General features: G+C 51.9%; 199 protein-coding genes, 4 tRNA genes and 1 pseudogene (1 of these 204 running past the window's edge). 136 read left to right on the top strand and 68 right to left on the bottom strand.

Going from position 1 to position 230,686, the window contains the following annotated elements; translation table 11 throughout:
• The first annotated feature begins 237 nt into the window (after positions 1-237).
• Together ACQYWX_RS11835 and ACQYWX_RS11840 are read left to right on the top strand one after the other, a co-directional pair.
• The gene (locus tag ACQYWX_RS11835; protein ID WP_253938189.1) at positions 238-2,043 is read left to right on the top strand and encodes a DUF1631 family protein; all 1,806 of its coding nucleotides are present in this window, start codon (positions 238-240) and stop codon (positions 2,041-2,043) included.
• A gap of 3 nt (positions 2,044-2,046) precedes the next feature.
• A complete protein-coding gene (locus tag ACQYWX_RS11840; RefSeq protein WP_216735871.1) occupies positions 2,047-2,466 on the top strand; it encodes a PilZ domain-containing protein in 420 nt (139 codons plus the stop codon).
• Positions 2,467-2,537: 71 nt separating this feature from the next.
• Here ACQYWX_RS11840 and ACQYWX_RS11845 read toward each other — a convergent pair whose 3' ends face one another.
• The 6 genes from ACQYWX_RS11845 to ACQYWX_RS11870 form a co-directional block, all read right to left on the bottom strand.
• The gene (locus ACQYWX_RS11845) at positions 2,538-3,608 is read right to left on the bottom strand and encodes an alpha/beta fold hydrolase (RefSeq protein WP_431688907.1); all 1,071 of its coding nucleotides are present in this window, start codon (positions 3,606-3,608) and stop codon (positions 2,538-2,540) included.
• Positions 3,609-3,865: 257 nt separating this feature from the next.
• The gene (locus ACQYWX_RS11850; RefSeq protein ID WP_127969873.1) at positions 3,866-4,648 is read right to left on the bottom strand and encodes an enoyl-ACP reductase FabI; all 783 of its coding nucleotides are present in this window, start codon (positions 4,646-4,648) and stop codon (positions 3,866-3,868) included.
• A gap of 257 nt (positions 4,649-4,905) precedes the next feature.
• On the bottom strand, positions 4,906-6,495 hold the full coding sequence (locus ACQYWX_RS11855; protein ID WP_431688908.1) for an ABC transporter ATP-binding protein: 1,590 nt from the start codon (positions 6,493-6,495) through the stop codon (positions 4,906-4,908).
• A 13-nt stretch (positions 6,496-6,508) separates the two neighbouring features.
• A complete protein-coding gene (locus ACQYWX_RS11860; protein ID WP_431688909.1) occupies positions 6,509-7,540 on the bottom strand; it encodes an ABC transporter permease in 1,032 nt (343 codons plus the stop codon).
• A 3-nt stretch (positions 7,541-7,543) separates the two neighbouring features.
• A complete protein-coding gene (locus ACQYWX_RS11865; protein ID WP_216735875.1) occupies positions 7,544-8,629 on the bottom strand; it encodes a microcin C ABC transporter permease YejB in 1,086 nt (361 codons plus the stop codon).
• 3 nt (positions 8,630-8,632) lie between these two features.
• Complete coding sequence (locus ACQYWX_RS11870) at positions 8,633-10,435, bottom strand: extracellular solute-binding protein (protein WP_431688910.1); 1,803 nt, start codon at positions 10,433-10,435, stop codon at positions 8,633-8,635.
• 381 nt (positions 10,436-10,816) lie between these two features.
• Between ACQYWX_RS11870 and ACQYWX_RS11875 the strand changes: the two genes are divergently transcribed.
• Positions 10,817-12,259, top strand: a complete 1,443-nt coding sequence (locus tag ACQYWX_RS11875; protein WP_279501793.1) for an HDOD domain-containing protein — start codon at positions 10,817-10,819, stop codon at positions 12,257-12,259.
• A gap of 97 nt (positions 12,260-12,356) precedes the next feature.
• Here ACQYWX_RS11875 and ACQYWX_RS11880 read toward each other — a convergent pair whose 3' ends face one another.
• On the bottom strand, positions 12,357-14,102 hold the full coding sequence (locus ACQYWX_RS11880) for a LysM peptidoglycan-binding domain-containing protein (RefSeq protein WP_431688911.1): 1,746 nt from the start codon (positions 14,100-14,102) through the stop codon (positions 12,357-12,359).
• Positions 14,103-14,186: 84 nt separating this feature from the next.
• Complete coding sequence (gloB, locus tag ACQYWX_RS11885; RefSeq protein WP_431688912.1) at positions 14,187-14,960, bottom strand: hydroxyacylglutathione hydrolase; 774 nt, start codon at positions 14,958-14,960, stop codon at positions 14,187-14,189.
• A 194-nt stretch (positions 14,961-15,154) separates the two neighbouring features.
• Here gloB and ACQYWX_RS11890 point away from each other — a divergent pair, with 194 nt between their 5' ends.
• Genes ACQYWX_RS11890 through dnaQ form a run of 3 tightly spaced genes read left to right on the top strand, consistent with a single transcriptional unit; the run spans position 15,155 to position 17,109 of the window.
• Positions 15,155-15,943, top strand: a complete 789-nt coding sequence (locus tag ACQYWX_RS11890; RefSeq protein WP_279501790.1) for a class I SAM-dependent methyltransferase — start codon at positions 15,155-15,157, stop codon at positions 15,941-15,943.
• On the top strand, positions 15,930-16,376 hold the full coding sequence (gene rnhA / locus ACQYWX_RS11895) for a ribonuclease HI (protein ID WP_127969882.1): 447 nt from the start codon (positions 15,930-15,932) through the stop codon (positions 16,374-16,376). Before ACQYWX_RS11890 ends, rnhA begins: the two co-directional genes overlap by 14 nt.
• Before the next feature lie 10 nt (positions 16,377-16,386).
• Positions 16,387-17,109 carry a DNA polymerase III subunit epsilon gene (gene dnaQ, locus ACQYWX_RS11900; protein ID WP_279501787.1) on the top strand — a complete coding sequence of 241 codons (723 nt, stop codon included), beginning with the start codon at positions 16,387-16,389 and terminating at the stop codon, positions 17,107-17,109.
• A 107-nt stretch (positions 17,110-17,216) separates the two neighbouring features.
• Here dnaQ and nhaB read toward each other — a convergent pair whose 3' ends face one another.
• Positions 17,217-18,716, bottom strand: coding sequence for a sodium/proton antiporter NhaB (gene nhaB, locus ACQYWX_RS11905; RefSeq protein WP_216735882.1), 1,500 nt, complete (start codon positions 18,714-18,716; stop codon positions 17,217-17,219).
• A 364-nt stretch (positions 18,717-19,080) separates the two neighbouring features.
• On the opposite strand from nhaB, the gene ACQYWX_RS11910 reads away from it, so the two are divergent.
• Both ACQYWX_RS11910 and ACQYWX_RS11915 read left to right on the top strand, forming a co-directional pair.
• Positions 19,081-20,778: a chemotaxis protein gene (locus tag ACQYWX_RS11910; RefSeq protein WP_216735883.1), complete on the top strand. Its 1,698-nt coding sequence runs from the start codon at positions 19,081-19,083 to the stop codon at positions 20,776-20,778.
• Positions 20,779-21,087: 309 nt separating this feature from the next.
• The gene (locus tag ACQYWX_RS11915) at positions 21,088-21,738 is read left to right on the top strand and encodes an efflux RND transporter permease subunit (protein WP_216735884.1); all 651 of its coding nucleotides are present in this window, start codon (positions 21,088-21,090) and stop codon (positions 21,736-21,738) included.
• A gap of 124 nt (positions 21,739-21,862) precedes the next feature.
• Here ACQYWX_RS11915 and ACQYWX_RS11920 read toward each other — a convergent pair whose 3' ends face one another.
• Complete coding sequence (locus ACQYWX_RS11920) at positions 21,863-22,177, bottom strand: SCP2 sterol-binding domain-containing protein (protein WP_216735885.1); 315 nt, start codon at positions 22,175-22,177, stop codon at positions 21,863-21,865.
• Between the two features lie 334 nt (positions 22,178-22,511).
• On the opposite strand from ACQYWX_RS11920, the gene sohB reads away from it, so the two are divergent.
• Together sohB and ACQYWX_RS11930 are read left to right on the top strand one after the other, a co-directional pair.
• A complete protein-coding gene (gene sohB, locus ACQYWX_RS11925; protein WP_431688913.1) occupies positions 22,512-23,549 on the top strand; it encodes a protease SohB in 1,038 nt (345 codons plus the stop codon).
• A gap of 109 nt (positions 23,550-23,658) precedes the next feature.
• A complete protein-coding gene (locus ACQYWX_RS11930; RefSeq protein ID WP_279501784.1) occupies positions 23,659-24,660 on the top strand; it encodes a YhdH/YhfP family quinone oxidoreductase in 1,002 nt (333 codons plus the stop codon).
• Between the two features lie 29 nt (positions 24,661-24,689).
• Here the strand turns inward: ACQYWX_RS11930 and ACQYWX_RS11935 are convergent, their stop codons facing one another.
• The 3 genes from ACQYWX_RS11935 to ACQYWX_RS11945 form a co-directional block, all read right to left on the bottom strand.
• Positions 24,690-25,853: a cation:proton antiporter gene (locus ACQYWX_RS11935; RefSeq protein ID WP_216735888.1), complete on the bottom strand. Its 1,164-nt coding sequence runs from the start codon at positions 25,851-25,853 to the stop codon at positions 24,690-24,692.
• Between the two features lie 150 nt (positions 25,854-26,003).
• A complete protein-coding gene (locus tag ACQYWX_RS11940; RefSeq protein ID WP_216735889.1) occupies positions 26,004-26,510 on the bottom strand; it encodes a DUF934 domain-containing protein in 507 nt (168 codons plus the stop codon).
• A complete protein-coding gene (locus ACQYWX_RS11945) occupies positions 26,494-28,155 on the bottom strand; it encodes a nitrite/sulfite reductase (RefSeq protein WP_216735890.1) in 1,662 nt (553 codons plus the stop codon). The genes ACQYWX_RS11940 and ACQYWX_RS11945 overlap by 17 nt, the downstream gene beginning before the upstream one ends.
• Before the next feature lie 294 nt (positions 28,156-28,449).
• Between ACQYWX_RS11945 and ACQYWX_RS11950 the strand changes: the two genes are divergently transcribed.
• Positions 28,450-28,572, top strand: a complete 123-nt coding sequence (locus ACQYWX_RS11950) for a hypothetical protein (RefSeq protein ID WP_255509308.1) — start codon at positions 28,450-28,452, stop codon at positions 28,570-28,572.
• 179 nt (positions 28,573-28,751) lie between these two features.
• Here the strand turns inward: ACQYWX_RS11950 and ACQYWX_RS11955 are convergent, their stop codons facing one another.
• Positions 28,752-28,979, bottom strand: a complete 228-nt coding sequence (locus ACQYWX_RS11955; RefSeq protein WP_216735891.1) for a DUF2970 domain-containing protein — start codon at positions 28,977-28,979, stop codon at positions 28,752-28,754.
• Between the two features lie 251 nt (positions 28,980-29,230).
• Positions 29,231-32,938 (bottom strand): methionine synthase, encoded by a 3,708-nt coding sequence (gene metH, locus ACQYWX_RS11960; RefSeq protein WP_431688914.1) that lies wholly within the window; start codon positions 32,936-32,938, stop codon positions 29,231-29,233.
• Between the two features lie 235 nt (positions 32,939-33,173).
• On the opposite strand from metH, the gene nfuA reads away from it, so the two are divergent.
• A complete protein-coding gene (gene nfuA / locus ACQYWX_RS11965; protein WP_216735893.1) occupies positions 33,174-33,752 on the top strand; it encodes a Fe-S biogenesis protein NfuA in 579 nt (192 codons plus the stop codon).
• 89 nt (positions 33,753-33,841) lie between these two features.
• Here the strand turns inward: nfuA and ACQYWX_RS11970 are convergent, their stop codons facing one another.
• The 7 genes from ACQYWX_RS11970 to ACQYWX_RS12000 form a co-directional block, all read right to left on the bottom strand.
• A complete protein-coding gene (locus tag ACQYWX_RS11970) occupies positions 33,842-34,849 on the bottom strand; it encodes a glycosyl transferase family protein (protein WP_431688915.1) in 1,008 nt (335 codons plus the stop codon).
• A gap of 13 nt (positions 34,850-34,862) precedes the next feature.
• Positions 34,863-35,183 carry a TusE/DsrC/DsvC family sulfur relay protein gene (locus tag ACQYWX_RS11975; RefSeq protein ID WP_431688916.1) on the bottom strand — a complete coding sequence of 107 codons (321 nt, stop codon included), beginning with the start codon at positions 35,181-35,183 and terminating at the stop codon, positions 34,863-34,865.
• 33 nt (positions 35,184-35,216) lie between these two features.
• A complete protein-coding gene (gene tusB / locus ACQYWX_RS11980) occupies positions 35,217-35,513 on the bottom strand; it encodes a sulfurtransferase complex subunit TusB (RefSeq protein ID WP_431688917.1) in 297 nt (98 codons plus the stop codon).
• A 42-nt stretch (positions 35,514-35,555) separates the two neighbouring features.
• The gene (gene tusC, locus ACQYWX_RS11985; RefSeq protein ID WP_216735897.1) at positions 35,556-35,927 is read right to left on the bottom strand and encodes a sulfurtransferase complex subunit TusC; all 372 of its coding nucleotides are present in this window, start codon (positions 35,925-35,927) and stop codon (positions 35,556-35,558) included.
• 1 nt (position 35,928) lies between these two features.
• On the bottom strand, positions 35,929-36,324 hold the full coding sequence (gene tusD / locus ACQYWX_RS11990) for a sulfurtransferase complex subunit TusD (protein WP_431688918.1): 396 nt from the start codon (positions 36,322-36,324) through the stop codon (positions 35,929-35,931).
• A 51-nt stretch (positions 36,325-36,375) separates the two neighbouring features.
• Positions 36,376-37,071, bottom strand: coding sequence for a Bax inhibitor-1/YccA family protein (locus ACQYWX_RS11995; RefSeq protein ID WP_279508060.1), 696 nt, complete (start codon positions 37,069-37,071; stop codon positions 36,376-36,378).
• 280 nt (positions 37,072-37,351) lie between these two features.
• Positions 37,352-37,442: transfer RNA gene (locus tag ACQYWX_RS12000), tRNA-Ser, on the bottom strand.
• A 586-nt stretch (positions 37,443-38,028) separates the two neighbouring features.
• Here ACQYWX_RS12000 and ACQYWX_RS12005 point away from each other — a divergent pair.
• From ACQYWX_RS12005 to ACQYWX_RS12015, 3 genes are all read left to right on the top strand, one after another.
• Entirely contained in the window at positions 38,029-39,039 is a 1,011-nt protein-coding gene (locus ACQYWX_RS12005) for a tryptophan--tRNA ligase (protein WP_011396421.1), read from the top strand.
• Positions 39,040-39,071: 32 nt separating this feature from the next.
• Positions 39,072-40,064: a Gfo/Idh/MocA family protein gene (locus ACQYWX_RS12010; protein ID WP_431688919.1), complete on the top strand. Its 993-nt coding sequence runs from the start codon at positions 39,072-39,074 to the stop codon at positions 40,062-40,064.
• Between the two features lie 183 nt (positions 40,065-40,247).
• Positions 40,248-41,804, top strand: coding sequence for a sensor histidine kinase (locus ACQYWX_RS12015; RefSeq protein ID WP_431688920.1), 1,557 nt, complete (start codon positions 40,248-40,250; stop codon positions 41,802-41,804).
• 60 nt (positions 41,805-41,864) lie between these two features.
• Here ACQYWX_RS12015 and ACQYWX_RS12020 read toward each other — a convergent pair whose 3' ends face one another.
• Positions 41,865-43,319 (bottom strand): TrkH family potassium uptake protein, encoded by a 1,455-nt coding sequence (locus tag ACQYWX_RS12020; RefSeq protein ID WP_431688921.1) that lies wholly within the window; start codon positions 43,317-43,319, stop codon positions 41,865-41,867.
• A 242-nt stretch (positions 43,320-43,561) separates the two neighbouring features.
• On the opposite strand from ACQYWX_RS12020, the gene ACQYWX_RS12025 reads away from it, so the two are divergent.
• The 6 genes from ACQYWX_RS12025 (at position 43,562) to ACQYWX_RS12050 (ending at position 50,896) form a co-directional block, all read left to right on the top strand.
• Complete coding sequence (locus tag ACQYWX_RS12025) at positions 43,562-44,206, top strand: hypothetical protein (RefSeq protein WP_431688922.1); 645 nt, start codon at positions 43,562-43,564, stop codon at positions 44,204-44,206.
• Between the two features lie 253 nt (positions 44,207-44,459).
• Positions 44,460-44,996 carry a YfiR family protein gene (locus tag ACQYWX_RS12030; protein ID WP_216735902.1) on the top strand — a complete coding sequence of 179 codons (537 nt, stop codon included), beginning with the start codon at positions 44,460-44,462 and terminating at the stop codon, positions 44,994-44,996.
• A gap of 16 nt (positions 44,997-45,012) precedes the next feature.
• Positions 45,013-46,479 carry an ATP-binding protein gene (locus ACQYWX_RS12035; protein ID WP_431688923.1) on the top strand — a complete coding sequence of 489 codons (1,467 nt, stop codon included), beginning with the start codon at positions 45,013-45,015 and terminating at the stop codon, positions 46,477-46,479.
• A gap of 85 nt (positions 46,480-46,564) precedes the next feature.
• Positions 46,565-46,999: a response regulator gene (locus ACQYWX_RS12040; protein ID WP_127969907.1), complete on the top strand. Its 435-nt coding sequence runs from the start codon at positions 46,565-46,567 to the stop codon at positions 46,997-46,999.
• A gap of 11 nt (positions 47,000-47,010) precedes the next feature.
• Positions 47,011-48,690: a putative bifunctional diguanylate cyclase/phosphodiesterase gene (locus ACQYWX_RS12045; protein ID WP_216735904.1), complete on the top strand. Its 1,680-nt coding sequence runs from the start codon at positions 47,011-47,013 to the stop codon at positions 48,688-48,690.
• A gap of 136 nt (positions 48,691-48,826) precedes the next feature.
• The gene (locus ACQYWX_RS12050) at positions 48,827-50,896 is read left to right on the top strand and encodes a TonB-dependent receptor plug domain-containing protein (protein WP_431688924.1); all 2,070 of its coding nucleotides are present in this window, start codon (positions 48,827-48,829) and stop codon (positions 50,894-50,896) included.
• Between the two features lie 11 nt (positions 50,897-50,907).
• On the opposite strand, the gene ACQYWX_RS12055 is transcribed toward ACQYWX_RS12050, so the two are convergent.
• Genes ACQYWX_RS12055 through ACQYWX_RS12070 form a run of 4 tightly spaced genes read right to left on the bottom strand, consistent with a single transcriptional unit; the run spans position 50,908 to position 55,052 of the window.
• Positions 50,908-51,663 (bottom strand): SDR family oxidoreductase, encoded by a 756-nt coding sequence (locus ACQYWX_RS12055; protein WP_431688925.1) that lies wholly within the window; start codon positions 51,661-51,663, stop codon positions 50,908-50,910.
• Between the two features lie 56 nt (positions 51,664-51,719).
• Complete coding sequence (locus ACQYWX_RS12060; RefSeq protein ID WP_431688926.1) at positions 51,720-52,511, bottom strand: citrate/2-methylcitrate synthase; 792 nt, start codon at positions 52,509-52,511, stop codon at positions 51,720-51,722.
• Positions 52,508-53,338 (bottom strand): citryl-CoA lyase, encoded by an 831-nt coding sequence (locus ACQYWX_RS12065; protein WP_279508043.1) that lies wholly within the window; start codon positions 53,336-53,338, stop codon positions 52,508-52,510. Before ACQYWX_RS12065 ends, ACQYWX_RS12060 begins: the two co-directional genes overlap by 4 nt.
• Positions 53,298-55,052 carry a thiamine pyrophosphate-binding protein gene (locus ACQYWX_RS12070; protein ID WP_431688927.1) on the bottom strand — a complete coding sequence of 585 codons (1,755 nt, stop codon included), beginning with the start codon at positions 55,050-55,052 and terminating at the stop codon, positions 53,298-53,300. Before ACQYWX_RS12070 ends, ACQYWX_RS12065 begins: the two co-directional genes overlap by 41 nt.
• Positions 55,053-55,475: 423 nt before the next feature.
• Here ACQYWX_RS12070 and ACQYWX_RS12075 point away from each other — a divergent pair.
• The 4 genes from ACQYWX_RS12075 (at position 55,476) to ACQYWX_RS12090 (ending at position 56,944) form a co-directional block, all read left to right on the top strand.
• Positions 55,476-55,551: transfer RNA gene (locus ACQYWX_RS12075), tRNA-Gly, on the top strand.
• Between the two features lie 56 nt (positions 55,552-55,607).
• A tRNA-Cys gene (locus tag ACQYWX_RS12080) sits at positions 55,608-55,681 on the top strand.
• A 26-nt stretch (positions 55,682-55,707) separates the two neighbouring features.
• Positions 55,708-55,795, top strand: a tRNA-Leu gene (locus tag ACQYWX_RS12085).
• A 174-nt stretch (positions 55,796-55,969) separates the two neighbouring features.
• Positions 55,970-56,944, top strand: coding sequence for a tyrosine-type recombinase/integrase (locus tag ACQYWX_RS12090; protein WP_431688928.1), 975 nt, complete (start codon positions 55,970-55,972; stop codon positions 56,942-56,944).
• Positions 56,945-57,021: 77 nt separating this feature from the next.
• Here the strand turns inward: ACQYWX_RS12090 and ACQYWX_RS12095 are convergent, their stop codons facing one another.
• The 7 genes from ACQYWX_RS12095 to ACQYWX_RS12125 all read right to left on the bottom strand — a co-directional run bounded on the left by ACQYWX_RS12095 (position 57,022) and on the right by ACQYWX_RS12125 (position 60,599).
• Positions 57,022-57,342, bottom strand: coding sequence for a helix-turn-helix transcriptional regulator (locus tag ACQYWX_RS12095; protein WP_431688929.1), 321 nt, complete (start codon positions 57,340-57,342; stop codon positions 57,022-57,024).
• Between the two features lie 5 nt (positions 57,343-57,347).
• Positions 57,348-57,773 (bottom strand): single-stranded DNA-binding protein, encoded by a 426-nt coding sequence (locus ACQYWX_RS12100; RefSeq protein ID WP_431688930.1) that lies wholly within the window; start codon positions 57,771-57,773, stop codon positions 57,348-57,350.
• Positions 57,774-57,781: 8 nt separating this feature from the next.
• A complete protein-coding gene (locus ACQYWX_RS12105; RefSeq protein WP_431688931.1) occupies positions 57,782-58,279 on the bottom strand; it encodes a siphovirus Gp157 family protein in 498 nt (165 codons plus the stop codon).
• Positions 58,279-59,007, bottom strand: a complete 729-nt coding sequence (locus ACQYWX_RS12110) for a hypothetical protein (protein WP_431688932.1) — start codon at positions 59,005-59,007, stop codon at positions 58,279-58,281. The genes ACQYWX_RS12105 and ACQYWX_RS12110 overlap by 1 nt, the downstream gene beginning before the upstream one ends.
• Entirely contained in the window at positions 58,994-59,359 is a 366-nt protein-coding gene (locus ACQYWX_RS12115) for a hypothetical protein (RefSeq protein ID WP_431688933.1), read from the bottom strand. Before ACQYWX_RS12115 ends, ACQYWX_RS12110 begins: the two co-directional genes overlap by 14 nt.
• The gene (locus tag ACQYWX_RS12120; protein ID WP_305904264.1) at positions 59,356-59,610 is read right to left on the bottom strand and encodes a hypothetical protein; all 255 of its coding nucleotides are present in this window, start codon (positions 59,608-59,610) and stop codon (positions 59,356-59,358) included. Before ACQYWX_RS12120 ends, ACQYWX_RS12115 begins: the two co-directional genes overlap by 4 nt.
• Positions 59,611-59,963: 353 nt before the next feature.
• Positions 59,964-60,599, bottom strand: a complete 636-nt coding sequence (locus tag ACQYWX_RS12125; RefSeq protein ID WP_431688934.1) for a LexA family protein — start codon at positions 60,597-60,599, stop codon at positions 59,964-59,966.
• A gap of 153 nt (positions 60,600-60,752) precedes the next feature.
• Here ACQYWX_RS12125 and ACQYWX_RS12130 point away from each other — a divergent pair, with 153 nt between their 5' ends.
• From ACQYWX_RS12130 to ACQYWX_RS12170, 9 genes are all read left to right on the top strand, one after another.
• Positions 60,753-61,010 carry a YdaS family helix-turn-helix protein gene (locus ACQYWX_RS12130; protein ID WP_431688935.1) on the top strand — a complete coding sequence of 86 codons (258 nt, stop codon included), beginning with the start codon at positions 60,753-60,755 and terminating at the stop codon, positions 61,008-61,010.
• On the top strand, positions 61,010-61,651 hold the full coding sequence (locus ACQYWX_RS12135; protein ID WP_431688936.1) for a hypothetical protein: 642 nt from the start codon (positions 61,010-61,012) through the stop codon (positions 61,649-61,651). The genes ACQYWX_RS12130 and ACQYWX_RS12135 overlap by 1 nt, the downstream gene beginning before the upstream one ends.
• Before the next feature lie 20 nt (positions 61,652-61,671).
• Positions 61,672-62,532, top strand: a complete 861-nt coding sequence (locus ACQYWX_RS12140; protein ID WP_431688937.1) for a replication protein — start codon at positions 61,672-61,674, stop codon at positions 62,530-62,532.
• Entirely contained in the window at positions 62,532-63,212 is a 681-nt protein-coding gene (locus tag ACQYWX_RS12145) for a replication protein P (protein ID WP_431688938.1), read from the top strand. The genes ACQYWX_RS12140 and ACQYWX_RS12145 overlap by 1 nt, the downstream gene beginning before the upstream one ends.
• A gap of 17 nt (positions 63,213-63,229) precedes the next feature.
• On the top strand, positions 63,230-63,535 hold the full coding sequence (locus ACQYWX_RS12150) for a hypothetical protein (RefSeq protein ID WP_431688939.1): 306 nt from the start codon (positions 63,230-63,232) through the stop codon (positions 63,533-63,535).
• Positions 63,528-63,743, top strand: coding sequence for a hypothetical protein (locus ACQYWX_RS12155; RefSeq protein ID WP_431688940.1), 216 nt, complete (start codon positions 63,528-63,530; stop codon positions 63,741-63,743). The genes ACQYWX_RS12150 and ACQYWX_RS12155 overlap by 8 nt, the downstream gene beginning before the upstream one ends.
• A complete protein-coding gene (locus tag ACQYWX_RS12160) occupies positions 63,740-64,087 on the top strand; it encodes a hypothetical protein (protein WP_216740476.1) in 348 nt (115 codons plus the stop codon). Before ACQYWX_RS12155 ends, ACQYWX_RS12160 begins: the two co-directional genes overlap by 4 nt.
• 283 nt (positions 64,088-64,370) lie before the next feature.
• Positions 64,371-64,724, top strand: coding sequence for an antiterminator Q family protein (locus tag ACQYWX_RS12165; protein WP_431688941.1), 354 nt, complete (start codon positions 64,371-64,373; stop codon positions 64,722-64,724).
• A gap of 148 nt (positions 64,725-64,872) precedes the next feature.
• Positions 64,873-66,162, top strand: coding sequence for a DNA cytosine methyltransferase (locus ACQYWX_RS12170; protein ID WP_431689511.1), 1,290 nt, complete (start codon positions 64,873-64,875; stop codon positions 66,160-66,162).
• Between the two features lie 9 nt (positions 66,163-66,171).
• On the opposite strand, the gene ACQYWX_RS12175 is transcribed toward ACQYWX_RS12170, so the two are convergent.
• The 4 genes from ACQYWX_RS12175 to umuD form a co-directional block, all read right to left on the bottom strand.
• Positions 66,172-67,095, bottom strand: a complete 924-nt coding sequence (locus tag ACQYWX_RS12175; RefSeq protein WP_431688942.1) for a hypothetical protein — start codon at positions 67,093-67,095, stop codon at positions 66,172-66,174.
• Entirely contained in the window at positions 67,092-69,452 is a 2,361-nt protein-coding gene (locus tag ACQYWX_RS12180) for an ATP-binding protein (protein WP_431688943.1), read from the bottom strand. Before ACQYWX_RS12180 ends, ACQYWX_RS12175 begins: the two co-directional genes overlap by 4 nt.
• 104 nt (positions 69,453-69,556) lie before the next feature.
• Complete coding sequence (gene umuC, locus ACQYWX_RS12185) at positions 69,557-70,822, bottom strand: translesion error-prone DNA polymerase V subunit UmuC (RefSeq protein WP_431688944.1); 1,266 nt, start codon at positions 70,820-70,822, stop codon at positions 69,557-69,559.
• Positions 70,819-71,205: a translesion error-prone DNA polymerase V autoproteolytic subunit gene (gene umuD, locus ACQYWX_RS12190; RefSeq protein ID WP_431688945.1), complete on the bottom strand. Its 387-nt coding sequence runs from the start codon at positions 71,203-71,205 to the stop codon at positions 70,819-70,821. Before umuD ends, umuC begins: the two co-directional genes overlap by 4 nt.
• Positions 71,206-71,575: 370 nt before the next feature.
• Here umuD and ACQYWX_RS12195 point away from each other — a divergent pair, with 370 nt between their 5' ends.
• The 7 genes from ACQYWX_RS12195 to ACQYWX_RS12225 all read left to right on the top strand — a co-directional run bounded on the left by ACQYWX_RS12195 (position 71,576) and on the right by ACQYWX_RS12225 (position 76,364).
• On the top strand, positions 71,576-71,791 hold the full coding sequence (locus tag ACQYWX_RS12195) for a hypothetical protein (RefSeq protein ID WP_431688946.1): 216 nt from the start codon (positions 71,576-71,578) through the stop codon (positions 71,789-71,791).
• 106 nt (positions 71,792-71,897) lie between these two features.
• Complete coding sequence (locus ACQYWX_RS12200) at positions 71,898-73,208, top strand: deoxyguanosinetriphosphate triphosphohydrolase (RefSeq protein WP_431688947.1); 1,311 nt, start codon at positions 71,898-71,900, stop codon at positions 73,206-73,208.
• A gap of 158 nt (positions 73,209-73,366) precedes the next feature.
• The gene (locus tag ACQYWX_RS12205; protein WP_431688948.1) at positions 73,367-74,161 is read left to right on the top strand and encodes a hypothetical protein; all 795 of its coding nucleotides are present in this window, start codon (positions 73,367-73,369) and stop codon (positions 74,159-74,161) included.
• 763 nt (positions 74,162-74,924) lie between these two features.
• Positions 74,925-75,308, top strand: a complete 384-nt coding sequence (locus ACQYWX_RS12210; RefSeq protein ID WP_431688949.1) for a M15 family metallopeptidase — start codon at positions 74,925-74,927, stop codon at positions 75,306-75,308.
• Complete coding sequence (locus ACQYWX_RS12215; protein WP_431688950.1) at positions 75,305-75,709, top strand: 3TM-type holin; 405 nt, start codon at positions 75,305-75,307, stop codon at positions 75,707-75,709. Before ACQYWX_RS12210 ends, ACQYWX_RS12215 begins: the two co-directional genes overlap by 4 nt.
• Before the next feature lie 35 nt (positions 75,710-75,744).
• A complete protein-coding gene (locus ACQYWX_RS12220) occupies positions 75,745-75,987 on the top strand; it encodes a hypothetical protein (RefSeq protein WP_431688951.1) in 243 nt (80 codons plus the stop codon).
• Positions 75,987-76,364 (top strand): HNH endonuclease, encoded by a 378-nt coding sequence (locus tag ACQYWX_RS12225; protein WP_431688952.1) that lies wholly within the window; start codon positions 75,987-75,989, stop codon positions 76,362-76,364. The genes ACQYWX_RS12220 and ACQYWX_RS12225 overlap by 1 nt, the downstream gene beginning before the upstream one ends.
• 67 nt (positions 76,365-76,431) lie before the next feature.
• Here ACQYWX_RS12225 and ACQYWX_RS12230 read toward each other — a convergent pair whose 3' ends face one another.
• Positions 76,432-76,827: a hypothetical protein gene (locus ACQYWX_RS12230; RefSeq protein WP_431688953.1), complete on the bottom strand. Its 396-nt coding sequence runs from the start codon at positions 76,825-76,827 to the stop codon at positions 76,432-76,434.
• Positions 76,828-77,046: 219 nt separating this feature from the next.
• On the bottom strand, positions 77,047-77,604 hold the full coding sequence (locus tag ACQYWX_RS12235) for a transglutaminase-like domain-containing protein (protein WP_431688954.1): 558 nt from the start codon (positions 77,602-77,604) through the stop codon (positions 77,047-77,049).
• A 157-nt stretch (positions 77,605-77,761) separates the two neighbouring features.
• Here ACQYWX_RS12235 and ACQYWX_RS12240 point away from each other — a divergent pair, with 157 nt between their 5' ends.
• The 9 genes from ACQYWX_RS12240 (at position 77,762) to ACQYWX_RS12280 (ending at position 85,383) form a co-directional block, all read left to right on the top strand.
• Entirely contained in the window at positions 77,762-78,370 is a 609-nt protein-coding gene (locus tag ACQYWX_RS12240; protein WP_431688955.1) for a hypothetical protein, read from the top strand.
• Positions 78,367-78,585, top strand: coding sequence for a hypothetical protein (locus tag ACQYWX_RS12245; RefSeq protein ID WP_431688956.1), 219 nt, complete (start codon positions 78,367-78,369; stop codon positions 78,583-78,585). Before ACQYWX_RS12240 ends, ACQYWX_RS12245 begins: the two co-directional genes overlap by 4 nt.
• 488 nt (positions 78,586-79,073) lie before the next feature.
• Positions 79,074-79,661 (top strand): hypothetical protein, encoded by a 588-nt coding sequence (locus ACQYWX_RS12250; protein ID WP_431688957.1) that lies wholly within the window; start codon positions 79,074-79,076, stop codon positions 79,659-79,661.
• Positions 79,662-81,624: 1,963 nt separating this feature from the next.
• Positions 81,625-82,104 (top strand): SMI1/KNR4 family protein, encoded by a 480-nt coding sequence (locus ACQYWX_RS12255; RefSeq protein ID WP_431688958.1) that lies wholly within the window; start codon positions 81,625-81,627, stop codon positions 82,102-82,104.
• A 411-nt stretch (positions 82,105-82,515) separates the two neighbouring features.
• Positions 82,516-82,647, top strand: coding sequence for a hypothetical protein (locus ACQYWX_RS12260; RefSeq protein ID WP_431688959.1), 132 nt, complete (start codon positions 82,516-82,518; stop codon positions 82,645-82,647).
• Between the two features lie 53 nt (positions 82,648-82,700).
• Positions 82,701-83,225 carry a hypothetical protein gene (locus tag ACQYWX_RS12265; protein WP_431688960.1) on the top strand — a complete coding sequence of 175 codons (525 nt, stop codon included), beginning with the start codon at positions 82,701-82,703 and terminating at the stop codon, positions 83,223-83,225.
• A 453-nt stretch (positions 83,226-83,678) separates the two neighbouring features.
• The gene (locus ACQYWX_RS12270; protein WP_431688961.1) at positions 83,679-84,032 is read left to right on the top strand and encodes a hypothetical protein; all 354 of its coding nucleotides are present in this window, start codon (positions 83,679-83,681) and stop codon (positions 84,030-84,032) included.
• Positions 84,033-84,221: 189 nt separating this feature from the next.
• Positions 84,222-85,127: a DUF2167 domain-containing protein gene (locus ACQYWX_RS12275; RefSeq protein ID WP_431688962.1), complete on the top strand. Its 906-nt coding sequence runs from the start codon at positions 84,222-84,224 to the stop codon at positions 85,125-85,127.
• A 79-nt stretch (positions 85,128-85,206) separates the two neighbouring features.
• Entirely contained in the window at positions 85,207-85,383 is a 177-nt protein-coding gene (locus tag ACQYWX_RS12280) for a hypothetical protein (RefSeq protein WP_431688963.1), read from the top strand.
• 112 nt (positions 85,384-85,495) lie between these two features.
• On the opposite strand, the gene ACQYWX_RS12285 is transcribed toward ACQYWX_RS12280, so the two are convergent.
• Positions 85,496-86,524 (bottom strand): IS630 family transposase, encoded by a 1,029-nt coding sequence (locus tag ACQYWX_RS12285; RefSeq protein ID WP_431688964.1) that lies wholly within the window; start codon positions 86,522-86,524, stop codon positions 85,496-85,498.
• 691 nt (positions 86,525-87,215) lie between these two features.
• Between ACQYWX_RS12285 and ACQYWX_RS12290 the strand changes: the two genes are divergently transcribed.
• From ACQYWX_RS12290 to ACQYWX_RS12330, 9 genes are all read left to right on the top strand, one after another.
• Entirely contained in the window at positions 87,216-87,473 is a 258-nt protein-coding gene (locus tag ACQYWX_RS12290) for a hypothetical protein (protein ID WP_431688965.1), read from the top strand.
• A 106-nt stretch (positions 87,474-87,579) separates the two neighbouring features.
• Positions 87,580-88,029 (top strand): hypothetical protein, encoded by a 450-nt coding sequence (locus tag ACQYWX_RS12295; RefSeq protein WP_431688966.1) that lies wholly within the window; start codon positions 87,580-87,582, stop codon positions 88,027-88,029.
• Positions 88,030-88,150: 121 nt separating this feature from the next.
• Positions 88,151-88,621, top strand: coding sequence for a hypothetical protein (locus tag ACQYWX_RS12300; protein WP_431688967.1), 471 nt, complete (start codon positions 88,151-88,153; stop codon positions 88,619-88,621).
• Positions 88,622-88,728: 107 nt separating this feature from the next.
• Complete coding sequence (locus tag ACQYWX_RS12305; RefSeq protein ID WP_431688968.1) at positions 88,729-89,178, top strand: hypothetical protein; 450 nt, start codon at positions 88,729-88,731, stop codon at positions 89,176-89,178.
• 80 nt (positions 89,179-89,258) lie between these two features.
• A complete protein-coding gene (locus ACQYWX_RS12310; RefSeq protein ID WP_431688969.1) occupies positions 89,259-89,549 on the top strand; it encodes a hypothetical protein in 291 nt (96 codons plus the stop codon).
• A gap of 66 nt (positions 89,550-89,615) precedes the next feature.
• Entirely contained in the window at positions 89,616-89,906 is a 291-nt protein-coding gene (locus tag ACQYWX_RS12315; protein ID WP_431688970.1) for a hypothetical protein, read from the top strand.
• 81 nt (positions 89,907-89,987) lie between these two features.
• Entirely contained in the window at positions 89,988-90,227 is a 240-nt protein-coding gene (locus ACQYWX_RS12320) for a hypothetical protein (protein ID WP_431688971.1), read from the top strand.
• Between the two features lie 766 nt (positions 90,228-90,993).
• A complete protein-coding gene (locus ACQYWX_RS12325; RefSeq protein WP_431688972.1) occupies positions 90,994-91,287 on the top strand; it encodes a hypothetical protein in 294 nt (97 codons plus the stop codon).
• 478 nt (positions 91,288-91,765) lie between these two features.
• A complete protein-coding gene (locus tag ACQYWX_RS12330) occupies positions 91,766-92,794 on the top strand; it encodes an IS630 family transposase (protein ID WP_431688964.1) in 1,029 nt (342 codons plus the stop codon).
• Between the two features lie 15 nt (positions 92,795-92,809).
• Here ACQYWX_RS12330 and ACQYWX_RS12335 read toward each other — a convergent pair whose 3' ends face one another.
• Complete coding sequence (locus tag ACQYWX_RS12335) at positions 92,810-93,226, bottom strand: hypothetical protein (protein ID WP_431688973.1); 417 nt, start codon at positions 93,224-93,226, stop codon at positions 92,810-92,812.
• Positions 93,227-94,700: 1,474 nt separating this feature from the next.
• Here ACQYWX_RS12335 and ACQYWX_RS12340 point away from each other — a divergent pair.
• The 12 genes from ACQYWX_RS12340 to ACQYWX_RS12395 all read left to right on the top strand — a co-directional run bounded on the left by ACQYWX_RS12340 (position 94,701) and on the right by ACQYWX_RS12395 (position 107,253).
• Entirely contained in the window at positions 94,701-95,474 is a 774-nt protein-coding gene (locus tag ACQYWX_RS12340) for a substrate-binding periplasmic protein (RefSeq protein WP_431688974.1), read from the top strand.
• Positions 95,475-95,494: 20 nt separating this feature from the next.
• Positions 95,495-96,268, top strand: coding sequence for a substrate-binding periplasmic protein (locus ACQYWX_RS12345; protein WP_431688975.1), 774 nt, complete (start codon positions 95,495-95,497; stop codon positions 96,266-96,268).
• A gap of 321 nt (positions 96,269-96,589) precedes the next feature.
• Positions 96,590-97,330 (top strand): hypothetical protein, encoded by a 741-nt coding sequence (locus ACQYWX_RS12350; RefSeq protein WP_431688976.1) that lies wholly within the window; start codon positions 96,590-96,592, stop codon positions 97,328-97,330.
• Positions 97,327-98,049 carry an ATP-binding cassette domain-containing protein gene (locus ACQYWX_RS12355; RefSeq protein WP_431688977.1) on the top strand — a complete coding sequence of 241 codons (723 nt, stop codon included), beginning with the start codon at positions 97,327-97,329 and terminating at the stop codon, positions 98,047-98,049. Before ACQYWX_RS12350 ends, ACQYWX_RS12355 begins: the two co-directional genes overlap by 4 nt.
• Before the next feature lie 392 nt (positions 98,050-98,441).
• Positions 98,442-99,332, top strand: a complete 891-nt coding sequence (locus ACQYWX_RS12360; protein ID WP_431688978.1) for a hypothetical protein — start codon at positions 98,442-98,444, stop codon at positions 99,330-99,332.
• Positions 99,333-99,526: 194 nt separating this feature from the next.
• Entirely contained in the window at positions 99,527-100,309 is a 783-nt protein-coding gene (locus tag ACQYWX_RS12365; RefSeq protein ID WP_431688979.1) for a substrate-binding periplasmic protein, read from the top strand.
• A gap of 130 nt (positions 100,310-100,439) precedes the next feature.
• Complete coding sequence (locus ACQYWX_RS12370) at positions 100,440-101,258, top strand: hypothetical protein (protein ID WP_431688980.1); 819 nt, start codon at positions 100,440-100,442, stop codon at positions 101,256-101,258.
• A 150-nt stretch (positions 101,259-101,408) separates the two neighbouring features.
• Positions 101,409-101,963 carry an HD domain-containing protein gene (locus ACQYWX_RS12375; RefSeq protein WP_431688981.1) on the top strand — a complete coding sequence of 185 codons (555 nt, stop codon included), beginning with the start codon at positions 101,409-101,411 and terminating at the stop codon, positions 101,961-101,963.
• Between the two features lie 44 nt (positions 101,964-102,007).
• Complete coding sequence (locus ACQYWX_RS12380; protein WP_431688982.1) at positions 102,008-102,805, top strand: BPL-N domain-containing protein; 798 nt, start codon at positions 102,008-102,010, stop codon at positions 102,803-102,805.
• A gap of 255 nt (positions 102,806-103,060) precedes the next feature.
• On the top strand, positions 103,061-104,545 hold the full coding sequence (locus tag ACQYWX_RS12385) for a LamG-like jellyroll fold domain-containing protein (RefSeq protein WP_431688983.1): 1,485 nt from the start codon (positions 103,061-103,063) through the stop codon (positions 104,543-104,545).
• A gap of 132 nt (positions 104,546-104,677) precedes the next feature.
• On the top strand, positions 104,678-106,273 hold the full coding sequence (locus ACQYWX_RS12390) for a LamG-like jellyroll fold domain-containing protein (protein WP_431688984.1): 1,596 nt from the start codon (positions 104,678-104,680) through the stop codon (positions 106,271-106,273).
• Between the two features lie 284 nt (positions 106,274-106,557).
• Positions 106,558-107,253 carry a sigma-70 family RNA polymerase sigma factor gene (locus ACQYWX_RS12395; RefSeq protein WP_216739866.1) on the top strand — a complete coding sequence of 232 codons (696 nt, stop codon included), beginning with the start codon at positions 106,558-106,560 and terminating at the stop codon, positions 107,251-107,253.
• Between the two features lie 9 nt (positions 107,254-107,262).
• On the opposite strand, the gene ACQYWX_RS12400 is transcribed toward ACQYWX_RS12395, so the two are convergent.
• Positions 107,263-107,655: a hypothetical protein gene (locus tag ACQYWX_RS12400; RefSeq protein ID WP_431688985.1), complete on the bottom strand. Its 393-nt coding sequence runs from the start codon at positions 107,653-107,655 to the stop codon at positions 107,263-107,265.
• Positions 107,656-107,926: 271 nt separating this feature from the next.
• Here ACQYWX_RS12400 and ACQYWX_RS12405 point away from each other — a divergent pair, with 271 nt between their 5' ends.
• Both ACQYWX_RS12405 and ACQYWX_RS12410 read left to right on the top strand, forming a co-directional pair.
• Positions 107,927-122,578 (top strand): DUF6531 domain-containing protein, encoded by a 14,652-nt coding sequence (locus ACQYWX_RS12405; protein WP_431688986.1) that lies wholly within the window; start codon positions 107,927-107,929, stop codon positions 122,576-122,578.
• 17 nt (positions 122,579-122,595) lie between these two features.
• Complete coding sequence (locus tag ACQYWX_RS12410; protein WP_431688987.1) at positions 122,596-122,934, top strand: hypothetical protein; 339 nt, start codon at positions 122,596-122,598, stop codon at positions 122,932-122,934.
• Here ACQYWX_RS12410 and ACQYWX_RS12415 read toward each other — a convergent pair.
• A complete protein-coding gene (locus ACQYWX_RS12415; RefSeq protein ID WP_216739862.1) occupies positions 122,906-123,838 on the bottom strand; it encodes an ADP-ribosylglycohydrolase family protein in 933 nt (310 codons plus the stop codon). The two genes, ACQYWX_RS12410 and ACQYWX_RS12415, sit on opposite strands and share 29 nt — an antisense overlap.
• Positions 123,839-124,332: 494 nt before the next feature.
• On the opposite strand from ACQYWX_RS12415, the gene ACQYWX_RS12420 reads away from it, so the two are divergent.
• The 29 genes from ACQYWX_RS12420 (at position 124,333) to ACQYWX_RS12560 (ending at position 165,173) form a co-directional block, all read left to right on the top strand.
• Positions 124,333-124,872, top strand: coding sequence for a tetratricopeptide repeat protein (locus ACQYWX_RS12420; RefSeq protein ID WP_011397872.1), 540 nt, complete (start codon positions 124,333-124,335; stop codon positions 124,870-124,872).
• 16 nt (positions 124,873-124,888) lie between these two features.
• Entirely contained in the window at positions 124,889-126,025 is a 1,137-nt protein-coding gene (locus ACQYWX_RS12425) for a tetratricopeptide repeat protein (RefSeq protein WP_431688988.1), read from the top strand.
• A 20-nt stretch (positions 126,026-126,045) separates the two neighbouring features.
• Positions 126,046-126,312 carry a flagellar biosynthesis protein FliQ gene (fliQ, locus tag ACQYWX_RS12430; RefSeq protein WP_216739859.1) on the top strand — a complete coding sequence of 89 codons (267 nt, stop codon included), beginning with the start codon at positions 126,046-126,048 and terminating at the stop codon, positions 126,310-126,312.
• A 3-nt stretch (positions 126,313-126,315) separates the two neighbouring features.
• Positions 126,316-127,086, top strand: a complete 771-nt coding sequence (locus ACQYWX_RS12435) for a flagellar biosynthetic protein FliR (protein WP_431688989.1) — start codon at positions 126,316-126,318, stop codon at positions 127,084-127,086.
• A gap of 91 nt (positions 127,087-127,177) precedes the next feature.
• Positions 127,178-128,206 carry an EscU/YscU/HrcU family type III secretion system export apparatus switch protein gene (locus ACQYWX_RS12440; protein ID WP_431688990.1) on the top strand — a complete coding sequence of 343 codons (1,029 nt, stop codon included), beginning with the start codon at positions 127,178-127,180 and terminating at the stop codon, positions 128,204-128,206.
• Positions 128,203-130,296, top strand: a complete 2,094-nt coding sequence (locus tag ACQYWX_RS12445) for a flagellar biosynthesis protein FlhA (RefSeq protein WP_431688991.1) — start codon at positions 128,203-128,205, stop codon at positions 130,294-130,296. Before ACQYWX_RS12440 ends, ACQYWX_RS12445 begins: the two co-directional genes overlap by 4 nt.
• A gap of 1 nt (position 130,297) precedes the next feature.
• Positions 130,298-131,005: a flagellar hook basal-body protein gene (locus ACQYWX_RS12450; RefSeq protein WP_431688992.1), complete on the top strand. Its 708-nt coding sequence runs from the start codon at positions 130,298-130,300 to the stop codon at positions 131,003-131,005.
• 12 nt (positions 131,006-131,017) lie between these two features.
• Entirely contained in the window at positions 131,018-131,782 is a 765-nt protein-coding gene (flgG, locus tag ACQYWX_RS12455; protein ID WP_431688993.1) for a flagellar basal-body rod protein FlgG, read from the top strand.
• Between the two features lie 156 nt (positions 131,783-131,938).
• A complete protein-coding gene (gene flgA, locus ACQYWX_RS12460; RefSeq protein ID WP_431688994.1) occupies positions 131,939-132,799 on the top strand; it encodes a flagellar basal body P-ring formation chaperone FlgA in 861 nt (286 codons plus the stop codon).
• A 2-nt stretch (positions 132,800-132,801) separates the two neighbouring features.
• Positions 132,802-133,380, top strand: coding sequence for a flagellar basal body L-ring protein FlgH (locus ACQYWX_RS12465; protein WP_216739852.1), 579 nt, complete (start codon positions 132,802-132,804; stop codon positions 133,378-133,380).
• Positions 133,377-134,501, top strand: coding sequence for a flagellar basal body P-ring protein FlgI (locus tag ACQYWX_RS12470; protein WP_216739851.1), 1,125 nt, complete (start codon positions 133,377-133,379; stop codon positions 134,499-134,501). The genes ACQYWX_RS12465 and ACQYWX_RS12470 overlap by 4 nt, the downstream gene beginning before the upstream one ends.
• Positions 134,502-134,540: 39 nt before the next feature.
• Complete coding sequence (locus ACQYWX_RS12475; protein WP_216739850.1) at positions 134,541-134,918, top strand: flagellar basal body protein; 378 nt, start codon at positions 134,541-134,543, stop codon at positions 134,916-134,918.
• A 2-nt stretch (positions 134,919-134,920) separates the two neighbouring features.
• Positions 134,921-135,322 carry a flagellar basal body rod protein FlgC gene (gene flgC / locus ACQYWX_RS12480; RefSeq protein ID WP_216739849.1) on the top strand — a complete coding sequence of 134 codons (402 nt, stop codon included), beginning with the start codon at positions 134,921-134,923 and terminating at the stop codon, positions 135,320-135,322.
• 3 nt (positions 135,323-135,325) lie between these two features.
• On the top strand, positions 135,326-135,622 hold the full coding sequence (fliE, locus tag ACQYWX_RS12485; RefSeq protein ID WP_216739848.1) for a flagellar hook-basal body complex protein FliE: 297 nt from the start codon (positions 135,326-135,328) through the stop codon (positions 135,620-135,622).
• Positions 135,623-135,639: 17 nt separating this feature from the next.
• A complete protein-coding gene (gene fliF / locus ACQYWX_RS12490) occupies positions 135,640-137,034 on the top strand; it encodes a flagellar basal-body MS-ring/collar protein FliF (protein ID WP_431688995.1) in 1,395 nt (464 codons plus the stop codon).
• Positions 137,031-137,507, top strand: a complete 477-nt coding sequence (locus ACQYWX_RS12495) for a hypothetical protein (RefSeq protein WP_431688996.1) — start codon at positions 137,031-137,033, stop codon at positions 137,505-137,507. The genes fliF and ACQYWX_RS12495 overlap by 4 nt, the downstream gene beginning before the upstream one ends.
• Before the next feature lie 190 nt (positions 137,508-137,697).
• Positions 137,698-138,294 (top strand): FliH/SctL family protein, encoded by a 597-nt coding sequence (locus tag ACQYWX_RS12500; protein ID WP_431688997.1) that lies wholly within the window; start codon positions 137,698-137,700, stop codon positions 138,292-138,294.
• Between the two features lie 20 nt (positions 138,295-138,314).
• On the top strand, positions 138,315-139,637 hold the full coding sequence (locus ACQYWX_RS12505; RefSeq protein WP_431688998.1) for a FliI/YscN family ATPase: 1,323 nt from the start codon (positions 138,315-138,317) through the stop codon (positions 139,635-139,637).
• Positions 139,638-139,684: 47 nt separating this feature from the next.
• Positions 139,685-140,158 (top strand): hypothetical protein, encoded by a 474-nt coding sequence (locus tag ACQYWX_RS12510; protein WP_431688999.1) that lies wholly within the window; start codon positions 139,685-139,687, stop codon positions 140,156-140,158.
• Positions 140,148-140,846 (top strand): hypothetical protein, encoded by a 699-nt coding sequence (locus ACQYWX_RS12515; protein ID WP_431689000.1) that lies wholly within the window; start codon positions 140,148-140,150, stop codon positions 140,844-140,846. Before ACQYWX_RS12510 ends, ACQYWX_RS12515 begins: the two co-directional genes overlap by 11 nt.
• Positions 140,847-140,851: 5 nt before the next feature.
• Positions 140,852-141,262: a flagellar hook capping FlgD N-terminal domain-containing protein gene (locus ACQYWX_RS12520; RefSeq protein WP_216739842.1), complete on the top strand. Its 411-nt coding sequence runs from the start codon at positions 140,852-140,854 to the stop codon at positions 141,260-141,262.
• A 12-nt stretch (positions 141,263-141,274) separates the two neighbouring features.
• A complete protein-coding gene (flgF, locus tag ACQYWX_RS12525) occupies positions 141,275-143,248 on the top strand; it encodes a flagellar basal-body rod protein FlgF (protein WP_431689001.1) in 1,974 nt (657 codons plus the stop codon).
• Positions 143,248-144,006, top strand: a complete 759-nt coding sequence (locus ACQYWX_RS12530; protein ID WP_431689002.1) for a FliM/FliN family flagellar motor C-terminal domain-containing protein — start codon at positions 143,248-143,250, stop codon at positions 144,004-144,006. Before flgF ends, ACQYWX_RS12530 begins: the two co-directional genes overlap by 1 nt.
• Before the next feature lie 5 nt (positions 144,007-144,011).
• Complete coding sequence (locus tag ACQYWX_RS12535; RefSeq protein WP_216739839.1) at positions 144,012-144,347, top strand: FliM/FliN family flagellar motor switch protein; 336 nt, start codon at positions 144,012-144,014, stop codon at positions 144,345-144,347.
• A 2-nt stretch (positions 144,348-144,349) separates the two neighbouring features.
• Positions 144,350-144,892, top strand: coding sequence for a flagellar biosynthetic protein FliO (locus tag ACQYWX_RS12540; protein WP_431689003.1), 543 nt, complete (start codon positions 144,350-144,352; stop codon positions 144,890-144,892).
• Positions 144,879-145,631: a flagellar type III secretion system pore protein FliP gene (gene fliP, locus ACQYWX_RS12545; protein ID WP_431689512.1), complete on the top strand. Its 753-nt coding sequence runs from the start codon at positions 144,879-144,881 to the stop codon at positions 145,629-145,631. The genes ACQYWX_RS12540 and fliP overlap by 14 nt, the downstream gene beginning before the upstream one ends.
• Positions 145,632-145,641: 10 nt before the next feature.
• Positions 145,642-146,232 (top strand): tetratricopeptide repeat protein, encoded by a 591-nt coding sequence (locus ACQYWX_RS12550; protein WP_431689004.1) that lies wholly within the window; start codon positions 145,642-145,644, stop codon positions 146,230-146,232.
• Positions 146,233-146,398: 166 nt separating this feature from the next.
• Positions 146,399-164,380 (top strand): LysM peptidoglycan-binding domain-containing protein, encoded by a 17,982-nt coding sequence (locus ACQYWX_RS12555; RefSeq protein ID WP_431689005.1) that lies wholly within the window; start codon positions 146,399-146,401, stop codon positions 164,378-164,380.
• Between the two features lie 310 nt (positions 164,381-164,690).
• On the top strand, positions 164,691-165,173 hold the full coding sequence (locus tag ACQYWX_RS12560) for a tetratricopeptide repeat protein (protein WP_431689006.1): 483 nt from the start codon (positions 164,691-164,693) through the stop codon (positions 165,171-165,173).
• Between the two features lie 220 nt (positions 165,174-165,393).
• Here ACQYWX_RS12560 and ACQYWX_RS12565 read toward each other — a convergent pair.
• Together ACQYWX_RS12565 and ACQYWX_RS12570 are read right to left on the bottom strand one after the other, a co-directional pair.
• Positions 165,394-165,685, bottom strand: a pseudogene (locus ACQYWX_RS12565) (IS256 family transposase); the annotation flags it as partial.
• Positions 165,686-165,709: 24 nt separating this feature from the next.
• Positions 165,710-166,453, bottom strand: coding sequence for a substrate-binding periplasmic protein (locus ACQYWX_RS12570; RefSeq protein WP_431689007.1), 744 nt, complete (start codon positions 166,451-166,453; stop codon positions 165,710-165,712).
• Positions 166,454-166,839: 386 nt separating this feature from the next.
• Between ACQYWX_RS12570 and ACQYWX_RS12575 the strand changes: the two genes are divergently transcribed.
• The 3 genes from ACQYWX_RS12575 (at position 166,840) to ACQYWX_RS12585 (ending at position 168,471) form a co-directional block, all read left to right on the top strand.
• On the top strand, positions 166,840-167,154 hold the full coding sequence (locus tag ACQYWX_RS12575; protein ID WP_431689008.1) for a hypothetical protein: 315 nt from the start codon (positions 166,840-166,842) through the stop codon (positions 167,152-167,154).
• A gap of 105 nt (positions 167,155-167,259) precedes the next feature.
• Positions 167,260-167,544: a hypothetical protein gene (locus tag ACQYWX_RS12580; RefSeq protein ID WP_216740430.1), complete on the top strand. Its 285-nt coding sequence runs from the start codon at positions 167,260-167,262 to the stop codon at positions 167,542-167,544.
• Positions 167,545-167,697: 153 nt separating this feature from the next.
• Positions 167,698-168,471: a substrate-binding periplasmic protein gene (locus ACQYWX_RS12585; protein ID WP_431689009.1), complete on the top strand. Its 774-nt coding sequence runs from the start codon at positions 167,698-167,700 to the stop codon at positions 168,469-168,471.
• A 17-nt stretch (positions 168,472-168,488) separates the two neighbouring features.
• On the opposite strand, the gene ACQYWX_RS12590 is transcribed toward ACQYWX_RS12585, so the two are convergent.
• Both ACQYWX_RS12590 and ACQYWX_RS12595 read right to left on the bottom strand, forming a co-directional pair.
• On the bottom strand, positions 168,489-168,842 hold the full coding sequence (locus tag ACQYWX_RS12590; RefSeq protein WP_431689010.1) for a hypothetical protein: 354 nt from the start codon (positions 168,840-168,842) through the stop codon (positions 168,489-168,491).
• A gap of 144 nt (positions 168,843-168,986) precedes the next feature.
• Complete coding sequence (locus ACQYWX_RS12595) at positions 168,987-169,958, bottom strand: helix-turn-helix domain-containing protein (RefSeq protein ID WP_431689011.1); 972 nt, start codon at positions 169,956-169,958, stop codon at positions 168,987-168,989.
• Between the two features lie 127 nt (positions 169,959-170,085).
• Here ACQYWX_RS12595 and ACQYWX_RS12600 point away from each other — a divergent pair, with 127 nt between their 5' ends.
• Positions 170,086-170,490: a rhodanese-like domain-containing protein gene (locus ACQYWX_RS12600; RefSeq protein ID WP_011397836.1), complete on the top strand. Its 405-nt coding sequence runs from the start codon at positions 170,086-170,088 to the stop codon at positions 170,488-170,490.
• The gene (locus tag ACQYWX_RS12605; RefSeq protein WP_431689012.1) at positions 170,483-170,974 is read left to right on the top strand and encodes an N-acetyltransferase family protein; all 492 of its coding nucleotides are present in this window, start codon (positions 170,483-170,485) and stop codon (positions 170,972-170,974) included. The genes ACQYWX_RS12600 and ACQYWX_RS12605 overlap by 8 nt, the downstream gene beginning before the upstream one ends.
• 159 nt (positions 170,975-171,133) lie before the next feature.
• Here the strand turns inward: ACQYWX_RS12605 and ACQYWX_RS12610 are convergent, their stop codons facing one another.
• Positions 171,134-171,436: a TfoX/Sxy family protein gene (locus ACQYWX_RS12610; protein ID WP_216740425.1), complete on the bottom strand. Its 303-nt coding sequence runs from the start codon at positions 171,434-171,436 to the stop codon at positions 171,134-171,136.
• A gap of 144 nt (positions 171,437-171,580) precedes the next feature.
• Between ACQYWX_RS12610 and ACQYWX_RS12615 the strand changes: the two genes are divergently transcribed.
• From ACQYWX_RS12615 to ACQYWX_RS12635, 5 genes are all read left to right on the top strand, one after another.
• On the top strand, positions 171,581-172,204 hold the full coding sequence (locus ACQYWX_RS12615; protein WP_216740424.1) for a hypothetical protein: 624 nt from the start codon (positions 171,581-171,583) through the stop codon (positions 172,202-172,204).
• 63 nt (positions 172,205-172,267) lie between these two features.
• Entirely contained in the window at positions 172,268-172,594 is a 327-nt protein-coding gene (locus ACQYWX_RS12620) for a hypothetical protein (protein WP_431689013.1), read from the top strand.
• Positions 172,595-172,680: 86 nt separating this feature from the next.
• Positions 172,681-173,262, top strand: coding sequence for a macro domain-containing protein (locus ACQYWX_RS12625; RefSeq protein WP_431689014.1), 582 nt, complete (start codon positions 172,681-172,683; stop codon positions 173,260-173,262).
• A gap of 129 nt (positions 173,263-173,391) precedes the next feature.
• Entirely contained in the window at positions 173,392-174,078 is a 687-nt protein-coding gene (locus ACQYWX_RS12630) for a hypothetical protein (protein WP_431689015.1), read from the top strand.
• A gap of 282 nt (positions 174,079-174,360) precedes the next feature.
• Positions 174,361-174,900 carry an Hsp20/alpha crystallin family protein gene (locus tag ACQYWX_RS12635; RefSeq protein ID WP_216740420.1) on the top strand — a complete coding sequence of 180 codons (540 nt, stop codon included), beginning with the start codon at positions 174,361-174,363 and terminating at the stop codon, positions 174,898-174,900.
• An 86-nt stretch (positions 174,901-174,986) separates the two neighbouring features.
• Here ACQYWX_RS12635 and ftsH read toward each other — a convergent pair whose 3' ends face one another.
• The gene (gene ftsH / locus ACQYWX_RS12640; protein ID WP_279507055.1) at positions 174,987-176,846 is read right to left on the bottom strand and encodes an ATP-dependent zinc metalloprotease FtsH; all 1,860 of its coding nucleotides are present in this window, start codon (positions 176,844-176,846) and stop codon (positions 174,987-174,989) included.
• A gap of 310 nt (positions 176,847-177,156) precedes the next feature.
• Between ftsH and ACQYWX_RS12645 the strand changes: the two genes are divergently transcribed.
• Positions 177,157-177,903 carry a L,D-transpeptidase family protein gene (locus tag ACQYWX_RS12645; protein ID WP_431689016.1) on the top strand — a complete coding sequence of 249 codons (747 nt, stop codon included), beginning with the start codon at positions 177,157-177,159 and terminating at the stop codon, positions 177,901-177,903.
• Positions 177,904-177,942: 39 nt separating this feature from the next.
• Here the strand turns inward: ACQYWX_RS12645 and ACQYWX_RS12650 are convergent, their stop codons facing one another.
• The 4 genes from ACQYWX_RS12650 to uvrY all read right to left on the bottom strand — a co-directional run bounded on the left by ACQYWX_RS12650 (position 177,943) and on the right by uvrY (position 181,658).
• Positions 177,943-178,239, bottom strand: coding sequence for a hypothetical protein (locus ACQYWX_RS12650; protein WP_011397826.1), 297 nt, complete (start codon positions 178,237-178,239; stop codon positions 177,943-177,945).
• A gap of 246 nt (positions 178,240-178,485) precedes the next feature.
• Positions 178,486-179,064, bottom strand: a complete 579-nt coding sequence (pgsA, locus tag ACQYWX_RS12655) for a CDP-diacylglycerol--glycerol-3-phosphate 3-phosphatidyltransferase (protein WP_279507057.1) — start codon at positions 179,062-179,064, stop codon at positions 178,486-178,488.
• Positions 179,057-180,895 carry an excinuclease ABC subunit UvrC gene (gene uvrC, locus ACQYWX_RS12660; protein ID WP_431689017.1) on the bottom strand — a complete coding sequence of 613 codons (1,839 nt, stop codon included), beginning with the start codon at positions 180,893-180,895 and terminating at the stop codon, positions 179,057-179,059. Before uvrC ends, pgsA begins: the two co-directional genes overlap by 8 nt.
• Positions 180,896-180,998: 103 nt before the next feature.
• Positions 180,999-181,658, bottom strand: a complete 660-nt coding sequence (gene uvrY, locus ACQYWX_RS12665; protein WP_011397823.1) for a UvrY/SirA/GacA family response regulator transcription factor — start codon at positions 181,656-181,658, stop codon at positions 180,999-181,001.
• Between the two features lie 508 nt (positions 181,659-182,166).
• Between uvrY and ACQYWX_RS12670 the strand changes: the two genes are divergently transcribed.
• Positions 182,167-183,723, top strand: coding sequence for a GNAT family N-acetyltransferase (locus tag ACQYWX_RS12670; RefSeq protein WP_431689018.1), 1,557 nt, complete (start codon positions 182,167-182,169; stop codon positions 183,721-183,723).
• Between the two features lie 57 nt (positions 183,724-183,780).
• Here ACQYWX_RS12670 and ACQYWX_RS12675 read toward each other — a convergent pair whose 3' ends face one another.
• Positions 183,781-185,316, bottom strand: a complete 1,536-nt coding sequence (locus ACQYWX_RS12675; protein WP_431689019.1) for a flavohemoglobin expression-modulating QEGLA motif protein — start codon at positions 185,314-185,316, stop codon at positions 183,781-183,783.
• Between the two features lie 50 nt (positions 185,317-185,366).
• On the opposite strand from ACQYWX_RS12675, the gene ACQYWX_RS12680 reads away from it, so the two are divergent.
• Positions 185,367-185,669 (top strand): hypothetical protein, encoded by a 303-nt coding sequence (locus tag ACQYWX_RS12680; RefSeq protein ID WP_431689020.1) that lies wholly within the window; start codon positions 185,367-185,369, stop codon positions 185,667-185,669.
• A gap of 1 nt (position 185,670) precedes the next feature.
• On the opposite strand, the gene ACQYWX_RS12685 is transcribed toward ACQYWX_RS12680, so the two are convergent.
• Positions 185,671-186,225, bottom strand: a complete 555-nt coding sequence (locus ACQYWX_RS12685; RefSeq protein WP_279507061.1) for a hypothetical protein — start codon at positions 186,223-186,225, stop codon at positions 185,671-185,673.
• Positions 186,226-186,747: 522 nt separating this feature from the next.
• Positions 186,748-188,661, bottom strand: a complete 1,914-nt coding sequence (locus ACQYWX_RS12690) for a putative bifunctional diguanylate cyclase/phosphodiesterase (RefSeq protein WP_431689021.1) — start codon at positions 188,659-188,661, stop codon at positions 186,748-186,750.
• Between the two features lie 476 nt (positions 188,662-189,137).
• On the opposite strand from ACQYWX_RS12690, the gene ACQYWX_RS12695 reads away from it, so the two are divergent.
• Positions 189,138-190,148 (top strand): DUF2914 domain-containing protein, encoded by a 1,011-nt coding sequence (locus ACQYWX_RS12695; protein WP_431689022.1) that lies wholly within the window; start codon positions 189,138-189,140, stop codon positions 190,146-190,148.
• A gap of 100 nt (positions 190,149-190,248) precedes the next feature.
• On the opposite strand, the gene ACQYWX_RS12700 is transcribed toward ACQYWX_RS12695, so the two are convergent.
• Positions 190,249-190,608, bottom strand: a complete 360-nt coding sequence (locus ACQYWX_RS12700; RefSeq protein WP_127969953.1) for a hypothetical protein — start codon at positions 190,606-190,608, stop codon at positions 190,249-190,251.
• A gap of 339 nt (positions 190,609-190,947) precedes the next feature.
• Between ACQYWX_RS12700 and ACQYWX_RS12705 the strand changes: the two genes are divergently transcribed.
• The 10 genes from ACQYWX_RS12705 (at position 190,948) to ACQYWX_RS12750 (ending at position 204,590) form a co-directional block, all read left to right on the top strand.
• Complete coding sequence (locus tag ACQYWX_RS12705) at positions 190,948-192,096, top strand: efflux RND transporter periplasmic adaptor subunit (RefSeq protein WP_431689023.1); 1,149 nt, start codon at positions 190,948-190,950, stop codon at positions 192,094-192,096.
• On the top strand, positions 192,096-195,269 hold the full coding sequence (locus ACQYWX_RS12710; RefSeq protein ID WP_431689024.1) for an efflux RND transporter permease subunit: 3,174 nt from the start codon (positions 192,096-192,098) through the stop codon (positions 195,267-195,269). Before ACQYWX_RS12705 ends, ACQYWX_RS12710 begins: the two co-directional genes overlap by 1 nt.
• A 195-nt stretch (positions 195,270-195,464) precedes the next feature.
• Positions 195,465-195,884 carry an oxidoreductase gene (locus tag ACQYWX_RS12715; protein ID WP_216738066.1) on the top strand — a complete coding sequence of 140 codons (420 nt, stop codon included), beginning with the start codon at positions 195,465-195,467 and terminating at the stop codon, positions 195,882-195,884.
• Between the two features lie 153 nt (positions 195,885-196,037).
• Entirely contained in the window at positions 196,038-196,847 is an 810-nt protein-coding gene (locus ACQYWX_RS12720) for a response regulator (RefSeq protein WP_279507065.1), read from the top strand.
• A gap of 35 nt (positions 196,848-196,882) precedes the next feature.
• The gene (locus tag ACQYWX_RS12725; protein WP_216738065.1) at positions 196,883-197,734 is read left to right on the top strand and encodes an HDOD domain-containing protein; all 852 of its coding nucleotides are present in this window, start codon (positions 196,883-196,885) and stop codon (positions 197,732-197,734) included.
• Between the two features lie 25 nt (positions 197,735-197,759).
• Positions 197,760-199,583 carry an ATP-binding protein gene (locus ACQYWX_RS12730; RefSeq protein ID WP_279507066.1) on the top strand — a complete coding sequence of 608 codons (1,824 nt, stop codon included), beginning with the start codon at positions 197,760-197,762 and terminating at the stop codon, positions 199,581-199,583.
• Positions 199,580-200,923: an HD domain-containing phosphohydrolase gene (locus ACQYWX_RS12735; RefSeq protein WP_431689025.1), complete on the top strand. Its 1,344-nt coding sequence runs from the start codon at positions 199,580-199,582 to the stop codon at positions 200,921-200,923. Before ACQYWX_RS12730 ends, ACQYWX_RS12735 begins: the two co-directional genes overlap by 4 nt.
• A gap of 12 nt (positions 200,924-200,935) precedes the next feature.
• On the top strand, positions 200,936-201,475 hold the full coding sequence (locus ACQYWX_RS12740; protein ID WP_279507069.1) for a response regulator: 540 nt from the start codon (positions 200,936-200,938) through the stop codon (positions 201,473-201,475).
• 131 nt (positions 201,476-201,606) lie between these two features.
• Positions 201,607-203,385, top strand: coding sequence for a sensor histidine kinase (locus tag ACQYWX_RS12745; RefSeq protein WP_431689026.1), 1,779 nt, complete (start codon positions 201,607-201,609; stop codon positions 203,383-203,385).
• Positions 203,386-203,648: 263 nt separating this feature from the next.
• The gene (locus ACQYWX_RS12750) at positions 203,649-204,590 is read left to right on the top strand and encodes a cation diffusion facilitator family transporter (protein ID WP_216738060.1); all 942 of its coding nucleotides are present in this window, start codon (positions 203,649-203,651) and stop codon (positions 204,588-204,590) included.
• Positions 204,591-204,652: 62 nt separating this feature from the next.
• Here ACQYWX_RS12750 and ACQYWX_RS12755 read toward each other — a convergent pair whose 3' ends face one another.
• Both ACQYWX_RS12755 and narL read right to left on the bottom strand, forming a co-directional pair.
• Entirely contained in the window at positions 204,653-205,783 is a 1,131-nt protein-coding gene (locus ACQYWX_RS12755; RefSeq protein ID WP_431689027.1) for a hypothetical protein, read from the bottom strand.
• A 96-nt stretch (positions 205,784-205,879) separates the two neighbouring features.
• Complete coding sequence (gene narL, locus ACQYWX_RS12760; protein ID WP_216738058.1) at positions 205,880-206,518, bottom strand: two-component system response regulator NarL; 639 nt, start codon at positions 206,516-206,518, stop codon at positions 205,880-205,882.
• 405 nt (positions 206,519-206,923) lie between these two features.
• Here narL and ACQYWX_RS12765 point away from each other — a divergent pair, with 405 nt between their 5' ends.
• Positions 206,924-208,540 (top strand): MFS transporter, encoded by a 1,617-nt coding sequence (locus ACQYWX_RS12765; RefSeq protein WP_216738057.1) that lies wholly within the window; start codon positions 206,924-206,926, stop codon positions 208,538-208,540.
• A 126-nt stretch (positions 208,541-208,666) separates the two neighbouring features.
• On the opposite strand, the gene ACQYWX_RS12770 is transcribed toward ACQYWX_RS12765, so the two are convergent.
• Together ACQYWX_RS12770 and ACQYWX_RS12775 are read right to left on the bottom strand one after the other, a co-directional pair.
• Positions 208,667-209,254 carry an SCO family protein gene (locus ACQYWX_RS12770; protein ID WP_431689028.1) on the bottom strand — a complete coding sequence of 196 codons (588 nt, stop codon included), beginning with the start codon at positions 209,252-209,254 and terminating at the stop codon, positions 208,667-208,669.
• Between the two features lie 30 nt (positions 209,255-209,284).
• On the bottom strand, positions 209,285-210,145 hold the full coding sequence (locus tag ACQYWX_RS12775) for a cytochrome c oxidase assembly protein (RefSeq protein WP_431689029.1): 861 nt from the start codon (positions 210,143-210,145) through the stop codon (positions 209,285-209,287).
• A 185-nt stretch (positions 210,146-210,330) separates the two neighbouring features.
• On the opposite strand from ACQYWX_RS12775, the gene ACQYWX_RS12780 reads away from it, so the two are divergent.
• A complete protein-coding gene (locus ACQYWX_RS12780; protein WP_431689030.1) occupies positions 210,331-211,383 on the top strand; it encodes a hypothetical protein in 1,053 nt (350 codons plus the stop codon).
• Between the two features lie 59 nt (positions 211,384-211,442).
• On the opposite strand, the gene ACQYWX_RS12785 is transcribed toward ACQYWX_RS12780, so the two are convergent.
• Positions 211,443-212,153: a phosphoadenylyl-sulfate reductase gene (locus ACQYWX_RS12785; RefSeq protein ID WP_279507076.1), complete on the bottom strand. Its 711-nt coding sequence runs from the start codon at positions 212,151-212,153 to the stop codon at positions 211,443-211,445.
• A gap of 248 nt (positions 212,154-212,401) precedes the next feature.
• Between ACQYWX_RS12785 and ACQYWX_RS12790 the strand changes: the two genes are divergently transcribed.
• Positions 212,402-212,866 (top strand): hypothetical protein, encoded by a 465-nt coding sequence (locus tag ACQYWX_RS12790; protein WP_431689031.1) that lies wholly within the window; start codon positions 212,402-212,404, stop codon positions 212,864-212,866.
• A 49-nt stretch (positions 212,867-212,915) separates the two neighbouring features.
• Here the strand turns inward: ACQYWX_RS12790 and ACQYWX_RS12795 are convergent, their stop codons facing one another.
• A complete protein-coding gene (locus tag ACQYWX_RS12795; protein ID WP_431689032.1) occupies positions 212,916-213,839 on the bottom strand; it encodes a hypothetical protein in 924 nt (307 codons plus the stop codon).
• A 693-nt stretch (positions 213,840-214,532) separates the two neighbouring features.
• Entirely contained in the window at positions 214,533-216,395 is a 1,863-nt protein-coding gene (locus ACQYWX_RS12800) for a HAMP domain-containing protein (RefSeq protein WP_431689033.1), read from the bottom strand.
• Between the two features lie 293 nt (positions 216,396-216,688).
• Here ACQYWX_RS12800 and ACQYWX_RS12805 point away from each other — a divergent pair, with 293 nt between their 5' ends.
• The 6 genes from ACQYWX_RS12805 to mqo all read left to right on the top strand — a co-directional run bounded on the left by ACQYWX_RS12805 (position 216,689) and on the right by mqo (position 226,079).
• Entirely contained in the window at positions 216,689-220,414 is a 3,726-nt protein-coding gene (locus tag ACQYWX_RS12805) for a nitrate reductase subunit alpha (protein WP_431689034.1), read from the top strand.
• Positions 220,415-220,427: 13 nt separating this feature from the next.
• Positions 220,428-221,960, top strand: a complete 1,533-nt coding sequence (gene narH, locus ACQYWX_RS12810) for a nitrate reductase subunit beta (protein ID WP_431689035.1) — start codon at positions 220,428-220,430, stop codon at positions 221,958-221,960.
• Positions 221,961-221,962: 2 nt separating this feature from the next.
• On the top strand, positions 221,963-222,697 hold the full coding sequence (gene narJ, locus ACQYWX_RS12815; RefSeq protein ID WP_431689036.1) for a nitrate reductase molybdenum cofactor assembly chaperone: 735 nt from the start codon (positions 221,963-221,965) through the stop codon (positions 222,695-222,697).
• Between the two features lie 11 nt (positions 222,698-222,708).
• Complete coding sequence (gene narI, locus ACQYWX_RS12820) at positions 222,709-223,389, top strand: respiratory nitrate reductase subunit gamma (RefSeq protein WP_216738047.1); 681 nt, start codon at positions 222,709-222,711, stop codon at positions 223,387-223,389.
• Positions 223,390-223,474: 85 nt separating this feature from the next.
• Positions 223,475-224,242 carry a peptidylprolyl isomerase gene (locus tag ACQYWX_RS12825; RefSeq protein WP_279507083.1) on the top strand — a complete coding sequence of 256 codons (768 nt, stop codon included), beginning with the start codon at positions 223,475-223,477 and terminating at the stop codon, positions 224,240-224,242.
• A gap of 343 nt (positions 224,243-224,585) precedes the next feature.
• Positions 224,586-226,079 carry a malate dehydrogenase (quinone) gene (gene mqo / locus ACQYWX_RS12830; RefSeq protein WP_431689037.1) on the top strand — a complete coding sequence of 498 codons (1,494 nt, stop codon included), beginning with the start codon at positions 224,586-224,588 and terminating at the stop codon, positions 226,077-226,079.
• A 132-nt stretch (positions 226,080-226,211) separates the two neighbouring features.
• Here mqo and ACQYWX_RS12835 read toward each other — a convergent pair whose 3' ends face one another.
• Both ACQYWX_RS12835 and ACQYWX_RS12840 read right to left on the bottom strand, forming a co-directional pair.
• Positions 226,212-227,834, bottom strand: coding sequence for an ankyrin repeat domain-containing protein (locus tag ACQYWX_RS12835; protein ID WP_431689038.1), 1,623 nt, complete (start codon positions 227,832-227,834; stop codon positions 226,212-226,214).
• A 305-nt stretch (positions 227,835-228,139) separates the two neighbouring features.
• On the bottom strand, positions 228,140-229,477 hold the full coding sequence (locus tag ACQYWX_RS12840) for a CSLREA domain-containing protein (RefSeq protein WP_216738043.1): 1,338 nt from the start codon (positions 229,475-229,477) through the stop codon (positions 228,140-228,142).
• A 236-nt stretch (positions 229,478-229,713) separates the two neighbouring features.
• Here ACQYWX_RS12840 and ACQYWX_RS12845 point away from each other — a divergent pair, with 236 nt between their 5' ends.
• Entirely contained in the window at positions 229,714-230,490 is a 777-nt protein-coding gene (locus tag ACQYWX_RS12845; protein WP_216738042.1) for a substrate-binding periplasmic protein, read from the top strand.
• Here the strand turns inward: ACQYWX_RS12845 and ACQYWX_RS12850 are convergent.
• Positions 230,475-230,686, bottom strand: partial view of a protein kinase domain-containing protein gene (locus ACQYWX_RS12850; RefSeq protein ID WP_431689039.1) — the 3' end only. 1,516 nt of this gene lie beyond the right edge of the window; the window shows 212 of its 1,728 coding nt (coding positions 1,517-1,728); the start codon falls outside the window, past its right edge — the gene reads right to left on this strand; the stop codon is at positions 230,475-230,477. The two genes, ACQYWX_RS12845 and ACQYWX_RS12850, sit on opposite strands and share 16 nt — an antisense overlap.

Genomic DNA, 230,686 nt, shown 5'->3' on the forward strand with positions numbered 1-230,686 from the left:
GTTTGTGAGGTCATATTGATTGGTCATAAGAGCGGTCTGTACAGAATTGGCGGTTATAGGCGACGCGCATGAAATATCTGTCAGGCGCGACCCGTCCGCGACAAATCCGACTATACTTTTAGAGTCGTCCGGACATTTTTAACCTCGCGTTTTTATTCCCCTCTAACACCGGACCGCTTCGGCCCGGATCTCGCTGATGCGGCTGTCTTGAAAAGATGGGTTGCGTGCAAAAGGTACATGATGGAGCAAGCTGAAGTTACAGTAGAAGCCCTTTCCGCGGCCTTGGTCAGACTGGAGCTTCCAGAGACGAAAGAAATCTTTTCTTTTCTTGGCGACACCGCCGCGCCGCCGCAAATCGACAGAGAGCGCCATGAGGTGGCGGATAAGCTGGCCAGCGTCAGCCGGGAGAAGCAGGAAAACCTCAAAGGCGTGGTGCTGGCGCTCAATAAAGAACTTGGCGGATTGGACAGAACGCTGGTCAACTGCCTTACTTTCATCGACCGCGCGGCGGAGCGCTGGGAAAACGCCAGCCCCCTGGACCCATTCGTAAAGAAGACGCTGCTGCGTCGTAAATACATATTCGCCGCCTTGCTGCTGGATCAACCGGAATTCGTCATCAACGAAGAGCACCCGGTGGCGCGCCTGCTGGCGTTGGTGGAAAAGCTGTTCATGGGATGGGAAGAGGGCGGAGGCCAGCCGCCGCCCTTTGTAATGAAGTCCCTTTCCGCGCTGACGCATCTGCTGGATGACGACAACTGTCTCAGCTCCGACGAGCAGCGTCGCGCATACGACGCCTTGATGGCGGAGTGGCAGCGGGAAAGTCAGCGCCGTCATCAATTGGAAAAGCGCCTGATTGAAACTGAATTGGGGCTCGATAATGCATGGTATATCCACCAGAAGGCCGCGATGGCGGTGAATCAGTCAGCGGAGGGGGTAGAGCTGCCGGAAGTGGTGGTGCAGTTCATGAAAGGGCCCTGGCTCGACTCCATGCGTCTGGTGCTGTTGCAGGAAGGCGAAAGCAGCAAACACTATTCGATCATGCGTAAGCTGTGCGATCGCATTGTGTTCACATTTCGCGGCGATCACACGGCCGCCAGCCAGCAGAAGTTATACACCTTCGCGGGACTGATCGTAGAGGAGCTGGAGAAACATCTGGTGAGCCTGAGCCACAATCCCAACGATGCGGAGCAGACCCTGGCCTGGCTGGAGGATATCCTGATGAGCATCGTCAAAGGTCAGGATGTGGAGCGGGTGATGTTCACGCCGGCTCCCACGGAGCTGGATGAGGTCAGAGATCAGTTGCAGATTGACGAACTGGCGCTCACGGAATTGCGCGGGGGCTGGTTCAACCGGTTCGACAAAGTATGCAAGTTTCTGGTCTATCTGCCGGGGCAGAAAGTGGTGGTTTGGGGCGACTATAACGGCAGAAAAACGTCGATGGAGCCCATAGAGGATTTGATCAAAGACAAGAATGAAGGACGCCTGCAGGCGTTCGATGGCTCGACGCGCATTCAGCAAGTGTTTTATGAGCTGGCCAGGGAGTATATTGTCTGGGATCGGGCGCAGCGTTTGCGTCAGCAAAGTTTGCTGGCGAAGGAAAAGGCGCTGCGTAAGGCGGCGCAGGAAAAAGCGGAAGCTGAAGCCAAGGCGATCATCGCTGCGCGGGAAGAAGCCGCCAGAAAGCTGGAGCAGGAACGCCTGGAGGCGGAGCAGGAGTTGCTCCGGCGGGAGTTGGAAGAGCAGGAAAGAAAAGCCCTGGAGAGACGTCAGCAGGCGCGTAATGCGATAGACGGCCTCAAAGTGGGGGGCTGGGTGCAGTTGCAGAAGGGAGGCGAACCTGTGCGCTGTAAGCTGGGCGTACGTTTGAACGCCACGGACAAGCTGATATTTGTAGATGATTTCGGGATGAAAATAACAGAAATGAAACGTGATGAGGTTGTGGACCACATTCTCGACGGGCTTTTTGAAGTGTTGGGAGCGGGTGTGGAAATGGAAGAAAGGTTGTCCCGCGCCTTGGGCAGAATAGGCATTGCGAAGAGGTGACGTATGTCGGTGAAAGAAAATCCCCTGGACGATAACCAGCGCACGGAGCCGCGTCTGCCGCACAATGAAGTGATTTATGTGGAGATCATGACCCCTGGCGCGGTGGAAAGCGACGATCTCAATCCGGCGGTGCGGGCGACCGAGACGGTGGATATCTCCGCCAACGGGCTGCAAGTGCGTATTCCAGAGGCGCTGCGAGTCGGGGCCATCTTGCAGATATGCATCCTGCGGGAGAAAACCGGCGACAAGTTTCATCTTACCGCCGAAGTGAAGTGGCGCAAACGCTTGCCGGGAACTTATGGATATATGACCGGATTGGCGCTGTTCGAGTCCGAAGAGACCTCCATCGTCGAGTGGAAACTGGCGGTGTCAGCCATGTTTTCCGATGAGGACGCCGACCACGCGGATCACGTCACCCACTGAGGATTTGTAATCCTCGGGGTGACGGGATGGTTATGGCGTCGTCGCCGGGAGAGGGCGATGCGCAGAAGGCGTCAGATGCCCTCCATCGGCTCGAAGCCACCGTCGCCCTGCAGAATGGATTCCAGCTCCTCAATGGAAGGCTCGCTGCGTGTCGGCGCCTGCTGCAGGTCTGACAGGAATACGATAGCGTCCTGCACAGTCTGGTAGGCGATCTCCTCCATGGGCACGTGTCCTACCCCGGGATAGCTGATGAACTTGATGTTTCTGACGTCCCCGCGCCAGCGCTCCGCCAGTTTTATGGGAACCCAATGATCCGCTTCTCCCCACATCAATAGTGTCGGCGAGCGAATGTCCGCGAAGGGAAGGTTGCGTTGCTCCGCCGCGGCTTCTTTCATGATGCGCATGGTGCGCACGTAAATCTTCCTGGCGCCGGGGCGCTGGGACATGTGTACGTATCGATAGAGATTGTCCTGGCTGATGCGCTTGGGATCGCCATAAACCTGCTCCACATTGCGCGTCACTAATATGGGCGGTTGCACATAGTTGGCCAGCGTTCCCACCACCGGCATGGTGGCCAGATCAAATACTCCTGGCGTGTGTTCCTGTGGGTAGCCTACCGGGTCAATCAGAATGAGTTTTTCCACCTGTTCTGGATGCTCCGCGGCATAGCGGGCGGAAAGATAGCCGCCGAAGGAGTTGCCCGCCAGACTGAATCGAGTCAGTTCCAGTTGTCTGATGAACTTGCTGAAACGGATATAAACGTAATCTTCATCGAAGTCGTCGGCGTCTTCCGGCCCCCCGGTCAGGCCATAACCGGGAAGATCCAGAGCGATGACGCGGTAGTTCTTGCGCAACTCCTCAATCCATCCTTCCCAAGTATGTAACGACGACATGATGCCGTGCAGCAACACAATGGTCGGACCCTCGCCGACGTCGCGATAGTGAATCTGCAGGTCGTCCACTTCCATGAAGCGGGAGTCTTTATCCGCGTATTGCTTCTTTAACTCTTTCAGGGGAATGTCTGCGACGCCCAGGGCGTTGGCGAGAGTGGGACTGGCTTTGAGAGATGGCTTGAGGCCGGCGCAGCCACTGAGCCCGACGACGAATAGAAGGCAGAACGACAGTAAGAGCTTCCTGTTCATATGCGGCTGAAATACTCCTGGTGTGGATTTTGTTTTTATATGCGTTGCGCGGTGGGAGCGTCATGTCCCGAGATAACAAAAGGTTACATTAACCCTAATGCGGGACTCATACAGTGACGTGGTGCTGAAAACCAATACGCGCCTGTGGGATAAGGGTCTTGGAGAAAGCTGACGAAGAGAGGTTAAGAAACGGCGAGACGTTTAAACAAGGAGCCGGCATGATCCGGCTCCCCAGTATTGCAGTCAGCAGCGATAACTTATTCGCCGCCTCTGGCGGTAATGTTGAAGCCGCCGTCCACGTACATGATTTCACCGGTTACGCCGCTGGCCAGGTCAGAGCACAGGAACAGCGCGGCGTTGCCCACTTCATCAATGGTCACGTTGCGACGCAGCGGGGTCTGCTTCTCGTTTTCCTGCAACATCTTACGGAAGTCCTTGATGCCGGACGCCGCCAGAGTGCGGATGGGACCTGCGGAAATCGCGTTGACGCGAGTGCCTTCCGGCCCCAGGCTGCACGCCATGTAACGGGTGTTGGCTTCCAGGCTGGCTTTGGCCAGACCCATTACGTTGTAGTTGGGGATAACGCGCTCTGCGCCCAGATAGGTCAGAGTCAGCAGGCTGCCGTTGCGGCCTTTCATCATTTCGCGGGCGCCTTTCGCCAACGCGACGAAGCTGTAGGAGCTGATGTCGTGGGCGATGCGGAAGCCTTCGCGAGTGGTGGCGTCCACGTAGTTGCCGTCAAGCTCGTGGCCTGGCGCGTAACCGACGGAGTGCACCAGAATGTCGACGCCGTCCCAATGCTGGCCGAGGTCTTTGAACAATTGTTCGATTTCAGCGTCGCTGCTTACGTCGCAGGGAAATGTCAGCTTGGAGTCGTATTCCGCGGCGAAACCTTCCACCCGGCCCTTGAGCTTATCGTTCTGGTAGGTCAGGGCGATTTCAGCGCCTTCCCGATGGAAAGCGTCAGCAATACCTTTGGCGATGGATAATTTACTTGCAACACCGACGATCAGTGCTTTTTTTCCGCTTAGTAATCCCATTTTTCTATCCTGTAGTTATCTTCAGAGAGACCTTCAAGCTGTTTATGAATAAACGGCCGATGATTGTATTTACTTAAGCTAACATCCAAAACTTATTGTCGGCTGAAACATTAAATATTTTCTTACTAATCACGGCGACGCTTCTATGAGTCTTTAGTATGACAGAAAAAGGCGCGCCGTGGCCCGTCCCGCAACGCCCTGGGAGCATTTAACGGGACGAGGGAGGGCGCGCTGGTATGAGATGTAGCCGCTTTGTATTAATAAAAAGCAGTTTCCAATAATTTGCGTGTGTAGGGCTGCGTCGGATTGGCGTAAATGGCGTCGCAGTCGCCAGCCTCCACCAACTCACCGCCCTGCATGACCACGATACGATGACAAAGGGCTTTCACGACTCGCAGATCATGGCTGATGAACAAGTAACTGAGATGATGCTCTTTCTGCAGTCGCTGCAACAGCTCGATGACCTGCTGCTGGATGGTGCGGTCCAGAGAAGAGGTGGGTTCGTCGAGAATCAGCAGCTTGGGTTTCAGCACCAGCGCGCGGGCGATGGCGATACGTTGTCGCTGTCCGCCGGAAAACTCATTGGGGTAGCGATAACGCCATTCCGGATCAAGCTCCACTTCCCGCATCGCCTCAATCACGCTTTGCTCGCGGCTGGCTGCGTCGCCGATTTTATGGATTTCCAACCCCTCGCTGATAATCTCCTCGATGGTCAACCTTGGGCTGAGAGAGCCGAAAGGGTCCTGGAAAATAACCTGGATCTCCCGACGAAGAGGCTTCAGGGATTTGCTGTCCAGCAGGTCTATGCGCTGGCCGTTGTAGTTGATGACGCCTTCGCTGTTTTCCAGGCGCAAGATACTGCGCCCCAGCGTGGACTTGCCCGAGCCGCTTTCGCCTACCAGTCCGACGGATTCTCCGGGCAATATGCTCAGGCTGATATTGTTCACGGCTTTGATGTGGTCCACCGTGCGCTGGAAGACGCCTTTTTTAATCGGGAACCAGCATTTCAGTTCTTTTACTTCCAGGATGGGCGTCTTATCTGTTGCGATTTGGGGTGGCGTTCCATGAGGCTCCGCCTCAATCAGCTTTTTCGTATAAGGGTGAGAAGGATTAGAGAATAGCGCCTGAGTTTCTCCCTGTTCGACAACATTGCCTTTTTCCATGACAACAACATAGTCAGAAAGCTTCCTCACAATGTGCAGGTCGTGAGTAATAAACAGGACAGACATATTCATCTCTACCTGCAGCTCACGGATCAAATCCAGAATTTGCGCCTGTATGGTAACGTCCAGCGCCGTAGTTGGTTCATCGGCGATCAATAATTTGGGCTTGTTGACCAGCGCCATGGCGATCATTACGCGCTGTCTTTCCCCGCCAGAAAGCTGATGCGGATACGCATTGAGTTTTTGTTCCGGATTGCGGATGCCGACTTTATTGAGCCAATCCAGCGCCAGCTCCATGCACTGTTTTTTGGTCAATCCCTGGTGTCTTTCAATGGTTTCCGAAATCTGCCGATGAATCTTATGCAGTGGGTTGAGAGAGGTCAGAGGCTCTTGAAAGATCACGCTTATCTCATGGCCGCGCACTTGTCGCATCCGAGACTCCGGCGCGCTGATCAGGTCTTCTCCTTGCCAGAGAATCTTGCCGCTTTTGAATTTGAGAGGAGGGGAGTTCAGGAGCTTGAGTATCGACAATGAGCTAACGGACTTGCCGGAACCGCTTTCGCCTACTAGCGCCACAGTCTGTCCCGCCTTGATATCAAAGCTGACGCCATGGACCACCTGATTTTCTTTGCCTCCCTGGGCAAAGCTAAGAGTCAGGTCTTGCATGCTTAAAATTGTATCCATGAGACTCTCTCGGTTAGTAGCTGGTGCGTGGGTCAAGGGCGTCTCTGACAGCCTCTCCAATAAAGACCAATAAGCCCATAAGTAGCGCGAGAACAACGAAGGCAGTGATGCCCAGCCAGGGGGCCTGTAAGTTAGCTTTGCCCTGAGCCAATAACTCGCCTAAAGAGGGGGAGCCGGCTGGAAGGCCGAAACCCAGGAAGTCGAGCGTAGTGAGCGTTTCCACCGAGCCTGATAGTATGAACGGCATAAATGTCAGCGTGGCCACCATTGCGTTAGGTAAGATATGTTTGAACATGATTCTCCTGTCGCCCATGCCCATTGCTCTTGCTGCGGTGACGTACTCAAAGTTCCTGCCACGTAAAAATTCTGCTCGTACCGCGCCAACGAACCCCATCCATGTGAAGAGAAGAATGAAACCGAGCAATACCCAGAAAGTAGGCTCAATGATGCTGGCCAGAATAATCAGGAGAAACAGCGTTGGCATACTCGCCCAGATTTCGATAAAGCGTTGGAAAAACAAGTCTATCTTGCCGCCGTAATATCCTTGCATCGCCCCCGCGATTACTCCAATGATGGCGGAGATAATGGTTAAGCTAAAACCAAATAAGACAGATATTCTGAATCCATAAATCACCCGGGCTAATACATCTCGCCCCTGATCATCGGTTCCTAACAAGTTTTTTGTGCTAGGAGCGCTTGGAGCGGGAGAATCCAGATCATAGATGATTGTTTTATAGCTGTATGGAACCAGCGGCCAAATCATCCACCCTTTATCGTCAATCAGCTTTGCGACATATGGGTCTTTATAGTCCGCTTCGAACTCGAATTCTCCACCGAACTCTGTTTCCAGATAGGTGTTCCAAATTGGGAGGTAATAGCTGTCGTCATACTTTACGAGGATGGGTTTGTCATTGGCGACAAGTTCTGCGAGTAGACAGAATAGGAATATGAACAGAAAGAGCCAAAGTGAGTAAAAGCCCATTCGATGAGATTTGAATGCTTGCCAGCGCCGCGCACTTTTATTGCTGAGCTTGAATGACGCCATTAGCTAGCCCCTTTTCTCGAAGTCAATTCTGGGGTCAACCCAGGTATAAGTAAGGTCGGATATCAGTGATATCAGAAGCCCCATTAAAGTGAAGATATAGAGAGTGCTGAATACAATGGGGTAATCGCGTTGGGTAATTGCTTCAAAGCCCAAGAGTCCGATTCCTTCAAGAGAGAAAATCACTTCAATAATGATTGAGCCGGTGAAAAAGATTCTGATAAATGCGCCGGGAAACCCCGAGATAATAATTAGCATGGCGTTGCGGAATATGTGTTTATAAAGCACTTCCCGCTGAGTGAGCCCCTTTGCCTTAGCGGTCATGACATACTGCTTGTTGATCTCATCCAAAAATGAGTTTTTGGTTAAAAGGGTTAGTGTTGCGAAGCCGCTGATAACCATCGCCAAGACAGGCAGAGTTATATGCCAGAAGTAATCCAGAATCTTATTGGGCCAAGATAAACTGTCCCAGTTTTCGGAAACCAGGCCACGCAGTGGAAACCAGTCAAAGTAGGTGCCGCCTGCAAATAGAATTACCAGCAAGATAGCAAACAGGAAGCCTGGAATTGCGTAGGCAATGGAAAGTACGCTGCTGGTCCATCTATCAAATTGATGTCCATTTCTCAGGGCTTTTGAGATGCCAAGAGGAATGGAAATCATGTAAATAAGTAGAGTTGTCCAAAGTCCAAGTGAGATGGTGACGGGCATTCGCTCTATTATAAGGCCAACAACGCTACCGCTTTTGAACAGGCTATCGCCAAAGTCGAACATCACATAGCTTTTCAGCATATTCCAGTAACGTTCGTGGATTGGCTTATCAAACCCGAAGCGTTTCTCTATCTCTGCTATGACCTCAGGGTCTAAACCTCGCGCTCCGCGGTATTGAGAGCTTTCACTGGCTGCTGACCCTACATCCTGTTGGTTAGCGCCAGATATTTTATCCAGTCTGCCTCCTTCAAGTGACATGGCTTGGGCCATGGCCTGATCTACTGGGCCTCCGGGGGCTATCTGGATAATGAAAAAGTTAATGGTGATGATCGCCCAAAGGGTGGGGATCATCAGTAGGAGTCGTCTTATTATGTAAGCGGCCATAGATTAACGCCCAAGTTGCGCTGCTTTGTCTTTGTCAAACCACCAGGTGTCCTGCCCTAAATCGTATTTGGGGCGGGTTTCAGGACGGCTGAATTTGTCCCAATAGGCTATGCGGAAGGCGCTTAGGTGCCATTGTGGAATCATGAGGTACTTCCATAGCAGTACGCGATCCAGCGCATGTCCGTAGACCAACAGTTTGTCTGGGTCTTCCTGGCTTTTTTCTATCCCTTCAACAATCGCATCCACCGCTGGATCTCTAAGGTTGGCGGAATTCCAGGTGGAATCGACAAAGCTGGAGTGGAACAGGATTTTGAGATCGCTGGAAGGATAGGAGAGGGCGGGATAACGGAACGACACCATGTCGAAGTCATGGGTGCGCACGCGGTTGATGTACTGGCTTGGGTCCACTTGGCGCAGATTCATGATGATGCCGATCTTCTCCAGATTTCTCCTCAGCGGCGCTGCTGAGCGCTCTGTAGTGGGGCTGTAGCTGAGAAGTTCAAACTCCATTTGTTGGCCGGTTTTGGCGTTGACGGTCTTTCCATCTCTCAGCTCCCAGCCAGCTTCCTTCAATAATTGGAGCGCGATGCGGATATTGTCGCGAATGTAGCCGTCGCCGTTGGTGACGGGCAGCTTGAATGGCTTCTCGAATACTTCCGGAGGAAGCTGGTCTTTTAGCGGATTTAATATTTCCAGCTCTGCTTCACTGGGAAGCCCTGAGGTGGAGTATGGCGTATTGGTGAAGTAGCTGGTGGTGCGAACATATTGGCCATAAAAAAGCGCTTTGTTCATCCACTCGAAATCAAGCAGATAGCTCAGCGCTTTACGAACGCGACGGTCTTTGAAGATAGGGCGTTCCGTGTTGTAGACGAAGCCGGTTGTGCTCTGAGGGATACTGTGGGCCAACTCTTCTTTTTTGACGAGTTTGTTCTTGATCGCCGGAAAATTGTAGGCCGTCGCCCAGTTTTTGGCTTCGCCTTCCTGCCAGAAGTCAAATTCACCGGACTTGAACGCCTCGAATGCAACAGTGGCGTCCCGGTAGTAATCGTAGCGGGTGTAGGTGATGTTGTTGCGGCCCTTGTTGACGGGCAGGTCTTTGCCCCAGTAATCATCCAGCGTTTTCACTACAACATATTGGCCGTAACTGTAGTCGCTGATGGTAACGCCGCTGCTGCCCAGGGGAACATCTTTGATAGGGTCGCCGAAATTACGGGAAGCCCAGTAGTGCTCTGGCAGGATTTTGAGACTGAACAAGGAGAACATCTGCTCCCTGTTGGCGTCCTTCATAGAGAACTTGACCTGATGCTCATCCAGAACTTCGATCGAGGTGATGAATGAATAATATTTTTTGAATTGAGGCACGCCCTCATTGGCGAACTTCTCAAAGGAGAATTTGACGTCCTGGGCGGTGATCGGCTTGTGATCCTGGAAGGTCGCCTTGGGATTGATATGGAAAATGATCCAGGAATAATCAGACGCGAACTCAATCTTCTCCGCTATCAACGGATAGTAAACTTCAATTTCGTCCTGTGACGCGATCAGCAGGCTATCGTATAGCTCGTCTGCGCCTGCTCCGGAAGTGCCCCTTTGCGCATAACGGTTAAAGTTGTCGTAGGTGCCGATGGAGTGAAGTCGGATCGTGCCGCCTTTGGGCGCGTCGGGGTTAACGTAATCGAAGTGAGTAAAATCGTCCGGGTACTTGGGTTCGCCCCTGAGCGCGATGCCTTTTGCTGTGATGACCTCCGGCTCTCCATAACATACCAAACTAACGGCGCATAAGAGCAGCAGAACGAAGGATCGAATCATTTCATAGCCTTGTTAAAGGTTAATTTATTGAAAACAAGCAGTTATTGATATTAGCAGTTTAATGCGGGCGTACAAGATGATTGACGGACCGCCGCCGTAAACTGTGATCCACGCGTCCTTGCCGACAAAATCCCTGCGCCCGGTGGGTGGGCGTTCCTGTTTGCATGTTGCTTTGTCCGGCGCGAGGCTTCAAGCGCTTTATATTACGATCCGTTTAGGCTGAGCCGCTCTCTTATCGCTGTCGCGCAACTTGTTGGGCGCGCCGCGAGACCCCATAAACGGCTGACTTCCCGTAAAGCGACTACACTTATTCAACGCATGACTTTTACGCATCCTGCGGCGACTTCTACTATTTAATTAAGAGAACCCAATAGAGCGATCATGGTTTTGGCAAAGACAAAGGCGCCTTTTGGCCTGGACGAATGGCTTGAAGAGTTGGCGCACATGGACGCTGTGGTGATGGGGGCGATCATCCGGCAACTGAACCAGTTGACGGCCTCGGAGGAGTCCTCCGTGGCGCAACTCTCGGATGTGGTGCTGAAGACCCCCGCGCTGACCTCAAAAATAATCAAGCTGGCGAACAGTGCGGTGTATAACCCCAGCAGGGCTCCCATACCCACTGTCAGCCGGGCGATCATGCATATCGGCTTCAATGCGGTAAGGGCGATTTGCGTGTCCTCCATTTTGATGGAGGCGTTGTTGAAGCAGCATCCTCGCGACAGCCTGGTCATGCAAATGGCGCGGTCCTTTCACGCCGCCGTACAGGCTCGCAATCTATGTGATAAAGCGCGGGCGGATGTAAAAGAGGAAGTGTTCGTCGCAACGCTGTTGCTGCACCTGGGAGAAATGCTGATCTGGGGCTACCCTCATCCCGCTGTGGACAAGGCCTATCGCATGTACCAGCAAGGCGTCTCCACGCCGGAACTGGAATCCTTGTTAGGTGTGACCTTCGACCGGCTGACCCGGGAAATGGCCAATGAGTGGGGGCTGGGAGACACGCTGAGCGAAGCTTTGTCGCCCCCGGATGAGCCCAGCAGAAAGGCGCAGGCGGTGCGCTTGGGCGAAGACATCTCCATCGCCGTGGAGAAGGGCTGGGATTCTCCTGAAATGCAGGCGGTGTTGAAGCGAGTGTCGGTGTTCAGCAACACGCCCGTCAATGCCATCAAGGCCAAGCTGCAAGCGAGTATGGAGGAAGCGGCTGAGTTGTCCAGGGAGTACTCTGACCCGCAGATTTCCAGAATTTTGGAGCAGACAAGCCGGGAGGCGAAGTCCGCTGAACTGGCGTCGGATGAACCTCTGCTACAGCCAGACCCACAGTTTCAGCTGGAAACCTTGCAGCGCATCATGCAAATGATGGCGGGGAAAATCGATACCGGAGTCTTGTTCCAGACGGTGTTGGAAGGTCTCCATCGAGGAGTGGGGTTGGAGAGAGTCGTATTGGCGATTTTCAATCAGCCGCGAACGCAGGTTGGCGCGAAATTCCTGGTGGGGCAAAAAATGATCAATTGGCGCGAGCGGTTCAGATTCGCCTACGACAAGTCGCAGGATAACTTTTTCCACGCTGTCATGAGTTCGCATCAGTCCGCCTGGATTGGCAGCGGCAGCTATGCTTCCCTTAGCAAGCTGCGCACTCGCGCCTTCATCGATATTGTTGGAATGGGGGATTTCTTTATCGGGCCGATTATCGCCAACGGTAGAGAGGTCGGCTTTCTCTATGCGGATTTAAGAGTCAGCGGGCGACCCATGAGCGAAACTTATTACACGGGGTTCAAGCATTTTGTGCAGCAAACCTGTTTATGTCTGTCGCTGCTGGCGAAGAAGTAGATTTTCCAGCGGGTATGTTGATTCGAAAGCTTCTCTTGCGCGCCCAATAAAAAAGCCAGCGTTGTAGCTGGCTTTTCAATCAGTCCGCAGATGAGCGTCAGTTAATTTGCGTGACGTCCACGTAGATGCTCAGGCGCTGGCCTGGGCGCAGCACGCTTCCCTTGTTGATAGAGTTCCAACGCAGTAGATCGTTGACGCTGACGTTAAAGCGGCTGGCGATGCGGTACAGCGAATCGCCGCTACGAATTTTGTAGCCGATCTTGCGAATAACCTGACGATTCTTGATGGAGGGGGAGGATGCCTTGGCGGTTTGCTGCACGCCGGACTTGGTCCAGATAACCAGTGTTTTGCCGGGAGAGAGCACATCGCCGGGCGCCATGCCGTTCCAGCGCGCCAGTTTGCGAACATTGACTTTGTAGTCCTGGGCGATATCCCACAGGGTGTCGCCGGCTTTCACAACGTGCTCCACCTTCGCAGTGCCGTTGCCGCCAATCTGCTTCGACTGTTTGGCTTCCAGACGGTTGTCTGCACTCAGGCTGTAAAAATCTTCGCCTTCATAAGAGCTGGGAATCAGCAGCTGTTGGCCAACTCTGATCAACGCGCCTTTCAGACGGTTAACTTCCTGCACTACTTCTGGAGTGGTCTTGTGGTGTTTGGCGATAGTGATCAAAGTGTCGCCTTGTCTGACCTTGTAGCGAGTCCAGTTCACCAACTGCTTTTTCGGCGTGTTGGCGTAGGCGTCTTCAAAGACCTTCAGCTGCGGCAAAGGCAGCGCCAGACGGTGCGGGCCCAGCGGCGCGGTCGCCCACTGGTTGTAACCAGGGTTGAGAACGTAAAGGTCGTCAACGTCAATTTGCGCCAGTTTAGCTGCTTGAGCGAGGTCAATTTGCGAATCCAGTTCTACGACGCCGAAGTAAGGCTCATCTGCAATATCCACCAGCGTGACGCCGTTATTGTCCGGGTCGGCCACCACTTTGGCGATGGCTAGCAGACGCGGCACGTACATGCTGGTTTCGCGGGGCAGACTCAATGACCAGTAATCGGTCGGCAGGCCTTTCGCCTGATTCTTTTTGATCGCCCGCATAACGGTGCCGGCGCCGGAGTTATAAGCCGCCAGCGCCAACAACCAGTCGCCGTCGAACATGTCCGACAGTTTCTGCAGATAGGTCAGCGCGGCATCGGTAGATGCGACGATATCGCGACGGCCGTCATACCACCAGTTTTGCTGCAGTCCAAAATGTTTGCCGGTGCTGGGAATGAACTGCCAGATGCCGGATGCGCGTCCGTGAGAATAGGCGAAAGGATCGAAGGCGCTTTCCACCACTGGCAATAACGCCAGCTCGAGCGGCATCTTGCGCTTTTCCGCCTCGTTCACAATGTGATGCAGATACAGGGCGCTACGACCGAAAGTGCGATCAAGATAAGACTGATGACTCGCGTACCACTTCTGTTCTGAGTCGATACGGGGGTTAGTCTGATTAACGAGATCCAGTGCGAAACCAGCGCGGATGCGGTTCCAGATATTGACGGGCGTTGCGTCCACGCCGCCTTCAATGTCTCCGTCCTCACCCCGGGCGCCTTGTGCGGCCCAAGTCAACTGCTCCTCGGGAGAGAGGTCATTGAGGTCGAGATATTCGTAATCCGATTGCAGAGAGGGATTCCAAGGGTCCTGTTTGCCACCCGCCGGCCCTTCGCCGTTTTTACGGGTAGAGGCGTCCGCTTGTTGTGCGGCGCTTTCGTCAGCCAGGGGCTCTCCGCCTTCCTTTGATAGTCCTCTTAATTGCGTACAGGAGACGCAGACTAGTAATGACAACGTGATCGCGAGGCGCGAGATCCAAACCATAACTTCACAACTTTACTTTTGAGCCTGAAAAATGCCAGGGTCGGATTTTAGGTACACATTTTATAGACAGCAAGTTAAAAAATTTTAGAACCGATCCTTCCAGGCGCGAATCGCCGCAAAAGTGTCGGTTGCAGTAGCGCAGGGAGAACCGGATACTTCCTGCGCCATCCGCCGTACTGCGGGGTGTTCCGCCATTAAGAACGGATTGTAGGCGACCTCTTCGCCCAACACGGCAGGCAATGTTGGAACGCCTCGGGCCCGCAAAGACTCACATTGAAGTTTTCTTTTGTTTACCTCGTCCGATTCCGGCATTACGGCCTGAGCGAAACGGAGGTTAGATAACGTATATTCATGAGCGCAATATATATAGGTATTCGCTGGCAGACGTCTCAGTTTGTCCAGGGACTGGCGCATCATCGCCGGGTCGCCTTCGAACAAACGTCCGCAACCGGCGGAAAACAGGGTGTCGCCGCAAAACAGACGCGGCGCGCCAGCGATCTCGCCAAAGTAGGCGATATGGTCCAGGGTATGCCCGGGCGTCTCCAGCACTGCCAGAGAAAAGTCGCCTAACTCCACGCGGTCGCCTTCCTGTAACGGTATGGTGATGGCCTTGATGGCGGAGCGCATGAAGCCGTAAACCGGAACAGCGTAGTTCGCCAGTAGCTCGTTCACGCCGCCGATGTGGTCGTGATGATGATGCGTAATCAGAATGCCTCTCAACGTGAGGCCGTTCTCCGCCAAGTGACGCAAGACGGGCTGCGCGTCGCCAGGGTCCACCACCCAGGCGTCGCCCTGATCGTTTTGAATCGACCAGATGTAGTTATCGTTGAAGGCGGGAATGGGGAGTATTTCGGTCATTCTGAATTACTGACTGCTATGCGTTGATGAAATATTAGAAAACTTGCCGTAGGGCGCTTATCATATTTTGAACTGCCCTTATCATTAACCTGACAGATTGAAGACCATGTTAATAGCATAGCTGCTCGCTGTCTGTTGTTAAGTGGTTTTCAAACGAAAGTAAGTTTTCACAGAGAACTGACCAAGGGGGATGCGTGCGAGGACTGAAAGTTAAAAGCGACATGGAAGCGGAGCGTCTACAGAAGGAATTTGAAACCTGGTTTCAGTCGCCTCTGGGGCAGACCATGCTGGCCAATCAACGCCAGACGGTAGAACATAGCATCGGGCGCTTCTTCGGCTATCACCAGCTGGAGTTACTGGTCAGTCATGAGTTGCCGGTAGGGCAGTCAAGCCTGCTTGGGCACCGTATCATCTCCGTTCCCCGCTGGGAGAAAGAGCTGCCCGAGGGCTCTCTGGTGTGTCATTCCCATGAGTTGCCGCTGGAAAGCGACAGCATTGATCTGGTCATTCTGCACCATACGCTTGATGTAGCAGCGCGGCCGCACCAGTCCTTGCGCGAGGCGGCGCGCGTACTGCGCTCAGGCGGCCATATGGTGATCATTGGCTTTAACCCGCTTAGCGCATGGGGATTGCGTCGGGCGATATTCAGAAGTCCGAAAGCGCCCTGGTCCGGACGTTTTCTGACCTCCTCGCGTCTGGAGGACTGGTTGAGTCTGCTGGACTTCCGCCTTAAAGACGTGCACTACCGTTTCTATGCTCCACCGGTCACTAACCTGCAATGGTTGAGTCGCCTTGCGTTTCTTGATAAGTTCGGCGCACGTTTCCGGCTGCCCCTGGGAGCTTACTACACCATCGTCGCTCAAAAACGAGTGGGATGCGTGATTCCGCTGCGGCCCCAATGGCGTCGCTCGCGTGTCGCGGGGGCGGCTGTGGTCCACCAATTTACGCCCTACAGGCCGTACAAAAAGAATGAAGACAGTTGAAATTTATACCGACGGCGCCTGCAAGAAGAACCCCGGGCCCGGCGGTTGGGGAGCGATCCTGATATACGGAAAGAATAAAAAGGAGATATTCGGGGGAGAGCTCGACACCACCAACAATCGCATGGAGCTGATGGCGGCGATCAAGGCGCTGCGCGCGTTGAAACAAGGCTGCAAAGTCGAGCTCTATACGGATTCCCAATATGTGCGCAAAGGCATCACCGAATGGATGCAGAACTGGATCAAGAAAGGCTGGCGCACCAGCGGCGGCGATCCAGTGAAGAACGTGGATCTGTGGCAGGCGTTGGACAAAGAACGCAACAAGCACGATATCAGTTGGCGCTGGGTCAAAGGGCACAGCGGCCATCCATTAAACGAGCGCGCGGACGAGCTGGCCAATCTTGGCGTTAAAGAAGCGTTAGGCGAGACAGGCTGAGAATCTTTATATGCGTCAAATAGTACTGGATACTGAAACCACTGGTCTGGAAACCTCCCAAGGCCACCGGATCATTGAAATCGGTTGCGTTGAAGTGGTCGATCGCTCTCTGACCGGCAATCACTATCACGTTTACATCAATCCCGAGCGGGAAGTGGACGCCGGAGCCTTTGAGGTTCACGGCATTTCCAATGAATTCCTGGCGGATAAGCCCAAATTCAAACAAGTCGCCCAGGATTTCCTGGACTTTATCAACGGCGCGGAGCTGGTCATCCATAACGCGGCGTTTGACGTGGGCTTCATCGACTACGAATTCTCCATGCTGGGAGCCCCTTTCGGCAAAGTCAGCGATTATTGCTCCGTCGTTGATACCTTGATGATGGCGCGCAAGAAGCACCCAGGTCAGAAGAACAACCTGGACGCCCTCTGTAAACGCTACGGCATCGATAACAGCCACCGTGACCTCCACGGAGCTTTGCTCGACTCGGAGATTCTGGCGGATGTCTATCTCGCTATGACCGGCGGACAGACCAGTCTCTCCCTGCACTCCGAAGATGGCGGCGCGGAAGAAGAGGCCTCCGAAGTACGCAGGATCAATATGCAAAGACCTTCGTTGCGAGTGATTCGCGCCTCTGAAGCGGAATTGGCGGAGCACGCCCGGCAACTGGACGCAGTGGAAAAAGCCGCTGGCTTCAGTCTGTGGCGCAAGAAGCCGGAAGAAGGGCTGAACTGAGCGGGGCTGCTTTAGTCAGACAATCGGTTCTCGCTTAAAACTAAAAAAGCCGCCTGTTTGAGGCGGCTTTTTGTTTCTGACTTTTCTTAAGTGCGACTGGCGTCGTTCTAGAGAGTAACGACAATCATCACGTAACCAAGCGCGCCCATCACGATGGTGTAGGGCAGCGCCATCCATACCATTTTGCCGTAGGACAATCTGATTAAAGGGGCGATGGCGGAAGTCAGCAGGAACAGGAACGCCGCCTGACCATTTGGCGTCGCGACGCTTGGAAGGTTGGTGCCGGTATTGATCGCCACGGCTAATGCTTCGTAATGCGCTCTGTCGATCAAACCGTCTTTGAATGCGTTACGCACTTCATCTATGTAAACCGTCGCAACGAAGACGTTGTCGCTGATCATCGACAGCACGCCGTTGGCGATAAAGAACATGCCCGGCTGGATGCTCTTCTCCAGACCCAGCACATAGTTGATGATGCCGGTGAACAAGTGTTGTTCATGGATAACCCCAACCACGGCGAAGAACACGACGAGCAGGGAGGTGAAGGGCAGCGCTTCTTCAAAGGCCTTGCCGATCTGGTGTTCCTCAATTACGCCGCAAAACGCGGTCGCCAGGATAATGACTGTCAAACCGATCAGACCCACTTCCGCCAAATGAAACGCCAGCGCCACCACCAGAATAACGGCGACAGCCGCCTGGGCGATCAGTTTGGACTCATGCAGCAGCGTCATTTTCTTCTTTTCGGCTTCGTTAAAATCTTCCAGGATTTTGCGCACGGAAGCAGGAATGTCGTCGCCGTAACCGAACCAGTGGGTCTTCTCCAGAATGAAACAAGTCACCAGACCGGCCACCAGTACAGGCATGGAGATGGGCGCCATGCGTACGAAGAACTCGATAAAGTCCCAGCCCATCCGCTGCGCGATCAGCAGGTTCTGGGGCTCGCCCACCTGCGTGCATACACCGCCTAACGCGGTGCCCACTGCGGCATGCATCAACAGGCTGCGCAGGAAGCCGCGGAACTGTTCGAGGTCGGAGCGGTGGTCGTGATGGACCGACTCATCGTCGCCATGATCGTGATCGTGGTGGAAATGTTTGCCTGACGCGACCTTGTGGTAGACCGAGTAAAAGCCGACGGCGACGCTAATGATGACCGCGGTTACCGTCAATGCGTCCAGGAACGCGGAGAGCACCGCCGCCACCAGGCTGAACAGTAGCGAAAGCACCGCTTTGGAGCGAATGCTGAGCAGTATTTTGGTGAACACGTAGAGCAGCAGCTCTTTCATGAAATAGATGCCGGCCACCATAAACACCAGCAGCAGGATAACTTCCAGGTTGCCGGAGACTTCTTCATACACTGTATGCGGCGACACCATGCCAATGAGAACTGCTTCGATAGCGAGCAAGCCGCCAGGTTGCAGCGGATAACATTTCAGCGCCATCGCCAGAGTGAAGATGAATTCCAGAATCAGCACCCAGCCTGCGATGTAGGGGCTGACCATAAAGATGAAAGGGTTAATCAGTAGAAAGAGGCAAATGGCCTTCTTGTACCAGCTCGGGGCGTTTCCCAGAAAATTACTGTAAAACGCCTGCGGCAAAGTGGTCACCATACTTGGCTCCTGTTAACGAATGCGGCCGCCGAAACGACCAGTTAAAAAATTGTAAGGATCGACCATTCTAATGAAAAACGGCAATAAATCCATGCATTTAAGCTCGCACTGCCGCTTCAGCGTGAGCATTCGGTTGTGACTCCAATAATAGCCAACTATTCTTGAATTCGCCTTTTATCGTTTCTCTCATTAGGCCTAATGCCTGCGGGGCTTTCGCGATTCCGCAAGCAGATAACAAATGAAACAGTTAGTTTCTTGTTTAACTTGAATTTTGTGTTATAAGTTAGTAATAACTCGGCGATTTTCCACTTTTTGACAATAAACTCCCCAGTTGCTGATGAACTGAGGATTAAGGACATCGTATATGGTTGACGCGACGCTAGCCGCGAAAAAGTCTAGTTCCTTCGATCTGGTCGAAAGGGAGATCAATAATACGATTGAGCAAGCGGAGCTTAGTCTCGAACGTTTTCAGGAAAACCGCGAAAGCGGCGAAGATCTACAGAATTGCATTGATTATCTGAATCAACTGCGCGGTATTTTTGTATTGATTGAACTGCAGGGCGGCACCGTTCTGTGTCAGGAATCCGTGGCGATCGCCAATGAAGTTCCCGTCGGCGCGGCTGAGGATAAAAACGGATTGCTGTCGTCGTTGAGTCAGGCTTTATTTGTACTGCGCCGCTATACCGAATACTACCAGCGTCGTCGTGAAGATCATCCCGAATTGCTGTTGGAGATCATCAATCTCCTGCGTCTGTCCCGTCGCGCCAAGCCGCTGCCGGACAGCTATTTCTTTGATGTAGAGTTCCAGCGTTCCCCGCCCAAGCCCGTGCGCGACGCCAGCGTCACCACGGACGTGTTCGAGCACCGCAGCCGTCGCCTGCGTCACATGTATCAAGTGGGCTTGCTGAACCTGCTGCGCAGCAAGGAAACCGATATTGGCTATCGCCTGATGAGTCGCGCCGCGGACGGCATGAGCAAGATATGCGCAGGGTCCTCTATCTCTGAACTATGGTCGCTGACGGCATATACCGTGGAGCTGATGCACACTCAGTCCATGGAGCTGACGCCGACTCGACAGCGCCTGTTGATGAAAATCGAAAAGTACGCGAGGGAAATCGTCAAGCTGGGCAAAGTGGCCACGGCCAAGGCCATTTCTGAGACCGTGGCGAAGGATTTGTTGTATCTGATCGCCATCAGCGGCGATAAAGGCGAGAAGACCCGGGAGCTGTTGGCCGGTTACAGTCTCGCGCCGGCGGATTTTGATCAGGCCAAGATCATTGCGCATCGTAGTCTGTTGATGGGGCCGGGCAGCGATGTCCTGGCGTCGCTGTCCAAGGCGCTGCACGAAGAAATCAGCCAAATCAAAGACAAGTTGGATATCATCGAGCGCGGGATCGACGGCCAGGAAGACGGTTTGTCCCAGATCGCGGAAGGTCTGGGCAAGCTGGCGGATACGTTAACCATGCTGGACCTCATCAATCTCAGTGCGGTGGCCAGAGGGGTGCACCAGACCATTTCCTCATGGGCGATGGATAAAAAGCATCCGAGCAATACCGACCTGATGCAGGTGGCGGACTCTGTGTTGAGCATTGAGCAAGCGATTCTGCAACTGGAGGAAGATGGTCTCACCATCGAAACCGATAAAGTCGTCGGTGCTGACGCGGAAGAGATGATCAGTCCTTATCTGATGGAAGCGCATATCGTGGTGATCGGTGAGTCCCAGGCCGGTCTTTCTCTCGCCAAGCGGGCGATTACTGCGTACCTGGAGTCTGGCGGCGACAAGCTGCATCTGGCCAACGTGCTGCCAACGCTGGAAGGCGTACTCGGAGCGCTGGTGATGATCGAGCAGTCCCGCGCGGCGAAGGCGTTGCACGCCACAGCGCGCTGTATTGAAGAGAAGCTCATCAAGAATGAAAACAAGCCTGGCGATCATGTTCTGGAAACGCTCGCCGATGCGCTGACGTCTCTTGAATACTACGTGGACAGCGTTGGTCGCTCCGGCGCTGGCAATCCTGAGTTGTTAAAACTCGCGGAAGAAAGCGTCCACTCTTTGGGCTACTAATCTCAAAACCCTTCCTTTTTGAGCCTGGCGGCAGGTCAGGCTCGGTTCAATATCGTCAACTGGTTAACAGAGCTCGCCGCTTTGTCGGGTCAGGCATGTTAGTTGGCGCGTCCGGCTCCCTCTCGAACTCCTTTATCACTGTTATTCCTGAGAAAATATGAAAACCTGCGGGGACTGTCCTAGAATTCAAAGGGCGATTAGCGCAGGATGCTTACCTAATTTTTTGAGCGACAGGAGCGAGTGATCTAACAGTGTCAGGTGAAGAAATGCGGTTTCACGGCTGCCGCCGAGGGCGGTCAGGGGAGGGCTATGTTGTATTCTGGCATTAGTGTCGCATTGGTGGCGATTGCGATACTGACCGTTTTTATTTGCTTGCGCCTTCTGTTCAGGAAGTCCTGGTTTCTGGTTTGGTTGAAAGGCACGATGACCTTTGTCGCGCTTTTATTTGCGGTGTTTCTCTGTTTTCTGGCTTTGGATATGTACCGTTATAAGGCCTATCAGCAGGAGACCACCATCGCCACGCTTAGCATGCAGAAGCTGGGAGAGCAGCTGTACCGCGTCAAGGTCGCGGCTCCTCCAGATGGCGAGTACAGCTTTGATGTATCGGGAGATCTCTGGCAGTTGGACGCCAGGCTGGTGTCCTGGTCCGGGCCGTTCAGCGCGCTGGGTATGCAGCCGGGGTATCGTCTGGAGCGCATCAGTGGGCGTTATTACTCGCTGGAACAGGAAAACGATGGCGCCCGCACCGTGTTCGCCATCGCGCCTTCCGACATCGGGTTTGATTTCTGGGTCTGGCTGAATAGCCACGAAGGAGTGCCCTGGGTGGACGCCAAATACGGTAGCGCCACATACTTGCCCATGCGCGACGGCGCTATCTTTACGGTCTCAATAGGAAATGACGGTTTGATCGCCCGGCCAGTCAATACGCCGGCGGTGGAAGCCGTGGAGATGTGGCAGTAACTGGCTAGCGCATTTCAACGCTAAGCATGAAGCGGAAATGTCTCTGCTATACAGATACAAAAACAGAGCTAAAAAGCAGACATAAAAAAGGCGCCCTAGAGGCGCCTTTAGAAAACCACAGTGCTTAGCCGATGTTGAACAGTTGGCCCAGTTTCATCGCCAGCATCATGTCGCCTTCAGCGCGCAGATCACCCGCCATGAACGCTTGCATGCCGTCAGTTTCGCCGCTGACGATGCCTTTCAGCGTATCGGAATTCATGATCAGAGTAACGGAAGGATCGTCGTGGTCGCCTTGAATCAGCTCGCAGCCGCCGTTTTTAACTACCAGGTGATAGTTGTCGGCGTCTTCAATGGCAAACTGAAAAACAAGATCAAGGTCGGAAGCGGCGTCGGCGTTAAAGTTGTCTTTCAGTTGTTGAAAAATTTGTGCTACAGGCATGGTGCTTTCCTTTATAAGAGTAATACACAATTATATTGTGGAGACTTTGGCGCATATGTTTTAGCTTAGAATTCAAGGAGTAGCAACTCCCTGAAGGCAAAACGTAAAGTCTTTCGTAAACAGCAGATATACACCGCTAATGCCTGAATGTAGGGGCTTTGCAGGTGTCTGTCAATAAAAAATCGAACGCTTGTTTGAATTGGCGGCGCAATTCATTTTTCGCCGTGGGTTGCAATTTACATAGACGCCCTTAATTTAACCGGATTGTATCTATCAATAGAGATTGATAGCTATCACATGCTTTGAATAAACATCCATTTTAGGAGTACGACTTTTGGACTTTCTAACCGATTACGGCGCTTTCCTGGCCAAAACTGTGACCCTCGCGGCGGCGATATTGTTTGTCGTGGGGACGATCATTGCTTTAAGCCAGCGCGGCAAAAAACATGCGGACGGTGAGATCGAGGTCGTACATCTCAATGAGCGCCTGAAGAGAATGCGCGAGGCGCTGGAACATAGCGTTTTCAGCAAGGAGTGGCTGAAAAACGCCGCCAAAGAAAAGAGGAAGAGCGACAAGAAAAGCAAGAAGGACGCTCACAAGGATATGCTGCAAGAGCAGGACAAGAGCAGGGTGTATGTATTGGATTTTGACGGCGATATCAAAGCCTCTGAAGTGTCCACTCTACGCGAAGCCATTACCGCCGTACTCAGCCTGGCGAAACCGGAAGACGAGGTTGTCGTGCGTCTGGAGAGCCCAGGAGGAATGGTGCATGGCTATGGTCTGGCGGCGTCGCAATTGGAGCGTATTCGTCAGCGCGGCGTCAATCTGACCGTCTGTGTGGACAAGGTCGCCGCCAGCGGCGGTTATTTGATGGCTTGTCTGGCCAATAAAATCATTGCAGCGCCTTTCTCTATTATTGGTTCCATTGGTGTGGTGGCGCAGCTGCCGAACTTTAACCGCTTGTTGAAAAAGCATGATATTGATTATGAGGTGCTGACAGCTGGAGAGTATAAGCGTACGCTGACCGTATTCGGTGAGAACACTGAGAAGGGACGGGAAAAGTTCATGCAGGACCTTGAGGAAACCCATGTCCTGTTCAAAGAATTCGTCGCCACGCACCGGCCGCAGGTGGATATCGACGAGGTGGCGAAAGGCGAAGTATGGTACGGCGCGCGCGCCAAGGATATCAACCTGGTGGACGCTATCCAGACCAGTGATGATTATCTGGCGGAGCGTTGTAACGAATGCGAGGTGTACCAGGTGCGATATATCGAGAAAAAGTCCCTGGCGGAAAAGGTGGGGTTATCGATGGCGGCGTCACTGGAAAGCCTCGGCCTCAAGCTCGCCAAGTCCTTTAACTTCAAAAGCTAAAGACGCGAGCGAGGCGGGAATGCCGGCGTGGGAACCGGGTTGTAGCGGGCGTCGCCTGTTGGGTTCATTCGGCAATGGAAAGAGATAACTGAGTGACGGAGTCTGCTCTATGAGCGATAGTAAATTTCGGGCGCTACGCGTGCTGGAAAAAGGGGGATATTTTCACACTGAGATTCAAGAGCAATCTCTGGATGATTTGCCCGATAACGATGTATTGGTGAAAGTGAAGTACTCGTCCTTGAATTTCAAGGATGCGCTGTCCGCTCACGGCCACAAAGGCGTAACCCGTCAGTTCCCACATACCCCGGGTATCGATGCGGCGGGCGTGGTGGTGGAAAGCCGCTCGCCGGAATTGAAGCCAGGTCAGGAAGTCATTGTGACGGGCTATGATCTGGGCATGAATACGCCGGGCGGATTTGGTGAATACATTCGCGTGCCTGTAGAGTGGTGCGTGGTGAAACCTCCCAAACATGACCTGCATTATTTTATGACGCTGGGCACTGCTGGTTTGACCGCAGGGCTTTCTGTGGATCGACTGAGCCAGACGGTGGCTCCTGGCGATGGCGAAATACTGGTGACTGGCTCCACGGGTGGCGTGGGTTGTCTGGCGGTGGCGCTGTTGGCCAAGTTGGGCTACGACACCGTGGCTTTGACCAGCAAGGTCGACCACAGTGACTTGTTGGCCAAACTGGGCGCACGCAGAGTGCTGGACCGCTCCCATCTTGAAGAAATGCCTGAGAAGGCGCTGATGAAAGAAACCTGGGCGGGGGTCGTGGATACTGTCGGCGGCGCGCTGTTTTCCAAAATTCTCAAAACGGTGAAGCATAGCGGCGCTGCTACGACATGCGGCATGGTGGCGGGAACCGAACTTTCCACCTCTATTTTCCCTTTCATTTTGCGTGGCGTGACGCTGTATGGCATTGACTCTGTAGAGATCGCCAGAGAGAGGAAGCGCCATATCTGGGAAAAGCTTGATAGTGACTGGGCGCTGCCGGACCTTAATTTTCTGGCGCAAGATGTCGTGCTGGAAGAGTTGCCCGGCGTCATCGAAAAGATCTATTGCGGCAAAATGTTGGGGCGAGCCGTGCTCCGGCACATCGACCAAGAGTAATTTATCAAAAGCCATTGCCTGCGGCGGGTTCAGTCCCGCCGCAACTTGTCAGAGATGGCGATCGGGCTGGGGAAGTTCAGCACGACAATGTAAGACGACAACATAAACATGATGATCGCCGTCGCCTGAATCAACACTGACGCAGACTCTCCAATCATAGACTTGCTGGTCGCCAGAAAGGCGATCAACAACGAGAACTCACTGATTTGTCCCAACCGAAACCCAATCTCCCAAGAGGTTTTCTTGTCCTCTTTCATGGTGCGTAACAAGCCATAGAAAGTAGCTGGTTTGGCCGCCAATAAGATCAACGACAACAGTATCGCGGGAATAGCGATATCAGGCAGCAATCCAAGGTTAAGGCTGGCGCCAAGAGAGAAGAAAAACAGCACCAGGAAGAAGTCCCGAAGGGGTTTCAGGCTCTCAGCGATATATTGAGCGATGGGGCTGGTGGCGATAGTGACGCCCGCAATGAAAGCGCCGATCTCCAAGGACAGCCCCATGGCTTTCGCCAGCTCAGCAATGCCGAGACACCAGCCGATAGCCAGTAGAAAGACATACTCGTGAAAGCGGTCAAACTTGGAGAATAGCTTCAGTAACACATACTTGACCGCGAGGAAGGTAACGCCGATGAGAATCGGTAAAGCCAGGAAAGTCTTGCCGAGATTCATGACGGAAATACCTTCGTCGCCGGCGGCCAGTATCAATAGCGCCACAATGGCGATTAAGTCCTGAACCAGCAGCAGACCAACCACCATCTCGCCGACGTGGCGATGGTGCAGAACTGTCGTCGGCAATAACTTGATGCCGATAATCGTACTGGAGAAAGTGGCCGCAATCGCGACAATCATCGCCTCGTAAGAGGTGAAGCCAAATACAATGGCGATCCCATAGCCGATGGCGGCGAACACTAGAGAGCTGAGTAGGGCGACCAGCGTCGCCTTGCGCAATACGTGCAGCAGCGCTTTCGGCTGCATGTCCAGGCCGAGCAGGAACAGCAGGAATATAATCCCGATCTCAGAAATGTCCGCGAGCAGGCCGGAGTTGTTGATCAGGCTCAGTCCGTAAGGGCCTACCAAAGCGCCAAGAACAATATAAGCGAGGATGAGAGGTTGTCGCGTAAAGAGGGCGACGGAAGCCAAAACTGCGGCGCCGGAAAAGATCAGAAAGAATGAGTAGACGATATTGATTTCCATGGATGCTCCGCTATCGGCTTCTACCAAAGAGTATCGGCAGTCTCCGTCTCTGTCAAAGTACAAGCTGTTGTTCTAAGAAGGAAAAGGCTCATTCGTTCAGACACAAAAAAGGGTGGACGACGCCACCCTTAATACACGCCTAAGCTGGTGCTAGTGCATTCTGCGACGAAACAGGGGTTCCGGTTGGTCCACTGACGCCTGATAGGTGACAGAAAAGTCCGCCAGTCCCGCCAGCGCTTTTTCTGCATCGCGATCCGCTCTTACGGCGAAGGCGTCAAACCCGCAGCGTTTCATGAAGAAAAGCTGGTCCATGAGTACGTCGCCGATTGCGCGCAGTTCGCCTGCGTAATGCAGTTGCTCGCGCAAAATGCGTGCGATGGAGTAGCCGCGACCGTCGGCGAACTTCGGAAAGTTCACAGCGATCACGCTAAAGTGGCTTAAGTCTGCGCCGATAGTGTCAGGCTCTTCATCGCTATCCAGCCAAACGCCGGTTTGCTCGGGGGCTCTCGCCAACAGCTGTTCTCTCTGCGCCAGCCAGGTGCTCAAAGGAATGATCACTTTGCCTGTCGGCACAACCTGTTCCGCAGGGGCTTCAGCTTTGTCCAGAACAGTCCAATCGTCAGCGACGACCGCCGCGTTCTTAATTAGGTTTGGCATAAACGCGCTCCTTGAACGGGGTGATGCCGACGCGGCGGAAAGTGTCGATAAACAGTTCGTCGTCATTACGGCTGGAGACGTATACATCAAGAATCTTCTCAATGACGTCCGCCATCTGCTCGCGAGCAAACGACGGCCCCAGAATCTGTCCCAGAGACGCATCCTGTCCTGAGGCTCCGCCTAAGGATATTTGGTACCATTCCTCGCCCTTCTTATCCACGCCCAGTACGCCGATAGCGCCGACATGGTGGTGGCCGCAAGCGTTCATACAACCGGAGATGTTCAGGTCGATATTGCCTAGGTCGTACAGGTAGTCCAGGTTGTCGAAACGTTCCTGAATCGCCTCCGCCACAGGGATAGACTTGGCGTTCGCGAGCGAGCAGTAATCGCCGCCAGGACAGCAGATGATATCGGTCAGCGTGCCCAGGTTGGGGGTGGCGAAGCCAAGTGATTTGATGGCTTCCCACAGCTCGAACAGTTTGCCTTGTTCTACATCGGCCAGCACCACGTTTTGCTCATGGGTGATGCGCATTTCGCCGAAGCTGTATTGGTCCGCCAGCTCCGCCAGACGGTCCATCTGTTTGTCTGTAATGTTGCCGGGAGGAACGCCCAGCTTCTTCAGCGTCAGAGTAACAATCGCGTATCCAGGCTTTTTATGCTGGGCGACATTACGGTGATGCCAGTTGTTGAAAAACTTGTTTTCCGCCAGGCGGTCGGTCAATGCGGCGGGCTGATCTTCCAGCGCCAGATAAGCCGGCTCTGTGAAGAATGATTTAATGCGCTCGATCTCCGCCAGAGTCAGCTTGGAAGGGCTGTCTTTGATGCGCTCCCATTCCGCTTCGACTTTTTCAGCAAAAGCTTCCGGGGACATGGCTTTAACCAGAATTTTGATGCGCGCCTTGTACTTGTTGTCGCGACGACCGTAACGGTTGTATACCCGCAGGATGGCTTCCAGGTAAGTCAGCAGGTCCAGCTCAGGCAGGAACTCGCGAATCACGGAGCCGATCATTGGCGTTCGGCCAAGACCACCGCCCGCCAACACTTTGTAGCCAATCTCGCCAGCGGCGTCTTTGACGATCTGAATGCCGATGTCGTGAACCTGAATGGCTGCGCGATCGCTATCCGGGCAGGAATTGACGGCGATTTTAAACTTACGCGGCAGGAAGGCGAATTCGGGATGGAAAGTGGACCATTGACGAATGATCTCGCAATAGGGGCGAGGGTCCACGATCTCTTCCGGCGTCACGCCTGCGAACTGGTCGGTGGTAGTGTTACGAATACAGTTGCCGCTGGTTTGCACTGCGTGCATCTCCACTTCCGCCAGTTCGGCGAGAATCTTTGGAGAATCTTCAATAGACGGCCAGTTCAGCTGCAGGTTCTGCCGGGTAGTGAAGTGGGCGTAGCCCTTATCGTATTTGCGCGTGACTTCACTGAGCTTGCGTAGCTGAGCGGAAGACAACATGCCATATGGAATACAGATGCGCAGCATCGGCGCCAGCCGCTGCACATATAACCCGTTTTGCAGACGCAGGGGCAGGAACTCTTCGTTGCTGAGCTCACCGGCGAAAAAACGGTCCGTTTGCCCTTGGAACTGCTTGACTCGTTCCTTGATGATCTGGCGATCGTAATCGTCGTATCTATACATTGACACTACCTGACAGTTTCAATTACCCATTGAATGGGCGCCAATTTAGCAGGATATACTTATAATTAAAATGATTGATTATCTATATGGTAATTCGTTTTCATTATATGAATGTGACGGAACCCTTTCTTGTTCATGGCGCCTTAATATAAGCGGCGCCGCCGGCCTCTGGCCAGAGGCGTCAGGATTCTGGGCGTTGGCCTTTATAAGCGCTTGCACTTAATAAAAATGTGGTTTAAAACAAACCGGTACATACTCTTTGTACAATCCGGACATCAAAAAAGGAGCTGGACTGTGTCAGAAAACAATAATCATAACGCGACTTCAAATCCCGACAGCAAAGTAGACGCCATAGCAGCGGTGGTGCTGATACTCAGCATTGCCTCCATGATGGTGATCTGGGTGGCGGGGCACTGACTGCTGCGGAACTTCATCCCGGGCGGATTATCGAGCCGTTTTTCCTGTTTCCCTGATGTGAGATGAATTAATGAAGCAAAGTGGGGACATGCGTTTCATCCTCACTTTGTCTGGATGCGCCTATAAAAACTTAAGGTGTTAATCCTGAAGGTTGGTCGGAACCTGCCGAGTTATCAGGCTTATGCGACCTGACTCAGTACCAGTTTCACGATAAGCGCCAGCGTCAATACAAACACCACTCCGAATATGATGCCGCCAATGATATAGGCTTTGGGATTGGCCTGTTTAAAGTCTCTTTCCCGGGTCTTGCTGCTTTGCACGCCAAACGCTGCTCCCAATACGCTTACCACTAACTGCCATAGGGAGGGTTTTTGCTCTTTTTCCTTGTGCTCGGACAGGTTGTTCATGATGCTCTCCATACTCGCTTGTCTTATTATTTGACGCCCACACTCAGATTGACCTGGTTTTCCGGCGGGCGCTCCTTCTTATGCTAATCCTCTAGACAAATAGCATCCTTCTATTTGTTTCCTTTGGCTTGTCGCCATACAGGTGCGTCCATGCATTTTGTCCTTCATATTAATAACAAAATCCAGAGTACGAAAAGCCAGACTCTACATGCACTGACGCCCCATGAAAGGGGCGTCTTAGTGCGTGTCGATCAGTTTGGGCTGGAGGGATCGTAACCCAGATTGGGCGACAGCCAGCGCTCGGCTTCCTGTAAGGTCATGCCTTTTCTGGCGGCGTAATCTTCCACCTGATCCCGTTGAATCTTGCCTACGGCGAAATAGCGGGCTTCCGGGTGAGAGAAGTACCAGCCGCTGACGGATGCAGCGGGATACATGGCGTAATGCTCGGTGAGTTTGACGCCGGTATGCAGCTCCGCTTCAAGAACGCTGAACAGCTTGGCTTTTTCTGTATGATCCGGGCAGGCAGGGTAGCCTGGGGCCGGACGAATACCTGCGTACTTCTCTTTGATTAGCGCTTCGTTGTCCAGTTGCTCGCTTGAGGCGTATCCCCAGAACTCTTTGCGCACGCGTTCATGCATGCGTTCAGCGAAGGCTTCCGCCAAGCGGTCCGCAAGGGCTTTGACCATGATGCTGGAGTAGTCGTCGTGCTCGCTTTCGTATTGTTTCGCCAGCTCTTCTGCGCCAATGCCGGCTGTCACCACAAAAGCGCCCACGTAGTCGTCTTTACCTGATTCGGCGGGAGCCACGAAATCCGCCAGTGAATAGTTGGGGCGGTTTTGCTCTCTTTGAGTTTGCTGTCTTAAGTGGCTAAGCGTCGCCAGGGGCGCTGACTTGCTCTCGTCCGTGTACAGGACCGTGTCTTCATCGCTGGTGCGATGGGATGGCCAAATGCCCACGACCGCGCGCGCTTTCAACAGGTTGTTGTCGATAATGTGAGACAGCATTTTCTGGGCGTCCTGGAACAGTTGGCGGGCGGCCTCGCCCACTTTTTCGTCTTGCAGAATGCGTGGATATTTGCCGGCCAGATCCCAGGATATAAAGAAAGGAGTCCAGTCGATGTAATCGACCAGTTCCTGCAGCGGGTAGTCGTCAAAGACCTTAACGCCGGTGAAAGTTGGAGTGGGTGGCGTGTAATCGTTCCAGTCGCCCTGGAATCGGTTGTCCCGCGCCGCAGCCAGAGGAATGGGCTTGGCGGATGGCTCCCGATTCTTCCTTCTTTCTCTTACTTCCTCATATTCCGCACGAATATCCTGCACATAATCCGTCTTTTGCGTGTCGCTCATTAGACGAGTGGCGACGCTGACGCTACGAGATGCGTCAGTGACGTACACGGTCACGTCATTTTTGTATTCCGGCTCAATTTTAACGGCGGTGTGCGCCTTGGAGGTGGTGGCGCCGCCGATCAGCAGAGGAATCTGGAAGTTGAGGCGCTGCATTTCGCGCGCAACGTGCACCATTTCATCCAGGGATGGCGTGATCAGGCCACTGAGGCCAATGATGTCGACATTTTCCTCTTTGGCCACCTGCAATATTTTCTCGCAGGGAACCATGACGCCCAGGTCGATAACCTCATAGTTATTACATTGCAGAACAACGCCCACGATATTCTTGCCGATGTCGTGTACGTCACCCTTGACTGTGGCCATCAGGATGCGGCCTTTGGCTTTCTCTTTGGCGTCTTTTTCCTGCTCAATGTATGGAATCAAATGCGCGACCGCCTGCTTCATAACGCGGGCGCTTTTCACCACCTGGGGCAGGAACATTTTGCCGGAGCCGAACAGGTCGCCGACGACGTTCATGCCGTCCATCAGCGGCCCTTCGATAACTTCGATAGGGCGCGCAGCCGCCAGTCGCGCTTCTTCCGTGTCTTCAAGGATATAGGCGTTCACGCCTTTCACCAGAGCGTGTTCAAGGCGTTTGGTGACCGGCCAGGAGCGCCACTCCTGACTCTCTTCCTGCTTCTTCTCGCCTGTGCTGCGATAACGCTCGGCGGCTTCCAGCAGGCGCTCCGTTGCGTCGGGATGTTTGTTCAGAACGACATCTTCCACCAGCTCTTTGAGCTCGGCGGGAATCTCATCGTAAATAACCAGCTGTGCGGGGTTGACGATACCCATGTTCATGCCGGCGTTGATGGCGTGGAACAGGAATACCGAGTGAATTGCCTCGCGCACGGTGTCATTGCCGCGGAAGGAGAAAGAAACGTTGCTGACGCCGCCGGAGATATTGGCGTAGGGCAGGTTCTCGCGAATCCAGCGGGTGGCCTGAATGAAGTCCACCGCGTAGTTGTTGTGCTCTTCGATTCCGGTGGCGATGGCGAAAATATTCGGGTCGAAAATGATGTCCTGTGGCGGGAATCCCAAGCCAACCAGAATATCGTAGCTGCGTTTGCAGATTTCCGTTTTGCGTTTGTAGGTGTCAGCCTGCCCCGCTTCGTCGAACGCCATGACGACTACTGCAGCGCCATAGCGCATGCAGGATTTCGCTTTGGCGATAAAGTCCTCTTCGCCTTCTTTCAAGCTGATGGAGTTCACCACGGCTTTGCCCTGAATGCAGCGTAGACCCGCTTCGATCACTTCCCATTTTGATGAGTCCACCATAATGGGGACCTTGGAAATATCCGGCTCTGACGCGATCAGGTTCAGGAAGACTTTCATGGCGTCCGCCGACTCCAACATGCCTTCATCCATGTTGATGTCGATGACCTGAGCGCCGTTTTCTACTTGGTCGCGGGCGACATCAAGCGCTTCTTCGTAACTCTCTTCTTTGACCAGACGCAGAAAGCGACGGGAGCCGGTAACGTTGGTGCGTTCGCCTACGTTTACGAAACGGATTTCATCCGTGAGCGTGAAAGGCTCCAGTCCCGAAAGGCGCAGGCGCGGCTTAATGTCAGGAATAGTTCTTGGCGCGTGCTTATCTACCGCTTTTTTGATGGCGGCGATGTGGTCCGGCGTGGTGCCGCAGCAACCGCCAATGATGTTGACGAAACCATCTTGGGCGAAGCCTTCCACGATGGCGGCCATTTCTTCCGGCGTTTGATCGTATTCTCCAAATTCGTTGGGCAAGCCGGCGTTAGGGTGGGCACTGATATAAGTGGTGGCGCGGTTGGACAGCTCTTCCACATACGGACGCAGGGCGTCCGCCCCCAGCGCGCAGTTCAAACCAATGCTGATAGGCCTTGAATGCGCCACGGAATTCCAGAATGCCTCGGCCGTTTGTCCAGACAACGTCCGCCCGGAGGCGTCAGTTATCGTGCCCGAAATCATTATCGGCAGTTCGATATTGTGGTCGATAAAGTACTGCTGTACGGCGTATATACAGGCCTTGGCGTTCAACGTATCGAAAATGGTTTCGATCAGAATGATGTCGCTGCCGCCATCGACCAAGCCTTTGGTGGCTTCGTAATAGTTGTCGACCAGAGTCTGGAAATCGACATTACGGTAACCGGGGTTGTTAACGTCCGGCGAAATGGAGGCGGTGCGAGAGGTTGGGCCTAACACACCGGCGACAAAACGGGGAATGTCGGGCGTTTCCGCTGTTTTCTCCGCCGCCGCTTCACGGGCGACCTTGGCGCTGGCGACATTCAGCTCGTAAACAATGTCTTCCAGTCCGTACTCGGCCTGGGAAACCCAGGTGGCGTTGAAGCTGTTGGTTTCAATGATGTCGGCGCCAGCGTCCAGGTAGGCTTTGTGAATAGCTTTGATAATATGCGGCTGGGTCAGACACAGAAGGTCGTTGTTGCCTTTGATATCGCGGTGGAAGTCCTTGAAGCGCTCGCCTCGGTAATCGGCTTCCTCCAGTTTGTAGCGCTGAATCATGGTTCCCATGGCGCCGTCCAATATCAATATCCGTTTTTTCAGGGAGTCGTTAAGGGCTTCTACTCGTTGGATCCGCGTCAGCATGTGAAAAACCTAGCCGTAGTCATTATGATTCTAAAGGAGGAAAATATTAGCAGATTAAGCCATAAGATGCCCTGTTTGCCTAGGGCTAAGAAGCCTTTTGCAGTATTGCGGAGGCCGATGTGGGAGTATAGGAAAAGCGCGTTTCAGCTAAATCCTACTAAATTGCTAAGGCTTTAACCAACGAGGCTTTTGCTCTACAATTCACAGCATCAATCACCTTTGGGGCTATTTAGGAATGGTAACAGTCACAGAATCGGCTCGCGACTACCTCGCGCAATTACTGGAAAAGCAAAAAACCGAGGGCATGGGCGTGCGCATGTTCGTGACGCAGCCGGGCACCAAGTATGCGGAAACTTGTCTGGCGTACTGTAAGCCAGAAGAAATCATAAAGGATGATGAAAAAGTCGAGTTTGACGCCTTTACTCTGTACTTGGATAAAAACAGCCTGCCATACCTTGAAGAAGCTTTCGTTGACTTCAACACCGAACGCATGGGCGGTCAGCTCACCATTAAAGCGCCCAACGCCAAAATGCCCAAGGTGGACGAAAGCTCTCCATTGCCTGATCGTATCAATTACATCCTGTTTACCGAGATTAATCCGGGGTTGGCCTCCCATGGCGGCGAAGTGTCTTTGGTGGAAGTGGTTGACGACATCGCCGTGCTTAAATTTGGCGGTGGTTGTCAGGGATGTTCGGCGGTGGACTTTACTCTGAAGCAAGGCGTCGAGAAAACGCTGTTGTCGAAAATTCCAGAGTTGAAGGGCGTTCGCGACTCCACGGATCATACGGTCACGGATAACGCCTATTACTCCTAAACATTCCACTATGGGCGCTGGCCTGTATTGGTCATAGAGCGCAGATGAAATAAGGGCGGACATGGTTCGCCCTTTCTATTTCTGTCTCCTCAGAATCGTTGTTTATCCCGTTTGCGCCACCATTCTGTGGCGGTTTCCAGCGCTCCCTGTTGTGACGGGTTGTTTCCAATATATTTCAGCGCTAATGCCAGCGTGCTTATCGCCGCGGCTTCCGCGTATTCATCTTCATCAACTCCTCGCCACACATTAAGCATGTGCTCAATGGAGAGCTCTTCCGCTTTGAGATGGCGTTGCGCAAATAAAGGCGGCCAGGTTTCTTCGAAGGTTTCGCCCTGATGGCTGACGTGCGCTACACATGGAGCGTCCGGGTTGCGTTCGACCTCGCCGCCTTCGCCCTTGATAACGACGGCGGTGGGGTATTGCAACAGGTTGGCGCTGAGCTGGTGTATGGGGTTGTAGGGAGGGTGGAAAATGCCTTGCATGACGAGAGGCGCATGAAGGGGGTTCAGCAGGCGCGCCATGGAGTGCACGGGGGAGCGCAGGCCTAAAATTGAACGCATCTGAATAATGTCGTGCAAACGCGGAGAAAAGCTTTGCAGCGGCATATACACAAAATTACTGGCGTCAAGGGCGCATGCGCCGTCACTCCAGTTGGCGGCGACAGGCAAGCCCAAAGTCTCCACCACTGAACGGGTGTAAAGGCGACCCTGCGTGTGGCCCTCTGAACCGTGCATGAAAATGCGATAGCCGTTCTGGCTGAGCAATAGGGCGGAAAACAGAAACCAGGGTTGATGGCGCTTTTTGCCGGCGTAGGAACTCCAGTCAATATCCACCTTGAGTTCGGGAGCGTTGAATCTGGCTTGCGCCGCTTCCACAAATCCAGCCAGTTCTTCCGGCGTTTCCTCTTTCACCCGCAACAGCATAAGAAAAGCGCCAAGCTGCAGATCCAGCGTATCGCCGTCCAGAATCATGCCCATCGCGACTCGCGCTTCTTCACGGGTCAGTGAGCGAGAGCCCTTTTTGCCTTTACCTAACGCCCTGATAAAAGGAGCGAAAGCATGTTCGTTGCTTTCTTTGGGAAACTTTTCGTTCATCATGGGAGTTCCTTGTTTACAGGCAGTTATTCGGCTTGGGGAGGCCGGCGATTTTGCACGCAATTTTGGCTGGGCCGCCAGGAAACAGCTGCATCAGATAAATGCTGCTGCCTTTATCCTGACCCAGTTTGGCTCCGGTGGTTTTCACCAGAACGCGATTAACCGGAGACAGGCCAAATTCATCATAAAACTCCCGCACCAGATCTATGATTTCCCAATGCTCGGGAGTCAGCGCGATATTCTCGTGCGCGGCGATTTCTTCCGCGATAGTGGGGCTCCAGTCATTCAGGTTGACCAGAAAGCCGTCTTTATCCAGGGGGAGATCCTGTAACGTCATGGGATAGTTTCCGCTTTTGTCTGCGATATGGCTTTAGAACCAGGAAACACTGCGAGGGTGGCGCTCGGTCAGCTCGACGAACTGTGCGTAGTCTGCTGTTGCAATGGCGTCTGCGGCGGCGATGCCTCGCGCCGTCAGATCTTCCTGTAGTGCATGCACCTGGACGCCTGCATCGAGTAGCCCTTGTATCAGTGTGTTTTCCTTATGTTCCTTGGCCCATATTACGCCGTCCTCAATTAAAAGCAGACTGTCATCAGGGCCAATCAATTCGGCGCAGGTTTTAAGCAGTTCGCGATGGCGAATGCCTTTATTGAATATATGTAACACCATGGCGTGTGAGTATTGCTGAAGTAATGAGTTAATGAAGTCGATTCAAAAGCTGAAAATATGATCCGCCGTCGCCATTTTTTCCTTAATGGCGTCGATCTCCAGAGCCTCGACTGGCATGCTCAGATCGTCCGTGCTGAGGGCGAACTTATCTAATGCCTCCATGGAGACAAAGATCTTTTCTACGCCGTAAATCGGCAAAGCTTTGAATCCTTTTGCATGATTTTTCATGGCGATAGGAGCGGGATCGATATTTTTCGACAATTGGAAAACGCCTTCCTCCAGAAAGATGACTTCCACATCCTGATCGAAAACCGCCGCCGCCAGCACTGCATCCAGGCCTTCCGCCCCGTAAGCGTCGCCGAATGGTGGGCGGGTGATCAGGTATAACAAACGCTTTTTGCCTGTTTCGCTCACGTTAGCCTGCTCCAAATGTGATGACGCGGTCGGAATACAGGGTGGCGTCCACAAGCTGTCCGAGCCCGGACAGTTCAAACTCGCTTTGTAGTGAGTCGCCGCTGCGCTGATAGCGTTCAGCTTCCGATGGGGTGATGACGCCGCGCTTAACGCTGGCTCCAATACAGGCGACCAGATCGAGATTATGCTCTCGTTTGAGCGTCGCCCACTCGGCGGGAAGATAGGCGTCGTCCTGTGGCGCAATGCTGAGGGAGGACGCGTTCAGTACGCCGTCATGGTAAAAAAAGATGCGGTAAATGCTATGGCCCCTGGCCAGGACGGCTTTGGCGAACTGGCAGGCGGAGTAGGGCGCCTGTGACGAAAAGGGGGCGCCGTAAACGACAATGGTGTATTTCATGACAAATAAAAAAGCCCGGTTAGACCGGGCTTATGTTAAACCTATTTAGGATCAATCGTCACCGCCGAACGCCAGGATCAGGTTCAGCAGGCTGATAAACAGGTTGTAGATAGACGCGTACAGAGATACCGCCGCCAGGATGTAGTTGGTCTCACCGCCATGAACGATTTCGCTGGTCTGATACAGGATACCTGCGGACGCGAACAGTACGATAGCGCCTGAGATCGCCAGTGAGAACGCGCTGCTCTGGATGAAGAAGCTCATGATGATGCAGCCTACGATGACCCAGAAACCTGCAACCAGGAAACCGGCCAGGAAGCTGAAGTCTTTCTTGCTGATCAGGGCGTAAGCGGACAGACCAAAGAATACGAATGCGGTCAGACCCAGTGCGCTGGTTACCGCCTGTGCGGCGCCGCCTGCGATCAACTGTCCAACGATCGGACCAATTGTCAGACCCAGCAGGCCGGTGAATGCGAACGCCAGCACCAAGCCCCATACGCTGTTAGCGACTCTTTGAATCACAAAGCTGATCGCCAGGGCGCCGAAGAACGCGCCGTAATGCACGATTGCGTTGAACGGCATGCTTGATGACAAGAATGCAGTGAAGGCGGAAAAGGCCAGGGTCATGCCCAGTAGCCAGTAAGTGTTTTTCAGAACGTTGGCGGCGGTGGACGAATCTACTGCCGTTCCGTAGCCTTGCCTAAAGTCGGCGACGGCTGATTCATTGTTAAAGCGTCTGTTATCCATGAACGTCTCCAGTTAAAAAGCTATTTGGTTCTATATTAGTGACGGAAAGGGAAATTTCAATCTTTGTCGTAGCCAAAGAAGATAAATTATTCGTTACAGAAAGCCTTGTGTGTCGGGGTTTTCAGGTAAAAGTTCAATATACGTGTTGATACGAAAGAATTTATCCGACGGATTAAGTGAAAGGTTAGACTTTGAGTAAAACGAAGAAGAAGCTAGGAGATAAGAGTGAGGATTCGGCGAATACTGCTTTAGATCCTCTCCGCAAGGGCGGAGAAAGAAGTGGCGGTGAGCCAGGGATTCGAACCCCGGGTAGGCTATTAACCTACGGCGGTTTTCAAGACCGCTGCTTTCAACCACTCAGCCAGCTCACCGTTAAGAGTGTCTGTGTGACACGAGCCGTGCATAATACTCAAAATTTTTTGGGTGTCAACAGGTTTGAAGAATGCGCCCTAACAAAGTTCTTCAGTGACTAACATTTAAGCATAAATAAGGCCCAGCCTGTTTAGTTGTGGCTAAAGAATACGCTGGGCGATGATTTCAATCCTCGCCCGGGTCGTACAGCTTGAAGTGATATTTAACCAATGAGCGGTTAAGAGTTCTTAGTCCGCACTGCCGCCCAAACGTACAGCGCCTGTCATTTTTGGCCTGCCGTAGAGCTCGGGCGAACCTGGGTCGGCTGTTTTTCAGTTGAGTGCGTTGGATAAGAAAGCCGTCATAACGATTGTTGCGGTAAATCCAGCGCCAATGGAAGCCTCGCCTAAGATCGCTGCGAAAAGCGCTGACCCATGGCTGGCGCCTACCGAAAAAGACTTTCTCTTTAGGGTACTTTTTAGGCTTGCGGATACTGTCTGCTCCTTTATTTACTTTTTACAGTTATTGCGGCCCCGCATACTGTCTTCAAGTCTGTAATCTGATATCTTTCCAGCCCTTGTTTTATTCCGCGAAAGTACAGAGTCCATGAGCAAGCAGATTGTATTAACGGGTATCACCACTACCGGCATTCCTCACCTGGGTAACTATGCGGGCGCTATTCGTCCCGCCATTGAAGCCAGTAAGCAGGACGGGGTGCAGTCTTATTTCTTCCTGGCGGATTATCACGCCTTGATCAAGTGCCACGAGCCTGAGCGCGTCAGGGAGTCCACCAAAGCCATCGCGGCGACTTGGCTTGCTTGCGGTCTGGACCCGGAAAAAGTGACGTTCTACCGTCAATCCGATATTCCGGAAATTCTTGAACTGAACTGGTTGCTGACCAGCGTGACGGCGAAAGGTCTGATGAACCGCGCTCACGCTTATAAAGCCGCAGTGCAGGAGAATATTGAGAAAGGCGACGCCGATCCAGACAAAGGCGTGACCATGGGCCTGTTCAGCTATCCGGTGCTAATGTCGGCGGACATTCTGATGTTCAATGCGCACAAGGTGCCTGTCGGTAAGGATCAGGTGCAGCATCTGGAAATGTGTCGTGATATCGCGGCTCGCTTTAACCATATCTTCGGCGAAACCTTCGTGTTGCCGGAAGTGGTGGTCAGTGAGGAGTCCATGGTGTTGCCTGGTCTGGACGGGCGCAAAATGAGCAAGAGCTACAACAACACCATTCCTTTGTTCGAGCCGGAAAAGAAATTCAGAAAGCTGATCAACAAAATCGTCACCAACTCGTTGGAGCCTGGTGAACCGAAAGAGACCGACGGCTGCAGCCTGTTTGCGATTTATTCCGCATTCGCCAAACCAGAAGAAGTGGCGAACATGCGTAAGCAATACGCGGAAGGCATCGGTTGGGGCGAAACCAAGAAGCAGTTGTTCGAATACTTGAACGAGATCCTGGCCGATAAGCGTGAACGCTATAACGAACTGATGCAGGACCCCGCCTACATTGAAGCTACGCTGCAGCAAGGCGCGGAAAAGGCCAGAGAAAAGGCGGCGGTATTGCTGGCCAAGGCCAAGCAGGCGGTAGGCATCGGGCCTATTCGCTAATCGATTGACTCGACAGGCGGACGGAAAGGGATATGCGCACATTCAACTGGGGTGTTATTGCGCCAGGGCGCATCGCCCAACGTTTCGCCGCCTGCTTTGAGAGTATTGACGGCGCCAGAGTGCTGGCGGTGGCCAGCTCCAATCGCGAGCGCGGCGATGCTTTCGCCCAACACTTTGGCTGCGAACGGGTTTACGGGGATTACACTGAACTCGCCCGTGACCCGGACATTGACGCCATCTATATCGCCAATCCCCATCGTTATCATTTAGAAACTGCGCTGCTGTGCATCGAAGCCGGCAAGCCTGTGCTATGTGAAAAACCGTTGACCGTTTCCGCTGCGCAGGCGCGCGCATTGATGGACGCCGCCTCTCACCATCAGGTTTTCCTGATGGAGGCGCTCTGGACGCGTTTCATACCTGTCTGGCGTCAGGTCAAACAATGGCTGGACGCCGGCGCGATAGGCGATGTGGTCCTGATGGACTCCCGTTTCGGCTTCAAAGCGGAAAGGGTTCAGGGAGATCGTCTGTTCGAATTGAACCTTGCCGGCGGTTCACTGCTTGATATCGGTATCTATAACCTTTCCATGTCCCAGTTTGTCATGGGGCGTGATCCAGTCTCCTTTATATGCGATGGCGTGGTGGGCGAAACCGGCGTGGACGAACGGGTTTCCGCCATTCTCAATTATGGCGGCCCGGCCAGTCAGTTCACCTGTAATCTGCTGTCCAACACGGACAATCGTTTTCTGATCTACGGCTCCAAAGGACGCATTGAAGTCCCCGCTGATTTTTGGGAAGCCTCGACCGTGACGCTGACTACGGATGACGGCGTCTCCGAGACGTTTGAGGGGCCGCTGTTGGCGAACGGGTTCGAGTATCAGGTCATGCACGCGATGGAGCGCATTCGCGCTGGCGAACTGCAGAGCGATGTGATTCCCTGGCGCGATACCCTCGCCACCCAGACTTTAATGGACGCCATGCTTGCCCGCCTGGGCGTGGTCTATCCCTTCCTCTCCGAGCGGCAATAAGCGCCAGCGGCTAAACTTTCCTGCAATACCACATACTGATCAAATAGTTTGCGTCTGTTGAGACCGCTGGATTATTGGTAATTGGAATGATAGAAAGTCCATTTTCGACAGCCTGCAATTATGGTGAGCCGATTATGTTCTGGCTGCCGCTGTCGGCGTTTATGAATGCTAAGGAATCAATGCGTGCTGAAGGATATTAACGCTCATTTCAAACCGAAGGACTTCTGGCTGGCGACCCTGATTATGCTGGGCGCCATGCTGGCGTCACTGGTGATCACTCAAGTGCTGGCGCACCCCAGCGTATTGCTGGTGCTGTTTCTTGGGGTGCTCGTCGCCGGCCTTAAAACCAGTGTCTGGCCCGCCTTATGGAGCTCGCTGCTGGGCTTTTTCGCTTATAACTACTTCTTTACCCATCCTCATTACACCCTGAAGGTCACGCATTTAGAGGACCTGTTAACGATTATCTTCTTCCTGCTCTTATCTACCATCAGCGGCAATCTTGCTGTGCGTCTGAAAGAGCAGGTTTCTGCGATTCGCGAGAGCAAGCGGGAGGTAGAGGATCTGCTGTCCCTGAGCAGCAAGCTGAGTCTGGCCCCGGATCGGGCCTCCATCATGCAGGTGGCGCTCAAAGAAATGGCCAAGCTTGTCGGCGCGCCAGTGCTGGCGTTTGAAAAGGGACAAGGTGAGCCTGGCGGCGCGGTGGATGCGCGTGGAGAACCATTTTCTTTGCCCCCGCCTGAGTTGGAACTCGCCAGACGCATATGGGAGCAGTCAGGTCTGGATTCCACGGGCGCGCTGACTTCTCCTGAGCAGCCATCCCAATACAAGTGGCTGCCGGTGCGTTCGGAAATGGGAGTGCTTTGTCTGCTGGGCGTCCCAGATGGGGCATACAAAGCTTTGGACTGGGAAACCCACAGCCGCATCAGCAATCTGACGCAGCAGCTGAAGTTGTCTCTGCTCAGGACCAAACTCAACGAGGAACTGGAGGAAGTGCGCTTTCAGGCTGAGACTGAGCGTCTGCGGGCGGCGTTGCTTTCATCTGTTTCCCATGACTTGAAAACGCCCTTGGCGGCGATGATCGGCGCGGCGGGCAGTCTGTTGCAATATCACGACCGCCTGTCCGACGAGGACCGCAGAGAGCTGATGGAAACCACCTTGCAGGAAGCGGAGCGTTTGGACCGCTATATCCAGAATCTGCTGGATATGACCCGTCTGGGATACGGCGCTTTGAAGCTGCACCGGGACTGGACTTCTCTGCACGATATAGTCGGCGCCGCGGTGAAAAGACTGGTGAATGAACTTAAGCCTTTAAAGGTCAATATTGAGCTGGCTGCGGACATTCCGCTGCTGTACGTGCATGCCGCCCTGTTGGAGCAGGCGCTGATCAATATTCTGGAGAACGCCGCCAAGTTTTCGCCGGAAGGCGGCCGCATCGACATTCTGGCCAGAGTGGAGGATACGAGCCTGATCATTGATGTGGTCGATCAGGGGCCGGGGATTCCGGCGGAAGAGCGGGAGCAGGTGTTCAATATGTTCTATTCCGTCACCAAAGGCGACCGCAAGCCCAGTACCGGGCTGGGGCTGGCCATTTGTCACGGCATGATCGGCGCCCATGGCGGCTCGGTGGAGGCGTTGGATGGTAAAGAAGGGCGTGGCGCGGATATCCGCATTGTCTTGCCGGTAGACCCACTCCCGGACTCGGATCTTGATGGAGATCCGGAGGAGGGTGAAGCGGAGTAGGCTTTTTTACGCTATCCGCTATCCGCTATCCGCTATCCGCTATCCGCTATCCGCTATCCGCTATCTGCGCCAGAAATGGGGCAGGAAGATGGCCAGAAGCGTGAAGTATTCCAGACGCCCCAGGATCATGCCGAAGGACAGCACCCAGGTGCCTGTGTCGCTGACCGGGGCGAAGTTGCTGCCCAGTTCCGCAAACGCCGGACCCAGCACGTTGAGGCAGGCCGCTACGGCGGTGAAAGAAGACCAGAACTCCAATCCTGTCGCCATCAGCGCTAAAGTCAGTATCAGTGTGCTGCCGGCGGCGAAGCTCATGAAGGCGGCCGTCGCGCTGGTGACGTCAGAGCCGACGGAGCGTCCCTGATATTTCATGACGAATACGCCGCGAGGATGCACGATCCGCTTGAACTCAAGACTGATGGATTTGATGGAAATGATGTTGCGAATGATCTTGTTGCCGCCGGCGGTGGAGCCTGCGCAGCCTCCCAGATAGCCAGCGAAGACCAGCAGCATGGCGGTGGCTTCCGGCCAGTCTGTGAAGCTGGCGGCGCCAAATCCGGTGCTGGTGATGAAGGAAACCAGATGGAAAGCGGAGTCGCTGAGCGCGGTGAAAGGGTCGTGGTACTTCTGCGCTTTCAACAGCATGATGCACAAAAGCAATGACAAACCCGCCACAATCAGCAGGAACGTGCGGGTTTCTTCGTCTTTGAGGTACACAAAGGGATTGCGGGCGCGGAACACCTTGAAGTGCAAGGCGAAGCTGATAGCGCCAAGCAGCATGAACACATCAGAAACCGCTAGAATCAGATGGCTTTGGAAGTACCCCATACTGGCGTCGTGAGTGGAGAATCCACCTGTGGAAACGGTAGTGAAGCTGTGCGCGACCGCGTCGTAAAAGCTCATGCCGGCGACGAAATAGGCGAGGGCGCACAGCACGGTGATGGCGATATAAACAATCCAGAGATAGTGCGCCGTATTGGCGACACGCGGCGATAGCTTATCGTCTTTGACCGGTCCGGGCGTTTCCGCCTTCAACAGTTTCATGCCGCCCACGTTCAACATGGGCAATACCGCCACCACGAATATCACCACTCCTAAGCCTCCCAGCCATTGCAGGAACTGTCGATACAGCAGGAAGGTTTTGGGTAATTCGTCCAGTCCGCTCAGAACGGTGGCGCCGGTTGTGGTCAGGGCGCTGATGGATTCAAACACGCCATCGGTGAAGCTGACGCCTGTAACCAGAATAATGGGGATCGCTCCCAAGACGCCGCTGCACATCCAGGTGAGACTGGCGAACAGCAATGAATCGCGATAGCCAATTTTGGTGAGATCGGATTTGCGATAGCGGGACCAGAATAAGTAGGACGCCGCCAGCATCGCTAAGGCGGGAGCCATAAAGGCCTGCTGCACGTTGTCGCGAAACAACGCCACGGACAGCGCGCCGAAAATCAATTGCACGCCTCCCATCAATGCGACCGGGAAGGTTAGTAGGTAGAGAGTGGCTCGTCTGTTGATCACGCTGCGGCGAAACTGTCTGAAATAGCTTGGAAACCAAGTATTAAAGTTTATCAAGGCGCGGATTACCAGACCGTAAAAATTCCGTAAAAAAAGCCGGTTAGGGCCCATGCAGGCGGGCCGCTGATGGAAATTGTCATTCGAACATTAAATAATCGACAAAGACGGTTAGGTGAAAGCGTTCTCCTGAAGTGGGCGGTAGGCGGACGATGTGGCGACAAGGAAACAATAGGGAGTTTATGTCTATGAATCAGTGTTATCTAAAATCGGGAGCGCGTCTGCTGGGCGCGGTGGTGTTGTGTTTATCCAGTGCGTCTATGGCGCAGGAGGGAGCAAGCGATCCGGCGCTCGCTTTGGCCACCCCGGGCGGCAAGGCGTTGCGGGGTGAATATGGCTTTGTCGGCCAGTTCTCGTGTGTGCAGACGCCATTGCAGCCGCCGCCTGCGACAGGGTTCGATCCAGAACCGCCCCACAGCCTGCTGGTAGAGGGCGAGGCGGTTTCTGTGGCGGGTTATGGCGTGATGACGTTTTCTCCAGCTGGAACGGTGGACTTGAATGTCACTGGCTCCCTGATCGGACTGGATAAAACCGCGGTCGGCGACGCCCCTGTCACCGCACGCATCGCTGGAAGCTGCCCGGGAGGTCATTATCAATTACTGGAAAACCACCGGCTTTCAGTGGAGTTTCCCAACTGCCAGGAGAGCGTTCCGGGCTTTAGCGCCAGTGGCGGGCCGTTGCGATTCGAAGGGTTAATCGCGCGGGACCGGCGCTGGATCAAACTGGCGATGGTGGATGGCGGCGTGCAGACCTATGACATCGCCATTCCTGGATATCCTGAACTCCAGAACCAGCGCGCCTGCATACAAACCTTTGTCATGGACAGAATGTAGCTTTGTCGATGGTTTTCCTCTTCATCCGCTAAGGTGTTTGCAATCGCCGCCGAGTGGCGGCGATTCTGCATTCTTTTTACAGTTTTTATTTTTATTTCAATAATTTGAGCTAAACTCAGCCACTAAGGTTGAGTTTTACTGCGTATTTCCGAAACGCTGCGGCCGACTCTGAAAATCAGGAATGGCGTCTCGGCCGCTGGATTTGATTCACCGCACAGACAGCGAATAACAAAGAAAAATATAGCAATCGTTTATGCTTTCGGGTTTAGGGAAACGCTTCTGCAGACTGTTTCTGATCCTGACCGCTGTCCTGGGGACGTGGGAGCAGGCGTACGCCCGTTCCGAATACGAAATCAAAGCCGCGTACCTTTATAACTTCATCAAGTTCGTCACTTGGACTGATACCGAGGCGACGGCTTCCGCCATCGATATTTGTGTCTATGGAGAGGACCCTTTCAAGGAAATTCTCCATCCGCTTAAGACTCTTACCGCACACGGAAAACCCATCAATTTGTTGTACCCCGCCAAGCCTGCGGACGCTGCCGTCTGCGAGGTGCTGTTCATCAGTCGGGAGGAGAAGCGTCAGTTACCGGCGATTCTCTCCCAGGTGGGACGGAATGTTTTGACCGTGAGCGATATGAAAGATTTCGCCAACTCCGGCGGCATGATCGGGTTTGTGACTGTCGGCAATGTGATCCGGTTTGAAATAAATTTATCCAGCGCCCGCGAGGCCGGTCTCGATATCAGCTCCAAGCTGCTCGAACTGGCCCTGGACGTGATCAAGAAGTAGGTAGGTACAGCAGAACATGAAATGGTCTCAGATGCCGATAAAACACAAGCTGATCATGATGACGTTGTTCACCAGCGTGATCGGCATTGTGGTGGTCAGCCTGAGTTTCATCTGGTACGAGAACCTTACTTACAAAGACCAGCTGAAACAGGAAATGAACGTCATTGGAAAAATTCTGGCGGACCGCAGCAACGCCGCCCTGGTGTTCAGCGATACGGCGCAACTGCAGGATAACGTCAACAGCCTGAAATTACGTCAGTCTATCGAACTGTCCTGTATCTACGACGCCATGGGGCAGCCATTGAGCAGCTTCTCCCGCCGGCAGGACCTGCAATGCCCCCTGGCGCCCGCCGCCAATGAAGGGGAGTTCACCAACAGTTATTTTCATCTGACTCAGGCTATTGAGCTGGATGGCGAAAGCATCGGCAAACTGTATATCCGCTCTTCCTTGCAGGAATTAATAGGGCACTTGCAAAACTATATCGCCACCACCGCGATCGTATCCGCACTGGTGGTGATGGCGTTATTACTGGTGTCCAGCATGTTGCAGCGCATCATTTCCACGCCGCTGGTGCATTTGACGGAAACCGCCACCCGCATCGCCAGAGTGAAGGACTACAGTCTGCGGGCGGAACAGGAGAGTGAAGACGAGATCGGGCAGTTGGTGGTGGCTTTTAATTCCATGTTGGACACCATTGAAGAGCAGAATGCGCAGATTCTGCATAATTACGAGAATCTGGAGAAAATCGTGGCGCAGAGAACCGTGGAGTTGCGTTCCGCCAACAAGGAGCTGGAGGCGTTCAGCTACTCGGTTTCCCATGACCTTCGCCAGCCCCTGCGCGCCATTGATGGTTTCAGCGACGCGCTCTTGGAAGACTGCTCTGACCAGCTTGACGAAGTCGCCATGGATTACCTCAACCGTGTGCGCGCCGCCAGTCAGCGCATGGGGCGTCTGATCGACAGTATGCTCACTTTGTCGAGAGTGACCCGCTATAAAGTGGAAAGCAAAGACGTGAATCTCAGCAACCTGGCGGCGACCATCGTTGAAGCTTTGCAGGCGGATCAGCCGGAGCGGCATGTAGAGGTGGTCATTCAGCCGGACTTAATGACCCAGGGGGATGAAAATCTGCTTGGCGTGGCGCTTTCCAATCTTATTGGCAACGCCTGGAAATACTCCTCAAAACTCTCCCTTGCGAGAATTGAATTCGGCGCCATTGACAAAGACGGCGAGCGGATATTTTATGTGAAAGACAACGGCGCAGGGTTTGATATGAAATATGCGGACAAGTTGTTCGTCGCCTTCAACCGTTTGCACTCTCCCGCAGAGTTTGAGGGCAGCGGCATCGGGTTGGCGACAGTGTCCCGGGTGATCAGCCGTCATCGCGGTCGGATATGGGCGGAATCGCAGCCTGGAGAGGGCTGCGCCTTCTACTTTACATTAAACGATGCGGCGGTGGACGCACACGAGACTGGGGCGCGCTGAATAGTCAGCGTGTAAATTTGTATAAATTAAAATAATAGGCCTAGACTTGGTTAGTGGACTGAGAGAATCGCTGATGCAACAGTGCATGATATTACTGGTTGAGGATAACCCTGATGATGAGGCGTTGGCGTTAAGAGCATTAAAGAAAGCTAACCCGAAAACACAGGTGGTGGTGGCGCGGGATGGCCAGCAGGCCCTGGATTTTGTGTTTGGTGAAGGCGACTATCAGGGACGCAACGTCGCTGAGCAGCCTGTAGTGATTTTTCTCGACATGAAGTTACCCAAGCTGAATGGATTGGATGTGCTGAGAAATATTCGGAACGACCAAAGGACCTGTTTGTTGCCAGTCGTGATTCTGACCTCGTCAGATGAATCCAGCGACATCAAGGAAGCCTATCGCCTGGGCGCGAACAGCTATATCAACAAGCCTGTTAATTTTACTGAGTTTTCCCGTCAGATGAACCTGATGGGAGAATACTGGTTGGACATCAATCGGCCTCCGTTATGCAAGCTTCAGTGACCGGAGCGACTATGCGACAGGGTTTGCGCCTTCTGGTGGTGGACGACTCGGAAGACGACGCCATCCTGTTGATCAGGGAATTGCGCAAAGGCGGCATGCTGCCCAACTATACCCGCGTGGACAATGAGCACGACATGCGCAAGATGCTCGGCGCTCAACAGTGGGACATCATTATCACCGACCACAATATGCCTGGGTTTTCCTCCGAAGAAGCCCTGGCGGTCGTGCGTGAGGCGGAGTTGGATGTGCCGGTAATCATCGTTTCCGGCACCATTGGCGAAGACGTCGCCGTGCGGGCGATGAAAGCCGGGGCTCATGATTACATCATGAAGGATAATCTGGCGCGCCTGCTGCCAGCTATTCAGCGTGAGCTGAAAGAAGCCACAGTTCGCGACGCCCGCAAACGCGCCGAGCGCACGCTGCATCATATGGCGTACCACGACAGCCTGACCGATCTGGTGAATCGTCGTGAATTCGAACGTCGCCTGAAAAGCGCCCTCAACAGCAGCAAGGAGCGTGGTCTGACCCACATGCTGCTGTATCTGGATCTGGATCAGTTCAAGATCATCAACGATACCTGCGGACATGTTGCTGGCGACGAATTGCTCAAGCAACTGGCCATACTGCTGTCCAAACATATTCGCGAAAGCGATACGCTGGCCCGTTTGGGCGGCGACGAATTCGGAATACTTTTGGAGAGCTGTGCGGAACGTCGCGCCATTCAACTGGCGCAAGAGCTGAACAGCGAGGTGAGAAATTTCCGCTTCGTCTGGCAACAGAAACCGTTCACCATCAGTTTGAGTATCGGCGTTGTCGCGGTCACCAGTGAGTACGGGTCTGGCGCGGAGATTCTCAGTCACGCTGATATCGCGTGTTACGCCGCCAAAGACAAAGGCCGCAACACGATTCAGGTCTATCAAAGCGACGACGTGGAAATGAAGCGTCGTCGTACTGAGATGCAGTGGATCAGCCGCATCCGCATCGCATTGGAGGAAAACCGGTTTTTCCTGCACCAGCAACCTATGGAGCGTATTGGCCCGGACCACGGCGCAGGATTGCATACCGAGTTCCTGCTGCGTTTGCGGGAAGGCGACGAAGTAATCCCCCCTGGCGCATTTATTCCCGCCGCCGAACGCTACAGTTTGATGCCCCTGATCGATCGCAGAGTTATCGAGCTGGTATTCCAATATCTCGCCGAAAGCGGCAAAGGGATGGCGGACGACGGCGCCTACTTCATCAACCTGTCAGGCACTTCGTTAAGCGACGACAAGGTGTTCGAGGATATTCGCAAGAATCTCAGAAAATACAAAATCCGCCCTGAGCGCATCTGTTTTGAGATAACGGAAACCGCCGCCATCGCCCATTTGGCGGAAACCGTGGAGTTTATCCGTGAGATCAGGGAAGAGGGGTTCAAGTTCGCGTTGGATGACTTCGGTTGCGGCATGAGCTCCTTCTCTTACTTAAAAACCATCCCGGTGGATTATCTGAAGATTGACGGCAGCTTTGTGCGCAACATGCTGTCCGATCCGATTGACGTGGGGATCGTCGAAGCCTGCAACCGTATTGGACATGCGGCGGGACTAACGACCATCGCCGAGTTTGTGGAAAACGAGCAGATTAAGGAAAAACTGATCGAAATAGGCGTGGATTATGCGCAGGGCTTCGCTATCAGTAAGCCCAAGCCGTTGTAATTAATAAAATTTCTTCCGCCCTCTTTTCGCACAGATCAAATCCTGCTGCTATGCTTAGCTAAGACGTGCGCGGCTGGCTGTATCTTATGTTCGACGCGTCATCCTGTCCGCAGCAATCAAACGCGATACGACTCATATGATTACAACTAGAAAGGTTTGCGCGTTAAGTCTGGCTCTTGCCGCTTCGGCAGGGTACGCCGCTGACGATAATCTCTTTGAAGACAGCCTCTGGGCGCTATCCCCCGAAGAACTGGGACAAATCCGCGTCACCAGCATCGCCTCGGGCACCATCACCCCACTGGACAAAGCCGCAGCCGTCACCACGGTCATTACCGCGGAAGACATTGCGGCCATGGGGGCGACCGATATTGACGAAGTGCTGGAGACGGTGCCGGGTTTGCATGTCGGTAGGTCTTTTCAGGCCTATTTCCCACTTTATACATTTCGAGGAATATCAGGGTCGGATTACAACCCGCAAGCGCTATTGCTGATCAACGGCTCCCCGCTCACCACGCTGGCTTTCGGCAATCGCTACACCATATGGGGCGGCATGCCGGTCAAATCCATCAGCCGCATCGAGGTGATCCGAGGACCAGGCTCCGCCTTGTATGGCGCGGACGCGTTTGCCGGAGTCATTAACGTCATTACCAAAACCGCCAGTGAAATGGAAGGAACGCTGGCGGGAACCCGCGCAGGCAGTTTCGATACCTATTCCGCATGGCTGTTGCATGGCGGACGCATTGGCGACCTTCAGTTGGGCGTTACCCTGGAGTACATGGATACAAGAGGGCAGAAAGAAGAAATCAAAGAGGATTTCATGGCGCTGCTTGCGCCAGACGACTCTCTGGCTCCCGGGGAGGTGAACCTGGGACGTCGGCAGGCGGAAGTGCATATGGACATGTCCTACAAGGACGTAACGGTTAGAGCGGGTTACCAGGGACGTTACGGCGTTGAGACGGGGGCCGGGGTCGCGCAGGCGCTGGACCCTGAAGGGGAATACGCCAGCGATCGTCTGACCTTGGAGTTTTTGCACACCAATCAGGACTGGTTTGAAGACTGGGAGATATCCACTCAACTGACCTATTTTTTCGGCAGACAGAAGCCCACCGAAACCTCTGTGATTTTCCCTTCCACTTTCGGCGGCGCCTTTCCGGATAGGGTATTGGCGGAGCCAGGTTATAAAGAACAGCATGCAAGAATTCAGTTGTCCTCCATTTTCAGAGGCTGGAAAGACCATCGCATCCGCACAGGCGTAGGTTATTTCTGGGGCGATCTCTACGAAACGACGGAAAAGAAAAACTTCCTCAGCGGTCTGGTTCCCAACCCGGGAGGATTTGAAGACTTTTCCGATAGCGATGAGGTCTGGCTGCCTGAGAAAGACAGAACCAGCTATTTCATATTCCTGCAGGACGAATGGCAATTCACTCAAAACTGGCAACTGACCTCCGGCCTGAGGTATGACCATTACTCGGACTTTGGCGAAACGATCAACCCCAGGATTGCTTTGGTCTGGGCGACCACGGACACGCTGACCACCAAATTGCTGTATGGGCGCGCATTCCGTGCGCCATCCTTTGTTGAACTCTACGCCATCGCCAATCCTGTCTCGCTGGGCAATCCCGATCTGGACCCGGAAACCATCGACAGTTATGAGTTCGCCGTCAGCTACCAGCCCACCGCCAAGCTGCAATACAGCGGAAATCTGTTCTACTACAAAATCGATGATTTCATCGTCTTTGAGGACAGCAAAGCGGCTAACGCGGGCAACCGCAAGGGACGAGGTTGGGAGTTTGAGGTGAGTTACGCCGTTTCCGACGAGCTGAAAATGACGGCGAACTACGCCTACCAGCGTGCGACGGATGAAGAGTCAGGCAAAGACGTGGGTGACGCGCCTAACTACCAGGCCTATGGGCGTATTGATTACAATATTGTCCCCAACACCAGCGTATCCACTCAGATTAACTGGATTGGTGAGCAAAAGAGGGCGGATGGAGATGATAGAGATCCTGTCTCTGATTACGCCACGGTGGACTTCACTGTGAGACGCAAAACACTGGAGGATCGGCTGGAGATTGCGTTTTCCGTCCGCAATGTGTTTGATCGCGAAGCCTACGCGCCCAGCACATCCCGGCCAATGGTGGCGATCCCAGGAGACCTGCCCCTGGCGGGGCGCAGCCTGTATGGAGAGGTCTCCTATAGGTTTTAGGAACGAAGGGCTTATTGGGCGGTATAGCCGCCATCAATAGAAATTGTCTGTCCGTTTAAATAAGACGCGGAATCCGACAGCATCCAACATACCGCTTCCGCGACTTCCTGTTGCGTCCCTAGACGTCCCTGCGGGTGCAGAGATTGAGCGAAAGCCATAACTTCAGGATTGCTTAAAGCCTGCTCGTTGCCGGGAGTGGGAATCCAACCGGGACATATCGCATTGATGCGAATATTGCGCGCAGCGTATTCCAGGGACGCCGCTTTGGTGAGGCCAATAATGGCGTGCTTGGAAGCGACATACGCCGCCAATCCCATGCCCGTGCCTACCAGGCCATAAATGGACGACATATTTACAATCGCCCCGGACTTATTGCTTAACAGGGCTGGGATCTGATGCTTCATGCATAACCAGGCGCCTTTGGTATTGATGTTGAAGACTCGGTCCCATTCCTGTTCGGATAACTCCGTCAACGGTCCGACCGGCTCCGCCGCTCCCGCATTGTTAAACGCGCCGTCTAACTTACCGAACGTCTCAATAATTTGAGCAAGCGCGTTTTTGATATCACTTTCCGAAGAAACGTCTGCAGGGATGCTGATGGCCTGTCCACCGGCTTCAGTAATATGGCGCACCGTATCTTCGGACTCTTTCGATCTGCGTGCGATAACCGCTACTTTGGCGCCGTAGTCCGCCAGCTTGATCGCTGTGCTTCTACCAATGCCGGAACTAGCGCCCGTGACCATCACCACTTTTCCATCCAGCTTCATGAGATAAACCTCCTAAATGTATAAATGAGTCTGTGTGCGTCCAATGGTGATTGGCCTCACCAACTACGCCTCTCCGGCCCGGAATACTGAATTGATTCACAGCGCATGGGGAAAACGCTGCCCTCGGGTTTGGCCGCGCCATCGAGATAGCAGGGGACCATGCCGGCGATAAAACAGGGCGTCAGGTAAAGCTGATACTCTTCCGGCGACATGCCGAAATCCGCGCCGATGGCCGCAGCCAGGGCGGCGACGTTGATCGTCAGGCGTTTGTTCTTTTTGAGATAGTGGTAGATCTCCAGCGCCAGAGTGAAGTGAGCGCCATCGGCGAAGCCCAGGTCGCGGGCTTTTTTGACTAGATGCAACACGCGTTCATCCAGGCGCGCCAAGGGGCGGCCGTAGCCGTAGATGACGCGGTATTTTTTCAACGCCGCGTTGATTAGGTCCGGCAGTTCCTCCCCGGCGTCCAATGCTTTGCGAGTGCGCTGCAGAAAGTCGATGGCGCGGCGGTCCGGTCTTCTGCCGTAAATAGAAGCCTCGGAAATGGACAGTCCGCTCATCAAAGATAGCGACGGCGTACTGCGTACGTTGCCAGCCAGTTCCGCGACATGGTTTGGCCAGATGCTCGGGTCCGGGTAGCTGGTGCATACCCAGATGTAATTCAGCATGCGCATCTGTTCCGGGGTGTAGAACTTGCCGGTGATGGAGTAGAGGTAAAGTGAAAACCAGTCGCGCTCACTTAACTCCTGATGCAGATCTTTACCGCGAAACACCACGCGTTCGCACAAAAACGCTTTGCCCATCGCGGTTTCGTGGGCGGTTTCCTGTTGGCGCAGATGTTTGTTGCTCATAGCCCAAGCTCCTCTGCATTGGGTAATTCGAAGGGACCGGGGTCATCCGTCAGCTTGATGTGGTCACCGTAGAACGGAAACATTTTCCAGCCCAGATCTCGTTGTTCTATGGCGTGTGCGGCGGCGCCGGGTAAACGCAGCATCAAGTACAACATGACTGCGGCGTGCTCGTTCATCGCCAAGTCATGCAGCGCTGCGGCGGCCACGCCGGACAGTGCCAGTGGCGCGTCCGCGATGGCTTCCAGTTCCTGGCGATGTTGCGCCAGCCAGCGCACGGTAATAGCGCAAGGAATTTCCGCCAGCGCTTCCAGCACTTGACGCACCGGCTTGGGACAGCTCTCGCCGTTGGGGTCGAAACCGGGAGCGTGCTCCATGGGGCGCCAGATATCCTCCCGCGTATCGCTGACCGGGGAGGGTAGGCGGGCTCGCCATTGTTCTACGTCGGTTCCGCATTCCCGCCAAAGCTGCATCAAAATGTAGACTTCATGCCCGCCGCCATACTGGCCTGCGCCGACGGCCAGAGACGCCATCAGCGAAGCGGCGTGCGGACAGCCGCCAACGCCGCCGTTCATCGCCGCGCGCACGCTGGCCTCGCGGGGACCTGGGTTGGCGAGGGCGATAGCCAGTTTTTCCAACAGCTGCGCCTGATCCGCGTTGGGCTTCTCCCCCCTGAACAGCAGATACAGGTACTCGAACCAGCTCGCCTTGGTCAGGATGTCGCCGTAGACATCGTAGCCGTAGCAAAGGGCGGAGTGCGCGGCGAAGGGATTGTCGGCTTCAGGTTCTTCAGACCAGACTTTCGTCCGGTATCCGTATTTGCTGCTCATGATTGCCTCCTGTCAGAACTTTGGTGCGTTGGCGCATGGGGGGAACTTGTTCGCTGTCGACGACCACATCCAGAACGAATGGGCCGGGTTTGGAGAAAAGGCTGTCGACGCCGATTTCATCCAGCTCTTTAAGCCGGGTAATGCGTTGCGACGGCAGGCCCGCCGCTTTGGCCATGGCGGCGAAATCCACTTGCGGCAGACGATTGGCGATATCCTCCGCGCGACCCAGGCGTTGGCCGTGTTTAATCATACCCAGGTGACTGTCGTTCAGAACGATGAACAGAATGTTCAAATCCAGCTCCCGCGCGACGGTGATCTCCTGACCGCTCATCAGCATGCTGCCGTCACCGGTGAAACAAATGACAGGCGTATCCGGTTTGGCGAGCGCCATGCCGACTGCGGCTCCGATAGCCCAGCCCATGGTCGCGAATCCCATGCCTATGTGGAACAGTTTAGTTGAATCTGACAAGGGCGGATTGGTGCGCCAATAGTGCACGCCCCACAGGAAACTATTGCCCGTGTCCATCAATACCGGCGTGTTGCGCGGGCAGGCCTGACTCAGCGCCCAGTACAGCGCTTGCGGTTTGACTGGCGCTTCCACGTCGAGGCAGGCTTCCTTGTCTGCATAGATGACGTGTTGAGGAAATCCGTCAGCCCCCGGAGAATACTTCTGTTTACGCGGCGCCGCATGTTTCAGGTATTTGGCGAAGGGCTCTAACAGTAAGCGTGGCGAACCCAGTATCGACAGTCTCGACATCACCGACCGGCTCAGATGATCTGGGTTGCCGGACAGATGTATCAGGCGGTTGGAGAAAATCGCGTTGGGGTCCCAGCCACCGGTCGTGACTTCATCCAGCGCGGAGCCAATGACGATGACGCGCTCTGCATTGTCGGGATGTAAGGCGTCGCGGGCGCTTTCATGTCCGCCGAGGCCGAATACGCCTCTATATAAAGGGTGATATTCCGAAACTAAACCTTTGCCCATAGGCGTGGTGACGATCAACCAGTTGCGTGACTCCGCCAGAGCGAGCAGCGGCTCCATCGCCCCTGCGCAACCTTCGCCAATCACCAGCGTGGCTTTCTGCACATAGGCGAGTTCTTTCAGTAATCGATGCACTGACTCGGCGCTGGGCACAACTTCATGATTGATAAAGGCGCGCATATTGAAAATACCCGCCGGATCGGGAGATTTGGCGCGCATGATGTCCAGGGGGACGCTCAAATGCACCGGGCCTGGCTGGTTGCTGAGCGCGTAGCCGATCGCCATCAGCAGCTTGTGCTCCAACTGGGCGGAGTGCGACACCAGTGTGTTGAAGCGGGTGCAACTGTCGAAGATGCTGACGGTGTTGATGCCTGTACAAGAGCCTTCCTGAAACGCGCCCAAACCGAAACGCTCAATAGAAGGCTGCGCGGTTATCACCAGCATGGGGATGCCGTCGGCATAGGCGTTGGCCGCGCCAGTCAGCAGGTTGGTGGCCCCCGGACCGGAAGTGGAAATGCACACCCCCAGTTTGCCTGTCGCTCTCGCATATCCGTCCGCCATGAAGGCCGCTCCGGATTCGTGCCTCGCCAACACCGCCTTTGGTCCGCCCCGACGCTCGCTACGGGCGAGGGCGTTGTAAAGTGGTTCAATACTGCCTCCTGGCACACCGAATACGTACTTCACTCCCAATCGTTCCAGATAGTGGAGTATCAAATCACCATTCTCGATCATGCTTTGATACCTTTTCGGACATGTATAAATTTTGAGCGCGAATTCTTGGGTAAGATGGCCGGAAAAGATAGGGTCTAAATGTAAAGCATTGAAAAACAAGAATTTTATGGACTAGTCCCATCGGACGATTGTTGCTTTTGCTGTAGGCGTTGCGACATGAAACAGAAAATAGAATGACTTTTCGGTCTGAATGATGGAGAGGCGCAGGTTGGTTTTTAGATTAACGAGGAGCGATGAATTACCCGTAGATACTGTGAACTGGCGCAAAAAATGGACTATCTGGACAGGAAATATCCATAAATTCACTTTTTCTTATTTTTCTTTAAATACATTGCAGGTTCGGCTTGACAGGTTCGGCTAAAAACGTAAACTAAGCGCCACTCCAGCAGAGAGAGGCGAAAAACTCCTGCTTAAGAGTGATATGCGGGAATAGCTCAGTTGGTAGAGCACAACCTTGCCAAGGTTGGGGTCGCGAGTTCGAGTCTCGTTTCCCGCTCCAAGATTTCCGAAACCCCGACAAGCTCGGGGTTTTTAGCTCTAGAAGTCTTGATTATAGGCGCGGTGGCAGAGTGGTCATGCAGCGGACTGCAACTCCGTGTACGCCGGTTCGATTCCGACCCGCGCCTCCATGTTTTCTCCGGCAAAAGCCTCCCTCGCCTGGGTGGCGAAATTGGTAGACGCAAGGGACTTAAAATCCCTCGGTATTTGATACCGTGCCGGTTCGATTCCGGCCCCAGGCACCAATCCCTAATTATACACATAATACTAAATCCTCCCAAACCCTTTAAACTCGCGGCTTTTCGGCGGTTTTTGGCGTTTCCGGAGATTTACTAAATACCCCCCTTACAACCACTTTTTGTCGTAGCACTACGCCAAAATTACGCCAGATTTACGCCAAGGGAGTACGAGGAAGTTTAATGGCAACTTTTCGAAAGCGCGGAAGCGCTTGGCGCGTTGAGGTCAATGTAAAAGGTCAACGCGATTCTGCAACTAAAGATACAAAAGCCGAGGCTCAGGAATGGGCCGCCAGACGAGAAATTGAACTGCGGTCTCAGTTCGACGGCAGGAGTCTGACTCATATTGTCAGGGATGTTTTTGAGAGATACGGGCAAGAAGTCAGCCCGTCAAAACGAGGTCAGGACAAGGAGTTGCTGCGGCTTGCCAGTTTCTGCCGTGATCAAATAGCGGATATAAAGCTGGCGGATCTTAATGCGTCCCATATCGCCGACTGGCGAAACCGTCGACTAAAGCAAGTATCACCCAGCTCGGTTAATAGAGAACTTAATCTGATGTCTCACGCGTTTGAAATTGCGCGTAGAGAATGGCGCTGGCTTACTGAGTCACCGACACGAGATGTCACCCGTCCTAAAAATCCTCCGCCGCGAGACCGGAAAATTTCTGACGATGAAATAGAGCGCGTTTGTCTGTCGCTTGGCTTTGTCGATGGCGTTACGCCTGAAACTAAAAGCCAGCGGGTGGCGATCGCCTTTTTATTTGCTATCGAGTCAGGAATGCGTGCAGGTGAGATCTGTGGTTTAACCTGGGACGCCGTAAACGGCAACGTTGCTTATCTGCCTAAAACTAAAAACGGAACGTCTAGAAATGTTCCTCTTTCGTCACGTGCATGTGAGTTGCTTTCTTTTCTCCCTGTTGATGGAGAGTCTGTGTTCAACATAACAACTGTTCAGTTGGATGCGATCTTCAGAAAAGGAAGGGATAGGGCGGGCGTTGAGAATCTGACTTTCCATGATACCCGCCACGAGGCAATTACTCGCCTCGCTAAAAAGCTTGATGTATTAGAGCTTGCGCGCATGGTGGGGCATAAGGATTTAAAGCAGCTTCTTGTTTATTACAATGAAACGCCTCAGGCATTGGCTGCGAAGTTGGGATGAAAGGTTGGCTCTAGATAATACATGAGCCCGAAATATACAAAGCCCTCCATTAATGAGGGCTTTTTTTATGCTTGGTTTTAATGCTTTCGCGGCCGACCTGTCTTGGCTTGGCCATCTTGGTGGCTGAGTGTCCACTCTATTACCTCTTTGGCTCTCCAGCGCGGCTGGCTGCGGCTTTGTGCTGACTTCCCGTTTGCTGTTGGAATCCTTATGGATTTAGGGAAGGTCGGCTGGCATATGACCCGCTGCATGGTATGGCTTTCTGAGCACTTCAGATATTCGGCAATCGTGGAAACGTCCCAAAGGGCGATATCTGTAGAGATTCTTGGTTGAAGCTTTTCGATGATCGCCTCTGCCAGCTTGTTGATTGCGCTTAATTCGTTTGCTTGTTCCTGCATAGTTCTCACCAGGGGATATCGTCGTCAAAGTCGTTATATGCTTGGCCGTTGTTTGGCGTTTGCATTTGGTTGGGTTGTGGTGCCGCCATTGTTGCGGGCTTGTATTGGTTGGGCGGTTGTGGCGTCTGTTTCGGGCTCGCAAAGTCGACCTTTACTATCCGGCAGCGAATCTTGGCGCTGGGTGTGCCGTCGCCCTTGGTGAACTGCTCCAGCTCCAAATCATCCGCCGTCACGACCAGCTTTGTGCCTTTGGTCAGGTGCGGCTCCAGCGAGATTGCCCGGTCACCCCATAGCGCGCCGTCGATCCACTGGGTACGCCTGTTGTCGCCGTGTCCAATGTTGTAGGCGAGGGCGAGCGTAGCCACTGCCTGTCCGCTTGGCGTGTATCTCAGTTTGGCGTCTCGCCCGAGGGCGCACAACTTAATAAACATAAAATCTCCTACTTGATCCTAATCGAGCTTTTTGTGTGCTCCAGTCTGGTGCCGGGTATCTCCACGCCTGCTTTCAGCGCCTTTGTAATGCTCGCCTTGTTGGGCTTAACCTCTGTCTTCACGTCCACGTATTCATCGGGGAGGGCGCTTTCCTCCTCGATGATGGCGGTCTCCCGGCCTTTAACGTAAGAGATGGAAAACAGCGGGCAGCTGATATTCTTGATCCCTGTGCGCTCCATGTTTTCCCGCAGGTAGTCCGTCACTTGCTCCTGGCGGTTTTCTAAGGTTTTCTTGCGGGCCTGTAGACGCTTTATCTCCGTATCTACCGCTTTAATGTCGGGCTCCAGATTGCGGATGAAGTGCGCGACCGAGACGGCCTTGTCCTGAAACTCTCCCTCGATGGCGTCCAACGTATCGACAACGGCCTGTTTCAGGTTTGCGTCGTCTCCAGCGTCGAGGTTTTGCAGCTCCAGCAGCTTGCCGGTGATTTTGTATAGCTCCGTCATCAGGCGGCCTCTTGCCCTTCCAGTTCCGCTTTCTTGCGGTCCTTGGCCAGTGTTAGGCGCTTAATCCCGGCGGTGTCCCGTTTGGCTTCCAGCTTCCGCAGGGCGGACTTAAACACGCCCGCCAGCATGTTCAGATTGACGGACTCATTCATCAGTCGGATGTTTTCATCCAGCCAGGCTTGCGCCTCGGCTTTCTGGCGCTCTTTGACTTCCACTTGGTTAACGGCGGTTTCGATTTCGACCTCTTGGGCGACCTGTTCGACATAGTTGAAGTCGTCATACAGGCCCATATGAATGTCGGCGCCGAAGCCCAAAACAGACAGCGCTTTAGAGAGCGCATCCGTCAGCGACTTTTTAGGCGCTTCCGGGTCTGTCTGGATGCCGTGCCGGGTGCGGAATACGTAGGGAGTGTGTCCATAGTGAATGACCTCTCCGCGCTTACCGTCGACTTCATACCAGACCGCCAGCTTGATAGTGTGGATCTTGCCCATCACAAGCGGCTGACCTTCTACGCCCAGGTTAAGAGGCGCTCCTTCGTCGAACCTTTCCTCCAGTACGGTGTAACCCCAACCCGTTCCGACCGGTCCAAATTGTTCTGTGGCTTTGCGGTGCAGATAGGTTGGGTTGATGCTGGTCCCGGTGAAGCCACCGGCGCCGGTGTATTTCTTGGTGTAAGCGGGGTCAGTCTTTTGGACTGACTCCCATAGTTGCAGGTTAGTGGTGGGCATACGCTTGGTGCTCCTCGTAGCGGTCTATCGCTATGTCTTCCTGCTCTTGTTTGTATGCGGCGTCAGCCAGATATTTGCCAATGCTGTAGGCGGCGCTGTCGATCATCTGCTTGCAGGAGTTAACCGCGGCGCGGCGGCCTTGTTTGTCGTCGCGGGTCTGGTAGATCAAGGACAATACGGAGTCGATATCGTCGCCTTGTTTAACCTCGTCGAGTACGTCCTGAAAGCCCCACTTCTGGCCGTTCACATGGACTCGGCGACCTTCTAGCAAGTCCTCTGCGATGGACTTAGCCGTGCTCTCCAGAATGCGCTCTTTGATCTCTTGTCTTTCCAGGTAGTTCATGTATTTCATTGCTCTAAGTCCTTCTGAAGCTGGGCGATAATGTTTTGTAGTTCGGCGATCTTGCGGTCGCGCTCCTGAATGGCTGAGTTGGCGTCGACCAGATCGTCATGGCTGCATTCCAGATCAAATACCAAGTCGCTGTTCTTATCTCGTAAGTCGTCCAGTCTGTAGAGGATGGCTTCAGCCTCGACCGCGCACTTGATCATGAGGGCGTTTAGAAGCTCTCTGTCTGTCATGTGGGTGAGTAGAGTTCCGTTCATGTGTGGTCCTTATTGGTAGATGGCGACTGGAAACTTAGCGTTAGGGTTAACGGCCTTGATGGCTCGTTTGCTTTTGTATTGGGCCAGTCTGGATAGGTTGCTGATTGGGCCTTGATGTGGAGTAACGGCGAGAACTATTTCTCTTGATGTGTCTGTGTGCTTTGGAGTGCTGTTCATTCTCAGTCCTGCTGGTTCGCTATGCTGCTGGAGTGAAAACAGAATATAACTAAAGTAATAAAATGGTCAATAACAAAAGTAATAATTTTGTTATGAGGGAGAAAAATTTTTTGGCAGGCATAAAAAAACCCGCCGGAGGGGCGGGTTGTACGGTAGTTCTATTGGTAGCTTATGCGCTATCCGAAAGGTCTCCCTGCGAAAATCACTACGCCTATGACTGTGCAGTTCTCGTCCAGCGGAACAATTTGCTCCGGCCACTGTGGATTGGCAGGCTTCAGGTATTCTTGGCCGGCTTCAACAACAACCTGTTTGATGGTCGCTTGTTTGCTGCCATTGAGCCGAACAATCACGTTAGAGCCATGCTTGGGCTTGATGTCCGGGTCAATAAAAATATATTCACCCTCATTAAGTATGGGGCTCATGCTGATGCCTGGAACGACTAAAACAAAAGTTTGATCACTGCATTTGATCGGGCAGGGGTAATGCATTGCGTCCTGAATATTGTGCTCTTTTTCTTCAACCCAGGTTGCCGCTTGCTCCCAGCTTATAAGTGGATAAAAGCCTTGGATTGGCGGCCCAAGGGTAATGCCTTCTACTGCTGGCGACCTAGTGGGTTCATCCTTCCCAGTAAGTAGCCATTCGGGTTGGCAGCGCAGTGCGCGCGCCAATTCAATTATATGTCTCGGCTTCTTAGTTCGTCCCTCTTCCAGTTTATGAATAGCTGTCTGGGAAATTCCGACGGCTTTAGCCAGGTCTTCCTGAGTCAGGCCTAAGGCGTCGCGGCGCTCTTTGGTACGGTCTGCAATGCTCATTTTCAACTCTTCTTTTAATCCGAGCAGCTGGCAGCGTGCTATGTGGGTTGTTAGTTATATGCGAAAGGTTATTTTCATTACTTTAGTTGTTTTTTGCAAAAAACCTTAGTTATAATCAAAATATTACTAAAGTTATAAAAGGGAGATTGAGAAATGACTGCATTACTGAAGGCAATAGACATCGTCGGCGGCCAAGCCGTTCTGGCTCGTTCTATAGGGGTTAAGCAGGCCTACGTATGGAACTGGGCAAAACGGCGGCAGCAAACACCTGCCAAATACATCCGCGCTGTATCAGAGGCCACAAAAGGGGCTGTGACTTTAGAAGAGCTTCTCAGTGATCACGAGAAGGACGAAAAGCCCCTGTCTGTTTCAGCGACGAATAAAGCTTATCGAAGCCAGGGACTTATGTAATGAGCGCCAATAAACACCGCTTGGTGATTCTGACCAAACACCTCAACCGATGGCTGGAGAAAGCGAACGTAAGCCAAACCGCCGCCGCTCAAGAGATCGTGGAGCAGTTCCGGGCATTGGGACTGGATAAAGAGTTACAGGCCGAGGACATATTTTTCATGGACACCGGCGACGTATTCACCGACGCCAACACGAACCGCCAGAAGATCTTTCGCTGGCTTGGTTACATGGACAATGGGACCAAAAAATCTATGGGCCGTTTGTGGCTGGTAGAGCAGGCGATAGTTGCAGCAATGCCAGCGGATATCCGGGTGGCGTATTTGAATGAAGTGTTTGGCGATTGTGGCGTGTGCATATCAAGTCTGAGTCAGGATCGGAGCTGTTCACGCCTGGATGTGAGCAGGGTGGTCGAGTCAATGATTAAAGAAGACTCAGAGGCGCAGATTGCCTTGCTCAAGTTAGGGGTAAGCCCGACACCGGCGCAGGTATGCGACGCACATTTAGAACTGAGAGAGTCCGTAGGCACGCAGTTAGCTGTGCTGGACTGGCTCGAAAGGAAGTTTCCCGTATTGGCTAAGAAGAAATCCGCATCAGTGTTTGGCGACAGGGTTGCGGGCTCTATTCCGGCTAATACGAAGTAAGCAGGTAGGCGCGAATTTATATGAGTTATCAGACGATTTCAACTTCCAACGTGGTGGAGTTCATACCACGTCAGGAACAACCAGTTAAAGCAGATATCGAAAACGGGTACACCAAGATTGCTAATGAACTGTTAGAGGCGTTATGCCTTGTCCACCTCTCAAGTCGTCAGCACCGGGTGTTTCTGGCGGTCGTGCGAAAGACCTATGGATTCAATAAAAAGAACGACTGGCTGACTGTAGAGCAGCTATGCGAGCTGATTGGTTATGACAGTGATTACAGAAACGTATGCGCAGATTTACGCGAGTTAAAAGCGCGTAAGTTGATCCTTCAGGAGGGGCGGAAAATAGGTCCAAACCCGGTGGTTTCTGAGTGGGTTTTGATTAAGCCAAGGTGTTCGAAATCAACTACCAAAGTGGTTGAAAACAACCACCAGCCAAGTGGTAGAAATCAACCACCTAAGTGTTCGAAATCAACCACTCAGGTAGTAGAAAACAACCACTACAGGTGTTTGAAATCAACCACCACAAAAGACAAGAAAGACAATAAACCAAAAAACACTAACCCAAAAGACAACGCGCGGCAGAAGAAATCCGCCGCACTGGATCTGTCGAATTTGCCCGCATGGCTATCGGTCGCCTCGATGGAGGAATTCATCCGCCACCGCCGGGAGATCCGCAAGCCGTTAACGCCTCTCGCGCTGTCCAAGCTGGTCGGCAAGCTGGAGACGTTCAGAGCCCAGGGCCACGACGTTCAAAGCATTCTCGATGAGTCCATAGCCAACGGCTGGCAGGGCGTGTTTGAGCCCAAAGGTCCACGCCAAACCGCCAACGTGGTGGACTGGAATGATACGAGCTGGGGCGATGACCTGGGGGAATGGTAATGAAATCAGTCAACGAAATATCCCTGAGCGTTCAAGCGCAGATCGCCAAGCCACAAGCGCCCGTCGCCATGGCGGCCCATACCTCGATCAACGACAAGGCCCGCGAGAACGTTAACGCGATTTTCAAAGCTCTGCAGGCGTCGTTTCCCGCCTGGAGGCAGGCATTCCCCGACACGGAAAGCCTGCTTGAAGCCAAGCGCGCCTGGACCAAAGCCATGGTGGAAAACCGGATTACCAGCGCCGACCAAATCCGCGTCGGGATACGTCGGGCGCGGGCTACGGCTTGCCCGTTCTTTCCGTCGATCGGTCAGTTCGTTTCTTGGTGCAAACCAGAGCCCGAAGACTTCGGACTGTTGCCCACTCCAGCAGCCTACCGAATGGCCTGCGATGGACTTCAGCAGCTTGAGCGCGGGGAAAGCCTTGCCTATCTGGCGGTCCGCATCGCAGCGAGAGCGACGGGGAGTTACGAGCTTAGGGTGCGTACCGAAAGGGAAATGCTGCCGCTGTTCTCACGCAATTACGACATCGTTTGTCGCCGCGTTATGAACGGGGAAGACATCCAAGCGGACATCCCAAAGGCGCTACCAGAGCAACCAGCGAAGGCGTCTAAGCCTGTCTCCCGGGAAGAAGCCCGCCGACGCATGGCGGACTTGTTGAAATCAGTTTCGGCCAGCAGTTAGGCCAAGGAAAAGCAGTAATGACACAAACACATGCAAGAAGAACCGACCCAATAACCAGCCATCTGGCGGCGGCAGCCAATGAGTCGAACCGCTGGACGCAGACGCAGCTTGTCGCGCTGGAATTAGCCAAGCGCCCTGTGCCGGATTGGGTCATAGGGTGGACCAGTTCGGAGTTGGCCAGGACCGCAAAGCTTGATCGCTACATGGTCGCACGCCGTCTACCGGATGCCGAAAAGGCTGGCTTAGTGGAGCGCGTCGGGATCATGGAGTGTTCGATTTCAGGACGCAAGGCGGTTGCCTGGAGGGCGGTTAAACATGACTAAGCGCCCAAGGGAGTACGCCGCCGAGATTCTACAAATGCAGGGCAGGGAAGCGCGAGCCAGAGCGCTGGCCGCTGTTCCCACTCAATTCCGGGCGATGGTGGAGGCGCATGTGCGGACCTACTTCGCGTTGAAGACGAAACCCAAAGCGGCGCCGACTGTAATCACGCCAGAGATGGCCAGGGCAATGATACGGAGGCGGGCGGCATGAGCGACGAAACCTTGGAGCAGAAGCTGCAGAACATCCGCAACAAGGCGGCGGAGTTTGCGAAAGCCAAAGCGAACCGGGTTTACCTGGAGGAGTTCCGCAAATCAAAGATCGCCATCCTCATGCGGGAAGCGGAGAGCGCGGACCCTGACCTGACGGCGGCGAACAGGCAGGAGGCATGGGCAAGGCGGCACCCGGAATACCTGGAGCTATTAAAGGGGCTGATGCAGGCGACGGAAGAGGAGGCCCGGCTGCACTGGGAGCTACGGACGGCGGAATGGGCGGTGGAGATATGGCGGACCAAGTCGGCCAACAAGAGAGCGGAGCGGATGAGGTACGGGGCGTGATCTACAGGAATCAAAAACTACTGGCGGCCATTAGGCAACTGCCGTGCGCCTCCTGCGGGATTGAGGGTGGCTCTCAGGCTGCCCACTCAAACCTATTGAGGCATGGGAAGGGCAGGGGATTGAAGGCTTCAGACGCCGCGACGTTTCCTCTGTGTGTGCCTTGCCACATGGAGTTTGACCAAGGCAAGGAACTAACCAAGGCAGAGCGCGAACAACTGACCATGGATTGGCTTGCATGGACGCACATCCAGCTTATTGAAAATGAACTGATAGAGGTAAAACGATGAGACGAGCAGTAGATGAAACCGCATGGTTACTGGAACAGTGGGCGAGGTGGTCTAAATTTAATACAGATAACGTGGGCTATCCCTCGTCTACGCCGTTTGCGCGGATGGCTGGGAGTTCTGTGCGGTCGCCGGTGATTACGGATCAGGAGGCGGCCAGGGTGGATTTGGCGGTGTCCAAGTTGAGGGCTAGGGATGAGGAGATGGGGGAGGTTGTACTGCTTTACTACATGGCGGGGGAAAATCTTTCTCATGTGGTACGTAAGATGCCGGCGTTAGGCAGGAGAAAGGCGGGCATGTTGCTCAACGCTGGTATAGCCTGGATCGATGGCATGCTTACTTTGTGTAATTGACATTTCTAGTCGTTACTAGCTTTTATGATGGCTGTTGCGTGTCGGAAAGTAGAGAGGCAAATTTATATTGCTTTTCAAAAATAGTACTTCATGGTAAAAGAGCCGCGCTTGGTAGGTGTTTGAAAATTAACTAGGGTCTCTATTGAAAGTGTCAAACGGTGCATTAGCTAGGAATCGCTCATCAGTTCAGGAAGCATCTTCAAATAGCGTTAACTTTATCGACGTTTTTGCGGGGTGTGGAGGACTCAGTCTCGGCTTATCTCAGGCAGGTTGGGAGGGAGTATTTGCTGTTGAGCAAGATAGCTTTGCGTTTATGACGTTAAAACATAACCTAATTGAAGGAAAGTCTGGTGCATATAAACAATGGCCAGAATGGTTGCCTAAAACTGAACATAGTATAAAAGACATACTGGAGACTTATAGAGAGCAGCTCGAATCCTTGAGTGGAAAAATTGATATGATTGTTGGTGGTCCACCATGCCAAGGGTTTTCGAGTGCTGGTCGAAGAGATCCAAATGACCCTAGAAACGATCTGGTTAATTTGTATCTTCAATTTGTGAATATAGTAGAGCCTAAAGTTGTCCTGATAGAAAATGTGAAAGGGATAACTCATGATTTCGAAGATGATAAAGGTGCTAACAGTAAAGTTAACTATGCGTGTAAGATTATAGATTGCCTGTCTGAAAATTATACTGTATCGAGTAGAGTCATAGATACCTCTGAGTTTGGTGTGCCTCAGCGAAGACATAGATTTTTTGTTATTGCTGTGCGGAACGACCTCTTTCCATCTAAAAAAATACACCCATTTGAGCAAATTGAGAAAAATCGTTTATCTTTCATAAGAAATAAAGGTTTTGCTTCTCTGCCTGTTTCCTCAGGGTCTGCAATTTCAGACCTTGAAGTTAGAAGAAATGGTAAGGTTGCTAGTCGTGATAGTGTTGGTTTTGAGGAGATATCTTATAATCACCCTTTAACTACGTATCAGAAAATAATGCATGGTGATGTCGGAAGGACAAATTTAACTGATACGCGCCTTGCAAGACATAAACAAAAAATTGTTGAGCGTTTTCAAAGTATAATTAAAACATGCCATACAGATGGGAGGCTAAACGTTTCTCTATCAAACGAGTTGAAAAGCAGGCTAGGGTTGAAAAAGAGTGCAATCAGAGTATTAGATCCTGAAAGACCTTCACCTACTATAACTAGCATGCCTGATGATTTGATTCATTATAGTGAGCCTAGAACACTAACTGTTAGAGAAAATGCAAGGCTTCAAAGTTTTCCTGATTGGTTTGAGTTTCAGGGGAAATATACAACAGGAGGAGAAAGAAGAAAAAGGGAAGTGCCACGATTCACCCAAGTGGCAAATGCGGTTCCGCCTTTAGTGGCAGAAGCCATAGGGGATACGTTAAGGAAAATTCTTTCCGAAAATGGATAAATATATCGATTACTCGCTTTCAGTAGGCTTTAGTTTATTAAACACATCTTCAATTGCAGAATGAAAACCCAAAAGCTCTTGTCTGAGGGTGCGCATATCATTGACCGTTAGCTCTTTGCCTTGCCTGTTAAATAGTTTTCTTGAAAAACCATTCTCTGTAACTGTTACGTGCGCCAATAAATTTCTGTTCGGAACAGTATTGTTGCTATATTTATTGATTAGTTCTACGATATGGCTAAAGTCAGAGTGAGTTTCTAATATTTTTCTTAGTAAAATTAGCCTGTCGTTGCTTGTATAAACGCCATGATGCTTGGAAAGATCTCGAAGGTGTTCGATTTTAGAAAGAGCATCTAAATCTTTAAGAAATTTATCTTTCTTTTCTTCTAATTTGGTTGTTATGAGCGCTATGGTTTTACCTTTTTCCTCTTTCTCACTGCTATCAAATAGCGTCGATAGGCACTCATTGACCAATTGATCTATAGAGCTGGTTGCCCCCATGACAATTCCTCGGGAGTGATCAATATCAATGACCTTCTTAATTAGTGCTTCGAATACTCCTGCAACTGTATGAGGTAGGTCCTCTCTGGTTGAGCAAAAGATGCCTTCTACTTTTCTTTCGGCTACCTTTTCCTTGAGATCTGGTGCCTGAGAGGAGTAAAAAATAATATCTTTAAATTCAATATGCCTGCGTACTTCAACAATACCGTCAGCTCCATTGGTTCCAGCCCCAAGGTTATAGTCCATCAAAACCAGATCTATATGGTCTCTATAAATGTCGTTCTCAATAAAGTTTTTTGCTTCGTTCATATTTGAGGCAAACTCTGTTCTTAATCTAAATCCCTCCAGCCTCATAATATTTTCAATTTTTTCCCTCTGTGACTCTACGTGCCTTTGCTGGTCGTCTATCCATAGTACATTAAAGTCTAGTCTCATTTTGATATCCTAATTAAAAATGAAGCGCCGTTATTTTCTTTCACTTTTACGGCTTCTATTGTGCCGTTCATTTCCCCTAATACATGCCTTACGTGATATAGCCCTAATCCTGAGCCATCCGTTAAAGAGAACCCTTTTTCGAAGATTCTATCAAGATCATCAATGCTACTATCAAACCCTCTCCCATTATCACTGACCATTATGTGGATATTATTTTTAGAAGGGTGTGTTATGTCAAAGGTGATTAGATTTGCTTTTATTTGTCTTTTTCTAGAGTTGGATATTAGATTGTCTACTACTATCGATATATCAATGGGTTTGAAATTTTGCTCGAATCCTTTTCCGTCATTGTTGACTTCTATCGATAATGAGCCAAATATGTTGTTTATAGATATTTCGGTTATGTATTGCTCTACGTAATGACCTAAGTCAGCATTGATCATCTCAGATTCGAGCCTAAAGTTTGCTTTTGTTGCAAACTTCGATATACCAAGCACTTTTTTGTTAAGTAAAGATATTTGCTCTAGTGTGCTCATGGTATCATTGACAGGGAACTCTTTATTGTTTGAAATTTTTTGCAGTATGTTTTCGATTTTTTGCTGAATATCAACTGCATATATTGTAACTTGATGGTGGAGGCTATCTATGGCATCAGTGTTAAGTGATGATATTGAAGTAAGGAATAGGTTTCTTTTTCTTTCTTCCTTAAGTTGTGTCGTTACCTTTTGAACGGTCTTTTCTGCTTCTTGGGCACGAAGCTGTGCCGCTTTTCTTGCTTCTCTCTCTGTATCGGCTTCTTTTCTTGCTAACTCCTCAGAGCGCCGAATAGCTTCAAACTTCTTTTCAGCTTCTTTAATAGAGTCGAGAAGAGTATTGTCTTTTGACTTGTCGGCGATTGCTCTTAGACTACTAAGCGATGACTCAAATTGTGAAGATCTTTCATCAAGCAAACTAACAAGCTTCTTATTGTATGTGATTAGTTGAACGTCATCGCTATCAACTAGTTTGGCAACCGCTGACGCCACTCTTGCTTTGCCAGGGTCTGTTAGAAGGCGTGAAATATCGCTTGTATATTTGTCTTCCTTATCAGGAAAAGTCACAGGTACTATATATCGCTCAAGTCTTTTTAAGCAATGTTCTCTGAAGCATGTCTGCAACTCAATTACGGCTTCATTTTCTATTAAGCCGGTGTTTCTGCTTGATGCTTCATTAAACTGCTTGTCATAACCTGATACATCTAGCCGACCTATAACGTCTCTACTTCCTAGAAATCGCGCATATCCTTGCTGTTTTCTATGGTCTATCTTAAACCAATCGTAGCCTTCCTCGCCTATTGGGTAAACACGGAAGCCATTTCTAAATAGAAATACTGAGCCGAATCTAACGGACGGGACGCCCATTCTTTTGGCAAAGGTAAGTTTAGCCGAGTGATTTAAAAAAAATAGTTTGCAGCTAAATCCCGAGTTCTTAAGTAGTGAATATGGGTTGGGTTCTTTTATATGATAAATTACCTCTCCTCTGTCTGTAAGAATACTTTCAATTTGTGTTCCGTCAGGTGTTACCTCTACGGATATATATGTTGTCTTTTCTTGAAGTGTTGAAAAAATAAAGTTTCCAATTTCTCCATTTACTAGCGCATTTGGAGGTACAGCCTCTCCTTTGTCTCTGAAATTTTTTGCGGCGCTGCTGTCATTTTCTATCTCTCCTGGCGCATGTATGACTATTTTGAATTTGTCAATTTCAGCGCCAAATGGATTGATGAGTTTTGCTAAGTCGGTTTTTATATTTAATATATCATCTCTTTCCCATTTTTTTCTTGTTTCGCTTATTGTTATAATTGTTCCTTTTTTTATGCTTGGAATTTCTGGTGGTAGAGAGTAGCTATTTTTCTCTTCATAGATCACATTTATTTTTTCAAAGTGATTTGCATGGTCAACATCAAAAAGGTTCCAGTCTATTGTCAATGAGTGAACGAACTTATCTATTTCATTCTCTGGCCGGGTTTGAAGGTTTATCTTCTTGCCTAAACGATCAGAGGAAAACCTCCCAATGCCTTTACTCCCAGCGTAATGGTGGCTATCTGATATGTCATCTCTAAAACCTTTCTTTCTTTGCTTTTTTTCTGAATATGCAACAAATAGCCACTTGTTTTGAATGTCATCAAATGACATTCCATCACCATTGTCGGCTATGACGATCTTGTTTTCGTCAAAATATATGTCTACTCTTTTGGCGTTAGCATCGAAAGAGTTTTTAACAAGCTCAAATATTGCGACCTCGTCATCTGTGATTAGTTCGCTACCTAATACACTTTTAAGCCCGCTGCTTACATCAAAGTTTAATGTGGCCGATTCCATAATGTGATTAGCTTTTATTGGGTGTTTGAGTAAAGTCCTAATTGTTGATTATAGGTGTGCAACTATTATGGTTACAACGAAGAGCTAGAGATAACGAAGGCTTCTTAATTGATTTGTGGTATCTTATCCCACCTAGTAGTATAAGCAGGAGAAAGTCTACCTCGCTTCATTCCCCAAGGCTGCTGTATTCCCTGTCCAGCAAACCAAACAACGCCACCTGTTCCCCTATTAAGCTTATCCAATGTCTCCATAAGCTCCACACTACCGCGCCTCCCTTCGTCTACTTCAAATAGATGACGCTGACAAACCCTAGGAGGAGAGAAGTCACAGAGCATTACTCCGGCCTTCAAATAGCGGTAGCCATCCCGCCAGATCCTATCCAGTAAGACCCGGGCAATCTCTATGAAATCGCGGGTATCGTCAGAAGGAAAAGGCAGCTTTCCGGTCGCTGCATTGGAATAGTATGGTTCACCTTTGGAGAATTTTCCGGTCTGAATAAACACGGTAATGACGGAGGCGCGCTGTTTCTCTCTGCGGAGCTTTTCGGCGGCGCGGCTGGCGTACTCGCATACGGCCTCGCGCATGTTCTGAAAGCAGGTAATGCGCTCGCCAAAGGAGCGGCTACAAATGATCTGTTTCTTGGGTGGCGGGGCGTCTTCTAACTCAATACAGGAAACGCCGTTAAGCTCGTTAACCGTGCGCTCTACCACAACCGATAAGCGCTTGCGGAGTAGGGCGGGGTTAGCCTCGGCAAGTTCTAAGGCGGTGGTAATGCCCAGCGCGCCCAGGCGAGCGGCAAGCTTTGAACCAATACCCCAGACCTCCGAAACCGGCGTAAGGGTCAATAAACGGCGCTGACGGTAGCGGTCGGAGAGATCAACCACGCCGCCGGTAGCTGGGTAACGTTTGGCTGCGTGGTTGGCGAGCTTGGCTAATGTCTTGGTGGGAGCAATGCCCACACAGACGGTAATACCGATCCATTGCCCGATGGTCTGGCGGACCTGCTGGCCGAACTCCACCAAATCCATACAGGCTGAGACGCCGGACAAGTCGAGAAAGGCCTCATCTATAGAATAGACCTCACATACTGGCGCCAGTTCGCCCAGGGTGCGCATAACTCGGCTGGAGATGTCCGCGTAAAGGGCGTAATTCGACGAGAAGGTAACCACGCCGTGTTGTTTAACCAGGTCGCGGAACTTGAATATAGGCGCGCCCATGGGAAAGCCAAGCGCTTTGGCCTCCCGTGAGCGGGCGACAATACAGCCGTCGTTGTTGCTGAGCACCAGGACGGGCGTATCCTTCAAATCGGGGCGGAATAGCTTCTCACACGATGCGTAAAAGTTGTTGCAATCAACCAGCGCAAAAGTCATCTGTTGAGTATCCGGACAACGCCTGACACCACGCCAAACACTTCAATCTCAGGCGCGTCTATGGGCTTGTAACGCTTGTTACGGGGGAGCAAACAAGGGGTAGGGTGGAGCTGCAATTCCTTAACCGTGAACTCGCCGTGTAAGGCTGCGATAACTATGTCGCCGTGCTTGGCGGTAAGGGAACGGTCCACTATCAGGATATCGCCGGAATAGATGCCGGCCTCAATCATAGAGTCGCCCTGAACGCGGACGTAATACGTGGCGGCGGGGTGCCTGATACATAGCTCATTGAGGTCCAGGGCTTTTTCTATGTAGTCCTGGGCGGGGCTGGGAAACCCGGCTGAAACGTGCTCCAAAAACAACGGGAGTAAACGCCTGCGCATCCTTGCACCGCTGCGACCAAGTAGCGATACGCGCATTGTGACCTCTAAAGTGATAAAATATACTGTATAAAAATACAGTTAAGCTCTGGCATGTCAAGAAACTCTTACGCCTTGCAGAATGAGGTGTCACGGTTTAGCGATGATTCAATAATCTAGTGGCTATACTAAGGTGGTAATGAGATCGCATACGAATTTTCATATGCACACTCAATGTTATTCGTGGCTTAGGTAGTTTTGATTTTCGTGGCTTTTAAAATGGAATCAATAGGTTGGAGGAAGTTACTTCGGAGTTGTCAGCTTAATAAGCGCGCATACGGGATATGAGAATGTTAAATTTGTCAATAAGTAATCAATCAATTTAGGAGCGAATATGTCAGAACTTAGTATATATGAGCAGGCTCTAGTAGCCGTGTTAAACGAAGCCAAGTTGCTGGGTATTGACATGGATAGGTTGTCAGAGAATGTAAATGCTGGAATTATGGGAAATAAGCCATACACTTGGATTGATACTATGCATAAACAAGACGTTTTGGATGTTCTTGAAAATGCGGTCAGAAAGCTTGAGTCACACCACGCAGAAACTTAATAATTTGATTCTGTCGTCGCTACTCGGCGTGGAGCCCTTTCCGTAGGGTTGCACTTTAGCGCTAAAGAAAGGCGTTACATTTACTAATGGATATGGTGAATATTATATGGACTGGAAAAAATTACTCTCTACTACAAGAAAGAAAAGCTCAAAAAAAGTATGCGAGGTACGGAGCGAATATAATAAAGACTACGATAAGATAGTTTTTTCGTCCGCATTTAGGCGTTTGGGACGGAAGACACAGGTTCACCCTTTAGCGCACCACGATCACGTTCATACTCGTTTAACTCATTCTTTAGAAGTTGGAAGTGTTGGAAGAAGTTTGGGGCTTATAGTAGGAAATTTCTTATCAGGAAAAAATGTTCTTCCCCCTGGTGTATGCTCGCCAGAAATTGGTGCAATTGTTCATGCGGCTTGTTTAGCACATGACATAGGTAACCCTCCATTTGGTCATGCGGGTGAATTTGCTATTCGTCATTGGTTTAAAGAAAATAGCCACAAACTTTGCTTAAGTAGCCGAAGCGAACGAAATGATTTTGAAATATTTGAAGGTAATGCTCAGGGATTTAGAATCGTATCGGAAATAGAAAATAATTATAATGATGGAGGACTGCGATTAACATATGCAACATTAGGGACTTTGGTGAAATATCCGTGGTTTTCTAATCATTGTATTGCTGAGTCAAAGGGGAAGTTTAATTTCTTTCAGTCAGAGAGAAAATTTGCAGAAGAAGTAATGGTAGAATTGGGCTTAAGTAATGGCAGTAGTGTCCAGTTTTATAGGCACCCTTTATCATTCTTAATGGAAGCTGCTGATGATATTTGTTACAAAATACTAGATATTGAAGATGCACTTGAATTAAATATTCTGAGAATTGGAGATATTTATCATATCTTTGAGAAGCTTTCTGGGGAAAAAAATGTTTCAGATGGTAGCTCTTACGATCTACATCATACAAATCGACGGTTGGTGGCTCCCCTAAGAGCTAATGCTATTGAAAATCTAATAAAAAAGTGTGCAAATGTATTTGAAGAAAACTATGATGAAATAATTTCAGGTGATTTTAATGGGGATCTTATTGGTAATATTAAAGGAGTTGAGAGTGAAGGTTTGGAAGAGGCTAAGAAAGTCACTGAAAGTAATATTTTTATAGCCAGGAGAAAGGTGGAGCTTGAGATCGGTTCTTACTCTATTCTTGAAACCATTTTATCGGCATATATAGATGCCGTAAACGAGTTTAAAATTGGTAAGCTATCGTTTAAATCACAGCGCGTATTAGACCTTATGGGTGCAAATAAAGTAGATTATAGCGCTTCTTATCATCAATGTTATCTTCGAGTAACAGACTTGGTTTCTGGAATGACCGATAATCATGCAGCTTATGTGGCGTCGCAATTGTCAGGGCATGTTGGTTGATAATCATATTATTTGGCTATTTAGTATGGTTTATTATGAGTGAGGTAGTTCGGATTTTCACGGTTTTATCAATCAAGTCAGTGAGTTTGATGTTAGCCTTCGAGGTCAGGGAAATGATAAACTCGCACTTTTGATTGGGGATAGGGATAAGTAGTAGCGTGGTAGATATTTGGAATCCAGACACTTTCGGCCTTGAACTTTTGAGCTTGCTTAGAGCGGAATCACAGCTTGTTTCTGATTTTTACTCTGAAAAAGACAGATTGATGAAGGAGCATTTGAATAGCTCGACTTACCAAAGTCTAAAACCGAATCGATTCGATCCTGCTTTCTCGTCGTTCAAGGAAAATAACCTGACCCCTGTGCTGACCGACACTCGAATACGAGTATGGCACTACACTAGGTTATTGGATCATGAAGTCGAAATGATGCAACAAAGACTGGTGCCTTCGTCATTGGATTTCTTGGAAAATCGCCTTCAACACCTTGTCGAAAAAGGGATGTTTACCAAGGAAGAAGCCGATAGGGTTTATCAAGAGAGCCCCTTTCACTCACAAAAAGAGTTAAGATCAGGGAGGCTATGGACTGTCACCTTGCCACTTCATTGCCGTGATGAAGGTGTTTTACCTCTCCTTGAAAATTGGGGCGGAGAGTCTGCGTATAGTGAACTTTCAGATGAATTATTGGCTGCCAAACTGAAACGTTTTGGAGCGCCAAGAGTTATCGAGATCGAGACCTCACTGTCGGACAGACAAAACGCATTTATGGCTTCTGACACCGTTTTGGAAGCATGGGCGAAGAGTCTGGGAGTTTCAGTAGCCCTAACTGGTTGTGATCTTGCAATTACGAATTGCCTCTGCACCGCGAAACTTGTGCGAGTACTTACGGAAGGCGAAAGAGCCTTTGAAGAGCTAGCCAAGACATACCCTGAAGGTATCAGCGAGAAAATCAACTAACATAATCGGATGTTCGGAGCCGCTACGCGGCTCCAAATTGGCCTGTGAGCTGGGCATTAGGCTTTACAAATGTGCAATTGCTCTGAACTACCAAAGTCAGTTGTTAAGATAACTTTAAGCTATTCGTTTCGTTATATAGAGATGGCTGGAGTAAAGCTCTTCCCTAATTATTTTTCAGGCTTGGAAGCCGAGGAGTTCGAGCCAGAGCTAAACCATGAAACCTATTACTATCATTGCAAGGAGTGTCGGCAAGGCTGGTACATCATGCTGGATGCTAATGAATCGCCTTCACCGTGGCTGGCCATAAAGCACGATAACTTTGAGCAACCTCTAACAGAGCAAGATATATTGGCAGAAGAACAGTTCCTTACGATCCTTGCTCATAATGGCTTCGAGCCAAGCCCGTGTAGGTATAAGGACTGTAAGAACTTAAAGCTCAAAAACAAAGAGCTATGCCATTTGCATCTTATGTTGTAACAGGCCGAGCATCTTCAGGAATTCTATTCGCCGGGCCTCATTTGAGGCGGCTGAAAGAGGCTAAGACTTATTGTTGCGATATTTGTGGGTAATTTGCTTTTTTATCCAGGCTTTGTTGCCAAATTTAGAATAATCATGTAAGCTTCATCCCATATTCTGCACTACTGCGCCCTGACAACTCTCAGGGCGTTTTCATATAGAGACCCGGTATCCGAAAGGAGCCGGGTTTTTTGCTTTCTAGAGCCTCGCTTATGCGGGGCTTTTTCGTTTGTGGGTTATGCAAAACATGAGCTTCTACTTAGGCAAGCGCTCCAAGTCGCGCTTGGTTGGCCTGCATCCTGACCTTGTGAAAGTGATCGAGAGAGCGATTCAGATCACCCCGATTGATTTCACCGTACTGGAAGGCCTGCGAACCATCGAGCGCCAAACGGAGCTGTACAAGGCCGGCAAATCCAAGACTATGCGCAGCCGCCATTTAACCGGCCATGCGGTGGACCTGGGTGTTTTGATCAACGGTTCAATCACTTGGGAGGCCCGTTATTACCAGATACTCGCCGACGCTGTGAAGCAAGCCGCCGAAGGGCTGGGCATTCCCATAGAGTGGGGCGGCGATTTCAACGGCTTTTTCGATGGACCCCATTTCCAATTACCCTGGAAACAATACCCATGAGCGCCTGGGCTTCATTGATCAATCTGTTTAAACCAGTCGCCGATCTGATAGACAACGTCCACACCAGCGACGAAGAGCGCCTGCAGATACAGGCACAGCTATTTCAGATTCAGGCCGAGCTAACCCAACGAGTGATGGAGTACGAAACCAAGCTGCTGGAGGCGAAGGCAAGAACGATCCAAGCGGAAGCGCAAGGGCAAAGCATCCTGCAGCGCAACTGGCGCCCGTTAACCATGCTGTGTTTCCTTGCTTTGGTTGTGTGTGACTCCTTTGGCTTACTGACGTTTCGCTTAAGCGTGGAAGCCTGGGATCTGCTGCAAATAGGACTGGGCGGATACGTCGCCGGCAGATCGTTGGAGAAGATCGCCCCCAAGGTAACCGACGTGATGAGTAAGAAATAATGGAAGAGAACCAAACCACCCGGAGGCACTGGCACTTGGACAAGACCATAAGTGTAGGCCACCTGATCAGTACGCTGGTAATCGCCATTTCCGTGATCACCTGGGCGGGCTCCATAGATCGCCGTGTCGAGCAAAACGCGTTGGCGGTTAAGTACCTGAATGAAGAGCAAGTGCAACAGCGTCAGCGTATCGACGCCGTCCGCAATGAAATAAAAACGGACCTGCGAGCCATCAACGACAAGTTAGACCGCCTGATCGAGCGGCAGAGTGAACGCTAATGCCTCAAGCTTCGTTAAGGCCCTGCAAAGATAAGGGCTGCCCCAATACGACCCGACACAAGTCACGATACTGTGTGAGCCACGCAGACAAGCGAGAGGCGACACGCTGGGGAGTATGGCAACAACAGAAGGGCAGCGACACCCAACGAGGTTATGGTTGGCAATGGCGGAAGCTTAGGGCGCGGATACTGAGGCGGGATAATTATTTGTGTCAGGTGTGCTTAAAGCTGGGGCGAACCAGTGCGGCGACTGAGGTGGATCATATACTGCCCAAGGCGGAAGGAGGGGATAGTCGTGGCAGTAATCTTCAGGGTATTTGTAAGGCGTGTCACCGGATGAAAACAAATATAGACGTGAAAAAGCAAGCCGCTACCTGACGCTCAAGTTTGTCAATCCAGTGGCATTGCTACCGTATGTATTCATAGGTAGCGAACGCAATAAAGTTTAAGCATATGCAAACATGGGCGAATGTCTGAAAGTAATATCATACTCTGATTCAGACATTAGCTCTTCAATATCTGAAGCATCCTCAATTTTTACAATGAGCAGCCAGTCATTGCCATATGGATTGCTGGTGTCATGGAAAGGAAAGTTGTTGGTGCTGACAATGTAGCCTGAAATTGGCATGTAAAAAGGCAGAATCTCACCCCTATGGGTTTCAAGTGTCCCAACTTGTTCTCCTGAGGCATATAGCTTGGTGTAGTCAACGTTGCAAGATAGCCTTATAGAACCTTTAATATTTGATACAAACTCTGTTACACCTACTATGGCGAAGCTGGCTAAGATACGAACCCATTCGTGGCAGGAATAATATTTTAATGTGGATCGGGACTCGTTCATGATGTCACCTAGACGGATACAGCATTCTGGAGGTATTTATTTGCAGGGGATAGAATCCTGAGAGAGTTGCCGGTAGCGATACCTAGACGCAAACGGTAGCAAGATGCTAGTGCAAGGTGCATCTCTTACCCTATTCCTAATGAAGGGAAAAAGACACCGTTTTCAAAAATATATTTTCATTAACAAATAAGTGCTCATGTAGGCAATATACCGGCGTATTTAACCCAACTCTATGCATACTTTTTGCTGAGTGGGGTACACAGCTGGACCAAACTGGTTGTAGATTGCGACATCTGCTGCGTCTCGACCATAGCCCAGAGCGACATAACCTCCTTTTTTGGAGTGCTGTGTTGCGTCGAATGTGTACCATCGCCCAGCCACAAAGGCTTCAAACCAAGCGTGTAATTCCATTGGTTGTAAGGCATTTAAGTAACCTACCACCATGCGAGCAGGAATGCTCAAGCTGCGACAAAGAGCAACGCCAAGGTGGGAAAGATCTCTGCATACGCCAATTTGCCGTTGATTCACCTCGATAGCTGAAAGAGGTAATAGGCTGCTTCCAGGTTGAAACTGTATGGTACTAAGCAGCCAGCTTTCTATTTGAACCACTTGGTCGTAACCGGGGCGCTGGTTGTGCGTAATTTGTCGCGCCATTTCGTTAAAATAGTCAGACTCACAGTACCTACTGGACAGCAAATATTTTAATACGCTGTCAGGCAAGTATTGAATATCTACAAAGTAGCCTCCTGGCTCCTCATCGATATAGTTGGATGTCATGATTCGGGCTGACGTATAGACTCTAAAATTCCCAGGAGGAGCAATCAGTCTCTGACAAAGGTTACCGTAATCGTCAGTAAACTCGAAAACAGGAACACTCGGAAAAAGCGGAACCATCAACGCGGCGACCTTCCAAACAGGAGCTAGCGGCAAACGGATGGTGATGAACTCCGCCACCAACGAGATGGAGTTTTACGGGGATCGCGGCAACGGTCAGATCGACAAACTGGCGACTATCGGGATCACCCAGTCCGGCGGCGACTATTACATTGGCAGCTTTGGCAACGCCCAGGAAGGCAATAACCGGATCGCACTGCGCGCCACGTCCAATACAGGCGTGGCGATTCAGGGCGTTTCAAACCGCACCAGCATCTCAGGGACCACCTTCGGTCCTAATCCTTACTACGGCATAGGCGGCAACGCGACGGGAACCGGGAAGGGCGCGCAGGGAACCAGCGCCGGCGGGATCGGCGTCTATGGCGCGGGCGCGAACTATGGACCTCTCACCGCCGGGCATGATTGCCTGATCCGAAAACAGGAAAACGTCAGGCCGGGACAGATTCTTGTTTATGACCGGCTGGTCCACCGCAAGAACCTGTCGAACGTGATCCACTCTCCAGCCATCCAAGGCAACGTGGCAAAGCCGGCGTCTTTCTGTGGGCGAAGCCTTTTGACGAATCGGAGTTTCCGGCGGCGTTTGACCTGTAGGACTTCACGGTCGCTCAGATTTACACGCTGTCGGAAGTCTACAACCTGGGCTGTATGAACGCCTTGGGCGAAGGTCAGATGCAGGTCTGCGCTGAAGGTGGCGACATCGAGATAGGCGACTACATCGTCACCTCAAGCCGGCCCGGCGTTGGCATGCGCCAGGAGGATGACGTGCTGCGCAGCTACACCATCGCGGAGGCCCGCGAAGCGGTTAACTGGAAAGAGGAGGGAAGCGACGAGAGGTTGATCTCGTGTAAGTATCTTTGTGGTTGAAGGGGGGGGCTACCCCTTTTATATCCATTGTTAACAAGATTGCCATGGCATGGAGCAGCATGCGATTTGCCAAAAGGAAAACACTATCAAACTGGGGTGCCTGATCGTATCCTGGAGGCATAAAGAGGGCCTACGAGTGGCACTATCTCCGCTTTCCATTTATGTTGGCATATACCCCAGTTATATCTTTAATTCCCTCGCCAGTCGTTGAACGAACTTCTTCCTCTGCATGTGATAAATATCCTACATCTGTAGGAATTGCTACATCAAGCCGGTCCGGCATAACCTGTGTCAGGGGGGCACTAAGAAGATACACTACAGAGGTGGCCGGTGAGCGCTTAACTGGCCAGAGGAGGAGCGCGACGAGAGATTGATCTCGTGTAAGTATCTATGTGGAAAAGATGGGAAACCGCCCCCACGCCTGCTCGTAGTAAAAATGCTATATAAATATTATATTTGTGCTCAAAATACTCTATGGAGGATACTGTATGCATACAGACTGGGATAAAATTGATAAAGAGTTAAACGACGGCATGAGAAGGATCCGCGAAGCTGGATTAAGGGGGACAAATAGGCGAAGCTTTATCGATCAAAGACCTGGGGGTAATCTTTATTATCGTAAAATGTCAAAAGCTGAATGGAATAACGCCACCAGCAATGGAAGTAAGAACTACGATTTCTCTAAGGCGTTGAGTTATTTTAATAAACCTTTGTATCGGCTGTGGATGTCTACATCACATGACAAATGTGAGGTTTTTGGAAATGAAAATGCCGTTAACCAAGAAGATTCTGTAATTGTGTGTTTTAGATTTTCAGTATCATGTTTAGTTAAGGCAAATAGACGTCTTGTAAAAGCGCATCAAGAACCGGGGGCGCAGCATGACTCTGGTTGTATAGCTATACATAGAGAAGGATTTGACCAAACTGGAAATATGAGTTCTTCTGGTGATGTGGATAGAGTGCTTGAAAAAAATCAGGCTTATAATATTGGCATAACTTCCTCTAATCAAGGATTATTCCAACGCTTTTTGGAAGAGTCTTATATTTGTCAGCCATTTCAAGCTAATAGGAAATAGTAGAAGCCCTGCATACATAACCAGCGGCTTTAACCAAAATGTCCAAACCTATGCTGTTTTTGCGAGCTCGCTGCGTTACACTTTATCAAAAAAACACTCTGGTTTGGCCGCTGGTGAGTCGGATGTTAATGCATACAGGGAAATTCAGTAAATAAAAGTAATACGACCCTGTCCAGCCATTTCGTATTTTCCCGTTAATGTAATATTAATAAGAGACGTTTGATGCCTTGTAAGTATCTGTATGTAAGATTGTGGAGAGTTTAATAACTTGGTGAACCATTTCTTTACCTGAGATTGATTTGATAGCGATAGCCGCTGCTATAGCATCGTTGCTGTAAAAGAACTCATCGTCCTCGGTTACATCATTCGATTCCAGCTTGGCTTTGCAGTTCGCAATGAACTCGTTTAAGGCGTGGCTAGCGTATCTGGCTGTAGACTCAGTCATTTCGACAGTCACAGTTTTTGCGTAAAATTGGTTTTTGTTCGCTCATAAAGGAAATCAGTATCAAACTGGGTGGCCTGATCGTATCCAAGTAGCGTCAAGTGGACCTGTTAGTGGTTCAATCCCAGCTTTCTAACGTGATGCTTGATTATATTGGTATATACCCCAGTTATATTTGTAATTCCCTCGCTAGCGAGCCTTCCTCTACATGTGATAAAGGGATTGGCAAACTCTCAAGAGCGCTTGTGTCACCTGTCAAACCAGAGTTCGCAATGCGTTGTGATACACTGTAACTACATTTTCAATGCAATTTATACCCCTTATCGGCGGCCACGGAGGAGGTTGACGCACAGAATTTGCCCAAATGTAGTTGTCCCTAATTGCATCATTCATGTTACCCGTAACTTCTAATCTATAGTTAATCATAGCGCCAGCAAAAGCTGCTCGGTGAGCTCCGTCGGTTATATAATACTTATTGATCATGTTTGAATTTAAACAGAAACTCATCACTTCAATTTGGTTGAAACTATTGTTACACCATATTGTCAATATTGCTCTTGAATATGGTCGCGCTGTGAGAAGGGGAGGCTGAGCGATTTATACTACAATGATGCTCCCACATTGCATAGAGCCCATAACCCGTTTTATTAATGATATTGGATGGCATTCTTTTCAGCGTTGCGATAGCAAACTTGTAATGCGGGGTATCTTTTATGTGGCAAGCATATGGCGATACACTGCCACTGCCATCCCAGAATCTAAAATATAAGTCATCTATATTAATTTTTTGGGGCATAACAATTCACGTATAAATAGTTATTTGGTTGTTGTCTCTGGAGTGAGGATTCTGATGTGTCTTTTTGTAAGCTTTATGATTAATTGTCGTGGTATTTGCTTGTGACTTCAATCCTGGAGGATTTTGGTATTTAAAATGGCTACTGCAACCGGATAATTATTGCATGGCTTTCCATGTATTAAATATCCTACATCTGTAGGAATTGATATCTCAAACCGGCCCGGCATTGGCATGCGCCAGGAGAATGACGTGCTGCGTAACTATACGATCGCGGAGGCCCGCGAGGCGGTTAACTGGACAGAGGAGGAAAGCGACGAGAGGTTGATCTCGTGTAAGTATCTTTGTGGTTGATGAGGGCGCTCCTCCTCACGGCTGCGCGATTTGAGTAAATGCCGAGTTTGTGAAATTTGGGTTAGGCCTTACGCTCCAAGGGGGCAGGTAATTTTTTATGTTTGCCTGTATATAAATACAGTTATTTCTCACGTGACTGGAAAGTCGCACGCTTTGCCGTACCGAATGGCTTGGTTTTCCGATGATGCTGTTCTGAAAAGTGCTTTGATTCAATAAGTTGGGATCTGGCTTGTTGTGATCACGAGACCCCCAAGAAAGTGTATATACGCACGCACGGTTTCTTGTAAGTGAGGTAGTTTAACTTTCTGGGGTTTTACACTGGAATCAGTGGGCTGGAGGAACTATCTTCAAAATATTAGAATGGGAAAACGCGCATGCGCGATATACAAATGTTACGTGTAATGGAAAAAATCGACCGTCTGGCGCAACAATACGATGCTCAGCGCCATGTACATTTGAATAGCGCTCCGCCACCAACACCAGAGTCTGTGGCAAAAATTGAAGAGCACTTTGGGTGTGCATTGCCTAAGAGTCATATTCGATTTTGTGAGAAATCTGCGCACTATGGTGATTGGCTAGCTAGTATCGGCCCAGATTTTGAGTCTCCGAATCATATAATCAATATAAATCGGCTATGGCGTGAAGAAGTCGAAGAAAATGAGCGTATTCCACCAAATCTTTTGATAATAAATGTCGGTTATGATGAAGATCTTGATTGTATTGATATGGAAACATTCGATGAGGCTACAGGGGAATATCCAATCACTTATTGGGCTTATGGCGTACCACCGGAGGAAAGCGATTTGTCTGGAAGCTTTTTTGACTATATGGCAAAGCAGGTTCGCGGGTGGTAAAACACGTAACAAGTCAAAGCACGCTCGCCAGCACAGCTGGCTGGACCTCCGCACTACGTGCTCCGGCCCGTGTTTGAGGCGTTATACGTAAATTGGATTCGAGTATTTAGATGGCTTGGCCGAAACGAGGAACAAGGAAGATAGTTGTTGAGGGTGAAGAATTTTTGTGGCACTACGACGCTTGTTGCCCTTGGTGTAGCGACGACGTTTTTACCGCAGGGAAAGCTGGTCATGGGCACGTACTGTTTATCGACCCTTTCCCTTGGGCAATCGAGTTTAAGCCTAAGTTTGTTGCTAGTGCCATAAAATGGGCTTTGTCCGAAGGTTGGTCGCCAAAAAGCGGACCCACTAAAGCAATGTCCATCAATAGTGAAACAGAAGAGTTTTTCTGGTTGAAGGAAGGCGAGCGTCATGCGCAATGTGTTGGCCCAGCGCCAGATCACGTATAACGAGGCGCTCAAACGGGAACGCAAAGAGCGCGTCCCTTTAGCTTGGCATTATGAGCAAAAAGTTGACGAAATCAGAGTGAATAATATCGAATGAGTCTATTAGCTAAATTGTATTCTCTAAGGCGTAATTCAAATTGTGTTCATATTTTGATCGCTATAGTTTGTGTGCTATTGAATGGATGCGCGGTTTCTTTCGATAAATCAAAAATAAAAGAAATAAAAGGTGAACCAATATCCCTAAACAGTTCTGATTGTCGGCTACTGTTTAAGGTTCATGTTTTACCGGAAGAATATCAAAAAAAAGGTCGAATCAACCCTGACGACTATATAGATTGGACAAAAGAAGTTTTTAACAAAAAGGGTTGTGTCGCATCTTTGGCAACAGAAGAGAAAGAATCAGATATGATTATTACAGTAATAGACTCTTATGTGTATTCTGGTGCCGGAGCGGGTATTATTGCTGCTCTCACGTTATACGTTATACCACTAAAAGAAACGAGTGCAAATCGACAGGTAAAAATTGAATATGGCGAGTCAATTAGAACCTTTGATAGTGAAACAAATGTTTGGGTTGGCTGGTACTTCTTACCATTTTTTCCTGCTAGCTTTTTTAACTACGATAAGTATATTTTTAAAGATCACCTAGAAGAATTTATCAGTGAAAAAAGATAAGATAATTTCATTAATCGATCACGGGCTAATAAACAAGTATTATGTGTCAGCGAGATCCAGGCGTATAAGAACTATAAAAAGCTGGTTGCGCTCTCTCTCATTCTTATGGGGATAATCTTCGTTATCGTAGCAGGGGGGGGCACTCACCGGCTTAGTCACTTGTCCCGAGGGAACGCCAGATTGTGAAGGCCGGGCAATGTTGGGTGGTTATGTGTTCGGTCCGGAAGCTATTGGTTTTCTTGTTGGGGGTATTGCGCTTCTTAAAGGTAGAAGCCTGTGGTATCAGCTGGCTACCGTTTGCGGCGCAGCCTGGTTCACTTGTTGGGCAATCATGTGAGGCCGCATAACAAGCGGTTGTAGTCGCCGCGAAATACGCGGCTGGGACGGCTTACGCTACGCTCCAGCCGCCCCTAAACCGAGCGTTATGTGTAAAGTCCGAATCAGAGCACAGTGATGAATGAAATAGATTTAGAATATATAGATAGAGTGCTCGCCGGAGTTAAAGAGCATTACAAGGAATGGGTTGATTCATATTCCCCTAATCCTTTAAGTCTTTGTCAATTTGCATATTATGAGCAATGCGCTTCAAAAGAGTGTTGTAAAAATATTTTGGAGTCAGGTGCTTCAATCGCTTTGGGTAATGAACTTGTCGTAAACGGTATTTGTGATTGGATAATATATAATAGCGAGTTAGCATTGCGCCATAAGAATCTTGGTATTTTAACATTCGAACGGATAGCTTCCGGTGAGTGGTTTTCCGATGTTGACCAACCAGAAAAGGATTGGCCAAAAATGATAAAAAAATGAGTCCAGGTGAGATTATAGTTAACTCATATGATAAATTGGCAAACCTATGAGCAACTGCCATATAACAAGTGGCTGCTACGGACCCAAAACAGTTGGCACCTTTTCGGCACCGCTTCGCTGGCCAAAAAGTCGCCAACCATTTTGGGCCGCAGAGCCATGCGTTAGCAGAAAAAAATGGAGAAAGTTGTCATGTTAACGAATTACGGTAGCACGAGTTACCTACAATGGGTTTTCGCAACTCTGCTTGCCGTAGTTGCTACACAAGCAGTAGCGTTGGATGAAGATACCATGATCGAGCAAATCCAGGCTCTGGACTGGCAAGTGGAACCTGGAAAATATCAATTGACTGGCTCGGATGCCTCAGTAACTACAAATTCAGACGAGTATTTACTCAAGGGCGCAGAGGCGCATAAATATATGCGTATCTCTGAAGGGCACGATGGTTTTAAGCCTGATGCCATAATCGTTCGTGTCGAGGGCCCTAGCCAAGATACACAAGTACTTTTTACGTATCATGATATCGGCTATGTAAAAATGGATGACTGGGAGGAGCATATTGATAAAGATGAATTGCTAAAAGAAATTCAAAGTAGTACAGAAGCTGCAAATAAAATAAAGGAAAAAGGCTATCCAAAATTGTATGTTGATGGCTGGGCGCAAGAGCCATACCTAGATAAAGCACACGCAATTGTTTACTGGGCAATATCCGCACATACAAGTGAAGGAAGCTCAATTGTAAATGCAAAAGCCATGAAATTAGGCCGTAAGGGTTTTTCCGAAATAGTCTGGATGGGCAACCCTAGTCAATTTGCAAATGCTCAAACATCTTTATCCCCATCTCTAGCAGCGTATCAGTATGATGAAGGTTCGAAATACGCCGATTATGTTCCGGGAACAGACACGCTAGCCGCAGTTGGGGCCGGTGCTCTGGCTTACAAGCTTATAACTGGTAAAGCCGCTGCGAAAACAAGCGCAGGCTTGCTAGCGCTGCTGGCAATCTTTGCTAAGAAATTATGGTTTCTTATTTTTGTGCCTTTTGTTTTCGTTTGGAAGCGGATCAAAGGCTTATTTTCAGGCACCAAAGACAGTGCATAAACTGCTAACAAATAGCTACACCGGACAAAATACTCGCTGCGCTCGCATTTTTCCGGTGAGCTAGGCGTTAAGTGTCCCCATGACAGCACCATTATTTTTTAACGACAATGAAGATTTATGGGTTAGTAACGGAGCAAGAGATTGGTTCTGCGAAATTGTAGTTGGTGGTGCCAAATTAAAAGGAAATGATATTTCCCATGTTTTTGATGAGGAACCAGCAATTGCTGGCTGTTATGGCATTGGGGGCTTGGAGTAGATATGGAGGCTTTTTTCAAATATTTTGGCAGCAGACTTCTATTCATAGAGCATTTTGACTTTTGTATTGAAAATACGCGTAAGTTACTAACCCGTAAATAAGTATCCGATCACTAAGCCATAATATATTTAAGTTCTGGATGCCTAAATAAACTTTGAATCAATGATGGCGTTCTTTTCATGCTCCGAAGGATTTTTAAAGCCATCTTTCTTAATTGGTCTGGACCTGCAATCTTCATCTTTCCCAGTCGCTGATGTTTCAAGTAGCTCCACACGGACTCATCTGGATTGAGTTCAGGGGAGTAAGGCGGCAGGAAGAATAGCTGCAACCTGCCTTCCTGGGTGGCGAGATATTCCTTTACCTTCCTGGTTTGATGGGCTGGGTGTCCATCGACGATTAGAAAGACTGGTCGTTCAGACTTATACGTCAAGTCCTCTAAAAATCCGATAAAGCTCTCCGCGTTGAGCTTGCCTTCTATCACCTTGAAATGAAACTCGCCTCTGGCCGACACTGCGGAAATTAGGTTAAGCCCAAAGCGCGCCCCTGTCGTCTTCACTTCCGGAGTCAACCCTTTGATCGACCACGTCGTTCCGCTGTGATAGTCCGAACGAATGCTCGCCTCGTCCGCGAAGAGAATCTCCGCGTTCGCTGCTTTCGCCAACTGGCGAATGCGTGGGTATTCTTCTTGTTTCCAGCGAGCAACCCTATCTGGATCTTGCTGGTAAGCGCGAAAAAGCGGCTTCTGCGGCGTCAGCCCCATTGCCCTCAGGAGTCGTCCCACCGATACATCAGACAGGCTAACCCGAAATTTCCGCTTGATCAGGTCCCGCACCAGTCCGCGAGTCCACAATGCATATTCAAACTTAAACTGCTGTGGCTGATATCCCACCACCCAGGTATAGATCTGGCGTAGCTGTCGACCATTTAATTTGCGGGGACGGCCATATAGGCGTTTCGCTTTAAGTGCGTCATAGCCGCCTTCCCGATAAGCCGCCAGCCATTCATAAATACGCGGCCGGCTGAAGCCTAGCGCCCGTATAACTGCCTCCGGGCTTTCTCCTGCCTGGACTTGCTGTACTGCGCGAATGCGAATGACTTCTAGTGTTTTATGATCAAGCTTTCTTCCATCATTTGAGGGCATAGCATCCACTCTGTTTATCTAAAGTCGGGTCCATGACATGCTTGAATATAGACTATTTCTGTGTTCGCCTACTTTGTTTCGGATTAGTATGTAGCGAGAAGCAGTCACAAAAGCACATTGAGCATCTTCTCTACTGGGCGAAACACGTTTTGAACGGCGGGCGTATTGCAGAAAATGTTGATATATATAAAGAGTTACCATAATGAGTAATACACTTAACAAATTACTCCAGCTGACGCTTTGGTCTTCGCTCCGTTTTGGCGTGGCTTCGCCACTTTACGCCAAAATTCCACTACAACCAAAACGCAGCTGAGTAAGGCGTTAACTGTCATATGAGCTTCAGAGAAAAATTAGAGAAGAAGTGGAATATTACTATCGCCTTGTTAAGCGAGGCTCGCGCTGTTCTTTATGAATGTCAGAGTGTTGGCAAATATATCGCCGAGTACGATGAATACCTTGATCACAACGAGCTAGAACTAGCTCTGGACATGCTAGAAGTGAGGCAACGAGTAAGCCTCCAAAAGAGATTTGGGCAAAGCTCAAGGAGGCTGCGAAGTCTATGGGATTAGAGGATCGCTGTGAATTCTACAATCAACAAATACAAAACAGTTAACAAGGCCAAGCAGCATCGCGCACTACGTGCGCTGGACCTCGCTACGCTTGGCCGCTGTTGGCGGCGTTAGGCGTACAAATGAACCCAAGTATATTTGTTTCACAGCTAATTAATCCAATGGAAGATATGGATTTATCTAGCTACTCCTATAAAGATTGGCCTACTGACGGCTGGGCACCGCAAGCTTTTGACTGGATAGAAAAGGGAGTGCAACTAGATTCAGAGATAGTGCAGGCATTAGAATTATTTAGCTCTAATAAATGTAATTCGCAAAAGAATCGTCATCGAGCCTTTGCACTAGCTAAAAGGTGGTTACGTGATAATGCAAACACCTAACAAGTTGCTCAAATACATTCCGGCCACAAAAAACGCGGCTTCCATGGGGCAACCTACACTGCGCTTCGGCTGCCTATTAGCAAAACGTTAGGAAATACAAAACACTATGGCATGGAAAACTGAGAAACTCGAGAAAGAGCTTTGTAGGTCTGGCGTTCCAAAAGGTGTCATGGATTATCTACTTGAAAAACCAGATTTAGGCTATGACAAAATTATCGAAATTATGGATAAAAGAATTTCAGATAATCATCTTGTAAATGGGCTTACCATCTTAAATGAGCTGATTTTGAGGAAAGCTGTTGAACCAGATATTGAGAAAGTAACAAGCTATTTTGTTACGTCTTTGGAGATCGAGAACGCTGAGAAAGTCACCTACGCTGGAGAACAATTTATCACTTATCTAATGCGTTCGTTACTATATATACGCTTACAAAGTGTGGCAGTTCAGTTTCAACAGCTTCTAGCTAAAATTAAGGTTAATGCACCTATAGCTTACGAAAGGCATAAGGTTCGTGTAAACCTTGCATACAAAATATGGGTCGAGAAAAATGCCTAACAAGGTGCTTAAATCGATACCAAACACTCCGCACCTTTTGTGTTTCGCTTTGCTCAGTATCACACAAAAGGTGCTCCGTACTTGTCACGGTTTAGCAAGGCGTTAGGATAATGAGGGAAGCATGAGTTCCGAACTAGAATTGGCTTTTGAGCGTGTGCAAGAGATTGCTTGGGACTGTTGCGGCCGTGTCGAGTTTGATGAAAAAATACATCAGCACTTTTCAGAATATGTAACTCTAGCTAGCAAAGTTGTAGCCCGGCTTAATATCGAGTCTCATTTATACAATAGAATGGGTGGCCTATTCGCTTTTGTCGGTATGTTATACCGCGATACATACGAAATTCCGAAGCACATGGAAGAATGGATCTCAGAAGGAATGTATGGAAGATATAATTATCGGGGTGGGGTATATGCCGCACAAGCAGTTCACTGCTATCTACTTTGGTATGTTTTATCGACGGAAGATAAAGAAAAGGTTGTAGGTGATTTGTGTGAAGGCAACCCGTATGAAGAAATAATTCGTTTCTTTGAGTCTGGAGGCTCATTTACCAGTGAGCATGGCATGCTAGATAAGGTATACCCCCTTGCGTAATCAAAAAAGCCTAACAAGTCAAGGCAGCATCGCCCTGCGGGCTGGACGTACTAACGCACGCCACTGCTTGAGACGTTATGCCAATAAGGTGACTATTACATATATATATGGATAAGAAAAATTTCCATTTAATTACAGAAGTGCGAACTCAAAGTTGTGTTTCTGCGCGAAGTTTTATATTGGAGCATCAAGAAAATCTATTTTTCTTAGTAGACTATTTCAGAGTATGTTTAAATACCGGAGCCAGTTTTTATGGAAATGCCGATACTGAGCCTGTTAAGAGCCAGTCGCATATCTATGGCTGTTCCAGTTGTGAGCGCTGGTTAAACAACGAAGTACCAAGAAAGTACACTGCAAGGCCATTCGCGATGGCACATTATTGTTGTAGCGGGATGTATGTGGCTGTAGAGGAAAATGAACAATGCATGAATAGTATCGTTAAATTTGATGATTTTGCTACTTCTGATGGTGGCCAATGGCGTATTGGAAACTTGTTTGTTTCATATTGCCCATGGTGCGGAATTAGATTGCCTTATAAGTCATTTAGGGATTGTTAGCCTTTTAAATGTGCAATTTGAAAATGAGAAGTTATCGATTGTGTGTAATTTAGACTTAACAAAAATCTCAAAGGACAAATATGGATAGAGAGTCTTTCAAAAAATATATAGTTGATGACCTTTTGTCTTATAAAGATTACTGGGCTGAATATTCGGATACTGCTGATCCTTTGAGGGTTATAAACTGGATCTCCTCGGAGAATGAAGATGGCTACTATGAATATTTCCTGTGTGTAATTGACGAGGTTGCAGCAAGAAAAGGGCGAGAAATAGAGAAAGTGTTAACCCATGCAGGTGCTGAGTCTCTTTACCCTTTGGCAAAAATAAAAATAAATTCGGCTTCGCAAAAAATGGAAGTTAAAGGTATATGAAAGCGACTGTATCAAAACCTAACAAGCGGCATCAGTCTGACAGCCAGTGCCGGGCGTTAACTGTCTATGAGCTTCAGAGAAAAATTAGAGAAGAAGTGGAAGATTACTATCGCCTTGTTAAGCGAGGCTCGCGTAGTTCTTTGTGAATGTCAGGGTGTTGGCAAATATATCGCCGAGTACGATGAATACCTTGATCACAACGAGCTAGAACTAGCTCTGGACATGCTAGAAGAAGCTGCACTTGAGGCAACGAGTAAGCCTCCAAAAGAGATTTGGGCAAAGCTCAAGGAGGCTGCGAAGTCTATGGAATTAGAGGATCGCTGTGAATTCTACAATCAGCAAATACAAAACAGTTAACAAGGCCAAGCAGCATCGCGCACTACGTGCGCTGGACCTCGCTACGCTCGGCCGCTGTTGGCGGCGTTATAGGTAATCGAATTGGATAAAGAAATCAAAAATTTATTAGGAAAGCTGTGCGTAGACTTGGGGTTCTGTTTACCGCCTATAGAGCAAGATCGTATCGCATCTCTTGGAGTTTGGAGGGCGGACGAATTTGCGAAGGATGTTATTTCTAGTGAAGGGCTTAATCCAGAGTATGAGAAAAAATGGTTCCGAGAAATTCGAAATCGATTTGTTGCTCATTTTGGTAGTAACGAGTATGAAAGCAAAAATTCATAACTAGGCGTGGTTGTCGCCTTCGGCTGGGACGGCGCATAAAAGCGCGCCACCCCAACACTTGGCGTTATATTTTCTTGAGAATGATTTGAGATGGATTTTCACATTACTTTGATGCTTCTTCCATATTGGTTAATACTGCTTTCCTTTCTGATTTGGGGTGGGAAGGGTAGCGATTCTGAGCTGTTAGTAACAGACCGTTTAGCCCTATCTTTGCAGTTCATTGGTGGTACTTGTGCAATAACTTTTATCTTGACGTTCATAGGTGGTACAACACTTGAGTTTTATGTTCCAGGCTCATTTAAGCTGGGCGTTAGTTACTTGTTACCCATGGTTTTCTGTGGTCGAATATTGGAAAAATATAAGCGGCCTAAAAAATAATATAACAAGCCGTTCAAACCGAAGTCCAACCTACGCTTCGTTTCGCCCATGTGCTGCGCACATTCTATGGGCTACACTACACTCTCGATTAGGCTTGGGTTAACGGGGCGTTAGGTGTAAGGAGGAAGTAGCAGGCGGTAGATGATGAAACGAAAGAATTAGGGGCCCCCTGAAAAACGTTGGCGAGGCTGCCAGAGCAAGGAAAAAGTCGGCGAAAAAGCGCAGTTTATCGTGAATAAATGAGCATTTTTGAGCTGACTTTTGACGCCGAAATGGCGGCCGCAGGTAGTTTTTCAGAGGTTCCCTAGCAAGACCCGCATTACGTGTGCAGGACTTCGCTTCGTTCGACTGGAATATACCGCGCTAATATTTAGAGAAGATAAGTCTCATGAGCATAGAAGAAGAATTGGATCAGATTTTTTCGATAAAAATGGTCGCTACAGACGGACTACCTGAAGAGATAAAAGCTAAACTCGATGGAATTATTCTTGAATATAGTCTGAAAGAAATTCTATCTGCTTCAGATGCTTTGAGGGTTAGATATATAGAGGAAGAGATTGCGGCAAGAAAATGTATGGGAGGCTCAGGTATGGGCGCTGAGTTCCATATGGCGGCAGCATTGCGAGTTCATTACCTAGATGCAGGCCTTGAATATATCAATGACGATAACAAGAGGTTGTAGGCTGGTTGACAAAAAGCTTGCAACTGCGACCAAACAAAACGCTAAATTTTATAAAAAATCATTGTGCATTTTTTGCGGTAGCTATGAGTAGTCATTTATCGCTTTAAATAATGAATAAGGAGACGCTAGCGTAAATACAGATGGAGAGACACTGACTGACGCTGTTTGTTGCTCCATATTCGAAAGCGATTACCCAGCCAAAGCTCCTTTACAATACGTCCCTAGTGATGGGGCGGGCTTTTAGCCTACCCCGTGAGCGTAGCGAACGACATGAGTTGGTTGTCAGGATTCTTTGCCATAAGTAAGCGGGCTTAGTTGATATAGATATGTGTGTTGTTCGTACCCCCTTTCTTCTACAGGGATTCGATTGATGCAACGAATTGCATACTTACTAATCCGAAACAAAGTAGGCGAACACAGAAATAGTCTATATTCAAGCATGTCATGGACCCGACTTTAGATAAACAGAGTGGATGCTATGCCCTCAAATGATGGAAGAAAGCTTGATCATAAAACACTAGAAGTCATTCGCATTCGCGCAGTACAGCAAGTCCAGGCAGGAGAAAGCCCGGAGGCAGTTATACGGGCGCTAGGCTTCAGCCGGCCGCGTATTTATGAATGGCTGGCGGCTTATCGGGAAGGCGGCTATGACGCACTTAAAGCGAAACGCCTATATGGCCGTCCCCGCAAATTAAATGGTCGACAGCTACGCCAGATCTATACCTGGGTGGTGGGATATCAGCCACAGCAGTTTAAGTTTGAATATGCATTGTGGACTCGCGGACTGGTGCGGGACCTGATCAAGCGGAAATTTCGGGTTAGCCTGTCTGATGTATCGGTGGGACGACTCCTGAGGGCAATGGGGCTGACGCCGCAGAAGCCGCTTTTTCGCGCTTACCAGCAAGATCCAGATAGGGTTGCTCGCTGGAAACAAGAAGAATACCCACGCATTCGCCAGTTGGCGAAAGCAGCGAACGCGGAGATTCTCTTCGCGGACGAGGCGAGCATTCGTTCGGACTATCACAGCGGAACGACGTGGTCGATCAAAGGGTTGACTCCGGAAGTGAAGACGACAGGGGCGCGCTTTGGGCTTAACCTAATTTCCGCAGTGTCGGCCAGAGGCGAGTTTCATTTCAAGGTGATAGAAGGCAAGCTCAACGCGGAGAGCTTTATCGGATTTTTAGAGGACTTGACGTATAAGTCTGAACGACCAGTCTTTCTAATCGTCGATGGACACCCAGCCCATCAAACCAGGAAGGTAAAGGAATATCTCGCCACCCAGGAAGGCAGGTTGCAGCTATTCTTCCTGCCGCCTTACTCCCCTGAACTCAATCCAGATGAGTCCGTGTGGAGCTACTTGAAACATCAGCGACTGGGAAAGATGAAGATTGCAGGTCCAGACCAATTAAGAAAGATGGCTTTAAAAATCCTTCGGAGCATGAAAAGAACGCCATCATTGATTCAAAGTTTATTTAGGCATCCAGAACTTAAATATATTATGGCTTAGTGATCGGATACTTATTTACGGGTTAGTAAGAGTCAGGAAGCGGCGATGCATAAGTATTGCTTCACAGCGAAGGGCATAAGTTGAGGGCCAACTTCCCCCTGCGCCAGAGAGTGCTCCAATCAGCTCGCACTCGTTTTGGTAATAGTCTTTCCACGCTTCGTGCAAGGATGTGAGCCCTTTAAGCAAACGTTCGCCTCCTATTTTATGCGTAGAGTTGGCTTTTACGAGAGTGATTAACTCGATCTGCTTTTTTTCAACTAAATCTGAGAAATAGTCGCGATTTTTTTTATATTCAGATCCAGTGGCCATGGCGCTTCCTTCGGGCCATTTACGACGTTCTTCGGCTGCTGTACAAATTGAGAGAAGTAGTAGAGTAATGCAGCAGGCTGCACGTAAAAGCATGAGGCGAATCCTATTGTCTATACTGCGCATGCGCGCTTTCCATTTTAAGGCTGCGAAGGTTAGTCTTCCAGTTCAACAGCCCAAGTGTACAAGGTCCTAGAAGGCTAAACTATCGTAAGCACGAAAACCGAATTGCTTGGTTTGCATCGCTGGAATCATTTCTGAGAATTCAATTAAATTAAATTTTTCATTCTTGGATATGCTCTATGCCTGCAAGGGCATATTGTTATTATTGACTCGATGACCAAAATATTAAATAGACGGCAAGAAGATCTGCGGCTATACCTACGGAGAAAAAAACTATTGCTGACCTGTAGAAGTACTTCATAAATGAGTGTCTCTTAAATAGCCAGATAACGAGAGCTGGGAGAAGCGATAGGATTATTGTAGCTGTCGTAGCATACGCTACTTCGAGGAAGTAGTTGACCTCTGCTTCTGGGTCATAGTAAGTCTTGGCTGCGTACAGAAAGTATATATAACTAAATATGAATAATATGCAACTTAATGGCACCAGATACTTGCTTCGCATTCTAGAGTTTTTCCTATGATTTGTAATGCATTTTTCGTGATTTTTTGGATTTTTATCTTTTGAAAGGAATCTAAAACTAACGATTTTAAAATAATCCGGAATACATAGTGGATTGCTTCAACCTTATAAGGGAGAGCATGTCCGATATTTTAAATGCAGTGATAACAAATATCGTTCCAAAGGTCCTTGTGCTCAGGCTTTAAAGCTACTCCATTGGAGTCTGAATCTACACAAGCCAGAATTCCTTTTCCTGGAGGAAAGCCTCCTTCCGCTTCTCGTTTATCCAGTATCGATAGAAGCTCATGTTGTTTAGATTCTGCGATATAGGTTTTTACAATCAACCTGAGTCCTTCATATATATCCTGTCTGTTCATATAAATCCCGGGTTCGATTAAAAATAGAACGACTGCAGCAGAGCAAAATGAGACGCCGTGGATGATTTTTCCAGTTGCTTGCAATAATAACTTGTTACTTCACAAGTATAAATGAGTTTTCCCTTTTGTCCTTTGTGCGCTTTTACGGTTAGCTGGCCAGATAGATGGGGATGGCCTTCTGATATTTCTGCTGATGCATGCAGAAGGAAAGTCTTAAGCACGACGTCAAGTTTATCTAATAGGAAGAGGCTTCCCCTCAGTCTGTTAGGCGTCAAGGCAGCCTCCCAATCTCGTTGTGTTTTTTGTACATTTCTCGGTCATGTCTGCCCCTGTCCAACTGAGAATTTTGGAGCGGGGCTGCAGACGTCATGTCAGAGGCCAATAAGGCTCTTTAGCCGCCATTGTTGACGTTTTCCCTCTGGAGCATCCATCCCGTAATAGGAAGGACAAAGTTAAGCGCACCCTTTGTCGAGATCTCTACTGCGCGCCACGCTGTACTTTTTTTGATCTGCTCTATACTCAATTACTAGGATGAATCTGCTTGATGTGTTTGCCGTTAGGGCGCACAACCCGCAACCAGTTATGACGAGAGGGGCTAATTATGGTTATTGTTTCTAGCACGATTAGAAGAATAATTATGATGCTTTTCATTCTCATTTGTACCCATGCAAATGCAGAAACGATAAAGATATCCAATGGGGAGTGGGCTCCGTTTACCTCACAAAGTTATAAACACTACGGTCTTGCATCGCATATTGTTTCTGAAGCATTTAAAGCTTCAGGTGTTGACGTCGAATATGCTTTCTTCCCTTGGGCGAGAGCTTTGATAGATGCAAAAGAAGGGAAAGAGTTGGCGGCGACTATCGTTTGGACATATAGCGATGAGAGAGCGAAGGACTTTTTATACACTGATCCTGTCTTTACGCTTAAGTCTGTCTTCTTTCATAAAAAGGGAAAGGTCGTTGATTGGGAAAAGCTTGCAGACCTCAAAGATTATAAAATTGGCGGCGCTATTTCATATAGTTATGGAGATGAATTCACTGAGCTTGAAAAAGCCGGAGTGCTAAACATGTCTCGGATAGCGGACGACACCAATAACCTGAAAAAATTAGTCTCTGGGCGGATAGATCTCTATCCAACTGAGATGCAAGTCGGCCTTGAATTAATCAAAAATGAGTTGCCGCCAAATGAAGCGGAGCAGTTAACTTACTCAAAGCCCTATAGAGAGTCAGAGTACTTTGTCCTTGTATCAAAAAAATATCCTGGCGGCAGTGAGTTAGTGCAGAAGTTTAACGAGGGCCTTGTGAAGATAAAGGAAAGCGGCCTATATCAGAAGATGATGGATGACAGTGTGAATGGAAGCTATAGCCCGTAATTGAAAATGGTTTGGGGCGTATGCGCTATCTTTTCTGGTTAAAGAAGCTAATAAGGTTTTGGCTGACGATTACCTTTTCCCTTGCCGTTAGCGCAAGCCTTTCATACTCTGTTGAGGTTGATAAAAAAATAACCTTGCTGACAGGAGACTATCCGCCATATGAAATTGAAGCTCCTAAAGATGGGCTGGTTGGCTATGACATAGAAGTGGTTAATGCGGTGTTTCAAAGGGCGGGATATGAAGTTGATATCCGCTTTTTTCCCTGGAAACGAGCGATTAACCAGATCGAAAACGGGCATGCTGCTGGTGGTTTTTCTATTGCGGACACTCCCGAGAGGCGTGAGATATGCGCGCTGTCCGATCCGATCAGCTCTATTACCCCTGTCTTAGCTGTAAGAGCCGACCTCAAGGAGCCTCGCCCTCAGGCCCTGGCTGAAACTCTATTGTATAGAGGAGTAGGAATACGAGGTTACTCGTTTCAACAGGAGTTGGCTCGTATTGGCGCACCGCACACGATACTTAGCACTGATGAGCAGGCCTTGCTATTTCTGATAAAATCTCGTGCGGACGTATTTTATACTGTTAAAGAAAGCACTCAGTTTCTTGTGAAGAGCATGGGCTTAGAGAACCAAATACAGTTTGTTCTCCTGCAAGATAAGCAAGTTGAATACTTCCATGTTTGTTTCAGTAAGGCTTGGCCTAATTATGAACGATATGTCGATGTGTTCAATAAGGGGCTAAAATCCCTTAGAGACGAAGGACTATATGAGCTGATACACAGGAAGTACGAATAAGTGTTCTTAGGTGACCTGACCGATACACTGACTTTTTGTTGATTCAAATACCCCAGCTAGTCTGACTTAACCGCTGCACCAAATTGATAGATCCATGCCCAAAAGGTATTAATGTGATCAATGACGTCGTCATTGGCTTTATTGCTAATGTAGACGTAACTATCATTTCGCCCCTGTACAAGCGGTACTAGAACGCTTAAGGCCTTGGTGTACGTATATTCCGTAATCTTGGAAAGCAAGGGAGCTGCGGAAGAGCTCTGGCCAAGCTTTGCTTTTTTGAGTTATTTTAAATTCCAGGACACTCCACACAATGAGCAAAGAATGAAAAAATGGATTGCGAACAACTACAAGCTAAGTCGTCTGTTTATCCTGGAACAGGTGCGTGAGCCACTTACACTATTCTGGACTCTGATAGCTCCTCCGCTGTTATTTGTATTTCTCAACCTTGACTCGCTTGTTGCTACCCCCGTCACTTCTGCCTGGTACGAAGAACAGGCCTCCTGGTATTTAAGTTATTTAGCGCTCTCAGTCTCTTTATTCGGGTTCGCTTTGTACTTTGTAGGAAGGCGTGAAAGCGGATTTATAAAGTCTTTCATTCAGGGTAAAGAATCTAAGGCCCTGTTTTTATCAGCGCAAATTAGCGCTTCCTTTTTGCTTTCATGTTTTTGCTTTATTATTTTCATAGTGATAACAACTACTGCTTTTGGAGTGAGCCCCATAAACGCCCTGATGAGGTTTGCGCTACCATTTGTGGCTATTATGGTTACATTTGTATGGAGTGCACTGTTCGTCTCAGTACTACCGATAAGCTTTATGAATGCGAATTCAGGCATCTCCATTTTTTTCATGGCGTTGCTGTTACTCAGCATTGCTGGTTTTAAGGCGAATATATCAGCGCTTTCTTATCTCAACCTTTTTAATCCTCTTTCCATTGCCACCCGATTTATGGCAAGCGGCGGTCTACACGGAGTTGAGTCAATAGGAACTATTTCACTCATGGTCGCCTTAGGTGGAATCGGCGCAGTTCGTATGAAAACAAACCCAACATGGAGTAGGCAATGACCTCCACTGTGATTAGCGGGAGCAACCTAACGTTCAAATATTCGAGCAAGAGCGTTTTCGAGAATATTTCATTCTCTTTTGAGCGAGGCTATGTGATAGGCCTACTGGGTGAAAATGGCGCGGGAAAGACTACCCTGTTCGATTTGGTGAGTAGAACGCTTATTCCTACCAGCGGTGTTTTGACTTTCAATGTTGAGGTGGAAGACATCGCCTATTTGCCGCAGATTGTTACTCTTCCTCCTTCATTGCGAATCAAGGAAGTCCTGGAAATGATTTCTTGTTTCCAGAATCGCGATATGAACCAGTCAACATCAGACTTGGCTCGGTTATGGCCCAAGCCCATGCAACAGCGTTATGAGGAAATTAAAAACCATAAGTCGGGTGTATGTAGCTACGGAGAAAAACGCTGGTTTGTGACAGCTGTAATGCTCGCTGTATGTCAAAAATCGATATTTGTTCTCGATGAACCTACAGCAGGTGTTGATGTTCAATATCGCTATCTTATTTGGCAGCTTATCAAGGAGATGAAAAGCATGGGATGTACTATTATCGTTTCCTCGCACATCCTGGAAGAAATTGGCGTTAATACTGATTATTTTTACTTTCTCCAGAAATCTGGCATTCATAAATTTAACGGGATGCAGGACTTCTTATGCCGGTTCAACGCAAGTACTCCTGATGAAGCCTTTATTAAAGCAACATTGCTTGAAACGACCTAATCCTCATATTTGTCCTAACGTAAGTTCTGATGTAGCTGGGAAAAGGGCAAGCGCATAGCGATCACGCCCATTTTCGTCATTAGGGAGCCAATACAAGAGCTCTATCATAAAGTTATTGGGGCGAATCTGGGGTGTAGGCTTGTCTAACCAATTGATTTAATGAAACATCTACGATTTCCGTCTCAATCCCGCTGAACCAGATCCTTTCCATTCCCTTAATCTTCTGTCGATTCAGAATAAGTCGTCTAAATTTAATATATGAGTATTGGATCTCCGTCTTTGTCGTCGTCCGCTCGGGGATAACCAGGCGAAGGAGGGCTGGCGTTTTTGTGATGTGGAATTGGCGAACACTGATGTAATTAACATAATTTCCGGCGGTAAGAGGTGGTGTTGTGTTACATTTTAAGTCGCTGATATCTCTAGTGATTCCTCTTTTTGCGTTGTTTACTTTCTGTTTGGCTCCCCAAGCGAGAGGGGAGATCATTGTCAAGCACTATCAGCATCAAGATAGATACAAATACGGCCTCAAAGTATTGGATCTTGCGCTGAGCAAACTGAACGTCCCATACAAAATAGAATTCCCTGAATTTTTGGATGTCAGCATTAATGAGGCCAGGGGCGAGCTCATGGTGACAAAAGGAATTTTGAATCTTGAGTTCATGTCTACAAACCCGGAGCGTGAAGAAAAGATGATTCCTATAAGGATTCCGATCTATCGAGGAATCCTAGGGCTCAGACTTTTATTGGTGACCCAGGAAAAGAGTGAGATTTTCAGCAAGATGGACGACATTGATGATCTCAGGCAGTTTGTCGGCGGACATGGGGTGCACTGGGGAGATTTGCCTGTCTACAGCGCAAATGGATTGAAGGTAGTCACAAGCTCCCAATACGAAACCTTATTTACTCTGCTGAGAAATAATAGGTTTGACTATTTCCACCGCGGTTTCCTGGAAATTTGGGATGAGCTGGACAGGAATCAGGATCGACTTGTCGTCGCGGATAACATCATGCTGTTTTATCCGCATCCCGTGTATTTTTTCATTTCCAGAAATGAGCCTGAATTGGCGAGGAAGCTGGAGGAGGGATTGAATATCGCTATTGCCGATGGCTCTTTTAAAACGCTTTTTACAGAGGAGATGAAAGGTTATTTAGCGAAGGGAAATCTATCGTCCAGGAAGCTCATTATATTGAAAAATCCCGTTGTGCCTGAAAACAGTCCGGCTATCGACGCCAGCTGGTGGCTTCCGGAGAAATTTCAAAAGCAGTTGGCGGCGTCTCAATAGCTTAGACTTCCGCTAATCTCTCATTCCCAGCTTCGCTTTTGGGGACTTCCCTGTCGGCGAAATGCCCGCTTTTGCTGGGACCAAGCCCGCTCGGCAATTGAACTATACTAAATACGTTTCCAGAAACCTGATCATTGGGGCGATAGTCGCCGCATGGTTGTCTCCATTCGTTTTTGACGCCTGGAGGTTGTCGCATGACGCTTGCTTCATTGCGTTGTATTGGCGCGCTTTTGTTGCTGGTGTGGAGTGTTGCGCCCTTGGCTGCTAACTCCATCGATTCGCCTGAGGCCAAGCAAAGTAAAGCCGAGATCCGCGTCGCTATAGACGCCTGGCCGCCTTTTCGTATTTTGGACAATGAAGAGGGCTACAGCGGGATCGATTTTGACTTGTGGGCCCAGCTCGCCAGCGAATTAAAGCTCGATATCGATTACGTGCGTTGTCCATGGGTGCGTTGCCTGAAAATGATGGAGGACGGAGCCGTAGACGCCATGAGCGGCTTGGCGCTAAGACCTGACCGGGCTTTGTACATGGACTATCTGGAGCCGGCTTATTACAGCTGTTCAACGGTGTTTTATGTCAGAAAAGGGCGTGGTGGAATACTTCAGGATTATGAAGACCTCTATCGCATTGATGTCGGCATCGTCACGGGGTCGGCTTATTTTCAGGCCTTCGATGAAGATGAAAAAATTGACAAGATCGGCGTCAGCACCGAAAAACAGTTAGTGGAAATGTTGGGACGTTTGCGGTTGACGGCAATAGTCGGGACAGACTGCCAGGCGGACTATGAAATTGCCCAGTCACCCTATAAAGGCCAGTTCGACAAAGCCGAATATCGCCCCGGCAACAGTGTTGACTTATATTTCGCCATATCCAAAAAATCCTCCTTTCGCGACAAAAAGGATGAGTTTTCGCAGGCTCTTGCGCATCTTTTGCAAGCAGGGGCCATCGAAGATATCCGTCATCAATATTTGCATTGAACTATTCATAAGCTCCCCGGTCTAACAAGGTTGGCCATAAACTCTGGCGTTGGCGAGGCGTCTCAGTGAACGCCAAAAATCAGTCCTTTGACTTATCGATTGACCACAAATACCTACTTAAGGAATCACGATGGAGAGCTATCCGTTCTTATTTCTTGGCCATGGCGTTGGTAACTTATCTAGCGGTTTTGATGCGCATATTCTTTTTGCTGAGCGACCGGATGAGCAAGCCATGGCGGATATTCAAGTAAAGCTTCAGGGGCATGGGGAAATTCGCTGGAGCGGCAACAGCGCTTCTTTCTGTGTGTCTGATCGCCAGATAAAAGGCGCCATGAAGTATGACCCTACCTATAGCGACAATCCGCAGATGCTCGACGACCCGGAGATCTATAAGACCTTTGGTTTGGTTCAGAGCAAGTTGAACGACATACAGCAACGGCTGGCGCACTTTTATTATGATTTTCAACTTACGGTGCAGGAAATTCATCAGACCTTTCCGGTCTCTTTATGCCTCATCCAACAGGGACCCAGAGTAAAGCTGACCCCATGGCATGCGTGGAGCGAGGAGCGATTGCCGCAGGTATTTGATGTGCTGTCGGACTACTTCAGTCGTGAGGATGTACGTAGCGAGCGCTTTAAAGATTACACCGAGGTTTCTTACTACGACGCCAATGCGGTCATTCTATGCCACTTTATTGAGACAATCGTGAGGAAAAAGGCGGATGTTAAGAAGCTCTCACCCGAGACTGTGTCCCGTCTGATTGAGGTTATTAAGTCCGCGATTGGCTACTCAAATAACACGGATAACTTCCTGCTTAGCGCCGCCCTTTATTTGGGGGGAGTGGAGATGGAGGACATCATTGTGGATTTTCCTGAGCACGCAATGGAGGCGCTGGAAGAGATCAACGAAGATTTGCCTTTGGATGAGCGGTTTCCCGAAGGGTTGTGAGACAACGATGGCGCAATATGTTCTGACATGATGAGAGTGACGATCCTGCCGTATTTATAGTCTGCTCTTGCGCCTTCCAAGTATTGGACGGGGCTGGGTTGATGCTTCATTATGGTGTGGTTGTACATCTGTGAAACGAGGTTTGATTTCATGCTTGTCGAGAAGGCGAAGGTATTCGCCAGCGCCGCCCATGCTGCTATCGGTCAACGAAGACGTTATACCGATGAACCCTATATCGTTCATCCCGCCGAAGTGGCGGGAATCGTTGCGTCAGTGGGGGGAGACGAGGAAATGATCGCCGCCGCCTACCTGCATGACATCGTCGAAGACACCCAGGTCACACAAGAACTGATCCTGGAGTTCTTTGGCCCTTCTGTTGCGAAACTGGTGGAGGAGGTGACTGACGTCAGTCAGCCGCAAGACGGTAATCGTCAGGCCCGCAAGGAAATAGACCGACAGCATCTCGCCAACGCCTCCCCACGAGCAAAAACCATCAAGCTGGCGGACTTGATCAGCAACTCAACCAATATCATTCAGCATGACCGCTGGTTCGCCAAAGTCTATATGCAGGAGAAAAAGCTCCTGTTGGAAGTGCTTGGCGAAGGGGATTCAAGCCTGTATCAAAGAGCTCAGACCATCGTCAGTGAGTATTATGCGGAACGGGAAGCTCGCCGGTTGTTAAGAAGCGGCGAGCAAAACGTCTAAATCAGCGGCCGGGTGACTCCGGCTATTTTGGCGCTTCTTTTTGTATGAATAAATTTAGCTTAACGGCGCTAAGCGGCGTCATTCTGATCGTTGGCGCGACGCCGTATGTGTCGGCTGTGGAGTCGGCCTCAGATATGCAGACGAGTCCCGTCAGGGAAGCGGAATATGCGTTGATATATAACGGACCTGTATCAGATGCTGAAAGCTCTGAAGCCATCGCGGACGTCGCCGTCCAGGCGGGCCTGACAGTGAGGTATATCACGGACCTGGAAGCGCTGCCGGACATGCTGAGTGGGGCGAAAGTTTTCATCATCGGCGGTACGGAAGACGACGTTGAGCCCCTGGTTGACGCCTTTACGCCGGATCTCTCCGCTTCATTAAAGGCGTACTTGAACAATGGCGGGCGTTACCTGGGGATTTGTGGCGGCGCCTACGTCGCGTCAGTGGGGTGGGCTGAAGAAAATCGGTTTGTGGATGCGTTAGGCATCGCACCAGCGGAATCCGATAATTACGACAGTGACTTCGCTCCGAAAATCTACCCTGTCACTTGGTCTGGGGAAGAACGTCAGATGTACTATCAGGCTGGCCCTGCATTCAAACTGACGCAAAGCAAGGAGCAAGTTCGCAACATCGCCTACTTTGAAAACCAACAAATCGCCGCACTCATAAGCTCGTACGGGAAAGGCAAAGTAGCGGTATCCGGCCCGCACCCGGAAGCCCCCGAATCATGGAAAGAAAATGCTTTGGATGGCACCGAGATGGAATCCAATCTGGACCTGGCTATCAAACTAATGCAGGAGTTGTTATCCGACCGGCCTGTTGGTGGCTCTGGTGGTGTTTGAGGGATAGTGGCGTCTCGTCACGTCAAAGTTTTAACTTCTCTGCGATTAGGAGACTTAACTATTTGCTTCCTCTCTGGATAACTCCATTTATTGAGCGAGTTTTTGCTGGCTGTGCTATCCCGGCGGCTTTAATCGGATCCAGAGAGAGTAACGATGTCCCATTCATTCCCTTTGAACAAGCTGCGCAAAGCGTGTGCAGCTTCGCTTCTGCTTCTTCCCCTATCATTTTCTGTACAGGCTGGCGAAACAGGTCAAGTGGCCTATTGGTCGTTTGAAGGCGCGCTAGCGAGCGGCGGAAAAGACGATTCAGGCAATGGCTTTGACGGCTATTTTCCTTACACAGGCGCTCCCGGTTCAACGGCAGGCGGTCAGTACTATGCTCACTCCGGCGGAGAAGCGGGTTATGGCAATCAATCCGCCTTGATGGTGGCGGGAGATCCGCTGACAGTCGACAGTCTGGGCGAGAGTTATAACAGCGATGGCCCATTTACGCTGATGCTGTGGATGAAGGGCGAACCTGTGATGCAAAGCCAAACGTTGGTTTCCAAAATGTCCCCGGAAAGTGGGCAAGGCGTTATGTTGGGTCTGGATGGTTCCGGCCGGTTAATACTGAGTTTGCGGAGTGTGGACGGCTCAGGAATTGTAGTTAAAACCGCAGAGCCGTTTGACTATTCTAAGGGCGTAGGCGTCGCGGCGGTATACGACGGGAGCGGCAAAGCCGGTGGCGTGAACTTCGTCATGTGGAACAAATACGGCAGGCTGCCGACACGTATAGAGCAGGATAACCTGTCAGGAGTCACCACCAATAACGCCACCTTGGTAGTGGGAGCGTCGGGGACGGATTTTGCGTATACGGATGAGTTTCAGGGCGTATTGGATGAAGTAAGGCTCTTCAACTTGGAGCTGGGAAGTATCGAAATCCAGTGTGTCTCTGAGAATGGCTTGAAGTGTGTGAAAGCGCCAAGCAGGACAGGCATTCCCGGAGAGAAAGGAGCTCAAGGACCGGAAGGAGCAAAAGGAGATAAGGGTGATACAGGCGTGGCTGGCCCACGGGGACTGACAGGGCCAGCTGGAAAAACAGGTCCGGAAGGCGCAGTGGGTCCGAAAGGCGATAAAGGGGCGGTAGGGCCACAGGGCGTGCAAGGTCTCAAAGGAGACAAAGGCGATCGCGGTTTGCAAGGGATTAAGGGAGAGAAAGGCGATCAAGGAAGCGTGGGCCCGGCAGGTCCCAAGGGGGATAAAGGAGATAACGGAGTTATAGGTCCACAGGGGGTTAAAGGAGATAGAGGTGAAACTGGTCTCAGGGGGCTCCAGGGACTGCAAGGCCCCCCTGGAGTGGCTGGGCCCAAAGGAGATACAGGCTCTCCGGGAAGAGATGGAAGGGATGGTCAAAAAGGGAGAGACTTTAGTGACACTTTCAACTACGCAATGGGAAATCATACGGCAATGGGTAGATATGGCGTTGGCAGCGATATCAACGTTCCGGCTGGGTTCAATATTACGCAGTGTAGTCTTCAATTAGGAGACTTGGCAATTAGTGGTGCGGCGACGGGTTTGTTGCCTTTGGAGCGTGACGCCCGAAAAGGTAATCAAGTTGTTAAGGGAATCGAGATCAAGCCTAATGGGCTGTACAAATGGAATACACTAATTACTAATACGACGTCTTTTGGGCGTGCAACGAATCACACTGTTAGACATGATGACGTAATACTTAGCTACATTGTTTTGTGTCGGCGATAGCTTGCGAAGGGACATTGTAATTAGTGCCCGACGATGTACTGGGTAGACAAAAAACGTCATAACTTAACAATTTGTTCATTCTCTGGATAACCAAATAAGGCTGGCGAGCATCAGAAGTGCTCGCCATAAACTTTGTTCAATCCAGAGAGAATTACGATGTCCCATTCCTTCTTTTTGAACAAGCTGCGCAAAACGTGCGCAGCTTCGTTTCTGCTTCTTCCTTTATCATTTTCCGTTCAGGCTGGCGAAACAGGTCAAGTGGCTTATTGGTCGTTTGAAGGCGCGTTAGCGAGCGGCGGAAAAGACGATTCAGGCAATGGCTTTGACGGCTATTTTCCTTACACAGGCGCACCCGGTTCAACGGCAGGCGGTCAGTACTATGCTCACTCCGGCGGAGAAGCGGGTTATGGCAATCAATCCGCCTTGATGGTGGCGGGAGATCCGCTGACAGTCGACAGTCTGGGCGAGAGTTATAACAGCGATGGCCCATTTACGCTGATGCTGTGGATGAAGGGCGAACCTGTGATGCAAAGCCAAACGTTGATTTCCAAAATGTCTCCAGAAAGTGGGCAAGGCGTTATGTTGGGTCTGGATGGTTCCGGCCGGTTAATACTGAGTTTGCGGAGTGTGGACGGCTCAGGAATTGTAGTTAAAACCGCAGAGCCGTTTGACTATTCTAAGGGCGTAGGCGTCGCGGCGGTATACGACGGGAGCGGCAAAGCCGGTGGCGTGAATTTCGTCATGTGGAACAAATACGGCAGGCTGCCGACACGTATAGAGCAGGATAACCTGTCAGGAGTCACCACCAATAACGCCACCTTGGTAGTGGGAGCGTCGGGGACGGATTTTGCGTATACGGATGAGTATCAGGGCGTATTGGATGAAGTAAGACTGTTCAATTTGGCGTTAGGAAGCTTGGAGATTCAATGCGTCAGTGAAAATGGTCTGATGTGCGTGCAACGTGGAGGATTGTCCGGGACGCCGGGAGAGCAGGGGCCACAAGGGCCGGAAGGTGCGAAAGGGGAGAAGGGAGATAAAGGGGATACAGGCGCAAATGGTCCGCGAGGTCTGCCGGGACCAACTGGAAAAACTGGCCCGGAAGGTGCGGCGGGCGCGAAAGGCGATAAAGGTGAAAAAGGGGAGGTCGGGCCACAAGGCTTGCAAGGTCCTAAGGGCGATCAGGGAGATCGCGGTTTGCAGGGGATTAAGGGAGAGAAGGGGGATCAAGGAGGTGTTGGCCCGGCGGGTCCCAAGGGTGATAAAGGGGATAAAGGCGCTACAGGTCCGAGAGGGGATAGAGGAAGTGAAGGCCCAATTGGCCCTCAAGGCATTCAAGGCCCTACTGGTCACAAGGGTGATAGAGGTGACAAGGGTGATAGAGGTGACAAGGGTGACAAAGGTGATCCAGGAGCGCCTGGAAGGAGCTTTTCAGACACCTTCAGCTATAGTATGGGAGAACATGTAGCTGGCGCCTATGGTACTGATTTGGGGGCTCCTCCAGGGTTCAATATTAATCAGTGCAGTATACTTGTAAATGGGGCAGGAGTCATAAACGGAGCAAATGGCGTGATCGCGTCGAATAAATCTTGGCGAGTGGAGTTTAGTGATAATGGGCTCTATAAATGGAGGACTAAGGGATACGTGTTTGAAAGCGGGGATCGTCCAAGTCAAGATCGCTATAAGTCAGCAAACAAACAGATAACTTATGTTATTTTGTGTCGTCGCTGAGCGAAATTAGCGCAAATTATCTTTAGATTGAGTTGAGTGCCGCAAGCTTCTACTTTTTGCAAATTCGGTATAGTATTTGCTGACGAGACGCGATAGCGCGTCTCGTTATCTGACCCAGGATTGAAGCTGTTCTCCTACATGATTTTTTAGTCGTTTTAACCCTGCATAATAAAAAAGTGTAAGCGGCAATCGCTTACTCGGAAGAGTCATCCTGTATTGGATTCGGGTGGTCTGGCGTGAGCCGGGCGTTTCCAGTGGATTTTGCCTAGTAAGGCGTGGTGTTGATGGATAGTAGTAAGGATTCTGTTGTTGAACTATGGAGTCGGTATCGGGAAGAACGATGCAATGATGCCAAACATAAACTTATCGAAATCTACTTGCCTTATGCGAATGCGGTGGCTGCGAATACATATCGCCAGTATATGTCTCTGGGGATTGAATATGCGGACTGCTTGCATTTTGGCTATATAGGCTTGTTGGAGTCATTAGAGCGATATGATTCGAATGGAGATGCTTCATTCGAGACATTCTCTACTTATCGTATTCGTGGAAACATCCTTAATAATCTTGATCGTTACTCCGAGCGGAGCCGTCAGGCTGCATACCGAAGGGATCTGGCGAAAGAACGTATAGAGTCTATCTCCTCTGTTGGCGGAGCGTCTGACAATGCCTTTGACGCTATGGTAAACCTGGTCTTGGAGGTGGCGGTCAGTCATGTTGTTGACGATAGCCTGAGTACAGCCAGAGAAGAGTGCTCTCCACCTAATGAAAAACTGGATGATATCTTCGAGTCAAAGGCGGTTGCAGATCTCTTGACGGAATTGTCGGACGTAGAAAGATTTGTGGTCACCAATCATTACTTCTTTGAAATGACTATGGTGGATATCGCTGAAGTAATGGGAGTGACGAAGTCGCGAGTGTCCCAGATTCATTCTGTGGCGATTAAAAAATTGCGCGCAGGCGTCGCCAAATCATGGTGAACGCCTTGTTTATTGGCGAAGTGATTCCTCGAAAAAATCTGTGAGTAATTGCTCAAACTTACTATCCAGCTCCTTGGTTCGCATAAAGCTTTCAGTGGTCTGATGAGAAATTTTTGCGAGCACTTGAGGATCTTTGATTTTATGTCCAAGCCCCCAGTAGATAATCAGTTCTACTAATGAATCGCGAGCCTGGGTATAGAAGCTGTCATTGTCGGCGTCAGAGGCGCAGCTTAGCATTAACTGAGCTAAGTGATGCTTCAAATAGCGTTGTAACTCTTCTCGGTCGAGTTGAGTGAGTTCATCCTGTGATAACGGGTAGTCTGTGCGCCAGGGATGAGGCGCGCTAAGTTCAGATTCCGCCAACTGAGCAAGCATGAGCTCTATCTTTGAATTCTTTTTCATATCTTTAACGGTGTCGTTGCGCTTACTCCAAACATTGATTTTTCCTTGTTACATAAGGGTAGCAGCCAAAGAGTCATTCCCACCACTAATCCCGGCTATTATCCCGCTAGTCTGCATCAAGCCGCAGAAGTACTGATTATCTACATCAAATCAAATAGATACTAAACCTTTTACCCAATCTCTGGATATTACTGGTAAGTAAGACCTCAACTCAGGAACGCGAGTGAGGCATCGGAACGAATTGTTATCCTTATTTTTGTTGGGTGAGTATATGGTGGCGGTGATTAGCAGTCAGGGTTTAGGGATATTCAACGGCGGTCAGGCTCTGGATGGAGCAGGATCTGGTGTCATTGGGCAGGCCAAGGAACAGGCGATAGTAAACGCCGCCACAGGAAACCTGATTATACGCCACCAGGATGAGCTAATTGTTGGCAAAGGACTGGATACTTCCGTTTTACGCACTTACAACAGTCAAGGCGCGTTGAGTGGGAGTCACGACAGCAGTTGGTTTCTCGGGCTTGATCGCAGGCTTATAAAGCTGCCCGAACCGCCTAATGCGTCAGGATCTGAATTGACCAGGGTCAACGGTGACGGCAGTGAAACCACCTATCAATATATTGCCGCCCTGGGGGCGTATCGCTCCACAGACGGCGAAGGCGCCCATGATCTGGTTAGATACGATAAATCTAGCGCTCAATGGACTTGGACAGAGGGTTCATCAAAGGTTCAGGATGTATATGATGCTTCCGGACGCCTGCTGAAGTCTTTGGATCGTCATGGCAATCAGGCCCTTTATACCTACAACGCTAAAAATCTTTTAAGTAGCGTCAAAGACGCTTCTGGCCAGACTACCTACTTTGAATACAAAGATAAAAAAATAAGCGCTATTCGCACTGTTCAGCTAAATGGTCAGGGGATGGCGTTTTCGGCGACTACCGTTCGCTACGGTTATGACGCGGTGGGCCGGCTTAATAAAGTGACACTGGACTTAACGCCCGAAGACGGCGATATCAAGGATGGAAAAGTTTATACAACCGGCTACGCCTATGACGGAGCCAGCCAGCGAGTCGCTCAGATCAGGCAATCTGATGGTTCATCTGTCGCCATTACCTACACACAAATAAATGGAGAATACAGAGTAGCGTCCGTTACGGATGGCGAAAATCGAGTTACTCAGTTTTCTTATGACCTATCGCAGAATGCAACCCATGTGAAAAATGCGTTGGGCCATACCATCACCTATCGCTATGATGACGCTAAACGCTTAAGTGAAGTTATTGCGCCTCCCGTCGAAGGGCAACGCTCCGTAACGCGCTACCAATATGATGAGGATGGCAATATCGTCCGAGTTGAGGATGCGTTTGGAAATTCGGTCCGCTATCAGTATGACGCTAATGGCAACTTGATCGAAGAGCAGGATGCCCTTGGCGGTGCGATAAAATACGTCTATTCATCGGACAATAGGTTGCTGCTAAAAACAACCTACGCTGTACCTGACCCTGATGGAGACGGCGCAAGCGCTCCATCCAAACCAATGACTTCTCGTTTTGTGTACGATGCGAACGGAAGGCTACGATTTGAGATATCAGCGGAAGGCCGCGTTGCTGAATATCGATACGATACGGCAGGCCTTTTAACCGAAACACTTCAGTTTATTAATGCGCGTTTCGACTTGTCCGCACTACCCCAGGATCGGTCGCTCAACCTTTCTGATATGAGTCAATGGCTGGTTTCAGCACAGGACAAAAGTGTGCAACGCACCAGCAATCGCTATGACTTTCGGGGGCAGTTGCTGGAGACGATCTCCTACTCAGACACCAAATTTGACTCCCCATCAGTAACGGGAGCTGGGCGGAAGCTTTTTATCTATGACGAAAATGGGCGTTTGCTGCAGTCCAGCAATGAGAAAGGTGAAGCGACGACATTTAAATATGATGGGCTTGGTCGTCTGGTTCAATCAGTTGACGCTGAGAAAAGAATCTCCACCGCGCTATATGACGACTTAAATCGCACGGTTGTGTCTACTGCGGCAGATGGTGTAGTGGAAACGTCCGTATTCGATCGGTCTGGCAGGCTGATCAGTATTGTTAAGTCTGCGGTGAGTTCTGAAACGACAGGCGCAACCCGTTATATATATGATAAAGCGGGTCGCTTGAGCGTTATTGAAGATGCTAATGGCGTTCGCACTTATCGTATTTACGACTCCACAGGGCGTCAGGTTGGGTGTATCGATGGATTGGGCGTGTTGGCGGAGAAGCGATTCGATCAGTCTGGTCGAGAAGTTGCTGAAATACAGTATCAAAACGCGATAAATACACGTGGCTTCGTCACCAACGAAGGCCAACTGGTCAGTGACGCATTGAGCTTGGATGGCTTGAGGCGGATTGCTACGGGTGATGGCGACAGAGTGTCCTATAAACTGTATGACGAAGTAGGCCGTAAGCGCTTTCAAATTGATGGCGAAGGGGCTGTCACTGAATTTGTCTACGATGGCTCTGGCCGACTAACCACATCTTTCCGTTATTTGGAGCATCTGGATGTTTCCGATCCAGTGCAACTGACATACGTCAATGTCGCTGAAAAAGTACGCGCCACTCCCATTCACGCGAGAGTGGAAAACCGCGTGGATAAAGTGATCAGCGCTCCCGCGCAGCCCTATGAGCATACCTATGATGTGTTGACGCAGCTGGAATATCAGCGCAGTGATTACGTGGGTATGACAGGGATCGGCGTCGCCAGTTATCGCGATCCTCTTCAGCCATATGGATATGTGGATTCAGCATTCCTGCAGCAGCCCAAATCGCAGGAAAGCAGGCAAGCGTTTGATGTCATCGGAAATCCAGAGCATCTATATCCGTTGACGACATCGGCATGGTCCGACCGTTTTGTTGATTCAACAGAGGTAAGGAGCATCACCTCTACACAGAATGGAAGCAGTCGTCGCTTGAGCTGGAATTCTGATGGCTGGACTCAAAACTTCGCTGAAACAACCGATGGCCTGAGTGGCGATAGCGGTTATTACTCGCTTCAGAATGGAGCGTTGAAGGTCAAGACGGTAAAAACCTCAGGCGACAGCGTTGTAAAACGAATTGATAACGGCTTCGCCTTTGAATATGCCGAAGATGGCAAATATCGTCTGGAGGTCACAACCGGGCCTGGCTCCACCCAACGCTACTTTAAGGTGGGACTGAGCAGTGGCTCCGCAGAGAGCGAGCATTACTTATTCTTTACGCCCGATGCGCTTATGGCTCAGTACCGCTCAGGTGGCTCGCTGCAAAATAGTAATCTTGGAACATTAAAAGACAATACAACTTACGTCATTGAGTTCAGTGGCGCTGAGTCCAAGAGTGTTATTAGCGTCTATGAAAAAGGACAACCAGCCTCCTCGGCATGGAAAGATGAACAGGCTATTTCCGGCTGGGAAAATACACGCAGCTTTTTCGAAACACGTGGGTCTAGCACGCTAAGCGAAAATTACGTTCTCGTAGACAATATTGAAATGCACGGCCACGCCTCCGGCGTTCAGACCGAAGTTCGCTATCGAAAGTCGAGCGGCGACAGCTATAAAACGGCAGTGGCGAACTTCGTTGATGGCGCTTATCAGGTTGATATTGCTGATGTCTCTCCAAGCGAAGCGCTAGACCTTATTATTGTTCAGGAGGGAGTCAACGGTTACTCCAGTAAAAGCGCTGCAAGCAGTTTGGGAGTTGGTGAGTCTTCTGTTTCTTTTAGTGTTCACAAACCGGTAATTAACAGCGTTAATGGCGCTGCCCTCAAGAATTATCTGCCGTCCTCTGAATACGATAAGGTCAGCACTATTGAAGCTGTTGTGCTCAAGAATGGTGCGGAAGTGGCGAGAGCGCTGACTATTCCAGCAGCGCACACTGGTTATAACGGGTTTGTTAATCTAAGTTCCAAAGGCGAATTAGCCGCCGGAATGTATCAGGTCGGGCTTACAATAAATTATAAAGACGGTCATACAGTCTCTAAGCCTGTCTTTAACTATGACGTTGGCGATACAAACTCAAACATTGAGCAAACGTTGAGTTGGTCAGCGATAGGTCCTTCGGGATTTGATTACAAAGGTAAGTCCATAGTTTTTGAGTATCGACCGTTAAACAGTGGCGATGCATACAAAACTGTCGATGTTAAATATCTCAATGGCGTTTATTACGCAACCATCCCTTCCGCAGTTGCGGAGAACTATGAGTTCAACCTTCTTTATAAAGACGCCCAGGGCGAACTGCTGGCTCAAGGGCGGGGCAGTTTCAGTGTCTCAGCGGATAGTCTGAATACCGGTGTATTTGAAATAGCGGAAGATATTGTCGAAACACATGCTATTGAAGGCGCTTCCTTACCCCATTATCTTTCCAAGGATGAAGCAGCTCGGATCAGCTTTGTGCGCGCCAGAGTGTTTGACATTGAGACGGACACTTTTGTAGGACAGGCGGATACTTATCCGGTGGCGTATTCTGACTATCAAGGTGAAATTAACCTGACTGCAGGGCGGTTGTTGGAGGCCGGGCGCTATCACATCTATTTGACGAAATACTATAAAGACGGAACGGTTGAGCACACGCCCAAATTTGAATATCAGGTCGGTCGCCAAAAAGACAAGATAAGTCAAACACTGACATGGCCGGCGAATGTATACGCTAATCGCAGTGGTGCAGTGCATTCATTTCAATATCGAATAGCAGGAAGTGAAGGGGATTACCAATCGGCGTCGGTATCTGTAAAGAACGGCTCGTATCAGGTAACGCTCAACAGCTTGAAAGCTGGGGAATACTACGAGTTTCGCATTAGTCACAAAACGCCGGGCGTAAAAGTATCCTCTGCGCCAGGTGGCGAACGTAATGGAGTTGGGATATTTAAAGCGAATGAGGGCGAGTTAATTGGCCTGAACGCCCGTTTTGATTATGCGGATGTATCGCAGCAGTCGGCTTCCGGCTTTGGTCTGCAAGGTGTGTTTACGAAGACGGAAGCAGCGTCAATCGCATATGTGCTGGCGGATGTTTTTGATGAGTCGACAGGGCGACTGGTCAGTAGCGCCTATACCTATCCCGGCGCGTACGCTGATTACGCTGGACAAGTCAACCTGAATACGGAAAAAGCGCTGGAGCATGGCCGCTATCGTATCAGTATGACCATTTACAAGTTGGATGGCTCCATCGGGGATAAAACCTGCACCTATGAAATGGGTGAGCAAGTCACGGAAGTCCGTAAAACCGTTTTTAGCTTCCGAGCCAAAGATGTTCCTGCCAATGCGATTGCTTATTATGCCGTGCCGCAACTCGGACGGAAGACGTTTGTGAAGGCGGAAGCGGGCGCCAATAATGAGTTTAAATTGGTTCTGGAAAATGCGCCCAAGGGTGCGTACGACGTCAAAATTCAGTACAGAAACACGCAAGGACAAGTCATAGGCGAGGCCGAAGTCCGGATCACAGCGGAACAAGGGGTCGCTCGCGACTATGACATTCAATGGAAAGGCGCGATAACCAAGCAACCAGAGGGGCAGGTCAGTCGCGTTTTTTACAATAAAGACAGCTTGGTCGTGGGAGAACTGGATGCGAATGGATATTTGACAGAGCATCGCTATGATGGGGCCGGGCGTAAAGTAGAAACCATTCGCTATGCGACTTATACCGGCTATGAGAAAGTCGGACATCTCGAAAATCTGAGCTTGGAGGATATTCGTCCGCAAGCGAATGTTTCTGACCTGCATGCCTATCAGATATACGATGGGCGCGGACTTCTTGTAGGAGAGGTGGACGGAGAAGGGTATTTGACCGAAGTGGTCTATGACTCCTCTGGCTCAGTACTCAGTCGCGTCCGTTACGGCTCTGCAGTCAACTATCAAGGGCAGCCGCTTTCTGAACTGAAGATACATGCTGCAGAAAGCGGTTCATCTCGAACTGAAACATTCTCTTATGACAAGCTAGGGCGCATTTCCTCTCACCGTTCTATGGAAGGTTTGCTGACGACTTATGTTTACGACTCAACAGGTCGCCTTATTAAGCAGATTGCGGGAGAGTCAAAAAGTGGCGAGTCTGCGAGAAGCGCCTATAAGCGATACGATGGTTTTGGTCGGGTTATCGCTGAGTTGAATGGAAAGGGCGGCGCCTTACTTGAGCAGGCTGCTACGGCGGAGCAAAAGGAGGCTGTCTGGGGACGGCATGCAACTCGCTACACTTACGATGCGGCAGGCCGCTTAATCAAGTCGGAAGGGCCGTTGGCGGAGGTCTTGAGTGAGGCTGGCGGTAAGGTTAGCGCCAGACAGGAAAGCTTCCTCTTTTATGATCAGGCGGGAAATCTGAGGTTTACCGTCAATGGCTCAGGAGAGGTTGTAGAGCAGCGCTATAACGTATTCGGGCAGGTTATTGAGACGATAAAGTACGGCTCACGAGTCTCTACGCTTGGACTTAATGGCGGCGACTCCTCTGTGCTTGAAAAGCGTCTGAATAGCGTGGCGGGCGAAAAGGACGTTCATCATTACTTCCAGTTCGACAGTCTAGGCCGGAAAGTGAAGGAAATTAACGCCCTTAACGTAGCAGAGTCCTTTACCTACGATCAGTACGGCAATCTGAAGTCCGTTATGCAGGGCGCAAGGGCCCAGACTGGCGTCGCTACAAGCGTTGAGTATGCTTATGACGCCAGAGGCAATGTCCTCAGTCAGGTCGCCAAATCCGGTTCTGATATTCGCAAGCTTTCTAATGCTTACGACGCCTTCGGCAGATTGACTCAATCGACGGATGCTCTGGGTAACGCCAAGCATATGGAATATGACCGTCGTGGTCAGGTTATTGTGACCCGCGATGCGCTGGGCAAAGAGACTAAAACCAGCTATGACGCTTTTGGACGCATTGCTACGCAAACGGATGCGTTGGGCCACAAGACACAATATGTCTACAATGACCTGGCTAAAACCATTGAAATCATTTCGCCCGAAGGCGTTCGAGTGCGGACTGAAAGTAACCAGTTTGGGGAGAAGCGTGAGATTATCGATGGCGTCGGAAATATCACGCGCTATCAATACGATCAGAATGGCGCGCTGCTGCAGGTTGAAAAGCTGGACTCCGCTGGCGTAAGCCTCGGCCTTGAAAGTCAGCAGCAGTACGACATGGCTGGACGAGTTATTTCCACTACAGACGCTTCCGGCCTGACAACGATTCACAGCTATGATGTTGAGGGTCGTGAACTCATCCGTACAGTGGATCCTGAAGGCGCGGCATTATCCACACGCTATAAGTATGACGCCTTGGGGCGCAAGGTCGTTGCGATCGACGCCGCTGGCGGCGAAACGCATATCGAATACGATAAGTCGGGCAAGCAGACACGAATTGTGACGGATGCCCAGGATGGCGGATTGCAGTTGGCGACCAGCTATCAGTACGACGAAGGAGGCAATCGCGTTCGGGAAAGTCGCGGTAGCGTGGTCAATCCTAATCAGAAGGTGACGGAATATCATTACGACGGGTTTGATCAACTGGTCAGTCAGGTGGAGGACCCGGACGGCCTGAAGGTTGTTACTAAATTTCACTACGACAGTAATGGCAATGTCATTAGTAAAACTGATGCGCTGAATAATGAGTCTCACTTTGTTTACGACAAAAATGGGCGCCAGGTTTATGCGATTGATCCGCTAGGGGGCGTCACAGAAAGCCGTTATGACGCATCTGGTCGTGTTATTGCGACCGTTGGATACGCCAAGGCGATAGATGTATCTCTTTATCTGAATGGCGTTTCCACAATGGGCGCAGCGACCGCTGTGCAAAATGCGCTAAACCAGCGTCATGGCGTCGACAACGCAAAAAACAAAGCGCATACGTTTGTGTACGACAAAGACGGTCGCGTCTTGTTTGATGTAAATAACGAACGTCAAGTCGTTGCTAAATACTACGATGCGAACGGGCGTATCGCGGCGACAGTCATGCTCAAAAAGCCCGTTCCAGCCTCTGTTGCGTTGGATCGAGTCAGTTTGTCGGCATTGGTTGCTAACGTTTCAAATAGTGAGAAAGCGGTTAGTCGCGTAGTCTATGACGCTTTAGGCAGACCTCAGTATGAGATCGACGCCAAAGGGGTTGTGACCAAGTCGGAATACGATAGAGCGGGGCGTTTGGCGGCCAAAACGGTCTTCGCTAAACCGGTAGCCTCTATCGATAAATTGGCGTTAATTTTAAAAGAGATACAGCCGGTTGCTGATAATGGCGATCAGACCCAGCGCTTCTTCTATGACAATTTAGGTCGGCAGCGCTTTAGTGTCGATGCGTTGGGTTATGCAACTGAAAAGCAATATGACGATCTGGGCAATGTGGTTGCGCAGATAAAGTATGGCGTAAAACAGTCTTTCGCTAAAGGGGCGACTGCTGCAGATATTCAGGCTCAATTGCAAGGTATTGCACGCGGAGATCAACGGCGTACGCAGTTTATCTTTGGTAGCGGAAACCGTTTGCGATTCACCATTGATAATGCCGGGCAGGTTTTTGAGTCTCGCTATGACGATCTCGGCCGGGAAGTTCAAACCATACGGTGGCGCGTTCCCGTTAGTTTAGAACAGTCGCACACGGCCGCCTCTTTGCCGTCAATGCTTGGAAGGTTGCACAAAGTCGCCGGGCAAAGCACCAGCTTTGTGTTTGACGTACTGGGTCGCAAGACGGCGGCGACAGATGCAGAAGGGCATGTTGAGCGTTACGTCTATGATGCGAAGGGCAACCTGACTCAGCTTGAAAACAAGATCGGCTCCGTGTGGACATATGAGTATGACGCCAATGGTCGCATGATCAAGGAGACGACTCCCAAAGTCAGCATCACCCAGGTGGATCGTTCCAGCCTGTCGGAAACTACACAGCTAACTAATATCGTTAAGCGTAATGAATATGATGGCTTAGGCAACTTAGTCGCTTCGACAGAAGCGGATGGCTCTGCTTTCGCCAGGACGACTCGTTACGAGTATGACAGTGAGGGGCGCCAGATTCGCACCTACCGTCCTAAGTCTGAGCTGTTTAATCAGTATTATGATCGGGTCGACAGCTCCGTTCAGATTTTGGATGAAGTGACGTATGACGCCATGGGGCGTGCGGTTGTTAATCGCGTTACGACGGATCAATCGCTTCCAGCCGCGGATAGAACGTTGTCGATCACTTACAAGGTGTATGACGATCGTAATCAGCTGATTTTCGACATCGATGGCGAGAATCATGTAACTGAATACGCATACGATGCATTTGGAAACCGACGCTTCGTTATTCGCTACGCCAATAAACTGAGTGTCTCCGGCCATTCCGCAGGAGCGCCTTTGAGTGAGAGTCAGGTTCGCGCCGCCCTGAAAGCATCGGCGGCGAATGATCGCACTCTGACGACTCAATATGACAAACTGAACCGAGCGGTTCTGGTCAAGCAAAATGAAGTGGAAGTGTTTGATGTTTCAGTAAGCCGAACTGAAACATTCCGAGATAGCCCCACTACCTCCACCACCTATAACGGCTTTGGCGAGATAGTGAAAACATCCGTACTTAAGTCGTCTCGCTTGGGGCAGCAAGGTTGGGGGAACTCCTTTAAGTTTTACGATGTTAAAGGTCGAGTTATTGGCGAAGTTGATGCCGGAGGCTATGTCACGGCGTACAAATATGACGCTTATGACAACGTGATCGAAAAATATGACTATGCGACGCCGTACGCAGGGGATGTTAGCAAAGCGAAAGACTTTTCAACGCTCCTGGAAGCGATGATCGCGAGTTCATCAGAGATTGGCGAACATGGCTCGGATCAAATTACCAGGTTCAGCTACGACAGTATGAACCGCTTGGTGCGGTCCGCCAAAGTGGGGGTAACGCACTATTCAAATACACCTTCAAGCGTGCAGACGCTGCATGCATTTAAGACCGATCTGGTTGAAACCTATGAATACGATGCGCTTGGCAATCGGATAAGCATTACTGATCCCAGTGGGGCGAAGGCTTATACGTTCTTTGATGCATTAGGCAGAGAAGTCATGGTGGTGGAGTCCCCTCAGACTTTGTCCTCCACCGATTCTACCGCTGTAAGGCCTGTGACGGAGTTTCTTCGCGACGCTTTTGGAAATGTTGTGAAAGAAGTGAAGCATAGCGTTGGCTTTGTGGGAGACATATCGAATGTCGGGGACCTGTCGAAGGCGCTAGAGTCTGCGCCTCAGGCGAACTCGAACGATCACGTCAGCCACACATTTTTTGACGCATGGGGCAAAGAAGTTCAGAAAGCGGATGCCGAAGGTCGTCGCTTTAATACGGCTTACGATGCTTTTGGCAATGTCGTTAAGGAGTGGCACAACCTGACGAATGTTGATCGCACGCTGGCGGCGGCGAAGTGGTATCGCTACGACAGAAGCGGGAATCAAATTGAAACCCGCTCTCGATACGGCTATGAGGCAGAGCGTATTTCCAGTGTGCAGGTGGATTACAACGCCTTTGGCGAGGTTATTGCCCGCGGAACGGGAAGTCATCGATATGAATATTACGAGTATGATCGCGCAGGTCGCCTGTCGCATTCCAATGATCAAGACGGCGTCGACAAACTCTATGGCTATACCCTGGCTGGAGCCTCCAGCGCCTTATTCAAAAGCCTTTCGGTCGACATCCGATCTAAAAGCTTGAGTGAAATCGTTGCGAAAGCAAACTGGAGTGGGCTGGATTTTCAGATTACCAAGACAGACTACGCAGGCCGTGCAATCGCCAACTGGAACACTCGCTCCGGCGACGTCGCAGCGGTAGAGCAACGTCTGGATCGCTGGGGCAATGTTAAAGAGGCTGTCCTGGCAGGCAATGCCTCGAACAAAACGTATTTTGATTACGACGCCGGCAATCGAATGATTCGGCAACGGAAGACTGGAATTCAGGTCACTGGCGCCAATGGTGTGACGGTAACTCGTGAAGTAACGACGCAACATGCTTATGACTACCAAGGCAACCTGTTAAGAACTATTGACGACAATGGTAATCGCACGCATCAGGTTTTCAGTGCAGCGGGCCAGCTCTTGTTAACCATGGACGGCAATCAGGCGGTAACTCGTTATAACTACGACATGTTCGGCAATCAGTTGAGCGTGACGGACGCCATTGATCATGTCACTTATCGTGAGTACGACAAAGTTGGCAATGTCCTGGTCGAGCGCAACGGCAAAGAGGTCAGACGTTATTCGTATGATGAGCTGGGCCACCGTATCATTGAGCGGGACTCGGAAGGGATGGGGACCCGTTACATATATAATGCTCGCGGCGACTTGATTGAAACCCGGGGGATTAATAAGAAAACCGCTGACACTGGCAGCAATAAGTTCCGCTATTACGCATACGAATATGACGAGCGGGGCAACAAGACAATGGAAGTTGACGGACTTGAAGCCAAGCGTGAATGGTTATTCGAATCTGGGGCCTCACGCTATTTCGGCCGCGCTGATAGCTATAAAAACCTGGGAGGCGTTGTCACTAAATACGCTTACAACAAGCTCGGACTGTTGCAGAAAGAGACTAACGGCAATGGGATGAACCGGACGTATAGCTACTATGACGACGGTAAGCAGAAGGACATTGTCGACAGTGGCGTAAATAGTAAAACCAGCTATCGCTACGACGCGGTTGGCAATCGGGTATTCGAGGGCTTCTGGCAGAATGGCGTTCAGTATAAAAACAGCGTTATCGGCTATGACAGTGAAAACCGAATAGTTAGCGTCAAAGACGATATGGTGGAAATCCAGTATCAGTACGATGCCGTGGGCAATCGTCGACATACCTTCGCCAAGTATATCAAGGACTATGCACCGGGAGCGTCTACCGCAAACAAAGAGTGGAAGTCTTACGATTATTGGTACAACTACAATAAAACAAATCAGATCACAGTCAGTCAGGGCAGTCTGGTCAACGGCAAGATAGTTAAGACTCAGCAACAGGGTATTTATATCAACTATCTGTTGAACGGCTCGCGCGCACGCTCAATTCAATATGATAAGTCCAGAAAAGAAGAGGTGACGGAGCAGTATCTTTACAACGCAGAGAACCGTCTGGCGCAAACCAAAGTTAATAACGTTCTGGTGAATTCCAGGGAATACGATAGCGCAGGGCGCCAAATTAAATTTGTCGACTATGACGCCAAGAGCGGCAGTAAGAAAGAAACTCGAAGCACCGCCTACAATGACTGGGGGCTGCAGCATAAGACGGTTACTTATAACAAAGATGGCCAGCGTATCTCTGAAGTGCGCTATTTCGATGTAGATAATTCTGACTTCTATTGGTATGACGCTAACGGGAACGTCGATCAGTACCAGGTGCAGACGTTCACTGGAACGAAATACACCAACACGATTTCCTATTTGTATACCAACAAATATGACGGTTACAAAGAGACGGAAGTGTGGGGGAACTCAACTTACTTCCAGCGCGGAAACAGTTACAGCTTCTATGACGTTAACGGTAACTTAGTCAGAGTCGAAGATAAGAAAGACTCTGGTAATAACCGCAGCATGATCAACGACGCAGAAGGAAAGATACTCGTCCGTAAACAATCTGAACAGAATCAATATCTGTTCTACGCCAATGGCAAACAAGTTGGTATGGCTGGCAAGGCGGGCGGTAAGGAGACGGATGATTTTGATCTGAACTATACGCCGGTCAGCGAGCAGTATCCCAGCAGTACGCCAAGCTCTTACGTCGTTAACCCAGGCGATACGCTTCAGACCATTTCGGCTGCGGTATATGGCGATGCAAGCCTATGGTATGTGATTGCTGACGCCAATGGTTTGCGCGGGGTGGATGACCTGCAAGAGGGAATGCCGCTGCGCATTCCCAACATGATATCCAACTTGCATAACACGGCGGATACCTTCAAGCCATACAATCCACGAGCCATTATCGGGGATACAACGCCTACTATGCCGGAGCCTCCACCGCCCAAACATGGCGGTAAATGCGGCTCTGCATTTATGTTGATCGTCGCTGTGGCGGTGGCTGTTGTCTCGGCGGGGGTTGGGTTGGCCGCCTATGGGGCGGTGAGCGCTTCAGTCGCGACCACCATAGGAGGCTCCCTTGGAGCTGTTGCAGGTGTTGGCGCAGGTGTGTTGGCGGCGGGCGTCGTCAGCTCTGCGATCACTCAGATGGGATCCATTATTACGGGTCAACAGAAAGGCCTGCACTTCTCATGGAAAGACGTGGCGATTGACGGTATTTCCACGGCGGTTGGTTATGAGCTTCTTGGAGAGGCGGATAAAGCCAGGAAGACTTTGAGTCTCTACCAGGCGGCTGGGCATGCGGCGGTTAAGTCGGTTACCCGTCAAGCGGTTTCCATGGCGGTAGGCAGACAAGAGCATTTCAATTGGCGCGCTCTGTCCGCCAGCGTTCTGACTGCGGGCGTAGGCAACATACTGGGAGGTTCTGATCTTGGTAAATATACCGACAAGCTGAACTACTCTGTCGGCGACATGAACTTTGATCTGGGTGGTGCGCTCATCAATGGCGCCGCCAGCAGTGTCGCCAATAAAGCGGCCTATGGTCATGGCAAGTTCAACTATATGCAAGTCGCCGCAGATGTCTTCGGCAACCCACTTGGCGCCGCGATCGCGAGCCCACTAGGAGGCAAGGTAACTGAATGGACTGAGCAGGCCAAAGGTGCGCTGTTTAAAATGTTCTCCATAAAGGAACATGTTACTGACCTATACTCAGATCCACTGCTGTCCGCGTCTCTAAATAGTGGAGGGCTGATGGATGGCGAGTCCTACGATATGATTCGTCGCGATGATTATGATTCAATCATTGCGGAAAATGGCGGCTCGTTGCCTGCAAACTGGGTTCACTATCAACCTGGCGAAGACGCCGAACTTGATGAGTGGAGAGAATATTACGATACAGCCACGGAAGAAGAATTCTATCAAGCAGCTTTAGACGCCAAATACCAGCCAGAGCATTTGGCGCTACAGGTAAGCCTATTCTCTGAGACTCAGTTTACCCGGGAGATGAGAGACGGGTACACAAGGTGGGTTAAGGATGTTTATCCGATGGACCCACGAGGCCCAGGAGTACTGGGGGATAAGTTTGGCAGAGACCTTATGATAGGTTTAGTTGGACAAATAGCAGAGGACGGTGGGGTAGTTGGCGATGAAGGTGCGGCCTATTTTAGGGATTATCAAAGTCTAAGGCTTGCTGGTGGCTCTGAACGGGCCAGTAGTGTGCTGGAGATGTTTGGAGAAGGAATCCTAGGTGCGCTTGGTCTACCTAAGGCAGTTGGGGTGGGTAAGGGCGCTGTGGCGGAATTGGCGCTCTCTGCTGAGTCGCAGGTCTTTACTATGGAAAGAGCCCTGAGTCGTAGTAGTGAGCTTCGTGTTCGGTTATTTAGTGGTAGAGTACGACCACTAACTAATGAAGAGTACAAAGGGATAAGCGCCACCGGTTTGAGTCGTAAGGAGATTGATGAGCTTATGGAAACTACTGGTGATTTGTATGTATTTCGTGGAACACGTTCTGATGCACATATTCCAGGAGGCGAGGGCTCGGAAGTATGGGGTAAAACTCCCACTTCCTTAGACCCACTCCGGGCTACTATTTTTGCAGTCGAAAGGAAAACATCGGAAAGAATAAGTACTTCAGTATATTTTGGCTCAAGAACTGATTTGGAGATTGAGGTAGAGTTGGGCATGGTTCATGAGGGGCAAGAAACAACAACACTAATTCAGTTAGAGCGAGAAGTGTTTGCTCCGCTAAAAGCAAGTGAGCTTGCTCGGAGGGCTCCCTATAAGATATCTGTAGAGCAGTCTTCCCAAATACTACGGGATATGGGGTTTTCTGTTCCACAGAGGTTGAGTGGAGACAAGACTATTATTTCTGATACATTACGTGAGTCGCCTAATATGACGGCACAGCAAATTGCAGAATATATTCGACGTGCTAAATTGTTGACGCAATAATCATAAGGTATACAGTTTTGGAAAATAAAATGATTACTTTTGAAGTGGATGATATTTATAGGGGGGATGATAGTGTTACTGTTGCTGGACGTTGCATAAATGGACCAATAGCAATCGGCGATGTTTTTTTGTATCAATATAAGCCGATTTTTGAAAAGCATGATGATGATTGCAAGTCTGTAGTTTTTTCTGAGGTTGAGCGTGTGCAGCTGACAGTGGTAGGTATTCAGTGTCTTCGAATGGACGTTCCCGAAATTGTTGACGGATATAGTGGTGCAATACAATTAACCGGAGATAGTGTTGTAGACCTAAAAGCCGGTAAATTGATCACCAGCGCAATTGGTGGTCAATGTTGAGGAATTGTGATAGCGGTTCTCGCTTCTCAATCCAATGATGAGGGATTACATTTAAATGATTTAAGGAGACAATGCTGCCTGTTATAGCACAGGTAGTATCCCTGTCTCCCAGAGCTGATAAAGTTTCCCAAATCGCATCACTGAAGCAGTTAATGTAATGTGAGGAAAACCAAAGAGAAATAGGGACTGTATCAAAGGAGCATAATTCGATCCCGTTCCCTAGCTGCTTAACTACGGTATAAAGTCTAGTGTCTATTGGTAAGCTTAGTCCTCTGATAATCCTCGATTTTGTATCACTGTCGGGGGTGTGGTTAATTATAGTCTTTAAGAAGTCTATAGAGTTAATTGCTTCGCTAGATGTATGTCTGGTGCAATATGCAGCTGCTATGGCAACGGCAATTGCCCCTGCCTGGGCGTCATAATGGGCATGTGTGACCTCTGCAGACGCTTTGGCTTCTATTGCTGCTCGATCAAAGTCGTCATAGTAGTAAGCGCCGATAGGGCCGGCACGCATAGCTGCTCCGTTCCCCATAGAGCCCATTCCACTAAATGCATTTGTTGCGGATTCAGACCAATGAATGCCATTACCTATGTCTCTGAGTATTTTGTGAGCGGTCCCACCATACCCTCGATCTGGCTGTTCTTTATATCTATATACGAACCGCTCCGCCAAAAAATCCTGATCTATATGCCCAAATTTACAGAGGGTCTCAAAAACACTTATCGCCATTATTGTGTCGTCTGTGAAATGCCAGATAGAAGGGGGTTCTTTGCGGGCAACTATCTGCTCAAGCGCTAGCTCCTCATCAATAAAAAAACATTGACCAAGCGCATCACCTACGGATAGTCCCTCTAGAGAACGATAAGCGTGATATATTCTAGTTTTATGATTTGGAGGCAACATTTGCTGGATTCTCACTTGATATTATTTCAGGGAAGAAAATATACACTTATAGCTGAGTATGCGATACTGATCTGAAAATTAGCTCGTTTCTGTAAGTGGTTAATAAATCAGTATTCTGTAGTTGCCTTAACCACGTAAGTAGAAGGGCGCGCGCCATCCCATGTTTCTGTGAGAAGGACGAATTGCATTTATGGGAAAGCGAAAGCCCTTTTTTTCTGCGGGAATTTGTGGTATGCGAAAGTGATGCGCTTATTTTTGAGCGCATAACGACTCAGCAAATCAGAGTGCGTTTATTGGGTCTTCGAGAGGGTTATTCAACTTCAATTTTGGACGCTCAATCCACAATATTTCACCTTTTTTAAATTGATCAAGAAGTAACAGGTTGTTAGAATTGCCGCCTCCATCGGAGGTGTGTTCCTTAGGGATGAAGTATCAAAAACTTTGGGCTACGGGCCGCTCCGGATTGTTGTTAGTAGTCATTTTCAGGTGTAAGAATGATGGACCTTAGTCTCTTTGAAGGCGATGAGTTGCTTGCCTTGGCCAGGTTGGATGTTGACGCAAAGCGGATTGACGAAGCATTGGCCAAACTGAAGAGAGCATATCAGCTCCCCGAATTCCCCCCCGAAGTAGAATCTTTATTAGCTAAAATTTACGCTCAGCTGGATTTGTTAGAGCGCGCATCCTTCCACTATGAGAGCTTTCTCGCCAGAGAAACCAAAGCGGTTCTAGAGCGTTTTCAGTACGGCATGGTGCAATTTGAACAAGGCATTAAGGACCGCGCCCTGCAGGTTTGGGCTGAAGTGCTTGAGGACGAACCCACCCATCCGCCTTCATTGTTTTACGCGTCATTGGCGAATGTTGAGTTGGGGAATGAAAATGAAGCTCGGCGTCTGATCGATATTCTGCTAAAGTCCGCCCCCGTCGATAACCTTTATTTTAATCGGGCTAAAACCCTTCTTCAGGACCTTGACGGGCGACGCTCCCAGGCCGAGTCCATGAGTGATTTGAAAGAAGCGGACCATCTATACAACTGATACTACGGACGGACACATGTCAGTCTCTGACTTGGCGGAAAAAATCGCGCGCCTCAAGCGTTTTCTCGAACAAGATGAAAACAACCTGAATCTGTTATTGGACTTGGGGCGCGCGTTGCATGAAAGCGGCCAGCCTGAAGACGCTGTTTCTCTCTTTGACCGCGCATTAAAAATTGCGGCGGACCACCCCCAGGCGATTTATGAACGCTCGATGGTCATGATCACATTGGGACGAGTTGAAGAAGCGGTAGCGGGCTTCTCCCAGCTTAAAACAGCAGGACTGTCTCACCCGAGCATTAGCTACAATCTAGGTTACTGTTACCTCCTGCAATCAGCGCCGGATAAGGCGGTCGTTGAACTGAGCGAGCATATTGAAGAGCCTGCAAAGAATTCCGGTTACGCATTAATCCTCGCGCGCGCCTATTACGCCATGGGCGACCTGCCAGAGGTGGAGCGCTTTGTAAATCTAGCGCTGTCTCTCCAGCCAGACTTCTTAGAAGCCAAAGCTGTTTTAGCAATGTGTCTGCAAGACAATGAAGATTTTGATAAAGCGATTGGCATGGCAGAGGAAGTGTTGGCCCAGGACCCAGACAATGCAGAAGCATTGGGCGTTAAGGCATATTGCTCCCTCAACGCGTTGGATCTAAGTACAGCAGCGCAAAGCTTTGACGCAATGATTCAGGCCAAGCCGAAAAGTGGGCGCGGATGGGTTGGCAAAGGTCTCCTGGAAATGCAGCAGGGTGATTTGGCCGCCGCTGAGGGCGCGTTAAAAAAAGGGCTTGAAAATATGCCTGGTCACATTGGCTCTTGGAACGTACTGGCTTGGTGCCAGATTTTACAGGGGCGGATGCAGGAAGCGGAAGAAAGTTTAGGCCGCGCCAGCGAAATCGATGACCGTTTTGGCGAAACCTACGGCGCCCTGGCGGTTATTAAAGCGCTAACACAGGATTATGCGGAAGCTCGCTTACTGGCGCGCAAGGCGACTCGACTGGATAAAGACTCCTTCTCCGGACACTTTGCCCGCGCTTTATGTGACCAAGGCGAAAATAATCCAGAGCAGGCGCAACAGATTATGCATCGCCTTATGAATGCTCCTATTGATGATAAAGGGCGTAAGCTGATCGATATTCTTCCTCAGTTTATCCGTCATTGAGATTAGATGGAGATAAATCTATGAATGCCGATCTGGCGATGATGCTTACCGAAGACATGTTATGGACGGCAGTTTTGGTCGCTGCGCCTATTTTAATAGTCAGTCTGATCGTAGGGTTGATTATCAGCATATTGCAGGTAGTCACCCAGATACAGGAAATGACGCTAACGTTTGTGCCAAAAATTGGCGCTGTCGTGGCGATCATATTTGTTATGGGGTCATGGATGCTGGCGACACTGACCCTTTACGCAAAAAACGTAATCGGGAATATACCGGCATACTTTTAGACGATGCATTTCACCATTGATCTCTCTTGGGCATGGGCCTGGTGGCTCCTGTCCATACGGCTGGCGTTAGTGGTGATGGCTTCTCCTTTTGATATGTTTGGACGTTTACCTGGGCGTATCAGGTTTTTCCTGGTTTTCGCCCTGGCGTTATTGATGGTGCGTTTCTCGCCGACTGCGGGTGCGCAACTGCCATCTTCAATAGTCGAGATGGCGTTAGCCTGTGCGAATGAGTTGGTGCTGGGATTGGCGATGGCTTTAGGTCTTCATGCCGCCTTTACCGTCTTTCAGATAGCTGGCAGGCTGATTGACTTTCAGTCAGGCTTCGGCGCGGCGAATATAATGAATCCCGCAACAAACTCGGCGGAGCCGTTGATGGGAACAATATTGCTGTTTTTCGCCACCTTCGTTTTTTTTAGCATGGATGCGCATCACATGGTGATTAAAGGGCTTGCGTATAGTGTCGCCCAAGTACCTCCGGGCTCTGGTTTAGCAAGAATGGATTTTAATGGCGCTATGAAGCAGGTGGGACTGATGTTCTCATTCGCAATGGTGCTTGCGGCGCCGGTCCTGGCGGTGTTGTTTTTATTGGATGTAGGCGTAGCGGTCATGGCGAGGACGATGCCGCAAATGAATGTCTACTTTCTCTTTCTGCCATTAAAAGTGGCGTTAGGGATCGGAGTGACGGCGCTTTCACTCAAATATCTGACTCCATTAATTGGAGAAGTGTTTATTTCTATATTCCGCTACTGGAGTGGAATGCTGACAGTCATTTGAAGCAGTTATGGCAGAGTCGCAACCGGATAAATCTGAAAAGACCGAACCCCCTTCGCCCTTTAAACTCCAAGAGGCGAAGAAGAAAGGGAGTGTGGCGAAGAGTCAGGAAGTCAATCATGTCTTCGCTCTCGCCGCCGGTGCGCTGCTATTGTGGTCAGTATCGCAGGATCTCGCCACGCGTTTCTTCAGCTTGTGTCAAAAGCTGTTTGCAGATGCGGCGTCTGTTGACTTTGACATTATGACGGTCAGAACCTGGGGCGTCTGGATTATCTCGGAGATAGGCTGGATATTGAGTCCGTTGCTGGTTGTAATGATGGTTATCGGCGTGTTGTGCTCAATGGCTCAAACAGGTCCTGTATTTTCTTTCCATCCAATCAAACCTGACATTAAGCGTATCAATCCAATTGCAGGCTTTAAGCGTTTGTTCTCCGTCAAAATATTGTTTGAGCTGGGGAAAAACCTGATCAAACTGGCGTTGTTGGGGAGTGTGCTGTACTGGACTTTGGCTGACCTGATGCCGGAATTTTTTGGGCTAACCGCCAAGTCGGCGGCGACGGCGTTGCCGTCATTCATCGGATATGCTGCGGGCATTATTTTCAAACTGACGGCGGCGCTATTGCTGATTGCAGTCATTGATATGTTGTTCACCCGCTGGGAGTTCATGCGCAACATGCGTATGACTAAGAAAGAAGTCAAAGATGAAATAAAGAGGCGCGAAGGCGATCCTCATATCAGGGCGAAAAGGAAAGAGTTGGAAAGGGAGCTGCGTAAGCGCGCTGGCTCCGCAGCCAGTGTTCCTGAGGCGGACCTGATTATCACTAACCCGGAACACTACGCAGTGGTTGTAAAGTATGACGCAAAAAGAATGGCTGCGCCGACAGTGACGGGGAAAGGCGTGGACGCCATGGCGAAACACTTAAGGGACCTGGCGCGTCAGCATCAGGTGCCCATTATTCAAGATCCGCCGCTGGCCCGTTATTTGTTCAAGAAAACTGAGATTGGCTCGATGATTCCAGAGGATGCGTTTGTGGGGGTGGCAAGGGCTTTACGCCGCGCTTATCAAATCAAAAGAGAACGGCAGGGGAGAGATCAGTTTAGCGTGAAAGGGGCCGCCACATGATGAATAGACCGTCGATGGCTTCATTGCTGGGAACACGCAGCGAGCTTGCGCTTGTATTGGGAATGGTGGGCATACTGCTGGTGCTTTTTACACCTATTCCCTCGCAGCTATTGGATGTGCTGCTCATTATCAATTTCAGTTTTGGTTTGTTGATCCTTTTATTAACTTTCTTTGTTGATAAACCACTGGGATTCTCAACCTTTCCTTCTCTATTGCTTATCGCAACGCTTTTTCGGCTGTCTCTAAATATCGCCGCAACACGACTTATTTTGTCCGATGGCGATGCTGGCGATGTGATTAACGCCATCGGCACTTATGTTGTGGGCGGTAACTACGTTATAGGACTTGTCGTTTTTCTCATATTGATTGTCGTTCAGTATGTGGTGGTCACCAATGGAGCCCAAAGGGTGGCGGAAGTTGCCGCTCGATTTACCCTGGATAGCATGCCGGGTAAACAAATGAGTATCGACGCCGACATGAACATGGGGCTCATTGATGAAAAAGAAGCTCGTGAGAGGCGTCAGAATATTGAGCGTGAAGCCAGCTTTTATGGGGCAATGGACGGCGCCAGTAAGTTTGTGAAAGGCGACGCTATTGCGGGTATTTTAATAATCCTGATCGACATAATTGGCGGGTTGACCGTTGGGATTGCGCAGCGAGGCCTTAGCTGGGGTGAAGCGCTTCACAACTATACTTTGCTGACAGTTGGCGACGGCATTGTCACTCAGATCCCCGCACTGGTTATTTCCACTGCAACAGGCATTATCATCACCCGCGCAGCGACAGACGCATTCCTGGGCGATGAAATATCCAGGCAGGTCACTCGTTATCCAAAGAGCCTTGTCATCGTTACTCTGGGGTTGCTTTCATTATTGCTTCTGCCAGGAATCCCGGCGCTCCCGATTTTTATTGTCGCTTCACTGATGGCTGCGTTGGTGGTGTATGCCTTCAAACAGAACAAGTACCAGGAAGCTGAGGATAACGTCGAAGATCGGGAAGATGCAGAAAAGGACATCTATGAAGAGCTGAAAGTAGAACCTTTGGAGATTTCTCTTGGGCCCGCTATCGCTGGATATCTAGGGGCGAGTGAAGGCGCTTTGATGGAAGAGATCAAGAGGCTCCGCAAACAGCTGGCGCTCGAGCTGGGATTCGTTTTACCGAATGTGAAGATATATCAGACAGATCGCAATAATGAACGCGAATATAAAGTCTGCGTACATGGCGCTCAAGTTGCTGAAGGCGAGTTGTACTCCGATCGAATATTAGCGATCAGTGCGCAGGACCTGACGGATAAATTACCCGGGGTGTCGGTGAAAGACCCTACCTATGGGCTGCCTGCGGTCTGGATTGAGGAGAATTTAAAAGAAAAAGCGCGACAGTTTAACTGTACCTTGGTTGACCCGCTAACCGTGATGCTGACTCATGTAAATGAAACGGTCAGGTCTCAAGCGCCGGCCCTTTTGACCCGGTCAGAAACAGAAAAACTGATGGGAAGAGTACGTACTGCGCAGTCCTCTCTGTATGAAGAGCTGGTTCCCAACACATTGACGCTCTCCGATATTCAAAAGGTGCTGCAGCAACTGCTACAGGAAAAAGTGTCCATCAGGAATATTGAGCTTATCGCGGAGGCGTTGGTCGATGCAGGCAAAGTGAGTAAGGACCATGAGCAGTTAGCGGACCAAGTGCGGCAAAAACTCGGCGCCGAAATCTGCCAGGATTTGGTTGCGCAGGACCGTTACCTTCATGTTATGAGTTTGGATCCGGGAGTTGAGCAGCTGATGCAGTCCGGCATCAGAGTGACGGAACAAGGTGCGTCTTTATATATCGATCCGAAGTTGACGGAGCAGGTGTTAAGCAGCATGGCTCGTCAGGTTGAGAAAATGATGTCAGCCGGCTTGAAGCCTGTGCTGATTACCTCACCTGGTATTCGCCGGCATATAAGAAAACTGTCAGGTCGACTATTGCCTCATCTTACTGTGTTGGCGTTAACCGAGGTTCCTGTCGGTATGAACATCAAATCTTTTTCTATTGTGGAAGTCGATCGCGGCTTGATTAACCGCGCGACGAATAAAGAAAGGAAGGAAAGTTAATATGGCTGACGTAGTAAGTGCAATTCAGCTTACCTTGAATGCTGATTTGGAACGTTTACGGACTATTAGTCAGAACTTATCTAATCAAGGCGCTCCAGCATATAAGCGTGACCAATTGATCGTGGATAAGTTTCAAACTGCATTTATGAATGAAGCGAAACTAGAGCCAGATTTGACGCTGCAGAAAGACTTTACACAGGGCGCTTTCAAGATGACTGGGAACGCCATGGACATCGCTTTGGATGGAGAGGGATTTCTTATGGCTTCTTCCGGCGATAAAACGTTCTTCACTCGTAAGGGGCAACTGCGCCTGAATCCAGACGGCTATCTGGGGCTGGTCACCGGGGAGCGAGTATTAGGGAGTAGTGGACCTGTCGCACTGAGTGATGCCGATTTTGAAGTGCAACCAGACGGCTCAATTGTTCAGGACGGTGTTGTATTGGACAAGCTGGCGATAGCCGTATTTCAGAATCCCGAACAGCTGAGCTACGCCGGCGAAGGGCTTTTCGAAAATCCGTCTATGCAGGCTTCAACTGAGGCGTCAGATACCCAGGTTATGCAGTCTTATTTGGAAATGTCCAACGTCAATACAATGGAAGAGATCGTAAGGCTGGTTGAACTCACACGTCATTATCAATTGTCGCATAACGTGCTGAAAGCCTATGACGGCTCTATAGATAGCGCCATTAGCACCTTAGGAAAATTTTAGGAGATACGGTTCATGATTGATGCGTTGTATGTGGCTGAAACTGGTCTACAAGCCGGTCAGAAGCAGATTGAAACCATCTCAAATAATATGGCGAACCTTAACACCGTCGCATACAAGAAAAGTCGGGTGGCGTTTGGCGACTTGATCAGCCGTCAACCCGCAACGTCAGCGGCGGGAAGAAAAGGGGTTAACTCCGTCGGAATGGGAACAAAGGTCGCTGATGTCACCATGCAATTTGATTCTGGAGACCTGAAAGCTACTGAAAATCAACTGGATCTGGCGATACGCGGAGACGGTTTCTTTGAGGTCATGCTGGAAAACGGCGAGTACGGCTATACCCGAAACGGCGCGCTCAAGATCGATGAGGACGGTTACCTGTCCACACTTACTGGACTGCGTCTATCAGATCAGATTCAGATTCCGCCTGATGCCGCAAAAATGCAGATTTCCACTGACGGCGTGGTGAAGGTACAGATTGGCGAAGATGTTCTTGAAGTTGGCGAAATACAGCTGGCCAAGTTCATCAATGATCAGGCTTTGGAATCAGCCGGGCAAGGGCTTTACATTCCGGCGGATGACGCTGGAGCGCCTCTCTATTCGCAAGCGGGCTCCAATGGGCTGGGAATGATTCAACAAGGTTTTTTGGAAAGTTCGAACGTTGATCTGGTGAAAGAATTGGTGGAGTTGGTGACCGCTCAGCGAGGCTATCAAGCTAACTCCCATGTCATCAGAGCGGCGGATGAAATCATGCAGATTACAAATGACCTTCGTGGTTAATCTCTTGCGCGGCTTCTGATGTCAATACTTATACGCTTATTTGGGTGCTTGGTGATAGGAATATGCAGCCTGCCGTGTGTGGCTGAGAATCGCCTGACGCTAAGCCCTTATGCAACCTTGATAGGTGTAAACGATCCAGGGGCGAGAAAGCAGGTCATGCAAGTCGAGTTAAGTCGTCTCGGGGCGGTTCGATTGGACCCGGCTCAGGATGAAAATAAGTTGCCGACTATTGAACTTTCACCACGTCAGCTTAGTGTGGAGTCTATTTCCAAGGTGGAAATAGAAAAGCAACTTGCGCGTTGGAGTTCAAATGCAAGCATGCCTTCATGGAGATTGGAAGGGCCGGATCATATCCAGCTTAAGGTTGTGGCGGAAAAGATTGACCCGGATGCTCTCGAAGAAAAGGCTGGCGCTTATTTAAAGCGTTGGCTTGTCGAGGCGGGCTTTCAAGAGGTTGAAGTAACGCCGGTAAGCGCGAGGAAAAGAAACATTCTGGTTTCTAAACAGATGGCGGGAATACAGGTTCGCCCCTTGGAATTGGGTGTTTTGTCCCGCCGCATATGTGTGTGGATGGATATCGTCGACGCTTCCGGCGCAGTGCTTAATAGTGCGCCAGTGTGGTTTGAAGTATCAGCTATGGGGGAAGTTTGGACGCCCTCAGTAGACGCGGATAGGGGGATGTCTGTGGGCTCTCATCCTTTGAAGAGAGAGCTGATTGATGTCGCTGCGGCGGGTATTGAGCCTGCATTGAAAAAGGACTTTGAAGGTAAAGAGTTCTCAAAACGGGTCGGGGCGGGCCAGCCGATTACCAAGGATATGCTAAGGGCGGTTCCGGAAGTTAAGAACGGCGACGTTGTTTCTGTTGAAGTGCGTGTTGGCACGGTTTATCTGCGCAGTCGAGCTGAGGCCATGCATGACGCTTACGTGGGCGATCGAGTCAAATTAAAGTCGGTTAGCAGTGGAGAAACCATGTTGGGCGTGGTTTTGTCAGCTGGTCGAGTGTGGATAGGAAGTTAATTGTGAAGTGGTTAATACGAGCATTTTGTTTGTTAAGCGTGCTGGCGCTGCCGAACCTGGTACTTGCCGAGAGTCTGTTTGATGAGGCCAGCTTTCGGCCTTTGACGTCAGATAAGAAGGCATATCGGGTAGGCGATAACCTGACGGTTCTGATTGTAGAAGTATCTAAAGCCGGTGCGAGCAGCGACTCGAAGGTTAATCAGTCACTAGAGGCTTCCGGTTCATTTGGGCAAACCAATCGTACGGAAGTGGGCAGCCTTGAACTTGGACTAGGTAGAAACAGCGGCGCCAGCACGCAACGTGAAGGTGAGTTGCGAGCCCGTGTCAGTGTTGATGTTATCGATAAAGACGATGTGGGCAGACTGCTAATCTCTGGCGAGCAGAAAATTACGGTTAACGGCGAAAAACAGACGATTAAGTTAACTGGTTGGGTAAGGGAAGAGGACATCACAGCGCAAAATACGATTCTCTCAACCAGAATTTCCGACGCGCAAATCGAATACAACGGAAAAGGCATCTTGGGAGATTCCGATGATAGAGGCTTTATTCACTGGTTCCTTACCAAGGTGGGCTTGATATGAGTCGCGTTATTAGACGACTTTATTGGTCGCTGGCGTTGATATGTTTTGTCGTAGCCCAAACTGCCAGCGCCTCATCTGTGCGCCTGAAAGAGTTGGCTCGAATCGAAGGCGTGAGAGAAAACTCATTGTTTGGTTATGGACTGGTCGTCGGACTGGCGGGCACGGGTGATACTCACAGAAGTAAGGCGACCTTGCAAAGTATCGCAAATACCCTTCAACAATTTGGCATTAGTCTGGATTCTGACGAAATCGCCAGCCGCAACGTGGCGGCGGTGACATTGACGGCCAAGTTACCGCCGTTTGCAAACAGCGGCGATATGATCGACGTGAATGTTTCGTCCATGGGGGACGCCAGAAGTCTGGTTGGTGGAACACTGTTGCTGGCTCCACTAAAAGCGGTGAACGGTAAGATTTATGCGGTTGCGCAAGGCCAGGTTTCTGTAGGTGGCTTTAGTTACGACCTGAATGGCAATGTAGTACAGAAGAATCATCCTACCGTTGGCGTTATTCCTTCTGGCGCTTCAGTTGAGAGAGGACTCTCGACCGACTTGGTCGGGGAGGATGGGTATATCAATGTCATATTGAATCAACCGGATTTTACAACTGCCAGCCGTATCAAGAACGCCATTAATAAGACTTTAGGTTCTGGAAAAGCGAGGGCCGTTCACGCTGGTAAGGTCTCGGTTTTGGCCCCGGTTGGTGAATATGATCTCGTTGACTACTTGACCCGGATTGAAAATGCGGTCATTGAGCCTGACCGAGTCGCCACGGTGGTGGTCAACGAACGTACAGGGACTGTAGTGGCGGGCGGCGATGTCACCATCGACAACGTCACTATTTCCCACGGCAATATCAAAGTGGTGATTTCCACAGATTACCAAGTGTCTCAGCCAATATTTGTAAGAGAAACTGGTAGAGGGGTTTCGACAGTAGTCACTCCGGATACATCAATTGATGTTGAAGAGTCTGTTGCAGAGCCTGTTCGCTTATCTTCCGGGGCCTCGATTGCAGATCTGGTGACGGCGTTGCGGCAGATAAAGACCAGTACTCGAGACGTCATTACGATACTGCAACTGATAAAAACGGCAGGCGCACTCCATGCGCAGCTAGTCATTCAATAAAGCGGCGCAGCTGCGAAGAACTCGAAAGCGTAGTCATATATGGAATTTTTAACTTCAGTTACATCGACACTCTTGAATAAATCGTTAGATGCGGCGCAGCTACAGCAGCGTTTAATCGCCCAAAACGTGGCTAATGCGTCGACAGAAGGCTATAGAGCCATGTCTCTTAACTTTAAGGCCGCTCTGCAACATATCGACGCAGTCGCCAACAGCAGCTTGAATGATGCGGACAAGGTTGACCGCATTAACAACGTGAATTTCAACCAGTTCGTCTCTCTGGAAGAAACGGCGGCGAAAGTTGAGCTGGATGAGCAAATCCTGGCGCTGAATAAAAATGTCATCAATTACCAGGCACTGCTAACCGCTAAATCGAAGTTAGGCGGAATTATGAAACTGGCTATTAATGGGGGACGTTAATCATGGATTACTTGCAAGTTTTTGACATTAGCGGCTCTGGACTTGATTTCCAAAAGCTCCGGCTGCAAGCGGTTGCGACGAACCTGGCCAATGTGTATTCCACTACGTCGAAGGCCGGCGCTTCCTTTAAGCCTCTTATGGCCGTCGCGACGGCTGAGCAGACTGGCGGCGCTCTGCGAGGGGTCGGAGATATGCAGTTGGTGGAAAGAGACGTTGAGCCTCGCTTGAAATACGACCCTGCGCACCCTCATGCGAATGCCGAGGGGTATGTGGAAATGCCCGCGATTAATCCAGTCGATGAAATGACCTCAATGATGCTGGCTACCCGTGCATATGAAGCCAATATCAGCGTCATGAGCGCAGCGAAAACGATGGCGTTGAAAGCACTGGAAATAGGAAGTTAAAGAATGACAGTTGAAGCAATATTGGGTGTCGGCGCAATTGGGGAAAGCTCGCTTCTTCAAAAATCCGCCAAGACGAGCGGTGTTTCTTTTGCTGACTGGCTTGGCGGTGAAGTCCAGCAGGTTAACCAACAGATAGCCGCCGCTGACAGCGCTGCAAGATCTTTGGCTACTGGAGACGCCGAAAATCTGCATCAGGTAATGATAGCTTTAGATAAAGCGCAGCTATCCATGAGCCTGATGGTTGAAGTGAGAAATCGCCTTCTTGAGAGCTATCAAGAAGTGATGAGAATGTCTATTTAATTTAAAGGTAGTAACAGATGGCGGGTTTTTGGTCAGAATGGTCCAGCGGCAGACGAGTGGCGTTTGTATTGGCTACATTAATTGTGGTCGGCGCTGGAGTGGCCTTATACATGATGTTGACCTCACATAATTATCAAGTTCTATATAAGGATTTGGACACGGAGCAGGCGGCCAAACTGACCGAGAAACTGGATGAGCTGAAAATCCCCTATCAACTCGGCGCCCAGGGCTCTCAGGTATTAGTGTCTCAAGATGATTTGTATAACGCCAAGCTTAAATTGGCGTCTTCAGGTTATGCCTTAAATGGCGGGGTTGGCTTTGAGCTATTTGATGAAGCGGATTACGGTATGACGGAGTTCGCTCAGAAAATAAATTATCAACGCGCCCTGCAAGGTGAACTGGCCAGAACCATCATGTCATTTGATGAGATCAAGTTCGCTCGCGTTCACTTAGTATTGCCAGAGTCTTCTTTATTCAAAAAGGATACTAAGCAGCCAAAAGCTTCCGTGACGATAGTGATGGAAGAAGGCAAATATCTTTCAGTGGATCAGATTAATGGCATTCAGAATCTGGTCGCTGCGTCTGTAGAAGGGTTGAAACCTGAGACAGTGACATTGCTGAACCACAAGGGCGTGGCGCTGACCCAGATGGAAACGGGTGATCAGGTTGCCGTGTCCGCCCAATTGAAAGGCAAAAGTGCGATGGAAGCGTTTCTACAGCACAAGGTCGGAGCGATTCTTAACCAGATTTTTGATGAAGGCGCGACGGCGGTTCGAGTTGACGTTGCGTTGAATCACAAACGTGTGGAAAGAGTTCGTGAAACCCTGGTTCCATTTGGTGGTACAGACAAAGGGGCGGTGATTAAATCCAGTGTTAATCGCCAGTACGACGTTCCAGAGCAAGAGGGCAGAAAGAAGCCCTCCTCGGTTGTCAGCTCTGATGTGAAAGAAGAAGAGTTTGCGTATGGCAAGCAGGTGGAAACGCTATCCGATGCAGGTGGCGAAGTAGAGCGAATCACCGTCAGTGTCGTTATTCCCGCTAACGCCTCTGCCGAACAAACTGAAGCCGTTAAATCCTTGATTGCATCAGCTATAGGGCTGGATTTTGAACGGGGCGACCTAATCAATGTCGCAGCAATGGGCGTTGGCGGTCTGGAGCCAGTTCTTCAACCAGAGTCACCTGAAAAGGCTTCAATGGCGGTCGCTACTACTAAGCCAAATTTAGAGCAGGCGCCATGGGAAAATTTGAAATACCTGCAGCTAACTGTGGTGGCGTTGGTTGCCGTCGCCCTGCTTCTGCTTATTCTGTTGATGGCGTTTTCTGGACGCCGTAAGCCTAAGCTCAGCGCGGCAGAGAGAGAAGAGACTTTGGCGGAAATAAAAGCCTGGCTTAATTCGGTAGATCGTGTATGAACGGAGCTTCCCCCGAAAAGTTAATTGCTTTGCGCCTTATGGGGTTAGCCAGTTCCGACAGGAACTGGATATTGGCGCAACTCGGACCTGAGCAGAGGAAAAAAGCGCAAGCGGCGATTGAGCATCTTACGCTGATGAAGCGCGCCCGACGCAAACTGGAATTTGACGATGTATACGCTGCGTTGTCGGAACAGGAAGAAAGCCAGGAGTTGTCAGGCGTAGAGGAAGCTATCAGCTCTGCGGAAGTTTCGACTTTCCTTAACTTGAGTCTACCTCTGCAGACTCTTGTCTATTGTGCGATGAACGAAATGCAGAGAGCGCATTTGGATAGCTTTCTAGATAAGAAAACCAAGCATCACCTTCAGCAAAAATCAGCCTCTTCGGGCCACCTGTCCGAACGGGTAAGGAGAGAGTTGATACGCCAGTTGTCAGCTGATGCGCCCTTAGCTCCAGAGGTGGCGAGCCGTGGATAAAATTTTACGCTCTTCGTCTGTCGCTGGCTCACGCCGGCTTTCTTATCGTGCGGAAAACGCCAAGGCGTCTGGTTCAGCTCCTCAGAAGACGGCTTTTACGGAACAAGCTTTTGAAGCCAGCGTTTCTACTCCGAACGAGGAGAGCATAGACGAAGCATTGGCGTCCGAGTCATCCAGGCAACTCGTTGCGATGCAGCGTAAGTTGGATGAAGTGTTACGAGAAAAAGAAGGTTTAGAGCGACGGCTTGCTGACTTTGAAAGCCAGTTAAAAGAAGCGACTCAAGAGACCTATGATGAAGCGAAAAAGAAGGGATATGAAGCCGGCGTCGAAGAAGGACGTACGCACAGTCAGAAGGAAATTGAAGAGGCTTTGGAGCAGTTCAGCGTTTTACTGAAGAATATTGAGACGCAGGCGGATACCGCCTTTAATCAGCTTGAATCCATTTCTACTGATGTTGGCTTTGCGGTGGTTTGTAAAATACTAGGAGAAAAGCTGGTCTCACGAGAGACAGTTTTGGCTTCTGTGAACGCCGTACTGGAAGCCATCCGTGATGCAGGCCACCTCAAAATATATTTGAGTCAGCGAGATTATGCGCTGTTAAGCCCTGTAGCGGATGGAGAGCTGGCGAGCGGCTCCGGCAAGGTAGAGCTTGTAATTGACTCAAGAATAAACATAGGCGGCTGTCGAGTAGAAGCCAACACGGGCTCTTGGGATGGTCGCCTAGAGTCGCAATTGAGAATTTTGCGACAAAAACTGGAAGAGTTCTCCGATAGTGAGAAAAGTTAGAGTGTTGTTGTGGTGGCCTCTTGAAAGATAACGCTATTTCTCGAATGATCGACGCCATCAAAGGGTGCGAGACTGTTCGTCGTATTGGGCGAGTGGAGCAGTTTTATGGCTCGGTATTGGAGTGCGCTGGCCCGGATGCTTTTCTGGGTGAAGTATGCGAGGTTTTTTCACCTGGTCAAATGACCTCAATTGCAGCAGAGGTCGTCGGATTTCGTCATGGCAGGGTTCTATTGATGCCCCTGGGGCGCGTAACAGGGATTCATGTGGGCAGTGAAGTCGTTGCGACAGGACTGCCGGCCAGCGTAACGGTCAGTGACAGTATGTTAGGCAGAGTGGTGAATGCTTTTGGCGCGCCTCTTGATGGCGGACTATTGTCTGGCGCCGGAAAGAGTTACCCGCTATATAAAGAGCCGATTAATCCCATGGAGCGAGCGCCTTGTGATGAGCCGTTAAGGATGGGGGTTAGGGTTATTGATGCATTCTGCGCAATGGCCAAAGGGCAGAGAGTGGGGATATTTGCAGGTAGCGGCGTTGGTAAAAGCACCTTATTGGGAATGATCGCCAAGCAATGTGATGCGGAAGTAAATGTCATCGCTATGATTGGCGAGCGAGGTAGAGAAGTCAGTGAGTTTATCCAGGACAACCTGGGCCCGAATGGTCTGAATAAAAGCGTTGTTGTTGCGGCTACAGCGGACGAGCCCGCCCTGGTGCGCGTTCATGCTGCATTTGTCGCTACGGCTATCGCCGAATATTTCAGAGATCAAGGCAAGCACGTCATGCTGTATATGGATTCCATTACCAGACTGGCGACAGCGCAACGTGAAATAGGGCTCGCAATTGGTGAGCCGCCAACCTCAAGGGGATATACGCCCTCGACATTCTCTTTGCTGCCAAGGCTGACGGAGCGTGCGGGAATATTCAAGAGTGGCGGCTCTATCTCTGCGTTGTATACAGTTTTGGTTGAAGGCGATGACTTCAATGAACCTGTCTCAGATACAGTTCGTTCTATCTTGGATGGTCATATTATGCTCAAGCGGAGCCTGGCCCATCAGGGAATATTTCCCGCTATCGATATTCGCGAAAGCATGAGTCGTCTTTTCCAGCGAGTGACAGGCAAAGAGCAGCAAGCGGCTGTAAGAGAATTGATCCGGCTCGAAAGTCTATATCAGGAATCCAAGGAACTGATTGAGTTGGGAGCATATAAACAAGGCGGAGATCCTGACATCGATTTGGCTATTCGGGTACATAAGTCTCTCAACAAGTTTATCTCTCAGTCTGAAGGCGAAAGTGGAGTTAGTAGAGACATTGTCGCCGCGCTAAAACAAGTTTTATCTGGAAAGTAATTGATTGGAGTTTTCCCGTTAGGCTAAGGGAATAATCGAGTGCGTTTATGAAAATGTCGAAGCGCGAGCGCGCAATCAGCATCGTCAATAACCAAAACAAACTGGAAACTATTCAGGTTCGCCGGGACTTTATCAAGATTGATAGTGTTTTGACTGAACTTGGCGACACCAGGGCGACATTGCTGGAACAGATCGATATACAAGAGTCCGAGTTCAGGACGATGCAACAACCTGGGGCGCAGTTGGATCTCCACCGACTGACTGAAATAGGCGGTTGGTTAAATTCGGCAGCTCAGGATTTGCAGATGCTAGACAGGAGTATCAGCGAAGCGGAGTCCGCATTGCGGATACAGCTCGAAAAGCTGGCGCAACTGGAAGCGGCTCAAGAGGTCATTAAACAGAAAATGTTAGACGAGCGCAGTTCGAGATGGGCTGAACTGGAAAGTCAGACTGAGCGAGATTTATCTGAGCTGAGTAACGCTAAAAACCTGCGGTTCACGGAGCTGTCATATGGAGCTTAATGCTGGAGTCGTCGACAAACTCATCGGTGATTGGAAAGACAAGTCTGGAGCTACTGGACCAGGAATTAAAGCGAAATGGCTGTCTACACTGGAAGCGGACATTGACCTGACGCCTGGCGATGATTCACCTGCTAAGCCGGGATTGGACGTGGATGCAAACATAGCCCCAACGGCAAATGAGTCTGCGCCGCCAACTTTAGGCTTGCTCCAGTCAGGCGTCGCGAATGAGGTGATTGTAAAAAGCTCTTTAGCAAGCAGTATTTCGCCTATCAATAACGTATCTATTGCGCCGCCAACTGTCGACAAGGGCGTTAAAGGGATCAATGCCAAGAGTGCGGATACGCTGGTGGGTATGAGGCAAACGTCGAGCCTGGATGAGCGGCAGAGCGTTGGCAAGAGTAATCGTTTAGTGACGACGCGCTCTACGGAGTACGTCTCTCAATTGTTGGGAGAGCTTTATCCCGCCACCAATATTCATATCACTAAAAACGGAGACAAGCTGGTGGTATGGATAAGGGATTATAAACAGCAGCACAAACAAGCGCTGTTGGACTTAAGCAAAGTGATTGTAGAGACGCTTGGATGCGATGAAGATCAGCTCAGCTTTATGTTTAACGGTAAACCGCTTCATGAAGACAAGGACAGCTTGTCAGCGGTGTCGGCTAGAAACACTTTTAATCAGGAATAGGTTGTATGGCGATAGATTCTATAGCGCGAGTGAGCGCCGAAGCTGGCGGGTTAAAGCAGAACACGGTGGGAATCGAAGACTTCCTGCAAATATTCCTGACGCAGCTGACTTTTCAGGATCCATTGGAGCCAGTCGATAACAGAGAGTTTATTGCGCAGCTGGCTCAGTTTTCTTCGTTGGAAACCGCGACCAGAACGAATGAGAACATCGAAGGTTTGCTGGATGTGCAGTCTGTGGCTCAAACCGTTGGCCTGATAGGAAAAACGGTGCAAGTAAATGATGAGCAGGGATTTGCTGTCGGCAAAGTTTCAACCATTACCTTTAATAATGGAAAGCCTGAAATAACAATGGTCCAGGAAGATGGGACGCCTATTGTAGGAATCAGCCCTTCAAGAATTTCTCTGGTGCGCGAATAGGGAGGTGCGTTTATGAGCATGAGTTCAATATATTCCAGCTTGAGCGGGATGCTGGGCTTCTCGAAGGGGTTGGAAAACTCAAGCAACAATGTGTCAAACCTGAACACGCCAGGCTTCAAAGGGCGTGACGTATTTTTTCAGGAGCTAAATCCCTACAGTGACGGTCAGGGCTCTCATTATGACGGCGTTAAGGTAAATGGCAGCGGCGTACGATTCACTGCCGGCGACCTCACTACCACCGGCAATAATACTGACCTCGCCATTGATGGGGCGGGCTTTTTTATTTTACGCGGGGAAGGTGAAAACCTGTACACCAGAGCAGGCCAGTTTCGTCTGGATAACGATGGTTATCTCGTCGACCAAAACTCCAATCGCAGAGTCGCTGCTTTAGGAGGGGGGAATAAGCTATCGGACCTGAACATAAAAGCGAATATGTTTACCGAAGCGTCCGCTACGACTAAGGCCGCAATAAAAGGAAACATCGACGCGGGTACTTCGGAAGGGGGAACGGTTAACTCAAGTTCAGATTCTCCGCTAACTATTGATGTGATTGATAATCAGGGCGTTAAGCGTACCGTTCGCGTTGCCTTCGTCAAGAAGTTTGGTTCGCAATGGGCGATGCAGCTGAAAGACCAGCAAGGTAATTTTGTTGCGCCTGAGACGATTGTCACTTTCAGCGCAGATGGCTCCATTCGTGCTGAAGACGCCAACCTGTCAATAGACTATCTGCCTTTTTCCGTATTGAGCGCGGAAAAAGCCAAGGAGGTTTTCAAGCAGGATGGTGAGTACGCCTTTACAGATGGCGACTTCACTTCTGCTCCCGCGTTGGCTTTCAACCTGGACGATGAAGTTTTATTCATGGCCAGAAACAATGAAGGGGGCGAGTCGGACTATATTAATAGCGGCGAATTTGCCTTTGACGTTGATGGGAATTTAGTTGTCGCAGGTAGTGGTAAGAGAGTAGCCGGAGTTAACTCCGAAGGAGTGATTACTGATTTCACTCTCGGTGGCTTAAAAGAGAATACAGCCGAAATTACTAAGAATGTCGAGGTGTTTGGTAACTTAGATCCAGAACTTTCTAACCTCCCGGCAGATGGAGAGGATCCCATATTCTTTGATGTCATTCAGACAAATGGAGAAAAGTTGCGGGTTAATATGCACTTTACCAAGCAAACGGAGAGTGAATGGAATTTATTTTTGAGGGATACAGCAGGAGAATTGCTGGGAGGGGCTTATCCACTCAGTTTTGATTCCAATGGCATTTTGGCGTCAGCTAACAGAACACTTCAAGTGTCTTTGCCAGACAGTGACGACACAATGCTTAACGTCAATATAAAGCTCTATGAATCGGACAGTAAAAGTCTGACGCTCAAAGCTGACGCGACTGATGGGGTGTCCGCTGTCGCTGACGGCGAAGAAAAAGGTCAGCTAGAGAAAGTGACTTTTGACGAAAAGGGTGTGGCCCACCTTTCATATTCAAACGGTAAAAGCGCTGTTGGTCCAAGGATTGCGCTGGTTGACAGGGGCGCGGAACCCTCCGCCAATTTTGACTTGTCCTTGAGCGGACTGACATCTCTAAGTGGCGTCAACTCAGTTGAAGTTTCTGATGTTGATGGCTTTGAGGCAGGTCGGGTGACGGAGTTTTCGTTTCAAGAAGACGGCGTCATCGCATTCAAATATTCCAATGGCCAAGAAAAAACAGGGCCCCAGGTGGCTATGGCCAACTTCATGAATGTTAACGCCCTGACTTCGGAAGGCGGCTCACTATTTAGAGCAGGCGAAGACGCGGGTATTACCATCGGCGCAGCTAATGCCGGTGGATTTGGAAAAATAAAAGGCGAGAGTATTGAACTGTCAAATGTAGAGCTTTCCAGAGAGTTTGCGGAAATTATCATTATCCAGCGGGGATATCAGGCCAGCTCTCAGGTAATGAACGTTTCCAATGAGATGATAGAGAATTTATACAACAGCGTAAGGGGACGGTAATGCCGGTCAGGCCTTATAGCCTTTTGGGCGCCTCGTTATTGAAGCGTATTGAAGCGGAGGCGGCCGCATGCGCAGCAGCCTGGTATGGAGAATGGGTGGGAGAGGACGCTGCTGTCAGCATAAGTCTGGCGCAGAGTCAGGATATCGACAGTCAATTGCTTCAGCGGGCGGCATCAGCGGGCGCGCAGGCATTGAGCGCGCCGGGTGTATTTGTGTTGCGAGCCGACCATAGTGAATGGTCTTCTCTACTACTGAAAGAAAAGTTGGCTGACGAAGATATCAGTCATCAGTTGGTTTCCAGGCTCATCAAGCAAGCAATGAGTGAGCTGGCTGAGTCATGGGGACTGGCTGATCAAGTGGAGACTGAACTGTCAGAGTATGTCAGAGAGTACGCGTCAGGCTGGCTTCAAGTCACTATGACTTGGCCCGCCGCATGTGTGGTCCTGCTATGGTCCCCACAGGTCATTGAAAAGCACTTTTCTGCTGATGTGAGTGGGAATAATCGTCCCCAAAGCGCTCCAGAACCGTTGTTGAGTTCCTGTGGGGCCTTGGCGGCAAGGCTGTCTGTCCGTTTGAGCCCGGTGGAGCTGACCGTGCAAGAAGTGACAAGTCTGCAGGTGGGCGATGTTATTAAATTGGATCATAAACTGACTGAACCTGCGTTAGTGTTTACTCAGGACGACGCTTTGCGCTTTCGGGCCAGCCTGGGTGAGAGTGAAGGGGTTAAGTCAGTTAAGCTATTGAATATTAAAGGTTGATATCGATGTCTCAAGAAAAAGACGTGAAAGAAACTAATACTGACGCGCTTGTGGAAGAGGTAATACTGGAGCCAATGAAATCAGGTGAGACAGGTACGAAGCTTAAAAGCGATCCGCTGGATTTGGTAAAAAACGTGAAGGTGACGCTGGATGTGTATCTCGGTGACGCCAATCTGACCGTTGCTGAACTGACGGCGCTGACGAATGAGTCTGTTGTAAAAATGAATAAGCAACTGAATGATCCGATCGAGCTGCTATTGGATGGCAAAGTCGTCGCGCGTGGAAAACTGGTGGCGGTTGACGATGTATTTGGTATTCAAATCACTGAGACTAGTCGTTAAATATGAGACGGTTGATTCCTGCCTGTTATCTTTCTGTGGCGGCGCTGATATCCCCAGTGGCTATAGGGGCGACAAGCGGAGAGGCTGAGAGTCAGCAAGTCGCGCCGTCCTTAACCCAGGTGGAAACAGAGTCTGCAGTAGCAGGCGAAAAGCCAACTCCCAATACGGAGCCGTCTCGGGTAGCAAAAGACAATCAGGCAGGAATTGAAGCGGTTCCTCTCAATGAGTTGCCGTTCAAAGACAAGGGCGGTCAACCTGCCCATGAGTTTAGCGGCGTCTATACGCTACTGCTTTTTATTCTTGTTTTACTCGCCCTGGCGCTATGGGGTGTGCGTCGTTTTCTTGCAAAAAAAGGCGCGATCCCTGTTCAGGCTGGGCAGATACGATATATCGAAACCAAACGTTTAAATGCTAAAACTCAGGCCTACTTGGTGGAAGTTGAAGGACGAAAAGTGCTGATTGTTGATAACGGACAAAGCGTTGCAATGCAGACGTTGAGCTTGGCTGCAACGAGCGAAGAAAAAAGTGAGCATGGTAGTGATTAGGTATTTATTGCCTTTATTGGGATTACTTCTATTTCCATCATTGAGCTGGGCGGACGCGTCTACGGCTTCATTTGGCGTTGACTTATCTGGACTGGATAAGTCATCACCTGACGAAGTCGCCAGCGCGCTACAAGTGCTGGCGGTACTGACCATATTAAGTCTGGCGCCTGCGCTGCTTATCGCCCTGACGTCGTTTACTCGCATCGTTATTGTCCTGTCCATGCTGCGCTACGCATTTGGCATGCAGCAAACACCGCCTAACACGGTCATTATTGCGCTTGCTCTATTTCTGACTCTTTTTACGATGACGCCTGTGTTTAACAAAATTGATCAACAGGCGTTGCAGCCCTATTTGGCTGGAGAGCTCGTTTTTACGGAAGCCGTGAACGCAGGTTTGGCGCCAATGCGGGAATTTATGGTCAGACAAACCCGAGAAAAGGATCTTGCGCTTGTTATTGAAATGGCGGGAGAAGAGTCGCCGGAAACATTGAATGATATTTCCAATACGTCGCTTATAACGGCGTTTATGCTGAGTGAACTGCAAACGGCTTTTCAAATTGGCTTTGTCATTTTTTTACCGTTTTTATTGATTGATCTGGTTTCAGCCAGTGTGCTGATGTCAATGGGGATGATAATGGTGCCGCCATTGACGATATCTCTACCAGTCAAAATTCTGATGTTTGTGCTTATTGAAGGATGGACTCTGGTGGCTCAGGCATTAGTTGGAAGTTTTAATTAAGGAGTCTGATATGAGTGACTTAATGGATAATCTGGATTCAGAGGAGCTCTTTTATCTTGGCTTGCAGGCCAGTGGTAAAGGCGATCATGAAAAGGCCATTCTGTTTTTCAAACGGTCTATTTCATTGGACTGTAATGCTAAAAATACCTACTTGTTAGCGGCGGAGTACGCGGAAATAGGTATGTACGAGCGGGCATATGAAACGATGCAAAAAGCGGTGGATCTGGACCCACAGCTTTGGACCGCCCACTTTCAGGCGGGGCTGATTAAGTTTTCGGTAGGAGATACGGAAACTGCTCGGGAAGCTTGGTCAAAATTGGATGCGCTGCCAGAGAGTAGCCCGTTACGGATATTTAAGAACGGTATCATTAAGTGCCTGGATGGCGACCTTGAGAGTGGCGAAGCTTTGATTCTGCAAGGCTTGGAGGCTAATAACTCCAATCCTGCTCTCAATGAGGATATGAAGAGGCTGCTTGAGCTTCTAAAAGCAAATCATGGAGAACAATCACCGCAACCTACTCATAAAGATGAGAGTGCGACAGCGGACGATAGTCTCAATCACTTATTTTTGTCGGCGTATAAGAACAAAACTAAACAATAATGTTGCTTTGTACGCTCGGACATAAGTATTGCAGTTCGGCGCAGTTCTCTGCGCCTCTGTTAGTTTTTATTTTTGGTTTAGGCCGCTGACGACAGGCGCAAAGTCTGCCGTCAGCGGCTTTTTTATGCGTTAAAAAAGTCAGTCGGAAGTATTTAGGAGTCATCAAATGGTTGCGGTTGTATCAGGGGAAGGTCTGGGATTATTTGGCGCGTCCTTGTCAGGCGCGGGCGCGGGACTGTCGCAAGCGGGCGTGGGCCAGGGCGGCGAGCGGGTCTACGTCAATGCGGCCACAGGCAACCTGGTGCTGCAGCGCCGCGATGAGCTGCTGTTAGGCGCGGGGCGTGACGCCAGCCTGATCCGCACTTATAACAGCCAGGGCCGCTTCACTGACGACAACGGCGACAACTTCTACTTCAGCTTCAACCAGCGCCTGGAATTCAACGGCGGTACCCTGAACAAAGCCGGCAGCGTGATCACGCGGATCGCCGGCGACGGCAGCCGCACGGATTATCGTTATGACGAGAGCCGTGGACTGTATGTCTCCAGCGTCGGCGAAGGCGCTCACGACACTCTGGAATTCCGCGGCGGAACCGGCGCTGACGCGTTCCTGTGGACGGAAGGCGAGAGCGGCGCGCAGGAAGTGTACAGCTGGCAGGGCAAACTGAGCGCGCTGGCCCATCGCGACGAACCCGGACGGGTGACCATCAGCCGCAGCGCGGCCGCGACGACCCTGACGACGGCGTCCGGGGAGAAGCTGGAGATTCAGTACGACGGCTCTGGGCGGGCGGTGCTGGTGAAGACGGTGGGCGCGGACGGCGCGCAACGCAACCAGACCTATTACGGCTATGACGCCCAGGGACGCCTGACGACGGTGACGGTGGACCTGACCCCGGCGGACAACAGCATCGGCGACGGCCGCACTTTCGTGACGCGCTACAGCTACGACGGCGACAGCAAACGCGTGGCGAAGATGCAGGCCAGCGACGGCGTGTCGGTGAGCTTCCAGTACCAGAACATCGGCGGCGAATACCGGGTGACCCGGGTGACCCAGGGCGACGGCGCGGACGCCATCGTCACCGCCTACGCCTATGATCTGGCGCAGCGCACGGCGACGGTGACGCGGGTGCTGGACCCAGCGACGCTGAGCGGCCTGCAGACGGTGCTGCGCTACGACGAACGCGCGCGCCTGGTGGAGCTGCGCCTGCCGCAGCAGGACGGAAGCCAGAGCGTTCGCCGCTACGCCTACGACGCCGACGACAACCTCATCCAAAGTACGGACGCCGATGGCTACAGCGAGACCTACCGCTACGACGCCATGGGCAATCTGCTGACCCATACCGACCGTTTGGGGAGCGCCACCGACTACACCTATAACGCCTACAACCAGACCCTGACGGAAACGACGGACGGCGCCACCCAGCGCTACGTTTACGACAGCGAGCATCGCTTGCGTTACCGCGTGGACGCCCAGGGTGGCGTCACCGAATTCCGCTACAACAACCTGGGCCAGCTGAGAGCGACCCAGGGGTACCTCGCGCGCTACGACCTGAGCGATCTGGCCCCCGGTCAAGAGCTGCCTGAAGGGCCGCTGAGAACCTGGACGAGCGCCGCCCGGGCGCAGGGAACCACCCTCACGGAATACGACTACGACTTCCGCGGCCAACTGAGCCGTCAGACCCGCTACAGCAAGACCGACGCCACGGGCGCGGGCATCGGCGCGGCGACGACGCACTTTATCTACGACGCGGAAGGACGCCTGCTGAAACAGGTGAACCCCGATCAGGCGGCGCCGACGGAGAACGCGAGCGCGGCCCCGGAGAGCCTGGGGCATCGCACCGGAGAAACGCTGTATGTCTACGACGGCCTGGGCCGGCTGCTGTCGGTGAAGGACGCGCTGGGCGCGGTGACCACGCAGACCGAATACCAGGGCGCGACCATCCTGAGCCGCGACGCAGCGGGTCTGCAAAGCGTGAAGACGTACAACAGCGCCGGCGCGCTGATCGACGTGGTGGAGCGCGACGCCGGCGGCGTACAGCTGGGCAAGGCGCAGCAATACTACGACGCCCAGGGCCGGGTGATCCGCAGAGTGGACGCGCAGGGCGCGCAGACCCGCTATGTTTATGACGGCCAGGACCGGGTGCGTTTTGAAATCGACGCCCTGGGTTACGTCACGGAGAACCGCTATGACGTCCTGGGACGGGTGACGCAGGCGCGTCGCTATGAGACCGCCTACGGCGGCGCCGTCAGCCTGGCGGCGCTGGAGACCTTCGCCGGGGGCCAGAGCGCAATCACCACGCGACGCTTCTACGACGCTGAGGGCCAGGTGCGTTTCGAAATCGACGCCCAGGGTTATGTCACCGGTTATGAGTACGACGGACAAGGACGCGTTGCGAAGAAGACCCGCTACGACAAAGCGGCGGACCTGAACGCCGCCAACCTGGCGTCGCTGGCGGCGCATGCGCCGAGCTGGCGCGGCGACGGCGTCGTGCAGATCGACGCGGGACGGATTATCAAGACCGCCGCCACCGGACTCAGCGGAGGCCGGGCGGTGGCGAACGAAGCGCTGCAACAAGGCCGCGGCGCGCTGGAGTTCACCGTGGCGGCGCTGCCGACCGGGGCTTCCCTGGGCGCGGTGGGCTTCAATAAGAACCCGGAGACCGTCCTGACCGGCAACGATTATCTGAATGAAGTGGACCTGGGCGTTTTCATCCGCGACCCGGACGGCGCCGGTTCACAGGGCCACAGCCTGATGATCCAGGTGAACGGCGTGCGCACGGAGCCAACCTCGGCGACGCCGATCAAGGTTGGCGACCGCCTGCGCATCGAAATGCGGGGCGCGGACGCGCGCATCCTGCTTCAGCGCTCTGGCCAGCACGGCTTCACACTGATTCAAACCCTCACAGGCGTGGTGGATGCGAACGCGAACTACACGGCGCAAACCAACCTGTATGGCGCGGGCGCGGGCATTGAAGCCGTAGCGCTCAGCGGCGATGCGGACTACCACAGCGCGGGCGTCGCCACCCGCTACGTTTATGACGCCAAGGGACAGGCGCGCTTTGAGGTGGACGCGCAAGGCTACGTCACGGAGAACCGTTATGACGCGCTAGGCCAAGTAACCGAAAAACTCAGCTATAGTCATGCCTACACGGGCGGCGTCTTTACTGAAAGCGCCTTGCAGACCTTCGCGAATGGCGCAACCCCGGCTTCTCATTCTCATTTGGTGTATGACGCGAGAGGTCAGGTGCGTTTTGAGGTCGACGCCTTGGGTTACGTCACGGAATTCGAGTATGACGCGCAAGGACGGGTGGTTAACAAGAGCCGCTATACGCACCCAGTTGACGTCGCCACGGCGGATCTGGCGTCGCGCCTGCCTCAGTTACTGAACTGGGGAACGGATGCGGCGGTGTCCCAGCAAGGAGGACGCCTGACGCGCACCGGACCCGCGAGTCTGACCGCCGGTCGTGCGATCGCGGGGAGCGGCGTAACGGGCGGCGAGGGCGTCCTCGAATTCACCTTAGACCAACTGGTCAATGGCCAATCCCTGGGTGTAGTGGGCTTTAACCTGAACCCGGAAGAACGGTTGTCGGGGAATGACTACTTTAAGGAAATCGACCTGGGGGTCTTTATCCGCGACCGGGACGGCGCGGCGGCGGAGAAGCACAGCGTTCTGATTCAATACAAAGGAACGCAGATCGCGCCGGCGACGATGCAGTTCGTGGAGGAGGGAGACCGTTTCCGGATTGAACTGAAGGACGGCGACGCGCGCATCCTGCTGCAACGCAAGGGACAGGATAACTACGTCCTGATTCACACCCTGAAGGATGCGGTGGACGCCACGCAGACCTACGTGGCGCAGGCGAACCTGTACGCGCAGGGCTCGGCGATTGGCGATGCCTGGATGAGCGGCGACGCGACGCAGAACAGTGAACGCAGCCGTGAACGTCTGATCTACGACGCTAAAGATCAGGCGCGCTTTACGGTTGACGCTTTGGGCTACGTCACGGAGAACCGCTACGACGCGTTGGGCCGCATAACCGAAACACTTAGTTACAGCTCCGCCTACACAGGCTCAGCCTTTACCGAAAGCGCCCTGCAGAGCTTCATCAGCGGCAAAACGCCCGCCGCCCATTCCCGACTGGTGTATGACGTCAAGGGCCAGGCGCGCTTCACCGTCGACGCCCTGGGCCTGGTGACGGAGACCCGTTACGACAGTCTGGGCCAAGTAACCGAAAAACTCAGCTACAGCCATGTCTACACGGGCGGCGTTTTCACCGAAAGCGCCTTACAGACGTTCGCGAATGGCGCAACCCCGGCTTCGCATTCTCGTTTGGTGTATGACGCGAGAGGCCAGGTGCGCTTTGAGGTCGACGCCTTGGGTTACGTCACGGAATTTGAGTACGACGCGCAAGGGCGGGTGGTTAACAAGAGCCGCTATGAGCAGCCGATTGACGCCGCTTCTGCGGATCTGGCGTCGCGCTTGCCTCAGTGGCTGAACTGGGGAACGGATGCGGAGGTGTCCCAGCAAGGAGGACGCCTGACGCGCACCGGACCAGCGAGTCTGACCGCAGGCCGCGCAATCGCGGGAAGCGGCCTGACGGGCGGCGAAGGCGTCCTGGAATTCACCGTAGACCAACTGGTCAATGGCCAATCCCTGGGCGTGGTGGGCTTCAACCTGAACCCGGAAGAACGGTTGTCGGGGAACGACTACTTTAAGGAAATCGACCTGGGCGTGTTTATCCGCGACCGGGACGGCGCGGCGGCGGAGAAACACAGCGTTCTGATTCAATACAAGGGGACGCAGATCGCGCCGGCGACGATGCAGTTCGTGGAGGCGGGAGACCGTTTCCGGATTGAACTGAAGGACGGCGACGCGCGCATCCTGCTGCAACGCAAGGGACAGGATAACTACGTCCTGATTCATACCCTGAAGGATGCAGTGGACGCCACGCAGACCTATGTGGCGCAGGCGAACCTGTACGCACAGGGCTCGGCGATTGGCGATGTCTGGATGAGCGGAACAGCGACGCAGAACAGTGAGCGCAGCAGTGAACGATTGGTTTACGACGCCAAAGGTCAGGCGCGCTTCACCATTGACGCTCTGGGTCAGGTGACGGAGAGCCGCTACGATGCTTTGGGTCGTATAACCGAAAAACTCAGTTACAGCTCCGCCTACACCGGCGGCGCCTTTACCGAAAGCGCCCTGCAGAGCTTCATCAGCGGCAAAACGCCCGCTTCCTATTCCCGACTGGTCTACGACGTGAAAGGCCAGGCGCGCTTCACCCTGGACGCTCTGGGCCAGGTGACGGAGACCCGTTACGACAGCCTGGGCCGGGTAATTGAAAAGCTCAGCTATAGCCACGCTTACACGGGCGGTGTCTTTACTGAAAGCGCCTTACAGACGTTCGCGAATGGCGCAATTCCGGCGTCTCACTCTCGTTTGGTGTATGACGTGAGAGGCCAGGTGCGCTTTGAGGTCGACGCGCTGGGTTACGTCACGGAATTCGAGTATGACGCGCAAGGGCGGGTGGTTAACAAGAGCCGCTATGAGCAGCCGATTGACGCCGCCACGGCGGATCTGGCGTCACGCTTGCCTCAGTTACTGAACTGGGGAACGGATGCGGCGGTGTCCCAGCAAGGAGGACGCCTGACGCGCACCGGACCGGCGAGTCTGACTGCCGGCCGCGCAATCGCGGGAAGCGGCCTGACGGGCGGCGAAGGCGTTCTGGAATTCACTGTAGACCAGCTGGTCAATGGCCAATCTCTGGGCGTGGTGGGCTTCAACCTGAACCCGGAAGAACGGCTGTCAGGGAACGACTACTTTAAGGAAATCGACCTGGGCGTGTTTATCCGCGACCGGGACGGCGCGGCGGCGGAGAAACACAGCGTTCTGATTCAATACAAGGGGACGCAGATTGCGCCGGCGACGATGCAGTTCGTGGAGGCGGGAGACCGTTTCCGGATTGAACTGAAGGACGGCGACGCCCGCATCCTGCTGCAACGCAAGGGACAGGATAACTACGTCCTGATTCACACTCTGAAGGATGCAGTGGACGCCACGCAGACCTACGTGGCGCAGGCGAACCTGTACGCGCAGGGCTCGGCGATTGGCGATGCCTGGATGAGCGGCGACGCGACGCAGAACAGTGAGCGCAGCAGTGAACGATTGGTTTACGACGCCAAAGGTCAGGCGCGCTTCACCATTGACGCTCTGGGTCAGGTGACGGAGAGCCGCTACGATGCTTTGGGTCGTATAACCGAAAAACTCAGTTACAGCTCCGCCTACACCGGCGGCGCCTTTACCGAAAGCGCCCTGCAGAGCTTCATCAGCAGCAAAACGCCCGCTGCCCATTCCCGACTGGTCTACGACGCCAAAGGCCAAGTACGTTTCACCCTTGACGCCCTGGGGCAAGTGACGGAGACCCGTTACGACAGTCTGGGCCAAGTAACCGAGAAACTCAGCTACAGCCATGCCTACACGGGCGGCGTTTTCACCGAAAGCACGCTGCAGACGTTCGCGAACGGCGAAGCCCCGGCTTCTCACTCTCGTTTGGTCTATGACGCGAGAGGCCAGGTGCGCTTTGAGGTCGACGCGCTGGGTTACGTCACGGAATTCGAGTATGACGCGCAAGGACGGGTGGTTAACAAGAGCCGCTACGCGAATCCGGTTAACGTCGCTTCTGCGGATCTGGCGTCGCGCCTGCCTCAGTTATTGAACTGGGGAACGGATGCGGAAGTGTCCCAGCAAGGAGGACGCCTGACGCGCACCGGACCAGCGAGTCTGACCGCCGGCCGCGCGATCGCGGGAAGCGGCCTGACGGGCGGCGAAGGCGTCCTGGAATTCACCGTAGACCAGCTGGTCAATGGCCAATCCCTGGGCGTGGTGGGCTTCAACCTGACCCCGGAAGAACGGTTGTCGGGGAACGACTACTTTAAGGAAATCGACCTGGGCGTATTTATCCGCGACCGTGACGGCGCGGCGGCGGAGAAACACAGCGTTCTGATTCAATACAAGGGGACGCAGATTGCGCCGGCGACGATGCAGTTCGTGGAGGCGGGAGACCGTTTCCGGATTGAACTGAAGGACGGCGACGCCCGCATCCTGCTGCAACGCAAGGGACAGGATAACTACGTCCTGATTCACACCCTGAAGGATGCGGTGGACGCCACGCAGACCTATGTGGCGCAGGCGAACCTGTACGCACAGGGCTCGGCGATTGGCGATGCCTGGATGAGCGGCGACGCGACGCAGAACAGCGAGCGCAGCCGCGAACGCGTGGTATACGACGCTAAAGGCCAGGCGCGCTTTACGGTTGACGCTCTGGGCTATGTTACCGAGAGCCGTTACGACGCCCTGGGACAGGTGGCGGAAAAACTCAGCTATGACCGCGCCTACGCTGGCCCGGATTATAGCGAAGCGGCGCTGACCCAGTTCGCCAGCGCACAAAGTCAGCCGCGCAGCGGGCGCCTGGTGTATGACGCCAAAGGCCAGGCGCGGTTTGAGATCGACGCGCTGGGCCATGTGACAGAGCGGGAATACGACGCGGCCGGGCGAGTGACGGCGACGCACAAATACCTCAACCCCTTATCGCTGGCGGGCCTTGTTTACGACGAAGCCGGAATAGAGAGTAAGCTGCCCATCGCCGGTGGTAGACACACGCAGCGCACGGCGTACGACGCGCGCGGTCTGGCGCGCTTCAGCCTGAACGCCCTGGGGCAGGTGACGGAGACCCGCTACGACGCGGCGGGCCGGGCGACGCAGACGCTGCGCTACGAAACCGCCTACAGCGGCGCCGATTACAGCGAAGCGGCGCTGGCGCAGTTTGTCGCGGGCGAGACCCGGGCGCAACATGCTTACATGGTGTACGACAGCCTGGGCCAGGCGCGCTTCAAGCTGGATCACCAGGGTCATATCACCGAACTGGAATACGATCACAATGGCCAGGTGACGCGCACCCTGAGTTACGTCGCGGCCTATGACCTGAGCCAGCCGCTGACGGCGGCGGCGCTGGAAACTTATGTGCAAGGCCACGCCTCTGCCGGCGACCGGGTGGAGCAGGTCTTCTACGACGCCCGCGGCCTGGAAATCTACCGGATAGACGCGGGCGGACGCCTGATCGAACAGGAGTACGACCATGCTGGCCGTCTGACCCACCGCGTGCGCTACGCCGCCAGCCTGAATCTCGGAACCGCGGCGACCCTGACGCACGTGACGCAGGCGGCGGACGCCCATCGCAGCGCGGCGGCGAACCAGCACAGCCGTCGGGTTTACGACGCCCTGGGACGCCTGCGCTACAGCCTGGACGGCGAGAACTACGTCTCGGAAACCCTGTACAACGGACAGGGGCAGGTGACGGAAGAACGCCGTTACGCCGCCCCCTGGACCCAGGCGGCGACCCTGAGCGCCCTGACGGGCCTGCATCCGGACGCGGAAACCCGCATCACCCGCTACGCCTATGACGACGCCGGTCGCAAGATCAGCCAGTCGCAGCGGCTGATGACGGGCGGCGCGGAAACCTGGATTACTGAAAGCTACGCCTACGACGCCCACGGCAACCGCACGGCGGTGACCGACGCGCGGGGCAACGTCACCAGCTTCGCCTACGACGCGGACAACCGCCTGATCGCCAAACTGACGCCGAAGGATTCCGTCGACGACGCGGATATCAGCGCCAGCGCGCGCAAAGGCGCCGTGACGCGTTACCAGTACGACGGCTTCGACAACCTGATTCAGGAAAGCCAGTACATCACGGAAGTGTCGATCCATGAACGCACGGCGGCGGATTACGCCACGGCGAACGTCCCGGCGAATAACGACCCGGTGAGCGGAGATCGGCACACCCGTTACGAATACGACGCCCTCAATCGTCAGGAGCGCATCCGCACGCCGGAACTCAATGGCGTCTCCACGTTGACGCGCAAGGAATACGACCGCTACGGCAACGTCATCGCCCTGATCGAAGCGGAGGGCTCCGCTCTGGAGCGCACCACGCGCTATGAGTTCGACGACCTGAACCGGGTGGTGAAAGAAACCAAAGCGTTTGGCGCGGCGAACGCCAGCAGCACCGGCTACGTCTATGACGCCTTCGATCAGGTGGAGCGGGTGATTGATCCACGCGCTTACGCGTTGGTGGAGAGCAACGACGCCTGGGCGCAGGAAATGCGCGCGCTGATTCGCAGTGTCGCCAGTGGTGGGAGCGTTAATCGTGCGGAAGCGATGGCGCTGCAAATTCCTGCGCACTTGAAGGCGCAGCTGTACAGTCTGCCGGACAAGGCGGAGAACCTGAACAGCTTCCATAAGCAGGCGCTGTATGAGCTGTACTCCCGCCAACAGCGTTTCGACACGCTGGGCCGCAAAATCTCCGAGACGGACGCCAACGGTCAGGTCAAGTCCACCACCTACGACGCCTTTGGCAATATCGCCAAAGTGATCGATGGCGTCGACAAAACCGGCTACTTCTACTACGACAGCCTCAATCGCCTGCGTTACAGTGTCGATCCCGCTGGCTACGTCATCGAAAACCAGTACACCAGCACCGGCAAAGTAAAAAGCAAGATCGAGCATTATGCGCCGATCAGCCTTTCCGGACTGAACGAAAGCACGGCGCTCAGCGTCATCGCCGGCCGCATCAGCAGCGTCAATACGGGCGCGGTGAATCCCAACGCGAATATTTACCAGGTCGGCGGACGCACCGACTACGTCTTCGACACGCTGGATCGGGTCAGCGATATCGTTTATCGCCATACTCAGCTGGATGGGGCGGTGAAGAACTATGTGGAGCGTTTTGAGTACGACAAAGCGGGCAACCGCATCCGCATGGTGGACAGGCTGCAGAACTACCAGCAAGGACAAGGCATTGTCGAAACCCAGGCGTATCGCTATGCCTACGACGCCGCCAACCGCTTGATCAAGGAAGTGACGCCGGCGGTCAGGGTATACCGGGCCAACGACAACCGCTCAGTGACGCTGCTGGCCAACGCAGGCGTGGAGACGCGCTATCAGTACGACGCCCTGGGCAACAAAGTGAAGGTGACGCAGGCGGCGAATATCGCAGAACAGAGCCGCACTACGGAATACCGCTATGACAAGCTGAACCGGGAGGTTCTGCGCATTGATCAGGCGATGGACGGCATCTACGACGCCGGGGCCAACGCCACTTACAACAACGTCAGTCTGCATACCCGCACCGAATACGATCAGATAGGCCAGGTCGTTGTAACGACCCGGCAAGCGCATCAGAACGGAACCACGCCGGTCGGCGCGGCGCGCGTGGAGCGCTATGGTTACAATGCGCAGGGGCAGCAGGTCTGGACGGTGAACGCTGATCTCAGTTTAGCTGTATCTGAGTATGATCCTGTGGGTAACCATGTTCAGGTGCGGCAGTATGGAGAACGGCTAACGACAGGATACGACCTCGCCAGCATCAACGCTCTGGTCAATAAAGACGGCGATGATTTCCGCGAGATGAACATGTATTACGACCGGGAAAACCGTGTCATCGCCACCCGCACCCGGGACGAGCAGTTGTTTGACCTCAATGCGGTCATTCATGGCGGCGGGGAGGACACGGAACGCACGGGCTATTACGTCGGCGCGCAAACGACGCAGTCCTATTACGACGGCAACGGGCAGGTGGTGAAGTCCGTGGACGCCAACTACCAGCCGACCTACTACTTTTATGACGATCGCGGCAATCGCATCCTGCAGGTGGACCCGCTGGGGGTCGCCATTGCGTGGGAATACGACTATCGCGGCTCGATGACGAAAGAAACCCAGTTCGCCGTGCCGCTCAAAGGAACGACCTTGCAAGCGCTGGCGGTGGATCAATCCAGCCGCAGCGCCCAAACGCTGATCGCAGAAGCGAAAACGGACCCGGCGCCCAGCAGCGACCCGGATAAGCCAGCGCCGCGCAACGCGGACAACCGGGTGACGGAGTTCCGCTACGACAACCTGGGCCGCAAGGTGCAGGAGATCAAGAAGAGCGTCGCCTACAGCGCCATCGACAAGAGCAGTGGCGCGCTCAGCCATACCAGCGGCGACCTGGTCACCGCTTACACATACGACGGCATGGGCAACGTAGTGAAAGTGGTTCGCCCGGGCGTCAATCATGTCACTGAGTTCACTTACGACAATCTGGGGCGGCAAGAGACGCAGACCGGAGAAACCTTCACCGACTTCGAAGGCGATACGGTGCGTCGACGTCAGAGCCAATCCTATAACGCGTTTGGCGAGCAGGTGAGCATCAGCGCCACGGCGGTTCGCGCCGATGGCGGCGCGTTCAGCAGCAGCCGTGAAGGCGTCAGCGCAGACCGTAAGACGAAGCAAACGCGCACTGAGATTCATGTGCTCGATCGACTGGGCCGCACAATCACGTCTCTGGATGCGGATAACCGTCGTATCCAATACAACTACGACAGCTATGGCAATGTGACCCGTCAGCAGACGCTGGTCGGCGGCTACAGCAGCGGTTCGACGCATAATCGCACCCTGGACGTCTTCTTTATCTATGACGCTCAGGATCAGGAAATCAAACGCTGGGAAGTGGACCCGACCTATCTAAGCGAAACCGTCAGCAGTGCAGTGCGCTATAACGCCTATGGCGAGATTGAAGCGAAAGGCAAAGCGGGACAGTGGCAGGAGCAGTTCGTCTACGACCATATTGGACGCGTGCTTAAAACCAATAAGGACAACGGCGCCTGGAAGTTGTACCTGTATGACGCCAACGGCAAGGCGACGATGGAGATGCTGACCATCGACAGTTTTGAGCTGGATGGGAAAACCGTCACCCTGAAAGACATCAAGAGCGCCGCGGACGCCGCCAAACTCTCGCCGAAAGACGTACAGATCCGCGTCAGCGTGTATGACGCCAAAGGACAGTTGACGGACGTGGTGGAGCCCCCCATGACCTTTGAAGGGTTAAGCGGGGAGATCCGCTGGAAGGGCGCGGAAGGCGTACAAGGGCAACCTGGCTACGATAGCGGTACAGCGCCGACGTTAGGGCCATGGGTTGGGGCGGGAGAGCCTTCGCTGGCGCAGTCTGGGCCGCCAACGATTCTTTCCAGCACGCCAGGATCGACGGAGTCGGTTTGGATCAACGTCAATGACCCGGCGACGAATACCATTGAGAAAATTCGAGAGAAATATGGCGTAGGTAGCAATACTGTTACTCAGGATGTGCCTGGATTTGATCCTAATGCAGACTCCGTTTCCACTCAGGAAACCCAGCTTGCCAAGATCGATGTAAACCTGAGAGCAGATAGCGCTTTACTGAACGTTAACCTGATGGATGCGGAGGTAAAAAGCTGGAAGCTGACTTACCACTCACTGGATGAACATATTGCTGATAGCGGTGAGCGTAGCGGTTCTACAAGCGTCGGACTTGAATTGCAAGGCTTGAAGGCGACTCGCTATGGATATCGACTTGAGCTGTTCGGCGAGAACGGCGCCGTGCTGGGCGAGTTGGTCGGCGATCAACTGGCGACGGAACAGGAGAAAACGCCTACTGCTTGGATTCTCCCAGTGGAAGATCAAGCTGTTGCTGTAACAATGACCGCCCAAAAGGTGGTGAAGAGCATTGTTGATAAATATATAGATTTGAATAAGTACGCGAATACAAAAACTACAGTTCAAACTGACTATGTATTAAGGGCGGAGACAAAAGTTAGTGAGCATTGGATTGGTTATGATAATAATGGCGCTACATCGACAGAAGAGTGGGTTACCTCCAGCCGCTCTTTTGAAACTCATTTATATAAAGAGAGTGTAAGTGTTGAGCAGTTGCGTTTAAATAGTACTTCCTCAAGCTCTATATTCGCAGAGGGTCTTTTGAATGCTGGTGGGTTGCCTTTGAATAAAGGGCGCGTAGTTTATAATTCTAAAATGAAATTTTCCTTGCTTGATGTATTTATCCTCGACCGTGGTTTACCTTATACCGCATTTCACTTTGTAGGTACTATTCCAAATATAAGTTCTGCAAGTGAAGGGCGGCTATACTTAAAATTTTTAAAAGCCCCTGAGTCTCCGGAGATAATAGAGGTCAGACCTGGCGAGTATATTGATAAATCTTTCGGTTTTTATGGTGTAGGTACCAGGATAGAGCTATTTTGGAATGATAGATGTCTATTTTCTGAAAAAATTAGTGAAGGTGAGCGTGTGGTATCACTTCCTAAGCTTGTTTCATTCTCAGATTTAGGAGACTCTGACTCACTACTTATTAAATATAATTCAGGAGGCTTTAAAGAGGTACGTTTGCCTGTAGTTTCTGGGAAAAGTACCTGGGAGCTTCCAGGGGACATGTTTGGAATATACTCATTCGAAGCAATTGCTTCCAAAAGTGGTGTTACAAGAAGCCATTTTTCAGGTGCGCTGGATACGGCAGTTTCAAGTAATATTCCTACCCAGAACCTATTTTATAAAACAGAGTCGGCCCAGAAACTGTTAGAGGTTTGGAAAGGGTACTCCGAGTCAGTTTATAATTCGCAAATTTTAGAGCCTTGGTCAGGCAACACACTACAAAACAGCTATCTACGCAGCCTTGCATACCACTATGTCAAATCTGCGGGAGCAACCACGCAAGACGAAGGTTTCAACGCCACTTATGGCTCCGTCGAAGGCAATATTATTCGTCGTCAGAATCGCTATAACGCGTTTGGCGACGTGGTTGCGGAAGTGGATGGTCGGCGTACGAAGGAGAAGTACGACAGCAAGGGCGATCTGGTGTATGACGAGCATGGTCAACCCGTCCAGGTCGCCGTTTCAGGCAACGTCACCCGTTATGAATATGACCAGTTAGGGAAGCTGGTCCGAGAGGTGAAGCCAGAGACCGATATCAATCCTGAGAAGTCCGATGCGGTGCGCGCCAGACCCATCACCTCGTATTACTACAATGAACTGGGCGAGCAGGTCGCCGTCAGGGATGCGCGCAGCCACTATACCGGCGATGTTTATTACAAGAAGCAGGTGGTGGAAAACGGGCAGGTCGTTAAGTCCTTTGATCGCACGGGAGAGACGAAATCCTTTGCGTACGACATCTACGGCGCTAAACGTACGGAAGTCACGGAGCTGGGACAGCGTATCCAGTATGGTTACGATGCCGTAGGCAATCTCACTTCCCAAAAACGCTTCAACGCTGCGGGTCAGTTTTATGCGCAGGATAGCTATGGCTATGATTCCCTGGGTAACCGCATTACTCATACTGATGCGGCAGGGGATACAGAAACCTATCTCTATGACGGCGCGGGTCGAGTCCGCGAGCATGTCAGCTTTGCTGGTCGCAAGACTCGGTACGCATATCGTTATATTGAGTCCATTGGCGGAGGTTTGGGGGGCTACGAGAAAATCACGCAAACCGGCATGTACGGCGGCAGTGGCGAGTTAAATCGCATCACAGATCAGTCTGATTATTTCGGTCGCGCCCGACTGCATAACGATTTGGGCGGTCATGTTTTCTCTTACGACTACAACCAAGCGGGCTGGCTGATGCGGCAAACGGGGAACACTGCCTTAAGCGAGTCCCAATCTAGACATAGCGCTGCCCGCAATAACCAGGATATTGAGTATCGTTACTATGCTAACGGTTATCTCAAAGAGGTCATCGACCGCGGCGCGGGAACCAAGGCGAGTTATCAGTACGATAAAAACGGCAATCGCACCCTGGAGGCTTATTATGATCTGGCCCACGATGCGGACAGCGCCTCAACAGACGGTTACTCAGACTATCTGCCTTATCAGGTGGCTCGTATTTATTATGACGAGCTGAACCGGGTCAAACAGGTCGTGGACCCCAGCTTTGATATCAAATACGGCTACGACGCCAACGGCAACCGTCGTTTTACCGATACCAAGTACCTGGAATATACCGATGCAAGCGGCGCCAGACCGGCGAAAGATCCGCAAACGTTTTTCTATCTGTATGACAAGGAAGACCGTTTCAAAATCACCATGGGTCGCCGTACGGGAAGCAATGGCGGCTATGTGATTGATCAAGGCAACACCGGCTACGCCATCCAATATTATGCTGATGGCAATCGTAAGAGTGCGGAAAGCAATCTGCTGGATAACAATGGCGTGGCTGCGTATAGCTACGAGCGCTATGATTACGGCGACTTGGGTACCGTAGACAGGGTTTTCCTGAAAACCGCTCCTGGCGGAGTGGAATCCTTGCGCGCCAAACGTGTGCATAACAACGTCGGCCATATGCAGACCTATACGGAATATGACGCTTCCTTTAACGTGACCTCGCACCACGGCTACACCTATGACAAAGATGGCGTTGTGGATAAAGACACGACCTATAAAGACGCCACGGACCTGACGAAAAAGAAATCGGAGCTGGACTATAACTATCTGATGGACGGCAAGACCATTAAGAATGTGATCCAGACGAACTATGAGTCAGATGGTACGTCGATGGAGACTCAGATAACGACGTCGTATATCTATGATGATTACGATAAGTGGGACAGTTTTAAAGCGACGGAAGTGAGAATTGGCGGCACGGGAAGTAAAGATTACTTAAAAGTTGGCTGGAAAGAAGGGCGTTCAGTTTATACCTATGACGCTAATGGATATAACACTTACTTGTTGGATGGCCACACCGGTCGCTCCATTGACTATGTCACCAACTATCAGGGACGAGTTCTTAGACGGCAAGAGTTGAATCGTGATGAGCGTGTATCTGAGAACAAGTCTCCATATGTACGCAGGTTCTACTTCGCCAACAACAAAGTCATTGGCGATGTAGGTAATGATCCGGTTCCCTCCCGGTTTGACTATGCACAGGCGTTGGCGCAGCAGGACGCCAATAAGCACAACGATATACGTGAAAGGGTTACGCCCACGACTTCTGCTGACTTTGATCAAAACTATCAGCCGATCAACCCGAACTACCCTGGCAGGTCTCCGAGTTATTATGTTGTCAGTGAAGGTGATACTCTGCAAAGCGTCGCGCTATCGGTATGGGGAGATAGTTCTCTTTGGTATGTCCTGGCGGACGCAAATGGACTAAGCGGCGCTGAGAAGTTGGTCGCCGGCTTCAACCTGAAAGTGCCGAATGTCGTCACCAACATCCATAACAACTCGGAGACATTCAGACCTTATGATCCGGGACTGGCGTTGGGTGATACCAGCCCGACATTGCCTGACCCTCCCCCCCCCCCACGACCCAAGCGAGGGTGTAGCAGCGATTTCCTAATAATTGTTGCCGTAGCGGTAGCAATAGTCTCTGCTGGTGTGGGGGCTGCTGTCTATGGAGCAGTTAGCAGTGCTGTTGCGGGTGCAGTTGGAGGCACTATCGGGACGGTTGCCGGTGTCGGCGCAGGGGTGTTGGCGGCAGGCATCACCAGTTCCGCCATTACGCAGACGGGGGCCATCATCACCGGCCAGCAAAATGGTTTCCATTTTTCATGGAAAGATGTGGCGATTGAGGGCGTTGTGGCTGCTGTCGGCCATGACATTATTGGTGAGGCCGCTAAGGCTGGCGAGTTAATGAAGGCGGCGGGTCAAGCAGGGGTCCGGTCGGTCACGCGCCAAGCCATTTCCATGGCGGTGGGCAGGCAAGAGCACTTTGATTGGCGCACGCTATCCGCAAGCGTACTGACTGCTGGCGTAGGCAACATATTGGGTAGTACGGATATTGGTAAGCTGGCCGGTAAGCTGAACTATTCCGTTGGCGACATGAACTTTGACCTGGGTGGCGCGCTTATCAATGGCGCGGCCAGCAGCGTCGCCAACAAAGCGGCATACGGCCATGGCAAGTTCAACTATATGCAAGTCGCTGGAGAAGTCTTCGGCGCCCCGCTTGGCGGGGCGATCGCAAGGCCGTTAGGAGATAAGGTCGCCCAGTGGACGGAGCAAGCCAAGGAAGCGGTATTTAAAAAGTTTTCAATAAAGGAGCATATTACAGACCCATATTCTGACCCATTGCTATCTGCGTCTTTAGATAGTGGCGGACTTATGGATGGCGAGTCCTACGATATGATTAGCCGTAGTGATTATGACTCCATCATCGCTGAAAATGGCGGTTCGTTGCCTGCAAATTGGATCAAGTATCAACCCGACGCAGAAGCAGAGCTTGGTGAATGGAGAGAATATTACGATACAGCCACGGAAGAAGACTTTTATCAAGCAGCTTTAGACGCTAAATATGAGCCAGAACATTTGGCGCTACAAGTAAACCTGTTCTCTGAAACCCAGCTTACTCAGGAGATAAGAGACGGCTACATAAGATGGGTTAAGGAAGCATATCCCATGGATCTGCGTGGGCCAGGACGACTGGGAGATAAGTTTGGCCGAGACCTTATGATAGGTTTAGTCGGACAAATCTCAGAAGACGGTGGAGTGCTGGGTAATGAAGGTGAGGCCTACTTTAAGGATTACGAAAGCCTAAGACTCCTTGGCGGCTCTGAACGGGCCAGTAGTGTGCTGGAGATGTTTGGAGAAGGACTCCTAGGTGCGCTGGGTTTACCTAAAGCCTTTGGAGGGGCGAAGGGAGCTGTAGCTGAAGCGACGCTTTCTGTCGAAACAAAGTTGTTTGCTACTGAAAGATCGCTTGGGCGTAAAGTTGAGTTAAAACAGACAGTACCGGAAAGTAGGCGGACAGTAAGTATTTTTGGGTTTCGTGGAGCTGGTGCAGTAGATGATCTGAAGGGAGCGGAAGCTACAGGTCTCCACCCCTATAAGGTAACGGGGCATGTTGGATATTCATTTGATGGAGGGGAGACGATTTACGGATACGGTCCATCTATTACTGACAAGTCTGCATATGAAGCCGTCTATTCTCTCTCTAGGCGTGGAGGTCACAATACCTACCCTGGTGTTGTGACTGAGGATCGGTATGTATTTCGAGAGGTGGTTGAGTCTCCATTGAAAGATCGTAAAGGAGAGCTTCAAACAGTGTTTAAATATGATATATCTGTGTCAAGGAGCCAGTATAATAGCTTGGTTGAAGCGCATGAGGCGTTTGGGGTCAAGAAAGTGTCAGACAACTTGCTTTATGGATTTCCTGGCGCAGAAGGTTGGATGGATACTACATTTAACTGTGCAACATTTCCTAGTAAGCTAGGAGTTCCTAATGTTGAATTGACCGGGGGATTAATGAAGGATATTCCCTATTTGGAGTCTGTGGGGCAGCCATGGAAACCGCTAAAATGAATTGTGGTTTTTAAGTTGTAATGTTACTGGTTATGATTTGACTATGCTACCTGCTCTCGATAACGTAGGTCAGCAAAAGCTGAGGGCAGGGTATACTTATACTGTCAAAGTTTAAATGTGGAGTGCGTAGGTAAAGATATTGAGTTTGTTTATTGTCCATAAGTGATTGGGGGGCATAAGGCTAAAAATTATAGTGGATGTGGTTGGTATAATTAGTGTGGGTGTGCGTAAATCCGGTGCGGGTTTTGATATTGTTGAAATCTATTTGATAGATTTTATTGAGTGCGTTGAAATTGAGAGGATTTGTTAAGTGAAAATAAAAGTTGACTTGTCTCCTTTTTGTGTTAGGGCTAGAAACTTTCTTTCAAAAGGCCAAGTAGATGATGCCATTGATTTGTTTGGTGATGTTATTAAAGTTGACCCAGAATTCAGTCTGGCATATGCAGACAGGGGTGTTACATATGCAATGATAGAGAAATATGATTTGGCGTTAAAAGATTTGGAAAAGGCCTTTTCTATGGGATATGAAGACGCTTCTGCATATAGTGCCATGGCAACAATTTTGTATCAGCTTAAGGATTATGAGAGCTCTTTGAAGTACTTTGACTTGTCGATTAAAAAGGATCCTGCATACCCAATTTCTTTTTATAATAGATCTAATGTTTTTTTTGAAATGGGAGATATGAGTTCTGCTGTCGCAGATTTGGAGGCGTGTTTGAGGTTTAATCCTGATGAGAAAATGAAAGCAATAATCTACGATAGGTTGAATCTAATAAAAGGAAAAATAGAATGACTTTTAACTGTGGGGTGAGAGTGGTCAATTGTGTTGGTTCTCGCATATTGAATCTTCCGGCTATTATTAATCTGGCATCAATATAGGTATTTTATGTTGCATGTTTGATGCTTGGATGACTAAAGTATTTTTGCGCCTTTGCAGTTTTCTTTTGCAACATACTCATATGTGTATCGAGTTTTCTTTTTGGGAGGGCGTTCAAAACTCGGTGTCAACCAGGTCACAAATCGATGTGAGCGTCCAGCCGTTCCTCAAAGTGAACCGACAACTGCGAGTGCGCCTGGGCTGCCCCGTAGACTCCAATTCTGCACTGGAAGCGTCCACCGTTATGTGGCGTTCAACATACCCGCATGACGAAACCGCCTTTGGTTTTGGTTAGCTTGCCAATGTACCGCCTCTACTGCATTGGTTGCGTAAATGGCGGCTCGTACATAATCAGAATTCTTGAAGCACGTCGAGAGGGGCTATCACTTGCCGCGCTAGGACTTGATCACTATTGGGTACTTCTCTCCTGTTTCTCAATTTTGTAGAGCCCCCTAATCAGAATAAGCACTCAAATACTTGTCATAACTCCCGTCCGACATCATCTCTTTCAGCGCAGCGTCGAATTTGTCCCGTAGGCCGGCGAGGTCTTTCTTTTTTGAGAAGGCGATGTAGCTGGGGACGCTTTGGATGGAGGGGGTGAGTTCTTTGAACTGGCCGGCGAAGCCGAGGTTTTTGAACATCGCCAGGGCGGTGTATTTGTTGCTGATGAGCAGGTCGATGCGTCCGGATTCGAGTTTTTTAACGCTCTGTTCCAGGTTGGTGGTTTCGGAGATTTGTTTGAACATGCCATTTTTACGGGCTTCGTCGAAGGTGCTGCCGTAGCTGATGTCGCGCACCACGCCGATTTTTACGTTGGCGAGGGCGGTCAGGTCGCCGTTGAAGCTGATGTTGCTGTCTTTTTTGGCGAACAGGACGATTTCCTGTGGCATTAATATGACGTTGGAGTAATACAGGAATTCTTCACGCTCGGGAGTTTTGTACGCAGTGAAAATGGCGTCGGCCTGTCCACTTCTCACCATTTCCAATGAACGGGGCCAGGCGTTCAGGCGGATGTTGGTATCCATGCCCACACGACGGAAGGCCTCATTGACGATGTTCACTACCAAACCTTGTACTTCATCTTCTTCCTGATACTGGTAAGGAGGGTATTGCAGGGTGACGAGTTCTACAGTCTCTGCTTTAACTATGCCTGACATCATGACGAGGCCGATTAACGCCAAATAAAGTTTTTTCATAGCCGGTCCATGTTGAAAAGTAGCGAGTTGTTTTCTTTGCTGTAAGTATAGAAATAGATAGCTTAAGGCGACGGGATTATCCAATGGCGGTTCAAATTCCGTGCTGGGACGGTTAACTTTTTCGATATTGTCTGCTATTTGACCTGTTTTACGGCTTTGGATATCCACACAACCTGTGGATATCTCTTTGGAAAACGCTGGCTTCCCTTTATTCCGTAGGGCTTCCGGGAATTTTTACAATTTATGATCAGTGTTATTTTTATACAGGCGCGCCACGTCTGACGCTTGTTATTGGGTTGTTGGGAAGGAATTGCTAAAGACACAACCGTATTTGTGTCAGGCGCTCATTTTTTGGGCTTCAATGGCGCTTTCAAGAGGGAGAAAGCATGCTCGATTTTTATAACCCTGAGTTTTTAACCGCGCTGCCGTTACTTATTGTGCTGCTGGTGACTCCCGCTTCTTTGGCGAAATATAAAGAGCCTGAGCCATTGGTCTCGCGTCGGTTGTCGCTATTTTATAATCTGCTGGGAGCCGTCGGCGTAGCGATATATTTTGTGAGTGAGTTTATAGAGCCGTTTCAGGCGCCTTTTGCGCATATGGACGCGACCTCGTTCTTTGCCGGGCTATGGTTGATATCGTATGCGCGAGTGGGACGACGCATGAGAGTCGTCAGCCTTGACGATGTTTTGGAGGAACGTTAGCGGGACGAGGCAATCCCTCTATCGCGTCGCCAGCAACCTATTTGCCCATGTATCAGAACCTTGCCATCATGACTTTGAAATACGTTTCCACAGAGGAGAAAGAGAATGACGCTGAAAGAAAAAGCGACCCAGCATATTCTGGAGATCTACCGCGATAACTATGATGACGATAAGTCCGACGAGGAGATTCTGGCCTTTGATCCGAATGAATATGAAGTGGACCCGGAAAACTTCTATGAAGACGTGCTGTACTCTTTTTTCGGTATGGGAACGGATGTTGATATTCAGGGCGGCACGGTTCAGGAGTTGATCGATCAGGTGGCTGCGAAGTGGGACGGCTCCGATATTGATCGAGACTGGATGGAAAACGCCATGCCGGATGATTTTTAAGGCCAGGCTCGCAACAGGTCGCCCGATGCTTATCAGTGTGGGCGACTATTTTTTCAATTAAGCGGCGGCGCATCTCCAAGCTCATTGCCGCCTCTTCGCCGACCGTCTAAGCTTATCTTTACAGACCAATGCTTCTCTGAATGAAGGAGTCTTATGGCGGTATTCCTAAGGTGGTTCAGGGGATTGGCGGTGGTTATCCTGCTATCGTTCGCGATGGGGACGGGGGCGAAACCGCTAATCGTGGTAGGGACGCCTGAACTACGTTATCGAATGGAGATAAATGGCGTTTTCACGGGCATCGATGTTGAGATCGTCAGGGCTATTCTCAATGACTTGTCGATTGAGCATGAATTCCAACTGATAGAGTCTGGCGCCCGAATAATTCGCGAAGCCCATCAGGGCCGAGTGGATATGGTGATGAGCTTTTCTTTCAAAGAAGAGCGCGCCGAATATTTGAACTATCCTCAGGCAGCTTACAAAGACCTGAGCTGGCACTTCTTTGTTCTCAAGGACAATCAGCCCTATATCACTTTCAATACGCTGGAGGACCTTAAAAACCTGCGTATTGGCGCGGTGAACGAGTGGGCGTATACGCCGGAATTCTGGAACTCTGATTTGAATATCGTCAAGGTGAGTCGCCATACCCTGCTGGTGGAGATGCTGCTGAACCGGCGCATAGAAGCCGCGCCGATGAACACCCAGGAGGCGCTTTACGATTTGCGCCAGAGAGGCCTGGATAAGCTCATCACCTATTTGCCCAAGCCCCTGGTCAGCCGCCCTTACTACAACGTATTCGTGAAGGCTTCCGTGCATCCGGAGATGGCGCGACTGCAAGCCGGCTATGACCAGTCGCTCAAGAAACTGGAGGCGTCCGGCTTTGTGGCGGATGTCTTCAAACGTTTCCTGGGACAATTCCCCCTGGAGTGACCTCGCTGCGCAAGCCTTTATCTTTGCGGAATGTCTTCCTGGGGCTCGTTGATGTTGAAATGCTTGTAGTAGTAAGTGGCCCACTTGCGGAACAGACTGTCCTCAGGATAGTCGTTCGACACCATCTGTCGCTCAATAAATTGCTGCATGGCGCTGATATCGGCGTTGTTCAGAGCCATGCCATACCAGCGATGTAGCTCAACTGCTTTTTTGGCGATGGACATTTGGTTATGTCTCCCCGCTGCTTCGATGATTTTTCCTGACATGATGTAAAGAGAAGCGCTAAGCCGAGTGCGTTCCTCTGAAGGGGTAAATGCGGCGAACTGCTCCGTGTTGGCGACCGTTATTTTAGAAATGAAATTTTTTATCAAAACGAAGGTTCCCCATAGAAAACGTCGGAGTTTCTGGGTAAATCCGTGTACGAGCAGAAAAAGGGTGTCTAAATAGAGTACGGCGGATAAGGGCGTAAGCGTATTCGTAGGGTTACCGAAAATGTGTGTTCATTCTAAGTAATATTACGTAACACTCTCGCTGACCATGTTCCCATTCACCAGCGGACTAAAGTTCTTCCTGTGCAATGTCGGCGTGATGCCGAATTCTTTGCGGAAGTGGTGACGCATGGTGGTGGCGTTGTCAAAGCCGGAGAGGGCGGCGACTTTCTCGATGCTGTAGTTTTGATTTTCCAGAATCTCTTTGGCCAGATTCAGGCGTTGATGGGTCAGCCACTCCTTCGGCGTGATATTAAAGTCGGCGCGGAACTTCCGGTCGAAAGTGCGGCGGGACATGCTGGCTTTCTGGGCGAACAGATTGATGTCGATGGATTTATCCAGATTGCGTAGCGCCCAGTCAATGGCGTTGTGGAACTGACTGTTGTTTTCCGGCACGGGCGTTTCCGCGAACTGCGCCTGGCCGCCTTTGCGGTGGGCGGACAATACCATGCCCCGCGCCATGCGGTTGGCGACCTTATAACCGTAATCATCGCGAATCACTTCCAGACAGAGGTCTATCGCAGCGGAACTGCCCGCCGAACAGCCGATCACGCCATCGTATACATACAGCACGTCATCCACATAGTCGACACCGGGATAGCGGCTTTTGAACTTGTCGCCGTAGCGCCAATGGGTGGTCGCCTGTCGCCCTTCGAACAGTCCTAGTTCCGCCAGCAGAAAAGCCCCGGAGCAGAGAGACAGCACACGTTTGCCCTGTTCGTAGAAACGTGTGACGGCGTTGGCGATGGGGGCGGGAATGTCAGTGAGCTGGGTAGGCCAACTGGGGATGACCAGGGTGCTGAAGGCATCGAGATTCTCCACCTGACGGGCGCAGATCTGAAATCCTGAGGTAGTCGTCAGCGGTCCGGGAGTGAACGAGACGAGATCGCACTGATACCAGTCTTCGATGCCCGAACGGGGCAGTGCGAACAGCTCCACCGCGCAGCCCAACTCAAAAAACGCCACGTCTTCAAACGCCAGAATGGCCACGTTATGCATCGACGATCTCCTATTCGTCTCTTTAATAGAGGTTGGCTTGATATTAACGAACAATGTCTTTCAAGCCAATGGCGGATTGACATTGGAAAACCAATAATGATCACGCACTAACCCAAAGGAGAATCTTATGTCATCTGTTGTATCCAGAATTCCCGCCGCAGACAGCCAAACCGCCTTGGCGCATTTTCAGGCGTTGTTGCAGTTTGAAACCGACTGCTGGGACGTTCATCACGCCATCAGCAACAAGCGTCAGGATTTTGTACTGTTGGACGTGAGAGGCGATGAAGCCTATCGCAAAGGCCATATCGCCGGCTCCATCAGCCTGCCCTATACGCGTCTGAACGAGCAGAATCTGGCTGCCTATCCTGCCGATACCTTATTTGTGGTGTATTGCGCCGGTCCGCACTGTAATGCGACGGAGAAGGCGGCGATCAAGCTTGCGAGTCTGCAACGTCCGGTCAAAAAAATGATCGGCGGCGTGACAGGGTGGATTGATGAGGGCTTCACTTTGGAGACGGATGCGGATGCCTAGCGATAATCCCTGCGTCATCCGCCCGGCGCGCCTGGAGGACGGACCGCGCCTGCTGAGCATGATGCGGCAACTGGCCGAGTTTGAAGGCTATGCTGAGGACTTCGCCGTCACCCTGGAGGAACTGGAGCGGCGTTTATTCGTCAATCGCGATTTCGGCGTCTATGTGGCGGAGTCTGATGGACTAGCGGTAGGCATGCTGGTGTATTACAGCTTGCCGTTCACCTATGACCTGACGCCTTGGATTTACGTCAAGGAGCTGTTTATTGAGCAACAGTATCGCTACCTGGGGCTTGGCGGAAAACTGATGGCGGCGCTGGCGCGGGAGTGTCTGCGTGAAGGGGGGCGCAAGATTCGCTGGGATGTCCTAACCACGAACGAGCCGGCGGCGATGTTCTATCGCTCCCAGGGCGCGAAGTGCGAGGATAACTGGCGCATATTCAGCCTCAATGCGTCGGATATTTCCAAACTGGCCGGTTATGCATGAAGGTAGTTGCGTGGCGAGCATGTCGCCATATGAGTTCTCATGCGCATGGATGCGCTTTAACTCTGACTCGGTCGCAATGCTTCATCTATATTAGCTGTGGCGGCTTTGGTAACAGTAGTTGTAATCGCTTTATTAACTGAGTAACTGTAGCCGCACCGGTTAATCCTGCTCCAAACTCAATCCTTCCGCGCGTAGTATTTCCTCCAATTCCCGATAGCCCTCCAGCTCCATCAGCAATCGCGTCTTTTCCGACTTGGCGATTTCCATCCAGTGGCGATCTTCCACGGCGCCGACCATGGCGTATAAAAAGTTAAGACTGGGTTTGGCGGCGCTGGCTTGCTTCAACTTCAGAAACGTTCTGACCGGACCGATTTCCCTGAGCTTTTCCGGCGTATCGACGCCGATGGCGATGAGGTCTTTTTCTGACTTGGGTCCAAGCCCTTTAAGGTCTCTGAGGCGCATAATAATGATGTCTCTGAACAATGAGGCGGGACGCCCGGCGGAGTCATACTATCACCTTTTCGCCCGAACCCAGGAATAGGGCTATATTTGAATCGTTGACTAAAGAAACGCTGCCGCAGCGCGGTTTATAAATGAGGCCAGTTCATGGAGATAGCCGTTCATCTGCCGGATGTAACGCTGCTTGATATGTTACGCGTACGCTCTATCTATCCCATCGCCGCGATTGGGCAAACAGTGCAAAAAGGGCAGGTGATCTGCAGATTGAATCTGGCGGGCGGCGAAATCGATCTGGTGAGCCCGGAAAGCGGGCGGCTGGAATATTTGGATGTCTACGCGCTGGAAAAGGTCAAACCTGAGCGTCCGCTGTTATTTCGCGTCGGCTCCATTCAGCAGAACCGGGTGAACACGGAGGCCATCGCCAGAGATATCTGGCAGAGCCTGCTCAAACTGTTTGACCAGCGCACGCAAACCATCAAAGAGGATATCAAGCGGGACAAAACCGCGCGCTGGGCGCTGCCTTTGTGCTTTTTCGCGTTCTTTCTGGTGGCTTGGGCTCTGGCGGAATCCGTGCAGCATTTTTCCGGCGACACCGCCGCCTACAAAATCGCGTTGATCTTTCCTGCGGTTTCCTCGGTCGGTGTGCTAATTTCGTTGGTGGCCCCGATTTTTCTTCGCAAACAAATACGCGACAGCGAAGGGCGTCTGGCCCGGCTGATGCAGCTCGACATTATTCGCCGTTGCCGGGATACAATCGCCATTCTGCAATAGAGCGCGCGCAGTGGAAGTAAAAAGCGCTTTTCTTTAACGCTGTATTTATATACAGTATTCTGTATGAGAAAGAGTAAACCCATCAGAGCTGAGCTGGAAGAGTGGCGTTGTAAGAAGTGCTGGCTGGGCGTATTGCGGGCCACTGACGATCACCCGGAGTTGCGGGACTATCTGACCCAGATGCCCGAGTCCATTTACCATGTGCGTTGGCCTCACGCCTGTTCCCATTGCGGTTATGTCTACGACTGGTCCGACAGTTGCCCGGTGATTTTATACGGCGGACAACGCTGGGTGCTGGAGAAGGCGGTTAACAAAAAGCTGTTCGCCTTGCTGGAGCACCTGAAGCGCGCCAAGGACCTGGAGAATATGCCGAGTGGAAATCTGTGGTGACTTGTTGCGGCTGATCGTCTACATTCCACCCCCTTGCGGCCCATACTGGGTCGTCTAAAGGAGGTTGCATTTTTACCATTCAATTAGTGGCGTACAGTCTGGATCTGTTTTACGCCTGGAAACGCCAGTTTGATGGGCTGGCGAATGTAGAAGTCATCGACGGCGATATTCTGAAACAGGTCGCCGACGCTATCGTGAGTCCCGCCAACAGCTTCGGTTACATGGACGGCGGTCTGGATCTCAAATACAGCCTGCACTTTGGCTGGGAACTGGAAGCGAAAGTACGTCAGACGCTGGAGTCTGAATATTTTGGTGAGATCCCCGTTGGACAGGCGATTGTTGTTGAAACCGATCATAAAAGCATTCCTTTTCTCATTTCCGCTCCCACCATGCGCGTTCCTATGGACGTTTCGCAAACCGCTAATGCGTATCTGGCTTTCAAGGCGGTGCTGCAAGCGGTGATTCGTCACAATCAAATGAACGCACCGGGCGGCCGTCAGATTCGCTCTCTCTTATGTCCCGGTCTGGGAACCGGCGAAGGACGCATGCCGGCGCATCGCTGCGCGGCGCAAATGCGTCGAGCGTATGAGGTGTGCGTGAAAGAGCGATATGAAACTCAGGGCGGGCTTGCGGCGGCGGTGAAAGATCACATGGCGCTGTTGGAGTAGGCGCTTTACCGGACGCTCTGAAAATGACGGCGACATGATGAATTTTTAATGGCGGGTTTGATGGCGTCCAGGCGCTTGGGCTTGTATTGTGCAGTGAGCTTATATTCAGCCATATCAAGGAGTTGTAACGTGGATAACCGCAATACCCAGTTCATAAGCGATCCCATTGCGTTTCTGAACAACAATACGATCAATCATCGCTGGTTCGATGAGCATATCCAAAGGCGCAATAACAATCCGCAGGGCGTATCCATGGCTGAAAGGGCCGCAGTGGATCTGTTGCCGTACACGAAAATGGGAAGTTTCGATTTACAGCCCGCCGCGACGCCAGTGGGCGGCCGACGTCAATCCAGATTTGCGGTGATCCACGACCACCCTGCGAATGACAGCGCGTTGACCGGCTACTGGTGTCCCTATGTCAACGGCGCGGGGCTGCCGGGATTTGTCGATGTGCCAAGGCATAATCCCCAGCATCGATTCGTGTTTACCGCAGCGATGAACGGTTGCGCCTTCTTCATTACCGAATCGCCTCTTGGCGGCGCTTACTTTCGCGTCTATCACCACCAGCATCCCGGCAATGTCGGAGTCAATAACCTGATCAGCGCCGTGACGCCCAACGTCATTTCGGTCTTTGATTTCAGTCAGTATGGCAATGACAATCTGCCTGGCCTTAATCTTCCTGTGGCGTTTAACTTTCTGTATTACCGCAACAGTGGTTGGGTGGTCGTCAGCCACGCCACCGCCATGGACGCCCATACTGGCGTCGTACGTTTTGATCCCGCCAAGCCGACGTTGGTGGCGGACACCTTCGTATAAATGAAGATAATCGTTCTCCCGTAGACGCCCGTTCTGCGGGAGGGCTTTAATGCTTTGATGGAAGTGGCATTTTTTCTTACTGGGACGTTATAAAAGATTGCGCTCAGCGCGGGATTTGATAGTGATTAATCGACTAAAAATCAGTTGATCTCCATCAAGATTCAACCTGCCTTCAGCACCCCAGAACACCTCGCAGCGTTACACTGTGTCTGAGTCGACGCCCGCATTTGACGGCGCGTTGGCGACGCATTTATCCATGGAGAGAAAAGCGAGGAGGTCGATATGAACCTGAAGAAATGGTCTCCCTGGAACTGGCTGCACCAGGAAGGTAAAACAGCGAGCGAAGTCCCTGTCAGTTCACGTCAATCCAGTAACTATCCCATGGCGAGGTTCCGCCAGGAAATGGATCGCCTTTTCGATGACATGCTGCACTCCTTTAAATATCCCGAACTGCCGGAATTCGGCCTGGGCAGGGAGTGGGCGGGCTTGCTGAAGCCTAATCTGGATATTTCCGAAGGCAAGGAATCCTACAGCATCAGCGTCGAGCTGCCGGGCGTCTCCAAAGAGGACGTAAAAGTCAGTCTGGACGGCCAACGGCTGACAATCAGCGGCGAAAAGAAGCATGAATCGGAAGAAAAAAGAGAGGATTATCACTGCGTGGAGCGTAGCTACGGCAGCTTTATGCGTATCCTCACTTTGCCGGACAACGCTGACGGCGAGCGTTTGTATGCGAACTTCAAGAACGGCGTATTAACGTTGAAAGTGCCCAAGGCCGGCGAAGTCACGGTGAAAGGCAGAGAAGTGGAAATCAAAGGCGACTAGAGCACCTCTGAACAACATTGGCGACACCGCAGATAGTTTTTCAGCGGTTCCCTGGCGCACTCTCGCCAGCGGTCCCACTCGGGGCGTTACGACGCCCCGGTTTGCAGGCATTCGTCTATCTGCGCCTTGTGCAGCGTCTCTGAGCGCTCCAGCAATGACACCAGTTTGTCCAGCCTTTCCCGGTGCGTGCGAATCAGCTCGGCGGCGATGGTTTCCGAGGACACCAGCAGCTCGCGCACGGCCTTGTCGATGATTTCCGCTGAGAACTCGCTGTGGTGGTGCGGCTGGGCCATTTCGCGACCGAGGAAAGGATGTTCTTCGCTGTCGCGCAGATCCACTGGCCCCACCTCTTTCGACATGCCCCAACGACTGACCATGGCGCGGGCGAGCCCCGTCGCCTGATGAATATCGTCGTCAGCGCCGGTGCTGACGCTGCCCAGCAACTCACGCTCGGCGATGCGCCCCGCCAGCATCACAGCGAGCTTGTCGCGCAGATACTCTTCCGGGTAAGTATGTCGTTCCTGCAAGGGCATTTGATGGGTGCCGCCCAAACTGCGTCCGTGGGGGACAATGGAGACTTTGTACAGCGGATCGGTATTGGGCAGGTAATAGGCGACCAAGGTGTGCCCGGACTCATGTACGGCGAGACGATGTTTCTCATCCGGCGGAATGATCAGAGTGCGCTCCGCGCCCATAATAATTTTATCCCGGGCGATGTCGAAATCCAGACTGTGTACGTGGTCCCGATTTTCCCGTGCGGCCTGAATGGCGGCTTCGTTGATCAGGTTTTTCAGGTCTGCGCCGGAGAACCCAGGCGTCCCCGCTGCGATCTGGGGGAGATTGACGTCGTCCGCCAGAGGAATGCGTTTGGCGTGAACCTTGAGAATCGCGACGCGGCCTTCCTGATCCGGCAAATCCAGGGTGACGTGACGGTCAAAGCGACCGGGGCGCATCAGCGCCGGGTCCAGTACGTCCGGGCGATTGGTGGCGGCCAATACGATGACGGCGTCGTGCCCGGCGAAACCGTCCATCTCCGCGAGAATCTGGTTCAGGGTCTGCTCCCTTTCATCATGGCCGCCGCCATAGCCTGCGCCCCGGGTGCGGCCGACGCTGTCGAGCTCATCAATGAAAATGATGCTGGGGGCGGTCTCTTTGGCGGTTTTGAATAACTGGCGCACCCGCGACGCGCCGACGCCGACGAAGACTTCAATAAATTCAGAGGCGGACATGGGATAGAAATTGACGCCGGCTTCTCCGGCCAGGGCTCTGGCCAGCAGCGTCTTACCGGTGCCGGGCGGACCCATCAACAAGACGCCTCGTGGGGCCAAAGCGCCGACGCGGTGGAAGCGGTCCGGATCGCGCAGGTATTCCACCAGTTCCTGTACTTCCCGTTTGGCGTTAGTTTGTCCGGCGACCTCATCGAACGTGGTGTCCGGCTTCTGGCAGACAAACTGGGTCTCCAGCCGCTTGTCGAAATCGAAGGCGCCGCCCCGGCCGGAGAAGTTGCGGAGCGTGCGTCGGGAGAGCCAGAACAGGATGATCATGAACATGATCCAGGGCAGGTAGGACAGCAAAATCACCTTGGAGCTGCTGGCGTCATGGCCCTCTTTCACCTCGAGTGGAATATTCTGCTCCTCCAGCTCCGCCAATATGGCCTCATTGCCGAAATCCGGCAGTTGGGTCAGAAAGCGGGAGTATTGCCGCCGCTGCTCTGGAAACATGCGTGGAGTGATGAATTTGCCGTCAAGTTCGCTGCCGCGGAGGGTGACGCTGCCGATTTGCCCCTCCCGCAACAGCATCTTGAATTCGCTGTAGGGTAGTTTAACGGCGGGCTCCGGACGGTCTCGCATGGAGGGCAGGTAGTAAAGCATCAAGGCGACCGCCAAGGTCCATACAACCCAGTTCAAAGGCAGCTTCTGTGGTGGTTGAGGATCAGTATTGCTCATGTGCTGTCCATTAACTCACTGATTCAGTACTCATCATTATCGATAGAGGTTTGCGCCGCGTTGACGCAGCGCAGCTTGTCGCCACTCAGATCCGGCGCGACAGCCGCTGTTTGATCAGACTTCAGAAAACGCGACTTCCCCTCACTTTGAATATAGCAGTGCGGAGGAGTTTTCGGCGTTAGCGACGCGCATAAAGTTGAGGCCGGAAGAATGAGATGAATGAGTTGAGGCGGATGACGCGAGTCATTATGATCTGGCGGCTGAAAGATCATGTTGCCGTCCGATAGGGCGACGAGCGGAAGAGAGCGGTATGTCGAAGAAGTTCAAGTTTGTCATGGTGGGCGTATCGCTGGCGGCGACATTGGCCCTGACCTGTTTTTATAAGTTTGGGCGCTCGATCTGGGTTCCTCTGTACCTGGATTTGAAAGGAAGACGCACGCTGGATGACGTGGTGCGCAATATCGGCCCAGTGGTGGAGCCTGGTTTGCAGGCCGCATTCGCCAAGGCGGGCGTGGCGTATCCGCCGCAACGCATAACCCTGCTGGCGTTTAAAGAGGAGAAGCGATTGGAGTTATGGGCGGAGCAGGATGGCGCCCAGGTTCTGGTCAGCGCCTATCCCATTCAGGCCGCCAGCGGCGTCGCCGGTCCCAAGTTACGCGAAGGCGACCGACAGGTGCCGGAGGGCTTTTATCGGATCGAAGGCTTCAATCCCAACAGCAGTTTCCACCTCTCCATGAAGCTGAACTATCCCAATCCGTTTGATCTTGAACACGCCAGGGCGGAAGGGCGTTCGTCGCCGGGCGGGGATATTTTCATTCATGGCAAGGCGTCATCCGTGGGATGTCTGGCGATGGGCGACCCGGCGGTGGAGGATTTGTTTATCCTGGCTAATCGAGTGGGGGCGAGCAATATTGATGTGATCATCGCGCCACAGGACTTCCGTCTGCGCGCCCTGGAGGCGCCGCCTCAGAACGCGCCGGTGTGGTTGCCGGGGCTGTACCAGGATATCCAGCAGGCGCTGCGACCTTTCGCCGTCAACGACGTCAAATCCAGTTAAGCTAAGGTTCCGATGTTACATGGAGCGTCGCCAGACGCTTCAGTAAGGCGGGTCCGGCTCCGCGTAGGAAACGATGGTTTCGGGGCAGACCAGCCATAGAAACCACTCGGCCATATCCACTTTCTTGTCCACGAAAGAACCGAAACTCAGGCCCAGGCAACGAAACGCCTGTTCAAGTTCAAGAGGGGAAAAATCGCGGTCGACGACTATTTTACGTTCGCATCTACCGTGAGCTTTGGCCTCCCTGACCATCTCCCAGATCATCCATGAGTTTTCGAAACTGTCGATTACCGCCTTGGCTTTGGCGGGTTTTAGTTTGCTTATCGCGTCCTTCATATTTGCGCACCTATACACCCTTATCTCTAGTCTTGGTCAAATAGTGAGGTTTCGCCAGTTTTCCAGGGGAGTTTTTTGTTACATCAGATTGGCGACCAGGCGCTTTGTTATCGGCCTGTTGCGGTTTTGCGGTCAGGTGTTTCTTTGTGCAGAGGGAGCGATGATCAGGTAACCAGCGGGTAACGTTCAGAGCGTCGCGGAGGTCTGGCGCAAGGGGGCGAACAGACCTCCGGACAGGATGAGGAATCAGGAATCCCGGGTCAGTTCCGGCCAGGCCGCCCGCAGATAAACGAACATGGACCAGAGCGTGAGCAGGGCGGCGATATAGAGCAACGCCAAGCCAGCCCAGGCTTCTTTCATTCCCGGCGGAAATGCGAGCAGGGCGGTGATGGCGAGCATCTGACAGCTGGTTTTGACTTTGCCGATGAAGTTCACGGCGATACTGGCGCGTTTGCCCATTTCCGCCATCCATTCCCGTAAGGCGGAAATGACGATTTCCCGTCCAATGATGACAATGGCGGGAGCGGTAAGGGCCAGGTTGTGATGAGCCTCCACCAGCATGGCCAGCGCCACCGCCACGATGACTTTGTCCGCCACCGGGTCGAGAAACGCGCCGAAGGGCGTCATCTGGTTCCAGCGTCGGGCCAGATAGCCGTCCAGCCAGTCCGTCGCCGCCGCCAGGGCGAAAATCGCCGCCGCCACCACGTAATTGCCCTGAAAGGGAAGGTAATAAATCACGACAATGACGGGGATCAGGACAAGTCTGCCCAAGGTCAGGATGTTGGGGAAATTGAGAAAAACCGACTTTTTTGAGCGTTTATTCATGGAAGGCTGCATAAATTGTTTGAGCTATCACTTCACTAATGCCAGGCACGCGCTTGATTTCCTCGAGGCTGGCTCGTTCTATATTGCGCACGCTGCCGAAATAGTTGAGCAGGTCCCGTCTGCGTTTGGGACCAATGCCGGGCACGGCGTCCAAAACCGATTGCGTTCGCTTTTTATTGCGCTGGTTCCGGTGTCCAGTGATCGCAAACCGGTGAGCCTCATCCCTGATCTGCTGAATCAGATGCAGGGCGGTGGAGTCGCCCGACAGATTCAGGATCGAATTATCCGCGGAAATGAACAAGGTTTCCATGCCGGGTTTCCGCGTTACGCCTTTGGCGACGCCAATCAGCGTGACGCCGGTGATTTGCAGCTCGTCAAAGACCTGGTGCGCGATGCCAAGCTGCCCCTTGCCGCCGTCGATCAGAATGATGTCGGGGAGACCGACGTCGCTGTCTTTCAGCTTGCTGTAGCGCCGCGTCAGCGCCTGCTCCATGGCGTGATAATCGTCGCCGGCGGGCACATCCTTGATATTGTAACGGCGGTACAGATCCTTGATCGCCCCTTCCGGTCCGAACACTACGCAGGACGCGACGGTCGCCTCGCCGAAGGTATGGCTGACGTCAAAACATTCCACCCGCTTCACGGAGGCTTCCAGGCTCAGTGCGTCGCAGAATGACTGCCAGCGCTGCAACTGCGCGTCCTGCGACTGCATGCGCGTGCTCAGCGCCTGATTGGCGTTGGTTTGCGCCAGATGCAGCCACTCCGCCCGGTTGCTGCGTACATTGTGCTCGATCCGCACGTTGCGATTGAAGACTTCTTTAAAGGCCTCTTTGAGCGCGTCCTTGTCCGTCAGGGCGACAGAGGTGGTGATTTCCTGAGGCAAACCGTAAATTGCGTGCTCGCCAAAGTAGTACTGATTGAGGAAGGAGGACAACAAATCGCCATCATCGCTTTCCAGTCTCTCCGACAAATAAAAGGACTTGCTGCCGACCACGCGGCCGGCGCGAATAAACAGTCCGTGCACTACCACCAGCTCCAGTGACGAAGAGAGTGCGAAGGCGTCGATGTCGCGCGCCACGCCTTCAATCGCCTGTTGCTCCTGCACCCGACGCAGATAGTCCACCTGATCGCGCAGCACCGCCGCCCGCTCAAAATCCAACTGCATCGAGGCGGCTTCCATCTGCTGGATGGTCTCGTTGATGATTTCCGGGTTACGCCCCTCCAGGAACATGGTGGCGTGGGACATATCCTCCGCATAGCTCTGCGGATCGATCAATCCCACGCAGGGCGCGCTGCAGCGTCCGATCTGATGTTGCAGGCAGGGACGGGAGCGATTGCTGAAAAAACTGTCTTCGCACTGGCGGATGCGGAAAATCTTCTGCAGCAGCGCCAGGCTTTCGCGCACGGCGGCGGCGCTGGTGTAAGGACCGAAAAAGCGGCCCTTGCCGGACTTTTTCTGGCGTACCCGGCGGAAGGTCAACGAAGGGTAGTCCGAGTCGGACGACAGATAGATATAGGGGTAGGATTTATCGTCCCGCAGCAGAATGTTGTAGGGCGGCTTCAGCGTCTTGATCAGGTTCTGTTCAAGCAGCAGGGCTTCAGTTTCGCTGTGGGTGATGGTGATTTCAATGTCGGCGATTTTCTCCACCAGCGCACGGGTCTTGATGCTGACGCCGGTGTTGCGGAAGTAGCTGCTGACGCGGTTTTTCAGATTGCGCGCCTTGCCGACGTACAACACCTCGCCGCGGGCGTCCATCATGCGATAGACGCCGGGATGCGTGGTGAGTTGTTTGAGAAAAGATTTAGCGTCGAAAATGGATTGCGATTCCACCGATCAGAGTTTTCCGTCGGATTGCTGTCAAATGCGCCGTTTTCCGCCTGTGCGGAGCGGCGCCCGGGGCTGGCGACGTTTTATATCGCCAGAGTCCTTAAGTTCAGGTTTTCAGGCTGCCGACCTGATTGGCGTCGAGCATACCATGCCGGATGGCGAGAAGGGTGAGTTCAACATCGCTGTTGATGTTCAGTTTCTCGAAAATACGATAGCGGTAGCTGTTGACCGTTTTCGGGCTCAGGCAGAGTTTGTCGGAAATCTCCTGCACCTTATGGCAATTTACGATCATCATGGCGATCTGCATTTCGCGTTCGGACAGACTTTCGAACACGTCGCCTTCTTCCGCGTCGAACGGACGCAGCGCCATTTTCTGAGCGATGTCCGGGCTGATGTAACGCTGCCCCGCATGCACCACGCGGATGGCTTTGACCATCTCGGTAATATCCGCGCCCTTGGTGATGTAAGCGGAAGCGCCGGCTTTCATGACCCGCGAAGGAAACGGATCGTCTTCACAGGCGGTGACCGCCACCACTTTTACGCTTTCATCAATACGATGAATGCGGCGCATGGCTTCCAGCCCGCCAATACCGGGCATACGAATATCCATGAGAATAATATCGATCGGATGCTGGCGGACAATACTGACCGCTTCCTCGCCCGAGCGGGCTTCCGCGACTACTTCAATACCGTCTTCATCTTTTAACATTCTGGACAAGCCGGCGCGCACCAGCTCGTGGTCATCAACAATTAACACCCTGATCAAAGTATCACCTCGCAGTCTTCCTTGTTGATCCTTGTTCGAGCCGACCGGGCGTAAATTCCCAAAACACTCGCAAATCTCAACAGAGCTAAGGCGCTCATTATAAAAAACGTGTAACTAAAACGATAGACGAAAAAGTCGGCTACCTTTAGACATTATCACGATATGAAATCGCTGTCGGATTAAATTTGCATCCGCCATTTTAAAAGCGCCGTCGACCACTTGTATGGCGATAGATTCCGCATATTCGAATGAATAAATATCATCGATATTTGTTGCAGGTTTTGATCAAAAACACAGCGCCTTCACGTATAAGTATAGGTTTGGAAAAGCGCGACTAAAATGCGACGACGTGTGCAGGGAGCTTAACGTATATTAATCTGAATATTTGGACAACTTTATAAGTGCTTGTTTAAATAAAGCTAATTTTCATCGAAAGCGCTTCCCTTTATCCAGTCGCGCATTGTCGCGGAGGCAGGGAAGTCGAGATAACTAAAAACTGGGAATGGATATGAAAGACGACAAAATCAAAGAGGAAAGCCTTGATCATCACTTGATACTGCGCCACCTGTTATTGGCCGATTACAACGACATCAAGGAGGTGATGGACAAGGTCTATCACAACCTGGGCGGCGCCTGGACCAAACGTAAATTTCGCGCGCAGCTGAAAACTTTCCCGGAAGGCCAGATTTGTATCGAAGACAACGGCAAAGTGGTCGCCGCGGCTTTCTCGGTGATCATCGATTATCACAAATTCGGCGATCAGCACACCTATGATGAGGTCACCGGAGACGCTTATCTGACCACCCACGACCCTAATGGCGATGTATTGTACGGCGTGGATGTGTTCGTCGATCCGGATTACCGCGACATGCGCCTGGGGCGTCGCTTGTATGAAGGTCGCAAAGAGCTGTGCCGCAACCTGAACCTGCGCGCCATCGTGGCAGGGGGGCGCATTCCCAATTATCAGTCCTACGCGAAAAGCATGACGCCGGAGGAGTACCTCGAAGCGGTTAGTCGCAAAGAGGTGTACGACCCGATTCTGACGTTTCAGCTGTCCAATGATTTCATGGTGAAAAAAATCATTACGGGTTACCTGCCGGAGGACAAAGAATCCAAAGGCTACGCCACTTTGTTGCAATGGGATAACCTGAACTACGAACCCGGCGCCAAGCAACTGATCGGCGCCGCCAAGACCACCGCCCGCATCGGCTGCGTGCAATGGCAGATGCGGCAGATGCGCAGTGCGGAAGAGGTGCTGCAGCAGGTGGAATACTTTATCGACGCATTGTCGGACTACAAGTGCGACGTGGCGTTGTTCCCCGAGTTTTTCAACGCGCCGCTGATGGGGCTGGAGCGTCATGCTAATTCCATTGACGCCATCAAGTATCTGGCGGGCTTTACTGACAAGATGCTGGAGGAAATTTCCCGCCTGGCGGTCAGTTACAACATCAACGTGGTGGCTGGCAGCATGCCGGTGATCGAAGACGGCGAACTCTATAACGTCGCCTACATGTGTCGTCGCGATGGCGGGATTGAATCTCAATACAAACTGCATCCCACCCCTCATGAAAAGAAAGAATGGACCATGCAGGGCGGCGATGCGCTGACGGTGTTCGACACGGATTTCGGCAAGGTGGGCATCCTGATCTGCTACGACGTGGAGTTCCCGGAACTGGCGCGTCTGCTGTCGGATCAGGAGGTGGAGATTCTATTGGTGCCGTTCTGGACCGACACCAAGAATGGTTATCTGCGCGTACGTCGCTGCGCCCAGGCGCGGGCGATTGAAAACGAATGCTACGTGGCCATCGCCGGTTCGGTGGGCAACCTGCCTCAGGTGGACAGCGTGGATATTCAGTACGCCCAGTCAGCGGTATTTTCGCCCTCAGACTTCGCATTCCCCCACGACGCCATCATGGCGGAAACCACCCCGAATACAGAGATGACGCTGATCGTCGATCTGGATTTGAACAAGCTGCAGGAACTGCAGAACGAAGGTTCCGTGCGTAACTATCTGGACCGCCGCCGCGATCTGTATCGCATCGAATGGCAGGGAGAGCAGGAGTAGCCGTCGGGCTACTCCGGTTTGATCAAGTCGGGACAGAGAGGACTGATAAGGGGCTGACTACAGCAGGTGTTTGTAGTCAGCTTCCAGCTGATTGAAGTTAAGCTGCCCGATAAAACGGGAGAAGCTCATCCAGGCCGCCAGCCCTTTCAAATCCTGGAAGAAGGGCGGCACATAGCGGGGCGCGGTAATGACGCCTTGCTCCTCCAGATCATGCAAGCTAGCCAAATCATCCAGTACGATCTTGCCGCAGAACAGCATGGGCAGGCGGTCGATCTTGCCCCTGGCGAAGGCCAGACGCAGGAAGTTGTAAGTCAGCACAAAGCCCTTGATGTAGGTGATGTCCTTGGCGAAGGGGCCCAGATTGGGAGTGCTGCCGCGAAACACCCTGGCTGCCAGGGTGAAGCTCTCGTCCTCGCTGATGCCTTTCTCACACAGGTAATGAAACACGTCGTTGAAGGTGGCGCCGTCTTCGGCGAGAGTCACTGCGCGCACCCGATTGATAAGCTTGAACAGGCGCGTCGGGCCGGAGCGCAGAGTAAGAATTTCACTCAAAACGGCAAGGCCTTCCTGGGTGATCGTCGCGGAGGGCGGCCCCTTGCTCAAAAAGGTGCAGTAGGGCTGGCTGCCGCCGTTGAGGGTGGTGCCGAGATGCACCCAGCCCTCGTGAACTTCCAGTACATCCACGTCCTGTTGATTAAACAGGGCGTCGTTGCGGATCTTGATGTAATCCGTGCCCGCCGCCGCATCGGCGGCGATACCGTCGGAGATCATGACGCGAATGCCGGCGCCGACGAAAAAGTTGGACAGGCGGGCGTTCAATTCGTCCACCACATATTGCGCGGGTAAATTCTTTTCCGACTCCTGCATGGAGTTGTCTTTCAGCAGGTTGGACAGAGTCATCTCCATCATTTCCCCTAGCTCCGCCAGAGTGGGATCACCGGCATGAAACGCGTCGCTGGGGGAGCCGTACAGCTCCTGCGAGATGTAGCTGAACTCCGGCGTGCCGCGCGCTTCCAGCATGCGCACCACCATCTGGTATTCCCGGCATACGCGGCGCATGATCTGGGTGACCGGGTTCATTTGCCCCAGTTTTTTACTGATCTCGCGCTCTATCTCGTAGAACTCGGCTTTTTTGGCGGCGGGATCGAAACCCAGCGGGCAGTTCTTCTGGTAGTACTCAAGGTCCACCTGGGGCGCTTTTTTGAAACCGGAATCAAAAAACTGCTGACGGATCGACGGCGACCATTTGATGGCGTCCAGGATGCGGATCGGCTTTTGCGCCTCCACGATGCGATCAGAGAGCGATTTCAGGGTTTGGAGGTACGACTCTCCCATTTGATTGGACGGCATAGACTCTGTGAGTTCCTCTTGTTGGACGGCTGCTTTCCGGTCGAGTTGGCGTCTGGAAGAATGCGGCGCCTCGCGCGGTCCGGCAGTTTCGATTCTAGTGGCGTTTCCGGCCTCGCGCCAAGCCAATTTATGCGTTTCGACGTCGCCGATCACCCAAACCGTGGCGAAGGCCGCGCACGCGGTGGCGTAATCGCCGGTTTGTCTGTAATCTTCTTTAAATACGTGCGCTTGCGCGCGCGCCAAAGGGTTTCCGCCGGGGCCTGGGAGTCCGGCGCTATGGGGAGTTCAAGGGGATGAGCACAACGCAGTATGCAGATAGTCTGAGAGAATTTCTGGTTCGGAAGATTGTTAAAGCGGAAAGAGAACTGCAGCAACTGAAGATGGACTATTGCCGGTTCATCTACGGTATTTCCCATCGCACCAAGATCAAGTTCGACGGCGGCGTTTATCTGGTGCAGTCCGTGGACCTGGACTCCATGCAACGCCTGGATAACGGCGAGTGGGGGAAACCTTGCGTCACCGCGACCAGACTTGACGGCGGGGAAAGCGAAGGCGCCTCCCCCAGACAGATTCCTTCCCAATGGGAACTGTGCTGACTCAGGCCACCAATCCCCAGGCGTTGATGCTGTTGAACAAACTGCACTCTTTGGGAAATTCCTGGCTGTACAGCCACTGCTCGGCGGCGCAATGGCCGGCGACGTACATTTCTGTGTGTCGGTGAGACTGCGCCCGCTCAATCAATTCCAGATCGTTGTCGTCATGACCCGGCGCGCCCAATCCTTTGGCGATGAGATAGCACTGCATCTGCAGGCGCTGACGGTCGCTGCACTGAAAAAATTCCGCCGCTGCATCCGCCGCGCCTTGCAGATAGTCCAGGGTATGTTCGAACAGTGCAGGGTGCAGCAGGATATCCGGGGCGAAGCCGTTCAGGCGCATTTCCAGCACCTGGGTTGACCAGAACATCTGCAGTTGTTTGATGGATTCGGAGGGCGCGCAGGAACAGCGCGGATCTTTGCGCACGGAGTTGACGCTGAGGTTGCCGAGGACGACGTGTTCATCCGCGTCCTTTTTCATGGCTTCAGTCAGACTGTATATCAGGCAGACAATAAGACCGAACAGTATTGCCTCCATCCCGTGGATCAGCCATTGCATAAATTGAAGTATCCCTATTATTAACCAGGCAGACAAATAGCTCCCTTCTATTTGTCTGCAACGACAGGTCCTGCACATGTCAGGCCCTGTCTCCCGCGGCTGGCCGCCGCACAGGCGCATCCATGCGCCTGATTATCAACATGCCAATATCATCGCCATGTTAATAAAAGACTCACTGGCGGCTAAGCGCGCAGGGTGATTTCTTGGTTTTCGTCTCTTTTACTGCTTTGACCTGTCAGCGTTTTGTCCTTGCTCGTGCGGCGTCGGTATTCCGCCTGGCGTCAGCAACGCATGCTTATAACTGCTGGTAATCAAGTTATACGAATCGCATAAAAGCGCCTGTGATCCAGGTGACATTTTGTTTTATGTCGAAAGGATTAGGCTGAAACTGTGAAGAACCGCATGCGCGATTCGTTAACCAGGACGACTTATTGGCGCGCCAGACAGAGTGCCGGCGCGCTCGGGGCATGAAGAGTAAATAAGAGTAGTGAAGAGAAGAGTAGCGAAGAAGAGATTGACGGCTCAGGCGGTCTGCTTGAGCTTATGTTCGTTCAGATAGATGTAGAGATCCTCGAAGGACAGAGGCTTGCTGAACAGATAACCCTGGGCGAAATCGCATTGATTGGCGATCAGATATTCTTTCTGATCGGCCGTCTCCACGCCTTCCGCTACGACCTTCAATTGCAGTTTGTGGGCGACGGCGATAATCGCCGAGGTGATTTCCATGTCGTTGCTGTCCTCAGGAATATCGCGCACGAACTCCCGGTCGACCTTCAGCGCATTCACCGGCAGCTTTTTCAGATAGCTGAGTGAAGAATAACCGGAGCCGAAGTCGTCGATAGCCAGACTGACACCAGTCTGCTTGAGGCGCTTCAGTTTGGCGGTGACGGCTTCAATATCGCCCATCAACATACTTTCGGTGACTTCCAGCTCCAGCCATTGCGGCTCCAGGCCGGTTTCGTTGAGCACTTCCTCAATGCTTTGCTCCAGTTTCGGATCATCGAACTGGCGCGCGGACAGGTTGACGGCGATTTTGATGGCGGAGCCAGTCAGGTCCTGCAGCATTTTCATCTGCATACAGGCGTTTTTCAGCACCCAGCGGCCGATCGGATTGATGAGGCCGGTTTCTTCCGCCACGCTAATGAAACTGTCTGGCATCACCAGTCCCTTGCTGGGGTGGTGCCAGCGGATCAGCGCCTCGACGCAGACGATTTTGCCGGAAGATAGATTGACCTGGGGTTGGAAGCCGAGGGTGAATTCTTCGAACTGCAGCGCGTGGCGCAGCTCCTGCTCCATCAGCAACTGTTTGAGAGCATGAGCGTTCAGCTCTTCCGTATAGAAGTGATAACGGTCGCGGCCATGCTCTTTGGCCCGGTATAGCGCCAGATCCGCGTTCTTCATCAGCACGTCCGCGTTGGCCCCGTCCGCAGGGGCTAGAGTGACGCCGATGCTGGTGGAAACGATGACCTCATGCTTTTTGAGCTTGATGGGCTCCTTGAGCGCTTTCAGGATCTGCGTGGCGACAGGGGTGACGGAAAACGTGTCGACGATATCGGTCAATAGCACGGTGAACTCATCGCCACCTAAGCGAGCGACGGTGTCTTTGGCGCGCACGCAGTTTTTCAGACGTTGCGCCACGGTTTGCAGCAGGCTGTCGCCAGCGTCATGTCCCAGAGTGTCGTTGATGCGCTTGAACTGGTCCAGGTCGAGAAACAGCAGGGCGATTTGTTTACGGTCACGGCGGGCGGCTTTCACCGCCTGTTCCAAACGGTCCACGAACAGGCGACGGTTGGCGAGGCCGGTGAGGGAGTCGTACAACGCCATTTGCTGCATCTTGCGGTTTGCTTCTTTCAGCTCACTGACGTCCACCCCGGAGATCACATAGTTGGTGACGGTGTTGTCGCTGTCGCAGACGGTGGATACCGTCACCGCCCACCAGAAATCATGGCCGTCCCGGCGACGGCTTAAGACTTCGCCTTCCCAGCCATCGTACAGAATGTCGCTTTCCCAGATCTGCTCCTGCGGTTTTTCCTCTTCCACGTCTTTGGGATTGAGGATGTCGAGGAAGCGGCCGCGGGCTTCTTCCTGACCATAGCCGGTGACATTGACGAACTTGTTGTTGACGAATTCGATGCGGCCAAGACGGTCTGTGATGATGATTGAACAGCCGCTGTTAGTGACCGCGCTGCTCAGCTTTTTTAACTTGAAGTCACGCTCATGCAATGCTCTGACCTTGGCGGAGAGCTGACGATTGAGGCGGATTTGAATCAGGGATAAAAATGCGAAGATAACGGCGATGCTGAGGGTGGTCAGAATCGGCCAGGACAGGCTTTCGCCCTCAAAGTAATACAGTGAAGCCAAATGGATGGTTGCGACGCTTCCCAGCATAAGCAACGAGATAGGTAGTACGTTCCAAAACTCACCATGTTTTCGCATGTATCTGCATCTCTGTGTCCAGGTTCCATCCGGTAACCTACTGCGGGCCTCTTCTTAAGCCTCCCAGTGTAGAAGCTGGCCTCAGGTTGCTATAGTCAGATTTTGTAACCATCGTAACCATATGTAAAGCGACAAAGCCGGAGTGTGACGCCCCTCAAAAAAAGCGCCCCGGTCTGATTACGGGTTGTAAACTGTTAAATAACTTTTACAAAGCCCATGCCGGCGGACTTGCATTAATCATGGCAAATTCCCTGTATTGAGGTCGAGAGACTAGGTCGTATGTGTGGACGTTTTATCGACAATAAGCGGTCGCTGCGTATCAATCATTAAAAAAGGGATAGGTTAGATCGAAAGCTCGCCAATCGTAGGTGACAGTAGTGTCAAATTCGGTGGCTGGGGAGTAGAATCCGAGCGCAAAATAATCAACCGCCTGTGGCTATATTAAAAAAGAACACAACCTTAGGTCGGACCCTTACATGTCGCAAAAATTAGTCATCCGAGTCAAAAATGCGGAGTCGTTGGCGGATGCGTCCGCCAAGCCGCCGCAAACCGTTACGGTTTACCATTGGAATCGCATCATCGCCGCTGGCTGCGTAGCATTCGCGCTGTTTGTCGGGGCGTTTTGGGGCGTATATCGCTGGACGTTCGCCACGCCGTCGGACGTTGCACAGACAGATCTCGTTGCACAGAACGAGCCTCCCGTCATAACGGACGAACAGCCTGAGCAAGCGGCTGAGTCGACGTCAGTCTCTTTGGCCGCCGAAGAAGGGCGTGAAGAAAGTGTTGATGGCCGTGTAGAAATTCCGATAGATGAGCCTGTTATCGTAAACGTCGCGCCAGAGGCCACGGCGGAGCCAATCGTAGCGCCGGACCCTGTCGCACCGGAAAGCAAGCTTGAAGAGCGCGTCGTCATGGCCGAGCCAGCCGCCGCCAGCGCATTGCCGACGGCTCCAGAGCCGGAAGCGCCGTTGCAAGTACAAGAAGAGAGCAACTCTGTCGACACGACACTTGCCCAAGAGACCCCGCCTGAAGTAGAGACGCTTGAGGACGTTGAGCAAGCAGAAGTCGCGCAAGGCTCAGAAGAAGAGTCTGTCGATCCCACCAGGCGCAGACATCTGGAAACGGTCTCCAGCGGTGGCGAGCCGGTGAAAATCTTTTCGGACGCCATCAGTCGCGCGCAATTAACCCAGGAACTGGACGATAGCGAGCCGACGAACGCGCTCCGCAATAGCATTGTCATGAACGACGAAGGCCTGCTGCGCATCTATCTGTTTACGGAAATGATGGATATGACCGGACAGACGCTTTATCACGAATGGTATCGCGGCGATAAGCGGGTGGCGCGCATAAGAATTCGGCCGCATCGTTCGCCCATGCGCGCTTCCTCCAGTAAATTTATTGATCGGCATATGCTGGGGCAGTGGACGGTCAAAGTGACGGGGCCAGAGGGCAATATATTGGCTGAAGCGGCCTTTTCGGTTAATTAGGCTGCGATTGAACGATTGAACGATTGAACGAATGAGAGAAAGCCCGATGCAATGTCGGGCTTTCTGTTTGGATAGATAGGTAGCAGTTCGGTGTGGCTGCTCAGCGAGGAACCGGATTGCAATTCTTGATGACCACTTTGCCTTCCAGCATCGCGCCACGGGAATATTCCTGAAAATAACAGGTGTTGGTTTTGGGGTCGTAATTCTCAATCCACATATTGTCGTCTTTCCAGGTGGCGGCGACATGCTGCATGCCCTCGGGAACTGACAGACTCATGGTGCCGCCCCAGCGCTTCACGAACATTTGCTGTAGATAGAAATAATAGAAGGAGGCGCAGACCACCAGTATAACGCCACTGACTACCGCGGCGGGTATCCACTGTTTAAGTTTTATGCCAAGCAGGTAAAGCGTTCCTCCGGTGAGGGCGAGGACGAAAATCCAATATATATAAGTTATCATCGTTAACTTCCAAATTTTCCTTTATCGATTTAAAGTGTGAGTCGGCGCAAACGACTAGTCCCGGTGGCGCGTTGTCAGTTCACGACTGCAAGGCTGACCGGCGCGGGCGTTGCTCCCGAAAACCCGTATACGGGCCATGCATTTAATCAAAACGTCGTATTCAGATTTACAGCGACCACGGTGAAACTGAAACTGTAGTACGTTGCAGGGCTAAGGTTAAGCCCTTGTTTTGCATTTATAAAATATTAAGCGCAGAGCCGCCTCTCCGGCTGTCTCACCGCGGCGCGCCCGTCCGCCGTATTTCTGCGCCGCACGAGTCAAGAAATGGAGAAGACACTAATGCGCACGCGCATACCCACCTATTGGATTTCATTCGGAATTATCGTCGCATTAGCTGTCTGGCTGATGGCGGGGCCTGTGCAGACTGCTCAGACCGAAGCGCCTGAAGCGGCGAAGCAAGAGAAGGCCGCGCCGACTAAAGTGGCTTATAAAGTGGCGCAGGCTGAAACGATCAAGAAAGCGTTGGAGATTCAGGGCCAGATTGATGTCTGGCGGCAGGTGAATCTGCAATCCCGTCTGGGCTCCACGGTTGAAAAAGTCGCTGCGGAACGCGGTCGTCGCGTGAATCAGGGCGACCTTTTGTTGACCCTCAGCGAAGAAGACCTGCCAGCGCAAATGGCTCAGGCCAAAGCACAGGTGGACGTGGCGCGCAGTGAATTGAAAGCCGCCAAATCCCTGATGCAAAGAGGTCTGCAGGCGGAAACTGAACTCAAGTCGAAGCAGGCCGCCCTGGCCAGCGCGGAAGCCGCTGTCGCCAGACTGGAGCAGGACCTGAAGCACACGCGTATTCACGCGCCGTTCGCCGGGGTGATCGAAGACCGAATGGTGGAGCTGGGGCAGACTGTGCAGGAAGGCGTTACCCTGGTGCGTCTTATCGATGATCACAAGTTGAAGCTGATAGGGCAGGCTCCCCAGCAACAGGTTGGGCTGATCAGCATTGGCCAGCCGGTGACGGCGCACTTGCTGAACGGTGAAACCCTGACTGGCAGAGTGTCATTTATCGCCGCCCAGGCGGACGCCAACACCCGCTCCTTTACCGTGGAAGCGGAGCTGGAGAACCCGCAGCGTCTGCGTGTGGCCGGCTCCACCGCCACCTTGAACATCGACGTCGGCGATGTCATGGCCCACCGTATTTCCGCCGCTTTGTTGAGCCTGGATGAAAAAGGCCGCCTCAGTGTGGAATATCTGGATGCGGATCAGCGCATCGCCCGCACGCCGGTTGAGCGCATTCGCGCCAGCAATACGGAACTCTGGGTCAGCGGACTGCCGGAAACCGTCAAGCTCATCACCATGGGGCGCGGTTACGCCAAACTGGGTGAAAAGGTCGACGCGACGCCTGAAGAAGAGTTGCTCAAACACGATCAAGACAAAGATGAAGAGCCGGATGCGGATAGCGCCAGTCTGGCGATGAAACAAGCGGTGAACTGATGGATAAGCTCATACGTGCGACGATGGATCGCTCGCGAGCGAGCGTGATTGTATTGCTGATGTTATGGCTTGGCGGTTATTGGGCGTTTATGACCATGCCCAAAGAGTCCAATCCTGACATCACTATTCCCATAATCTATGTCTCCGTATCTCATGAAGGCATCGCGCCGGAAGATGCGGAGCGCCTGTTGGCCCGTCCCCTGGAGCAGGAGCTGCGCTCTCTGGAAGGGCTGAAGGAAATGCGTTCGGTGGCGGCGGAAGGCTACGCCTCAGTGACCCTGGAGTTCCTGGCCGGTTTCGATCCGGATCAGGCGCTGACCGATGTGCGCGAAAAAGTGGATACCGCCAAAGCCAAGCTGCCGGTGGAGAGCGATGAGCCTCGCGTTGTGGAAATCAACGTGTCGCAGTTTCCGGTGCTCAACCTGAGTCTGTCCGGTCCTTTCGCTGAAGACCAGCTGGTGCGTATCGCCCGGGAACTGAAACGGCATATCGAAGGCATTCCTGAGGTACTGAAAGTAGAAATTGGCGGCGACCGTGAGGATTTGCTGGAGCTGGTGGCGGATATGCAGGTGCTGGAGCGTTATGGCATCGACTATGCGCAGTTGTTCTCCCTGATCTCCAATAACAACCGTCTGGTGGCCGCAGGCAATATCGACACTGGCGCGGGTCGCATGGTGATCAAGGTGCCGGGGGTGATTGAAAACCTGCCTGACCTGTTGGGCATGCCGATCAAAATTCATGAGGGTCGCGTCATTACGTTTGGCGACGTCGCCACGGTGCAGCGCACCTTCAAAGATCCGGGCGGCTTCGCCAGAGTGGACGGCAAACCCGCCGTGGTGCTGGAGATCTCCAAGCGCGCCGGCGCCAATATCATCGAAACCATTGAGACGGTGAAGGCGGTGGTCAAGATCGCGGAAGATCGCTGGCCTTCCAGTCTCAAGGTGACCTACATCACTGACGAATCCAAGCAGATTCGCGAGATGTTGCGCGACCTGCTCAACAACGTGCTGTTTGCGGTGGTGCTGGTGTTGATTGTCATGATCGCCGCCATGGGCATGCGCCCGGCGTTGCTGGTGGGGCTGACCATTCCCGGCGCCTTCCTGGCCAGTTTGCTGGTGATCCAGGCGCTGGGCTTTACGCTCAATATCGTGGTGCTGTTCAGTCTTATTCTGGTGGCGGGCATGCTGGTGGACGGCGCCATCGTGGTAGCGGAACTGTCGGACCGTAATCTGGAAAGCGGCATGTCGCGCAAAGAAGCGTATGCGCAGGCGGCCTATCGTATGGCGTGGCCGGTTATCGCCTCCACCGCCACGACGTTGGCGGTGTTCATGCCGTTGCTGTTCTGGCCGGGCATGGTCGGCGAGTTCATGAAATATCTGCCGGCGACGGTGATTGTCTGCCTCATCTCTTCGTTGCTGATGGCGCTGATATTCATGCCGGTGCTGGGCGGCGTCTTCGGGCGCTCCAAGGCGCCGGTCAACGCTTCCAATGGGCCCAGTCGCTTTACGCACTGGTACGCCGCGGCGCTGGCGCGATTGCTGGCGGCGCCCGGGAAAACGCTGCTGATGTTCCTGGCGTTGTTGACGCTGACCTATATCGCCTACGGACGCTACAACTACGGCGTTGAATTCTTCCCCGAAGTGGAGCCTGACTCCGCTCAGGTGCTGGTGCACGCCAGAGGCGACCTGTCGGTGTACGAAAAAGACACCATGTTGCAGAGCGTGGAGCAACGCCTGTCCGGCATGCCGGAAGTGCGGGCGCTGTATGCGCGTTCCTTCGCCATGGCGGACGGGGATATGGCGGAAGACGTCATCGGCGTCATCCGTTTTCAGTTGATCGACTGGCACGAACGCCGTCCCGCCAATCGCATATTGGAAGACATGCGCCTCCGCGCTCAGGATCTGCCGCTGAAGCTGGAGTTCCGCAAGCAGGAAGACGGCCCGGCGCAAGGCAAACCGGTCAAGGTGCGTCTCTCCGGCTCCACTGAGGAAGTGGAGGAAGCGGTGGGACAACTGCATGAGCGTCTGCTGGAGTTGGGCGGCTTTATCGACATCTCTGACAATCGCCCGCTGCCCGGCATCGAATGGCGTATCGAAGTGGATCGCGAAAAAGCCGCGCGCTATGGCGTGGATGTGGCCACCGTCGGCAACGTGGTGCAGTTGGTGACCACGGGACTGAAGCTGGCGGACTATCGTCCCGACGATGCGGAGGAAGAAGTGGATATCCGCCTGCGCGCGCCGCTGGAGCGACGCACTCTGGACGCCTTGAGCGGTCAGATGGTGAGCACCGCCATGGGGCCGGTGCCCGTCTCCAACTTCACCCGCCTGATTCCCGCGCCGAAAACCGGCACCCTGCACCGGGTGGACGGAGAGCGTTCATTGACGGTGGAAGCGGATGTGGCGGAGGGCGTGCAGGCGGACGAGCGCATTACTGCGTTGAAGGAATCTCTGGCCAAACGTCCGCTGGATGACGTCATGGTGAAATTCGCCGGGGAAGACGAAGACCAGCGTGAAACTATGGTCTTCCTGGCGCAGGCTTTCCTCATCGCCATTATGCTGATGGCGTTGATCCTGGTGGTGCAGTTCAACAGCATCTACCAGGCGGCGCTGGTGTTGTCGGCCATCGTATTCTCCACCGCAGGCGTGTTGCTGGGGTTAATGATTACCGGTCGGCCGTTCGGCATCGTCATGGTGGGGCTGGGGCTGATTGCTCTGGCGGGTATTGTGGTGAACAACAATATCATCCTGATCGACACCTACAATCAGATGCGCGCATCTGGCGCGTCGCCCTACGAGGCCGCGCTGGAGACCGGAAAAGTGCGTCTGCGTCCGGTGTTGCTGACGGCGGTGACCACGGTGCTGGGGCTGATGCCCATGGTGCTGGGGGTGAATGTGGACCTGATGACGCCGTCCCTGGGCGTTGGCGGACCCTCCACACAGTGGTGGACGGAGCTGTCCAGCGCCATCGCCGGCGGCCTGACTTTCGCCACTTTCCTGACTTTGTTGATTACGCCTTGCCTGTTAGTGATTGGCGAGAAAACCGGCGCCAGGTTGCGCTCAATTTGGCGGCGTAGATTCCGCCGTCGTGAGCAGGAGGAGGCGGGGCTTGAACCGCCGCCGGTGCGCGGTCTCAGCAACTCGCCACGACCCAAAGAGGAGATCTTCGGCAAGTGATAGATGGCTCCGGCGCGGATTAAAAACTACACTGTAAACGGCTGCCGCCTGAAATCCAGACGCACCCTCGACGGGACATGAGGTCAGTGCGTGGGAAGGGATAAACGCCGAAACTGCTTCGGCGTAGCTTGAGGCAGTGTAGAGCAACGCGCCGGACAACTCTGCTTGTTCGGTCTCTGTTCGCCTGGGGCCGAAATGGAAGAGAAAGAATTTTATAGGGAACTGTTCAAGGGGCTTCGCGCAGTGGCGGAGTCCGCCTTCCCAAAGCGCTGCAACACTTGTGGTCGCGTCTATGAGACAGCAGAACAATTCCTGTCTGAAACGGAAAACATCCGCAACACCCGCAGCGGCCTGAAAGAGTCCGAGGACGATGACGGCTCCATGATCGTCGAGGTGTTTCGCAATTGCGCCTGCGGCTCCACCTTGATGGACGTGTTCAATAATCGTCGCGACCTGTCCGAGGCCGGTCTCAGACGCCGCAAACGCTTCGGCGACTTCCTGGAGTTTCTGGTGGAGCAGGGCATTGACCGGGAACTGGCGCGCGACGAATTACTGAAAGTGGCGCGCGGCATGCGCAGCCATGTGCTGGAGAAAATCCGCCCGCCCAAAATCTGATCCCATCCCCGCTGTTGTTCTTCAATCGTCCGCATAAGCGTCGCGTTGACGCAGTGCTGTTTTCAGCGTGAAGCCCCTGGCTGACGTTTGCGCAACAGCATATCGCTACTACACTATGTGGAGAGAGTTTGGAAGGAATCAAAGAGACTGTTAGTGGAAACAGATCAGCTCCCCGACGCCCTATTACTGGTGGACGATGAAGTTAATATTCTCCGGTCCCTCACGCGGCTGTTTCGTCGCGAAGGATACCGGATCTTAACCGCCAACTCCGCGCAGGAAGGCCTCGACATACTGGCGAAGGAACCGGTGGCGGTGATTCTGTCGGATCAGCGTATGCCGGGCATGACCGGGTCGGAAATGTTCAAGGAAGTGAAGTCCCGCTATCCAGACACCATCCGGCTGATCATGAGCGGCTATACCGAGCTGGAAAGCATCACCTCCGCCATCAACGACGGCGCCGTCTACAAGTTTCTGCTCAAACCCTGGGAAGACGAAAAGCTGCTGCAGCATATCCGCGAGGCGTTTTCCATTCATGAACTGAAAAGTAAAAACGCCCGCCTGAACGAGCAGCTCAAGGAGTTGAATCGTCAGTTGGAACAGAAAGTGGAAGAGCAAAACCTGGAGTTGATACTGAATGTTCGCTCGCTGCGCGCTTCCCAGGAAATTCTTGAGCATTTACCCGTCGCCATCGTCGGCGTCTCCGATGACGGCATGATCGTCGAAGTAAACGCCGCCGCCCGCGGTCTGCTGGGAGAGGGGCTGCAGGTCGGTATGTTCGTGATGCAGGTGTTTCCGGAAAATGTATTTCACAGCTACATGGAGGCGGTGAAATCGTCAGTAGGGGAGGTCGTGCAAGTGGCGGCGGCGATAGGCGGCCAGTCCACGCATCTATTGATCAAACGTTTCAGCGGAAATTTCAACGTTTCAGGCACCGTCATGGCGATGTTGTCCGAGGAAGGATGAGCAGCGCCTTGCGGATTTAATCAGGAGAGAAGGATATGACCTGGAATGTGGAGGAGATCAAAACCAAGCTTTCCGAGCTTTCATCGCCCAATCCGGAAATTGAAGCCATCATCAAAATGATGGATGACGGCATTAGCGACCTGGGCATTATCGGTAAAAAAGTATTGGCCGACCCTGTGCTGGCGGCCCGTATTCTGCAACTCGCCAACAGTTCGTTCTACGGCTTCACCAAGGAAGTTAAGGACGTGGACATGGCCTGCGTCATTCTTGGCGCCAACACCATTCGCAATCTGATTTACACCCTGGTGGTGCTCTCCCGTTTTAACGGCCCCCGACAGGATACCCAGCTCGACTACACGCAAATCTGGCGGCATAGCCTGATGACCGCCTGTATCTCCCAGGAGTTGTCCCGGCGTCAGGGCATCGACTTTCTGACCGCCTTTACCGCCGGCCTGTTCAACAATCTGGGCGTGGTGCTGATGGACTATTTTTACGGCGACGAAATTACCGAATGCGTAAAAGTCGCCCGCCAGGAGAAAAAGCATCTGGTGTCGTCGGAGCGCAGCATTCTTGGCAAAGATCATCGGGCGCTGTCCGGCATCGTCCTGGAGTGCTGGTCGTTCCCCCAGGAAATTGTGCAGGTGTTGAACGCCGGCAGTGAAATCAATACGCCTATGGCGTTGGCGGTCAGTCTGGGAGATGTACTGGCCACCAGTATTGTTGGCAATTGCATCGCTGGGGTGCAGTTGCATTGCATCGCTCCCTGCAAGGTGGAAGCGAGCGGCGTGGATATCTCAGAGGTTCCCGCCATGACCCTCAACGGTTTGAAGTTGTTCAAGGAGTTGGCGTCGGAATTTATTCCCAAAGGCAAGAAAAACGGCTCCTGAGCCCCTGTTAGATAGGATAAACGGAATGTTGCTTTATAAGGTTGTTCATGATGCTGGCGGTAACCAGGGCAATATCAGTGAGTTGCTGGAAGCGCTGTTCGCTGAAGACGAAGGCGTTTCGGTAAGCTGGATGTGGCTGGACCCGCAAAGTCAGTATATTGCGCAACACCTGCAAAGCTCGGTTATTTCATTCCGTTTCAAATGGGGAGATGAGGCGATCAGCACCCTGCGCGAAAGGGTGGAAACCTCGGAGCCCAACGCCTGGACCGAGTTTGAGCTGCCCCTGGCCAACGGCAAGACCCTGCACGGCTGGCATATCAAGATCAAACTGAGCGAGAGCGCCTCCAGCGGCATCGCCGTGTGCGCGGATGAGCGCTTCAAACTGTCCGAGAGACTGGACAGCAAGCTGAGTTGGGCGATGACCACCTTGGGACTGACCCGGCGTAACGAAGTCCTGCAATACCAACTGACCGACTTACAGAAACTGATGCTGTTCCAGGTCGTATGGGCGGAGACCCTGGAATGGATCAAAGGAGTGGAGAACGAAGACGACGAGTTTTTCCGCGAGTTGCTGGTGCGTCTGGAGATCGTCACCGGCGCCAGCGGTTCCGCCCTGGAGCTGCGGGGACAACGCGGCGAGCCTTCGAAATGGCTGGAGAAGGGGCTGACGCTGGCCAAGCTGAAAAGCATCGCCGCCGCTCTGGGCGACGAGTCGATTCTGGAGTCGGAAAAATCGCTGTGTCTGGGCGACTTGTCTGAAAAGTGCCAGCCGCCGGGCAGTTGCCACGAAATCGACCAGTTGAATATTTTTCCTATTCAGACCGGCGACGGCGTGTGCAAAGGCACTTTGTATCTCGCCAAGAGCAAAGGCAAGCCGGTGTTTTCCCTGGCGGATGAAATGTATATCTCGCAGATGGTCAGCCAGGCGTATAGCGGCTTTGAGAAAAACGCGCTGCTGGCGGAATTGGAGAAGAGCAACCAGCAACTGGTGCTGGAGCGACAGCAACAGGAGAAACTGATCAGTCAGCTGCAGGATACCCGGGCGCAACTGCTGCAGTCGGAAAAACTCGCCTCCATTGGGCAACTGGCGGCCGGGGTGGCGCATGAAATCAATAACCCCATCGGCTATGTCAGTTCCAACCTGACCACCCTGAATGAATACATCAGCACATTGTTTGAGCTGCTGGATGAAATCGAAGAACGTCTCGGCGGCGACAAGGCGGAAGTGAAGGCCATCTTCAAGGAACTGGAGGAGAAATACGAAACGGAATACATCCGGGGCGACGTCACCGATCTGATGAAAGAGTCCAACGAGGGCATCTATCGGGTCAAGCAGATCATTCAATCCCTGAAGGATTTCTCGCGGCCGGATACCGGTCAATTCGAGCTGGGCGACCTGAACCAGTACATCAACAAGACGCTCAACATTGTTCACAACGAGATCAAATACAAGGCGGAAGTCATCAAGGACTTTGGCGATTTGCCCAAGATCGAGATGGTGGAGTCGCAGATTGGTCAGGTGATACTGAATCTGGTGGTCAACGCCGGTCATGCGATCGAGCACAACGGCGTTATCAGGGTATCCACCAAAGTGGTGGAGGACGGCTTCATCTGCGTATCTGTGGCGGACAACGGCAGCGGCATCGCCAAGGAAAATCTGTCCAAGCTCTATGACCCTTTCTTCACCACCAAGCCGGTGGGACAGGGCACCGGACTGGGGCTGGCGCTGTCCTACGGCATCGTCAACAAACACCATGGCCGCCTGGAAGTGGAGAGCGAACTGGGGAAAGGTACGACGTTTTACGTTTATCTGCCCGTTAAGCAACCTAAACAGGGAGAGGAGCAATGACGCAAGACCTGGCTTCGCCGGATTCCGCCTCACCCGCGGCCTCTGATGCGGACGTTGATTATGTGCTGTTTGTCGACGACGAGAAGCCGATCCTCTCTTCCATTCAGCGTTTACTGCGCAAACAGGATTTTAAGTGTCTGTTTGCGGAGAGCGGGGCGGATGGGCTGAAAATTCTGGAGTCGCAGCGGGTCGATCTGGTGATCTCAGACATGCGCATGCCGAATATGGACGGCGCCCAGTTTCTGTCACAGGTGAAAGCGCGCTGGCCATTGACGGTGCGTATGCTGCTGACCGGCCACTCGGATATTTCCGCCACGGTGACCGCCCTTAATGAAGGCGGTATCTATCGCTACATCAGCAAGCCCTGGGACGATGAAAACCTGATTGAAGTCATTCACGAAGGCCTGCGCATACGGCGTCTGGAGCGGGAGAAAAAACGCCTGCTTAATGTCACCCAGCAGCAGAACCGGGAGCTGCAGAAGTTTAACAAGGATCTGGAAAAGATGGTCGCCGCACGCACCGAGGAAGTGCGTCAGACCGCGGACATGCTGGAGCTGGCGTACCAGCAACTGAAAGACAGCTATGACGATTTCGTCAGGGTGTTCTCCACCTTTATCACCAGTCGCGGTTATTTGATCAAGGGCCATTCACAGAGCGTGGCGGACTTGTCGAAAACCATCGCGGAAGCCATGGAGCTGCCGGAGGCGGACGTCAAACATATCTACTACGCCGGCCTGCTGCATGAGGTGGGCAAGCTCAGTCTGTCCGACGATGTGTTGAGTCGGGCGGAAGCCAAGCTGACCCGGCAGGATGCGGTGGAGTATCAACGTTACCCCCTGCTGGGGGAAATGGCTTTGACCGCGATTGCGGAGCTGGAGCCGACCTCCCGCTTTATCCGCCACCATACGGAATACATGGACGGCAGCGGCTTTCCTGACAGGCTGAAAGGCGACGCCATTCCCATGGGGTCGCGCATTATCCGCGCCGTGCGCGACTTTGTGGGACTGCAAAGCGGACTCATGCGTACCGACGCCATGACCAAGGACGACGCCTTCAAGCTGATCCAGGACAACGCCGGCAAACGCTACGATGCTCAGGTGGTGAAACTGCTGGCGCCGCTGGTGGACAGTTATACCGGCGACGATGTGTTGCCTCATGAAGATAAACTCGGCGTGGGAGCGCTGGTTCCCGGCATGCGGTTATCCCGGGACTTGAAAAACACCAATGGCATTCTGCTCATCGCCAAAGGCCATGTGCTGACGGAGAAAATCATCGAAAAAATGCTGTCGTTGGAGAAGTTGGAAAACCGCAAACTCAGTGTGTTCGTAATGAAAAGATAGGCGGGAGTCTATATGACTACATTGGCGATAATCGATGACGAAGAAAACGTGCTGCGCGCCATGCAGCGGATATTACGCAAGAAGCCCTGGAAGGTGCTCACCTTCAACGACCCTTATGAGGCTATCGACGCACTGAAGAAAGAGCCCGTTGATCTGGTCATTTCCGACTATCGGATGCCGGAAATCAATGGCGTGGAGCTGCTCAACGCACTCAAAGAAATACGCCCGGATGCGTTGCGCATCCTGTTGAGCGGACAAGCGGATATTGATGGCGTTACCTCGGCCATCAATGACGCGGAAATTTATCGGTTTATCTCCAAGCCCTGGTCCGACGAGGATCTGTTGATGACCCTGGAGAACGCCCTGGAGCATAACGCTTTGGTGCGGGAGAACCGCCGCCTGCTGGATCTGGTGCGGAAACAGGAAGGCGCGCTGAAGAAACAGCTGGAAGAACTACAGCGGCTGGAGGCCGCGACGCCGGGCATTACTCAGGTGAGCTGGAATGAAGACGGCAGCATCGATCTGGTGGATGAGGACTTCGACGAACTCTGACGTCGAAAAATTCGGAGCCCCTAAGCGCTCCACAGCATAAGGCGACCCCGCAAGGGAGCGCCAGGAAAAAACCCGGCCGCGCGACATCCTCATGATGAGGGAGAAGTAAACGTCGTATGGATAACTAGGGCATGGATATATTGTTAAAGGCGGGCTATTTTCGCAGATTAAGACTCACCCGGCGCTTGATGGTCGCGATCGCCGGGGCGTTGCTGCTGTTTTACGGAGGCTTCGCCTTTTACACGCTGTCCAGCCTGAAGGAACAGGTGTACGAAGATTTCTACGCCCGCGCCGACTACCTCATGGAAATCGCCGTGCAGGCGAACGCCCAGAACATGTGGGATTTCGACCTGAGCAAAAGCAATCAGTTCGCCAAATCCCTGTCCAAAGATCCCATCGTCAGCGCTGTCATCTTTGAGGTGTATGACGCCGTTCAGAACGGCGGCAGCTTCTTTACCGGCAATATCGGCGGCATCGAAGAAGTACGTCAGCGCTCTCCCAGCCTGGATGTACTGGAGCCGGAACGCAGTCGCTACGTATTTCGTCAGGAGCGGGAAGTGGTCTGGGAAAACTCGGTCATCGGCCGCGCCTATCTGTATTTCAGCGACAGTCCCGTGCAAGCCAAACTGGAAGAACAAACCGCCAGCTTTGTGCTGGCTTTACTGGGTTTTCTATTCCTCTACTTATTGGCGCTTTTCTACATTTTCAGCCACTGGTTCAGCCGGCCGTTTTTAGGCATGCATCAACTGGCCGTGAACTTGGGCGGCAGCCTGGATAAGTACCGTTGCGAGATGGAGCAGGGCGATCATAACGAGAACGCTCTGCCTGACCTGGGAAAGCTGCTGCAGCAAAGTGGTGTCGACACCCATCGGGAAGATGAGATGGGGGATTTTATCCGCGCTTTCGCCCAGGTCATGCAGGCGTTTACCGTGGTGGCGTCGGAACTGTCGCAACGTTCGCAACATGTGAGCAAATTGAATGAAGAACTGGAGAACCGCATTCAGGAGCGCACCTGGGAATTGAAACGCGCCAACGCCAGTTTGCAGGAGTCGCTGGAGTCGTTGCAGGTGACCCAGTCGCAAATGGTGCAGCAGGAAAAGCTGGCGTCTCTGGGACAACTGGCGGCGGGCGTCGCCCACGAAATCAACAACCCTATCGGCTATGTCGCCAGCAATATCAACCGGCTGAAAGAGTACTATTCAGACTTCGAAAAACTGTTTCAGGTGGTGGAGGCGCACTATGATCGTGTGCCGATAGAAGTGGCGGCGGAACTGGATCGGGTGAAGGACGAGATCGACTACGACTTTCTAAAAGAGGATTTACCTGAACTCCTGCAAGATTGCCTGGAGGGCAGCCGTCGGGTGCAGGAAATCGTCGAAAACCTGAAGAACTATTCCCGTGTGGATCAGGGCGACGTGCACCTGGACTTCAATATCAACGACGTCATCACCAGCACGCTCAAACTGGTGTGGAACGAGCTGAAATATGACTGTGACGTGGAAACCGATTTGCAGAACACTGAGCTGACCTGCGGCAACCAGGGACAGATCAATCAGGTAGTCTCCAATATTCTGGTCAACGCCAGTCACGCCATTAAGGAAACGCAACGGCACGGCAAGGTGCGCATTCGCACCCACAGCGACTCGGAATGGGTATATGCGGAAGTGTCGGATACCGGCTGTGGCATTCCCCAGGATATCGTCAGCAAAATCTTCGATCCGTTTTTCACCACCAAACCGGTAGGCAAGGGCACCGGGTTGGGGCTGAATATTTCCTACGACATCATCGTCAACAAGCATCGCGGCGACATCAAAGTGGAAAGCCGAACCGGCGTGGGATCGACGTTTATCATCAAACTGCCGATCGCCCAGCGCAAGGCGCAGCCGGAGCGTCCTTCCTCCGCCGCCTGAGATAAGATGCTTCCGTCGGGAAAATTAGGCCTATTGTCAGGCGGCAAATTTCCTTAGAATTCCATGCTTCATGAGAAAGCGGGAAACTCATCCGTTATGTCGCTTTCCTTATCTATAAAAGAAATACCAGAGAGAGTCGCTCAAACATTGGTCGGCTCTCATTGCGTGTGACGCATGAAAATTTGCAACATCCATGTGGCTTAACAAGTAAGCACAGTTAGATAACTCAATACTGACAGATAAAGAAAAGGAGACCCGTACGCATGGCGTCAGGTTCTAAAAAAGTGATTTATGCGGCCTTGGTCGGCAACGCAATGGTCGCGCTCACTAAGTTTGCGGCGGCGGCCTTCACCGGCAGCTCGGCGATGTTTTCCGAAGGCGTTCACTCCGTGGTGGACACCGGTAATCAAGTGTTGTTGCTGCACGGAATGAAGCGCTCCCAACGCCCCGCATCGGAAGATTTTCCCTTCGGACACGGTAAGGAAATTTACTTCTGGTCTTTTATTGTGGCGATCCTGATTTTCGCCCTGGGCGCGGGCATCTCCATCTACGAAGGCATTGAGCACATCCTGCATCCGCAGGTGGTGGAAAACCCGGTGGTCAACTATATCGTGCTGTCTTTGGCGATTCTTTTTGAAGGCTTTGCTTTCGTCATGGCGATCAAGGAATTCCGCAACGCCAAAGGGCAGATGGGGTACGTGGAAGCGGTGCAACGAGGCAAAGACCCCTCCATGTTTGTCGTGCTGTTTGAAGACGCCGCCGCCATGCTCGGCCTTGTGGTGGCCTTGGGCGGCATTGTGCTGGGGCAGGTGACCGGCAATCCGGTTTACGATGGCGTCGCCTCGGTCATTATCGGCTGTATTCTCGGCCTGACGGCGCTGTGGCTGGCGGTGGAGACCAAAGGGCTGTTGATCGGTGAAAGCGCCAACAAGAAGGTGGTGAAAGGCATTCGTGAAATGACCCAGGCTATTCCGGGCGTGGAGCATGTCAACGAAGTGCTGACCATGCACATGGGGCCTGACTTCGTACTGGTGAATATCTCGGTGGATTTCAAAGACAGCATTTCCGCCGGCGAGATTGAAACCCGCATCGCCGGCCTCGACGAACAGATCAAATCCTCCTTCCCTGAGTGCAAGCGCATTTTCGTGGAGGCGGAAAGCCGTCGTAAAAAGGCGGCCGTAGCGGCGCCGACGGTCGACGTATAACCCCATTCGATATTAACAGCGGACCCGCATGGCTCCGCTGTCTTTACTTCAAACCTGTGTCTTTACGACTCTGATATCACGCCCTGCCGGATCAGTTTTTCTCTGGCCTCTTCCTGTATCAGCAGGCAGGCGTCGGGATCGTGCAGATTCAGGGACAGAGGCGCACGGGTCAGCTTGTTGCCGTAGCTCGACTTGCCTTCGAATAAGACGCCTTTCTCCGTGATCAGCAAATCTTCGCCGTCAAACAGAGGGTCTTGGCCGATCGCCAACGCGCTGGGGTTTTCGAAGGCGAACCAGGGTGTGGCGTAAAGTTCTGGAAAGTATTCGCGTCCCGTCGCGGGATCGGTGTATGAAGCGACATAATGCAAGCGCCCGCTGAGAAAGCTGGTCAAGGCGACGCCGCCGCAATAAGGCATGATGTCATCCACAATGGCGCCGGGCTCCCGCCAGAGAGTGACGCCCAGGTTGGTTTGATAGTTGCCGTCGCGGTCAGTGACCAGAGCGGGTATGGAACCGTCGGCGTCAAACTGGAAACGCTTCACGCTGTCGCCATCGCTGATGAATAGTTGATCGCCGACCACTCTGACGCCATTGGGGGAGCCGAGTCCGTGCTCTCCCGCGATCCAGTCCCGCTGGAAACCGGTGATTTGCGGCGTCCCGGCGGAACCGGCTTCAGGAAACGCCAGTGTAATGCGTGTCAGGCCGGAAGTGGCGAAGAAATTTTCATCCGCCACCAGCAATGCGCCATCCGGGGCGAAGGCGACGCCATTGGGGATCGCCAGCGCATCGAATGGGTCCCGTGTATCACCCCTGCGTGTCACGAATTCGAAGCGATAGTCCGGTCGACTCAGATTGGCGGCCAGCAGGTGATTGTTGCGAATGACCAGCCAGCGCGCCTCCACACAGGACGTCAGCACCCAATCGCCATGTTGCGCCATACCGGTGTAATTGCAGCTGTCCAGTTGTGGGGGCGACAGCTCCGTGGGGACGTAAACGACCTCGCCACTGGCGTCCGTGTGGGCGTCGATGCGGTATATGCCTTTGCCCCCGGTCACCAGTAATTGGCCGTCCGCCGTAAACAGAATATTTTCCGCGTCGGGAATGGCGACCAGGGTTTGTTTTTCCAGGCATCCGCCCAATAACGGCGGCAGGATAGCGGCGGCGATCGCAGCGCGCCAGTTGTAATGATTCATGGATTTCCTTCCTGATGATTTATTGTTGTTGGAAGGAAAATTGTCTTCGATTAACCAAGGGCGAACATCACTCAAACGAGTGGCGCGCCTGCTATGTCACGCCTTGCGATTCACCAGCCATACCGCCGCTTCGACCCGGGAGCGCATGCCCATCTTCTTGAGAATGTGCTTAACGTGGACTTTCACGGTGCCGTCGGAAATATTCAGATCGCGGGCGATGACTTTGTTGCTGTGTCCTTGCGCGATGCGGGTGAGAATCTCATATTCACGGCTGGTCAGGGTCGCGGAAGGATCGGCGGCTTCCACAGGTTTGCGCAGGGCGGAGGCGAGAATTTCCGTCAAGCGTTCGCTGATCGCCATTTTGCCCAGCGTTACTTGTTTGATCTTTTCCAGGATGTCTTCCGGCTCCATGTCCTTTAGCAGATAACCGTCAGCGCCGGCTCGGAAACAGTTCACCACATCGGCTTCGTTGTCGGACACTGTCAGCATGATGATGCGCGAGTCCACGCCGGCGGCGCGAATGGCGCGTAAGGTATCGAGTCCGTCCATGCCTTGCATGTTGAGGTCCAGCAGAATCAGGTCCGGCTCCAGTTCCTTCGCCTTGGCCAGCCCTTCCTCGCCGTTTTTGGCTTCGGCGACGATGTCCAGCTCATCCTCCATTTCGATCAACTGGCGGATGCCTTTGCGAAACAGGGGGTGGTCGTCCACCATCATGATCGTTGCTTTTGCGCTCATCTCAGCTTCACCTTGTCATTCTTTTCATTTATACGGCCAGCGTTATCTGATGTTTTCAGCATAACACGAACTCAGAGAAGCCCCTGCGACGGCGCGATAGGGACTTGATCCATATCAGGTTTACCAACGATGACCCTGAGCTGCGCATACCGAAGACCTACCGCTTTGGCGCCGGATTCGTCTACCTCATTGGGGGTATCGAAAGTCTTGCACAGATTCTCGGAAATCGCTCTAACGCTATGAAAATACGGCAAATGGTAGCGCTACTTAAAGTCGCTTGTGAGCAGATCATCCACACGGCCCCGGTCTTAAACGCTACCCCCTCCGGAGCATTGTCGGCCCATCTGTTTATAAAGATAGTTGAGCCGAAGATTATTATTCAGGCCCAACGCAGAGGTAAGGCATATGGCGGACATCACTGCTGGCTGGAATCCAGAGGACAGCGGGTTCTGGCAAAAAACCGGTAAGAAAGTAGCGAATCGGAATTTGTGGATATCCATTCCGAGTTTGCTGTGCGGCTTCGCCGTATGGTTGTACTGGGGCGTCATCACAGTACAGATGTTAAATCTGGGCTTTCCGTTTCAGGCGTCGGAATTGTTCACATTGATGGCGATTTCCGGTCTGACCGGCGCCACACTGCGCATTCCCAGCAGCTTTTTCATTCGCCTGTGCGGCGGTCGCAACACGATATTTTTTACAACTGCGCTGCTGATGATTCCAGCAATCGGTGCCGGCATCGCCCTGCAAAGTAAAGACACGCCCCTGTGGGTGTTTCAGGTGCTGGCGTTACTGTCCGGTCTGGGCGGCGGCAATTTCGCTTCTTCGATGTCCAACATCAGCTTTTTCTTTCCCAAGAAACAGCAAGGGTTGGCGCTGGGCCTCAACGCAGGTCTGGGTAACTTCGGCGTCACCACTATGCAGATTCTGGTGCCGTTATTCATGACGTTCGGCGCCTTCGGTGCGGCCGGCGGCGACCCCATGACCCTGGTCAATCCATCCGGCACGCTGATCGGCAAGATTCCTGCGGGTTCTGAAACCTGGATTCAAAACGCAGGCTTTGTGTGGTTGCTGTTCCTGGTTCCACTGGCGTTTGCTGGCTGGTTCGGCATGAACAATATTCGCACCGATGAAGTGTCGCCGGACATTGGCGGGCCTGTCGGCTCCTTCTCCAAAATCACCTTCATGCTGTTGATCGGTTTTCTGACTTCCATCGCCGGACTCTGGCTGATGCTGCCTGAGTCCGCCAACGGCGCAGGGTGGGGCATCCCTAAAGAACTGGTGTTGGTGGCCGTCATCGCCGCTACGGTGTTCCTGCTCAAGCTGTTGCCGGGACAGATTCGCAGTAGTCTGAATCGTCAGTATCGTATCTTCGGCAATCGTCACACCTGGGTGATGAGCGTTATTTACACCATGACCTTCGGCAGCTTCATCGGCTACGCGGCGGCCTTTCCGCTGGCGATCAAGGTGATCTTCGGATACAGCCATGTGATGGTGGACGGGGTGATGACTCATAATACCGTTAACCCCAACGGTCCCAGCGCACTTATGTACGCCTGGATGGGGCCTTTTATTGGCGCGCTGATTCGCCCGGTGGGCGGCTGGATTTCCGATAAATTCGGCGGCGCGCTGGTCACGCAGATTTGCTCACTGGTGATGGTGGTGTGCGCCCTGGCGGTCGCCTATTACATGAGCGCGGCCTATAACTCAGCGACCCCTGAAGAGTTTTTTGCGCCTTTCTTCATCTTGTTCCTGGCGCTGTTCGCGGCGTCCGGCATTGGTAACGGCTCCACTTTCCGCACCATCGCCATGGTGTTCCCGAAAGAACAGGCGGGCCCCGTACTGGGCTGGACCTCTGCAGTGGCTGCCTACGGCGCGTTCTACATTCCCCAGGTGTTCGGCGAGCAGATCAAGGCCGCCACGCCGGAATACGCGCTGATTGGTTTTGCGGTGTTCTACGCGGTATGCGTTCTGGTGAACTGGTTCTTCTATCTGCGTAAAGGCGCTGAGTTTTATAACCCTTGATTCCTGAGTCACTCCTGCGGAGTGGAGTTCCGTCCCGTCGTTCACGCAGCTGGGATGGAACTTGATCTTGGCGCGCCTTAGGGCGCGCTTTTTTATTGCCCTGAGGCAGGTTGCGGCAGATAAGCGTCAGCTTTTGAGCAGCTGGTCCAGATCCTTGGCGATCATATCAGCGCTGAGATCATCCCTCAGTAACAGGCGGGCCTTGCCGTCCGCGTCGAACACGAATGCAGCGGAGCTGTGGGAGACCTCATAATTGCCGGTATCATCTGGCTTACCATAGCCGAACGCCACCCGGTAGCGCTTGGTGAGAGTCTGTAGCGCGTCCATATCGCCGGTAAGACCAATAAACTCCGAGCCGAAGGCGTCGGTATAGGCTTTGAGTTGTTCCGGCGCGTCTCTTTTGGGGTCGACGCTGACAAACAGAATATTGATGCGCTGTTGTTCGGCGGCGTCCAGTTTACTCAGTGCGGACTTCAGTCTGGCGAGGGTGGTGGGGCAGATATCCGGACAGTAGGTGTAACCGAAAAACAGGATGTTGTACTTGCCAGTGAAATCTTGCTCCGACACCGGGGCGGCGTTTTCACTTTGCAGTGAAAACTTCAGTTCCGGCAGCATGCCGCTGATATCGGTCCCTGACCACTCCACAGGTTCCTGACTACAGGCGCTGGTCAGCGCCAATACGATTGCGATAAAAACGAGGCGTATCGCCGTCACGAAGGGATCTCCTTAATAGTCTCTGAAAACTCAAGCTGCGCCGGTGAGAGCGCCTGGGCTGCGTGCGCCCACTATGTCCTGGCGTCGGATATAGGACAACATCACCAAAATGGCGATAGCGCTCATCATCGCAGGCGGAATCCAGGTGATCACGCCACCCACCATTTGGTCCGCCGCCGGCGCGATGGGAAAGGCGCGTCCGCAGATGGCGTAGATATCGTACAGGGTGGATTCCGACAGCGTAATATACGCGCCCAGCAGAATCTGGGGCACCATAATGGCCAATAAAATGATGATGCGCCAGCCGAAGGAAGGGCCTTGCTGGGGCGAAGGGTTGAGAATCAGCCACCAGAACAACAGTCCATCCAGAAACATGCTCCAGTTCATCAAATGATAGAGCTTCAAGTCCAGCATGGCGTAAAAGTGTATGGACGGCGTCAGCCAGAAAAAGATGATGCCGACGAACAAGAAAGCGGCCAGGGGAGGAAACTGCAGTATCCGGTAGCCACCCACAATCAGCCACGCGCCGGGAAGGGCGCTCCAGTTGACGTCGCGCCAGCGTTGCGGCAAGCCCGCCGCCAGTACTGACCAGGGCGCCGCCAGGGCGATAAAGAAAGGCCCTAGATGATGCAGCACCAGATGCTGCAGGCGATGCGCGAAAAACAGGTATTGAGCGTAGTAATCAAATTGCGTGTGCAGAACAGCGTAAGTAACCGCCACGCCGACAAAGAATGACAGAGAGCGGGCGAAACTGACAGGATGACCCGTTGCGCGCAATCTGCGCATGCCGCGTATGTACAGCGTGACAGTGACCAGGGAAACTAAAACGACCGAAGGGTAAAATTCCCAGGGCGTGAGAACGGTAATCCATGTCGGAGCACTATCGGGCATGAGCGACCTTTCCGTTACACCGCCGCGTTAACGTGAGGGCGGTGGTGATTTAAGTTATTGTTATTCAATTCTGTTCGGCAGAGTCCTTGTTTTACCAGTCGCCACGAGAAATGACAATAACCGCTGCGCGGTGAAAAATACGGTATGCGCCGGCGAAATAACGATCTATATGACAGGAGTGAGTTTTGGGCGGTAACGCATTGAAAGATTACGGCGCGCAGCGCTTGTGTACTGCAGACGCTTTACGCATTGGCGAGAAGGCGCTTCATGCTATTCAGGCATTACAGTGTCATGACGGCGCGCCGGTGCGCGCGGAGATCGTCACGGCGTACAGGAAGAAAGAGACCTACGGCGACATTGATATTGTGGTCAGCGACGGCGTTAAACGTGATTTAGGCAATGCTTTTATGGCTGAGTTACTGGGTAACGTATTGGGTGATGGCCAACCGCTGCCGTTTATCGCCAATGGCGGCGTGGCCAGTTTTGGCGCCCCGTTGGAGCAGGGCGGCGTCTTTCAGGTGGACTTGTTGTATACGCCCGCGTCTCAGTTCGATTTTGCATTGAGTTACTTTTCCTGGAACGACGCCGGCAATCTGATTGGTCGCGTCGCCCATAAAATGGGAATGAAGTTCGGCCACAATGGCTTGTGGTTACCTTTTCGGGATGGTGACTATTTGTTTACCGAAGTGCTGGTGACGCGGGATTTCGACAAGGCTGTCCGCTTTTTGGGCTTCGATATATCTCGCTGGAAGCAGGGCTTTGACGATTTGATTCAGTTATATCAGTTTATTTCAGCTTCCAAATACTTCGACAAGAACATCTATTTGCTGGAAAACCGCAGTCACAACGCCCGCGTCCGCGACGCCAAGCGGCCGACTTATACGGGCTTCCTCAACTGGCTGCGTGAGGCTTATACAGGCGAAGACTTTAAAGACTGGCCGGCGAGTAAAACCGCTTGGCTGCCGCAGATTTTCGCCGAGTTTCCTGAAGCGGAAGCTGCCTGGCGGGCTGCTGAAACGGACTTGGCTTGTCAGCGTGAGATCAAGCGGAAGTTCAACGGCGAGTTGGTCAGTGGGTTGTCAGGCCTGACAGGGACCGAGCTTGGGGCGTTGATGCAGCAGATCCGCCATAGTTTTGAGGACAAGAAAGCCTTTGATTTGTTTGTATTGAACGCCTCGGAAAGTGAAATCGAAGCACTTGTGATTGCGCAAAAGAGCGTATTGGATGGGAAGGAATAAAGGGACTGAGATTCAGTGAGAGAGGCGACGATGTGACCGTCGTCGCCTTGACTTCGGATTTACAGGTGCAGACCGCACTCCGTCTTTTCTTTGCCCTGCCAGCGTCCTGCGCGTTCTTCCCCTTTACGGGTGCAGTGTTCGCAGCCGATTGAGGAGTAGCCTTCGCTCACGAGCGGGTGGAAGGGCAGGTTGTGATCGCGAATATACGCGTCGCGCTCTTCTCTGGTGACATCAATCATCGGATTGAATTTGATAATGCCGCGGCGCTCTTCAAAAATCTGCAGGCCGGCGCGATGCTCGGTCTGCCAGCTCATCAGGCTGGACACCCATACGTCATAGTTTTCTTTCACTTCTTCCAGCGGCTGAACCTTGTTGACGGAGCAGCACAGATCGGGGTCGGTTTCCCACAGGCGTTCGCTGACCGAGTAGGCATGATGATGCCTGTCCGGTTTTACATCCTCCACATTCAACCCGTACAAGCGGGTGAGATAATCCCTGTACTCCAAGGTTTCCTTGAAGTGGAACTGAGTATCGATGAAGTGAATCCTCTGCGAGGGACGCATGCGAGAAATGATATGCAAAAAGTAAGCGGACGTGGCGGCGAAAGAAGACGTCACCAGCACCTTCTCCGGTGCGAAATCCTGATACAGGCGACGGATACGCGCTTCAAAATCAAGCGGGGCATAGGAGGCGTTCAAATCGGCGATGGCTTCGTAAGAAAGCCCTGCGCTATTGTCGCCTATGCGGGTTATCAGTTGCGCGCTGTTCATGAATCGGTCATCTCCAGACTACGGGTCATCAAGTCACGGGATTCATGATACGGAACGAGCATAAAATTTAAAGTAATAAAAAATTCTATTGTTATGCGTTTTTGTTAATGCTGGTAGCGAAGTGGCCTGCGAACATGCGCTATCTTTGCTTAGATATAACTTGATTAGTCTAAGGTTAAGTCGCTTGTCTAATTCGTTGATTGGGCGAGTTGAGAAATAGCTTGGCGCCTCCCAAAAGAGTGCTATAAATGAGTGTTGCAGATAGCTTGATAGACAGGTTTGTCGCTGCATGTGGAACGCACTGCAAGCCATACATACTGATAGAGCCGATTAATGAATTCCCAGAAAGTTGGGATGAAGACGGCTTGCGTGTTTATGTTAATGGCAAGCTTCATGAAATAGGGTGCGTAGAAGTTAATTGGAAAGTCATTTCTTATAAAGAAATGTATCGGCAGCTTAGGCATATGTTAACCGTCTCATTGGTAGGGGAGTGCCCACCTTTTTTCATGTCTAGTGAAGAAACTGTAAATTGCTTTATTGAAGACTTTCTCTCACTTGTCGACGGTGGCTGCTATCTCTCTAATGCGAGATTCGTTAATGAGAACATCGAGCACAGCAATGTTTTCAAGCGTGATGATAGATTCTCTGACTTGGCTATAGTATGGATCAGCGCTGAAAGGCTCGCCGTTATCGCACATAGAGGGTTCGATTAGTCATTGTGTATGGTTATATCAAAAAAGCCGCCTGGAGGCGGCTTATGACTTAGCTTTCGATGGATGATTCAACTGTATTGGTCTGCTGAATCTTTTTCTCCAACGTGTGAAAGCTGCAGATGAGTTTTATCACGTAAACGAGGTAGGCGATGCTTAGTCCCAGCAAGACTAGTGACAGCAGCCCCATGAAGATGACGGTCGCTTTGTCCGGATATCTGACGGTTACTGATATCAGGGTGATGAAAAGCCATCCGCACAGCAGGCTGATGAAGACATAGCGTACCCGGTCCGCCAGCTGCGCCTCGCGAGCGTTGGCGTCGCCAAGGGCGCCTTTGACGGTTTGCGCCCAGCGGCTCAAGCTGCTGCACAGCCAGAAAATATTGAATACCGGAATCGCCATCAACCAGGCCATGTATTTGGGCGAATGGGGGCGTTTGGATTCAGGAATCACCCGCCACTGGACGTATGTCATCAACATCAGTGAAACCAGTGAATAAGTGGTGGCGAACAGGTAAGTGATCAGGATGTAGATCAGCTCGTCACTTGCGCCGTACATGAATGAGGACTTTTTCGAGAAAGCCAGAATGCTGGTGTATACGCTCATGACGCTGGCTGCGGCGAGGAGGGTAAGAGTAAATCCACCCAATGCCTTGGTGGAGTCTCTAAGTCTGTCCACTCTTTCCTTTTTGAAAAGCAGAAAGCCGATGAGAGTGATCATCATTCCTTGTTGAAAACCCCCGCCAATCGCTGAATACAAGCCGAAAATGAACCTGTCGTCGCTCGTATCCAAATAAAAAGTGAAGGGAAATAGCAAGTAATAAAGTGCGCTTGCAATCAAACATACCGCCAAGGCGACGACCAGCGCGCTGCTGCGGAAGTAGCGCAGTAGAATGATGGCGGCGAGGCTGTTAAAGGTAATTGGGAAAAGATTCTGCGCCAGAATATTGGCGAACTCCACGAATGTCATATCCATAATGGCGGGCTTTCTATAGCTGATAGGTTTTAATGATAGCCGGCGAGGATAAAGGATAGCGTTTCCAAAATAAAATTTCGCATGCATGTCATAGAGTTGTGAAAAGAAATCGGGGCGTAGACTAATCAATGAAGAGATAAGAGTGGGGGGAGTTTAGAAAGGCGGGGTCCAGAAAAACAAAAAGCGCAATATCCATATTGCGCCTTTTCCATTTGATGCTTCCTTTTGCCGGTTCCTGCGGCTCTTTTGCTATCCTTGCTGCAGTCCTTTGCGGGCTTTCCTTGCCGCGTTTTCGCATCCGTTGTGGCTATATTAGCCATGGCCTGGTAGGGAGGATAGACGACATATCTGCATTGTCTGTAGGATATCTCGTACACCCTGGCGTCCCGCCTGTTCATCCCTCAATCCTTCATCCCATCCAGCCTCGGTGTCCGTACCTGCTGTTGTCTGACTCCATTCAGTCGACGCGTCCGAGCGTTCGTGCTCCACAAAGAAAAAGACGCAACGTTCCATGCTGCGTCTTCCGTGTCAGATGCTTCCCTTGATGCCTATTTCCGTCGGCTTTGGTCGTCCTTGTTGCTTCCTTGCTTCATGTCCTTATGTGTCAGCGCATCCTCTTGGTGCCTATATTAGGATGGGGAGGGGTAGGAAAATAGACGCGATGTCTGCATTGCGTGTGAGATATTTCCTACATTATTCGGCATATGAGATTCTGCGCTCCTGCACGTAGCTGGGAGTAAAGCTGAAAAGCACGCCGGTGCCGCCCTCCGGCATGCGTTGAATAGACAACTCTCCGTGCAGGTTGCGGGTGCGCTCGCGCATGATGGCGAGGCCATAGTGGTTGAGCTTCTCTGGGTCCTCGGGAATGCCGACGCCATTGTCAGTGATAGCTAAAGTGACTTTTTTCATCGGGTCCGAATGCAACGACACCATGACCAGGTTGCCTTGAGAATGACGGACGGCGTTCTGCAGCGCCTCCCGCGTTATTTGCAGCAAATGAATTTCTTCGTTGGGGGAAAAGGGAATATCTTCCACCCGATAATCCAGCACGATTTTGACATTCGTGCTCTGCTCAGTCAGTTGCTCCACGGTATGTAAAATCGCCGCATGCAGGCCTTTTTCGGAAATGCTCAGGCGGAATGTGGTGAGCAGCTCGCGTAGCTGTCGATAGGCGGAGGTGATGCCTTCCTTCAGTTCTGTGGTAATGCCGTCAATCTGTTCGTCTTCCACCTGTTTGGATTGCAAGGCGCGGGTCAGGCGCGCCACCTGTATCTTTAGATATGAGAGGCTTTGCGCCAAGGAGTCGTGCAGTTCCCGGGCGATAACGTTGCGTTCGTTCATCAGAGACACCCGACGTTCCTGATCTCCCTGATTTTTCAGACTAAGAGCAACGGCGACCTGATCAGAGAAGGATTGCAATAATTGATGCTGCCAGCCTTCCAAAAACTGGCTGTTGTGCAGAGAGCAGACGATGACGCCATATTGCACGCCTTCCTTGATCAGTGGGTAACGTACCTGCACCTCGTCATTGTCCCGGCACACCTGGGCTTTCTCCACCATGCACTTTTCGCATTCCTGACGCTGACAGGTCGAAGGCAACTCCATCATGTAATCGTTGCGGATGTGCTCATAGGGAATCACCGCTTCGGGCGTTTTCAGGCACAGTTCGACGCCGCCGACGGCGGTAATGGTGGTGAGTTCCTCCAGCCAGGCCTGAAAATCAATATTTTCATGGGTTTTCTCGCTGACTTCCCGGGCCAGATGATAGAGAAAGTTCAAGGAATCATTGCTGCGCTTCAGTGCCTGGGTTTTGTTTTTGACTCGCGTCTCCAGCGACTCGTACATCTCCGATAACGCATCGCTCATCTGATTGAACGTCTCCGCCAGCAGCCCCAGCTCGTCGTCGTTTTTCACTTCAAGACGATCACTGAAATCGCCGCGGGCGATTTTGCGGGCGTTTTGCGTCAGGCTGCGTAAGGGCAGCTCGACATGATGATGGAGAATGAGCAGAGAGAAACTGACCAGGGCGAAGGTGAGAAAGAGGGCGCTGATTTGTATCAGACGCAGGTTTTCGATGCGATTCTCTGCGCGAATCTGATAGAGCTGCACCAGGTTGTCTATCTCATCAACAAACTTGTCGATCTTCTCGCCCAACTGGTCCGCAATGCGGCGGTCTGGGTTGCGGGCGTAGGTGGCGATAAAGCCGCTGACGTCTTTTTCCCATCGCTCTCGCACCTGCAGAAACTGATGGTGCAGTTCCGAGGACTCATCTTTCATGGCTTCCGCCACCAGCACGGGATTTTCGATGCGGTCAGCAAACTGGCGGGTCAGCGCTGCTACGAAATCCGCGGAGGGCGCATCCAGGGTCAGCAGTCGCGCCTGCATGCGGTAGCTCTGCATGCGCAGCGAGCCGGCGATATTTACCGCCTCCGCGTCTTTTTCCGCCGACTCGGAGATAAAGAATGACGCCAGCATGGTGATCATCGCCAGTGACACCATGGCGATCATCAACGCGCCCATTCGGAAGATCAGGGATTTCTGGAATCGCGCAATCATCGTTTCGAACTCCTTCCAGGGGGGAGTACTACCAAAGAACCGAGACCTGTCGTTAGCTCAGCCAATCTATGCATCCAATGTATAACTTATTGAAAAATATGAACAACGCTTTTTTCGCCTCTACCCCCTAAGAGGTATGCGCCAGAGTATGCTGACGCGTCCCCAAAAAACCGCTTTGATTTGCATCAATTATAGTCCCCCGGGCTCTCCTAGAATGAATTTGAAATTAAAAAACGACCTGTCTCTAACGCTGTGCTCCATGCTTCGAAGCAGGTTCTGATGAGGAGTCCGACATGAGCCATTTTCTGGATAGACTGCAGTTTTTCAAACGCAAAGGAGAGACTTTCGCGGATGGACACGGCGCCACCACCAAAGACGATCGTAGTTGGGAGGACGGTTATCGCCGTCGTTGGCAGCACGATAAAATCGTGCGCTCCACCCATGGAGTCAATTGCACCGGGTCCTGTAGCTGGAAGATCTACGTCAAAGATGGTCTGGTGACCTGGGAAACCCAGCAGACCGACTATCCTCGCACGCGTCCGGACCTCCCCAATCATGAGCCCAGAGGGTGCCCGCGAGGCGCCAGTTATTCCTGGTACATCTACAGCGCCAACCGGCTCAAGTATCCCAAAGTCAGACAAAGCCTGATCAAACTGTGGCGCGAAGCGAAGCAAAGGCACGATGACCCCGTCGACGCCTGGGAGAGCATTGTTGAAGATCCGGTTAAGGCCAAGTCCTACAAGCAGCGCCGTGGCCTGGGCGGATTCGTGCGCAGTTCATGGAATGAGGTTAACGAGATTATCGCCGCCGCCAACGTCTATACCGCGAAGCGTTATGGGCCAGACCGTATCTCCGGGTTTTCACCGATTCCCGCCATGTCCATGGTGTCCTACGCCGCCGGCTCCCGCTATCTGTCACTGATTGGCGGCAACTGCCTGAGCTTCTATGACTGGTATTGCGACTTGCCGCCAGCGTCTCCGCAAATCTGGGGCGAGCAGACGGACGTACCGGAGGCGGCGGACTGGTACAACTCCAACTACATCATCGCCTGGGGCTCCAATGTGCCGCAGACCCGTACTCCGGACGCGCACTTCCTGACAGAAGTGCGTTACAAAGGAACCAAGACCTGCGTCATCACTTCGGACTATTCCGAGTGCTCCAAATTCGGCGATACCTGGCTGGCGCCCAAACAGGGAACTGACTCCGCGCTGGCCATGGCGTTTGGCCATGTGATTCTGAAAGACTTTCACGTTGATAATCCCAGTGAATATTTCACTGACTACGTGCGCCGTTACACCGACATGCCCATGCTGGTCATGCTGCAAGAGCACGAAGGCCGTTACATTCAAGGTCGTTTCCTGCGCGCTTCTGACCTGTCCGGCAATCTGGGGCAGGACAACAATCCAGAATGGAAAACCATCGCGGTTAATGAAGCTACCGGCGAGCTGGTCTCACCCACCGGCTCTGTGGGGTATCGCTGGGGCGAGCAGGGAAAATGGAACATCCAGCAACTGGATGGGAAGTCCGGCGCGGAAGTGAAACTGGCGCTGAGTCTGAAAAATATCAGCGATGAAATCGCGCCAGTGGCGTTTCCCTATTTTGGCGGGCAGGAGCACGAATATGACTACTTCCAGCACACCGATCACGATGAACTGCTGATCCGTAAAGTGCCGGTGAAGCACGTGCAACTGGCGGACGGCTCCATGGTAAAAGTGGCCTGCGTATTCGATCTGACCGTGGCGAACTACGGCGTGGACAATGGCTATGACGACCCAGCCTGCGCCAAGGATTACTCCGACGATATTCCCTACACGCCGGCCTGGCAGGAAAAAATCACTGGCGTTCCGCAGGCGGACGTGATCCGCGTGGCGCGTGAGTTCGCCCGCAATGCGGATAAAACCCATGGCCGCTCTATGGTCATTGTCGGGGCTGCGCTGAACCACTGGTATCACATGGATATGAACTACCGGGGGCTGATCAACATGCTGATGCTGTGCGGTTGCGTCGGCCAAAGCGGCGGCGGTTGGGCGCATTATGTGGGGCAGGAGAAGCTGCGTCCCCAGTGCGGCTGGCTGCCTCTGGCGTTTGGGTTGGATTGGCAACGTCCGCCCCGGCAGATGAACGGCACCTCCTTCTTTTATAACCATGCCGACCAATGGCGCTATGAAAAACTGCAGATGACGGAAGTGGTGTCACCCCTCGCGGACAAAGGCAAATGGAGCGCCTCCATCATTGATTACAACACCCGCGCCGAGCGTATGGGGTGGCTGCCGTCTGCGCCGCAGCTGGGTATGAACCCGCTGATGCTGACCAAAGAAGCGGCGGTGGAGGGCATGGACCCGAAAGATTACGCCGTAAAACTGTTGAAAGAAGGCCAGCTGAAATTCGCCTGTGAGGACCCGGATAACCCGCAGAATTATCCCCGCAATATGTTTATCTGGCGCAGCAACCTGCTGGGTTCCTCCGGCAAAGGCCATGAATACATGCTGCGTCATCTGTTAGGGACCAAGCATGGTCTGCTGGGCAAAGATCTCGGGGAAATGGGGGAAACCAAGCCGGACGACGTGACCTGGCGCGACGAAGCGCCGGAAGGCAAGGTGGATCTGCTGGTGACGCTGGACTTCCGCATGTCCACCACCTGTCTGTATTCCGACATTGTGTTGCCCACGGCGACCTGGTACGAAAAGGACGATCTGAATACCTCAGATATGCATCCTTTCATTCATCCTCTGTCCAAAGCGGTGGACCCGGTGTGGGAAGCGCGCAGCGACTGGGACATCTTCAAAGGCATCGCCAAGCAGTTCTCCAAGGCGGCGCAAGGTCACCTGGGTGTGGAAAAAGACTTGGTGACCGTGCCGATTCTGCACGACACCCCGGCGGAAATCGCTCAGCCGTTTGGCGTCAAACACTGGTGGAAAGGCGAGTGCGACCTGATACCCGGCAAGACGGCCCCCAACATGGTCGTGGTGGAGCGGGACTACCCCAACACCTATAACCGTTTCACCTCAGTCGGCCCACTGCTGGACACACTGGGGAACGGCGGCAAAGGCATCAACTGGGATACCAAAGAGGAAGTGGCGTTTCTCGCCAAACTGAACCTGACTCACGACGAAGACAGCGCCCGCGGCGGTCGTCCCAAAATCGAAAGCGCCATCGACGCGGCGGAAGTGATTCTGTCCCTGGCGCCGGAGACCAACGGCCATGTGGCGGTGAAAGCCTGGGAAGCATTGGGGCGCGCCACTGGTCTCGATCACACCCACTTGGCGCGGCCGAAAGAGGAAGAAAAAATCCGCTTCCGCGACATCGTGGCGCAACCCCGCAAGATTATTTCCTCTCCTACCTGGTCTGGGCTGGAGGATGAACATGTGAGCTATAACGCAGGCTACACCAACGTCCATGAGCTGATTCCCTGGCGCACCATCACCGGACGTCAGCAGTTCTATCAGGACCATGAATGGATGCGCGACTTCGGCGAAACCATGTGCGTTTACAAGCCGCCGATCAACCTGAAAACCACCTCGCCGGTGATGAACAGCAAACCCAACGGCAACAAGGAGATCCTGCTCAACTGGATTACGCCGCACCAGAAATGGGGTATTCACAGCACCTATTCGGACAACCTGTTAATGCTGACTTTGTCCCGGGGCGGCCCCATCGTGTGGATGAGCGAAACCGACGCCAAGAAGGCCGGCCTGGAGGATAACGACTGGATAGAAGTGTTCAACGTCAATGGCTCCATCGCTGCGAGGGCGGTGGTGTCGCAGCGGGTGCCGGAAGGCATGGCGATGATGTATCACGCGCAGGAGCGGATCATCAACACGCCCGGAGCGGAGATGACTCAAACCCGGGGCGGCATTCACAACTCCGTGACCCGCGCGGTCATGAAGCCGACTCATATGATCGGCGGCTACGCGCAGCAGTCATACGGCTTTAACTACTACGGCACCGTCGGCTGCAACCGCGATGAGTTCGTCATCGTACGCAAAATGAATAATGTTGACTGGCTAGATACAGAGTGATTGGAGACAGATTATGAAAGTACGCGCTCAAATCGGAATGGTCCTGAATCTGGACAAGTGTATCGGCTGTCACACCTGCTCCATCACCTGCAAGAACGTATGGACGTCGCGGGAAGGGGTGGAGTACGCCTGGTTCAACAACGTGGAAAGTAAGCCTGGCGTCGGTTATCCCAAAGAATGGGAGAATCAGGAAAAATGGAAAGGCGGCTGGAAACGCGGCGCCGACGGAACTTTGAAGCCGCGCATCGGCGGCCGTCATCGGGTGTTGGCGAATATTTTCGGCAATCCAGACCTGCCGACAATTGATGAATACTACGAACCCTTCGATTACGACTATCAATATCTGCACACCGCGCCGGATCGCAAGCATCAGCCTACTGCGCGTCCGCGCTCGCTGATTGACGGCCGCCGCATGGAGAAAATCGAATGGGGGCCTAACTGGGAGGAAATCCTGGGTACGGAGTTCGCCAAGCGCCGCAAAGACAAAAACTTTGATCAGGTGCAGGCGGACATGTACAGCGAGTTTGAAAAAACCTTCCTGATGTATCTGCCGCGGTTATGCGAGCACTGTTTGAATCCCGCCTGCGTGGCTTCCTGCCCCAGCGGCGCCATCTATAAGCGGGAAGAGGACGGCATTGTATTGATTGATCAGGACAAATGCCGGGGCTGGAGGATGTGCGTCTCCGCCTGTCCCTACAAAAAGATCTATTACAACTGGAAGAGCGGCAAGTCCGAGAAATGCATCTTCTGCTATCCGCGTATAGAAAGCGGGCAGCCGACCGTCTGTTCGGAAACCTGTGTCGGCCGCATCCGCTATCTGGGCGTGTTGTTATACGACGCGGATCGCATCAAAGACGCGGCCTCCGCCGCCTCAGATCAGGATCTGTATCAGGCGCAATGCGATATTTTCCTGGACCCGCATGATCCCAAGGTGCAGGAAGCGGCGCGGGCGGAAGGCATTCCCCAGGCTTGGTTGGAGGCGGCCATGCAGTCGCCAGTCTACAAGATGGCGATTGACTGGAAAGTGGCGCTGCCGCTGCACCCGGAATACCGCACCTTACCCATGGTCTGGTACGTGCCGCCGCTCAGCCCGATCCAGAATGCGGTGGAGCAGGGACATGTGGGCATGAACGGCGAGATTCCGGACCTGAAAAGCCTGCGTATTCCCCTGCGTTATCTGGCCAACATGCTGACGGCGGGAGATGAGGCGCCGGTAGTGCGGGCGCTGGAGCGCATGATCGCCATGCGCGCCTACATGCGCGCCAAGCACGTGGATAAGGTCGAGGATCTGAAAGTCCTGGAGCAGGTAGGCCTGACCAAATCCCTGGTGGAAGACATGTATCGCATCATGGCCCTGGCCAACTACGAAGACCGCTTTGTGATTCCCACCACCCACCGGGAATACGCGGAGAACGCTTACGATCTCAAGAGCAGTTGCGGCTTCAGCTTCGGCAATGGCTGCTCCGACGGCGACAACCCGGTGAACCTGTTTGGCGGTAAACAGGCGACGGTGCGTCAGGTCATACCGGTACGGCAGGAGGATTAATCATGGTCATTTTGAAGTTGATATCCCGGTTGTTGGATTACCCCACCGAGGAACTGTATACAAGTTCGGCGCTTGTCAGAGGCTTGGTTAAGGATGACCAGCTTCTGACAACCTTAACCCGGCGACGGCTGGAAAATTTTATCGACGATTTTTTCAGTCGCGATTTACTGGATTTGCAGAGTGAATACGACGGCCTTTTCGAACGCGGTCGGGCGGTATCCCTGCACCTGTTTGAGCACGTGCATGGCGAATCCCGGGACCGCGGGCAGGCCATGGTCAACCTGCTGCAACAATATCGTGAGGCGGGCTTGGAAATCAGCGTGCGCGAATTGCCGGATTATCTGCCGGTCTACCTTGAGTTCGCCGCAACGCAGGAAGAACAGGCGCGAGGATGGCTGCAGGACGTGGCGCATATTCTTGCTCTGCTGGCGGCGCGTCTGGAAGAGCGTGACAGTCCTTATGCTCTGTTGGTCCATGCGTTGATCGAGCTTGCCGAGGTGGATGTGAATCTGGCGTCGCTGCGCGAACAGATCAAGGGCGAGGAGCGTGACGACACACCGGAAGCCCTGGATAAAATCTGGGAGGAAGAAGCGGTGACCTTCACCCAGGACAACGCCATGAACAGTTGCGGCGACGCGCGTTATCGTCCGGCGGCGAGTCAACGCAAAGACGACGTCATGCCGGTGCAGTTACTGGACCCTGCAGCGCTGGCCGAGCGCCAGTCCAATCTGGGTTGAGGAGAAATATCATGAACTATATCAATACACTTCTGTTTTCCGTTTATCCCTACATCGCGCTGGCGGTCTTTTTCGTAGGCAGTCTGATTCGTTATGACAGGGATCAGTACACCTGGAAAACCAGCTCCAGTCAGATTTTTGAAAGTCGTCAATTGCGCATCGGCAGCATCCTGTTTCATATCGGCGTCATCGCCATCCTGGCGGGACACTTCGTCGGTTTGCTGACGCCGAAAGCGGTATGGCATGTGCTGGGTATTTCCGCCAGTTTCAAGCAGGCCATGGCGATGGGCATTGGCGGGCTGTTTGGGATTATCTGCTTCGCCGGGCTGACCATTCTGATCAAGCGCCGTCTGACCAATCCGCGGGTACGCGCCAACTCCAGCAAAATGGACATCGCGATTTTGTTGCTGCTTTATGCGCAACTGATTCTGGGATTGCTCAGTATCTTCGTGTCCTCAGGTCACATGGACGGGACCGAAATGCTCAAGCTGATGAGCTGGGCGCAATCTCTGGTGACCTTTAATGCCGCGGATGCAGCGGCGGCGGTCAGCAGCGTGCATGTGATCTATAAGCTGCATATCTTCCTGGGCATGACCCTGTTCCTGCTGTTTCCGTTCAGCCGGCTGGTGCATGTGTGGAGCGTTCCGGTGCGCTACTTTACCCGCAACTATCAAGTCGTTCGGGCGAGATAGAGATCCTTTCCGCGACGCCCGCCCCGACCCTTCCTGAATTGTGGAGGGCAAGGGGCGACCTGCAAGAAGCACAGTGAGGAAGACCATGAACACAGACATCAGCGTAAACGGCGTTGCAATCTCTGAGGCGGCGATGTTTCAGGAAATGCAGTATTTTCCTTCGGAAAGCCAGGAGGACGCATTGAATCAGGCGGCTCGCGCCTTGATCGTCAGCGAACTGTTGCGCCAGCGTGCGCAGGCGCTGGAGATGGATACAGAAGGGCTGTCACAGGATGAAGTCATTGATCAACTGTTGCAACGAGAAGCCTCAGTCCGTGAGCCGACAGCGGAGGAATGTGAGCGGTTCTATCGCGGCCACCCAGAACAGTTCTCTTCGTCTCCGTTGGTGGAGGCCAGGCATATTCTGCTGGCGGCGGCTCCTGATGACGTCAAGGAGCGCTCATTGAAACTGGAGCAGGCCAAGGCGCTGATTGAGCGATTGCAATCAAACCCAGAACAGTTCGCCATGCTGGCGCAGAAGTTTTCAGCCTGTCCTTCCAAAGAGCAGGGCGGCTCCCTGGGGCAGTTGTCGCGTGGGCAAACCGTGGCTGAGTTTGAGGCGGCGGTGTTCCGTCATGATCATGGTTTGCTCGCCAGTCCCATAGAGAGCCGATACGGCGTTCATGTGGTCTGGGTGGAGCGCAACATTCCTGGCGACCTTTTACCGTTTTCTTATGTTGAAGAAAAATTGCGCAGTTATTTGCGGGAGCTGGCTGAGCGCCGGGCGATTGTGGATTATTTGCACAGACTGGTGGAGGCGGCGGAAATTCACGGTTACCGTTTTGCGCAAGATGGATCTCCATTGCTTCAGTAATATTTATTATTTATTACAAAGGGTTATGTCTCATCATGCCGGGTGGGGCTGGCCCTGATGCAGCGGGGCTCGTCACAATAAATTATCCGTAAGCAATTAAACGCTCGTTTAGCGATTAAATTAAGGTATAATTGCGACCCCGTGGCCAGGTACGTTTGGCTTTTCGGGTTCTCTTCCAATATCGAGGCGACAGGAACATAGCCCTCGACAGAGCAGAAAAGCAAACGCTTCTCGCCAGGGGCGGACGCACTTATCTTTGACCTTTCGCCCAAATCCTCCATAATCGGCGGCGGTTTTATCGCTTGTCACCAGATTTTGATTTTCTTGCAAAGGCGCGATTGTAATGACTGTAAAAAAGGCGGATGTGCTGCTAGTTGGCGGCGGTGTTATGAGCACGACCCTAGGGACGATGCTGATGCAGTTAGACCCATCCTTAAATATCGTCATGGTGGAAAGACTCGATCATGTCGCTCACGAAAGCACATACGGCTGGAATAATGCAGGCACAGGCCACGCTGGATATTGTGAGCTGAACTACACCCCGGAAAGCGGCGACGGCAATATCGAAATCACCCGGGCGCTCGCCATCAACGCTTCTTTCGAAGTTTCGCTGCAGTTCTGGAGTTATCTGGTGGAGCGCGGCGGACTGCCCAGTCCAAATGAATTCATCAACACCTGTCCGCACGAAAGCTTTGTCTGGGGGGAGTCGGACATCGCGTTTTTGCGCAAGCGCCATCAATTATTGAGCGCTCATCATCTGTTCAAAGACATGGAGTTCAGCGACGATCCCCGCACGCTGCAGGATTGGATGCCGCTGGTCATGGAGCATCGCGATCCCATGCAGAAAGTGGCGGCGACGCGCGTTCGCTACGGTTCCGACGTGGATTTCGGCTCTCTGACCCGCAATATGGTTGAGCATCTGCAAAAGAACGCCAACTTTGAGTTGCTGCTGAGCCATCCGGTGAAGAGCCTCAAGCAAAAGCAGGACGGCCGCTGGACTGTGCAGCTGTCCGACAGTCGCAATGGTGGAAGCAAAACCATCGACACCGGATTCGTATTCCTGGGCGCCGGCGGCGGCGCGCTGCCGTTGCTGCAGAAATCCGGCATCCCGGAAGGCGACGGCTACGGCGGTTTCCCGGTCAGCGGCCAGTGGCTGGTGTGCAAGAAGCCGGATATCGTCAAACGCCATTACGCCAAGGTGTATGGTAAAGCGGCCATCGGCGCGCCGCCCATGTCGGTTCCGCATCTGGACACCCGCATCATCAACGGCGAGCCTGCGTTACTGTTTGGGCCGTATGCCGGATTCACCACCAAATTCCTGAAAACCGGCTCTTCCTTTGACCTGTTTGGCTCCATCCGCGCCAACAACTTTGGTCCGATCATGTCCGTGGGCATCAACAACATGGACCTGACCCGTTATCTGATTAAAGAAGCGATGCAATCGCATTCAGATCGCGTGAAGTCGCTGCTGAACTACTTCCCCGAAGCGAAAGAAGACGACTGGACGCTGGCGGAAGCCGGACAGCGCGTGCAGATCATCAAACGTGACGCGCAAGGCCGCGGCAAACTGGAATTCGGCACCGAGCTGGTGGCTTCCAAAGACGGCTCGCTGGCGGCGCTGCTGGGCGCCTCGCCCGGCGCTTCTGTGGCGGTGAAGGCGATGGTCGACGTGATCGAGCGGTGCTTCAAGGACCGTTTGGGTAGCGCAGACTGGAACGCCAAACTGAAGGAGATGATTCCTTCTTACGGCGAGTCGCTGGTGGACGATGCAGAGCTGCTGCACAGCGTACGCGCCAGAACCCTGTCTGTGTTGGGACTGGATAAAAAACGTATGTAATGGCTGTTGTGCGGTAAGCAAAAAGCGCCGCTGAAGACATGAAAAGGGTTGCTGCTGCGACCCTTTTTTTATGGGTGAATTTCGGGCATAAAAAAGCCGCCTTGGGGCGGCTTAGATTGTCTTGTGGAGACGTTACTGATTCGCGCTCGCCTGAGATTGCGTAGTGAGGTTCTTCAGATAGGCCGCATTCTCCGGCTTGTCGTTTTCTTCTGCATAGGTCAATGCCGTGTCGCCAAGGCCGTCCACCAATGAGGGATCGGCGCCCGCCTTGATCAATAGTTCCAGCATGGCGGCGTCAGCATGCTGGGCGGCGTGCATCAACGGACTGCGCAAAGTGCGGGTGATGTTGTAGCGGCAATCGTACTGCACCTCAGGCCCGGATTTATAGCGATGATTCACCTCCGCGCCTGCGTCCAGCAGGGTTTGCGCGGACTCAGGCAAATTAAACTGAATAGCATAATACAGCGCTGTTTTGCCGAAGCCGTTCTGATAGTTGACGTCCGCGCCTTTGTTGAGCAACAAACGCAGATTGTCGGGATTATGCACGGCGAAGAACAAAGGGGGTTCATCACCCTGGTTGACGTCCTCAATGGAGTCCAGCAGCGCTTTAACGATCTCTGTCGGCAGCTCTAATCCTAAAGCGGCGTTTAATGCTTGCAGGCGCGCGCTTTGGTCGGCGTCGATGATAAGTTCACGCACGGTCTCCAAGGTTGGCGCTTTCTTGTTGAACATCAACGTCGCCAGCGGCGCAACGGTATGATCCTGGCTGCTGGGATAGGCTCCCGCCGCACGTTGCAGGAACAGGTCCACGCCGGCTTGTGCGGCGGCGTGCGCTTTGGCGTCGTCCATATCGAAGCGGCTGGCGTAATGAGCGGCCAGATCGGACTCCGCCTGCTGCATCACTTGCAGGTATTCATCGTAATAGGGCAGGTTGTAGATGCTTTCCAGGGACCAGTAGCGTAGATAGTCCAAAGTCGCCGCGCGATTGCGCGCTCTGTCATTTGGTTCGATGCGGGCCAGATTCACTTCCGGCGCGAAACCCGCCTCCAGCAGTTCAAAGTGATAATAGCGCCACTGGGCGTGAATAATGGTGCCGGTGCAGAGCTGAGATCCCTGTTCGCTGCGAAAAGCGGCGCTCAATGTCTTAAGAGACTGCAAAAATGGCTGTTCAGCCAGGCTCTCCGGACACTGGTAATCCACATCCAACGGGCTGCCGCCGCCAGACCCTAGATCCGGGTCTTCAGAAAACACGCGCGTTGGTTGCGCCCGCATTTCCTCGCAGGTCAGTTTGCCATCTTCGTAGGGTCCCAGGGTAAGAGTAAAAGGCAGCTTCTTACCCGAATGAGTCCAGTATCCCTTGATTTCGTTGGGGATCACCGCGCCAGCGTTGTAGCTGTGGCCAGCGATGATGGTAGTGGTGAAGCTGCCGTCAAAGTTCTCTTCATCTTTGCCCTTGGGGGCGCTGCTTTCCAGATGAATATTCGAGCCCTGAATGCCCCCATGCAGTTCGATGGCCGTTTTGTAGCGGTCGTAAAAGTAGCCGCCTTTTATGGAACCGTTTTCTTCAATCGACAGCGTCATGGTGATCGGGTACTGATCGATGACGCCGTAGTATTTGCTCTCAGCCGCCAACGCCGATGAAGTTGCGCCTGCCAGAATTAACGCAGACGGAACCAGACGGGCGAGCCGCGTCAGGGAGTTCAGCATGCGGCGGGGCCGCGCGCACAAGAGTTGGTTTGGGGATATTTTGTTCACAACTACTGTCCTGGTGTTGTAACCGACTGCGGATATTGCCGCTTCAGACGGCGCTCCAGTTTTCCGCAATATATAAAAATGTGGGACCCGGATCATAAACCCTAAATGGGCTTTTATGCAGTAAATTTTCGTAATTTCATTAAGTTAGTGGTTATTTACGGCATAGGGCGAAGCGTATTTTTAATCAGTCCTGAGCGTCAAGAGGGAAGATTGCGGATGGTAAGAGTGAGGGCGATGGAAGGGGAATGAAAAAAGGGAGCGTGTGAAGCGCTCCCCCGTTGGCTGTTCATCTCAACCGATGCGTATTAGGGCAGGACGAATTCGAAAGAGCCCAGATCGCAGTTCTCAACGCCGTCGCCATTGCCGTCTTTTGGACGCACTACACGACGCTGGTCAGTTCTGGCGCAAAGGCCCATACCCGCGTCAATCGCCGGGCTGGTTTCACGCAGACGGTGAGTTTTGGTCAGGCCGCTGTTATCCATCAAAGGATAGAGCACCTGGGTGAACACGTCTTCGCTGGCCACTTCCATATCCGCCTTACAGTTGCCTGCGCCGATGCCGGTCATCAGGCCCTTGTTGCGGTAGGACACGCCGTAGTCCGCACAGTCGGCGAAGCCGCTGTTGTCGAGCAGGTGGTTGCCGAGCATCAGGCTGTTGCGCACGTTGACGTCGCCGTAGTTGTAGAAGCCGTGGCCCGTGTTGTCCGCCAGGGTGACGTGGACGACTTTCATGGTGGCGACGCCTTGCAGTGTCGGGTTGGTGACGCCGTTCACCAAGGTTGCGCCATTTTCACCCAGAGCGATGTTGCCGCTCAGTGTGCTGTTGCTCAGCCACAGATCAGCTGCGTCATCGTTCAGGAACGCGGAACCGGTGGAGTCAGCGACGTTATTGGCGAAAGTGGTGCGGGAAATGTCCGCTACGCCGCGGTTGTAGATCGCGCCGCCCGCGCCGGTCAGGCTCTCGTTCTCGGAAGAGTTGTTTTCGAAAGTGGTTTCACGCACGAACAGGGAGCCGGTGTTGTAGATTGCGCCGCCGTGAGCTTCATCGCCTTGCGCGCGGTTGTCGTCAAGGATGGACTGATAGATGTCGAGCATGCCTTCGTTGGAGATGCCGCCGCCGTTGCCGGGATTCAGTTCGCCCTTGGTGACGTTGCCGGTGATGCGCATTTGACGCAACATCAGTTCGCCGTAGTTCTCGATGCCGCCGCCGTAATCACGCACGTTGCCGTTACGGATGGTGAAGCCGCGCATTTCCACTTTGACTTCTTTCAACACTTCGATGGCGCGGTCCAGACCGTCCGCGTCGATGATGCTGATGTCGATGCCCTGACCCTCGATAACCAGATCATCCAGGATGTCCAGATCGCCGTTCAGGTTTTCGTCTTCTTCATCCATGGCGCTATCGGCTGGGATGGATAATTTGTAGACGCCTGCGTCCAGGATGATTTTATCCGGGCCTGCATTCTCGTTAGCCTGTTGGATAGCTTCGCGTAATGAACAGTCGCTGTCGCATACGCCGTCATAGCCGTCGGTGAATTTGGTGACTTGGAAGCTGGCTGCGCCTGCTGGGGCGGCAACGATGAGAGCGCCGAGGGTGAGTGAAGAGGTTAGCCGGGAGTAGCTTTTCGCTAATTTGTTATTCATGTCATTCCTTCCTTAGTTTTGATGTTGGCGCGGTTAGATACCCCTTTAACCACGCGGGCGTAAATATACTGGTTTAAAAAACAAAAGAGTAGGTAAAATGACTTAGGACAAACCGCTATATAAATCCTCTAGTTAGCGTTTTTTAACGGAAACTTGATCTGGATGCGCTTTTTCGTTTTTGATGCATACTTACTTCATTCTCATGCAATGTTTTCTTATTGGCGGAGCAAACGAAAATGGCGAAGGCGTTGTTGCTGTTGATCGCTATCGCCGCTCTACTGGGCGGTAAAGGGGCGGCCGCCGCGGACCTCATTGAACTTAAGGCCGCAGCAGACCCTTGGCCCCCTTTTATTGATCCTGAACACCCTCAGGGCGGCGTCTCCGTTGAAATCGCCAACGCCGCTTTCGCCACCCAGGGCTACAAGGTAAAGCAGCTTTTCGTCCCCTGGGCGCGAGCGGTGGAAGGAACCCGGCGTGGAACCTTCGACTTGATTCTCGACGCATGGTGGAGTCAGGAGCGCACAGCGCTGTTCGCCTACAGCGCCCCTTATCTCACTAACGAAGTCAAATTCATCAAGCTCAAGGGCGACCTGTTCGAATTCACGGGGTTACCGAGCCTGCGCGGCAGAGTGATCGGCGTAGTGCGCGGCTATGCCTACAACGATGCGTTCATGGAGGCCGATTACTTCACCCGTCTGGAAGTCACGCAGTTCATGCAGAGCGTTTTGATGTTGTCGCAACGGCGCATCAATCTGACTCTGGAGGACGAGCTGGTGGCCCGTTATCGCATCCAACGGGAGGAGCCTGCGCTATTGCCGATGCTGGAATTCGTGGAGCCGCCTCTGAGCGCCAACAAGCTGTACGTTATCAGCGGCCTGGAAAATCCCCGTCACCAGCAATACATCGACGCCTTCAATCGGGGCCTGGCCATTATCAAGGAGAGTGGCGAGTTTGAGCGGATTCTGAAGGAAAACGGCCTGGTGGATGGCGAGCGCGTTCACGAAGGTCCCTGACAGGAAAACAGAATCAGCACCAGCAGCAAAATCAGCGCCCAGAATCCCGATAGCATCTGCCAGAACATGACTGGGCTGCGGTCCTCCATTTCCAGGGGGTTGTCTTGCAGGAACGCCGGATTGGGGTTTTTCAGGTCTTGCAGCAAGGCGTCCATGGTCTGATAACGCTGATCCAGATCGAACGCCACGCCTTTTT

The sequence above is a fragment of the Hahella sp. NBU794 genome, from assembly GCF_050749805.1.
Classification (GTDB): domain Bacteria; phylum Pseudomonadota; class Gammaproteobacteria; order Pseudomonadales; family Oleiphilaceae; genus Hahella.

Bases quoted from the DNA above. Each gene is read 5' to 3' on its own strand.
- ACQYWX_RS11940 (WP_216735889.1), bottom strand. From the start codon at position 26,510: ATGCCAAACCTAATTAAGAACGCGGCGGTCGTCGCTGACGATTGGACT.
- ACQYWX_RS12035 (WP_431688923.1), top strand. From the start codon at position 45,013: ATGAAATGGTCTCAGATGCCGATAAAACACAAGCTGATCATGATGACG.
- ACQYWX_RS11930 (WP_279501784.1), top strand. From the start codon at position 23,659: ATGAGCGATAGTAAATTTCGGGCGCTACGCGTGCTGGAAAAAGGGGGA.
- ACQYWX_RS12315 (WP_431688970.1), top strand. From the start codon at position 89,616: ATGAGCTTCAGAGAAAAATTAGAGAAGAAGTGGAAGATTACTATCGCC.
- umuC (WP_431688944.1), bottom strand. From the start codon at position 70,822: ATGACTTTTGCGCTGGTTGATTGCAACAACTTTTACGCATCGTGTGAG.
- ACQYWX_RS12520 (WP_216739842.1), top strand. From the start codon at position 140,852: ATGGCGATAGATTCTATAGCGCGAGTGAGCGCCGAAGCTGGCGGGTTA.
- ACQYWX_RS12065 (WP_279508043.1), bottom strand. From the start codon at position 53,338: ATGAGCAGCAAATACGGATACCGGACGAAAGTCTGGTCTGAAGAACCT.
- ACQYWX_RS12700 (WP_127969953.1), bottom strand. From the start codon at position 190,608: ATGATAACTTATATATATTGGATTTTCGTCCTCGCCCTCACCGGAGGA.
- ACQYWX_RS12715 (WP_216738066.1), top strand. From the start codon at position 195,465: ATGGAAGAGAAAGAATTTTATAGGGAACTGTTCAAGGGGCTTCGCGCA.
- nhaB (WP_216735882.1), bottom strand. From the start codon at position 18,716: ATGGTGACCACTTTGCCGCAGGCGTTTTACAGTAATTTTCTGGGAAAC.
- ACQYWX_RS12620 (WP_431689013.1), top strand. From the start codon at position 172,268: ATGAGAAAGAGTAAACCCATCAGAGCTGAGCTGGAAGAGTGGCGTTGT.
- fliE (WP_216739848.1), top strand. From the start codon at position 135,326: ATGACAGTTGAAGCAATATTGGGTGTCGGCGCAATTGGGGAAAGCTCG.
- ACQYWX_RS12415 (WP_216739862.1), bottom strand. From the start codon at position 123,838: ATGTTGCCTCCAAATCATAAAACTAGAATATATCACGCTTATCGTTCT.
- ACQYWX_RS12245 (WP_431688956.1), top strand. From the start codon at position 78,367: ATGAACGCCTTGGGCGAAGGTCAGATGCAGGTCTGCGCTGAAGGTGGC.
- ACQYWX_RS12070 (WP_431688927.1), bottom strand. From the start codon at position 55,052: ATGATCGAGAATGGTGATTTGATACTCCACTATCTGGAACGATTGGGA.
- ACQYWX_RS12055 (WP_431688925.1), bottom strand. From the start codon at position 51,663: ATGAAGCTGGATGGAAAAGTGGTGATGGTCACGGGCGCTAGTTCCGGC.
- ACQYWX_RS12240 (WP_431688955.1), top strand. From the start codon at position 77,762: ATGGTGATGAACTCCGCCACCAACGAGATGGAGTTTTACGGGGATCGC.
- ACQYWX_RS12650 (WP_011397826.1), bottom strand. From the start codon at position 178,239: ATGAAGGACGCGATAAGCAAACTAAAACCCGCCAAAGCCAAGGCGGTA.
- ACQYWX_RS12725 (WP_216738065.1), top strand. From the start codon at position 196,883: ATGACCTGGAATGTGGAGGAGATCAAAACCAAGCTTTCCGAGCTTTCA.
- ACQYWX_RS12255 (WP_431688958.1), top strand. From the start codon at position 81,625: ATGCGCGATATACAAATGTTACGTGTAATGGAAAAAATCGACCGTCTG.
- ACQYWX_RS12330 (WP_431688964.1), top strand. From the start codon at position 91,766: ATGCCCTCAAATGATGGAAGAAAGCTTGATCATAAAACACTAGAAGTC.
- ACQYWX_RS11855 (WP_431688908.1), bottom strand. From the start codon at position 6,495: ATGGATACAATTTTAAGCATGCAAGACCTGACTCTTAGCTTTGCCCAG.
- narH (WP_431689035.1), top strand. From the start codon at position 220,428: ATGAAAGTACGCGCTCAAATCGGAATGGTCCTGAATCTGGACAAGTGT.
- ACQYWX_RS12280 (WP_431688963.1), top strand. From the start codon at position 85,207: ATGACAGCACCATTATTTTTTAACGACAATGAAGATTTATGGGTTAGT.
- flgC (WP_216739849.1), top strand. From the start codon at position 134,921: ATGGATTACTTGCAAGTTTTTGACATTAGCGGCTCTGGACTTGATTTC.
- ACQYWX_RS12695 (WP_431689022.1), top strand. From the start codon at position 189,138: ATGTCGCAAAAATTAGTCATCCGAGTCAAAAATGCGGAGTCGTTGGCG.
- ACQYWX_RS12470 (WP_216739851.1), top strand. From the start codon at position 133,377: ATGAGTCGCGTTATTAGACGACTTTATTGGTCGCTGGCGTTGATATGT.
- ACQYWX_RS12400 (WP_431688985.1), bottom strand. From the start codon at position 107,655: ATGAAAAAGAATTCAAAGATAGAGCTCATGCTTGCTCAGTTGGCGGAA.
- ACQYWX_RS12515 (WP_431689000.1), top strand. From the start codon at position 140,148: ATGGAGCTTAATGCTGGAGTCGTCGACAAACTCATCGGTGATTGGAAA.
- ACQYWX_RS12795 (WP_431689032.1), bottom strand. From the start codon at position 213,839: ATGGATATGACATTCGTGGAGTTCGCCAATATTCTGGCGCAGAATCTT.
- ACQYWX_RS12670 (WP_431689018.1), top strand. From the start codon at position 182,167: ATGAAAGACGACAAAATCAAAGAGGAAAGCCTTGATCATCACTTGATA.
- ACQYWX_RS12160 (WP_216740476.1), top strand. From the start codon at position 63,740: ATGAGCGACGAAACCTTGGAGCAGAAGCTGCAGAACATCCGCAACAAG.
- ACQYWX_RS12050 (WP_431688924.1), top strand. From the start codon at position 48,827: ATGATTACAACTAGAAAGGTTTGCGCGTTAAGTCTGGCTCTTGCCGCT.
- ACQYWX_RS12595 (WP_431689011.1), bottom strand. From the start codon at position 169,958: ATGCATAACGTGGCCATTCTGGCGTTTGAAGACGTGGCGTTTTTTGAG.
- ACQYWX_RS12380 (WP_431688982.1), top strand. From the start codon at position 102,008: ATGAATAAATTTAGCTTAACGGCGCTAAGCGGCGTCATTCTGATCGTT.
- fliF (WP_431688995.1), top strand. From the start codon at position 135,640: ATGGCGGGTTTTTGGTCAGAATGGTCCAGCGGCAGACGAGTGGCGTTT.
- ACQYWX_RS12395 (WP_216739866.1), top strand. From the start codon at position 106,558: ATGGATAGTAGTAAGGATTCTGTTGTTGAACTATGGAGTCGGTATCGG.
- pgsA (WP_279507057.1), bottom strand. From the start codon at position 179,064: ATGAATAAACGCTCAAAAAAGTCGGTTTTTCTCAATTTCCCCAACATC.
- ACQYWX_RS12580 (WP_216740430.1), top strand. From the start codon at position 167,260: ATGACGCTGAAAGAAAAAGCGACCCAGCATATTCTGGAGATCTACCGC.
- ACQYWX_RS12260 (WP_431688959.1), top strand. From the start codon at position 82,516: ATGCGCAATGTGTTGGCCCAGCGCCAGATCACGTATAACGAGGCGCTC.
- ACQYWX_RS11935 (WP_216735888.1), bottom strand. From the start codon at position 25,853: ATGGAAATCAATATCGTCTACTCATTCTTTCTGATCTTTTCCGGCGCC.
- ACQYWX_RS12210 (WP_431688949.1), top strand. From the start codon at position 74,925: ATGAGCTTCTACTTAGGCAAGCGCTCCAAGTCGCGCTTGGTTGGCCTG.
- ACQYWX_RS12785 (WP_279507076.1), bottom strand. From the start codon at position 212,153: ATGAACAGCGCGCAACTGATAACCCGCATAGGCGACAATAGCGCAGGG.
- ACQYWX_RS12735 (WP_431689025.1), top strand. From the start codon at position 199,580: ATGACGCAAGACCTGGCTTCGCCGGATTCCGCCTCACCCGCGGCCTCT.
- ACQYWX_RS12335 (WP_431688973.1), bottom strand. From the start codon at position 93,226: ATGCGCAGTATAGACAATAGGATTCGCCTCATGCTTTTACGTGCAGCC.
- narJ (WP_431689036.1), top strand. From the start codon at position 221,963: ATGGTCATTTTGAAGTTGATATCCCGGTTGTTGGATTACCCCACCGAG.
- ACQYWX_RS12105 (WP_431688931.1), bottom strand. From the start codon at position 58,279: ATGACGGAGCTATACAAAATCACCGGCAAGCTGCTGGAGCTGCAAAAC.
- mqo (WP_431689037.1), top strand. From the start codon at position 224,586: ATGACTGTAAAAAAGGCGGATGTGCTGCTAGTTGGCGGCGGTGTTATG.
- ACQYWX_RS12555 (WP_431689005.1), top strand. From the start codon at position 146,399: ATGGTTGCGGTTGTATCAGGGGAAGGTCTGGGATTATTTGGCGCGTCC.
- ACQYWX_RS12635 (WP_216740420.1), top strand. From the start codon at position 174,361: ATGAACCTGAAGAAATGGTCTCCCTGGAACTGGCTGCACCAGGAAGGT.
- ACQYWX_RS12805 (WP_431689034.1), top strand. From the start codon at position 216,689: ATGAGCCATTTTCTGGATAGACTGCAGTTTTTCAAACGCAAAGGAGAG.
- ftsH (WP_279507055.1), bottom strand. From the start codon at position 176,846: ATGAGCAATACTGATCCTCAACCACCACAGAAGCTGCCTTTGAACTGG.
- ACQYWX_RS12685 (WP_279507061.1), bottom strand. From the start codon at position 186,225: ATGCAATGGCTGATCCACGGGATGGAGGCAATACTGTTCGGTCTTATT.
- ACQYWX_RS11870 (WP_431688910.1), bottom strand. From the start codon at position 10,435: ATGATTCGATCCTTCGTTCTGCTGCTCTTATGCGCCGTTAGTTTGGTA.
- ACQYWX_RS12325 (WP_431688972.1), top strand. From the start codon at position 90,994: ATGAGCATAGAAGAAGAATTGGATCAGATTTTTTCGATAAAAATGGTC.
- ACQYWX_RS12365 (WP_431688979.1), top strand. From the start codon at position 99,527: ATGACGCTTGCTTCATTGCGTTGTATTGGCGCGCTTTTGTTGCTGGTG.
- ACQYWX_RS12605 (WP_431689012.1), top strand. From the start codon at position 170,483: ATGCCTAGCGATAATCCCTGCGTCATCCGCCCGGCGCGCCTGGAGGAC.
- ACQYWX_RS11995 (WP_279508060.1), bottom strand. From the start codon at position 37,071: ATGGATAACAGACGCTTTAACAATGAATCAGCCGTCGCCGACTTTAGG.
- ACQYWX_RS12530 (WP_431689002.1), top strand. From the start codon at position 143,248: ATGCCGGTCAGGCCTTATAGCCTTTTGGGCGCCTCGTTATTGAAGCGT.
- ACQYWX_RS12215 (WP_431688950.1), top strand. From the start codon at position 75,305: ATGAGCGCCTGGGCTTCATTGATCAATCTGTTTAAACCAGTCGCCGAT.
- ACQYWX_RS12500 (WP_431688997.1), top strand. From the start codon at position 137,698: ATGCAGCGTAAGTTGGATGAAGTGTTACGAGAAAAAGAAGGTTTAGAG.
- ACQYWX_RS12300 (WP_431688967.1), top strand. From the start codon at position 88,151: ATGAGTTCCGAACTAGAATTGGCTTTTGAGCGTGTGCAAGAGATTGCT.
- ACQYWX_RS12290 (WP_431688965.1), top strand. From the start codon at position 87,216: ATGAACCCAAGTATATTTGTTTCACAGCTAATTAATCCAATGGAAGAT.
- ACQYWX_RS12550 (WP_431689004.1), top strand. From the start codon at position 145,642: ATGAGTGACTTAATGGATAATCTGGATTCAGAGGAGCTCTTTTATCTT.
- flgF (WP_431689001.1), top strand. From the start codon at position 141,275: ATGAGCATGAGTTCAATATATTCCAGCTTGAGCGGGATGCTGGGCTTC.
- ACQYWX_RS12045 (WP_216735904.1), top strand. From the start codon at position 47,011: ATGCGACAGGGTTTGCGCCTTCTGGTGGTGGACGACTCGGAAGACGAC.
- ACQYWX_RS12575 (WP_431689008.1), top strand. From the start codon at position 166,840: ATGCTCGATTTTTATAACCCTGAGTTTTTAACCGCGCTGCCGTTACTT.
- ACQYWX_RS12750 (WP_216738060.1), top strand. From the start codon at position 203,649: ATGGCGTCAGGTTCTAAAAAAGTGATTTATGCGGCCTTGGTCGGCAAC.
- ACQYWX_RS12230 (WP_431688953.1), bottom strand. From the start codon at position 76,827: ATGAACGAGTCCCGATCCACATTAAAATATTATTCCTGCCACGAATGG.
- ACQYWX_RS11955 (WP_216735891.1), bottom strand. From the start codon at position 28,979: ATGAACAACCTGTCCGAGCACAAGGAAAAAGAGCAAAAACCCTCCCTA.
- ACQYWX_RS12275 (WP_431688962.1), top strand. From the start codon at position 84,222: ATGTTAACGAATTACGGTAGCACGAGTTACCTACAATGGGTTTTCGCA.
- ACQYWX_RS12705 (WP_431689023.1), top strand. From the start codon at position 190,948: ATGCGCACGCGCATACCCACCTATTGGATTTCATTCGGAATTATCGTC.
- ACQYWX_RS12295 (WP_431688966.1), top strand. From the start codon at position 87,580: ATGGCATGGAAAACTGAGAAACTCGAGAAAGAGCTTTGTAGGTCTGGC.
- ACQYWX_RS12180 (WP_431688943.1), bottom strand. From the start codon at position 69,452: ATGGAATCGGCCACATTAAACTTTGATGTAAGCAGCGGGCTTAAAAGT.
- ACQYWX_RS12765 (WP_216738057.1), top strand. From the start codon at position 206,924: ATGGCGGACATCACTGCTGGCTGGAATCCAGAGGACAGCGGGTTCTGG.
- ACQYWX_RS12435 (WP_431688989.1), top strand. From the start codon at position 126,316: ATGCATTTCACCATTGATCTCTCTTGGGCATGGGCCTGGTGGCTCCTG.
- ACQYWX_RS11865 (WP_216735875.1), bottom strand. From the start codon at position 8,629: ATGGCCGCTTACATAATAAGACGACTCCTACTGATGATCCCCACCCTT.
- narL (WP_216738058.1), bottom strand. From the start codon at position 206,518: ATGAGCGCAAAAGCAACGATCATGATGGTGGACGACCACCCCCTGTTT.
- ACQYWX_RS12730 (WP_279507066.1), top strand. From the start codon at position 197,760: ATGTTGCTTTATAAGGTTGTTCATGATGCTGGCGGTAACCAGGGCAAT.
- flgA (WP_431688994.1), top strand. From the start codon at position 131,939: ATGCAAGTCGAGTTAAGTCGTCTCGGGGCGGTTCGATTGGACCCGGCT.
- ACQYWX_RS12710 (WP_431689024.1), top strand. From the start codon at position 192,096: ATGGATAAGCTCATACGTGCGACGATGGATCGCTCGCGAGCGAGCGTG.
- ACQYWX_RS12775 (WP_431689029.1), bottom strand. From the start codon at position 210,145: ATGCCCGATAGTGCTCCGACATGGATTACCGTTCTCACGCCCTGGGAA.
- ACQYWX_RS12535 (WP_216739839.1), top strand. From the start codon at position 144,012: ATGTCTCAAGAAAAAGACGTGAAAGAAACTAATACTGACGCGCTTGTG.
- metH (WP_431688914.1), bottom strand. From the start codon at position 32,938: ATGCTGACGCGGATCCAACGAGTAGAAGCCCTTAACGACTCCCTGAAA.
- ACQYWX_RS12025 (WP_431688922.1), top strand. From the start codon at position 43,562: ATGAATCAGTGTTATCTAAAATCGGGAGCGCGTCTGCTGGGCGCGGTG.
- ACQYWX_RS12305 (WP_431688968.1), top strand. From the start codon at position 88,729: ATGGATAAGAAAAATTTCCATTTAATTACAGAAGTGCGAACTCAAAGT.
- ACQYWX_RS12475 (WP_216739850.1), top strand. From the start codon at position 134,541: ATGGAATTTTTAACTTCAGTTACATCGACACTCTTGAATAAATCGTTA.
- tusB (WP_431688917.1), bottom strand. From the start codon at position 35,513: ATGGTGTTACATATATTCAATAAAGGCATTCGCCATCGCGAACTGCTT.
- ACQYWX_RS12615 (WP_216740424.1), top strand. From the start codon at position 171,581: ATGGAGATAGCCGTTCATCTGCCGGATGTAACGCTGCTTGATATGTTA.
- ACQYWX_RS12845 (WP_216738042.1), top strand. From the start codon at position 229,714: ATGGCGAAGGCGTTGTTGCTGTTGATCGCTATCGCCGCTCTACTGGGC.
- ACQYWX_RS12690 (WP_431689021.1), bottom strand. From the start codon at position 188,661: ATGCGAAAACATGGTGAGTTTTGGAACGTACTACCTATCTCGTTGCTT.
- ACQYWX_RS12510 (WP_431688999.1), top strand. From the start codon at position 139,685: ATGAAAATGTCGAAGCGCGAGCGCGCAATCAGCATCGTCAATAACCAA.
- ACQYWX_RS12195 (WP_431688946.1), top strand. From the start codon at position 71,576: ATGTCAGAACTTAGTATATATGAGCAGGCTCTAGTAGCCGTGTTAAAC.
- ACQYWX_RS11970 (WP_431688915.1), bottom strand. From the start codon at position 34,849: ATGATGAACGAAAAGTTTCCCAAAGAAAGCAACGAACATGCTTTCGCT.
- ACQYWX_RS11850 (WP_127969873.1), bottom strand. From the start codon at position 4,648: ATGGGATTACTAAGCGGAAAAAAAGCACTGATCGTCGGTGTTGCAAGT.
- ACQYWX_RS11860 (WP_431688909.1), bottom strand. From the start codon at position 7,540: ATGGCGTCATTCAAGCTCAGCAATAAAAGTGCGCGGCGCTGGCAAGCA.
- ACQYWX_RS12310 (WP_431688969.1), top strand. From the start codon at position 89,259: ATGGATAGAGAGTCTTTCAAAAAATATATAGTTGATGACCTTTTGTCT.
- ACQYWX_RS12340 (WP_431688974.1), top strand. From the start codon at position 94,701: ATGGTTATTGTTTCTAGCACGATTAGAAGAATAATTATGATGCTTTTC.
- ACQYWX_RS12585 (WP_431689009.1), top strand. From the start codon at position 167,698: ATGGCGGTATTCCTAAGGTGGTTCAGGGGATTGGCGGTGGTTATCCTG.
- ACQYWX_RS12165 (WP_431688941.1), top strand. From the start codon at position 64,371: ATGAGACGAGCAGTAGATGAAACCGCATGGTTACTGGAACAGTGGGCG.
- ACQYWX_RS12285 (WP_431688964.1), bottom strand. From the start codon at position 86,524: ATGCCCTCAAATGATGGAAGAAAGCTTGATCATAAAACACTAGAAGTC.
- ACQYWX_RS12610 (WP_216740425.1), bottom strand. From the start codon at position 171,436: ATGCGCCTCAGAGACCTTAAAGGGCTTGGACCCAAGTCAGAAAAAGAC.
- ACQYWX_RS11915 (WP_216735884.1), top strand. From the start codon at position 21,088: ATGTTGTATTCTGGCATTAGTGTCGCATTGGTGGCGATTGCGATACTG.
- ACQYWX_RS12125 (WP_431688934.1), bottom strand. From the start codon at position 60,599: ATGAGCATTGCAGACCGTACCAAAGAGCGCCGCGACGCCTTAGGCCTG.
- ACQYWX_RS11945 (WP_216735890.1), bottom strand. From the start codon at position 28,155: ATGTATAGATACGACGATTACGATCGCCAGATCATCAAGGAACGAGTC.
- ACQYWX_RS12250 (WP_431688957.1), top strand. From the start codon at position 79,074: ATGCATACAGACTGGGATAAAATTGATAAAGAGTTAAACGACGGCATG.
- ACQYWX_RS12645 (WP_431689016.1), top strand. From the start codon at position 177,157: ATGTCGAAGAAGTTCAAGTTTGTCATGGTGGGCGTATCGCTGGCGGCG.
- ACQYWX_RS12570 (WP_431689007.1), bottom strand. From the start codon at position 166,453: ATGAAAAAACTTTATTTGGCGTTAATCGGCCTCGTCATGATGTCAGGC.
- ACQYWX_RS12095 (WP_431688929.1), bottom strand. From the start codon at position 57,342: ATGCAGGAACAAGCAAACGAATTAAGCGCAATCAACAAGCTGGCAGAG.
- ACQYWX_RS12370 (WP_431688980.1), top strand. From the start codon at position 100,440: ATGGAGAGCTATCCGTTCTTATTTCTTGGCCATGGCGTTGGTAACTTA.
- ACQYWX_RS11875 (WP_279501793.1), top strand. From the start codon at position 10,817: ATGGTTTTGGCAAAGACAAAGGCGCCTTTTGGCCTGGACGAATGGCTT.
- ACQYWX_RS12120 (WP_305904264.1), bottom strand. From the start codon at position 59,610: ATGAACGGAACTCTACTCACCCACATGACAGACAGAGAGCTTCTAAAC.
- ACQYWX_RS12600 (WP_011397836.1), top strand. From the start codon at position 170,086: ATGTCATCTGTTGTATCCAGAATTCCCGCCGCAGACAGCCAAACCGCC.
- ACQYWX_RS12345 (WP_431688975.1), top strand. From the start codon at position 95,495: ATGCGCTATCTTTTCTGGTTAAAGAAGCTAATAAGGTTTTGGCTGACG.
- ACQYWX_RS12140 (WP_431688937.1), top strand. From the start codon at position 61,672: ATGAGTTATCAGACGATTTCAACTTCCAACGTGGTGGAGTTCATACCA.
- ACQYWX_RS12030 (WP_216735902.1), top strand. From the start codon at position 44,460: ATGCTTTCGGGTTTAGGGAAACGCTTCTGCAGACTGTTTCTGATCCTG.
- ACQYWX_RS12150 (WP_431688939.1), top strand. From the start codon at position 63,230: ATGACACAAACACATGCAAGAAGAACCGACCCAATAACCAGCCATCTG.
- ACQYWX_RS11975 (WP_431688916.1), bottom strand. From the start codon at position 35,183: ATGACGTTACAGGATCTCCCCCTGGATAAAGACGGCTTTCTGGTCAAC.
- nfuA (WP_216735893.1), top strand. From the start codon at position 33,174: ATGGTAACAGTCACAGAATCGGCTCGCGACTACCTCGCGCAATTACTG.
- fliP (WP_431689512.1), top strand. From the start codon at position 144,879: ATGGTAGTGATTAGGTATTTATTGCCTTTATTGGGATTACTTCTATTT.
- ACQYWX_RS12200 (WP_431688947.1), top strand. From the start codon at position 71,898: ATGGACTGGAAAAAATTACTCTCTACTACAAGAAAGAAAAGCTCAAAA.
- ACQYWX_RS11910 (WP_216735883.1), top strand. From the start codon at position 19,081: ATGGTTGACGCGACGCTAGCCGCGAAAAAGTCTAGTTCCTTCGATCTG.
- tusD (WP_431688918.1), bottom strand. From the start codon at position 36,324: ATGAAATACACCATTGTCGTTTACGGCGCCCCCTTTTCGTCACAGGCG.
- ACQYWX_RS12350 (WP_431688976.1), top strand. From the start codon at position 96,590: ATGAAAAAATGGATTGCGAACAACTACAAGCTAAGTCGTCTGTTTATC.
- ACQYWX_RS12840 (WP_216738043.1), bottom strand. From the start codon at position 229,477: ATGAATAACAAATTAGCGAAAAGCTACTCCCGGCTAACCTCTTCACTC.
- ACQYWX_RS12145 (WP_431688938.1), top strand. From the start codon at position 62,532: ATGAAATCAGTCAACGAAATATCCCTGAGCGTTCAAGCGCAGATCGCC.
- ACQYWX_RS11840 (WP_216735871.1), top strand. From the start codon at position 2,047: ATGTCGGTGAAAGAAAATCCCCTGGACGATAACCAGCGCACGGAGCCG.
- flgG (WP_431688993.1), top strand. From the start codon at position 131,018: ATGATTGATGCGTTGTATGTGGCTGAAACTGGTCTACAAGCCGGTCAG.
- ACQYWX_RS12405 (WP_431688986.1), top strand. From the start codon at position 107,927: ATGGTGGCGGTGATTAGCAGTCAGGGTTTAGGGATATTCAACGGCGGT.
- ACQYWX_RS12005 (WP_011396421.1), top strand. From the start codon at position 38,029: ATGAGCAAGCAGATTGTATTAACGGGTATCACCACTACCGGCATTCCT.
- ACQYWX_RS12450 (WP_431688992.1), top strand. From the start codon at position 130,298: ATGGCTGACGTAGTAAGTGCAATTCAGCTTACCTTGAATGCTGATTTG.
- ACQYWX_RS12425 (WP_431688988.1), top strand. From the start codon at position 124,889: ATGTCAGTCTCTGACTTGGCGGAAAAAATCGCGCGCCTCAAGCGTTTT.
- ACQYWX_RS11845 (WP_431688907.1), bottom strand. From the start codon at position 3,608: ATGAACAGGAAGCTCTTACTGTCGTTCTGCCTTCTATTCGTCGTCGGG.
- ACQYWX_RS12540 (WP_431689003.1), top strand. From the start codon at position 144,350: ATGAGACGGTTGATTCCTGCCTGTTATCTTTCTGTGGCGGCGCTGATA.
- ACQYWX_RS12135 (WP_431688936.1), top strand. From the start codon at position 61,010: ATGAGCGCCAATAAACACCGCTTGGTGATTCTGACCAAACACCTCAAC.
- ACQYWX_RS12755 (WP_431689027.1), bottom strand. From the start codon at position 205,783: ATGAATCATTACAACTGGCGCGCTGCGATCGCCGCCGCTATCCTGCCG.
- ACQYWX_RS12225 (WP_431688952.1), top strand. From the start codon at position 75,987: ATGCCTCAAGCTTCGTTAAGGCCCTGCAAAGATAAGGGCTGCCCCAAT.
- ACQYWX_RS12235 (WP_431688954.1), bottom strand. From the start codon at position 77,604: ATGACATCCAACTATATCGATGAGGAGCCAGGAGGCTACTTTGTAGAT.
- ACQYWX_RS11835 (WP_253938189.1), top strand. From the start codon at position 238: ATGATGGAGCAAGCTGAAGTTACAGTAGAAGCCCTTTCCGCGGCCTTG.
- ACQYWX_RS11880 (WP_431688911.1), bottom strand. From the start codon at position 14,102: ATGGTTTGGATCTCGCGCCTCGCGATCACGTTGTCATTACTAGTCTGC.
- ACQYWX_RS12445 (WP_431688991.1), top strand. From the start codon at position 128,203: ATGATGAATAGACCGTCGATGGCTTCATTGCTGGGAACACGCAGCGAG.
- fliQ (WP_216739859.1), top strand. From the start codon at position 126,046: ATGAATGCCGATCTGGCGATGATGCTTACCGAAGACATGTTATGGACG.
- ACQYWX_RS12790 (WP_431689031.1), top strand. From the start codon at position 212,402: ATGAGTGTTGCAGATAGCTTGATAGACAGGTTTGTCGCTGCATGTGGA.
- ACQYWX_RS12270 (WP_431688961.1), top strand. From the start codon at position 83,679: ATGAATGAAATAGATTTAGAATATATAGATAGAGTGCTCGCCGGAGTT.
- ACQYWX_RS12010 (WP_431688919.1), top strand. From the start codon at position 39,072: ATGCGCACATTCAACTGGGGTGTTATTGCGCCAGGGCGCATCGCCCAA.
- ACQYWX_RS12115 (WP_431688933.1), bottom strand. From the start codon at position 59,359: ATGAAATACATGAACTACCTGGAAAGACAAGAGATCAAAGAGCGCATT.
- ACQYWX_RS12155 (WP_431688940.1), top strand. From the start codon at position 63,528: ATGACTAAGCGCCCAAGGGAGTACGCCGCCGAGATTCTACAAATGCAG.
- ACQYWX_RS12825 (WP_279507083.1), top strand. From the start codon at position 223,475: ATGAACACAGACATCAGCGTAAACGGCGTTGCAATCTCTGAGGCGGCG.
- ACQYWX_RS12175 (WP_431688942.1), bottom strand. From the start codon at position 67,095: ATGAGACTAGACTTTAATGTACTATGGATAGACGACCAGCAAAGGCAC.
- ACQYWX_RS12420 (WP_011397872.1), top strand. From the start codon at position 124,333: ATGATGGACCTTAGTCTCTTTGAAGGCGATGAGTTGCTTGCCTTGGCC.
- rnhA (WP_127969882.1), top strand. From the start codon at position 15,930: ATGAAGACAGTTGAAATTTATACCGACGGCGCCTGCAAGAAGAACCCC.
- ACQYWX_RS12745 (WP_431689026.1), top strand. From the start codon at position 201,607: ATGGATATATTGTTAAAGGCGGGCTATTTTCGCAGATTAAGACTCACC.
- ACQYWX_RS12100 (WP_431688930.1), bottom strand. From the start codon at position 57,773: ATGTTTATTAAGTTGTGCGCCCTCGGGCGAGACGCCAAACTGAGATAC.
- ACQYWX_RS11920 (WP_216735885.1), bottom strand. From the start codon at position 22,177: ATGCCTGTAGCACAAATTTTTCAACAACTGAAAGACAACTTTAACGCC.
- ACQYWX_RS12495 (WP_431688996.1), top strand. From the start codon at position 137,031: ATGAACGGAGCTTCCCCCGAAAAGTTAATTGCTTTGCGCCTTATGGGG.
- ACQYWX_RS12110 (WP_431688932.1), bottom strand. From the start codon at position 59,007: ATGCCCACCACTAACCTGCAACTATGGGAGTCAGTCCAAAAGACTGAC.
- ACQYWX_RS12355 (WP_431688977.1), top strand. From the start codon at position 97,327: ATGACCTCCACTGTGATTAGCGGGAGCAACCTAACGTTCAAATATTCG.
- narI (WP_216738047.1), top strand. From the start codon at position 222,709: ATGAACTATATCAATACACTTCTGTTTTCCGTTTATCCCTACATCGCG.
- ACQYWX_RS12375 (WP_431688981.1), top strand. From the start codon at position 101,409: ATGCTTGTCGAGAAGGCGAAGGTATTCGCCAGCGCCGCCCATGCTGCT.
- ACQYWX_RS12740 (WP_279507069.1), top strand. From the start codon at position 200,936: ATGACTACATTGGCGATAATCGATGACGAAGAAAACGTGCTGCGCGCC.
- ACQYWX_RS12130 (WP_431688935.1), top strand. From the start codon at position 60,753: ATGACTGCATTACTGAAGGCAATAGACATCGTCGGCGGCCAAGCCGTT.
- dnaQ (WP_279501787.1), top strand. From the start codon at position 16,387: ATGCGTCAAATAGTACTGGATACTGAAACCACTGGTCTGGAAACCTCC.
- ACQYWX_RS12680 (WP_431689020.1), top strand. From the start codon at position 185,367: ATGAGCACAACGCAGTATGCAGATAGTCTGAGAGAATTTCTGGTTCGG.
- ACQYWX_RS12060 (WP_431688926.1), bottom strand. From the start codon at position 52,511: ATGAGCAACAAACATCTGCGCCAACAGGAAACCGCCCACGAAACCGCG.
- ACQYWX_RS12800 (WP_431689033.1), bottom strand. From the start codon at position 216,395: ATGATTGCGCGATTCCAGAAATCCCTGATCTTCCGAATGGGCGCGTTG.
- umuD (WP_431688945.1), bottom strand. From the start codon at position 71,205: ATGCGCAGGCGTTTACTCCCGTTGTTTTTGGAGCACGTTTCAGCCGGG.
- ACQYWX_RS12040 (WP_127969907.1), top strand. From the start codon at position 46,565: ATGATATTACTGGTTGAGGATAACCCTGATGATGAGGCGTTGGCGTTA.
- ACQYWX_RS12090 (WP_431688928.1), top strand. From the start codon at position 55,970: ATGGCAACTTTTCGAAAGCGCGGAAGCGCTTGGCGCGTTGAGGTCAAT.
- gloB (WP_431688912.1), bottom strand. From the start codon at position 14,960: ATGACCGAAATACTCCCCATTCCCGCCTTCAACGATAACTACATCTGG.